A 215,241-nucleotide genomic window follows, 5' to 3' on the forward strand; every position below is an offset into this window, starting at 1 on the left:
GCGCTCGAGGGAAACAAGATGGCCAAGGCCGGCCGCGGCGGCCCGGCGCTGGCGACCTCGGCGATCGGCTCGTTCGTGGCGGGCACCATCGCCACCATCGGCCTCGCATTCCTCGCGCCATGGCTGGTCGACTTCGCGGTGCGGTTCGGGCCGGAGGACTACTTCGCGCTGATGTGCGTCGCCTTCGTCACGGTGTCGGCGACCTTCGGTGACTCGCCGGTTCGCGGGCTCACCAGCCTGTTCATCGGCCTCACGCTCGGGCTGGTCGGGATCGACAAGTTGACCGGCCAGGCGCGGCTTGCTTTCGGCATCCCCGAGCTGCTCGACGGCGTCGAGGTGACGACGCTCGCGGTCGGCCTGTTCGCGGTGGGCGAGGCGCTCTATGTCGCCTCGCGCCGCCATCACGCCGAGGAGAAGCTAGAGCCGGTGCGCGGCTCGCTGTGGATGACGCGGGAGGACTGGCGGCGCTCGTGGAAGCCGTGGCTGCGCGGCACGCTGTTCGGCTTTCCGATCGGGGCGCTGCCGGCCGGCGGGGCCGAGATCCCGACCTTCCTGTCCTACTCAACCGAGCGGCGGCTGACAAAACATCCGGAGGAATTCGGCAAGGGTGCGATCGAAGGCGTCGCGGGACCCGAAGCCGCCAACAACGCCTCCGCCGCCGGCACGCTGGTGCCGCTGCTGACGCTCGGGCTGCCGACCTCGGCCACCGCGGCGATGATGCTGGCGGGCTTCCAGCAATACGGCCTCAACCCCGGACCGCTGCTGTTCGCGGAGCGGCCCGATCTGGTGTGGGGCCTGATCGCGAGCCTGTTCATCGCCAACGGCATGCTGCTGGTGCTGAATCTGCCGCTGGTCGGGCTGTGGGTGCGGCTGCTCGCGATCCCGCAAGCGTGGCTCTATGCCGGCATCCTGGTGTTCGCGACCATGGGCACGATCGCGGCAAAGCCGTCGGTCGTCGAGCTGTCGATGCTGGCGGCGTTCGGCGTGATGGGCTTTTTGATGCGGCGGTTCGATTTCCCGATCGCGCCGGTCGTGATCGGGTTGATCCTCGGGCCGATCGCGGAAAGCCAGCTGCGCCGGGCGCTGGCGATCAGCCTCGGCGATCCCATGGTGCTGCTGCAAAGCCCGATGTCGGCAACGCTGCTCGGCGTCGCGCTGATCGCGCTGCTGGCGCCGTTCGTGCTGAGGGGGCTCGGGCGGTTCAAGGCGAATGAAGATTAGGACGTGAATCGATCGATCTGCCGGAGGGCAACGCCGCCAACATTTGCGTGATCGGGAAATATCCAAACTCCGATCTCGGTCTTCCTTTCAGCAACGCACACATGCCTCGCTTGCGCGAGGCGCAACCAAGGCGGCTGAACGATGAAGACCATCTACCTTCTGGCGGCGCTCATGCTGGCGCCATCTCTTGCGACCCAGGCCAATGCTGATGCGCGAACCGGCAAAGGCGGCGATCGCGTGCATGTTGGCACAGGGCCCGCAATTGGCAGCGGACTGCCAGGCTACAGGATGGTCGGCCGTCAGATCGCGGCTCCGTCGTGGAGTGCCGCCTGCATGAACGATGTCGGCCCACAGCAATGCGACGAACCGATGTGGGTCTATGGCAGCCCCGACTATGTCGCGCAGTTCAAGAGTGCATTCTGACGTCGGCTCGTAGCCGTAGGACAATTCGTCATATGGCCCGCCTGCAACACCGCCGCGCGATCGGTTGAATCGGCGGCCGATGCATTTTGACTCCCCCTTGCGCTGTGATACGCGTGGGGTGGGGTGTGAGATGAGGCGGTTCGTTCTCAGGCAGCGTGTGGGCAGGGCGGCGGCGTTTGTCGCAGCCTATGCGCTTGTCCTCAACGTCATCCTGTCGAGCCTCCTCGTCGCCAGCATATCGCCTGTGGCCGCGGCAGCCGGCCAGATCCTCTGCATCAACAGCACTGACGCCGATGCGGCGCACGACGATGCGGGCAAGAGCGGCCGGGGCGGCGCGATCCACTGTCCGCTGTGCATCGGTCATCACGTCACCGGCGCGCTGCCGCCGCCGGAGCTCGCGCTCGGCGCGCGGCTGTCGGTCGCGGTCACCACGATCCGTGCGTTCGAGGCGCGGTTCGTTGCGCGTTTCCGATCCTACGATCATCAATCCCGTGGACCTCCGGCCCTGAGCTGACCGCCGGCGCTTCGGCGCACCTCGTTCGTCAGATCATATCCGGAGTCCTGTCATGTCATCCGCCATCGCGCGGCTGCGCGCCTGTGCGCTCGCCAGCGCCGCCGCAGCATTCATCTCGCCTGCAAATGCTCAATCCGCATTGCAATCGACACTGCCGTCCGTCACCGTCGACGCGCCCCAGCAGCGGCGGGACGCGTCGGCGCGTCCGCTGCGGCACGCCGCGCGCAGCGCCCCGGCACGGACCGCGCATGTTCCTGCCGCGCCGGTGCAAGCGGCCGCGGGTGAGGGCGGCGGCGCCCGGGCCGCGCTGGCCGTGCTGTCGGCACAGCAGGCGCTCAAGGAAATCAACAACACGCCGGGTGGCGTCGCGCTGGTGCCGGCGGCGGCCTACCGCAACTCGACCGTGGCCAACACGATCAAGGACATCCTCGACTATGTCCCCGGCGTGTTCGCGCAGCCGAAATGGGGCGACGATACGCGGCTGTCGATCCGCGGCTCCGGCCTATCGCGCAATTTCCATCTGCGCGGCATTCAGCTCTATATGGACGGCATTCCGATCAACACCTCCGACGGCTACGGCGATTTCCAGGAGGTCGACCCGACCGCCTACAAATATGTCGAGGTGTACAAGGGCGGCAATGCGCTGCAGTTCGGTGCCAATTCGCTCGGCGGGGCGATCAATTTCGTCACGCCGACCGGACGCGATCCGAACCCGAATGGCGCGTCGTTCGACTTCGGCGCGTTCAACACAAGGCGGCTACAGGTCAATGCCGGTGGCGCGAACGGTCCGTGGGACGGCTTCGTCACCGCGGCCACGCAGGCCTCCGGCGGTTTCCGCGATCACAGTTTCGGCTCGAGCAACAAGCTCAGCGCCAATGTCGGCTACCAGATCTCGCCCGACGTCGAGACCCGGTTCTACCTGAACGCCAACGAGGTGCGCCAGCGCATCCCGGGCAGCGTCGACCGGACCACGGCGCTGACGTCGCCGACCACGGCTGCACCCGTCAATGTCACCAATGACTGGCAGCGCAATATCGACACGGTGCGGATCGCCAACAAGACCACCATCCGCCTCGACGACGTCAAGCTCGAATTCGGCGCGTTCGGCGTCGACCGGCATCTGATGCATCCGATCTTCCAGTGGCTGGACTATCGCTACAGGGACTATGGCGGCTTCGCGAAGCTCACCGACGACCGCGTCATCGGCGGTTTCCGCAACCGCTTCGTCGCCGGCGTCAACATTCTCAACGGCAGCATCGATGCCCAGCAATTCGTCAATATCGGCGGTTTCAAGGGGACACAGACGTCGTCGTTGCGGCAGACGCCGGAGAACTACTCGGCATTCGCGGAGAATTCGTTCTACTTCCTGCCCAAGGTCGCCTTCGTCGCCGGCACGCAATATCTGTTCGCGGTGCGCGATCAGCACGTCAACTTCTCGACCAATGGCGATCTCAACGGCCGCAGCAGCTTCAGCCTGTGGAGTCCCAAGACCGGCCTGCTGTGGCAGGTCGATCCGAGCTGGCAGGTGTTCGGCAACGTCTCGCGCAGCGCCGAAGTGCCGAGCTTCGGCGAGAGCGTCAGCCCGAACTTCCTCAATCCGAGCCTGCCGAACATTCCGTTCTTTTCGATCAAGCCGCAGACCGCGACGACCTACGAGATCGGCACCCGCATGAAGCGGCCGGACTACGCCTGGGAGGTCACGCTCTATCGATCCGAGATCGACAACGAGCTGCTGTGCCTCTACAGCGCGTTCGGCAATTGCAACGTCACCAACGCCAACAAGACGGTTCACCAGGGGATCGAGGCCGGGGCGGGTGCTGCGATCTTCCGCGACATATTCGTCGGTGGACCGACGCCGGACAAGATCTGGCTCAACATCGCCTACACGCTGAACGATTTCCGCTTCGACAACGATCCGGTGTTCGGCAACAACCAGTTGCCGGGGGCGCCGCGCCACTTCGTGCGGGCGGAGCTGCTCTACAAGCATCCGACCGGGCTCTATGTCGGACCCAATCTGGAGTGGGTGCCGCAGGCCTATTTCGTCGACAGCGCCAATACGTTGATGACGTCGGCCTATGCGATCTGGGGCCTCAAGGCCGGTTTCGACAATGGCGGCCCGGTGTCCGGCTATATCGAGGCGCGCAACATCGCCAACAAGGCCTATATCGCGAGCGCCAGTATCATCGACCGCGCCAATGCGGCGTCACCGCTGTTCGAGCCGGGAACGGGCAGGGCGATCTATGCGGGGCTGCGCTATCGATGGTGAGCGGGATGCAAACTGGCCGTCGCGTGAAACCCTGTCATGCACTCGGCATGTAAAAGGCCCGCTCCGGGGCTCGCAATTCGGAGCGGGCCAGTCTGGGCGCGGCAAATCTCGCCGCGGCGCGAACCTAGCGCGACATGCTGACACCACCCTGACGACGTCAAAAAAACAGAGAGGCGGCTGCGCGCCGCCTCTCTGTCTCCATCATCGGTTTTGTGAACGGAACGTTGCGCGGCGTGCTCACCATTTGTAGGCGAGACTTGCCGTGATGCGCCGGCGATCGCCGTAATAGCAGGAGCTTATCGTCGCGCAGCTCGCGACGTAGATCTTGTCTGTGACGTTCACCACATTGAGCGCCGCGCGCCAATTGTTGTCCCATTCATAGTGCAATGCGAGGTCGCCGAGCACGACCCCGGGGACGCGCGCGGTGTTCGCGGTGTCGGCAAAGGACGAGCCGACATAGCGCACGCCGCCGCCGAAGCCGAATCCGTTCAGCGGGCCGTCGCGGAACGTGTAGTCGGTCCACACCGAGGCGAGCTGCCGCGGCGTGTTGGTCGGGACGGTGCCGATCAGCGCGGGATTGAGGTCCTTGCTGACGAACAGCTCGTAATTGGTGTAGCTCGCCACTAGCTTGAAATCGCGCGTGATGTTCGCCACCGCCTCGAGCTCGACGCCGCGCGAGGTGACTTCGCCATTCTGGGTCTGGAACAGCGTGTTGTTCGGATCTGTTGTCAGTGCGTTCTTGCGCTTGAGATCGAAATACGCGACGCCAAGCCGCGCGTTGAGCCCGGCCGGCTCGTACTTGACGCCGACCTCGGTCTGCTCGGAGGTCTCCGGCAGCAGCAGCTGGCCCGCGGCGTTGGTGCCGATGACCGGATTGTAGCCGGTCATGTAGGAGACGTAGGGCGCGACACCGCTGTCGAAATTGTAGATCGCGCCGACCCGGCCGGAGAACTTGCTGTCTTCGCGGCTTTGATCGGCACCGATCCGGTTGTTGTTGGCGAGATCGACCCAGTCTTGCCGCCCCGACAGCACGACCGTCAGGCGATCGAGCTTGACCTGATCCTGCAGATAGAGCCCGGCCATGCCCTGGGTCAGATAGGCGTTCTGATACAGCGGGCCGCTATACGGCAGATTGTTGCCGTAGACCGGATTGAGCACGTTGAGATTCGTGCCCATGCCGAAACCCTGGCGGTCGTCGATGCCGTAATATTTCAGATCGACGCCGACCAGCGCGGTGTGCTGCAGCGCGCCGGTCGAGAAGCGGTATTCGAGCTGGTTGTCGAGGTTGAGCTGGGTGGCGATGCCGCGGGTGTAGAAATTGCCACGCGTGATGTCGGCGGCCGCGGGTGTTGTCGCGTAGCCGAGCCCGTAGAGGCCGGCATAGTAGACGTCGACATGCGCCATGCGCGCGTTCTGGCGGAAGTCGACGTTGTCAGTGACGCTCTTCTGGAACTGGTAGCCGACCATCTCCTGGTCGCGGCGGAACTGGTCGACGCTGGGGTCGCCGGCGAAAAGGCTGGTCGGAATCCGGCCGAACGGCGCGTTGGTGACGGTGCCGACATAGGGCAGGAAGTTGAGCGCGCGGGTGTTGCTGTGCGAGGCGAGGCCGAACACGGTGAGGCTGGTGTCGGCATCCGGCCGCCAGGTCACTGACGGGGCGAAGAAGAAATTGTTGTCGTAGACATAGTCGGTCTGGGTGCCGCCGCCCTGGGCCTGGCCGACCAGGCGATACTGCACCTGGCCGCCGCCGGGCTGCGCCGTCGCGCCGCCGATGTCGAACTGGGTGTAGGCGTTGCCGAAATTGTTGACGCCGGTCTCGATGTAGCGAATGGGCTCGGCCTGCGGCAGCTTGCTCACTGCGTTGACGAGGCCACCCGGCGCGGAGCCGCCATACAGGATGCCGGACGGACCGCGCAGCACCTCGACGCGCTCGAGGTTGAACGGCTGCAGCTTCCAGCTCGCATAGGAGGTGTAGAACAGCTGCAGGCCGTCGAGGAACAGCGACTCGTTCTGCGCGGGGAAGCCGCGGATCATGAACCAGTCGTTGCGGAAGTCGGCACCGTAGGTGCCGCCGATGACGCCCGGCGTGTAGCGCAGCACCTCGTCGAACTTGCTGACGATCTTCTGGTCGCGGATCTGCTCGGCGCTGATCACCGTCACCGATTGCGGCGTCTGGATGATCGGCGTGCTTGTCTTGGTGCCGCTCGCGCTCTGCCGCGCCAGGTAGCCGGTGACCGGACCGTTGGCACGCTCGTGTCCGCCGCCTCCGCCCGCGGCCTGCTGTGCCGCCTGTGGCTGCGCGCCCACTGGCGCGCCCGTTGCGCGGCGCGCGGCGCTGCGTGCGCGCGTGGTCCGTTGCGATGGCTGCTGCGATCGCGCCGCTTGCCGGTGCTGTGGCGCATCGACCGTCACGGCCGGCAATTGCGCCTGCGCGAACACTTGGTCCGCACCGGCAACCGAAAGCATCACCAGAGCCGAAGCAGCAAACCGCTGCGGCCGAATCCATCCGTCCGTCATTCAACGCCCCCAAAGAGAAGTTTTCTTCGGCGTCGTTATCACGGTGATTTTCGCGAACAGCGTGCGCGCGGTTAGAAGCTATCGAAGCTGTGCGCAAAGCTGGTGTGTGTGACTGAGAGACAACGGAGTACGACGCACAATTGCACGCGTCGCGTGAGAGGCTTGAATCGATCCAGTATTGAACGATTCAAAGAACGATTCAAAAATCGAACGATTCAAAATCATCTCGTGACTCGATGCGTCATGATCGCGCGCGTGATGATCCAGAGCGTCGGTCGCCGCGTCATTGAGTGAAGCGTGATTGGGGGACCGGCACTGGCGAAGCTTGAGAGCGCTGGCCGCGCCTCGAGGCGTCGGCCCCGATGGGGCGGCCGCTCGCGAAAGCGGAAGTCCGTCCGCTCGGCAGGCCGCCGCGGCCGTGCCGTCTGCGGGACCGGAACCGGGCCGCGGGCGGGCCCGGTTCCGCCGGCTGGCAATCCCCGGCATCCCCACCATATCTGGCATAATTGACCGCCGGGGACCGCAACCGCTTGGCCATTTTGGGGTGATGTGATAACCCTCTGAAACCAGCTTCGACCGCCACTCGTGACCGTCCGCATCCCGTGTAAAGGCTTGCGGCGGTGGAGATATTTCGCCGATGACCTCATCTTCCAAGACCGCTTCCGCGCCCGATTCCTTCTTCACGGCAACCCTTGCCGAGGCCGATCCCGAGATCGCTGCCGCGATCAAGGGCGAGCTCGGCCGGCAGCGCCATGAGATCGAGCTGATCGCCTCCGAGAACATCGTCAGCCGCGCGGTGCTGGAGGCGCAGGGCTCGGTGATGACCAACAAATATGCGGAAGGTTATCCGGGCGCGCGCTACTACGGCGGTTGTGAATGGGTCGACGTCGCCGAGAACCTGGCGATCGAGCGCGCCAAGAAGCTGTTCGGCGCCGGCTTCGCCAACGTCCAGCCGAACTCCGGCAGCCAGATGAACCAGGCGGTGTTTCTGGCGCTGCTGCAGCCCGGCGACACCTTCATGGGTCTCGACCTCGCCGCCGGCGGCCATCTCACCCACGGCTCGCCGGTCAACATGTCCGGCAAGTGGTTCAAGGCCGCGCACTACACCGTGCGTCGCGAGGACCAGATCATCGACATGGACGAGGTCCAGAAGCAGGCGGAGCAGGCGAGGCCGAAGCTGATCATCGCCGGCGGCTCGGCCTATTCGCGCGCCTGGGACTTCAAGCGTTTCCGCGAGATCGCGGACTCGGTCGGCGCGTATCTTCTGGTCGACATGGCGCACTTCGCGGGCCTCGTCGCCGGCGGCGTGCATGCCTCGCCGGTGCCGCACGCCCACGTCACCACCACGACGACGCACAAGTCGCTGCGCGGTCCGCGCGGCGGCCTGATCCTCACCAATGACGAGACGCTCGCCAAGAAGCTGAACTCGGCGATCTTCCCCGGCCTGCAGGGCGGTCCGCTGATGCACGTCATCGCCGCCAAGGCGGTGGCGTTCGCCGAAGCGCTGCGGCCGGACTTCAAGGTCTACGCCAAGAACGTGGTCGAGAACGCCAAGGCGCTGGCGGAGACGCTGCGCAGCCATGGCCTCGACATCGTGTCCGGCGGCACCGACAACCACCTGATGCTGGTCGACCTCAGGCCGAAGGGCCTGAAGGGCAACATCTCCGAGAAGGCGCTGGTGCGCGCGGCGATCACCTGCAACAAGAACGGCATCCCGTTCGATCCCGAGAAGCCGTTCGTCACCTCGGGCCTGCGTCTCGGTACCCCGGCTGCGACCACCCGCGGCTTCGGCGTCGCCGAGTTCAAGCAGGTCGGCGGCATGATCGCGGAAGTGCTGAACGCGCTGGCGCAGTCGCCGGACGGCAAGGCGCCGCTGGTCGAGGCCGCGATCAAGGAACGCGTCAAGGCGCTGACCGATCGCTTCCCGATCTATCAATAAAAGGTCCTAGAGGTCTCGTCGGATGCGTTGTCCGAGCTGCAATTCTCTCGATACGCAGGTCAAGGACTCGCGTCCGACCGAGGACTCCGCCGTCATCCGCAGGCGGCGCGTCTGCATGGCCTGCAACTTCCGCTTCACGACCTTCGAGCGGGTGCAGCTGCGCGAGCTCACCGTGATCAAGCGCAACGGCCGCCGCGTGCCGTTCGACCGCGACAAGCTGGTGCGCTCGCTGCAGATCTCGTTGCGTAAGCGTCCGGTGGAGTCGGAGCGGGTGGAGAAGATGGTCTCCACCATCGTGCGCGAGCTCGAAAGCGGCGGCGAGGCGGAGGTCTCCTCGGAGGCGATCGGCGAGATCGTGATGGAGCATCTGCGCCAGCTCGACGACGTCGCCTATGTGCGCTTCGCGTCGGTCTATCGTAACTTCCGCGAGGCCAAGGACTTCGAGGCCGTGCTCGACGAGCTAACCGGCGAAGAGGACCCGCGGATCGCGACGTTGCGAAAATGATCTTCCGTATTCTGGAAGAGCAGCTCGGGCAGAAGGCCAAAGAGGCCAAGGAAGCTGCCAAGGAAGCGGCAAAGGCCGCCGATCTGCGCTTCATGCAGCTCGCGCTGGCGCTCGGCCGCCGCGGGCTCGGGCGCACCTGGCCCAATCCGGCGGTCGGCGCCGTCATCGTCAAGGACGGCGTGATCGTCGGCCGCGGCTGGACGCAAGCAGGCGGCCGTCCGCACGCCGAGGTCGAGGCGCTGAGGCGGGCAGGTAGCGCCGCGCGCGGCGCCACGCTCTATGTCACGCTCGAACCTTGCTCCCATTTCGGCCGCTCGCCACCTTGCGCGGATGCCGTCGTTTCGGCCGGGCTTGCCCGCGTGGTCTCGGCGATCGAGGACCCCAATCCGGAGGTCGGCGGCAAGGGGCACGCCAAGCTGCGCGCTGCAGGGATCGGGGTCGAGGTCGGGCTGTGCGCGGCGGAGGCCGCGCGCGACCATGCCGGGCATTTCCGCCGCATCACGGACCGGCGCCCGCATGTGATCCTCAAGCTCGCGGTGTCCGCCGACGACAAGATCGCAGCCGCCAATCACAAGCCCGTTGCAATCACCGGCGAAGCCGCGCGCACCCGCGTGCACCTGCTGCGCGCGCAGAGCGATGCGATCCTGGTCGGCATCGGCACGGTCAGGGCTGACGATCCGCTCCTGACCTGCCGGTTGCCCGGCATGGCTGATCGTTCGCCGGTGCGGGTGGTGCTTGATCGCGCGCTGCGGATCTCGGGCGACAGCCGTCTCGTGCATTCGGCGCGCGAGACGCCGCTCTGGGTGATCACGTCGGATCTTGCCGAGGCGCCTGCCGCAATGAAGCTCGGTGCCGCCGGGGCAGAGGTGATCCGCGTTGCGTCCGGCGCGCAACCGGGACTCGACCTGCCGGCGGTGCTGCATGCGCTGGCGGAGAAGGGCATCACCCGGCTGATGGTCGAGGGCGGCGCACGCGTGGCAAATTCTTTCGTGGCAGCCGGCCTGGTCGATGAAATCTGGCTGTTGCGCGGACCCGATGCGATCGGCGCCGACGGCGTTCCCGCGCTGGACGCAATGCCACTCGACGCAATCACGCAGTCGCCCGCCTTCAAGCTTCGTGCTAGCGAAACCCTCGATAACGACAGTCTCACCATCTACGAGCGTGCGTAATGTTTACCGGAATTGTCACCGATATCGGCGAGATCACCAGCCTGAAGCCCGTGGCGCAGGGGCAGCTGCACCGGATGCGGATTGCCTGCGACTACGACCAGGCCACGATCGCAGACGGCGCCTCGATCGCCTGCAACGGCGTTTGCCTCACCGTGGTCGCCTCCGGCACCGCGGACGGCAGGACCTGGTTCGATGTCGATGCCGCGGCCGAGACGCTCGGCATGACCACCGCCAGGCACTGGGCGCCGGGTGGCCGGCTCAACCTCGAGCGCGCGCTCAAGATCGGCGACGAGCTCGGCGGTCACATCGTGGCCGGGCATGCCGATGGGATCGCGACCATCGTCAAGCGTGACGATCTGCCTGACATGGCGCGGTTCGAGCTGCGGACCAGCCGCGAGCTGGCGCGTTTCATCGCGGTGAAGGGATCGATCACGCTGGACGGCGTGTCGCTGACCGTGAACACGGTCGACGACGTCACCTTTTCGGTGCTGATCATCCCGCACACGCTCAGTGTCACGACCCTGAGCGGCTGGAAGGCCGGCAGCGAGGTCAATATCGAGGTCGACCTGATGGCCCGCTATGCTGCACGGCTGTCGGAGATGAAATAGCCGAGGTCGCGGTATTGCGGCCGCGACAGGCATCCCCTCTGCCTGTTTCACCCCGGCTGGCTTCGCGTCGGATGGCCCATGCGTTGCGGGCGAATCCGACCTGAAAAATCAGGCCGATCGTGGTGACATCCATGCCAGTATTGCCCTTGGCTTTACCGCCTGCTGCGCCTAAAACGCTGCACAACTCCTCCCCAAGTTCCGATTGGTATTGCAATGGCTGACGCGCGGCGCGCACCCCTGAAGGACCAGACCGACATCACCGGCGCACGCGTGCTGATCGTCGAGGCCCGGTTTTATGACGACATCCAGGATGCGTTGCTGGAAGGCGCGCTCGCCGAGCTGAAGGCGGCCGGCGCCAGCCACGACGTGATCACGGTGCCGGGCGCGCTGGAGATTCCGGCCGCGATCGCGATCGCGATCGATGCCGCGGCAGCGAACGGCAAGCCCTATGATGCGGCGATCGCGCTCGGCTGCGTGGTGCGCGGCGACACCATCCATTTCGAGATCGTCTCGCAGGAATCCTCGCGCGGATTGATGGATCTGGCCGTGAGCCGGAAATTCCCGCTCGGCAACGGCATCCTCACCGTCAACACCGAGGCGCAGGCCTGGGCGCGGGCGCGCGCCAGCGAACTCAACAAGGGCGGCGACGCCGCACGCGCGGCGATCGCGATGCTGCGGATCAAACGCCGCCTGGCAAAGGCCTGACCATGGCTGACAACAAGAAGCCCGCGAAAGCCCCCGACAGGAAAGCCAACCGGCGCGGCGCAGCACGCCTCGCTGCCGTGCAGGCGCTGTACCAGATGGACATTGGCGGCGCGGGTATCAACGACATCTTCGCCGAGTTCGAGAGCCATTGGCTCGGCAACGAGGTCGAAGGCGAGAAATACCTGCCGGCGGAAGCGGCCTTCTTCCGCGACGTCGTGTCCGGCGTGGTGCGCGACCAGGCCAAGCTCGATCCGCTGATCGACGAGGCGCTGTCGAAGGGCTGGCCGCTGAAGCGGATCGACGCGATCCTGCGCGCGGTGCTGCGGGCAGGGTCCTACGAGCTCGAGCATCGCCGGGACGTGCCGGGCCGCGTCGTGGTTTCAGAGTATGTCGACGTCGCGCACGCCTTTGTCGAGAAGGACGAGACCGGCATGGTCAACGCGGTGCTCGACCAGATCGCACGCCAGTTCCGCGGCGACGAGTTTGTGCGGAGCTGAACCACATATTCCGCGGTCATCACCCGCGCATGCGGGTGATCCAGTACGCCGCGGCGGTTATTGGCAACAACAGCTGCCGCGGCGTACTGGATCGCCCGGTCAAGCCGGGCGATGACAGCTGAGGGGAACGCGCGCGACATGACAGAGCGTCACGGCAATCCCTCCGGCGAAGACTCCCTGATCGCGCGCTACTTCAAGCCGCTGGCGACCGACCCGGGCGCGTTCGGGCTCGACGACGACGCGGCCGCGCTGCGGGCGGCCGGCGAGGACATCGTCGTCACCACGGATGCGATCGTCGAGGGTGTGCATTTCCTCCCCGATGATCCGCCCGACACGCTGGCGCGCAAGGCGCTGCGGGTGAACCTGTCCGACATCGCGGCCAAGGGGGCTGAGCCGGCCGGTTTCGTGCTGACTCTGGCGCTGCGCGGCGCCGAGGAGGCCTGGCTCAAGCCGTTTGCCCGGGCGCTCGGCGAGGACGCCAGCCAATACGGTTGCCCGCTGCTCGGCGGCGACACGGTCTCGACGCCGGGCCCGCTGATGATCTCGATCTCCGCGTTCGGGCGGCTGCCTCAGGGCAAGATGGTGCACCGCGCAGGCGCAAGGGCCGGCGACCGCGTGTTCGTGACCGGCACGATCGGCGATGCCGCGCTCGGCCTCGATGTGCTGCGGGGCGGTCCGGTCGCGGCAGCACTGGGGGACGATGCCGCCGGCCGCGATTTCCTTGCCGCCCGCTATCGTGTGCCGCAGCCGCGCAACGCACTTGCCAACGCCGTCCGAAGCCACGCCAGCGCAGCGATGGACGTGTCCGACGGCCTCGCCGGCGATCTGGCCAAGCTTTGTGCAGCCAGCGGTGTGACGGCCGTGATCAACGTGCCGAGCATCCCGTTGTCGCCCGCAGCCGCAGGGCTGCTCGCGCGCAAAGCGATCGGTATCGAGACCCTGGTTGCCGGCGGCGATGATTACGAACTGTTGTGCGCGGTCCCGGGCGATCGCGCGGACGCCTTTGTGCGGGAGGCACGGCAGGCCAAGGTCGCGGTGACTGCGATCGGTGGCCTCATTGCAGGCTTGTCGCCGCCGAGCTTTCTCGACGGACAGGGCAGGGAACTGGCGCTGAAGCGCCTGTCCTACAGCCATTTCTAGAACGTCCGGCCGAAACGCGCCGACTTTCCCTCTAAATTGCTGCCGATATCGGCGTTTTCGGCCGTAGGTGGCGTTGCGCAGCGGTAACGATTTTGGCAAGGTCGCGCCCGATTTGAGGCAATCTGTTTTGGGGAGGATTGTCCTCGGAAAAAAAGCGCCTGCCGCCCCCTAGCGGCACAAAGAAGGCGCGGGGGTTACATCAAGGATCTGAGGCAACATTCAATGACAGCTTTATGGTTGATTGTGCTCTGCGGGGCGCTTTCCATCGTCTACGCGATCTGGGCGACGCAGTCGGTCTTGAACGCGGATGCGGGCAGTGCCCGCATGCAGGAAATCGCGGGCGCGGTGCGCGAGGGCGCACAAGCCTATCTGCGGCGGCAATACACCACGATCGGCATGGTCGGTATCGTGATCTTCGTGGTGCTGGCCTACTTCCTTGGCCTTCTGGTGGCGATCGGCTTTGCGATCGGCGCCATCCTGTCGGGTGCGGCCGGCTTCATCGGCATGAACGTCTCGGTGCGCGCCAACGTCCGCACCGCGCAGGCGGCGACCACCTCGCTGGCCGGCGGCCTCGAACTCGCCTTCAAGGCGGGCGCGATCACCGGCATGCTGGTTGCCGGTCTCGCGCTGCTCGGCGTCACCATCTACTTCATGGTGCTGGTCAAGTTCATGGGGCTCGAAGCCGGTAGCCGCACCGTGGTCGACGCCATGGTGGCGCTCGGCTTCGGCGCCTCGCTGATCTCGATCTTTGCCCGTCTCGGCGGCGGCATCTTCACCAAGGGTGCAGACGTCGGCGGCGACCTCGTCGGCAAGGTCGAGGCCGGCATCCCCGAGGACGATCCGCGCAACCCGGCCACCATCGCCGACAACGTCGGCGACAACGTCGGCGACTGCGCCGGCATGGCGGCCGACCTGTTCGAAACCTATGCGGTGACCGCGGTCGCCACCATGGTGCTCGCGGCGATCTTCTTCGCCAAGACGCCGATCCTGGTGAACATGATGACGCTGCCGCTCGCGATCGGCGGCATCTGCATCATCACCTCGATCATCGGCACCTTCTTCGTCAAGCTCGGCGCCAGCCAGTCGATCATGGGGGCCCTGTACAAGGGCCTGATCGCCACCGGCATCCTGTCGCTGGTCGGCGTCGCGGCCGTGATCAACTGGCTGATCGGCTTCGGCAAGCTCGACGGCGTCAGCTTCACCGGCATGGCGCTGTTCGAGTGCGGCGTGGTCGGTCTCGTCGTCACCGGCCTGATCATCTGGATCACCGAATACTACACCGGCACCGACTACCGTCCGGTGAAGTCGATTGCGGCGGCCTCGGTCACCGGTCACGGCACCAACGTGATCCAGGGCCTCGCGATCTCGATGGAGGCGACCGCGCTGCCTGCGATCGTCATCATCGCCGGCATCCTGGTCACCTACAGCTTGGCCGGCCTGTTCGGCATCGCGATCGCGACCGCCACCATGCTGGCGCTGGCCGGCATGATCGTCGCGCTCGACGCCTTCGGCCCGGTCACCGACAACGCCGGCGGCATCGCCGAGATGGCGGGTCTGCCCAAGGAAGTACGCAAGTCGACCGACGCGCTCGACGCGGTCGGCAACACCACCAAGGCGGTGACCAAGGGCTACGCGATCGGCTCCGCCGGTCTCGGTGCGCTGGTGCTGTTTGCGGCCTATAATGAGGACCTCAAATTCTTCATCAGCGACGCGAACGCCCACGCCTACTTCAAGGGCGTCAACCCGGACTTCTCGCTCAACAACCCCTACGTCGTGGTCGGCCTGCTGTTCGGCGGCCTGCTGCCGTATCTGTTCGGCGCGATGGGCATGACGGCGGTCGGACGCGCCGCCAGCGCAATCGTTGAAGAGGTGCGCCGTCAGTTCCGCGAGAAGCCCGGCATCATGCAGGGCACCGACAAGCCGGACTACGGCAAGGCGGTCGACCTGCTGACCAAGGCCGCGATCAAGGAGATGATCATCCCGTCGCTGCTGCCGGTGCTGTCGCCGATCGTCGTCTACTTCCTGATCTATGCGATCGCGGGCGGCGGCGCGGCCGGCAAGTCGGCGGCGTTCTCCGCGGTCGGCGCCATGCTGCTCGGCGTCATCGTCACCGGCCTGTTCGTCGCGATCTCGATGACCTCGGGCGGCGGCGCCTGGGACAACGCCAAGAAGTACATCGAGGACGGCCACTACGGCGGCAAGGGCTCTGACGCCCACAAGTCCGCGGTGACCGGCGACACCGTCGGCGATCCCTACAAGGATACGGCGGGTCCGGCGGTCAACCCGATGATCAAGATCACCAACATCGTGGCGCTGCTGCTGCTGGCGATTTTGGCGCACTGAGCGGCGCAATCAGACTGAATGCAAAACCCCGCGGTGCAAGCCGCGGGGTTTTTGTTTTGCGTGGACCTGGTTCGGTGTACTGCCGAACTGATCGGCTTTCCGCCCAATGGCACCCGCCAACAACCAGACCCGAACCAAACGGAGATCAATCGATGTCGCTGTCATCCGCCCGGAACTACGCGCTCCGCGCCTCCAAGTCGCAGGATCAGAAGGAGGCCATCGAGCTGCTGTCGCAGGCGATCATGGAGCTGGCGATGTCGATGGAAACAACCGACGCCAAGATCAAGAAGATCAACAAGTCATCGTAGGGAGACGGTGACAGCGCCGTCACTTGACCTCCATCTGGAGCCCTTCCTTCTCGATGATGGCGGCAAACTTCTTTGTCTCGGCGTCGACGAAATCCGAAAATTGCTGCGGCGTGCCGTAGTCGGCGCGCGCACCCATGCCGGCGATGTTCTCCTTGACGTCGTCGCGCTCCAGCATCGCCTTGATCTGCCGGTTCAGCTCGTCGAGCACGGGCGCGGGTGCGGTCTTCGGCAGGAAGACGCCGAACCATGAGGCGACGTCGAACTTGGCGAGCTCCGGCGCGCCCTCGCGCATCACAGGCAGATTGGGCGCGGAATCGCTGCGCTCGGCGGTGGTGACGCAGAGCCCGTTGAGCTTGCCGTCGAGCACCTGCGGCAGCGACGGATAGAGATTGTCGAACAGGATCTGGATGTCGCCGGCGAGCCCGGCCTGCAGCGCGGGGCCCGCGCCGCGGAACGGCACATGCGTCATCTTCAGCCCGGTGAGTTGCAGGAACCAGGCGCCGGTGAGGTGAGGGCTCTGCCCGGTGCCGGACGAGCCGTAGGTGAGCTTGTCGGGATTCTTCTTAAGATAGGCGATCAGTTCGGGGATCGACTTGATGCCGGTCGACGGATGCGCCGAGACGATGTTCGGGATCCGGATCATGTTGGAGACCGCCTGCAGCTGGTCGGCCTTGTAGGTCAGGTTCTTGAAGATGCTGAAGGCGATCGCGTTGGGACCGGGATTGCCGATCAGGATAGTGTGGCCGTCGCCCTTGCTGCGGGCGACCTCCGCGGTGCCGATGGTGCCGCCGGCGCCGGAGCGATTCTCCACCACGACCGACTGGCCCCAGAGCGGCTGCAAATGCGCCGCTAGCAGCCGGCCCATCACGTCGGTCGAGCCGCCGGCCGCCGCCGGCACGATGATCCGGACCGTTTCCGTCGGCCGCCAGTCGCCGGCACCGAGGCTGGCACGCGGCAGGATCGACGCCGCCGACAATGCGGCCGCGCCCGACAATACCGTACGACGGGAAAATCTCTTCGCTCTCACGCGCTTACCCCCTGCTCAGCTTCTTGTTTGGGAGCAAGCGTAGGGGACCGCTTGCCCGTGGGACAAGCGACAAACTGGCGCAGTGCTTCAGGCCTTATTCTTCGAGCATGATCTTTTCGGAAAACCGCTTCGCACTTTTCCGGATCAAGCCCTAGTTGAAGCTCAGTAGCTTGAAGAGCGGTGTCAGGTAGGACATTTCCTGGCCCGACGTCGGCGTGGTCCGGCTGACGAAGTCGAAGATCTTGCCGTCCTTCAGGCCGTAATTGGCGAGCCGGCGCACCTGGCGGTTCTTGTCGAAATAGACCGCGATGACACGCTGGTCGACCACGCGCTGGTTCATGAAGGCGACCGGGCGCGAGGTCCGCTGCGAGATGTAATAGAACACCTCGCCGTCGAGCGTTGCGACGGTGGAGGGCGTGCCGAGCACGATCAGAACCTGATCCTGGCTCGCGCCGATCGGAATCTGCTCGAGCGCTCCGTCGGGCAGGATGTAGCCCTTCTGGAATTGCTCGCCGGCGCAGCCGCCGAGCGCAGCGGCGCAGAACAGGCCAACGACCGCGATGGCGCGGAAGCGCGTGAGGAACCCGCGCGCGGAAACCGTGCGAGACTGTCGTGAAAGGGTGTGGTTCATCGGCGGATCTGATCCGTCCTCTTGCATCGGCCGGGGCATTGACGTACCGGGCAGCTCAATGGATTGCAATCATGCCGGCGTCCGACGGGCGCCCCCTCAACAGGCGTCCCTCTGGGGACCGGCAGCCGGAACCCGCTATGCTTTGGCCGTTCAATCACTTCAGAAGACCCCGGGTGCCCGCGCGCAGCACCATTGAGACCATCTATGGCATGATCGTGACGCAGGCGCGAGAACCGTTGTTTTACCGTGACTTGGGCGTTCCGGACACGGTTAACGGCCGTTTTGACCTGCTTCTGATGCATCTGTGGCTGGTGCTGCGGCGATTGAAATCCGCGGAAGGCGGCGCGGAGCTGTCCCAGGCCCTGTTCGATCATTTCTGTATCGACATGGACGACAATCTCAGGGAAATGGGCGTCGGTGACCTGACGGTGCCGAAGCGGATGCAGGCATTTGGCGAGGCCTTTTATGGCCGCACAGCGGCCTACGACCTGGCGCTGACCGATGGCGACGAGGCCCTGGCCCAGTCGTTCTGCAAGAACATCCTCAATGGTCAGAATGTCGACAAGGCCCGCGAGCTGGCTGGCTATGCCCGCGAGGCGATCGCCGAGTTGGCGCGCGCCGACTTCGCGGCGCTGAGCAAGGGGGCATGGCGCTTCCCGGCGCCGCAGGCTGCGAGGACCACGGCATGAGCGGTGGCACTACAGGGCGATCAAATGCCGCGCGGGACCCTTGGCGCGTTCTCGTCAACGTCGCGCAGATCCCGGAAACCGGTCTGCATCGCGAAATCGTGGCCGACGAGGCGACACGCCAGGCGATGGCCGAGGTCGCCGAGTTGCGCGAGGTGGTCTCCGCGCATGCCGAGTTCGATCTGCAGCCCAAGCGCGACGGCAGCTACCACGTCACCGGCAGGGTTCAGGCGAGGGTTGGGCAGACCTGCGTGGTGACGCTCGATCCGATCGAGAACGAGATCATTGAGCCGATCGACGTGGTGTTCGCGCCTCCGGAGCAGATCCCGGAGATGGCCGACCTCGTCGACGACGCCGAGGAAAGCGACGAGGAGACCCCGGACCCGCCGGAGCCGATCGTCGGCGGCTTCATCGACATCGGCCGGCTCGCCACCGATGCTCTGTTTCTCGGCATCGACCCTTATCCTCGCAAGCCGGATGCGGTCTTTGAACAAGAGGTTGAAGCGCCTGATCCGGAAAATCATCCCTTCGCCGCGCTGAAAGCGCTGAAGGAAAAGGCCGACGGCAAGAAGCCGAAGGGGAGTTGAGGGAAGCCGAGGGAAAGCCAGCGCCAACATTTGAGGGGATGGCTTGCCTGCAAGCCTGCGCGAGGGGTATTCCTGGTTACTTCAAGTGTGCGTCGTAATATCTTGAAATATCAAGTATTTCTGGTATGTCTTGATGTGTTGCGTGGCGGTTCGGCACCTCGGTTGTTTGTGGTCAAGAGGTTGTGTCGGACCGCGGACACGCTATTGTCGCGGCCCGGCCGGGACGCGGGTTCGCGTTTCGCCGCGCGCCGTTGACGGCGGTGACTTCAAGCTCGCGGTCTTCGTCTGAAGGGCTGTGGGAGAGCAGGCTTCCGGGACGTTCATGCCTCATAAGGTTCGAATCGCGCTTGACGCCATGGGGGGCGATGTCGGCGCATCGGTGGTCATTCCCGGCGCCGCGATCTCGTTGAGCCGTCATCCCGACAGCGAATTCCTGCTGGTCGGAGACCGCGCCCAGATCGAGCCGGAGCTTGCGAAACATCCTGCGCTGAAGGCGGTATCGAAGGTGATCCATACCGACGTCGCGGTGAAGAATGACGAGAAGCCGAGCCAGGCGCTGCGGCGGACCCGCAGGGCGTCGTCGATGTGGCTGGCGATCGATGCGGTGAAGCACGGCGAGGCCGACGTCGCGGTCTCCGCCGGCAACTCCGGCGCGCTGATGGCGATGGGCAGCATCAATCTGCGGACGCTGCCGGGTGTCGACCGCCCGGCGCTCGCCGCAGCGTGGCCGACGCTGCGCGGCGATTCGGTGGTGCTCGATCTCGGAGCCTCGATCGGCGGTGATGCCCGCCATCTGGCGACGCTTGCGGTGATGGGCAGCGCGATGGCGAGCGTGCTGTTCAACGTCGAACGGCCAACCGTCGGCCTGCTCAACATCGGCTCCGAGGAGATCAAGGGGCACGGGGAAATCCGCGAGGCCGCCGAGATGCTGCGCGCGATGAACGCGCCCCAGTTCAACTATATCGGCTTCGTCGAGGGCGATGCGATCGGCAAGGGGCTCGCCGACGTCATCGTGTCGGAAGGTTTCAGCGGCAATATTGCGCTCAAGGCCGCCGAGGGAACCGCGCGCCAGATGTTCACGCTCTTGCGCGAGGCGATGTCGTCGAGCTTGTTGGCGCGGATCGGTTATCTGTTTGCCCGCGGCGCGTTCCAGAAGCTGCGCGACAAGCTCGATCCCAACAAGTCGAATGGCGGCCTGCTGCTCGGCCTGAACGGCGTGGTGGTCAAGAGCCATGGCGGCACCAACGCGGAAGGCTTTGCCTATGCGGTTGATGTTGGCTATGAGATGGCCCACTACGATCTCCTCACCAAGATCAATCAGATGCTCAACCGCGACGGCGGCGCCCTGGTAAAGGCGCAGACCGCGCAGGAGGCTGTCTCGTGACTGCGATACGTTCGGTAGTGCTCGGCTGCGGCTCATATTTGCCGGAGCGGGTTTTGACTAACGCCGAACTGGCTCAGCGAATCGACACGTCGGATGACTGGATCGTGCAGCGCACCGGCATCAGCGAGCGGCACATCGCGGCCGATGACGAGTTCACCTCGCATCTGGCCATCAATGCCGCGCGCGCCGCGCTCGCCGATGCCAAGATCGACGCCCAGTCGATCGACCTGATCGTGCTGGCGACCTCGACGCCCGACAACACATTTCCGGCGACCGCGGTCGCGGTCCAGCACGCGCTCGGCATCAACCACGGCGTCGCGTTCGACCTGCAGGCGGTGTGCTCCGGCTTCGTCTTTGCGCTGACCACCGCGGACAATTTCCTGCGCGCCGGCGCCCACAAGCGGGCGCTGGTGATCGGCGCCGAAACCTTCTCGCGCATCCTGGACTGGAACGACCGCGGTACCTGCGTGCTGTTCGGCGATGGCGCCGGTGCGGTCGTGCTGGAAGCCCAGCAGCATTCCGGCACGACAGACGATCCCGGTGTGCTGACGACGCACCTGCGTTCGGACGGACGCCACAAGTCGAAGCTGTTCGTCGACGGCGGTCCCGGCTCGACCAAGACGGTCGGCCATCTCCGGATGGAAGGTCGCGAAGTATTCAAGCACGCCGTCGGCATGATCACCGACGTGATCGTCGATGCGTTCAACGCGACTGGCTTCACCGCCGACGACATCACCTGGTTCATTCCGCACCAGGCCAACAAGCGAATCATCGATGCTTCGGCCCACAAACTGCATATTGCGCCGCAGAAGGTGGTCTTGACAGTCGACAAGCATGGCAACACCTCGGCGGCCTCGATCCCGCTGGCGCTGTCGGTCGCCGTGAGGGACGGACGGGTCAAGAAGGGCGATCTGGTGCTGTTCGAGGCGATGGGCGGCGGCTTCACCTGGGGCTCTGCGCTCGTGCGCTGGTAGCGCATCGCCAAAGAGTATCGGCAGGTTGCCGGCATCTTTCCAGCGACCGGATGCTGGTCGCTGTTGACCATTGCGCGCTAAGCTTTTAATTTCAGTCAAGAAATTGTTCGCCGAGAGTGCGGGGCAGGCGATGACCACGGGAACCGGAAAAACAGTGACGCGCGTCGATTTGTGTGAGGCGGTCTACCAAAAGGTAGGTCTGTCGCGCACGGAATCGTCGGCGTTTGTCGAGTTGGTGCTGAAGGAGATCACCGATTGCCTGGAAAAGGGCGAGACGGTGAAGCTGTCCTCGTTCGGCTCCTTCATGGTGCGCAAGAAGGGCCAGCGTATCGGGCGCAATCCAAAGACCGGCACCGAGGTGCCGATCTCGCCGCGGCGTGTGATGGTGTTCAAGCCGTCGGCGATCCTGAAGCAGCGGATCAATGGCCACGTCGTCACCAATGGCGACGGCAGCAAGGCCGACTAGAGCGTTTTCAAGCGAAGTGGATGCCCGGTTCGCGTGAAGAAAGCGCGCCAAACCAGAATCTGGAGCCCGTTCCCATTCAATCGGAACGGAAACGGCTCCAGGCATTGAAGCCAGAGGAGCGGGCATTTGGACAAGGCGCCGGATGCGTTCCGTACCATCAGCGAAGTCGCAGATGAGCTCGATATTCCCCAGCATGTGCTGAGATTCTGGGAAACGCGCTTCGCGCAGATCAAGCCGATGAAGCGCAGCGGCGGACGCCGCTATTATCGCCCCGACGACGTCGACCTGCTCAAGGGTATCCGCCGGCTGCTCTATGGCGAGGGCTACACCATCCGCGGCGTGCAGCGGATCCTGAAGGAGCACGGCATCAAGTCGGTGCAGGGCATCGCCGACCAGACCGCGGCCGTCTCGTTCGGCGCGGTCGAGGAGGCGGTCGGCAACAGCATGGCCGAGCCCGACGACCTCGGGAGCAATGACGGCCTCGATTTCGACGGCGAGGAAGGCGACGGCGACGAGGGGGGAATCGACTACCGATTCGTCGATCCCGACGAGGACCCGATCCTGTCGACCTACAAGAAGGCGCACGCCCACCCGGGCAAGGCGTCCGCTGCGCCGCCGGTGCGCCCTTCCGTTCCGCCAGTGGACCGGGAGAAGCTCGAACGCGCGCTGCAGGAGCTGGTCGCCTGCCGGCAGCTGATCGACGCGGCGATGAAGGACGGCTGAGCCAAGGAAGCTGCCAAGGAAGCTTCCAAGCAAGCTGCCATGGGAACCGGGGTCCCAATTGCAGGCTTCAAAGGCCTGCTTTGCCTTGCGCGAACGCAGGATCGCAGCTAATGGAACGGCATCGGAGCGTGGCGCAGCCCGGTTAGCGCACTAGTCTGGGAGACTAGGGGTCGGAGGTTCAAATCCTCTCGCTCCGACCATTTTTCAAAGCACGCGATTTTTGAGAGCATTCGGGCGCTGTTTGCACCCCGATGCGGCAATCGTCAGGTCTCGAAGTCCATCGCGGCGATCAGGCAGGCCTTTTCCAGGCGGTTGTTGAGCATAGCGAGCTTGGCCGTGAACTCGGCCAGTTCGGGCTCGCTGAATTCCTCGAACACGGTCTTCTTGAACGCCTTGTGCTGGCCGGAGAGGCCCGCCAGATGTTTTCGGGTCTTGTCGGTCAGCGACAGGCGGACCACGCGCGCGTCGGCCGGAGAGGGCGCGCGACGCAGCAGTTCCTTCTGCTCGAGCAGCTTGGACTGCGTGGTCACGAACGACGGATCGACATGCAGCAGCTTCGACACCACGTTGATCGGCACGCCGTCATCCTTGTCGAGGTCCGAGATCGCGATCAGGATCATCCATTGCGGACCGCTGACGCCAAGCGCCTTGCCCCACAGCTGGCGGACCCGTTCGAGATGCGAGTTGATGGACGAGATCTCGAGCGTAAAGCGCTTGATGATGTCGAGATGCTCGATGGCGCGCAGGCGCGCCGGATCCTTCCTGGTCACTGACACAGCTTCCCCTTCCCTAGGTGCCGACTCAGCTTTGTGCTGATTTATTTCTTGCTTCTCGCGTCGGCAGACGTTTTTTCTAGTAAGTCGCTCAGGAAGGCAAGTGAACGTAAAGCAATTATGATGCGTGTGTGACGATTGGACTTTTTGGGGTGCGACAAATTTGCCCATGCAGGTAAGGGGCTTACGTCGAGCGTTGCTGGCGGGACACAGTGTGGCCGCATTCGCATTCCTGACTTTATAAACTATTTTGTTTGGCGAACTCGCCCATGCATATTGAACCCGGCGGTAGGGGAATCTCGATCGTCCCGTTGCGGTGATCGTTCAAGTCCGTCGCACTCACAGATTGATCTGAGGGTGCGAGGTTTGGGGAAAACGGTCTTGGACAATGCGGGAGGATCACGGGGCGCTCGCGGCCCGGACTCTACGCATATGAGCAACTTGGAGGTTTAATATGAAATTGGCGAAGAGCCTTATTCTGGGCTCGGCCGCCGCGCTGGTCGCGGTCGGCGGGGCACAGGCAGCCGATCTTCCCGTTAAGGCCAAAGCGGTCGAATACGTGAAGGTTTGCTCGCTCTATGGTCCGGGCTTCTACTACATCCCCGGCACCGACACCTGCATCAAGCTGGGCGGCTTCGTTCGCGCCGACGTCGTTGTGAACGGCAACAGCGTCTACGGCCCGAACTACAATGGCGCCAGCGGTGCCAACAACCGCTTCACCAACGGCTACACCTGGCGTTCGCGTGAAGACTTCAACATCGACACCCGCACCGCGACCGAGTACGGCGTGGTCCGTACCTACTTCGACGCGGTGTTCACCTGGACCACGGACAGCTACGGTCCGGGCGCTGCCGCCGGTTCGACGATCTATTCGCCGATCGGCACGTCCTCTGCGCCGAACAACGCTGGTTCGGGCAACGTTGCCGCCGGTACGGTTGGCGTCTACTACGCCTTCATCCAGTTCGCCGGCTTCACCATGGGTAAGGCGGTCTCGCAGTTCGCTGCTCCCTGGAACGGTTATCCGGGCAACAACTACGACGGTCTCGTCGGCGGCGTGAGCACCACCAACGGCATCAACCAGTTCACCTACACCGCACAGTTCGGCAACGGCGTGTCGCTGGCTCTGTCGGCGCAGGACCAGGCTGCCTACATGCAGGCTGGCGTGAACAACCTCTCGGTTGCCGGCGCTTACGGCTCGAGCGACTATGCCGGCACGATCGCGCCGGACTTCGTCGCTGCGCTCAAGGTCGACCAGGCCTGGGGTATCTTCCAGGCGTCGATCGCGGCGCATGACAACCACGCAGCCTACTACGGCGCCACCGAAGTCACCGGCCATCCGGACGACAAGTGGGGCTGGGCTGGTGCACTGGCCCTGTCGATCAAGAACATCCCGACCGGGCCTGGCGACACCATCAACATCCAGGGCGTCTATACGGACGGTGCGACCCGTTACAACATCCAGGAACTGGCCAGCCAGGCCGGCTCGATCGCGATCTATGGCGGTTCGAGCCTCCCGGGTGTGTACGGCAGCGTCGGCTTCGGCACCGCGCCTGACACGGTGTTCGGCCCCGGCGGCCAGCAGCAGAGCGTGAAGACCTGGGGTATGCGCGGTGCGTACACCCACAACTGGGATCCCTACTGGAACACCAGCTTGTACGGCGCTTTTGCTTCGATCATGTACAACGACACAGCCAAGTCGCTCATCTGCGGCGTTGGTGGCGTGGGTGGCACCTTCCGTGCGGCCTTCGGCGGTGGCGCTGGCATCACGAACTGCAACCCCGACTACAACATCGGGCAGATCGGCGTGATCACCCGTTGGACCCCGGTCAAGAACCTGACCTTCTCGGCCGACGTGACCTACTCGCACCTCGATCAGAAGTATGCCGGCACGATCACCACGGCCGCTGCTGCTGTCGGCAAGCCGACCGCGACCTACGAGCTGAAGAATCAGGACACTGTCCAGATGCTCTTCCGCGCTCAGCGCAACTGGTAATACCGGTTGATCTGATCACGATCCTAGAGAAACCCCGGCAGGCAACTGCCGGGGTTTTTTCTTCGACTGGAATTGGTAGCGGAAGGTTGGCTGCGTCATTTCGGTCCAAGCGAACAACGAAGACGTGCCATGCGATTCATTCGCGGCAAATTTATTTACTTACCTGATCTACTAAACTATATACGTGGCGGCCAACACATTGAATGATGGCTCTTAGCTCATGCTAAGCCTCCCAAACCTCCGGCAATGCCCTGCCGGAGGTTTTTGATTCAAGGCGCAGGCCGCCGCCGCCGATCGTGACGCGCGCGGCCGTCACAAACTGCGGTCCGCAAAGCAGGCTCACGTCGTGTGGTCGATTCGATGCCGTCAAGATTTGACGGAATCGATCCGCAGTGCATTCTCGTCATTCATGGCACGCTTCAAGAACAGCCGCCTGGCTCGGATGAGCAGCGGCCATTACTGCTTGATCCGGGATCTCGGGCTGGTGAAGGGCGGCAAGGGCTTGCGGCACCATGAGGTCGTCGTCGACTTCTCGTGGCGCGGCCTGCTCAAGCTTGCCTTGAGCGTTGCCGGCGGCGTTCTGCGGCGGCGAGCGCCGGTGCGGATCGAGACTGCCGAGTAGCGCGGAGCGGTCCCGCGCTTCGACATGCCGCTCACGGAATTCGCGGACAGGTGTCCGAGATCGGGCGACATCGTCGCGGCAGCCGAGAGCCCGTATGCGATGACGATGTATCGTGCCATGCCGCTTCTGTGCTTGTCTGATCTATCAGCGTGAGCTGTCGGTACAGGTGCGCTCGCGCAGCTTCAGCGATGCGATCTCGGAGGCTGCGGAAATGCCGGCCGCGATCGCCGTCAGTTTTGCTGCAATCATTCTGTTCCGGATCCGCACGACCATTGTCTCCGCTGGTCGATATCGGATTGTTCGCTTCGCGGAATGATTTCGATCTGCTGCCGGCGGCACACGTGCGCGTGGTCGGTGGGCGCCGTTGCTGCGCGATAATTCGGTGATGTAGAGTGCCGCAGCCGAGCGGCCGGGACTGCGATCCGCGCTCCAGCCGAAACCAAGAACAAGCAGGCAGGAATCAAGGAAGGAACGGATCTCAGATGAAGGATTTTGCCGGAAAGATTGCCGTCATCACCGGTGGCGGCACGGGCATGGGGCGCGAACTGGCACGGCAGCTCGTCGCTGAAGGATGCAACGTCGCGATGTGCGACGTCTCGATGGAAGCGATGGCCGAGACCAAGCGGCTGTGCGAGGTCGAGAAGCTGCCGCAGGGCCTGCGCATCACCACCCATGTTGCCGACGTCTCGATCGAGGATCACTACAAGCGGTTTCGCGATGAGCTGATCGAGCAGCAGGCGACCGACAAGATCCATTTGCTGTTCAACAACGCCGGCATCGGCGGTGGCGGCAGCTTGTTCACCAACACGCGCGAGCAGTGGGAGCGCACCTTCAACATCTGCTGGGGTGGCGTCTATCTCGGCGTCCGCACCTTCCTGCCGCTGCTGGTGAAGGCCGACGAGGCGCACATCGTCAACACTTCGAGCGTCAACGGCTTCTGGGCGTCGGTCGGCATGGGCGTGTCACACACCGCCTACAGCGCGGCGAAGTTCGCCGTGAAGGGATTCACCGAGGCGATGATCAACGATCTCCGCCTCAACGCGCCGCACGTCAAATGCTCGGTCGTGATGCCCGGTCACATCGGTACCTCGATCGTGTCGAACTCGCGCAAGGTGCAGAATGGCGCCGACCAGCTCAATCCCGACGAGCTCAGGCAGGCCCGCCAGCGTCTGCAGGGGCAGGGCATCGACGTCGCCAAGATGTCGGATGCCGACATCCAGCAGCTCGCGCTCGACCGTGCCCGCATCTTCCACGACGAGGCACCGACGTCGGCCGCTGCCGCCGCCAAGATCATCCTCGACGGCGTGAAGGCCGATCGCTGGCGCATCCTGGTCGGCGACGATGCGCATCTGCTCGACGAGCGCGTGCGCACGACCCCGGAGCAGGCCTACACGCCGGAGTTCTACCAGGGCATCGTGGCGGCGACCGGCTGGAAGGTCGGGTGATTACAGAAGACCTGGCGCCCCCGCACAAAGGCAAAGCCTTTGGGCGGGGATGACGGGGGTAGATGCTTTGTGATGCGATCGAACTACCCGCGCATCGCGCGCTGGCGTGATCCCGCCTGATAGGCGAGGCGGTAATGCCCGGAGCAATAGGGCATGCCGCCGAGCGGCGTGTTGCCGCAAAAGCAGAAGTCATCGGCGCCCGGTGTGCTGATCGGCCAGCGGCAGCGCTGCTCGCTGAGCTCGAGCAGCGAGCAGTTGTTGGCGCTGACGATCGGTGCATCGTCGGGCACTTGTTCGTAGACCGCCTGAAGCAGCCGGAGCTGCTGTTTCGCGGTCGCCCGCTGCGCGGCGTGCGCGGTGGATTTCTTCCGCCTGGCACGGCGTTCGTCCGGCGTCGTGCGCGTCAGGTTCAGCCGCGACAGCTTGCCGATCACCGCATTGCGGCTGACACCGATGTTGACGGCGATGTCGCGGCAGGAGAGGCCGGCTTCAAAGTAGGTCTTGAGTTGGTCGACGCGCTCGGGCGTCCAGGTCGGCTCGATGGTAATCATTTTGACGGTTCCACGTTCTGTGTTGAACCGCCGCGCCGGCACACGTCCCCGTCAGGGCGTGCGGCCGTTGTCGCGGATTGCAAGCAACCCGTCCTTGATGGCGAGCCGAATGCCTTCCTCGATCAATGTCCGTGCGACGCCCGGGACGCTCGTGCCGTGGGTGCCCTGCCTCACCAGCTTCTCGAGATAACCAATGGTCGAGAGCGCCAACGTGACCGGGACGCGGTCGGTTTCGGCCTTTTCTGTAGCCATGGAGAAAACGCTTAACCCTGAACGGCTGTACTGAAAAGTATCTATTTAGAGTCTATTTAGGAATGTGGCGATCCGTCAAGCCGTCAACTGCGAAGCTGGACGCGCGGCTTCGCGCGCGCCGGAAGCTGGTTCCGGCGCGGCGCCACTTTCAAATTAGCTAGATAAATGAGTGTATTAGGATCGTAACTCGACCTTGACCGGGAACTTCTTGAGCAGCCGTTCAGCTGTTTCGGCCTTGTCCGCCGGCGCGCTCACACTCAGGTACAGCCCGCGGGACGGGTCGGTGATGGCCTCGACGCTGACCTCGCCGGACAAGCCTTCCCGAGCCAGCAGCTCGCGCGCGGCCTCGCCGGCGGCGATCTCGCGCAGCTTCGGCTTGAAGATCTTGCCGACCGGCGTGACCGGCATCTCGGGGATCACCGACACCACGCGCGGCCGCGCCGGCGGCTCCAGGATGTTGTCCTGCACGAAGGCGGCGAGCGCGTTCGGATCGATATGGGCGCCGGGCTGCGCCGAGACGAACAGCATCGGCACTTCGCCGGCATAGCTGTCGGGACGCCCGACGGCCGCGGCCAGCGCCACGCCCGGAAACGCCAACGCGGCATCCTCGATCGCCCGCGGGTCGATGTTGTGGCCGCCCCGGATGATGACGTCCTTGGCGCGGCCCAGGATGTAGACGAAGCCGTCGGCGTCGATCCGGCAAATGTCACCGGTGCGCAGCCAGCCGTCGCGGAACGCCTCTTCGGTCTGCTTCTTGTCGACGTAGCCGGCGAACACCTGCGGACCTCTGGTCAGGAGCTCGCCGACCGGCGAGGGCCACGGCCCGGTGTTGAGCTTGCCGCCGTCAAGGATCGCCAGCTCGACCAGCGGATTGCGCGTGCCGACGCTCTCGGCGCGCGGCTTGATGCCGTGCACGTCATGGGTGATGGCGCCGGCGAGCTCGGTCATGCCGTAGAGCTGCTGGATGCAGGAGCCGCCCCAGGTCGCAAGGTAGCGCCGTTCGATCTCCGGCGGGCAGATCGAGGCCCCGGTGGCGGTGACGCGCAGGGTCGAGATGTCGCTGTCCGCGACCGGGATGTCGGCCAGCGCCCCGAGCGTGGTCGGCACGTTGCCGGAGATGTTGACGCGGTACTTCTCGACGATCTTCCAGAAATGCGTGATCAGCGACGGATCGCGGGCGCCGGCCGGGCCGGGGATGAAAATCGTCGTGCCGGCGGAAAGGCAATTGGCCGTCGTGCAGAACAGGCCGCCGACATGGAACAGCGGCATCGTGATCATCGCGCGCTCGCCGCGATGGAAGTCGAGTGCCATTCGTGAGGACACGGTGGAGGCGACCATCGCGCGGTTGGTCAGCCGCGCCACCTTGGGATGACCTGTCGTGCCGCCGGTCGGCAGCATCACCGCGACCCGGTCGGCCTCGCTCATGTCCTTTGACTTGCCGTAGTCGTCGCGCCATGCAGGATCGGGCCGCAGCACCTCGCCATCGAACGCAATGCTGCCGTCGAGCGGCACGATCACGATGCGCTTGAGTGATGGCACCTCGCGCTGCAAGCCTTCGACCCGTTCATAGAGCCCGCCCGGCATGCCGGGCGACGGCGCCAGCAACAGCTTTGCCTTGATGGCGTTGAGCTGCGCGACGATCGCCTCGCGCGTGAACAGCAGATTGAGCGGCTCGGCGACACCGCAGGCGGCTGCGCCGAAGATCGCAACCACGGTCGCCGGGCACGCCGGCACCAGGACGGCGACCGCATCGTCCTTTCCGATGCCCTGGCCGCGGAAATAGGTTTCGGCCGCCTTGATGCAGCCCATCAAATGATCGTTCGAGATCACGACCGGATTAGGATCGAGCGGCGAACGCAGATAGATCGCGGCTTCGGCGTCCGGCGCGCCCTGCGGGCCGCGGGCAATGAGATCGAGGATGCGCGGGCAGGCGGCGAGCGTCTCCCGCATCTCCTTGTCGCGCGCAGCCTCGTCGGCCGGCGAAAGCCTGTCCTTGAGCATATCCGTCCCCGTCCATTTTTGTTCGTTGGGACGGGGATTGTATCGAGCCGCACTTGCGGAACACAAGTGCGGCTTATCGACCGGCGTCAGCCGTGAACCACCGATTTGGCGATCATGCAGTGAATGCCTTTGGAGCCGTTGACGGTTTGCGTGACGCGCAGGTCGGCAGCCAGGCTGCACAGCGTATAGGCGTCCTCGCGCGACAGATTGCGCTTCTCGCCGAGCAGCACGATCATGTCGCGCAGCGCCCGCACCACGCACTGGTCGAGATCGGGATCCATCGCCATCGTCATGTAGTGGTTGGCGGTCTCGGCACGCGGATAGGTGAGCTTGAGGTCCTTGCGCAGGGTCAGGCGGAAGCGGCCGGTGAGCGCGGTCTCGATCGCGGTGACGCAGACCTCGCCGTCGCCCTGCACGCCATGGCCGTCGCCGCAGGAGAACAGCGCGCCCGGCACGAACACCGGCAGATACAGCTTGGCGCCGGCCCCGAGCTCCTTGTTGTCGAGATTGCCGCCCATCGCGCGCGGGATCAGCGAGGAGATGCGGCCCCAGGCCGGCGGCGGCGACACGCCCATCACGCCGAAGAACGGCTTCAGCGGCAGGTCGAGCCCCCACGGCATGCGGCCGACCATGCGCGCGCGATCGAGCGGGATGTTGAGGATGCGGGTCTCGTGGAAATCGTCGGGCAGGGTGCCGGACAGCGGCTTGATCAGATTGTAGCCCCAGTCCTGCCGGAGCTGGACGTCGAGTATATCGACCTCGAGCACGTCGCCGGGCTCGGCGCCGCGGACCGCGATCGGTCCGGTCAGGATGTGCCCGGGCACCATCCGCTCGCACTTCGCATGGATGTCGTCGAGCTCCGGAGGCACCACGAACTTGCCGCGGTCGGGCACCACGTCGAGGCCGCCGCTGACGGTCTCGATCGTCACCTCGTCGCCGCTCGCAATGGTCAGGACCGGTTTCAGCTTTGCTTCGAAGAAGCCCCAGTGGCAGGTTTCGGGACTGGACTTCAGATGATGATGGGTCATGTGACTGCTTTTTATTGCATTCCCGACAGCGTATGACGCTGTAGCAGAACTTCGCAGAGGCTTCCCTTGTTTTTTGTGCTCTCCAAGACGCTCGGCATCATGCTGTTGCCGATCAATCTCCTGATCGGTATCGGCGTGATCGGCGCCGTTCTGCTGCTGACGCGGTTTGCCCGGCTCGGCCGCAGGTTGATGGTCGGCTCGCTGCTGCTGCTCGCGATCTGCGGCTTCTCGCCGCTCGGCAACGTCCTGATCTCCATCCTGGAGCAGCGCTTCCCGCCATGGGACGCTTCGCGCGGCGCGCCGGACGGCATCATCGTGCTCGGCGGCTCGATCGATGCCGATCTGTCGGTAGCGCGCGGCACGCCGGTGGTGCGCACTGCGGCGGATCGCGTCATCGCGGCGGCGGCGCTCGCGCGCAGATATCCGAACGCGCGTCTCGTGTTCACCGGCGGCAGCGCGAACCTGATCTCGAATGACGCGCGCGAAGCCGACTACGCCGCCGAAATGTTCGAGAGCCTCGGCATTGCCAAATCGCGATGGATCATCGAGCGTCGCTCGCGCAACACGGTGGAGAACGCCGAATTCTCCAAGGCACTGGTCGATCCCAAGCCGGGTGAGCGCTGGCTGCTCGTGACGTCGGCCTATCATATGCCGCGGTCGGTCGGGCTGTTCCGCAAGGCGGGATTCAACGTCGAGGCCTATCCGGTCGACTGGCGTGTCGTCAATGTCGCGAGTTTCGCGACGCTCGCGGTCGAGGGGCTGTCGCGCACCGATCTCGGCACGCGGGAGTGGCTCGGGCTGGTTGCCTATCATCTGGCGGGCAAGACCGACGATTTGCTGCCGGGACCGGCCGCACGTTGACGCGCGACGAGCTTGTCGCTTCCCTCGGCCAATCCGGCTAACATCAAATCAACAGGCGGCGCCAAGCCGCCGATCACGGGAGTTTTTCGCTATGCAACAGCAGACACCGCCGGAACAGTTCGACCTCTCCGCAATCGTGGCCGACCTGAACAACCTGCTGCGGCTGAAGACCACGGTCATCGGCATCAAGATGTTCGCGCGCGTCGAGGAGATGGAGGCGATCCCGAAGATCCGCCGCCCGTCGGCGGTCCATACCACCGACCAGATCGTCAGCATGGCTTCGCGGCTCGGCTGGACCGTCGGCATCACCGGCGATGATCTGGTCGGCGCGCAATGCCGCGCGGTGATCGGGCTCGCGCCGCAGGACGAGAAGTGGCTTGCCGGCGAGAACTACGTCGGCGTCTGGCACGGCACGGCAGAGGACGCGCGCAAGCGCCAGGAGGCGCTCGACGTGGTGCCTTACGGCCGGTACCAGGCAATGGCGGTGAGCCCGCTGACCAGCGGACGTCTCAATCCGCCTGACATCTGCCTCGTCTATGCGACGCCGGGACAGATGATCATCCTGATCAACGGGCTGCAGTATACCGGCTACAAGAAGTTCGAGTGGGGCGTGGTCGGCGAAACCGCGTGCGCGGACTCGTGGGGCCGGGCGCTGAAGACCGGCGAGCCGAGCCTGTCGCTGCCGTGCTTCGCCGAGCGCCGCTATGGCGGCGTGCCCGACGAGGAGATGCTGATGGCGCTGCCGCCGGCCTATCTGGCGAAGGCGATCGCGGGGATGAAGCAACTCGCCAAGAACGGCTTGCGCTACCCGATCGCACCCTATGGCATCCAGGCCGACGTCCGCGCCGGCATGGGCGTGTCCTATGCGAAGAAATAGCGGCAAGAAATAGCAGCAGGAAATAGCAGCAGGAAATAGCAGCAGGAAATACTGGATTGCGTCGCCGCGCCCGCGATGACAAAAGGGGCGCCCATTTTGCTGCGCAGGGAGCCCGATCCATGTCCTCGTCGAAACTCGACATCGTCGTCTATGGCGCAACCGGCTTCACCGGCCAGCTCGTCGCCGAATATCTCGCGGCGCATTATCGCGACGGCAGCCTGAAATGGGCGATGGCCGGCCGCAGCAAGGACAAGCTCGCTTCGGTTCGTGATGCGATCGGCGCGCCTGCCGACACGCCGCTGATCGTCGCCGATGCCAGCGACGGCGCATCGCTGAAGGCGATGCTGGCGCAGACCAGGTCGGTGATCTCGACGGTCGGTCCGTATCAGCTCTATGGCAATGAGCTGATCGCCGCCTGCGTGGACAGCGGCACCGACTATTTCGATCTCTGCGGCGAGCCGGTCTGGATGCGGCAGATGATCGACAAGCATGAGGCCGCCGCAAAGGCCAGCGGCGCGCGGATCGTGTTCTCCTGCGGCTTCGATTCCGTGCCGTTCGAACTCGGCGCCTTCTTCGTCCAGGAAGAAGCCAAGCGGGTGTTCGGTGCGCCGGCGCAGCGCGTCAAGGGCCGGGTGCGCGACATGCGCGGCACGCTGTCCGGCGGCACCGCCGCGAGCGCCAAGGCTACCTTCGATGCGGTCGCCAAGGATTTGAGCCTGGTTGCGATCCTCAACAACCCGTTTGCATTGACGCCGGGCTTCGAGGGCCCAAAGCAGCCGCGCGGCAGCAAGCCGGCCTATGAGGACGACCTGCACTCATGGACCGCGCCGTTCATGATGGCGTTGATCAACACGCGCAACGTCCACCGCTCCAACATGCTGATGGGCTTTCCCTACGGCAAGGAGTTCGTCTACGACGAGATGGTCCTGACCGGTCCGGGCGAGAAGGGCGAAGCGATCGCCAAGCGGGTGATGGCGCTGAATTCCGAGAAGACCGGGCCGAGCGCGCCGAAGCCGGGCGAGGGGCCGTCGAAGGAAGAGCGCGAGAACGGCCGCTACGATCTGCTCTATCTCGCGGTGGCGCCCGACGGCCGCATGGTCCGTGCCGGCGTCAAGGGCGATCGCGATCCCGGCTACGGCTCGACCTCGAAGATGATCTCGGAATGCGCGATCTGCCTGTTGCGCGACGCGCCCGACGTCGCCGCCGGCTTCTGGACGCCGGGAGCGGCGATGCAGCACAAGCTGATCAAGCGCCTGGTCGATCACGCCGGGCTGACGTTCGAGGTCGAGAAGTAACTTCGCGTCCTCTTGTTCATCGCCCGGGCTCGACCGGGCGATCCAGTACGCCGAGGCCTCTCGGCTCGAGCACAGCGGTCTCTGGAATACTGGATCACCCGCATGCGCGGGTGATGACAGTCGAGACTACGCTGCCGCGCGCGGATTATAGGCATACATGAAGTCCATGCCCTTGGACGACACCGGCAGCAGCAGCTTTAGCAAATGATCGCGCAGCCAGGCGCCGGTCGGGCCGAACTCGCGCTTGCTGTTGCCGTTGCGGCGGGCGATCGCCACGATCTTCTCGGCGCGCGGGCGCCGCTCGTGCTCGAAGGCCTGGAACGTCAGGCCGAGCTCCTGGCCGTCGCGCATCAGCATGCCGAGCCGCAGCGCATCCTCCAGCGCGAGCGACGCGCCCTGGCCGGCGTGCGGGCTGGTGGCGTGCGCGGCATCGCCGATCAGCAGCGTGCGCTTGCGCGACCAGGTCGGCAGCGTCGCGACGTCGAGCGTGTCGGTCACCACGATGTTTTCGGCAGCCTCGATAATCTCGGGGATCGGCGCGTGCCATCCGGCGTGGAAATCGCGCAGATGCTGCCTGATCGCGTCCTGGCTCTGCAGCCGGTAGGCCGCCGCGGTCATGCCGTGCGACGGCTGCGTGCTCCACCACATCCCACCCGTGTCCGGATCGGGGCTGCACAGGCCGTAGCCGAAGAAGCCGCTTTGCCCGAAGGTCGTCTCCACTTTCTGACCGATCGAGAGACGCTCGAACATGGCCCGCGGCACGAAGCCGCCGAAGCCGATCAGCCCGGTGTCGAACGGCGTCGGGCCGTCGGGGATCACGTGCCGCCGCACCGCCGAATGCACGCCATCGGCGCCGATCACGAAATCGCCCTCGGCGGTGGTGCCGTCGTTGAAATAGGCGATGACCGGCTGGTCGCCGCGATCCTCGATCTTCACCAGCTTCTTCTCGAAGAACACCGAGACGTTGGAGGCCCAGGCCTTGTCGATCAGCGTCTCGTTCAAGGTCGCGCGGCACATGTTCACCGCGGGCTGGCCGAAGCGCTGCTGCATGTTCTGATTGAGCGACCCGAGCTTCTTGCCGGCCTGCGAGTAGAAATCGAACGACTCCGCGACCGAGCCGCTGCGGATCAGTTCGTCGGCGAGGCCGAGCTCCGCCAGCACATGCATGCCGTTCGGCGCGATCTGCAAGCCGCCGCCGATTCCAGTGGAGTAGGGCCATGCTTCATAGAGCTCGGCCTCGATGCCGGCGCGGGTCAAGAACATCGCGGTCACCGGACCTGCGATGCCGGCGCCGATGATCAGAGCTTTACGGGGACGTCTCGTCATGCCTTGCTCCATGCATCCGTGTGGGGCACGAAAGGTCAGTTGCTAATTATCTTAGTATATAAGATATTGGGCGAGTAAGATATAGGAGCAGCTTTGTCAAGCGGGAAGTCGCGCGCGGCGCTGATGCAGGAACTCGAGGAGGCGATGCGCCGGTCATCCGCGCAGGGCGTGATGTACGGCCAAGCCGTTGCAAACATGGCCGGAATTTCCAATTCCGACATGGAATGCATGGATATCCTGCACCTCGAAGGGCGGGTGACCGCGGGACGCCTCGCCGAAGTCACCGGGTTGACCACCGGCGCGATCACAGGCGTGGTCGATCGCTTGGAGAAGGCGGGTTACGTGCGCCGCGAGCGGGACGAGAGTGACCGTCGCAAGGTCTTCATCTCGGTGGTGGAGGAAAAGGCGGCGGAGATCGGCAAGTTCTACGTGCCGATGCAGGAGGCGATGCTCAAGCTCTGGAGCTGCTACACCGACGACGAACTGCGCCTGCTGCTGCGCTTCGCCAATGACGGCTACAAGGGCGTGCTGGAAGCGACCGGCGCATTGAAGGCGGTGATCGACATGCCGCCGGAGCAGCGCGCCGAGCTCAGGATGCCGCCGAAGTCTCGTCGCTGATGACGTCGGCCGGTGTCGCGCGGGTGCGCTCGGTGGCCGCGTACATGCCCCACATCGTGCCCAGCATCATCCAGAAATGCCGCCAGTGGTCGGTATCGATGATGAAGCTCTCGCCGGCGATGCCGAGGAATGCAGAGAAGATCGCGAGATAGTCGCGTTGCCACGGCACCCGCTTGTAGACGTAGCGGAAGCCGATGAACGCGCTGACGAACACCAGCGCCGGATAGCAGATGCCCGAGATCCAGCCCCCGGACATGAAGGCGTTGAGGAACGAATTGTGGGTGTCCTCGGGGAAGTAGGTGTGGAATTGCAGCGGCCCGATGCCGAACGGCAGCTCGAGCGCCATCTGGGCGCCGAGGATATGGCGGCCGAACCGGCCGAAGCGGCCCTCGTCGTAGCTTTGATCGAAGCTCGCGCGCTGCTTGAACATGTCGGCGACCGAACCGATCGACAGCAGCACCGCGACCAGCGCAACGGCCAGGATCGCGGCGATCAGGGTCATCACGATGATGCGCGAGCGCTGCGCCTGCGACCGGCTGGTGAACACCATCAGCGCCAGCATGAAGGCCGCGGTGACGATCAGGCCGCCCCAGGCGGCGCGCGAGAACGACAGCAGGATCGCAAGCGAGATGATGCCGAAGGCGATGGCGTTGCGGAATGCCTTGCCGAAGCGGTCGGAGACGACGCTTTGCAGCGTGAACAGCGCCGGCAGGATCAGAAACGCGCCGAGCACGTTCGGATCCTTGAAGGTGCCGCGGGCACGATCATACAGCGTCAGCAGATCATAGCCGCCGGGCACCAGATGGAAGTAGCCGGCGATGCCCGCGAGCGAGGCGATCATCGCGCCGACGATCAGGCCGCGGCGCAGCATGTCGAGCCGCGCTTCGGTATCCTCCGACATCACCATCGCGAAGAAGATGACGGTGACGGCCATGTACCAAGAGGTGAGGACCCAGTTCACCACCTCCGGCTTGTCGAGGAACGGCACTGCACCGATGCTGTAGCCGACATTGAGCACGATCAGCGTGAACAACAGCGGCATGAACACGAGTTGCATACGCAGGCCCGTGGCAAAAAACAGTACGCAGGCGGTCAGCGTGACGAGTTCATACGGGCTCGGCTCGATGAACACGATGGCGACCGACGCGCCGGCGAGCCACACCAGCGCCCGCTGCAGCGCCAGCACGCCTGACGGCGCCGATGTCGGCGAATGGGACGTCCCGGCTGTCGCCGCATAGGCCATCGGATACTCACGCAACGCAACAGGCACAAAACCTGACGCTCGTCCTTGCGAGGAGCGTCAGCGACGGCAAATAGTCTCAGTACGCGTTCTCGCTCTTGGTGAGCAGCGAGAACGGGGTCTTGAGCAGGATGTAGAGGTCGAACAGCACCGACCAGTTCTCGATGTAATAGAGGTCGTATTCGACGCGCTTCTGGATCTTCTCGTCGGTGTCGACCTCGCCGCGCCAGCCGTTGATCTGCGCCCAGCCGGTGATGCCGGGCTTGACGCGGTGGCGGGCGAAGTAGCCGTCGACGGCCTCGTCGAACAGGCGGTTTTCCAGCTTGCTCTGCACCGCATGCGGACGCGGACCGACCAGCGAGAGATTGCCCTTCAGCACGACGTTGAACAGCTGCGGCAATTCATCGAGCGAGGACTTGCGGATGAAGCGGCCGACGCGGGTGACGCGCGGATCGCCTTTGGTCACGACCTTGGAGGCGGTCGGATCGGCCTGGTGATGGTAGAGCGAGCGGAACTTGTAGACGTCGATCCGCTCGTTGTTGAAGCCGAAGCGCTTCTGGCGGAACAGCACTGGGCCGGGGCTGTCGAGCTTCACCGCAAGCGCCACCAGTCCGAGCACCGGCAGCGCCGCAAGCAGGGCCAGGCCGCCGACCACGCGGTCGAACAGCCATTTCAGCACCAGATCCCAGTCGGTGATCGGCGCCTCGAACACGTCAAGCGTCGGCACCTTGCCGATATAGGAATAGGAGCGGGGACGAAAGCGCAGCTTGTTGGTATGAGCCGACAGGCGGATGTCGACCGGCAGCACCCAGAGCTTCTTCAGCATCTCCAGGATGCGGGTCTCGGCCGAGATCGGCAGTGCGAACAGCACGAGGTCGACGCGGGTGCGGCGGGCGAATTCGACGATGTCGTCGACCTTGCCGAGCTTCGGCGAGCCGGCGCAGGTCTCCATCGCGCGGGCGTCATTGCGGTCGTCGAACACGCCGAGCACGTGGATGTCGGAATCATCGTCGGCATTGAGCGCCTCGATCAGCTTCTCGCCGTTCTGGTCGGCGCCGACGATGATGGTGCGGCGGTCGAGCCGGCCGTCATGTGCCCAGGCGCGCACCATCGAGCGCAGCGCCAGCCGTTCGGCGATCAGCACCGCGAGGCCCACGCAGAAGAACGACGACAGCCAGACCCGCGAGACCTCGCCGCCGAGCTTGACCAGGAAGGAGACCCCGATGAACAGCAGGAACACGAACGCCCATGACGAGATCATCCGCGTCATCTGGCGAAGCTGGCCGCGGAAGATCTGCACCTGGTAGATGTCCGCGGCCTGGAAGCAAACCACCGCCGCGGCCGACATGCCGAGGATCGAGGCGATATAGCCCCAATGGATGTCGCCGGCGAGCGGCCTGACGTAGGCAAAATAGAGCCCGACGCCGACCAGGCTGAGCAGCACGAAGTCGGCGAGGCGAACCACGCCGGCGATCACGACCGGCGAGTAGGCGCTGCGAACTTTCTGATTGGTAACGGCGAGCGCGGCCGGCGACAGGCGGCGGCGGCGTTCGACCTGCGGCTGAGCGGCCGTCGCGGACGCAGCGGCATCCAGCATCGAGCGTGCGTTAAACGGTTCCACGAGTCCACGTCCATTCCTGCGCGTGCAGATGGGCATCCGCGCGCAGCACCGAAATTCCCCTGGACGTGAGTTAAGGGGACAAATCGGAAGAAACGGTTACGTGTGTAAGAAATGGTTAACGTTTGGCAAATGCGTCGCGATAACCGGCCAGCACGCCCTCGACCATGGCGCTCTGCGAGAAATGTTCGGAAATCCGCTCGCGCAGTCGCTGCGCGCGTGCCGCGGTCGCCGTGGAATTGTCGAGCGCGGCCTTGATGGCGTCGGCCATCGCACCGGCATTGCTGGGCGCGAACAGCGCGTCGGTGTGCGTGTCGAAGATCTCCGGGATGCCGCCGACATTGGCGGCGATCATCGGAACACCGGCGGCGCCGGCCTCGATCACCACGTAAGGCATCGAATCGCCACGCGAGGGAACCACCAGAACGCTGCCCTTCGAGAAGCCGTAGCGCGCCTTGACGTGGCCGATGAAGCGAACGGCATCGGCAAGCGACAGCCGCTTCACCTGCTCCTTGAGCCGCTCGAACTCCTCGCCGTCGCCGCCGAGCGTCAGCGTCACCGGCTTGCCCTCGGCGCGCAGTTTCGCCACCGCATCGATCAGGAGGTCGGCGCCCTTGATGCGCCGGAATTCGCCGACATAGGCGACATCGGAGGCGTCGTCGGCCTTGGCGACCGGTTCGAATTCCTCCGACGTGACGCCGTTGAAGACGCAGCGGACGAGGCCTGAGGGCTTGCCCACGGTGCGCTGGTAGGTGTCGCGGGCAAACGCGCTCTCGAACAGGAACAGGTCGGTGCTGTTCATCAGCGTGCGCTCGAGCTGGCTGTAGAAGCGGCCCTTCCAGGTGTCGAGCGGATAGTGCAGCGAACCGCCGTGCGGTGTGTAGACCCGGATCACCTTGTCCGATCGCCGCCGCAGCCGGACATAGGCGCCCGCCTTGGCGCCATGACCATGCACGACATCGGGTTTCAGCTTCCGGATCAGGCCGGCGATATGCGCCCAGACCATGAAGTCGGCGAAGCGCGGCTCGCGGCGGATAGCCACCCGGTGGACACCGAGCTTGAGGCGCGGTTCGATCTCGGCGAGGACCGCGTCAGCCCGCGTGCCACCGGTCAGGCTGTCGGCGACGACGCCGACATGGTGGCCACGTTCGATCTGGCCGTTGGCGACATCGAGGATGTGGCGGATGATGCCACCGACCGGGGCACGGACGACGTGCAGGATGCGGAGCGGCCGTTCTTGATCTTGATCCTGTGCCATCGATCAGAACCAGCGTTCGCCGACGAAGACGGTGTCACCGGGCCCGATCGGCGTGCCCAGGGGAACGACGAAGCGGCCGGCGCCCGATGCGTCGGTATGGGTGAGGGTGACCTCGTCGCGCCTGGCGCGCGGCGAGAAGCCGCCGGCGATCGCCACTGCGCTCTCGACCGTCATGTTGGGCACGTAGGGATATTGGCCGGGCGCCTGAACTTCGCCGAGGATGAAGAATGGCCGGTAGGATTCGATCTCGACCGCCACCGAAGGCTCGCGGATGAAGCCGTTGCGCAGCCGTGCCGTGATCTCGGCGGCAAGCCCGCCAGGCGTCCGACCGCGTGCGGGCACCGAGCCGATCAGCGGCATGGTGATCGCGCCGGCTGCATCGATCGCATAGGAATTGGTCAGGCCTTCCTGGCCATAGACCACGACGCGAAGCCGGTCGCCCGGGCCGAGATTATAAGCCTCGCGCGCCGGCGCGGGGTCGGCATAGGCCACGGCCATTGGTGCAGGCGCGGCAAAGGCCGGCTGCCCATACGCCATCGAATCGATGGCCGGATCGCCGGCGACCGGCGACGTCCGGCCCATGCAGCCCGACAGCGCGAGCGCAGCAATCAGACAAACGAGGGGAGCGCGCAGGTCGCGCATGTGAGGAATCCCGCAACAATATCGGCGTCGATTAACGGCACTCATGGTTAACAAACGATGACGGAGCGGTGGTGGCCGCCGCATCCGGCAACTCCTCCGATTAACCCAGCAGCAACCTTAATGGACTGTAATCGCGGCCATTGAGATGGAATCGCGGCGTCCGCGGGAGTTCGTTATGCGTTTTGCATTCTGGCGTAGAGGCAAGGAAAAGGCCGCAGTGCAACGGGTGTTGCCGAAGTCTGCGCCGGTTGCCGCCGAGGCCGTTGCGAGGCCGGCTTCTTCGATGTCAGCTCCTGGCAAGCCGGCGCGTCCGCCGGAGGCGACGGATCTCGATCTGCATGTGCTTGGACGTGCGCTGGCGCGCAAGCGAAGCTGGATCATCGTGCCGACCGTGCTCGTGTTTGCGGTGTCGCTTGCCGCCGTCAACGTCGTGACGCCGCGCTACAAGTCGGAAGCGCGAATCCTGATCGACAATCGCGAGAATGCCTTCTTGCGCCCGAACGGCGAGCGCGACCTGGAGCGCACCTCGCTCGACGCCGAGGCGGTGACCAGCCAGGTGCAACTGCTGCTGTCGCGCGATCTTGCCCGCGATATCATCAAGAAGAACAAGCTCGCCGAGCGCCCCGAGTTCGATCCGGTGCTGCGAGGCTTTTCGCCGCTGAAGTCGCTGCTGGCGCTGTTCGGCATCGGCCGTGACCCGTTCAGCCTGACGCCGGAAGAACGGGTGCTCGATTCCTATTACGAGCGCTTCCAGGCCTATGCGGTCGACAAGTCGCGCGTCATGGTGATCGAATTCCAGTCGGAGGATCCCGAGCTTGCGGCGCGCGTCGCCAACTCGATTGCCGACGGATATCTGGTGTTGCAGCAGGCAGCGCGGCAGGACCAGGCCAAGTCCGCCAGCACCTGGCTGCTGGGCGAGATCGACAAGCTGCGCAGCAAGGTCGCGGACGCGGATTCGCGGGTCGAGGAATTCCGCTCCAAGTCGAGCCTGTTCGTCGGCACCAACAACATCCCGTTGTCAAACCAGCAGATGGGCGAGCTGAACACACAGCTCAACAATGCCCGTGCCCTGAAGGCGGACGCCGAGACCAAGGCGCGGCTGATCCGCGAGATGCTTCAGGGCGGCAAGCCGATCGAGGCCTCGGAAGTGCTCAATTCCGAGCTGATCCGCCGGCTCGCCGAGCAGCGCGGCACGCTGCGCGCGCAGCTCGCCGAGCAGTCGTCGACGCTGCTCGACAACCATCCGCGCATCAAGGAATTGAAGGCGCAGATCGCCGACCTCGACCGCCAATTGCGCGAGGAAGCCGGCAAGATTTCGCGCTCGCTGGACAACGATGCCCGCGTCGCCGATGCCCGCGTCCAGGCGCAGCAGGCGGGCCTGGACCAGTCGAAGAGGCAGGCGTCGTCGAGCAACAGCCAGGACGTCCAGCTCCGCGGGCTGGAGCGTGAAGCCAAGGCGCAGCGCGATCTGCTGGAAGCCTATCTCGCCAAATATCGCGAGGCGACCGCGCGCGAGAACATCGAGGCGGCGCCGACCGACGGCCGCATCATCTCCCGCGCCACGGTCTCGAACACGCCGGCCTATCCGAAGAAGCTGCCGATCGTGCTGATCGCGACGCTGGCGACGCTGCTTCTGTCGGCGGGCATCATCATCACCGGCGAGCTGCTGCGCATCTCCGCTCCGGGCGCGGTGGGCCGTGCCTTCGCACCGGCGGCCGCCGTGATCCGGCGCCGCGAGCCGGTCATGGAGACAGCAACTGTCGACGAGCCGACGCTGACGCTGCCGCCCGAACCCGAGATCGCGTCTCCGCTCGCACCGGGCCTGTCGCCCCAGCCTGATCTGAGGCCCGAACCCGCAGTTGCATTTGAACCGGCCATCAGCGATCCGCAGCCCGCGCCTACCCGGACGGCCAATGAGATCGATGAGCTGGCCGAACGTCTGGTCGCGGCCGGCCCCGCTGCCCACAAGGTTACGGTGCTCGGCCCGGCTGCCGGCGAGAGCGTCACGCTGACCGCGCTGACGCTCGCCCGTCTGATGGCGCGTCAGGCCAAGGTCGTGGTGGTCGATCTCGTCGCGTCGTCGCCCGCGTTGACGGCGGCAACCGTCGATCCCGGCGCGCCCGGCCTTGCCGAGTTGATGCAGGGTGAGGCGACGTTCGCACAGATCATCACCAAGGACCGGCAGTCGCGGGTTCAGATCGTCAGCGCCGGGCGTCCGGGCTTCGATCGCGCGCATCTGCAATCGCCGCGGCTGGCGCTCGCGATCGACGCGCTGCTCCGGGTCTACGACCATGTGCTGCTCGACGCCGGCACGGCCGTCGACCTGCCGGCCGAGCTGCTGACCGCAAAGGCGCAAGCGGTCGTCGTGCCCGACGCCGGAATGACGCAGGATGCCCGCCGCTCGATGGTCGATCAGCTCAGGGCCGTCGGCTTCTCCGAGGTGACGATGCTGAGCAAGCCCTGCGCGCCGTCGGAAACGGTCGTGGCGGGGCCGCGCGTCGTGGCGGCCTGAACCTCGTCTCAGGAGTGCGATGAAATTCATCGCGCTCCGGCCCTTTATTTTCGAATGATCGTTTCGGAAAACCGCTTCACGCTTTCCGGATCATGCGCTAGTGCGCCAGCATCGGCTCGCGCGCTGCCCGCTCGAGCACCGGATCGATCCGCAGCCTGATCGTGACGAGGGCGCCGATCAATCCGACGACCGCGAGCAGCAGCAGGCCTGCGGTGAATCCACCGGTCAGGTCCTTCAGATAGCCCATCGCGAACGGGCCGGCGAAGCCCGACAGATTGCCGAGCGAGTTGATCGCGGCAATGCCGGCCGCGGCCGACGCACCGTTCAGGATGCTGGCCGGCATCGGCCAGAACATCGGCGGCACCGCCGAAACGCCGATCTGCGCGATGCAGAGCAGGCCGATGATCAGCACGGGACTGGAGACCAGTCCGGCGAGGCCAATGCCGACGGCGGCGAGCACGAGTGCGCCGGCGACATGGAAGCGCCGCTCACCGGTCTTGTCGGAATGGCGGCCGAGCAACACCATGCCGACGGCGCCGAACACGAAGGGCAGCGCCGCGATGAATCCGGTCTGGGTGTCGGTGACGCCAAACGCCTTGATGATGGTGGGCAGGAAGAACGCGACGCCGTAGCTTGCGGCGTTGAGGCAGAAGTAGACCAGGGCGCAGGCGAGCACGCGCGAGTCGGTAAGCGATTGCATGACCGAGATGTGCTCCACGGCTTCCTTCTTCTGCCGCTCGGTCTCAAGGGTGTTCTGCACCCATTTGATCTCGTCGGGTTGCAGCCAGCTCGCCTGACGCGGGAAGTCCGGCAGCATCGCCAGGACGGCAAAGCCGACCAGGACCGACGGCAGCGCTTCGCAGATGAACAGCCACTGCCACCCGGTCAGACCGCCGCCGGACAGGTTGAGCAGCAGGCCCGAGATCGGCGCCCCGATGATGCTCGAGATCGGGATCGCGAGCATGAACAGGCTGATGACGCGGGCCCGATAGATCGTCGGGAACCAGAGCGTCAGATAGAAGATGATGCCGGGGAAGAAGCCGGCCTCGCAGGCGCCGAGCAGCAGGCGAAGGAAGTAGAAGATCCACTCGCTCGAGAGGCCGCTCGCCGCGGACATCTGCGGGATGAACGCAAATGCCGCCGAGACGATGCCCCAGCTGATCATGATGCGGGCGATCCAGCGCCGTGCGCCAAACCGCTCCAGAAGGATGTTGGAAGGCACTTCGAAGAAGAAGTAGCCGACGAAGAACAGGCCGGCGCCGAGCCCGTAGGCGGCTTCGCTGAGGCCAAGCGCCGTGTTCATGTGCAGCTTGGCGAAGCCGACATTGACGCGATCGAGATACGCCACGAAGTAACACAGGATGAGGAACGGAATCAGCCGCCGCATCATCTTTCCGACTGCGCGCTTCTCGACATCGTCGCTCATCGTTCCCATCCCTTCCGGTTTTTCGATTCGGCGCACGGTCATCGCGCTGTCCGGGCGGCACCTTCGTGCAGCCGCAGCGGTCCGTCGCCTTGCCCTTGCAAGTATTGGATTCATTGTTGTGTAATCGACCGCCGCGTGACTAATGGCATTTGGGAATGGAGCCACGGCGAAACTGTCATGATGCACCGCGGTATGAACGCGGGAACCCTGGAGCGTTTTCCAGCGAAGTGGATGCCGGTTCGCGGCAGGAAAACGGGTCAAATAGAGTCAAGAGCCAGGATGGTGGCGGGCCGTGATCAATAATCTGAAATTGCGCCAGTTGCGCCTGCTGGTCGCGCTCGACAGCGAGCGCAAGCTGCAGCTGGCCGCCGAGCGGCTCAACATCACCCAGTCGGCGGCATCCAAGATGCTGGCCGAGATCGAGGCGGTGGCGCGGGTTCCGTTGTTCGAGCGGACGGCGCGTGGCGTCGAGCCGACCGCCTATGGCTCGATCCTGATCCGCGGCGGCAGGAGCGTGCTGGCCGACCTCGACCGGGTCACCAATGAATTCGCGGGTTACCGGTCGGGCGAACTCGGCACGGTCTCGGTCGGAACGGTCGCCAAGCCCAGCATCGACCTCGTCGTCGACGTCATGCAGTACCTCGGCGAGAAGCTGCATCGCGTGAACATTTCACTCGATGTCAGCACCAGCCCGCCGCTGGTGGCGCGGCTGCTCGCGCTGGAGCTCGATTTCGTCGTTGCGCGAATACCCGCCGGCGTCGATCCCGGACAGTTCGACTATCACGAGATCGGCGCCGAGCAGGCCGGCCTGCTGGTTCGCGCCGAGCATCCGTTGGCCGCGCTCGACAGCGTCAATCTGGAAGACACGGTCGACCTGCAATGGATTTGCCAGCCGCGGGAATCCTTCATGCGCCAGGCGCTCGAGCGGCTGTTCTACAGCCGGGGCATTGCGCCGCCGCAGCGCATGATCAACACCGAATCCTTCTCCGCCTCGATCGGAATTGCCGCAGGCATCGACGCGATCGTGCCGGTACCCCTGCTGATCTTCGATCTGCTCGATCCGCAGCGCTTCAAGATGCTGCGCATCCGCGACCAGCTGATGCTTGAGAGTTACGGGCTGATCAAGCTGCGCAAGCGCGCGCTGTCGCCGGCCGCGATGCTGGTGTTCGATGCGATGATGCGGCTTGGCGTCGAGAGCGGACGGCAGCCGTCCGACAGCGCCGTCTAGCGTCGCCGCGGGCGTTCTCAGCGGAACATGCTGCGCAGGTTCTGCGCGATCTCGAACAGCGCCGGATTTTGCTTCACGGCGCGCTTGGCGCGGCTGATGGCCGCCAGCGCGCTTGCCGCCGGCTTGCCGCGCAGGCTGAGCGGAACGAAGCTGTCGACGATCGCCTCGTTGTCCTTGCAGAACAGCCGCTTGTACTCGTCCGAGCCGATGCCGAGGTCAAGGGCGCGGTAGTTCAGGCCGGCATGACGATCAATGATGTCGCGCATCAGGATCAGGCCGGGGCTGAACTTGGAATTGGCCGACATCGTGTAGGTGTTGAACATCATCGAGAACCGATGCCCGTCGGAGACGCCGGCGTAGATCGCAATCACTTCCTCGTCGCACTCCAGCGCGTGGATGTCGATCGCGTAGCCCTGGCCGTCGGCGCGCGGTGCGAGGCAAGCGCTGCGAATGAACTGCTCGACACCCGGCTCGGCGAACACGTCGGGCAATTTCTGCTCGGCCATGCGTTGCGGCTTGACGCGGAAGAACCAATCTAGGAGGCGGCAGACGTCGGCACTGTCGGCGGCGACATGATAGCGGTAGCCGGGCAGCGCCTGCAGCTTGCGCTCCTTGCCCTTGAGGCGGCGGCGGAACGAATTGCTGATCAGTGCCGCGGGAGCGGCGCCGGGCTCGATCATCAGCAGCGGACACTCGTTCACCGCAGCCTGGTGCGGCAGCAACGCCAGCGGATTGGGCTGGTCCTGCCAGCGCAGCGGCTGCTGGCACAGCACAAGCGCATCGACGCGGGACCGCTCGGCAATCGAGCTCATCAACGCCGTGATGTCGGCATCGGTTGCGTTGGCGGCGAAGTCCTTGTCGTACAGCGCCATGTTGAAGGTCGCATGCTTGCCGCCCATGAAGCTCGCGCAGCTCGCACCGAGGCGCTGCTCGACGGCGAGCGGCAACAGCAGCAGCGGACGGCGTTCGCTGTCATGGGCCACGACGATGAAGGGCCGCAGGCCCTCGCGCTCGCCGACCTGGCGCTGCCAGTTGGCGAGGAAATCGAAGCGCTGATAGGGCGTGTAGCTGTGTTGCGGTGTCTCGAGACTGCGCCAGGTCGCCTCGGCGGCCGCGAGATCATGAAAGATGTCGACGCCGGCAACGCGGATTGCGTTCGGCCATGGTCGCGTCCCCGCCGTCTGGCCTTCAACTGCCGCCGCCATGATCATCTCGGAACCCAAATTTCTTAAGGTATTAATTTACAGGTCTCGGCCGCGGCCGACCTTCGCAGGGAAATGTCAACAAAGAGTAATAACAATGCTCCGGCGGTGGGTGGGAACCGTCGGGCAGAGGCGGGGATCTTGGCGCCGGACAACAGGATTTTGCGGCGAGCCCGGATGGAGCTCGCCTATTTCAGCGGCGCCTTCCGTTTGCGGGAGCATGAGGCAGGGGGCGCCGGGGTGATCCTGCGCTTCGCGCGCGTCCGCCCCGCGCACCGCGCCCGGTTCCAGCCGCTGAAATCCCAGGAGATCACGCCTGCCTTCCTCGATCGCACCATTCGTGCGCTGAAGCGCTGGAAGTACGATATCGTTGGGATCGACGAGGCCTGCCGCCGCGCGGTGACGCTGCCGGAGCGCCGGCGCTTTGTCTGCCTGAGCTTCGACGGCGCCAGCAAGGACATCGTCACGCATGGCTATCCCGTGCTCGCCAGGCACCGCGTGCCCTTCACCCTCTATCTGCCGACAGCCTTCCCGGACGGCGTGGGCACGGCGTGGTGGCTGGTGCTCGAGGACATCATCGGGCGCGAGAGCCGCATCAGCCTGATGATCGATGGCAAGGAACGGCACTTCACGGTCTCGGGTCTGTCGGACAAATACGAGCTGTTCGATTTCCTGTCCGGCTGGCTGCGCAAGCTGTCGCCGCCCGATCTGGCCTATGCGGTGAATGATCTTGGCCGGCGCTATTCGGCCGATGCGGCGCAATTGTCGCGCAACGCGTCGCTCGACTGGACGGATCTGGCGAAGCTTGCGGCTGATCCGCACGTGACGTTCGGCAGCGCGACGGTGAACTATTCCGCCCTGTCGAGCCTGAAGGATGCCGACGCGCAGCGCGAGATGACGATGGGAAAGGCGGTCGCCGAGAGCGCGCTGCGGCGGCCGGTCAAGCATTTCGCATTCCCCTTCGGGGACCGTGACGCGTTCAGCCGTCCGCACGTCATGATGGCCGAGGAGGCCGGCTTTGCCAGCGCGGTGTCGACCATATCAGGGGTGGTCGAGGCACAGGGGCGCACCAATCTCTACGCGCTGCCGCGCGTCGCATGGGACGGCCGCGTGCGCTCCTTGCGGATGATGCGCGTGCTGCTCTCGGGCGTGATGTTTCCGCCGGTGCGTCCGACCCGGCATGGGCGCGACGAGGGCGCGACCTAGGCGCGGTCGGGTCGCGACATCCAGGACACGATCGGCATCGCCGGCAGCACCCAGCCGAGGCCCGCGACGACGTAGAAGATCGCCTGGAGCAGCCCCGAATTGGCGAGCCACGGGGTCTGGGCCACCGTCATGCCAAGCAGCGACCACACCACGACCAGGATCAGCAGGAAGATGGTTCCGAGCAGTTTGCGGGTGCGTATGGCCATGGCGGATATGTATGACTCGTGATCCAGAGCGTTTTCGACCAAAGCGGACACCGGTTCGCGCAAGAAAACGCGTCAAAACAAAGATTGCTGAGGTCTCGTTCAGACCGATCGGAACGAGGCCTCAGGCGGCGCTTGCGCCGCGGGCGGGCCGGACTATAAGGGGCCCGAAAATCCAATCAAGTCAGGGCGAAATGGCCGGTATTTCCGCACAACCATCGCAGCTCCGCGCGGTCAGGGTCTGGCTGCTCGCAGTCGCCGGCCTGATCGCGCTGATGGTGCTGGTCGGCGGCGCCACGCGGCTCACCGAGTCCGGCCTGTCGATAGTCGAATGGAAGCCGGTGGCCGGCGCGCTGCCGCCGCTGACCGAGGCGCAGTGGACGAAGGCCTTCGAGGGCTACAAGACCATCCCGCAATATCGCGAGCTCAACGCCGGGATGACGCTTGATCAATTCAAGACGATCTTCTGGTGGGAGTGGAGCCACCGGCTGCTCGGCCGGGTGATCGGCGCCGCCTATCTGCTGCCGTTCCTGTATTTCCTGTGGCGCGGCGCGGTGAGCGGCGAGCTCGGCCGGCGGCTGTGGGTGATCTTCGGTCTCGGTGCGCTGCAGGGCGGCGTCGGCTGGTGGATGGTGGCGTCCGGCCTCTCGGAGCGCGTCGAGGTGTCGCAATATCGGCTGGCGACGCATCTGGTGCTGGCGCTGTTGATCTTCGCGGCGATCGTCTGGACGCTGCGGCGCTTGACGGATCGCCCATCCGTGATCGCGCCGGTCAGGCTGAAGATCACGAGCGCGGTGCTGCTCGTGCTCACCTTCGTGCAGCTCTATTTCGGCGCGCTGGTCGCCGGCCTGCGTGCGGGCAGGGTTTACAACACCTGGCCCGAGATCGACGGCGGCATGATCCCGTCGGCTGACCGGCTGTGGTTCGAGACGCCATGGTGGCGCAATCTGTTCGACAACACGCTGACGGTGCAGTTCGAGCATCGCATGACCGCCTATTTGTTGTTCGCGCTGGCGATCGCGCATGCGATCGACGCCGTGCGCTCGCGCGCCGGAGCTGCCGTCATCGCGGGCGCGTGGTGGCTGGTGGCGGCGATCACGCTGCAGGCGACGCTCGGCATCCTGACGCTGCTGCATCAGGTGCCGATCGATCTGGCGCTGACACACCAGGCTGTCGCGATCGTCGTACTGACGCTCGCGGTGTTGCAGGCCGAGCGGTTTGCCGCGCGCCGAACGGAACAAGGCCAGCCGAACCTCGTTCCGGCGGGCCAGTCCCTTTGATCGATCAGGACAGGTAGTCGAGCCCGATATCGAGCGCGGCCGAACTGTGGGTGATCCAGCCGACCGAGATCAGGTCGACCCCGGTGGCGGCAATCGCCGCGGCCGTCGCAGCCGTGATGCGGCCGGAGGCTTCGGTGATCGCCTTGCCGCGCGCCATCTGAACCGCCTGGCCGAGCTGCTCGGTCGTCATGTTGTCGAGCAGAACAGCGTCGACGCCCAGCGCCAGCGCTTCCTCGAGCTGCGACAGCGTGTCAACCTCGACCTCGATCTTGACCATATGGCCGGCATTGGCCTTGGCGCGTTCGATCGCGGTGCGGATGCCGCCGGCGAGCGCGATATGGTTGTCCTTGATCAGCATCGCATCGTCGAGCCCGAAACGGTGATTGCCGCCGCCGCCGGCGCGCACCGCATATTTCTCCAGCGCCCGCAGTCCCGGCGTGGTCTTGCGGATGTCGACGATTTGTGCGCGCGTGCCCGCGACCGCTTTCACCAGCGTGGCGGTTGCGGTCGCGACGCCGCTGAGATGGCAGAGGAAGTTGAGCGCGGTGCGCTCCGCGGTGAGCAGGCTGCGGGCCGGACCGTCGATGATCGCGATCACTTGGTCGGGCTCGACCGCGCTGCCGTCGGGTCGCTCGGTGCGCAGCTCGATCGCTGGTGACACCATCTGGAATGCTGACCGCGCCACGTCGAGGCCTGCGATCACGCCGGGCTGCCGTGCCCGCATCACCAGCCGCGCCTGCTGGCCGGCCGGCACGATCGCGTCCGCGGTGATATCGCCGGCGCGGCCTAGATCCTCGCGCAGCGCGGTCTGCACGATCGGCTCATAGAGCAGGGGCAAGAGGGGATTGAGGGTCATGATAGGGCACTCCTGGCTGATAGCTTGGATTCAACGATGTCGCGCGCGGCGGCGAGCGCATCGGCGCGGGTGAGGGTGGACGGCGCTGCCGACACAGCGGTGTGCGGGAAGTCGGTACGGAAATGACCGCCGCGGCTTTCCTCGCGCCGGATTGCGGCGACGGCGATCATCAAGCCGACCAGCGCCGGGTCGGACGCTGCACCGTGGCTGCGCGCGAGCGGATAGAGGCTGCCGATTGTGCGTGCGATGCCGCCGCGGTCGCGGAGCACGCCGAGCCCCTGGGTGAGGATCGGACGCACGGCGGAAGGATCGGAGGCGGGCGGCATCGTGTCGTCGCTCAGCATCGCGCGCGGACCTGCGCTGATGCCTTCGATGCTCTCGGCAACCCAGCGCGCGCAGACGATCGCTTCCATCAGCGAGTTGCTGGCGAGCCGGTTGGCGCCGTGCAAGCCGGTGCGCGCGGCCTCGCCACAGGCCCACAGGCCTTGCACCGTGCTGAGGCCATGGCCGTCAACCGCGATGCCGCCCATGTGATAGTGGACCGCCGGCCGGATCGGGATCGGATCCGTGGCTGGATCGATGCCGGCCATCTTGCAGAACGCGCTGATCACGGGATAGCGCTGCGCGAAATCCGCGCCTGGATGCTGGCGCGCATCGAGGAAGGTGCGGTGCCCCGCGGCGCGGTGGCGCCAGACGGCGCGCGCGACGATGTCGCGCGGCGCGAGCTCGGCGCCGGGCTGATCGGCCATGAACCGCTGGCCGATCTCGTCGATCAGGACCGCGCCGTCGCCGCGGATCGCCTCGGTGAGCAGCGGCATCGGCCGTGACGGCCCGTCGAACGCGGTCGGATGAAACTGGACGAATTCGAGATCTGACAGTTTTGCGCCGGCATGCGCCGCGAGCGCGAGCCCATGGCCGAAGCATCCGCCCGGGTTGGTGCTGTCTGAGAACAGCCCGCCGATGCCGCCGGTCGCGATCACGACGCGGTTGGTTGCGATCGTCAGCGCGCCGCGGTCGCTGGCGGCAAGCACGCCCCTGACCGCATTGTCCTCGACCAGCAGCCGCCGCGCCTCGACGCCTTCCAGCAAGGTAATCGATGGCGTCCGGCGGACCGCTGCGATCAGCGCGCGCATGATCTCGCGGCCGGTTCCGTCGCCGGTGGCGTGCACGATGCGGTTGCGACCGTGCGCAGCTTCGAGCCCGAGCCGCCAGCTGCCGTCGGCGCGCCGGTCGAAGGCGACGCCGAGCTCGGCCAGATGCGCCACGGCATCAGGCGCGGCGTGGACGATCCGGGATGCTGCGGCCGCGTCGCAGAGGCCGGCACCGGCCGCGAGCGTGTCGGCGAGATGCAAGGCAGGGGTGTCATCCGCGCCGACCGGCGCAGCCAATCCACCTTGCGCCCACATGCTGGAGGCTTCGGCGCCGAGCGGCGACTTCGACAGCAGCACGACCGGCTCGGGCGCGAGCTGAAGGGCGGTCATCAGTCCCGCGGCGCCGCCGCCGATGATCACGGGGCGGCCGTTGAGATCGGAGATATCGGTACTCATATTGCCAGCATCCTTTCGACGCTCATGCGCGCGCGATCGGCAATCGCGGGATCGATCGTGACCTCGTGCCGGTTGGTCTCCAGCGCGTGACGGATGTTCTTCAGCGTGATCCGCTTCATGTGCGGACAGAGATTGCAGGGGCGGACGAAATCGACATCGGGATTGCGGGCCGCGATGTTGTCGCTCATCGAACATTCCGTCAGCAGCACCACACGCGGCGGACGTTTGGTCTCGACGAACGTCTGCATCGCAGCCGTCGATCCCGCAAAATCCGCTTCGGCGACCACCTCGGGCGGGCATTCCGGATGCGCCAGAACGGTGACATCAGGGTAATTTTCACGCAGCTGACGCACGTCATCGGCGGTGAACAGCTCGTGCACCTCGCAATGGCCCTTCCAGGCGATGATCTTCTTGCTCGTCTGCTTGGCGATGTTCTGCGCCAGATATTCATCGGGCAGCATGACGACGCGCTCGGCGTCGAGCGATTCCACGATCCTGAGCGCATTGCCTGAGGTGCAGCAGATGTCGGACTCAGCCTTCACCGCAGTCGACGTGTTGACATAGGCGACCACCGGCGCGTCCGGATAGCGCGCGCGCATCAGCCGCACGTCGGCTGCCGTGATGGAATCCGCCAACGAACAGCCGGCCTTCAGGTCGGGGATCAACACCGTCTTCGCCGGATTGAGCAGTTTCGCCGTCTCGGCCATGAAGTGCACACCCGCGAGCACGATGACATCGGCGTCGACCTTGGTCGCTTCACGCGCGAGCAGCAGGCTGTCGCCGACGATATCGGCGACGCCATGGAAGATCTCCGGCGTCTGGTAGTTGTGCGCCAGCACCACTGCATTGCGGCGCCGTTTCAGTTCGAGGATGGCGTCGACGTCCTCGGCGAACGTGGCCCATTCGAATGGTGGAATGACGCGCTTGACGCGCTCATAGAGCGGCGCGGTGCGGGTGAGCAGATCGGTATCGAGTGCAACCATTTATACTCTCCTTGAGCATAAGATGGCTTATACTTATCCTGAGCATAAGGCGTGTCAAGTGCGCGAAAGCGGGAGCTTGGTGCCGGCGACGGCCCGTTCGGCCAAGACGGCATGGCGGAAGCGGAACAGCTTGGCCGGCCGCCCGACGGTATCGGCGGCCATTGCGCCAGTCTCTTCAACGAGTTCCTGCTGTTCGATGAGTCGGCGGAAGTTCTGCTTGTGGACCAGCCGGCCTGCGAGCGCTTCAACACTGCGTTGCAGTTGCAGCAGGGTGAACTCCGCCGGCATCAATTCGAATACCACCGGACGGTATTTGATCTTGGCGCGCAGCCGCGCGATTCCGGTCGCGAGAATGCGGCGATGATCCGCCGTCATCGGCTTGCCCGGCACGATTGGCGCCTCGCGGTCATGCGCGCGTCCGGCTTCCGGGATCAGCGAGGCCTCCCAGAGCAGTTCGTAACGCTGCAACACCAGTTCTTCGTTCCAGTCGCGATCGTCGAGGCCGAAGGTGATCGCGCAGCGCTGCCAGCGCTCGCGCTGCAGCGTCGGTGACGGCGCGGCTTTCGCCCATGCTTTCAGTTTCGGCGCGATCGACCTTGCAATGAAAGCGGGCGCGCCGGCGCGATGGTCCTCCCAGGGGAAGTAGTCGTACCAGCCGGACCAATGCGCCTCGAATCCTTCGCCGACCTTGTCCTCGCGGGTCAGGCCGAGATAGCTGATCGAGACGCTGTGCGGCGATTTGGCGTCGCCGGACCGGCCGCGGTCGGCAAAGGTGTAGAGCTGCTCGACATAGCCGAGCGGATGGCCGGTCTGTGCCTCGACCCAGGCACGCAGCGCGGTCTGCAGCGAGCGGTGGGTGAACTCGAACGGGCCGCTCGGCAGCGCGGAGCCGCCGGCGATGGTCATGATATCAGGCGTGCCGTCGGTAACGGCGACCAGCACCGCGACGAGGTCAGCGGTGACAGCGTTGCCTGAAGCCGGTGCGCTGGATTTCTTGTGCGGCGATCTGGCCACGCGCGCGTCCCGAGCTAGCAGTAGCCGTAGACGCCGCAGGCGTAGGGCAGGCGGTCCCAATAATCGACATAGGCGCCACCGTAATAGGGACCGAGATAGCTGTAGGAGCGGGAATTGCCGTAATCGCCGGGCAGCGACGACGACCCCGGCAGCAGCGGCTCACCCCGCACGAACGGGATGTACGGCTCTGAATTGAGCGGGATGACCTTGGGCTCGACGACCACGAGCTGGCGTCCGCGCCGCACATAGGTCGGTGACGTGATGGTGGTGCGGTAGGCGTAATGCCGGCGCGGCAGGCCCGCCGGCAACTGGCGCGCGGCCTTGACGGTGGCGCTCTTCGGAGGAACTGGGCCGTCGGCGGCGTCAGCAGGCTGAAGCGCAAACAGCGCGATCGCGAGTGGCAATATCCAGCGCAGCATCAATGGTCTCCCGAATCATCCGGAGCCTATCACTGCCACTTTAAGCCGGATTGAATGTTAACGAGAGACCCGTCGCAATTAAGCGTTAACGCGAGGCCCGTCGTTCGGAGCAAAGTAGCCGGAGCGATGCGGCGCACCGCTCCGGAACAATGGCGGGATCAGGCTCGCAGGGCCTGGTCGAGGTCGGCGATCAGGTCTTCCTTGTCCTCGATGCCGATTGAGAGCCGTACCACCTCGGGCGCCGCGCCGGACTTCACCTTGGCGGCGTCGTCGAGCTGGCTGTGGGTGGTGGAGGCCGGGTGGATCACCAGCGAGCGGGTGTCGCCGACATTGGCGAGATGCGAGAACAGCTTCAGGTTCGACACCAGATTGACGCCTGCGTCATAGCCGCCCTTGAGGCTGAAGGTGAACACCGCGCCGGCGCCCTTCGGCGCATATTTGCGCTGCAGGGCGTTGTATTTGTCGCCGGGCAGGCCGGCATAGTTCACCGCAGACACGGCGGGGTGGGTGGAGAGGAATTCCGCCACCGCCTTGGCGTTGTCGCAGTGCTTCTGCATGCGCAGCGGCAGCGTCTCGATGCCGGTCAGAATCATGAAGGCGTTGAACGGCGACAGCGCGGGGCCGAGGTCGCGCAGGCCGAGCACGCGGCAGGCGATCGCGAAGGCGAAATTGCCGAAGGTCTCCTGGATCCGGATGCCGTGATATTCCGGGCGCGGCTCGCTCAGCATCGGATATTTGTTGTCCTTCGACCAGTCGAAGGTGCCGGCGTCGACGATGATGCCGCCGAGCGAGTTGCCGTGACCGCCGAGGAACTTGGTCAGGGAGTGCACGACGATGTCGGCGCCGTGGTCGATCGGCTTGATCAGATAGGGCGAGGCCAGCGTGTTGTCGACGATCAGCGGTACGCCGGCCTTGCGCGCAACGGCCGCGATCGCCTCGATATCGGTGATGCTGCCGGCGGGGTTGGCGATCGATTCGATGAAGATCGCCTTGGTGTGCGGCGTCACCGCCTGTTCGAAGCTTGCGACGTCGTCGGGGTCGGCCCAGGCCACGTTCCAGCCGAACGCCTTGAAGGCGTGGGTGAATTGGTTGATCGAGCCGCCATAGAGTTTCCGCGCGGCGATGATCTCGTCGCCGGGCCGGAGCAGTTGTTGCAACACCACGAGCTGCGCGGCGTGGCCGGAGGCAACTGCGAGCGCTGCCGTGCCGCCCTCGAGCGCTGCGACGCGCTCCTCGAGCACGGCGTTGGTCGGGTTGCCGATGCGGGTATAGATGTTGCCGAAGGCCTGCAGGCCGAACAGCGAAGCCGCGTGGTCGGCGTCGTTGAAGACGAATGACGTGGTCTGGTAGATCGGCGTCGCCCGTGCGCCGGTGGTGGGATCAGGCTGTGCGCCGGCGTGCACGGCGAGGGTGGAAAATCCCGGAAGGCGATCGGTCATTCTTTGTGTCCTGTTGTGGCCTGGTCGAAACGCGCGGCATGCTGATGGCGGCGGCGTCCGCCGTCAAGCGAGTTGGGCACGCCGCCGGTCTTGGGAGGGGCATCCCGGGCTATACCGGATGATCGGAGCGATTATTCCGCCGCGATGTCAGGTGGTCTCGGTCTTGTTTTTTGCCGCGCGGTCGGATGCCGCAGTCTGGCCGCCGCCAAAGCTCGTGCGGTTGAGCGACAGCCGCATGCCCTGGGTCGGGATCGGCGCGCGCTTGGAACTCAGTGTGCGCGAGTTGACGCCCATCCAGGATATCTCCGACGACAGCCGGCCGTACTCGATCTTCGGGCAGCGGTTCATCACCACCTTGAGGCCGGCGGCCTCCGCCTTCTCGGCCGCGGCATCGTCGCGCGCGCCGAGCTGCATCCAGATCACCTTCGGCAGCGGTGACAATTTCAACGCCTCCTCGACCACCGGCATGATGTGGCTCGAGTTGCGGAAGATGTCGATCATGTCGATCGGGCGATCAATATCCGCCAGCGATGCGACGAACGGCTTGCCCATCAGCGCCTTGCCGACATGGCCGGGGTTGACCGGGATCATGTCGTAGCCGCGCTGCGCCAGATATTTGAACGCGAAATAGCTCGGCCGCACGTTGACGGGCGAGGCGCCGACCATCGCGATCGTTTTGACGTTGTTCAGAATGCTGCGGATGTAGTTGTCGTCGTAGGCGTCGTGGTTCATCGTTCGTCTTTTTCAATTGCGTCATTGCGAGGAGCGTAGCGACGAAGCAATCCATGCTTCCTTGTGGTGCGACGGATTGCTTCGCTTCGCTCGCAATGACGGGGAGACTATTTGTCCTGCCACTTCGGGTCGCGCTTCTCGATGAAGGCGCCGATGCCTTCCTCGGCATCGCGCGCCATCATGTTCTCGGTCATCACCTCGGCCGCGAAGCGATAGGCCTCAGCGAGGCTCATCTCGGCCTGGCGATAGAACGCCTCCTTGCCGAGCTTGACGGTGTAGGCCGATTTCAGCGCGACCTTTTGCGCCAGCGCGATTGCGGCGTCGCGTTCGGTGCCTGCCGGCACCACGCGGTTGACGAGGCCGATGCTCTGCGCCGTTGCCGCGGAGACCGGTTCACCGGTCAGCAGCATCTCCATCGCTTGCTTGCGCGGCACGTTGCGCGACAGCGCCACCATCGGCGTCGAGCAGAACAGCCCGATGTCGACGCCCGGCGTCGCAAACGCCGCGGCCTCGGAGGCAACCGCGAGGTCGCAGCTCGCGACGAGCTGGCAGCCCGCCGCAGTCGCGATGCCCTGGACGGATGCCACCACCGGCTTCGGCAGATGCACGATCGCCTGCATCATCGCGCTGCAGGCGTTCATGATCTGTGCGAAATAGGCGCGGCCGCGGTCGGCGTCGGTGCGGCGCGCGGTGAGCTCCTTGAGGTCGTGGCCGGCGCAGAAGGCTCGGCCGTTGGCGGTGAGCACGACGGCACGGATGCTCTTGTCAGCGCCGATTTCATTCAGCGCAGCGTGCAGCTCGCCGATCAGACCCTCGGAGAGGCTGTTGCGTGCCGCGGGGCGATTGAGTGTCAGTAGCGCGATACTGCCCACGGTCTCGCGCAGCAGGATCGGCTGGTGTTGCGGCGCTCCGGCGCGGGCGGCTTGGGCGGACATGGCAAAAATTCCACTTTGGTCTCTATGACAACTTAATGTAACAGGCAGGCTGAAGCGAGGGCAGGGACCGCATGGCGATTGCGAAAATGAGCGTGGCTGATCTGGAGGAGTTCCTGCGCAAGGAATTTCCGCAGGCGTTCACCCACGACGACATCAGGATCGAAAGCGCCGACGGCGAGACGGCCCTGCTGCGCCAGCGCTTCAGCGAGCGCATGCTGCGGCCGGGCGGCACGGTGTCGGGGCCGACCCTGATGGGGCTGGCGGATTTTGCGATGTATGTGGTGCTGCTGTCGGCGATCGGGCCGATCGGCCTTGCCGTCACCACCAACCTCAACATCAACTTCCTGCGCAAGGGCCAGCCGGGGCAGGACGTGCTTGCCGTCGCCAAGCTGCTCAAGCTCGGCAAGCGGCTTGCGGTCGGCGAGGTGAACCTGCTGTCCGGCACCTCACCCGATCCGATCGCCCATGTCACGGCGACCTATTCCATTCCAAATCAATAGGCTTTCTCACGGTATTATTGCACCATATTTATAAGCTATTGTTTTTGCTGGTTTAATTTGCGCGTTTCGACGTTGACGTGCGCCCGCGGCTTCTCTAGAAACCCACGCAGTTCGGCGCATTCGGCGCCGATTTCCTTTTCACGGATTTCACACATGAGCACGTTCTCGGCCAAGCCCGCCGAAGTGACGAAGAAGTGGGTCGTGATCGACGCCAAGGGTCTGGTCGTCGGTCGTCTCGCCACGCTCGTCGCGATGCGCCTGCGCGGCAAACACCTGCCCACCTACACCCCGCATGTCGATTGCGGCGACAATGTCATCATCGTCAACGCCGCGCATGTGGTGCTGACCGGTCGCAAGCGCGACCAGAAGGTCTACTACAAGCACACCGGTTTCATCGGTGGCATCAAGGAGCGCACCGCGAAGCAGATCCTCGAGGGTCGCTTCCCCGAGCGCGTCGTCGAGAAGGCGATCGAGCGCATGATCCCGCGCGGTCCGCTCGGCCGCATGCAGATGGGCAATCTGCGCGTCTATCCGGGTGCCGAGCATCCGCATGAGGCCCAGAGCCCCGAGAAGGTCGATATCGCTTCCCTGAATCGCAAGAACACGAGGGCCGCATAATGTCCGATACTTTGCAGTCCCTCGACCAGCTCTCGCAGGTCAAGCCGGCGGCTCCCGACGCGCCGAAGTATGTCAAGAAGATCGACAAGTTCAACCGCGCTTACGCCACCGGCAAGCGCAAGGACGCGGTCGCCCGTGTCTGGATCAAGCCGGGCGCCGGCAAGATCTCGGTCAACACCCGCGACATCGAAGTCTACTTCGCCCGCCCGGTGCTGCGCATGATGATCCAGCAGCCGCTGGTCGCTGCCGCCCGTAACGGCCAGTACGACGTGATCTGCACCGTCGCCGGCGGCGGTCTCTCCGGCCAGGCCGGTGCGGTCCGCCACGGTATCTCGAAGGCGTTGACCAACTTCGAGCCCGAGCTGCGCAGCGTCCTCAAGAAGGGCGGCTTCCTGACCCGCGATAGCCGCACGGTCGAGCGCAAGAAGTACGGCAAGGCCAAGGCCCGCAAGTCCTTCCAGTTCTCGAAGCGCTAGTTCGAGTTCTCAAATTCGCGGCAATTGCCGCGTGCATCGAGTTGCAGAGGGCGCCGCGAGGCGCCCTTTTTGCTGCGCCCCACCGCGCATGCTTCGACGCGAATTAGCGCAGTTTTTCATGAAAACTTGCGTGTGCGTGCAAACGAAATTGGAACTCGGGCCTTCTAGCTTGCGATCTCGCACTGGCGCTGCATCACCGTATTAATTGCGCCTGCGAACGTTGCATCACCGGGCTGGGGTGACTTATGTCGTTCGATCCATCGACGCTTTATCTGTTCGCCACCATGGTCGCGGGCATGCTCGGCGCCATGCTCTGGTTGTTCGGCAGGCAAGAGAACATTGCCGCGCTGAAGTGGTGGGGCACCGCCTATCTGCTGGGCGCGGCCTCCGTCGCGCTGTGGACGGTCGGCAGCTCGACGCTCGACCCGATGGTCCTGCTGGGCCTCAATGCGATCGGCTTCGCCGCCTGCGGCATGGTTTGGAACGCTGCGCGCATTTTCCACGGCCGCAAGGCCAACCTGCCGGGTCTCGTGCTCGGCCCGATCGTGTGGATCGGTGCCGTGACGTCAATCGCCGATCCGGCGTTGCGCCTGACCATCGGCGCCGGGATCGTCGCGATCTATGCCGCGATGACCGCCTCCGAACTCTGGAGCGAGCGCCGCCGCGCGATGCAACGTCGATGGATTGCGATCGCGATCCCGGTGGCACATGGCTGTGTCCTGATGCTGCCGATCCTGGTCGGCGACCTGCTGCGGCTGAACGGCCAGAACTTCGTCAGCAGCTTCTGGGTCACGCTGTTCTCGATCGAGCTCGTGCTGTACGCGATCGGCACGGTGTTCGTGATTTTCATGATGGTGTCGGACCGCGCGGTGGCCGTGCACAAGACCGCTGCGTCGATCGATCCCTTGAGCGGCATGCTCAACCGCCGCGGATTTACCGAAGCCTGCGCGCGGGTGATCGAGCGGGAGGCCACGGCCGGCCGGCCGGTCACCGTGATGATCTTCGACCTCGATCACTTCAAGTCGATCAACGACCGGTTCGGCCATCCCGCGGGCGACGAGATCCTGAAACTGTTCTCCGCCGTGGTGGTCAACAGCCTCAGGATCAGCGATCTGTCGGGCCGGATCGGCGGCGAGGAGTTCGCAGCACTGTTGCCGTGCTCGCTGGAGGAGGGCGTCCTGGTCGCCGAGCGCGTGCGCGAGGCGTTCGAGAACAGCAACATCACCTGCGAGGAAGGTGCGGTCGACACCACAGTCAGCATCGGCGTGGCCGGTGGACCCGCCGGGACCGAGCTCGAGGTGCTGCTGGCCTCGGCCGACACGGCGCTCTACCAGGCCAAGCGTGGCGGCCGCAATCGCGTCGAGGCCGCAGAGGAATTGCCGCTGTCGCTGGAGAACTGGCGGCGCAAGACCGCGGGGTTGCCGGCATCGGCGCGGCAAAAGCCGGCGCCCGCCCGCGCGTGAGTGCGTGGTAACGACTGGTTAACCATTCGATCCCATGCTTTCGGGCATGGAGTCGATCCGCACCCGCAACCCGCATTCAGCCCTGATGTCGCTCGAAGCCGACGCGGCTTCTGCGCGCGGTGGCTTCGCCTGTCTGTTCTCGGACTCCGATGAATACGAGACCGCGCTGATCGCCGAACGCCGCGCGCAAGGACGATACCAGCCGCCGCTGCGCCGCTGGCCGATCGTGATGCTGCTCGGCGTGATGCTGATGGTCGTCGGTACGGTCCTGCTCTTCAACTGAGCTGCGGCACGTTCGACGGCGCGGGCATCTGCGCCGGCGCCTGATCCTCCGCCTTGAAGTGGTCGATCATCACCTTGGCGATCGCCATCAGCGGCAGCGCCAGCGCCAGCCCCCAGATGCCGAACACGACGCCGAGCAGGATCTGGAACGCGAACAGCGTTGCCGGCGGGATATCGAGCGCCTGGCGCTGGATGATCGGCGTCAGCACATAGCTTTCCAGCGCGTGGACGCCGAGGAACAGGATGAAGGCCGACAGCGCCGCGATCCACCCGCTTGCGAGGCTCGCCAGCACTACGATCAGCCCGCCCAGGATCGCGCCGACCGTCGGGATGAAGGCGAGCAGGCCGGCCTGGATGCCGAGGATGAACGAGCTCGGAATCCCGATGATGGCGAGCCCGATCCAGGTGACGAGGAACACCGCGGTCATGGTGATGATCTGCGCGATCAGCCAGCGCTCCAGCGTCTCGCCGATGCGGTCGACGATGACGGTCGCTTGGGCGCGGTACTTGGCCGGCGCGATGAACAGCAATCCGGCGCGGTAAATGCTCGGCTGGGCCGCAAAGGCGAGCCCGAGGAACAGGACGATGAAGAAGTTGCCAACGACGCTGACGGTGCCGAGCAGCACCTTCAGCGTCTGACTGATGATCGCGCCGCCGCTCGAGGCCAGCGCGCCGGCGCCGGGGATGCCATGCGACTGCGACGACGTTGCGGGCGTCGATGTCGTCGTCGTCACGGCGGAGCCTTCGCCCTTCGCCTCGCCGGCGGCATTGGTGAAGTCGAGATAGCTGGTATCGACGCCGTGCTGTTCGAGGAACTCCTTGACGTTGCCGAGCTGCGATTTGATCGTGTTGCTCAGCACCGTGGCTTGCTGCGCGATCGTGGTGCCGCCGAGGAACACGATGCCGGACAATAGCCCGGCCATCGCCAGGCAGACGATCGCAAGCCGCAACGCGTGGGGCAGCCCGGTGAGCCGGCCGAGCAGGGTGGCCATGGCATTGAGGGCGACGCCGAGCAGCATGCCCGCGAACAGCAGGAACAGGGTCGCGGCAAACTGCCAGGCGAAGGTCAGCAGGGCGGCGAACAGCACGATGCCGATGCCGCCGACGGCGATCGCCCACGCCATGTCATTGCGGGCCTGCAGGCGATTGTCAGCCGGGTCTGTCACGGGTGATTCCCCCTTCGCGACGGTGTTCGAGCAGTCTTTGGCGAAAATCCCGCCGGGATCAAGCTGGGCGGACCGTGCCGGTTTGCCGCTGACGCGCTGGGGACCCGGCGCGACTGCTGGGGTGTCCGGCCGGATTTGGGGCCCCGAGGGCTGCAAATCTGTGCAGGATCGCAAGGCCCCCTGTGCAGATATAGGCAGTTGATCCGGCCGGAACTCGAAGGCATGATCGTCTCCGCAAAGTCGCAAACTTAGAAGAATCATTGCGCGAGACTTCAATAATGAGACGGCCCGTGGTCGGCGTGATCGGAAACGCCCATCGCATCGAAAATCGTTTCACAGTCCAGATGGTCGGAGAGCGCAACCTTCGCGCGGTTGCCGAGGTGTCGGGCGCCGTGCCCTTGATGTTTGCGGGCAGCCCCGAAATCACCGAGGTCGGCGCCTTGCTCGACGTGGTCGACGGCGTGGTGCTGACCGGGGCCCGCGCCAACGTTCATCCGACCCGCTTCAACACCGAGCCTTGCGCCGCTCACGAGCCCTACGACATCCACCGCGACGACGTCGCGCTGGCGCTGTCGGAGGCCTGCGTCGCGCGCGGCGTGCCGATCTTCGGCATCTGCCGCGGCCTGCAGGAGATGAACGTCGCGTTCGGCGGCTCGCTGCATCCGGAGATCCGCGAGATCCCGGGCCGCATGAACCACCGGATGCCGCGGCTGGAGAACGGCGAGATCCATCCCGATCCGACCGTGGTGTTCGCCGATCGTCATGACGTCGCGCTGACGCCGGGTGGCGCCTTCGCAAGGATCCTCGGCTGCGAGACCATTCGGGTGAATTCGCTGCACGGCCAGGGCATCCTCGAGCCCGGCAAGCGCGTCGTGATCGAGGGCATCGCCGAGGACGGCACCATCGAGGCGATCCGCATCGCCGATGCGCCCGGCTTTGCGCTCGGCGTGCAGTGGCACGCCGAATACGATCCGCAGCGCAACCCGATCAACCGCGCGCTGTTCGAGGCCTTCGGCGACGCCCTGCGCGAGCGCCGGCGGGCAGCGTAGCTGGCCCGCTCACCGGACAGCTTGGGCGGCGGTATCGTCAGCCGCGAACGTGTTTCAAGCGAGCCTAGACCAGATGAAACCCGCTGCTGGTGTCGGGCATCGGCGGGTAGGGCGTGCCGGCGGGCAGGCCGAGATAGAGATATTCGAGGCCGTAGGTCGCCGCGAAGCTGGACGCATTGGACCTCGCCCCAGCCGACATGGAGCCGCGCGAAGATGCCCCAAATCGCGACCGCCGGCTTGGACTCCCCGGCGCTGGAGGCGGTTCAACCGGCGTCGACTGGGGCCGGCGCGGGCTTTCTCCGTACTTGTACGGATACGAAAGTGGCGGATTGCAAGGCCGGACTCGGCTAAGCAAGAAGGCGCGAGCCACCCGATATTGCCCCGGCGCCGACGATCCTTTCCGATATTGTTTTGCTTTTCCATTTTCCGGTGCAACTGCTCACGATGAGTTGGTCGGGATGAATTTGTCGGGCCGACTGGCGGCTGGGATGATGCTTCCCGTCGTCACACTCCTGCTCGCGATGGGCTTCATCCATGGCGTCACTTGGCCGGGCATTCTGCTCGCTTGTGGTGTGGTTTCGGTGGTGTTGATGACGGCTGAGATGATTGCGAGGTCGCAGTCCAGAACGCCCGCCCAGTTGGTGCGGGCGGCGGAGGCGCTGTCGCGCGGCGAGCAGCTCTCGATACGCCCGAGTGGCGACGACGAGGCCGCACAGCTCGCTGCGACGCTTGCCGAGCTGTCCGCGCAATTGGGCAGCAGACAGCATTTGCTGGAGAAGACCGTCGAGAGCATCCGCGATCCGGTGGTGGTAGCCGACGAGCATGCGATGATCGTGATCGTCAACGCCGCGGCGCGGCGGCTGTACCGTGTCGAACCCGGTTTTGACACCCTGACCGGCGTTCGCAACTTCCAGAACTATTATGCTGACGGCACGACGGTGATGCCGATCGCAGAGACGCCGATGGCGCGTGCGCTGCGCGGCGAGGATATCGACGATTGCGAACTGATCGTCAAACCGCTGCGGCCGGAACCGGCTGTCTGTCTTGTCGCCAACGCCAGGCCGCTGCGCGACGATGCCGGCAATTTGCGCGGCGCGGTCATCGTGCTGCGCGATGTCACCGCGGAGCGTCAGGCGCATCAGGCGCTGGTGGAGAGCGAGCAGATGGCGCAAGCCATTGTCAGGACCGCGCTCGACGCCTTCGTCCAGACCGACCAGGACGGCATCGTGCTCGACTGGAGCCCGCAGTCCGAGGCGCTGACCGGCTGGACGCGCTCCGAGGCGGTCGGCCGGCGCGTGGTCGAACTGGTTTTTCCGGAAGAGCTGCGGGTTGCACACCGGCAGCGGATTACCCGCTTCCTGCAGGAGACCGCGGCCGGCGGCATGGGCATGCGCTATGAAACCGCATCCGTGCATCGCGACGGCCACCGGTTCTATGTCGAGGTGTCGCTCAATGCGCTACGCCGCGGCGATGGCTGGATCATCAATTCGTTCGTCAGGGACGTCACCCAGCGCCGGCGCGCCGAAGAGCAGTTGATCCAGGCGCAGAAGACGGAATCGCTCGGGCGGTTGACCGGCGGCATCGCGCACGACTTCAACAACATGCTGACCGTGATCACCGGCACGATCGAGATCCTCGCCGACGGCGTCAGGGATAATCCGCAGCTTGCCGCGATCGCCAAGCTGATCAGCGATGCCGCCGATCGTGGCGCACAGCTCACCTCGAGCCTGCTGGCGTTCGCGCGCAAGCAGCCGTTGCAGCCCGCCGAGACCAACGTCAACGACCTGATCGGCGAAGTGGTCCGGCTGCTGTCGCAGACGCTGGGATCGCAGACCGAGATCAGGACGGAGCTCGGCCGCGATGCCTGGTTCGCCTTTGTCGACCGCAGCCAGCTTGGCGCCGCTCTGGTCAATCTGGCCATCAATGCGCGCGATGCGATGCCTGAGGGCGGTACGCTGACCTTTGCGACCCGCAACATGCAGCTCGGGATTCCCGATGCGGTGGCGCTCGGCGTCGAGCGCGCCGGCGATCATCTGGTGATCGAGGTGAGCGATACCGGTACCGGCATTTCGCCGTCGCATCTGGAGAAGATCTTCGATCCGTTCTTCTCCACCAAGGAGGTCGGGCAGGGCACCGGCCTCGGGCTCAGCATGGTGTTCGGTTTCGTCAAGCAGAGCGGCGGCGGGATCGAGGTCAAGAGCGAGCAGGGGCGCGGCACCATCTTCAGGATCTATCTGCCCAAGGCGGACGGCACCGCGCAGCGCGCGGTCGAGGAGGAAGAGCTGCCTGTCAGGGGCGGCAACGAAACCATCCTGTGCGTCGAGGACGATCCCACGATCCGCGACTACGTCACGGGTCAGCTCGATGGCCTCGGCTACAAGGTGCTGGTTGCGGCAAACGCAGATGCCGCGCTCGCGATCGTCAATAGCGGCACCGCATTCGATCTCCTGTTCACCGACATCGTGATGCCCGGCAGCATGAACGGCCGGCAATTGGCGGAGACGCTGATGGCCGGGCGCCCGGCGCTGCGGGTGCTCTTCACCTCGGGCTACAGCGATGGCGCGCTGCCGGTGCAACAGGGCCGTGGCGGCCACGGCATTCCGCTGCTAACCAAGCCCTACCGGCGCAGCGAGCTGGCGCGGATGTTGCGGCGTTGCCTCGATCTTCAGGTCGACTTTCAGGGCGATCCGGTTCCGCAGCCTTACTCCGTGCAGCCCGATCTCGAGCGCTTCCTGCGCGAGAACCCGCCTGAGAAGATGTAAGGCGCTCAAGGCGCGGTTCGTAGGATGGGTAGAGCGGAGCGAAACCCATCATTGTCAGACCTTGCGCGGAGCGATGGGTTTCGCTTCGCTCTACCCATCCTACATGCATGACCTAAGCTGCGCGAGGGAGGCAGCACCGTGCAGGACCACAGCAAGATCGCGATCTTCGACGGCCACAACGACGCATCTCAGCACCTCGCCGAATACCGCGAAGGCGGGCGCGATTTTCTCGTGCGCTCCGAGGAGGGGCACCTCGATCTGCCGCGCGCCCGGGAGGGCGGGATGGTCGGCGGGCTGTTCGCGATGTACGCCAAGGCAGAACATCCGCGCCAAGGCGATTTCACCCAGACCGCTGACGGGTACGAGGTGCGCCTTGCGGAGCCACTCAATCTGGACTACGCGCGCCGTACCATCGATGCCCAGCTGAGCGGGCTGGAGACCTTGGTGGCCCGCGCCGGCGGAAAAATCCGATGGGCGACGACCGTGGATGAGATCGAGGCCGCACGGCGGGACGCAGCGTTTTCAATCGTGCTGCACCTCGAGGGCGCCGAAGCGATCGACGCCGATCTGGACGGGTTGGCGCAGCTTTATTCCCGCGGTCTGCGCTCACTCGGCCTGGTCTGGAGCCGGCCCAACATCTTCGGCCACGGCGTGCCGTTCGCCTATCCGCGTTCCCCGGATACCGGTCCCGGTCTGACTGACGCGGGGAAGGCGCTGGTGAGGGCCTGCAACGCGCTCGGCATTATGCTGGACGCGGCTCACCTCAACGAGCGCGGCTTCTGGGATCTCGTGGCGATCAGCACCGCGCCCATCGTGGCGACCCATGCCTGCGCGCATGCGGTCTGCCCCGCGACCCGCAACCTAACCGACCGGCAGCTCGACGCCGTCAGAGCATCGGGCGGCGTCGTCGGCTTCAATTTCAGTGTGTCCGAGGTGCGCCCGGACGGGCCCCGCGATCCGGACATCCCGATCGAGACCGTCGTCGACCACCTCAGCTACCTGGTCGATCGAATGGGCGACGACCATGTTGCGCTGGGGTCCGATTTCGATGGCGCGCTCATGCCCCTTCCGCTCCGGGATGCAAGCCACCTTCCGAACCTGATCCAGGGTCTGCGCACGCACGGCTTCGATGAGGCCACGTTGCGCAAGATCGCGTTCGACAATTGGATGCGGATGTTCCGTCAAAGCTGGCGGTGAAAACTGCTGCACACTGTCGATCGATCGTGATCTATTGTAGCTGCACAACAACGGCGCGGCCGGTCAACGGCCCGATTCAGGGAGCGCGAGATGCAGGACCGGAAATGGTCAAGACGCGACTGGCTCAAGGCGACGGCGGCGACGGCCGCGGGCATGGTGTTCGCCGAACCGCTGCGGGCGGCGCCGCCGCCGGCTGAGGCCGTGACGCCGGAGCTGATCGCAGCCGCCAAGAAGGAAGGCAAGATCTCGTTCTACAGCGCGCTCGAACTGAACACGGCGGAGCGTCTCGCGCGCGACTTCGAACAGAAATATCCCGGCATCAGCGTCCGCGTCGAGCGCTCCGGCGCCGAACGCATCTTCCAGCGCATCGCGCAGGAGCAGGGCAGCGGTATCCATGCCGTCGACGTCGCCAACTCGACCGATCCCGCGCATTACCTCGACTGGAAGAAGAACGACTGGCTCGCCGCGTACTTGCCGGAAGACGTCGCCAGGCATTTCCCGGCCGATCAGATCGATCCCGACGGCACCTCGGCGACATCCTGTGCCTGGTTCGAGGTGATCGGCTACAACACCGAGCAGGTGAAGCGCGAGGAGGCGCCGAAGAGCTACGCCGATCTGCTCGACCCGAAATGGCGCGGCAAGATCGTCAAGGGGCACCCGGGCTACTCTGGCGCGATCATGACCGCGACCTTCGTGCTGGCGCGCGATCTCGGCTGGCCGTATCTGGAGAAGCTTTCGCAGCAACGGGTGATGCAGGTGCAGTCGGCTGCCGATCCACCGAAGAAGATACTGCTCGGCGAGCGCGCGGTCATGGCCGACGGCAACGACTACAACCTCGTGCTGGCCAAGGATCAGGGCAAGCCGGTCGAGGTGGTCTACCCGACTGAGGGCGCACCGCTGATCATCGTGCCGAGCGGCATCTTCAAGAGCGCGCCGAACCCGAGCGCGGCACGGCTGTTCCAGAGCTATTTCTTCAGCGCCGAAACCCAGCAGATGCTGGCCGACGAATTCGCGCACCGCTCTTTCCACGCCAGGGTGAAGGAAAAGGCCGGGCACGTGCCGCTCGACAAGCTGAAGATGCTCAAGGCCGATCCGGCCCAGGTGCAGGCGCAGAGCGAGGAGATCAAGGCAAGGTACGCGAAACTGTTCCGGGTGTGACGGCTGGTCCTCGCCGCCCATCCGGCGAGCGACGTCAACGACGAGGGAGCATTTGGACAATGGCGATCGGAGCTTTGCGGACCGCGGATGCATGCTTTGATGGCCTTCCCGGCTATGCGTTCGCGCCCAACTATCGTGACGATCTTCCCGGCTATGCCGGTTTGCGCATGCACTATCTCGACGAGGGAAGGGGCAATGCGCGTGTAGCGCTGTGCCTTCATGGCCAGCCGACCTGGAGCTACCTTTACCGCAAGATGATTCCCGGCCTCGTCGCCTCCGGCTATCGGGTAATCGCGCCCGATATGTTCGGGTTCGGTCGCTCCGACAAGCCTGTCGAGGAGGCCGTCTACTCCTTCGACTTCCATCGCGAGAGCCTGATCGCCCTGATCCGTGCGCTCGATCTCGGCCGCATCACGCTGGTCTGCCAGGACTGGGGCGGTTTGCTCGGTCTTACCATCCCGATGGACATGGTCGATCGCTTCGAAGCGCTGCTGATCATGAATACCATGCTCGCGACCGGTGACCGGCCGCTGACGAAGGGCTTCATGGATTGGCGCGCGTGGAGCAACGCGAATCCCGATATGGCCGTCGGCAAGCTGATGGCGCGCGCCTGCCCGCAGCTCTCGTCCGCGGAGGCAGCGGCCTACGACGCGCCTTTCCCTGATGCGAGCTACAAGTCCGGTGTGCGCCGCTTCCCGAATCTCGTGCCGGACCAGCCCAATGCCGGCGGGGCGGCCATTTCGCGCAAGGCGCGCGAATGGTGGCGAAGCGAATACGGCGGCAAGACTGCGATGGTGATCGGCATGACCGATCCGGTGCTCGGGCCGGCCGTGATGGCGGAGATGCGACAAACGGTCCGCAATTGCCCCGAGCCGGTCACGCTCACCGCAGCCGGACACTTCGTGCAGGAATGGGGTGAGGATGTCCTGAAGGGCGCGCTGCCGCTGCTGTCCTGACTGCGGAGGATGGGCAGAGTCGGGCCAACGCAGCCGCGCTGCAAAGCTTGAACCGATGGGTAGTCTCAGGCTGCACGCATCGTCCGCTGCGCGCGATAAGCCTGCGGCGACAGCAGCGTCAGCTTGCGGAAAGCCTTTCGAAAGCTGCTCTCGTCCTCATAGCCGGTGGCGCGGGCGATGGCCTTGATCGGTTGCACCGTCGTCTCCAGCAGCGTGCGGGCGTGCTCGACGCGGCGGCGCATGATGAAGGCCTGCGGCGGCTCGTGGGTCAATTCGCGGAAGCGGCGGTTCAGCGTCCGCTCGCTCAACCCCAGCGCCTGCGCAAGGCTGCGCACCGTAATCGGCGCCTTGCCGGTGCGGCGCACCAGCATGTCCGCCTTCATCAGCAGCGGATCCTGGGCGAGCATGTAGCCGAGCGGCATGAAGATCGCCTGCGTGCGCTGTGCGGTGTCGATCACCGCATAGTCGGCGCAGACCTTTGCGACCTCCGGGCCCTCGACGAGTTCGATCAGCCGCAGCAACAGATCGACCCACGACATCGGGCCGGCGGCGCAGACCAGGCGATCGGCCTGGGTGAGCACGGCATCGCTCGCAAGATCAATCCTGGGATGGCGGCGGCGGAGTTCGCTCTGCAGCCACCAGGTGATGGTGGCGCGGCGGCCGTCGAGCAAACCGGCATTGGCGAGCAGCAGCACGCCGCTGCAGAAGGCGCCGATCAGGCGGCCGCTGGCATGTTGCTGGCGCAGCCAGGCGCCGGCGCGGTCATATTGCGGCTGCAGGCGCTCGGCAGTGAGATGATCCACGAGGCTGCCCGGCACGATGATCGCGTCGAATGCCGTCCGCCTGCTGACCGCGCCGTCGACGGCAAGTAACTTGCCGCCGCCTGCGCGCACGGCTTTGCCGTCGAGCGAGAGCGTCTGCCAGGCGAAGCGCGCCTTGCCGCCGCGCAGTTGCATCACATGGTTGCCGAGCGTGAGGATGTCGGCGATGCCGGCGACCGCCGATTGCATGCAGCCTTCCAGCGCGAGGATCGCAAGCTTCATGGGACCTCCTGAATTTGCCGTCATCCTACCCGATCGATGCAGGCAGGCTGTGGCAGATATTGCCCGATCTCTGTCCGATCGGCCACTGCCTGATCGCAGTCTGCCGGTCCATCTTCGTTGCGTTGTCACAACCTCAGCAATGGAGAGAGACCATGCCTTACGTCACCATTTCCACCGTTCGCGGCATTTTCGATGTCGCGCAGAAGCAGGCGCTGCTGCAGCGCGTCACCGATCTCATGGTCGAGGTCGAGGGACAGGGGGACCCGGACTTCCGCAGGAACGTCTGGGTCAAGATCGAGGAAGGCGAGCCGGCGAGCTGGTCGCTCGGCGGTATGATGCCGACGCCGGACATGATCGCGGGCAAATTCGGCGCGCTTGACGCCGGTGGCCGGCGGGTCGGGAAGGCGAAGGCCTAGCCGCGGGGATAGAATAAAAGGCGCTTCCGGTGGAGGCGCCTTTTGCATGCGGCACGATCTTGTTCGAGACGGTAGCTATGGCCGGCGCACTTCGAAGTAGGTCTTGCCCCCACGCTCAAAGCCCGCTTCTTCATAGAAGCGAAGGGTGGTCTCCTGCTTCGAACCCGTCGCCAACAGGACCTTGTAACAGTCGGCCTGCCAGGCAAGATCGAGCGCGCGTGCAAGAACCCGTCGGCCGAGCCCCTGCCGGCGGTAGTCGGCGTGAGTGACGACATTCTCGATCACGCCATATGACCTGCCGCCTCTCGACAGGTTGGGCACGATCGCGAGCGTGCACGAGGAGACGAGCAGCTCTGCGGCTTGCACCACGATCACGGTCATGAAGCTGGATGCAAGCAATGTCGACCAGACACGTTCGGCCGCGGCTGTCTCCAGCTCGGGATCGTGCGGGTGAAGGTGTCGGTAAAGCATCAACAGCTCGGGCAGTTCATGCGCTGCCGCAGATCGGACGATGGCTTCGGTCATGGACTGATTCCGCGGATCATGGCTTCGCCGGAATGCTATCAGAGTCGATCGAATGTTTCCTTTCGCGCGCAGGATCGCGCGCAATGGCTACATTGCCAAAAACAAAAGGCGCTTCCGGTGGAAGCGCCTTTCGCATTCGTGAGGTGCCGTAACGCTTACAGCGAGTAGTACATCTCGAACTCGACCGGGTGCGGGGTCATTTCGAAACGGGCGACCTCGGTCATCTTCAGCTCGATATAGGCGTCGATGAAGTCGTCGTCGAACACGCCGCCGTTCTTGAGGAACGCGCGATCCTTGTCGAGGCTCTCGAGCGCCTCGCGCAGCGAGCCGCACACGGTCGGGATCTGCTTCAGCTCTTCCTTCGGCAGATCGTAGAGGTCCTTGTCCATCGCCGGACCCGGATCGATCTTGTTCTTGATGCCGTCGAGGCCGGCCATCAGCATCGCGGCGAAGCCGAGATAGGGATTGGCCATCGGGTCGGGGAAACGCACCTCGACGCGCTTGGCCTTCGGGTTCGCCGTGTAGGGGATGCGGCAGGACGCCGAGCGGTTGCGCGCGGAGTAGGCGAGCAGCACCGGCGCCTCATAGCCCGGGACCAGACGCTTGTAGGAGTTGGTCGACGGGTTGGTGAAGGCGTTGATCGCCTTGGCGTGCTTGATGATGCCGCCGATGTAGTGCAGGCAGGTTTCCGACAGGTCGGCATACTTGTTGCCCGCGAAGGTCGGCTTGCCGTCCTTCCAGATCGACTGGTGGACGTGCATGCCCGAGCCGTTGTCGCCATAGACCGGCTTCGGCATGAAGGTGGCGGTCTTGCCGTAGATGTGGGCGACCTGGTGGATGCAGTACTTGTAGACCTGCATCTGGTCGGCCATCAGCGTCAGCGTGTCGAACTTCATGCCGAGCTCGTGCTGGGCAGAGGCGACTTCATGGTGGTGCTTCTCGACCTTGACGCCCATCTTGGCCATCGCGCCGAGCATCTCGGAGCGCATGTCCTGCACCGAGTCCTGCGGCGGGACGGGGAAGTAGCCGGCCTTGGTGCGGATGCGGTGGCCGAGGTTGCCGCCTTCATACTCGGTCGCCGAGTTGATCGGCAGCTCAGAGGAGTCGAGGCGGAAGCCGGTGTTGTAGGGGTCGGCCGAATAGCGCACGTCGTCGAACACGAAGAACTCGGCCTCGGGACCGACGAACACGGTGTCGCCCACGCCCATCGACTTCACCATGGCCTCGGCCTTCTTGGCGATGCCGCGGGGGTCGCGATTGTAGGGCTCGCCGGTAGTCGGCTCGAGCACGTCGCAGGTGATGACCATGGTGGTCTCGGCGAAGAACGGGTCGATGGTCGCGGTGACCGGGTCGGGCATCAGGCACATGTCGGATTCATTGATCGCCTTCCAGCCGGCGATCGACGATCCGTCGAACATCGTTCCCTCGGCGAAGATGTCATCGTCGATCATGCTGACGTCGAAGGTCACGTGCTGCCACTTGCCGCGCGGATCGGTGAAGCGCAGGTCGACGTATTTGACGTCGTTGTCCTTGATCGATTTCAGGACGTCTTTGGCGGTCTTCATGAATACCCCTTATGGATGTGCGGGTCGGTTTCCAGCGGAGAGCGACGTTATTCCCGCTTTTGGCGAGTTCGTGTGACTGCTGAAACGAAATCAGGCTGCCGAAGCAGCCTTTTTTCTCTTTTGCCGTCAGAAAATCCGGATAGCACCGCCCTTAAATAGCGTCCAGCCCGGATTCGCCGGTTCGGATGCGGATGGCTTCCTCGATGTTGGAGACGAAGATCTTGCCGTCGCCGATCCGCCCGGTCTGGGCCGCGCGGCGGATCGCGTCGATCGCCTTCTCGACCAGGTCGTCGCCGATCACGATCTCGATCTTTACCTTGGGCAGGAAGTCGACGATGTATTCCGCACCGCGATAGAGCTCGGCATGGCCCTTCTGGCGGCCAAATCCCTTGGCCTCGGTCACGGTGATGCCTTGCAGTCCGACTTCCTGGAGCGCTTCCTTCACCTCGTCGAGCTTGAAGGGCTTGATGATGGCTTCAATCTTCTTCACTGAGCGCCTCCCGGGCATTGCAGATTGCAGGGTCGAGTTCGATGCGCGTGGGGCGCAGTCTGGTTGGTCTTAAGCCTTCCGGCGGGTGGCCGGAAACACGCGCAATGGTCGCATCAAGCGGCACTGCGCGCGGCTTCCTCAAAAGCAGGGTCTATGCCAAGTTGTTAAGGTCCCCGATTTCGGAATGTTATCAGCCTTTTAAGAGGCAGTCGGCTGATATCGAACCACGTAGGCTATGATATCCAAGCCTAACAAATAGGCAAATAGATCAATCCGTATGCAGTCCGCCAGTAGAAACCCCGCGAACGTCACAGGAATTGCCTCTCGAAAAGGCGAAGCGATTGAGGATTCGGCATGGACGTTCTGACCACCACCGAGATGGAGCGCGCCGACCGGCTGACCATCGCAGCCGGCACGCCGGGCTTTGCGCTGATGATGAGCGCCGGCCAGGCCGTCGCCGAAGCCGCGATGGACCTGGTCGAGGAGGGGCCGATCGTCGTGGTCGCCGGCCGCGGCAACAATGGCGGCGACGGCTTTGTCGCCGCCGCCGAGCTCGCCGCGCGCGGCCGTGAAGTGTCCGTAATCCTGCTCTGCGAGCGCGACAGCCTGCAGGGCGACGCGGCGCTGGCGGCGAAGGGCTGGAAATATCCGGTGCTGCCGTTCAACCCGCAAGCGCTTGGCAAGCCGGCGCTGATCATCGACGCGCTGTTCGGCGCGGGGCTCAATCGCCCGGTCAAGGGCGACCCGCTGGAGATGATCGCCGCGATCAACGCCAACGGTACGCCGGTGCTGGCAGTCGACCTGCCGAGCGGCATCAACGGCACCTCGGGCGCCGTCATGGGCGCCGCCGTGCAGGCGATCGAGACCGTCACCTTCTTCTGCAAGAAGCCGGCGCATCTGTTGCTGCCGGGCCGGATGTACTGCGGCCGGGTGCGTGTCGCCGACATCGGGATCGATCCGCAGGTGCTCGACGAGATCAAGCCGCTGACCGCGGAGAACCTGCCGCAGGCCTGGCGCCGGTCGTTTCCGGTGCCGCGGATCGATGGCCACAAATATGCGAGGGGCCACGCCGTCGTGGTCTCGGGCGACATCGCTTCGACCGGGGCGGCGCGGCTCGCGGCGCGCGCGGCGTTGCGCGCCGGCGCCGGCCTCGTGACGTTGGCCTCGCCGCGCGATGCGCTGGCCGTCAACGCCGCGGCGCTGACCGCGGTGATGGTGCGTGCGGTCGACAATCCGATCCAGTTCGCCGAACTGCTCGACGACAAGCGGCTCAATGCCTGCGTGATCGGACCTGGCGCCGGGGTCAGCGCGCGTACCCGCGACTTCGTTCACACCGCGCTGTCGGCGCGGCGGCACCTGGTACTCGACGCCGACGCGCTGACCAGTTTTGCCGGTTCGCCGGACCGGCTCTTCGAGGCGATCAAGTCCTCCGATGGACAGCAGGTGGTGCTCACTCCGCATGAGGGCGAGTTCCCGCGCCTGTTTAGCGATATCTCCAACAAGCATCCCGGCCGCTCCAAGCTCGAGCGCGTCCGCGCGGCGGCCGAGCGCTCCGGCGCGGTGGTGCTGCTGAAGGGCGCCGATACGGTGATCGCATCTCCGGATGGGCGCGCCACCATCGCCGCCAACGCGCCGCCCTGGCTCGCCACCGCCGGCGCCGGCGACGTGCTTGCGGGCATTATCGCGGGGTTCCTGGCGCAGGGTGTCGCAGCATTCGAGGCCGCCAGCATCGGCGTGTGGTTGCACGGCGAAAGCGCCAGCGAGGCGGGCCCCGGCCTGATCGCCGAAGATCTCACCGAGGTGCTGCCGGCCGTGTTCCGCCGCCTCTATGACGAGTTCGGGATTGAGTATTAGGCGGCTCACGCTTGCCGACATCGATGCCGCCGCACGCGTGCACCGTGCGGCGTTCGACGATGCGTTGCCATGGCTTGCGGGCCTGCACACGCCGGACGAAGACCGCTGGTTCTACCGCGAGCGGATGTTTGCGGCCTGCACGCTGTGGGGCGCGTTCGACGGCGAGGCGATGAGCGGCGTGATCGCGTTCCATGACGACTGGATCGAGCAGCTCTACGTGCTGCCGGCCGCGCAGGGCCGCGGCATCGGCGGCGCGCTGCTCGAGATCGCAAAGCGGGGGGCCGATCGGCTGCAACTCTGGACCTTCCAGCGCAACGCGCGAGCGCGCCGGTTCTACGAGGCGCGCGGCTTCGTCCAGGCCGAGCAGACCGACGGGAGCCGCAATGAGGAGGGGGAACCCGACCTGCGCTATCTCTGGACGCGGACGGCTGCCGGATGACATACTGATCGGATTAACTGACCGCAGGCGGACCTGGGGACAGGACGGGGCTCACGGCGAGGCGAAGTTCGTCCGACAATCGGCCACCATTTGAGCACTTGATGCCTGTATCGACGAGCGAATGTACCCTTGGGCCGAAGCTCCGTGGTACGGACCGGAGCAACATGACAAGCCCCTGCCGCGTTCTGATGATCTACCCGAAATTCGTTCCGGACTCGTTCTGGAACTATACGGAAGCTTGCGAACTCGTCGGCGCGAAGTATCCGGCGGCGCCACTCGGACTGATCACCGTTGCGGCCATGCTGCCGAAGCATTGGGAGATTCGGCTCATCAACCGCAACACCGAGCCTTCGACCGAAGCGGACCTTGACTGGGCCGATCTCGTCATGATCGGCGGCATGCTCAACCAGCAGCCTGATTTTCTCCACCTGATCGATCTCGCTCACCGGCACGGCAAGCCGGTATGTGTCGGTGGGCCTGACGTCTCCTCGAGCCCGCACCTTTACGCGGATGCGGACTTCCAGGTGATCGGCGAGGCCGAGCACGTCATCGAGGAATTCATCGCCGCGTGGGAGCGCGGCGAGCGCGAGGGCGTGTTCGTCGCCGAGAAATTCAAGATCGACGTCACGCTAAGCCCGATGCCCCGCTACGATCTGATCAAGTTCGATCATTATCTCTTTATCGGCGTGCAATATTCGCGTGGTTGCCCGTTCACCTGCGAGTTCTGCGATATTATCGAGCTGTACGGGCGCGTGCCGCGCACCAAGACCCCCGATCAGATTCTCGCTGAGCTGCAAGCGCTCTACGATCATGGTTATCGTGGGCACGTCGATTTCGTCGACGACAATTTCATCGGCAACAAGAAAAACCTCCGCATCTTGCTGCCGCGGCTCAAAGTCTGGCTGGAAGAGCGAGACTATCCGTTCGAGTTCTCGACCGAAGCCTCGATCAATATCGCTGATGACAGCGAGCTGTTGCAGGCAATGAAGGACGCGAACTTCTTCGGAATTTTCGTCGGCATTGAGAGCCCGGATCCAGAGACCCTCGTGCAGATGAAGAAAAAGCAGAACACCAGGCGCAACATCGCCGAGAGCGTTCACAAGATCTACGACTATGGCATGTTCGTCACCGCGGGTTTCATCGTCGGGTTCGACACCGAGAAGGTCTCGATGGCGCAGGCGATGATCGACTTCATCGAGGAGGCGAGCATTCCAGTCTGCATGGTTGGACTGCTCTATGCGCTGCCTGGCACACAGCTGACGCGGCGGCTGGCCCAGGAAGGCCGCCTGCACGAAGGCCATGATCTCATGAAGGTCGAGCAGGCGGGCGACCAATGCACGCTCGGCTGCAATTTCGAAACCAAGCGTCCGCTTCGTGACATCCTTGTGGACTACAAGGCTGTGCTCGGGCACGTGTTCAGCCCGGCGGCATATGCAGGGCGGCTGTCGCGGCTTTCCGTCATGCTCGACCGGTCCGATCGGCGCCGCGGTCTGCCCGATGGCGACGTGCGCACCAAGCTTGGCGGCATCGAGGGCGTGCACAAGATCATGCGGACGCTGCCGGAGGTTCGCGAGCCGTTCTGGAAGACCTTCGTCGAGGTCGCCAAGTCCAACCCGGGCGCACTGCGCTACATCGTGATGCTGATGGCGCTGTACCTGCATTTCGGACCGTTCTCGAAGCACGTGATCGGTGAGATTGACCGCCGGATTGCCGAGCTGGATGCCATGCCTCCGGTGAGGGTCGCGGAGCTTGCGCCGGGAGCTCAGCTGGACGCCGTTTGATGGACGGCGAAGTTCGCCGGCGAGCCGCGGGATTTGCATGCGCCAGCCCGTGAGCTGGGCCGGAAGGTGTCCCGTAACGGCAGGCGCGTTCCAGTCTTGCCCGAGCGCGGATCTTCGCTTCGGCCGAATTCAAGGGAGGCCTCGATTGCCTCGGCGTCTCCGCGGCAGGGGGCCAACGTCAGTGAGCCGTGCAGCGAGGGTGAAGCCGCCGGTCGCGTCGGCGGAGGACGGCCTGTCGCCGAAGTGGAGCCTCGCGCTCGCGGGACTGTCGGCGGCACAGCGCAAGGACATCCGCAGCCGGATGCGGACCATGACCCTGCCGCCACGCTCCATCCTGTCCCGGCAGGGCGCGCCCAGCGATACGATGGTGGTCCTCGAGGACGGCCGTGTCAGGCTGCTGCAGGCGCAGCCCAGCGGCGAGCAATTTACCTTTGGCGTGTTCGTCGGCGGCACGATCCTCGGCCTCGCCGCGCTGGTGCTCGACCAGCCGCGTATCCTCACCGCCGAGACCATCGACCAGGTCGTGGTCTCGGTGATGCCGCGGCGGGATTTTGTCGTCTGCACCCGGAGCGTGCCCGGTTTCCTCGACAACATCACGCGGCTGCTGGCGCTGCTCTCGGTCGAGAGCATCGAGCGCACCGGCCCGCAGGCTCTGGATGACGCCTGGGTGCGTCTCGGCAGCATCCTGACCTCGCTCGCCCGCAACGACAGCCGCAATTCATGCCCGACGATCACGGGGCTGACCCAGGAAGACCTGGCCAGCATGGTCGGCGTCAGCCGTTCCTGGATCGGCGCTGCCCTTGCCGAGTTCGAGCGGATGTCGCTGATCTCCAAGCGCCGCAGCAGGATCACGATCGAGCAGCCCGTGCGTCTGGCCGAATTCATCGCATCAGCGCGCCGCCGCCTTCCGGACGATATCGACTGCGCCAAGCCACGCCATTTCAAGAATGAGGACCGGGAATGACCGTCTATGTGATCGCACTGGTGAAGTTCACGCAGGAAGAATACTACCGCCGCTACCAGTCCCGCTTTGCCGGCGTGTTCAAGGCTTTCAACGGCCGCCTGCTGGCGGCCGATGAGAGGCCGAAGGTTCTCGACGGCGAGTGGACGCGCGACAAGGTCGTGATCATGGAATTTCCCGATGAGGCGGAGGCGACCCGCTTCCTCGACTCGCCGGCCTATCAGGAAATATCCAGGGATCGCATCGCGGGCGCGACCGTGCTGTCACTGCTGGTGAAGGGGCTGCCATCGCCGCCATGAGCAGGCACGGATGGCCACGCCGGGACCGTCGGTGGCGCTGCTGAGACTCAGGCAACGTCGGTAGAAAGCGAGACGTTCTTCCACGCGTCGAATTCGGCCTGCAGCAGCTTCATCTTGTCCTCGACCAGCCGCACGGCATCGCTGCCGAGCAGCAGATGCGCCGGCGGATCGGCCGATAGTGCGAGTTTCAACATGGCCTGCGCGGCCTTGTTGGGGTCGCCGACCTGCCGGCCACTCATTTCCATGCGGCGCTTGCGGATCGGGTCGATGAGAGCGTCATAGTCTGCGATCGACCGCTCCGCCCGTACCATCGATCGTCCGGCCCAATCGGTGCGGAAGCTGCCGGGTTCGACCGCGGTGACCTTGATGCCGAGGTCCCTGACCTCCTTGCCGAGGGTTTCGGATATACCTTCCAGCGCGAACTTGCTGCCGTGGTAGTAACCGAGACCGGGCATCGTGATGATCCCGCCCATCGACGTGATGTTGAGGATGTGCCCGGCGCGCCGCTTGCGCATGAAGGGCAGCACCGCCTGGATCATCGCCACCGCGCCGAAAACGTTGACCTCGAATTGGCGCCGCAGGTCGTCGATCGAGGATTCCTCCAGAATGCCCTCGTGGCCGTAGCCGGCATTGTTCACCAGAATGTCGATTGCGCCGATCCTGTGCTCGACGTCGGCGATGGCGGGCGCGATGGCCCCGCTGTTGGTGACGTCGAGGATCACCGCGTGCACGCCTGCGCCGAGCGCTTCGAACGCCTGCTTGTCGTTGGCGTTGCGCACGGTGCCGGCGACGGTATGGCCGTCGCTCAATGCAGCCTCGGCCAACGCGCGGCCGAAGCCGGACGAAACGCCCGTGATGAGGAAAGTCTTTGCCATGGGAGATGTCCTTCAGATCGAGATTGCGGGCTCGATATAGGCGACTTGATTAGTGCAATAGTCGGCATAGAGTGGCATGACCTGATGCAGATAATCGAACAATGCAGCATGCTGGCCTTTTCGAGCTGAACGCCGTCGTCGCGATTTCGACCCATCGCAGCTTTCGCGCGGCCGCGACCGAACTCGGCATTTCACCGTCGGCGTTGAGCCATGCGATCGCCGCCCTGGAGAAGCGGCTTGGCGTGCGTCTCATCAATCGGACGACGCGCAGCGTCGCGCTGTCGGAGGCGGGAGAGCGCTTCCTCGCCAGGGTCAGTCCCGCGTTGCGCGAAATCGCCGGCGCGATGGAGGATGTCAACGAGTTCCGGGATACGCCCGCGGGAACGCTGCGCATCAATTTGAAGGAGCGCGCCGCGCACCAGATCCTCCGTCCGGTCGTTGCAAGGTTTCTGCGGCGCTATCCAGACATGAACGTTGAGCTGTCCCTGGAGGGGCGTCCCATCGATATCGTCGCGGAAGGTTTCGATGCCGGCATCCGGCTGGCCGAAGCCGTACCGCAGGACATGGTTGCGATCCCTTGCGGTCCGGACACGCGCTTCATCGTCGTTGGCGCGCCCGAATATTTCGCGCGCACTTCTGTGCCGCGTTCTCCGCTCGATCTCCTCGCCCATGAATGCATTCGCAGGCGGATGCCGAGCGGAAAGCTCTATCGCTGGGAGTTCGAAAAGCGCGGCGGCGAGCAGATGGTGGTGGATGTCCGGGGCAGGCTGACCCTCGACGGTGACATTCTGATGGTCGAAGCCGCTCTCGAATGCCTGGGACTGGCGTTCGTCAGCGATTTTTGGGTGAGGGGGCATCTTGCCGCCGGCACTCTGCGCGCAGTGCTGGACGACTGGACGCCGCCATTTCCCGGCTTGCGTCTCTACTATCCGCGGCACCGGCACATGACGGCCGGCCTGCGTGCTTTCGTCGACATGATACGGGAGGAGACGAAGTCGGCCGCCAGGGGTGGGGAGGCCCACGCACCTCCGGCCAAGCGATCGGGCGATCGTCGCAAGCGCGCTTGAGCTGTCAAAATTGGGGTCCGGCGAAACGGCCAGCTACAGATGCGGCACCACTTCGATGCTTGCCTTGAGAAGCGCTGAAGCCGGCGAGCCGTTCATCAGCTCGTAGGAAAATCGCGTCTCGAAATAGTCGCCGCCGAGAAAGCCCTTGTTCGGGCTGTAGGCGGTGCTGCTCTCGTTGTCAGCCCAATATTTTCCGCGCTTGGGACTGACGAGAATCTTCTGCGGGCGCATCGGCCCCAGCGAGCCATAATTGATCCGGCACACGTGATCTTGCAGCACGATGATCTTGACGGCGACCGTACAGTCCGGGCAGAGGCTGATCCTTGGGACGCGGAAATTCGGGTGTGCCTCCCGGCGGCAGGTCGTGGTCCCAGGTGATTTCGCCGTCCTCGACCTTGAGATCGCAGACCAGTGGCAGCAGGTACCCGCAGGTCATCGCGTCAACGAATGGCGGGCAGCGCTTGATGGTGTCCTCGTCGTGCAGGTTGATCGAGGAGAAGGTCGTTGCCGGCATGGTCTTGAGCCAGTCGGGAACACCTTGCGCTGCCGGGACCGGTCGCGGGATCAATCCTTCGAGCTGTTCCGGACAGCGAAATTTGAGCGTCAGCTTGTTGTTGTTCGTCATTGGGCGCTCCACTGCGCCCGATCGACCTACATGATGATGTCGTGAATTCTCGCTCACGATCGATTGATGGCGACCTCAGCCATGCGTCAGACAAACGCCAATCCGTTGCCGCCCTCATCGAAAGCAGGGGCAGACACAATCTGAAGCACACGGGAAACGCCGGGCGCTAGCTCACGAGATACTTCGCCACCGCCGGCTCGTTCCATTCGATGCCGAGCCCGGGACCGCGGGCGGTGACTGCGCCGTCCGTGACCTCGGCAGGCCTTGCGAGGATCGCGCTCGCGAAGTCGAGGAACTCGAGCCAGTGCGCAGTCGGCGTCACCGCGAGCAGATGCGCGCTGATCTCCGCGAACAAATGGCTCGACATCGGGATCGACGCTGCATCGGCCTGTCCCGCGACCTGCATCCAGCCGGTGACGCCGCCGACCTTCATCACGTCGGGCATGATGAAGTCGGATGCGCCGGCTGCGATCGCCTCGGCGAAGCCGCGCGGAAACCACCAGTTCTCGCCGGCCTGGATCGGCGTCGGCGAGGTCTCGCGGACCCTGGCGTGGCCGGACAGGCTTTCCTGCGGCACCGGCTCCTCGATCCAGTGCAAATCGTAGGGCGCAAGCCGGGCGATGCGGCGAGTGGCTTCCGTGGGATCGAGCGACTGGTTGAAATCGATCATCAGCGCGATGTCGGGGCCGAGCGCGGCGCGCACGCCCTTCACGACGCGCTCGTCGTTGGCGGCATCGCCGTCGCCACCCTTGATCTTGATGCCCTTGAATCCCTGGTCGAGCGAGCGGCGCAGCGCGCGCTCGTCGGCAACGGGATCGACCGCACCGTAGCTGTCATAGGCCTTGATCGGCTTTGCCGAGCCGCCGAGCAGCTCGACCAGCGGCCGGCCGGCGAGTTGGCCGAGCACATCCCAATAGGCCATGTCGAGGCCCGACACGGCCATCCCGACCAGACCTTGGGCGCCGAGTAGCCTGAACCTGGCGTCCATCGCCTTCATCAGATCGAACGGGGCGACTGGCCTGCCGATCAGCTCGCGTCCGATCTCCTCGATCAGATAACAGAGAGGGTGAAGTGTGAGCTTGCTGTAGGCGAAGATGTAGGTGCGGCCGGTAACGCCTTGATCGGTCTCGACATCGATCAGCACCAGCGGACCGGAATCGATCAGGCCAAACGCGGTCTTCACAGGACGCTTGAGCGGCACCACGACGCTTCGTGCCTTCACTCCGCGAATCGCGGCAACGGTCTGGCTCATCGGTGTTTCCTTCAGGTGGCTTCCACTTCTTGTTATTGGACACCGTACCATCGCAGCAGCCGCGGCGCGGTCCAATCGGTCGCGACCTGCTCGATCAGGTAGCGGCCCGGATATTCGGCGAGGAAGGCGATGCGCTGAGTCTGGCCCGGTTCGACCGCGAGCGTGTCGAGCCAGAACGGCTTCCAGCCATCGTCGAGCCGGTCGAGCAGACGGAAATGATGGCCGTGCAGATGAAAGACGTTTGCGATCGCGCTTTGGTTGGTCAGGGTCAACACGACGGTTCGGCCGGTCTTGGCCTGAAAGGCCGGAGCGGTTGACGGCTTGAAGTCCGCTGGGCGGAACCACTCGGTCGGCGCGCCGAGCGCCAGATCGAATCGGGCAGCGCCCTTGAGGTCGAACTGCGCGGGCATGTCGTTGCCCGGCAGCGGTGGGGCCGGCGGGAACGGCGCCGTTCGGATCGGCGGTTCGTTCGAGACGGCGAGCTTGCCGACCGGACGGGCTTGCTTGCCGTCGTGCAGCAGGATCGGGAAGCTGGTTCCGGCCGGACCGATCGCATCGACAAAGACATCCGTGCGGCTGCCGGGCGCCAGCACCAGCGCGCCGTTGCGGGCCTGGAACGGCTCGGCCGGCTGGCCGTCGATTGCCATCACCCGGACGTCGAGGTTCTCGAGCTTCACCGCCAGCACGCTGCGTTGGCTGCCATTGATAAAGCGGAGTCTGAGGCGGGCATTGGCCGGGGCCGAGATATCGTATGAGGTCTTGCCGTTAATTGTATGAATTTGCGTGGAATCTTTCGGATCTCCTCCAGGCGGGATTGCGGTTCCATCGGGCTGCAGGCGCCACTCCTCGATCAGCAGGACCTCGTCCCGATCGACCGCCACGGGCGAGGCGCCGGTTACGATCAGCGGACGCGGGCGCGCCGGCGCCGTGCCATCCCCGAACAGCGGCTCGCACAGGAAGGTGCCGGCATGCCGTAGCGGGAGCTGGAAGGTATCCTTTGCGCCGGTGGCAAGCGGCGCCCGGGAGGCCAGCGGCTCCGCGGCCGGGACGCCATCGAGCCCGCGGCAATCGAGCGCGGCAGCAACCGGCAACTCGTTGCCGAAGGTCACGTCGAGGACCTCGCCGCGCCTGAAGCGGAGATCGCCGCTACCGAGCGACCACACCGAGGTCTCTGGGATGCCTGGACGAAGCGAGATGCGGTCGGCTTTGGCCTGGAGCGCGACCGCGGTCCGGCCCTGCGCCGAGCTGGCGGCCGGCCAAGCGGGGCAAAGCGCCGCCGCGCCGAGGCCGGCGATCAGGTCGCGCCGGGTGAGGGAAAATTCGGGACTTGCTGCGGGGCTTGCCATCCGGCCGATGCGGACCATTTTCAGATGTACCTGTCCAGTCGCGATCGGTCGCAGGGCGGGCTCTCCAGCGGCCATTTTTTTGCTGCGAACCGGTGGGCGCATGTTATAAGCCCGGCCGCCCGCGGCATCGCGGCCGGACTGGATGCTTTTCGCGCGGGCGTGGCGGAACTGGTAGACGCGCTGGATTTAGGTTCCAGTGACGAAAGTTGTGGGGGTTCGAGTCCCTCCGCCCGCACCAAGCGCTTACAGCGTTTGCATGACGAATTCTTGGAGAACCTTGGGCCCCGCAGGGGACGAGGGTTCGCCGAACCCACAGACGTTAGGCCGCAAGGCTCACCGTCGAACAGATTGACACTGCCACGGCCGCTCGGGCCGCGGCAAAAGCGGAAGAAGATTGATACCATGCAGGTCACCGAGACCCTCAACGAGGGACTGAAGCACGAATTCAAGATCAGCGTTCCGGCATCCGATCTCGATGCCAAGGCGGGCGCCAAGCTGGTCGACCTCAAGGACAAGGTCCGTCTCAACGGCTTCCGTCCCGGCAAGGTGCCGGTGGCGCACCTGAAGAAGATCTACGGCCGCTCGGTCATGGCCGAGACCATCGACCAGACCATCAGCGACACCAACCGGCAGATTTTCGAAGATCGCGGCTTCCGCCTCGCCGGCGAGCCGAAGATCACGATGCCGACCGAGAAGGACCAGGTCGAGGAATTGCTGTCGGGCAAGACCGACCTGACCTACACCGTCGCGATCGAGGTCGTGCCGCAGATCCAGCTCGCCGATTTCAAGTCGTTCTCGGTCGAGAAGCCGGTGGTCGATGTCTCCGACGCCGACGTCGACGATGCCATCAAGCGCATCGCCGAGGGCAGCCGCCCGTACAGCGCCAAGACCGAGGGTGCGGCCGAGAAGGGTGACCGCGTCACCATCAGCTTCAAGGGCACCATCAACGGCGAAGCCTTCGAGGGCGGCACCGGCGAGGGCATCCAGGTCGTGATCGGCGCGGGCCAGTTCATTCCGGGCTTCGAGGAGCAGCTGATCGGCATCGGCACGGGCGAGACCCGCACGCTGAAGGTTGGCTTCCCGAAGAACTACCTGAACGACAAGCTCGCCGGTCAGCCGGCCGAGTTCGAGACCACCGCAACGCTGATCGAGGCGCCCGGTGAGGCCACGATCGACGACGAGTTCGCCAAGACGCTCGGCCTCGAGTCGCTCGACAAGCTGAAGGAAGCCGCCCGCGAGCGCCTGACTGCCGAGTTCGCCGGCGCGACCCGCCAGAAGGTCAAGCGTGCGCTGCTCGACCGGCTCGACGAAAGCCACAAATTCGAGGCGCCGCCGTCGCTTGTCGCCGAAGAGTTCAACCTGATGTGGAACTCGATCAAGGCCGAGATGGACTCGACCGGCAAGAGCTTCGCCGACGAGAACACCACCGAAGATGCGGCCAAGGAAGAGTACCAGAAGATCGCCGACCGCCGCGTCCGCCTCGGCCTCGTGCTGTCGGAGATCGGCGAGAAGAACAAGATCACCGTGACCGACGACGAGGTCTCGCGCGCCGTGATCGAGCGCGCGCGCCAGATGCCGGGCCGCGAGAAGGAAGTCTGGGATTACTACCGCAGCAACGCCCAGGCGCTGGCCCAGCTCCGCGCTCCGATCTACGAGGATAAGGTCGTCGACTTCGTCCTGGAGCTCGCCAACGTGACCGAGAAGAAGGTCTCCAAGGATGAGCTGTTCAAGGATGAAGACGCCGAGCAAACTGCCGCTTGATTGCGGCACCGCGCGTTAATGATGAACCGCGAAAGCAGGCCTGGCGAGGGTCCCCCTCGCTAGGCGAGCCGACGCGAATCGGCTTGAACTTCTGCGGCCTGCCCAGGTGGCTAGTACGGCCAGTCCCGGTCTTGTCGGCCGGAAATTGGCCCATATCTGGGTTAAGCCTTAACGTTCTGCATCACCCCTAACCCTTGGGTTCTTTCATGCGCGATCCCGTTGAAACCTACATGAACCTCGTGCCGATGGTCGTCGAGCAGACCAATCGCGGCGAACGCGCCTACGACATTTTCTCGCGCCTGCTGAAAGAGCGCATCATCTTCGTGACCGGTCCGGTCGAGGACGGCATGTCGACGTTGACCGTCGCGCAGCTGCTGTTCCTCGAGGCCGAGAATCCGAAGAAGGAAATCTCGATGTACATCAACTCGCCGGGTGGCGTGGTGACGTCGGGCCTTGCGATCTACGACACGATGCAATTCATCCGTCCGCCGGTGTCGACGCTGTGCACGGGGCAGGCGGCCTCGATGGGATCCCTGCTGCTGGCGGCCGGCGAGAAGGACATGCGCTTCACGCTGCCCAACTCCCGGATCATGGTGCATCAGCCGTCCGGCGGCTTCCAGGGCCAGGCGACCGACATCATGCTGCACGCGCAGGAGATCCTGAATCTCAAGAAGCGCCTCAACGAGATCTACGTGAAGCATACCGGCCAGACCTACAAGGCAATCGAGGACGCGCTCGAGCGCGACAAGTTCCTCACCGCCGAGGACGCCAAGGCGTTCGGTCTCGTCGACAAGGTTATCGACAAGCGTCCGGAAGACCCGTCGGCGGCCAAAGCTGCCTGATCCGGACAGGCGACCTGAGGCGTCGGTGTGATCTCCACATTGACGCCTCACATAGTCGGCAAAGCAGGACGGTGGAGTACCCCGCAAGCGCATATGCGGGGGCAGAAAGTTCCGCTTTCGTGCTCATGGCCGGCCGTGGTAATCCCGCAACGTTCCGTGGATTTCGACGCGTATTCCACGTACGATCGTGGAAAATCACGGTATTGTCACGGTCTTGAGCCTGCCCCCCGATTAGCGAATTCTTGATAGTCGGGTGCCAGCATGGTTGGCTGTAATGCATCGGCTATGATCGCGGAGATTCGAATAAACCGTGATCCACACGGTCAGTATTGCGTAGGGTCTTTTTTGGTACGGAATTTGCTCTATCTACCTAATACTCCGGTTTTGTGCCGGATTGGGTCGATCTGGCAAACGAGGTCGAACGGCGGACGGAGATAATGAATGAGTAAGGTCGGCACGAGCGACGCCAAGAACACGCTATATTGCTCGTTCTGCGGCAAGAGCCAGCATGAAGTTCGCAAGCTGATTGCCGGACCGACTGTCTTCATTTGTGACGAGTGTGTCGAACTCTGCATGGACATCATTCGCGAGGAGAACAAGTCCTCGCTGGTGAAGTCGCGCGACGGCATCCCGACACCGAAGGAAATCTGCAAGGTGCTGGACGACTATGTGATCGGTCAGAGCCATGCCAAGAAGGTGCTATCGGTCGCCGTCCACAATCACTACAAGCGGCTTAACCATCAGACCAAGCACAACGACGTCGAGCTGGCGAAGTCGAACATCCTGCTGATCGGTCCGACCGGTTCGGGCAAGACGCTGCTCGCGCAGACGCTGGCCCGCATCCTCGACGTTCCGTTTACCATGGCTGACGCGACGACGCTGACCGAGGCCGGCTATGTCGGCGAGGACGTCGAGAACATCATCCTGAAGCTGCTGCAGGCCGCCGACTACAACGTCGAGCGCGCGCAGCGTGGCATCGTCTATATCGACGAAATCGACAAGATCAGCCGCAAGTCGGACAATCCCTCGATTACCCGCGATGTGTCGGGCGAGGGCGTCCAGCAGGCGCTGCTGAAGATCATGGAAGGTACGGTGGCCTCGGTCCCGCCGCAGGGCGGCCGCAAGCATCCGCAGCAGGAGTTCCTGCAGGTGGATACCACCAATATCCTGTTCATCTGCGGCGGTGCGTTCTCGGGCCTCGAGAAGATCATCTCCGCGCGCGGCCGTTCGACTTCGATCGGTTTCGCGGCGCAGGTGCTGGCGCCGGAGGATCGCCGTACCGGCGAGATCTTCCGTCACGTCGAGCCGGAAGATCTGCTGAAGTACGGCCTGATCCCGGAATTCGTCGGCCGTCTGCCCGTCGTGGCGACGCTGGAAGACCTCGACGAGGCCTCGCTGAAGAAGATCCTGACCGATCCGAAGAACGCGCTGGTGAAACAGTACCAGCGGCTGTTCGAGATGGAGAACATCGAGCTCACCTTCGCCGACGAGGCGCTTGGCGCGGTTGCCCGCAAGGCGATCGAGCGCAAGACCGGTGCGCGCGGCCTGCGGTCGATCCTGGAGAGCATCCTGCTCGAGACCATGTTCGACCTCCCGGGCCTCGAAGGCGTCGAGGAAGTCGTGATCTCGCGCGAGGTCGTCGAAGGCACGGCGCGTCCGCTCTACATCTACGCGGATCGTTCCGATCGCGCCGTCGAGAGCAGCGCGAGCGCCTAAGGCGCAACTTTCTGTTGGCGCAATTGACGCGGCTGCCGGTGATCCGGCGGCCGTTGTGGCGCAGCAGCAGCGGCCAGTTTCGCGTCGCAGTAAATGCCTGTTTAGCCTATATTTCCCGGCACTTCTCAGACTTGACACCCCCCCGCCTGATAGCCACCTAATGCTATCGGTGAGGGATCTCATGTGTTGAGATTCGTCGCTTTACGATGCGGAATATGTGGCTGCTGACGGCAATCTAATTCCGGATCACCAAGGCACCTTGTGGCGGTTGCGCAAGCAGGCGGACTGCGTGCAAGGGGGCAAAACAAAAGGATAAGGCCATGACGACCTCAAAACCCCGGCCAACGATCGTCCACGGCGAAAGCCACTCCTATCCGGTGCTGCCGCTCCGCGACATCGTCGTCTTCCCGCACATGATCGTGCCTCTCTTCGTCGGTCGCGAGAAATCGATCCGCGCGCTCGAAGAGGTGATGAAGAACGACGCGCTGATCATGCTCGCGACGCAGAAGAACGCGTCCGATGATGATCCGGCTCCCGATTCAATTTACGAGACCGGTACGCTCGCGAGCGTGCTGCAGCTCCTGAAACTGCCCGACGGCACCGTGAAGGTGCTGGTCGAGGGCCTCGAGCGCGCGCGTGTCGAGAAATATTCCGACCGCAGCGAGTACTACGAGGCGACCGCGGTCGCGCTCGCCGACACTGACGCCAACTCGGTTGAAGCCGAGGCCTTGGCGCGTTCGGTCGTGTCCGACTTCGAAAGCTATGTGAAGCTGAACAAGAAGATCTCCGCCGAAGTCGTCGGCGTGGTTCAGGCGATCACTGATTTCGCCAAGCTCGGCGACACCGTTGCCTCGCATCTCGCGGTCAAGATTGCCGATCGACAAGCGATCCTGGAGACGTTGTCCGTCACCCAGCGCCTGGAGAAGGTGCTCGGCCTGATGGAGAGCGAGATCTCGGTGTTGCAGGTCGAGAAGCGCATCCGCTCGCGCGTCAAGCGCCAGATGGAGAAGACCCAGCGCGAGTATTACCTGAACGAGCAGATGAAGGCGATCCAGAAGGAGCTCGGTGACGACGAAGGTCGCGACGAGCTGGCCGATCTGGAGGAGAAGATCTCCAAGACCAAGCTCTCCAAGGAAGCGCGCGAGAAGGCCCAGCACGAGCTGAAGAAGCTGCGCCAGATGTCGCCGATGTCTGCAGAAGCGACCGTCGTGCGCAACTATCTGGATTGGCTGCTGTCGATTCCGTGGGGCAAGAAGTCCAAGGTCAAGAAGGACCTCGAGGCCGCGCAGGCGGTGCTGGACTCCGATCACTACGGGCTCGAGAAGGTCAAGGACCGTATCGTCGAGTATCTCGCGGTGCAGTCGCGCGCCAACAAGCTGACCGGACCGATCCTGTGCCTGGTCGGGCCTCCCGGCGTCGGCAAGACCTCGCTCGGCAAGTCGATCGCGAAGGCGACCGGCCGCGAGTTCGTGCGCGTGTCGCTCGGCGGCGTGCGTGACGAGGCCGAGATCCGCGGTCACCGCCGCACCTATATCGGCTCGATGCCCGGCAAGATCATCCAGTCGATGCGGAAGGCGAAGACCTCGAACCCGCTGTTCCTGCTCGACGAGATCGACAAGATGGGCGCCGATTTCCGTGGCGATCCGTCGTCGGCGCTGCTTGAGGTCCTGGACCCCGAGCAGAACTCGACCTTCAACGACCATTACCTGGAGGTTGATTACGACCTGTCCAACGTGATGTTCATCACGACCGCGAATACGCTGAATATTCCGGGACCGCTGATGGACCGCATGGAGATCATCCGGATCGCCGGCTACACCGAGAACGAGAAGGTCGAGATCGCGCGCAAGCATCTGATCCCGAGCGCGCTCTCCAAGCACGGTCTGGACTCCAAGGAATGGTCGATCGACGACGCGGCCTTGCTCTTGATGATCCGCCGCTACACCCGCGAAGCGGGCGTGCGTAACCTGGAGCGTGAGCTCTCCACACTGGCCCGCAAGGCGGTGAAGGAGCTGATGATCTCCAAGAAGAAGTCGGTGAAGGTCACCGAAGCGAACATCGAAGAGTTCCTCGGCGTTCCGAAGTATCGCTTCGGCGAGATCGACGACGAGGATCAGGTCGGTATCGTCACGGGTCTGGCCTGGACCGATGTCGGCGGCGAGCTGTTGACCATTGAAGGCGTCATGATGCCCGGCAAGGGCAAGATGACGGTCACGGGCAATCTGCGCGACGTGATGAAGGAGTCGATCTCGGCGGCGGCGTCCTATGTCCGCTCGCGCGCGATCGTCTACGGCATCGAGCCGCCGATGTTCGACCGCCGCGACATCCACGTTCACGTGCCGGAGGGCGCAACGCCGAAGGACGGTCCGTCCGCCGGCGTGGCGATGGCCACCGCGATCATCTCGGTCATGACCGGCATTCCGGTCCGCCACGATGTCGCGATGACCGGCGAGATCACGCTGCGTGGTCGCGTGCTGCCGATCGGCGGTCTGAAGGAGAAGCTGCTGGCTGCCGCGCGCGGTGGCATCAAGACGGTGCTGATCCCGGAGGACAACGCCAAGGATCTCACGGAGATTTCCGATGCGATCAAGGGCGGCATGGAGATCATTCCGGTCTCGCGGCTGGATGAGGTCGTCGCCAAGGCGCTGGTCCGCGTGCCCGCACCGATCGTCTGGGAAGAGGAGACCAGCAAGGTCGACGTCAAGCCCGACGCTTCGGACGAAGCTTCCGGCGGCCTGACGGCGCACTGAAGCGAGCTCCGATCGACATAAGAAGACGGCGCCTTCGGGCGCCGTTTTTGTTTCAGAGCGTTTTTGAGCGAAGTGCAAGCGTCGCCCAACGACGTGGTCGAGCACTGAAATCGATGATACATCGTTGACGGTCGAGCTACGGGGCTTGGACCTCGTCTGCCGCGAATCCAGAACTGACGCGCCGTGAGACGGCGCTCCCAATATGAAAGCGGAAATCACCTTCGATCTGATCATGACCGAAGACATGAGTTTTGTTGAAGGTTGTTATCGATTGGCAGGCGGAGCCTGGGAAGTTTTTGTCTTTACTCACTTGAGATGTGGCCCGTACGGGGTCGGAGTGTGGAAAGACTTGACCTGGAGTAGCGGCGTAAAAGGGCTAAATGCGGTAATGCCGGCTGAGATAAAACTGAACAAAGCTACGGTTTCGAACGTTCTGTCTCAGGCGTTGGGTGTTACTGAGTGGTTTGAAGTTCGAGGTCCGGATTCCATTATGCTCAGATGATGTTGCCTCCATGGCATGAACTCATCGATCCGACTCTACTCCCTCTTCTCGATGACGAAGTTGCCGATCGCTCCGAGTGCCATCAGCACGCTGGTGCCGAGGAACACCGCGCGCATGCCGATATGGCCGCCGATGAATCCGCCGGCGAGCGGGCCGATCACCTGGCCGGCATATTGCGCCGAGATCGAATAGCCCAGCATGCTGCCGGTGACCGTGTCAGGCACGTTGTGCCGGATCACGCTTGCGATGCAGGGCAACAGGCCGCCGAGCGCGAGCCCCATCAGGAAGCGGAGTAGGATCAGCTGCCAGCCGCTGACCACGAAGGCCTGCGGGATCAGCAGCAGCGCCGAGGCCGCCAGGCAAATGGTGATGATCCGCCAGTGGCCGACGCGATCGGCGAGCTTCCCGAGATGCGACGACGACAGCAGGCTGCCGAACGCCGCTGCCGACATCACGAGGCCGGCGATGAATGTCACCTGCGGCGTCTCGACGAGCTGCGCGACATAGACCGTGATGATCGGCTCGATCGACATATTGGCGATCATCAGCAGCAAGCCGGTGCCCCACATCGCGATGACAGGACGCTTGTCCGGAACCAGCGACCAGCCGCCACGCGATTTGCCGCCTTTGACCGACCTCGGGCGCGCCTCCTCGCGGATCAGGAAAGTGGTGCCGAGGAAGGTGATGAAGATGACGCCGCCGATCAGGAAGAAGGTCGCGCGGATGCTGATCAGGCCCGGCAGCACGCCGCCGATCAAGGGACCTACCAGGCTGCCGGCCATGATGCCGGCCGACAGCACGCCGATCGCCCAGCCCGACCGCGCCTTTGGCGTCTGCGACGCGATCAGCACGGTCGAGCCCGAGGCGTAGCCGCCGAGCAGGCCGGTCAACAGCCGCAAGCCGACCAGTTCATAGACGTTGTGCGCCATGCCGATCAGCGACATGGCGACCGCCATGCCGAGGCTGGCGCGGATCAGCATCAGCTTGCGGCCATAACGATCAGCAAGCCGTCCCCACAACGGCGCCGTCAGCGCCGCGCTGAAGAAGGTCGCGCCGTAGGCTACGCCCGACCATTGCACGATGGCGGCATGGTCGGTCACGCCGAGTTGCTCGACGTAGAGCGGAAGGAACGGCAGCAGCAGCGTCATCCCCACGATGGTCGTGAAGGAACCGAACACGCAGACGATGAGGTTGCGCTTCCAGGGGCCGGCGTCGAGGGCCGCTTCGCGATCAATCTCCATGTTCATGTCAGCGCAGCCCGATCACGGCGAAGCCGCGCGCCCGCAGGCCACGACGGTCTTCGTTCAGCGAACGCAGCAGGCGATCGCGGGTGTCGGTGATGTGGTCGGCGGCTTCGCGCGCGGCGGAATCCGGATCGTTGGCCTTAATGAAGCCGAGAATGCGCCGGTGCTCGCGCCAGGCCTGCTCGCGCGAAGGTTCGGTCCACACTTCGAGCCAGCGCGCCCGCGACAGCCGGGTCATGGCGCCGGCGATTGCCTTGACGATGAAGGGGTTGCCGGAGAGGCGTGCGATCTCGACATGGAAATCGGTGCCGACCCGGTGCCACTCCTCGCGCGGCGCGCCGGACTGACAGGCGTCCAGCATCTCCTCGACGCCGGCGATGTCGGCCGCGCTCGCCCGCGCGCAGGCGAGGCGGACCGCCGTCGTCTCCAACGGAATCCTGAACTCCGCCAGCGCTTCGAGTTCACCGAGGTCGATCGGCGCGACGATCCAGTTGCGGCCGTCACGGCGGACCAGCTCTTCGCCTTCGAGCCGCACCAACGCGGCGCGGATCGGCGTGCGCGATCCCTCGAACCGGCTCTCGAGCCAGCGCTCCGTCAGCCGCTCGCCGGGGCCGAGGTCGAGCGAGAGGATCATCTCCCGGAGCTGGTCGTGAATCTGGAGCATCTGCGACATGGCGGGCCTGCGGGTCCGGGAGCGGAGTTTCGGAATTTTGTCGACGTATCCCGAATTTGTATCCCAAACAATCCCGATTTGGGATACCAGCATTGTCCCAGCGCGCAGCCCGACCGTGTGCCGGATGCCTTGCGGGCCGCATCCCCGGGAACGACCTCTTGGCGACCGCCTTGTTGCGCGATGGTTGACTTGGGAGAACGCAGATGCAGATCGACGGGCAATGTCATTGCGGGGCCGTGACCTATCAGGCGGAGATCGATCCCGAACGGGTCTCCATCTGCCATTGCACGGACTGCCAGGTGCTGACCGGCTCGCCCTATCGTGTCACGGTGATCTGCGCCGCCGAGCAGGTCCGGCTGACCGGAGGGGCTCCGAAGGTCTACGATAAGCGGGGTGATAACGGCCGGATCCGCTTCCAGCACTTTTGTGGCGATTGCGGTTCCCCCTTGTTCACCAGCGGCGAGGATGGCGGTCCCGACGATTGGGGGATCCGCTGGGGCAGCATTCGCCAGCGCGGCGAATTGACCCCGCGACGCCAGGTCTGGTGCCGCTCCGCCGCACCCTGGATCAATGATCTCAAGGGATTGCCGGCGCGGCCCAAGGATTGAATGCCCAAGGCTTGAAGCCCAAGGGCTTGAAGCCCAAGCCTTGAAGCCTACGGATTGAGGCCTTGCGGCCCTCGCGACCTTGCGCCCGAGGGGCGGGCGAGGCTAAAGAGGCGCGCAGGTAAGGGCGGCTAGCTCAGCTGGTTAGAGCATCTCGTTTACACCGAGAGGGTCGGGAGTTCGAATCTCTCGCCGCCTACCAGCCTTCGACGATGTGGTTCTGGCGGATCAATCGCGGCTCCTGAACGGCATGACCCAATCCGTAGCGGCGTTGATATTCTTTCTTGCGACAACGTGTTCCGCGTCTGCAGCTGAATCGGCCTGGGATGTTCTGAAACGCTTTGGCCTGACAGGCGTCTGGGCGGACGACTGCAGGCAGCCAGCGTCGGTAGACCACTTTCGTACGATCTACTCCGAGGATGCCGACGGGCTTGCGAGGCGCGAGCTCGACTTCGGTATGAGATCGATTTATGCGACCTTTGTTGACGGCGCAGAGATGACGTCGCCTTCAATGCTGAAGATCACCATCCGCAACGCTGATCCGAAGTTCGAGAAATTCAATCAAAAGACGTTCTGGATCGTGCTGCTAAAGGAGGACGATCCTCAGACCAAAGGCGGATTCCGCATGCGGTACTTCAATTCCGTCACAACCGAAGGAAAGGTGGGCGTAAGGAACGGCCTGAGGCTTGGGAAGCCCAGCCCCTGGCTCTACAACTGCCGCAGCTCGATGTCGTGACGATTGGCGCCGACGCTGCTGCGATGCTATTCTCTGCGTCTAACCGGGAACTTGATGCATGCGCAAACTCGCCGCGATTTTTCTTCTCGCCATGATTGCCGGACCGGCATGGGCGCAGCAGGACCATGTTCAGCGCTATCGCGAAGAGATCGAGAAATCGCCGGCGGATGTGGCCAACGAGGCGCGGCAGCAGCGCGCCTACCAGCGCGCGCTCAGCGGCGTGCCGGACCAGAAGCCGACCGACCCGTGGGGCATTGCGCGCAGCAATGACGGACAGGCTGCCCCGAAGGGCAATGCCGCCAAGACGCCTGCGCCGAAGCAGGCCAAGCCGACGAGCGCTGCCGCCAAATAATCAGAGCGCGGACCAGGTCGATGAAGCATTACGTCTGCAAATTGGCCGGACCGCGCCCGACCTTTCCGCAGGACATGACGCCGCAGGAAGCCGCAATCATGCAGGCGCACGTCGCCTATTGCGGAGAATTGCTGCAAGCCGGCAAGGCGCTGATCTTCGGGCCGGTGGCCGATCCCGCCGGCGTCTGGGGACTGGGCGTGCTGCAACTACCTGACGATGCCGATCCGCAGGAGATCGTCGCCAACGATCCCGTCGTCAAGGCCAATGCCGGATTCACCTATCAGGTGATGCCGATGCTGCGCGCGGCGACGCGCGAGACTTGCTAGAATCTGTGGAAGCTTCTCAACAAGGTTGGATCGCATGAACGCAGGCCATCCGCAGAACGCCGATCAGATTGCATATTGGAACGGGCCGGGCGGTCAGCGTTGGGCGTCCAGGCAGGCCGCGCAGGATATCGTGCTGCAGCCGGTGCTCGACCTCCTGATCGATCGCGCCGCGCCGAAGGCCGGTGAGCGCATCGTCGATGTCGGCTGCGGCAGCGGCGCCTCGAGCTTCGCGCTTGCCGCAAAGGTCGCGCCCGATGGCCGCGTGCTTGGCGTCGACGTCTCGGAGCCGATGCTGACGCGGGCGCGACAGAGCGCGCCCCAGGGATTGCCGGTCGAGTTCACGCTTGCGGACGCGACCGTCTATCCGTTCGCCGGCGAGAGCTTTGATCTGCTGGCCTCGCGCTTCGGCGTGATGTTCTTTGCCGATCCGGTGGCGTCGTTCACCAATTTGCACGGAGCGATGCGGAAGAGCGGACGGCTCGCTTTCGCGTGCTGGCAGGAGCCGCGTGAGAATCCGTTCTTCCTGGCGCCGCTGCAGGCGGTCTACAAGCACGTGCCGAAGCTGCCGCAGCTCGGCCCTGAAGACCCCGGTCCGTTTTCGTTTGCTTCCGAAGCCCGGGTGAAGCGGATCCTCGGCGAAGCCGGCTTTTCCAGCATTGCCATGGAGCCGTGCAAGGTCGAGCTCGATATCGCGATCGGGCGCGGAATCGACACCGCGGTCCAGAGCGCACTCGAGATCGGGCCCGCCAGCCGCGCGCTGGAAGGGCACCCGGATGAGGTTCGTTCCGCCGCCGTCAACTCGATCCGCGAGGCGTTGGCGCCCTTCGTCAAAGGCGATTCCGTGCCGCTGCCTGGTGCGATCTGGATCGTGGCGGCGCGGGCGTCGTAGCGAAGCCAGCCGGCAGCTATTTGAATTGGGCGCGGCACGCCGGGCTGAGATGGCGCTTGTTCCGCTCCATGCATGCGGTGATTTTCCTGACGTTCGGAACGAACTCACGGCAGAGCTTCATGGCGTCGGCTCGACAGGCTCTTCGTTGTTCTGCCGTGCCCGAGTTGGCCTGCGCATTCCCTGCAAGGGCTGTGACGGCTAATGCTGCCAATAGCGCGATCGCGGCGGACCGGGAGCCGCGGATTTCTCGGTTCGTCGCGCAAGCGCTTCGCATCATGATCGCATTCTCCATCTTACCTAAGCAGGACCAACGCCGGCTTTCTGCTCCCAGATCATCGCCAGGTGGACGATGGTTTGTACGGCCTTCTCCATATCCTGCCGGCTCACCCATTCGAGCCGCGAATGAAAGGCGTGCTCGCCGGCGAAGATGTTCGGGCAGGGCAGTCCCATGAACGAAAGCCGTGAGCCGTCGGTGCCGCCGCGGATCGAGGTCTTCACCGGCGTCAGCCCGGCGCGCTCGATCGCCTCGATCGCATAGGCAACGATCTGGGGGTGGCGATCGATCACCTCTTTCATGTTGCGATATTGCTGCTTGACCTCCATCCGGTAGGTCGAACGCGGATATCCCTTCATGACGTCCTGCACGATCTTCTCGAGCAGCGCTTCCTTCTGCTTCAGACCGGCTTCGGTGAAATCGCGCACGATGAAGTCGATCCGCGCATTCTCCAGCGCGCCCGAGATCGCGACCGGATGCAGAAAGCCTTCCTTGCCTTCGGTGGTTTCGGGCGAGCAGGTATCCTTGGGCAGGCGATCGACGATGGCGGCCGCGATCTTGATCGCGTGTTCCATCTTGCCCTTGGCGAAGCCCGGATGGGTCGCGACGCCTTCGATGATGATGCTGGCGCCATCGGCCGAGAAGGTCTCGTCCTCGATATGGCCCGCGGTCTCGCCGTCCATGGTGTAGCCGAAATCGGCGCCGAGCTTCTTGATGTCGACCTTGTCGACGCCGCGGCCGATCTCCTCGTCCGGCGTGAACAGGATCTTGATGGTGCCGTGCTTCACCTGCGGGTTGGTGACCAGGAAATGTGCGGCGTCCATGATCTCGGCGAGGCCGGCCTTGTTGTCGGCGCCGAGCAGGGTGGTGCCGTCGGTCGTGACGATGTCGTTGCCGATCTGGTTGGCCAGCGCTTCGTGCTCGGTCGCGCGGATCACCTGCGAGGCATCGGCCGGGAGCACGATGTCGCCGCCGCGATAATTCTTCACGACCTGCGGCTCGACGTTCTTGCCGGTGCAATCAGGTGAAGTGTCCATGTGCGAGCAGAAGCAGATCACCGGCACCGTCTTGTCGGTATTCGCCGGGATCGTCGCATAGACGTATCCGTGCGGATCGAGATGCGCGTCCGATATGCCCATCGCCTGCAACTCGGCGACCAGCAGGCGGCCGAGATTCTTCTGCTTCTCGGTGGAGGGGCAGGTCGGTGAATCCGGGTCGGACTGGGTGTCGATCACGACATAGCGCAGGAAGCGCTCGGTGACGGTGTGCTTGAAGTCGAGAGCCGGTGCCAGCATGAAGACCGCGCAGGGATGGAGAACAGGAATAAGACGATCAGGCGAAGGTGCTTCGCGCTAAGCAAAGCGCATCGAGAGACAACTCTACAACAGAAAAGCGCCATTCCGGGACCGCGTCGCGAGCCGGAATGGCGCTTGGTATCAAGCAAGTTAAGGACCCTAGACGGCTTCCTTGAGCTCCTTGGCGGCGCGGAAGGCAACCTTCTTGCTCGCCTTGATGTGGATCTGTTCGCCGGTTGCCGGGTTGCGGCCCATGCGGGCGGCACGCTTGCGAACCTGGAGGATGCCGAGGCCGACGATGCGAATCCGCTCGCCCTTCTTGAGGTGCTTGGTGATCCGGGTGACCATGTCGGTCAGGATCGCCTCGGCCTGCTTCTTGGACAGCTCCTGCTCTTCGGCGATGGCCGCCGCCAGGTGCTTCAGCGTGATCGTCGCCGGGGTCGCTGCTTTCTTCGCCATGTGTGGCCCTCCTCGTTGCTGAATGGCCGGATTGCTGCTTTCACGCGAATGGTGCGCCGTTCGCGTTCGGGAAAATGCGTCCGGAAAGGTCCTGAAACCGCCGGTTCTGGGAACGGGCAGCGCCGGGCCCGGCCACAGGAAACCGAGACGTATCAGGCCTTATTTGATTCGGGGCTTTGCTGACTACGCCGTTTTCCCTGAAAACAGGCGACAACGCGCGCCCACAACGCGAAAATGCCCGCGCTGTGCAGGGCTCCGCAACGCGCTTGACTATCGGGATGCGGGCCTTTATGCCCTCGGTCCTGCGCGGATCAATCCGATGATCGGCATCCGCGGGAGTAGCTCAGTTGGTTAGAGCGCCGCCCTGTCACGGCGGAGGCCGCGGGTTCGAGTCCCGTCTCTCGCGCCATCAATTAAAGCGCAAAATCAATCACTTGCCACCTTCGCGACGTTTTCGCTGAAGTTCCAAGAGTGTCATAAGGGGCGCCGTCATGACACTTTCGGCCGCCCTTTGTTCCAGTCGCTCGGCTCCGATCGCGCGTGCTTCATCGAAGCGCCGGACACTGGCGAAATTGACCGGGTTATAGGTCTTACGGAGCCGATTCGACGCGGAGACGGTGTTCGCCATCTTGTTCGATTGATCGGTGATTGAGCCGCCGCCGGCATCGCCTTCTACCGCTCCGGAGCGGCGCATATCGCCGAGCTGGCGCCATTCGTCCTTCCCAAATGCCAGCGCGCGCACCTTGGCGAAATCCTTCTCAAGTCGATCCTTGGTGTAGGGACGGGGCGCGATGTGGCGGCCACCACCGTGATCGCCGCCCCACTGGCCGGTCTTACCCTTGCGGCTCACCGGGCGGCCTCCGCGCGTCCAGAATAGGGGCGTCGCGTCGAGTAGGTCGACGCCGAGCTGATCGAGATAGGCAACCAGGATCGCGGTGGACCATTGCGAGAGGGTTGCCGCGGCAGCCCTGCCTGTCTTGGCTCGATCGAGACGGAAGAATAGGCCGACGCCATCACGGTCTGCCTGTCCGGCGGCGAGGGTCCGCGCATCAATCGGCGACAGCATCGAGTCCCACGCCACCGCCATGCAGGCGGCGAGGCCGTAGAAGTTGTTCCGCCAAGCCACTCGCACCAGCGTCAATACCTCACGGCGGACCCAGATTTCCTGTCGTGGATCTGGCGCGGAATTGGCGAATGCCTTGCCGGGGTCGGTGAGGCCGTCGCAGTAGCCGTGCATCGCCTGCATGCGACTCCACAACGCGCGCCAGACCTTGATCACCATGTGGCGCTCGGTGATGGAAACCTTGCTCTCGATCTCGGGGACGAGTCCCGTCGCGTTGCCGGTGACGGGATCGATGCGGAGGAAGTGTTCAGGCTGAATCGTTTTGGGGTCGCAGTCGCCGAAACGAGGGCCGAGCCACTTCCATGCACGCGGCCAGCTGTCGCGCTGTTCCTGCCTCTTGGTCCAGACCACACCCTTCGCCAACCGCTCGGCCTTCCGCAGCTCCATCGCGCGCTGATAGGCGTGACCGACGCTGCCACTTGGATAGCGCGCCAGCGTTGTTCTGGCGGGGGCTGATGCGTGCCCACTGCATCCGAAATCAGAATTCAATAGAAATTCTATCAATGGGGACGAAATGATCTCGATTCGTCAACTTAAGGCCGCGCGCGTGCTATTGGCCTGGTCGCAGGGGGACTTGGCTCGGGCCTCGGGAATATCTGAGCCGACAATTGCTCGCCTTGAATCGTCTGACGGGCCTGTAGGGGGTAGGCCAGAGACGGCCGCGGCCTTGGTCGGAGCCCTCGAAAAAGCCGGCATTGAGTTCATCCCGGAGAATGGAGGAGGGGCTGGGGTGAGACTTAAGAAAAAGAAGCGTCAGAGTCGGAGCCCCTCTTAGCGAAACGATTAACTGACATTCTCTCCAACGCCTCGAATTCAGTTCTACCGCCTTCGGCCGACCGATCTAACCCCCCAAGTCGATGCCTCAACTAGCAATTTGAGTTGGTTGCAGGTCCCCAAATAGCACGACCGACACCGCGGCTCTCCGGTGCGCCGGAGGATGATGGGAGCAATGTTCGACGGCGTATTGCCGGTTCAGATATCGAAGTCGTCATATCGCGATTGCCTGCTCGATCGACAATCCCGACTGCGAAGCCTGATGATCCGCGAGGCGGCCGAGCTCGAGGCCGCCTACGGCCGCGATACGATGCCGCGCGGGTTCCTAGGGCTGAATGCGGCGCTGTGCGAGCAGTACATGCACTTCATCGCCAATCGCCGCTGTGCCCAGGTCGGACTAACGCCGGTGTTCGCGGAGGCGGAGAATCCGTTTCCCTGGATGTCGGAGGCGATGGATCTGAAGAAGGAGAAGAACTTCTTCGAGACCCGCGTGATTGAATACCAGAACGGCGGCGCGCTGAGCTGGGAGTGATCGATGCCGCGGAATCTATGTTCGGTTCGCGGCTCGGTTGAGCGTGATAAATCCTCCTTCGTTTGTGCACCCTTGAGAGGGATAGCGCGTGCACACTCATCGGCATAGGTCGGCCATGTGCGCGTGGTAGATTCGGACATTTGAGCGAGTAAACCGGACATCTAGGCAATCAAGGCTGGAGGGCTGGCCTCTCTCTCAGGGCTCAACCGGCGAAGACGACCACTATGACCGATCCCCAAGTGGTTAGCAGAATGTTCGAGATCGGATAAGCGGGCGTGTAGCCGAGCACCACCACGGAGCTGCCGGAGCGCTCCTGTATGGCGGCCATCGCAGCCGTGACCGTCTGCGCTCCGGTCAATGCGCCGAGCAACAGGATCGGATTCATGCGCAACATGAAATGGCCGAAGCAGAAACCGACGATCTGCGGCAACAGGGTTACGATCATGCCGCCAAGGAGCAGGCCGATGCCCGACTCGCGTATGGCGGACAGGAAGATCGGGCCGGCATGAATCCCGGTCAGGCCGACAAAGGCCGCCAGCCCGAGTGACGTCATCAAGTTGACGGCGCCGTCGGGGATCCTGCCGAAATACGGCAGACGGGTGCGGAGATAGCCGACCAGAAGTCCGGCGAGCAGGGTGCCGACGCTGGTGCTCAGCGAAATCGTGATGCCGCCAACGGAAAAGCTCACGAGAACGCCGACGAGGCCGCCGAGGAAAATCGCGAGCCCCAGCACGACGAAATCGATGCCGGTGCTCGGCGCGACGATGACGCCGATGCTCTTGGCCGCATTCTTCACCACCGGTTCAGGACCCACGATGCGAAGCAGATCGCCGCGCTGCAGGACGACGCTGGCGGCAATGGGAAGCGCCTCGCCACCCCGACTCACCGAGCGCAGATAGAGACCACGTGCCCAGCTCTGCTCCGACGCCTGCTGGAGACTGCTGCCCGCGAGCTTCGGGTTGAGCAGGAACACGTCGGCCGAGACCAGCGGGATATCGAGCAGCTCCCGGTCCTCCATCTCCTCGCCGCGCTGGTCGATCAGCTCCACGACGATTTGGCGCGGAGCGGACAGCGCGACAACGTCGCCGGCCGCGAGCATGGTTCCAGGCTCCGCCTCGAGGATGCGCTCGCCGCGGCGAATGCGGTGGATGAACACGCGCTGTCCGGGCGCCCGCGCCTCGGCGGCCGCAACCGTCAATCCGACGATCGCCGCACGATCATCCAGCTGGTAGGCACGCATTTCGAATTTGCGCCAGGCGGACGCCAGGTCGGGTCTGGCGCGCGTGATACCCAGGGCCTGCTCCAGCTTGAGCGCCTCGGTCTTCAGATCGATCTTCAGCAGCGCCGGAACGACGATCGTGCAGAACGTGATTACGCCGGCATAGCCGAAGATGTAGCAGACCGCGTCGGCCACCGCGATGTGCGAGACGAACAACGCACGCTGAGCGTCGGACACGGGTAGCGAATTGACTGCATCTGTCGCCGTTCCCATCGCAGCGCTCTGGCTAAGCGCACCAGACAGTAGTCCGGCCGCAAAGCCGGGGTCGAGCCGCAGCACGCGTGCTACGACGATCGCCGCCGCAAGACCGGTGAAGCTCACGATAACGGCCATCAGCATCGGCTTCAGCCCGTCGCGCTTCATCGCCAGCACGAATTGCGGACCGACCGAGTAGCCCACCCCGAACAGGAACAGCAGGAACAGGAACGATTTGGTCATGCTGGAGACGGGCACATGCGCGAAATCACCGACCGCGAGGCCGGCGAAGAGCGCGCCAGTCACCGGGCCAAGGCTGAAGGCGCCGATCCTGAAGCTTCCGATCCAGTAGCCCGCCGCGATCACCAGGAACAGCGCAAGCTCCGGATAACGGACGAGGAACTGTTGCAGCCAGGCCAACATCGTCGCTCGCCGCGGCTAAGTCATCATCATCACCAGCACCATGCCCCAGATCGTCAGCAGCGTGTTTCCGACCGCGTAGGTGACGGTATAGCCGAGTCCGGGTATCTGGCTTTTCGCGCGGTCGTTGATCATGCCGAGCGATGCCGTGGTCGTACGCGCGCCGGAGCAGCATCCAAGCAGGATCGCGTCGTGGAAGCGGAACAGGTATTTGCCGACAAACATCGCGAGGATCAGCGGCACGGTGGTTACGACGACGCCCCAGAGGAACAGGCTGAAACCGAGCTTCTGCAATCCGGCGACAAATCCCGGTCCCGAGGAGATGCCGACCACGGCAATGAAGACGTTCAGGCCGACCGAGTTCATGAACCACACGGTGGGTGACGGGATGCGGCCGAAAGTCGGGTGCACCGATCGGAGCCAGCCGAAAAACAGGCCGGAGATCAGCGCGCCGCCGGAGGTGGATAGGGTGAGGGGCACGCTACCGATCTTGTAGACGAAGGCGCCGAGAAGGGCGCCGATCGCAATGGCTGCCCCGATGAACGCGACGTCGGCAATGTCGGTCGCGCGATCCGGCCGGCCCAGCATCTTTGTGGTGGCCGCGACATCGGACGTGCGGCCCACCAGGGTAACGATGTCGCCCCGATTGATCTTCGTGTTCGGCAGGATCGGGATCTCGGTCGCGATCGCGCCCCGGGCGATCCTGCGCAGGAAGACGCCGCGCGCGCCCGGCTCTTTCGCCAGTTCCTCCAGCGTCTTGCCATCGACGTCCTTGCTGGTCACGTAGACGTCGACGCCCTCGATCGGCACCGCCAGCAGCTCGCGATCGTCGACTTCCTCCGCCTGCTCGCCGATCAGTTGCACGAGCACGTCGCGGCGGCCGGCGACGGCGACGACATCGCCAGCATGGATCACGGCGTCGGACGTTGCCTCCACGATCGTGCCGCCTTGCCGCAGCCGGAGGACGAAGACGCGATGATCGGGCATCAGTGCCTCAGCCTGTTGGACCGTCTTGCCGACGACGGGACCGCGCTCGCGAACGCGGTAAGCGCGCAAATCGAATTGGTGCCACGCGGTCCCCGGGCCGCCCAGCTCCTTCTTGCCGCCATGCTCCTCTTCATATTTCTTGCATGCGGTCTCGAGATCGATGCCGAGCAGCGCAGGCCCGAGCAGTGCGAGCACGATTGCCGACCCAACCGTGCCGAAAATATATGTCACGGCATAGGCGACCGGCATCGCATCGAGCAGCTTCTTGGCTTCGTCGGCGGGCAGGCCAAGGCGATTGACCGCGTCGGTCGCGAGCCCCATCGACGCGGAGATCGTCTGCGAGCCGGCATAGAGCCCGACGGTCGATCCTACGTCGTAGCCGGCAAGCTTCCCGCCGATATACGCAGCAAGCAAACAGAAGACACAGACCACTGCCGCGAAGATCGCCTGCGGAACGCCGTCCTGCGCGATGCCGCGCACGAACTGCGGTCCGACACCGTAACCGATCGCGAACAGGAACATCAGAAAGAAAAACGGCTTGAGCGGACCTGAAATGGTGATGCCGATCTGGCCGATGATGACCGCGGCAACCAACGTCGCTGTGACCGCGCCGAGACCGAGACCCTTGTAGGTAAAGGATCCGAAATAGTAGCCGAGGGCCAGCGAGAGGAAGATCGCGATTTCGGGATAGGTGCGGAGCGTCTGGAAGAGCCAATCGATCATGATGTCACCCGTTCATGCTGTCCCGGGGCCTAAGGAGGGCGAGGCGACCGTATTGATCGACATCAGGCGGCGGCTGGTGAGAAGGACGTTGATCTATGTCAAGCGCAACTGCGAGAGCCTTCGCTGCTTCATCGTCTTGCCTCAGCCCACGCGCGGTTCGCACATTGCATCGTGACGCGGCCGCTGCAGCTGCATCGCCTGCACAGGACCGTTGACATAGATCAAGCTAGGTCACCGGCGGCCGATCATGCTGACCGCGATCGCGCAGGCGAACAGCCCGTCCGCCTCCATCCAACAGCTTGCATCGCCCCGGGAGTGTCAAATGGCCGATCTTCTGACCTTAAAGAAATTTGAGGCGTTGAGCCCCTTCGAGATCAAGGACGAGCTGATCAACCTCGCGAAGAGCAATTCGAAGCGGAGCCAGATGCCCTTCCTGAACGCCGGGCGGGGCAATCCCAACTGGGTGGCCACGACGCCGCGTGAAGGCTTCTTCCTACTGGGACAGTTCGCCATCACCGAAAGCAAGCGGGTGATGGAGCATCCAGCGGGCATCGGCGGCATGGCTCAGGCAAAGGGCATTGCCGGGCGTTTCGAGGCCTGGCTCAAACAGCACAAGGAGATGCCCGGCGCGAGCTTCCTGACCGAGATGCTGCCCTTTGCGGTGAAGAAATTCGGCTTCGATCCCGACGCCTTCGTCCATGAACTGGTCGATTCGATCATCGGCGACAATTATCCGGTGCCAGACCGCATGTTGGTGCACAACGAAAAGATCGTGCACGAATATCTGATGTGGGCCGTCTGCGGCGAGCCGCGGCCAGCCGGAAAGTTCGACATCTATGCGGTCGAGGGCGGCACGGCGGCGATGTGCTACCTCTTCAAGTCGCTGAAAGCCAATCGGCTGCTGGTGCCTGGTGATACGATTGCGCTGGCGACGCCGATCTTTACGCCCTACATCGAGATGACGCACCTGGAAGACTACGATCTGAAGGTCGTTCAGATCAGGGCTCCGCAGGAGAACAAATTCCAGTTCACCGACGAAGAAGTCAAGAAGCTGGAGGATCCGAAGGTCAAGGCCTTCTTCGTCGTCAATCCGTCCAATCCCCCGGGGATGGCGTTGAGCAAGGAGACGGTTGCCAAGTTGGCCAATCTGGTCAAGACCAAGCGCCCCGACCTGATGATCCTCACCGACGACGTCTACGGAACTTTCGTTCACAACTTCCGTTCACTGCTCGGCGAGCTGCCGCACAACACCATCGGCGTCTACTCTTATTCGAAGTATTTCGGCTGCACGGGATGGCGGCTCGGGGCCATCGCCATCCACGAAGACAACATCTTCGACAAGATGATCGCCAGGCTCCCGGACGAGGCCGTGAAGGCGCTGGACAAGCGCTACGGGCCGCTGACGCTTGAGCCGCGCAAGCTCAAGCTGATCGACCGCATCGTCGCCGACAGCCGCGACGTGGCGCTCAATCACACCGCAGGACTGTCGTTGCCGCAGCAGGTGATGATGAGCCTGTTCTCGCTCGCCGAGATGATGGACGTGAAGAAGGCCTATCAGGCGGCCTGCATGGAGATCGTCAACAAGCGCCTGTGGTCGCTGCTCGATGGGCTCGGGCTCGCCGACAAGCTGACGCCGAATCCGAACTATGATGCCTACTATGCCCTGATCGATTTCGAGTTCTGGGCCCGGAAGAACATCGGCGACGATGCCGTCGAGCACCTGAAGAAGAATGTCCACCCGCTGGACCTGGCGTTCAGGCTGGCCGAGGCCCACGGCATCGTGCTGTTGAACGGAGGTGGCTTCGATGCACCGGAATGGTCGCTGCGTGTTTCGCTCGCGAACCTCCCTGACGATGTCTACGACGACATCGGACGCGGCGTCCGGACCATTGCCAGGGGCTATCGCGATGCGTACGAAGCGGCGACCGGGAAGGGCGCAGCGGCGAGGCGCTGACCGCGCGTAACCAAGTCGCTCCGGGCGTGTCGCGGAGTCGGTCGGCTGCGATAGCCCGATTGGGTTAGCCAGGTTGTCGCAATTGATTTCGATCGTGTGGCACAAGCTGCACTGGCCACCCGGCCTGACCGTGATCTACGATGACGATCATGGGGAACGGCCGCGACATATTTAGTCGAATCGTGCACGCAAACCCGTCGGCTCGCGCTCGCGGCTGGTGGACTCATTGGCTTGAGGCCATCGACGGCGATTTTGCTTTCAAGGTGCTGGTCATGGCAGGCGGGATGCTGTCGACGGCGGCGTTTGCCTTTGGATTGCTGCCACTCTGAACGAGCCTTTCGCGAGTTCACGCCTTTCGAAAGACCTGCGGCGCTTTGCCTCGCAATCGGTACGTGATGCCGCTGTTCGGGTGCTTCGGCGGCGAGGGCTTTGGTGCTATGCGCACCGTTTCAGCACGGCGCGGATACGCCCGGTGTGATGGATGCACCTCAAGTGGTTGATTCGATCGGACGTCGAGACGATATCCCGGCAGGCTTCGGTGTTGCGGCCTGCGCCACGATCTTTCTGTTCTGCTGCGCACAGCAGGTGGCTGCACTGCCGCTGACGCCTTTTCGTTATGAGGCCCAGGCTCAGCATCACTGTCCCAGCGATAACGTAGTCTGGCTCGATTTCCGCCGTGGACGCTATTATCTTAAAGGGCAAAGCCGCTACGCCCGCGGTTTCGATGGCGGCTTCGTGTGCAGGAACGAAGCCCGCGAAAGTGGCTACCGGCGTTCACTGCTCGGCCTCCGGTGACGTCATCGCAGGCCCGCTTGGCGACTGACGGCTGGCCTACCATCCGTGGGAGCGCGGTCGCGCGTAGTCGGCCGTAGCCGCCGCCGGTCGGCGCTTGATCTGGATCAAGCCGCACGTGGAGCGGCGATGACACTGCTTCCCGCGTGCCTGCTGACGCCAAATCGAAAGCACGCTCTTGAGAACCCTTCGCCAGCTCGTGGCCGGAGACGAATTCATCCAGCTGGCAATTCGGCTCGGATTGCTGGCGCTGCTGATCTACTGGTCGTTCGTCCTGGTCCGCCCGTTCGTGCCGATCCTGGCCTGGAGCGCCGTGCTCGCGGTTGCGCTCTATCCGGTCTTCAATTGGCTCACCGGGATGCTCGGGGGCCGCGCCGGCCTCGCGGCCATGGTCCTGACCTCGGTCGCATTGGCCGTTGTCATCGGACCGGCAACGTGGCTCGGGATCGGGGCGGTGGAGGGGGTGAGAGAGCTAGCCGGACAACTCAGCGCCGGTAATGTTCTCGTGCCGTCGCCGTGGCCGGAGGTCAAAGCCTGGCCGCTGATCGGCGTCCCCCTCTACGACCTCTGGGATCGTGCCTCGACCAATCTCAGCGTAGTGCTGCGCGAAGTCGTGCCACATCTGAAGCCGCTGGCCGGGATCTTGTTTGCATTTGCGAGCAATGCCGGGGTCGGAATGCTGAAATTCCTGCTCTCGGTTGTGCTTGCGGGCTTCCTGTTTCCCCACGGTCGGCAGCTTGCCGCCGGGTGCCGGAGTTTCCTGTCCCGCATCGTGCCGGAGCAGAGCGAGCACTTCCTCGATCTTGCAGGCGCGACCATCCGGGCGGTCTCCCAAGGCGTCATCGGCGTCGCGGTCCTGCAATCATTGCTGGCTGGCGTCGGCTTCAAGCTGGCAGGGATTCCGAGCGCCGGCTTGCTGGCATTTGCCGTGATGCTGCTTGCGATCGTACAGATCGGGGCGGCGATCGTGCTGCTTCCCGTCGTCATCTGGCTCTGGTCGGTCAAGGACTTCACGACGGCGCTTGCTTTGACATTGTTCTTCCTGGTCGTCGGCTTCCTCGACAATGTGCTCAAACCGCTGGTCATGGGGCGCGGCCTGACGACGCCGGCGCTTGTCATCCTCGTCGGCGTGATAGGCGGGACGCTTGCTCACGGCATCGTGGGCCTGTTCATCGGGCCGATCATCCTCGCAGTCGCGTGGGAGTTGATCACGGCATGGATCCGGGACGATCGTGCCCGGCTTGCAGGACCGCCGTGATGCTATTTCAACTCATGGTGGGATCGGCGGTCAGTGCGATCAATATCGTGCTGCACTCGTTGTTCACCGTCGGGGTGATCGGACTGCTGCGGAAAGTCACCCTGAGCGCCAGCGGACGGTACGGGCTGCAGCTCAGCGGCGTGATGGTGGCGGCTGCGCTGATCCTGATGGTGGCTCATACGTTGGAAATCGTGGTGTGGTCGCTGGCCTATCACGCGGCTGGTGCAGCACCCGCCGGCAGCGATCTGCTCTATTTCGCTTTTGTGAACTACACCACGCTCGGTTACGGCGATGTCGTTCCGGTCAAGGAGTGGCGCCTGATTGGACCGATGGCTGCCATGAACGGCATACTTATGTTCGGCTGGTCGACCGCGGTCCTGTTCGAGGTGCTGCAGAAGACCATCGAGCGCCAGGCCGCGCTCGCGCTCCCCCCGTAATGTTGCGCTCAATTGTCGAGTTGGGCCAGCTTGCCGCGGTCAACCAGCATGATTTCGCGCTGGTTCGAGCCGAGGAAGTCGAGGGCTCCGTAGGCGTGCAGCTTGGATAGTGCGCGCGATACGGTCTCGAGCGTCAAGCCGAGATAGTCGGCTATGTCACGCCTGCACATTGGCAAGGCGACGACGCCGACTCCAGTCAGCCGGCGATCCATTTCGAGCAGAAATGCAGCGACGCGCTCCAGCGCAGTCTTGCGGCCGAGCAGCAGCATGTGATCTTCGGCGTGCTGCAGGTTGCTGGTCGTCATGATCAGCAGGTTGCGAGCCAGCGCTGAATCGGAATGCGCCCCCCGTTCGAGGCTCATCCGCTTGATCAGGCGCACATTCGTGTCGACGACGGCCTCGGCGGTAAAACGATGGGTTGCGGCATTCTCGAGGCCAAAAATGTCCCCGACGAGATGAAAGGCGCCGATCTGGCGCCGTCCGTCGGAGAGGAGCTTGTAGCTGCGGACAGCGCCGGAAATGACCTGGTAGACGTAGTCCGCGGGCTCTTTCTCGCCGTAGATCTCGGCGCCCTTCCTGTAGTGGAATTCGCTGGTGACGAAATTGACGTGCTGGGCGGTCAGCCCGCCGAGGATGCCCGGTACGTCGGCCGGTCTGACATTGACGCGAGCGAACATGGACCAACTCACTCTGCACTTGCGGCGTCCGCGCGGCTCGAAATGCTTGTCCGCACGCAATGACTACGACAGGGCTCGACCGGTCTCTATTGGTCCTGAGGTCATTGTCCCAAAGGACAGGGTGCGCGAGATGCTGGCGATTTGTTCGTAATTTGGTGCGGAAGTGCTGGATGAAATTTCAATTTTCTCGACGCTGACGGAGTGCTAGATTTTAACCCCGTTGATCTCCGGCTCCGAGCGCTATGGGCAAGGCAATTCGGCTCTCTGGATTGGTCATCTTGCTGGCTACGTTGCTCTCGCCGGCTTGTCTCCGGGCCCAAGGGATGCGTCCACATCCCATGCTGGTGCTGGCGGGTCACCCGGCCGTGCCTGCGGTGGAGACATTCCTCGAGCCGGGCCGCATCGGCGGATTCGTCATCGTCCCGTCCTTGATCGGCGCCGAGGCCGCGCAAGGGGCGCTGCGGATCCAGGATGGCGAAGTGCCGGAGGGCCTGCCGCCGCCGGCCGTCGATGCCGTGAAGCCGGTGTTCAATTGGCACCAGATGCAGCGCTGGAACGTGAGCGAAGCCAGTCCGCACGGCAGCGAAAGCTCCCGTGAGCCGAGCTTCCTGGAGAGGTATCGCTGGCGGGTGATTGCGCTCACTGCTGCAGTGCTGGTCCAGACCTTGCTGATTGCGTTCCTGCTGCACGAGCGGCAGATGCGGCGGAAGGCCGAGGTCGAGGCCCGCAATCAGCTGTCCCAGCTTGCCCACATCAATCGGCAGGCGACCGCTGGAGAACTGTCGTCCTCGATCGCCCATGAGCTCAATCAGCCCCTTGGCTCGATCCTGACCAACGCCGAGAGCGCAGAATTGATCCTCGGCTCGCCGACGCCCGATCTTCAGGAGGTGCGGGAAATCATCTCCGACATCAAGCGCGATGATCAGCGCGCGAGCGAGGTGATCCGCCGCATGCGCAGCCTGCTGAAGCGTGCGCCATTCGAGAAAAAGGAGATCGACCTCAATCAGACCATGCGGGAGGCGTTCGATTTCCTCAAGCTGCAGGCCTCGGCGCGCAACGTCGCGATCTACCTGCAGACGTCGCCGCAGACCTTGCGGGTGCAGGGTGACCCGGTTCAGCTGCAGCAGGTCATCCTCAACCTCGTGGTCAACAGCATGGATGCGATGGCCAAGATGCCCTATGGACGCACGATCATCGGTCGTACCGACGTCAACGGGGCGGCGTCGGCCGTGATTTCGATCTCCGATTCAGGTCCGGGAATTCCCCCGGACAGGCTGAATGAAATCTTCGATCCGTTCTTCACCACCAAGGAGCAGGGCATGGGCATCGGCCTGTCGATCGCGCGGACGATCGTGCTGGCGCACAGCGGTCAGATCTGGGCCGAGAACCAGTCCGGCGGCGGTGCGGTTTTTCACCTCTCGTTGCCGCTGGCGGCATAGCTCGTTTGGGCTCTTACTTTGGCAGGACGCAGTGATAATCTAGCCAACGCTGCACCTTCCGTCGGTCGGGCAGGAGAGAGGGTAATGCACGCTTACGTGCATATTGTCGACGACGACGACTCGTTCCGCACAGCGCTCGAGCGCAGGCTCAAGCTCGCCGGCTACCGTGTTGCTACATATGCATCGGCTCGGCAACTGCTCGATCGATTGCCGAGCGATGAAGACACCGGATGTATCCTGCTCGACGTACGCATTCCCGGAATGAGTGGTCCGGAGCTGCAGATCCGCCTCAACGAGCTGGACTCGTCGCTTCCGATCGTCTTCCTCACCGGACACGCGGACACCGCGACCACCGTGCAGGCAATCAAGGCCGGAGCCGAGGATTTCCTGACCAAGCCGATCGAATCGGAGCAGCTGATCGAAGCGATCGATCGCGCTGTTGCGCGGCACGAGTTGGTTCGCAGCCAGCGAACCAGGCTCGACTCGCTTCGTGCGCTGCTGGCGAGGTTGACACCGCGCGAGCGGCAGGTGTTCGATCTGATCGTACGCGGTCGGATCAACAAGCAGATCGCCTACGAGCTCGGAACCACGGAGCGCACGATCAAGGCGCATCGTCACCAGGTCATGGAGAAGATGCGCGTGCAGTCGCTTGCCGAGCTGGTCTCGATCGCCGAACGTCTCGGCGCCCGCTAGCTTGATAGCGAAGTCAAGGGCTGAGCCGCTTGAACGGCTGCTGCCGTCCATGTCCCATGGTACAATATGAAAGCTTTGTGACGGCGCGTATCTGCGGTGTTGGCCGCGACGATGTCGCGAGCCGTTCAGACTGCAGTGTTTCTTCGTCCAAGGCGGACGGTGAGCAGCAGGCCGAAGGTCTGGTTCAGCGATAACGTAGAGGCGTCAGGATTTGCCTACCGCGAAACTCGTCTTCGTCGTGGATGACAATCCATCCATGCTTCGTGGCATCGGACGGTTGCTGCGGGAGTATGGATTTGCATCCAGATTGTTCGAGACCGGAACTGCCCTGCTCGGGCACGACAGCTTCGAGAGCGCGCTATGCATCATCCTGGATATCAATCTCAGCGACGGTTCCGGGATTGAACTGCGTCATCGTCTGACGGATCAGGGTGTCGATGTGCCTGTCATCTACATTACCGGCAATGACAACCCGGCCACGCGCATGGCGGCGATGGCATCGGGATGCGCGGCCTATCTGACCAAGCCATTCACGGCAAGATCACTGATGCAACCGATCGAACAATTGCTGGCCGGCGTGATCTAGCCCGGTTGCGGGTTTCGATCATTCGTCGATGGCCTGGTCGAGTGTCAGTGCAGGGGCTCCCTTGCGCACGGTCGCAAAGCGGTCGAGCGGCACCGATGTCGTCACCGTCAGAATGCTGGTGTCGACGGCATCGATCGAGAGCGATTTGCCGCTGTCCATCTCCTCGAGCAGCTTGGGATCGGCAACATCAGCCGCGATGCACATATTGGTCACGCACCAGGTATAGGGCAAGCGATGAACTTCCATGCGGTCGACCGACAGCTTGACTCCGGCCTGCAGATACATCCCGACCGGCAGGAAGAGCTGCAGGCGAGCGGTCCCGTCCTCACGTTCGACCAGATCGATGCGAACGGCGGTCTGGCCGGTGCCGAACGTGCCGGTGATCTGCGTTCGGCACAATGTCTTGGCGCCGGCTGCGTTGAAGCAGAGCTTTCGCCACTCGCCGAACTTGACGTCATGCGCGGCGCGCGCTCCCCGCGGCGTCACCTCACTCCCGTCTTTGACCGCGGCCGGCGGCGAGCGCGCCTGCTGACCGTGCGCGACACTGAAGCTCGTCGCCAATAGTGCCAACGTAGCCAAAGCACCATATCGGACCATGGATGCTCCTCCAGCGGGGCTTGGCCACCTAGCGAACCTTGTCCAGAAATCGTTCGACCAATGGCGACCAGATGGGAATGGAATCCGCAGAGCCGATCATGAAATGCCCTTCGTCGCCGAATGGCGGCAACAGGTGGTACTCGGCTCGGCCACCGGCGCTCGTGAACGCCTCATACATTCGCTTCGAGAGGGCTGGACCGAAGAAGGTGTCGTTCTCGATGTAGAGCCACAGCATGGGTACCCGTGACGTATGGCCAAAGAAGCCGGTCGCTTCGACCAAACGATCGGGATAGCAATTGTTGTTGGGCTTGCCATCGACCCGGCCGCCGCGGCCGGCTGCAAAGGTGATGATGGCCTTGACTTGCGGAGGATTGAGGCTCGACAGCGCGATGGCCGCCCAGCCGCCGGCCGACTGTCCGACGACGATGACGCCTTGCGGCAGGGCGCGCCGTTCGGCGGCCATGTAGTCGATGATCCAGAGATCGACCTGCGCGACCGCGAGGCCCGGATCGAGGAAGTTCGGATTGGTGCATTTCCCGACCTTGGAGAAGAACGGGCCATAAAGACCGCGCTCGGGAATGTCGATGGCTGCGGCGCCATAGCCGGTCCCGACGGGAGCCACTACGAGATAGCCGTGCCGTGCAAACCACATCGCGGCGTCGCGAAACTCGACCAGCGGGAAGAAGCTCCGATCCCTGGCGTTCAGCGACACGCCATGATTCATGATGACCAGCGGGAAGGGGCCGTCACCCACCGGGCGGACCAGGTAGGCGAACATCGGCAGTGGGAGCGGCAGTGCCCAGATCTCCTCCTGGATGCGTTGGGATGCGCCTTGGTCATCGGTGCGTGCCGGAGCGGTCAGGCCAAGCAGCAGAACGGCTGCCGCGAAGATCCGTAAGCGGTGCTGACGCATGCCATGCGCTCCAGCGGTCGTCCGGCAAATGTGCAGGTCACGATAATCAAGCCGAGCCTGGTGAGAAGCACATCGCCGGCAACGAGGCTTGATCTGAGTCAACGAGCATCGAGCCCTGCGGCGCGACCACATGCGACCATTGTAGCTTCACACGGCGCGCTCGATGTCGATCCAGGGGGAGACGAGTTGGATGAGCCGGTTTCCGCCGGCTGGTTGGCTCGCCGGCTATCACGCATCCTGGCTTGGGGCGGATGCAATCGCCGGTGTCACGCTGGCGGCCTACGCCATACCGGTGTCGCTGGCCTATGCGGGGCTCGCCGGCCTGCCGCCGCAGATCGGCGTTTACGGCTATCTGCTTGGCGGCGTGGGTTACGCCCTGCTGGGCTCCTCCCGGCAACTCGCTGTCGGACCGACCTCGGCGATCTCGCTGATGATCGCCGGCGCCGTCGGTGTACTCGGCGGCGGCGATGCCACGCGCTATGGACAAATCGTCAGCCTCGTTGCCTTCAGCGTCGCGGTGCTCTGCCTGATTGCCTGGCTGTTCAAGCTCAGCCTGCTGGTGCGGTTGATCAGCGACAGCATCCTGGTGGGCTTCAAGGCCGGGGCGGGGCTCACCATCATCATGAGCCAGCTGCCGAGCCTGTTCGGCGTTGCAGGAGGCGGTCACAATTTCTTCGACCGCGCGATCAGGATCACCGGCCAGCTCGCCGATACCAGGCCACTGGTGCTCGGCATTGGCATGGCTGCGATCGTGCTGCTCCTGCTCGGCGAGCGCAGGCTGCCGGGCAAGCCCGTCGGGCTGGCGGTGGTCGCGCTGTCGATCCTGACTGTCTCCGTGCTTGGTCTTGCAGACATGGGATTGCCGGTGACCGGAAAGATCCCGACCGGGTTGCCGGCGCTCGCGCTGCCGACGTTCGGCCTGCTCGAATTTGACGATCTCTTTCCTATTGCCGCCGGATGCCTCGTGCTGGCCTACGTGGAAGGCGTATCCGCCGCGCGAAGCTTTGCGGCAAAGCACGGCTACGCGCTGGATGTCCGGCAGGAGTTTTTGGGGCTCGGCGCGGCCAATCTCGCGGCGGCCCTTGGGCATGGTTACCCCGTGGCCGGCGGACTGTCGCAGTCGGCCGTCAATGACGCCGCCGGCGCGCGGACGCCGCTGGCCCTGGTGTTCTGCTCCGTGACCCTCGCACTCTGCCTGCTGTTCTTCACCGGTCTTCTGACCAATCTGCCGAAGGCCGTGCTTGCCGCGATCGTTTTTTCCGCGGTCTACAAATTGGTCGATATTCGAGCACTCGCCCGAATGTGGCGGATCAGCCGGATCGATTTCTATGCCGCGGTCATCGCGCTGGTCTCCGTGCTGTTCCTCGGGATCCTGCAGGGCGTGCTGCTGGCAGCCGTCGCCTCGATCTTCCTGCTGCTGTTGCGGGCGTCGCAGCCCAATATCGCATTTCTTGGCCGTCTGCCCGGCAGCGGCCGCTATTCCGACCGGGCGCGGCACGACGACGTGGAGCCCTTGGCCGGGATCATCGCGTTTCGTCCGGAAACCTCTCTCCTTTATGTCAATGCCGAGACGATCCTGGAAACGGTGCTGGCGGCACTGCGGGCTTCCCCCGAGGTCAAGCTGGTGGCCTGTGACCTGTCGGCTTCGCCATTCATCGACCTGGCGGGGTCGCGCATGCTGAACGATCTGCATCAGGAGCTCGCATCGCGCGGCATCGCGTTCTGCATCGTCGGCGCGCACGCACAGTTGCGCGATCTGCTTCGGGCGGATGGTCTTGCCGACAAGACCGATAGTGGAGACTGGATGCGCACGCTCGACAGCGTGTTGAGCAATGGGGTGCCTCAGGCAAGCAACTAGCCTGCACGTCCCGGCTGGCTGCTTCCTGACATTCGGCCCTGCTGCATCGCAAGAGGCCGCGATTGCTCGCCGCACATGGTTTGCCTCAGCCAGGTCACGGCTTGACTTGGATCAAAGGGGGCGGCGGTGCGGTTCCTACGATCGAAGCGAACCAGCGCCAAAATCAGGAGATATCGATGGCCAACGACGCGAAGCCGGTACAGCAACGCATCGACCAGTTCTTCTCCGGACCCGGTGGGCGCGCCGACAATTGGCGTGATCTGGTCGAGGCGGCAAAGGCGTGGAGCGGCGGCGGCGACCATGCGCCGTATGACGCGGCGCTGTCGGCGCTTGCGGTCACGGAGGAGTTCCACGGCTACCCGGGCCTTCGTTTGATGACGGCGCTGAAGGAAGCCGCGGCGGCGGGGGACGCCGCCACCTCGCATATGCTTGCGATGCGGATCGCGCAGGCACTCCAGACAAAATCCTTCCGCCAGCATGCCAACGACTGGAGCACGCAGGACGACGGCAATGGCGACGTTCCCGATCTGCTCCCGCCGACTCTCGGACAATCGACGGCGCGCCGTCCGTACTTCGAAACCCTGATCGTGACCGGAGTGCCGGCCAGCAATTGGCCGGGACTCCTGGCGGAATGGCGCAGGCTACGGCGACCGGTCGATGCCTTCATCTATGAGCCCGTGGTGGTCGGCAGTCTCGAAGATGCCTTCTGTGCGGCAATGCTGAATCCCAACATAGCAGCGGTCGTAATCAATGAGGGCTTCGCGTTGCGTTCGCGTCACGATGCGCCGGTGCTGCGATCCATGATGACCGCGATGGGGCTCAGCCATGAGTCCGACGCTTCCGCGTTGGAGCTGGCTCACATCCTGAAGCGGATCCGTCCCGAGCTCGATCTCTACCTGATGTCCAATCGCGACGTCGAGGAGTTGGCCGGCAATCCCGAGGCCGACGTGGTGCGCCGGGTGTTCTACTCGGTCGAGGACATCCTCGAACTGCACCTTTCAATCCTGGAAGGCGTGCAGGATCGCTTCGACACGCCGTTCTTCGACAATCTGAAGAAATACGCGCAGCGGCCGATCGGGACCTTCCACGCGTTGCCGATCGCGCGGGGGAAGTCCGTGTTCAAGTCGGACTGGATCCGCGACATGGGCGAATTCTACGGGCTGAACCTGTTCCTGGCCGAGAGCAGCGCCACCACCGGCGGCCTCGACAGCATGCTGGAGCCGACCGGAAACATCAAGAAAGCACAGGAGAAGGCTGCGCGCGCACTCGGCGCCGATCGCGTGTACTTCGTAACCAACGGCACATCGACCTCCAACAAGATGGCGGTGCAGGCGCTGCTGGGTCCCGGCGACATCGCGATCGTCGATCGCAACTGCCACAAGTCGCACCATTACGGCATGGTGCTGGCGGGTGCGCAGCCGCTCTACGTCGAGGCATTTCCGATGACCGAATACTCAATGTACGGCGCCGTGCCGCTGAAGACGATCAAGCAGGCGCTTCTGAACGCAAAGGCCGATGGCCGGCTCGACCGGGTCAAGATGATCGACCTGACCAATTGCACCTTCGATGGTCACATCTACAACACGCGGCGGGTGATGGAGGAATGCCTCGCGATCAAGCCTGACCTGATCTTCCTCTGGGATGAGGCCTGGTTCGGCTTCGCGCGGTTCTCGCCTTTCCTGCGTCGGCGAACCGCGATGGGCGCGGCCAACGAGATCGAAGCCTGGATGCGCGATCCGAAGTCGGTTGCGGCATACGAAAAGCAGCAGGCCGAACTCGGCAAGAATCCCTCGGACGAGGTGCTGCTCAAGACCAGGCTGATCCCCGATCCGCGCCAGATCCGGCAGCGGGTCTACCAGACCAACTCGACGCACAAGTCGATGTCGGCGATCCGGCAGGGCTCGATGCTGGCCGTCAAGGATATCGAACTCCACACGGTCGAAGCGCAGTTCAAGGAGGCTGTGTTCACCCACGCATCGACCAGTCCGAACCAGCAGCTGATTGCAAGCCTCGACGTCTCGCGTCGGCAGATGGAGCTCGAGGGTTACGGACTGGTGGCCAATGCAATGGAGATTGCGTTCGCCATCCGCAATGCGGTCAACACCAATCCGCTGATCTCCCGCTACTTCCGCGTTCTGGGTGCGGATGCGATGGTGCCGAAGGCCTATCGCCAGAGCGGGTTCACTGACTATCTGGCGGCCGGCACCAACTGGGCGAGCGCGCTGAAGAGCTTGAACGACGACGAGTTCTGCCTCGATCCGACCCGGATGACGCTGGTCTGCGGCACGGCCGGCTACGACGGAACGCAGTTCAAGGGCCTGCTTGCCAGCCGCTACAACATCCAGGTCAACAAGACCTCGCGCAATTCGGTCCTGATCCAGTCCAACATCAACAACACGCGGAGCGACGTCGCGCATCTGGTCCGGGTACTGGCCGAAGTCGCCGGCGAAATCGATCGCGGCCTGGCCAAGGGCGGAGCGAACGCCAGGAGCGATTTCGACGCGCGAGTCAACAGCCTGATGAAGGACGTGCCTGACCTGCCGAACTTCTCTCATTTCCACGACGCATATCGCGGCGATGGGGGCACGAAGACGAACGAGGGCGACATCCGCGGTGGGTTCTATTCAGCCTACAATGCGGCGGGATGCCAATATATTCGCCTGAACGATCCAGAGATCGACAGGCGCCTGAAGAACGGGCCCGATCTCGTCTCCGCCAGCTTCGTGATCCCTTATCCGCCGGGCTTCCCGATCATGGTCCCCGGCCAGGTCATCACGCAGGAGACGATTGACTTCATGCGCAAGCTCGATGTGAAGGAGATCCATGGCTACGACGCGGCCGAGGGTCTGAAGCTCGTGACCACCGAGGCGCTGGCCAGGATGGGCAAGCCGCGGGCGGCCGCGCCGAAGCTGAAGGCTGCATCATAAGGGGAAGAGATCCCGCAAGGCGGCTTCGCATTCCTGCAGCGACGGTCCTTGCGCAACAGGTCGTAACGCAACCGGTTCCTGGAGAGACATCATGAGAAAAGTGGGTTTGATCGGAGCTCTTGCTGCGCTGGCGATGGGATTGGCCGGCTTCAGCACGCCGTCGCTGGCTGAAACCGGCTCGGTCGCCGTCATCTTCACCAAGGGCGGCTTCATCGTCGGTGTCGGAGGCGGCGAGGGTGTGTTGACCCTGCGTGGCAAGCATTATCCGTTCACGGTGTCGGGCATGAGCGTCGGCTTCACAATCGGCGCCTCGACCACCAAGCTTGTCGGGCGTGCCCTCAACCTCCGGGGGCCGGCTTCAATCGAAGGCTCCTACAGCGCCGCTGGTGCCGGTGGGGCGATCGCCGCGGGCGCCGGTGGCGTCCAATTGCAGAACGCCAATGGCGTGATCCTGCAGCTCAGCGGCCCGAAGGTCGGTGCCGAAGTCTCCGCTGCCGTGGGCGGCGTTTCGATCCGCCTGAAATAGTCCGAAGGAGCAAGGGCCGCGCGTCCAGCGCGGCCCGGCCTTTCAGTAGCGTTCCTCGACGAACTTCATCCCGCGCAGACCGGTCTGATCGTTGTAGCGACCTTTGGCGGAGCGCGGGGGCAGTTTCACCTTGTCTCGCTTGACCCGCCCGTGGGGAATTGTCTTCAGCAGAAACGAGATGCAGTTCAGCCGCGCCCGCCGCTTGTCGTCGGAGCGGATCACGTTCCACGGTGCGTGCTTCGAGCTCGTCGCCTTGAACATCAGGTCGCGCGCACGGGAGTAGTCGTACCAGCGCCGGTAGGATTCGGTGTCCATCGGGCTCAGTTTCCACTGCCGCATCGGATCGTCGATCCGGGCCCTGAAGCGCCGTTCCTGCTCGTCCATCCCGACCTCGAGCCACAGCTTGATCAGGATGATGCCGCCCTCGATGATGTACTGCTCCATCTGCGGGCAAAGCGAGAGGAAGCGTTTGTGCTCCGCCGGCGTGCAAAACCCCATGACATACTCGACGCCTGCGCGATTGTACCAGCTGCGATCGAAGATCACGATCTCGCCGGCAGCCGGAAACTGCTGCATATAGCGCTGGAGAAAGAGCTGGGTCTTCTCACGGTCGGATGGCGCCGGCAGGGCCACCACACGAAACACGCGCGGGCTGACCTTCTCGGTCAGGGCCTTGATCGTTCCGCCTTTGCCGGCCGCATCGCGTCCCTCGAACAGGATGATGACCCTGAGCTTGTGCGCCTGCACCCAATCTTGCAGATGGCAGAGCTTGACCTGCAGTTTCTGCAGCTCTTCCTCATAATCCTTGCGCTTCATCTTCTTCGCGGACTTGTCTTTCGCCATGGATCCCCGCCCATCGTTGAGCTGTTAGCCCCAGGCAATGACGATGCCGATGTCTCCGGGCATGCCGCCGGGGTAATCAACGACCTGGTAGCGGATGCGATAGCCGCGCGGCTGCAGGTAGTCTGCCCAGAGCTGGTATATTTCCTTGGGTATGCCCGTCAGCGTCTTCTCCCAGCCGGCCTCCATCTGATTGATGGCCCGCCCCTTGTCGGTGCACAGCGTATTGGGGAAACGGTAGACCTGCACTTCGGTCAGCCCGTTACGCACCGCGCGCTGAATCACGGTCGATGCCAGCTTGACCTTCTCGTCCTCGCTGAGCCCGGAGGGCTTGCTCAGCCGCTCGATCAAGGCGCGCTTCTCGGCCTCCACAGCCGCCGCGCGCTTGGCATGCTCCTCGGCCTTTTCCGCTTCCTGTACCGAGGCCTGTTTCTGGATTTCATGCGCATTCGGGATCAGGTCATCGATTTTGTCTCGCATGGCTGGGGACTCCTACGCCCGATCTTCCACCGTGCCTCCAAACGGTAGGGTCGAGCCGACTGGCTTCCTTGATCCAGATCAAGCAAGCGCGGTAGGATGATCAGCAGTGTCGATCAAGATTTGCCTGCGGTTATATTGCAACCGGGAGACTTGGCTTGAACGAACAGATCCATCCGGCAGCCCCCCATCATTTGCCGTTTTTCATTCCCGGCGCCGACGGGTCGGACACCCTGATGGTGGTGATGGGTATTTTCCTCGTAACCACGGTCTTGTGGGTTGGCACTCTCTACTGGAAGCTGCACAGCCTGCCAGAGCGCATGGCGCACAAGAGCCAGAAACTTCAGTTTGAGATCGTCGCCGTCCTCGGCCTGATTTCGCTTTTCACCCATATGCATATCTTCTGGATCGCCGGCCTGCTGCTGGCGCTCATTGACCTGCCGGATTTTGGCACGCCGATGCGCAGCATTGCCGATTCCGTCGAGCGCATAGCCGACGCCACGCCGGGCGCGCCCGCTGCCGAACCGGAAGCCGAATCCGTATCCGGCGGCAGTCCCGACGCCCGGGCGGCCGCGAAGCAGGAGGTGCACAACCATGCTTGAGCTCATGATCTGCTCGCTGGTGACGATCCTGCCGGATTACCTCTATCGCCGCTATCGGCAAGGCAAGCGGTTCGGCAAGGAAATCACGTTCTTCTCAGTCTGGTACGAATTGAGATGGGGAATCACCGGCTGCCTGATGCTCACGATCTCGCTGATCACGATGATCTTCTACTTTCATCCCTCGACGAGCTCCGCGGCGATCTACTTCAGGACCGTGCCGATCCTGCCCGAGGGTTCCGGCCGCGTCGTCGAGGTCAATGTCGATTTCACCGCGCCGGTGAAGAAAGGCGACGTTCTGTTCCGGCTAGATAGTTCGAAGCAAGAGGCTGCGCTTGAGACCGCCAAGCGAAAGATCGCCGAGGTCGATGCGTCGCTGATCTCGGCGCAAGCCGACGTGGTCAAGGCGGACGCTCAGATCGGGGAGGCGAAAGCCTCGTTGCAGCAGGCCAAGGACGAACTCGATGTGAAGAGCGAATTGCAACGCCGCAATCCCGGCATTGTGCCGCAACGCGACATCGAGAAGCTGCAGGTGCTGGTTGATCAGCGGCAATCCGGCGTCGATGCCGCTAGCGCCGCCAAGGAATCGGCGACGCTGCGCGTCTCTACGCTCTTGCCGGCCGAGAGGGCGAGCGCAGAGGCCGCGCAGGCGCAGGCGCAAGTGGACCTCGACAAGACTTTCGTCCGTGCCGGCGTCGACGGCCGCGTCGAGCAATTCCTGGTTCGCCCCGGCGACCTCGTCGCTCAGATCATGCGGCCGGCCGGAATCATGATACCCGACGAAGCGGGCCGCAACAGGTTGCAGGCGGGGTTCGGGCAGATCGAGGCCCAGGTGATGAAGCCTGGCATGATCGCGGAAGCCGCCTGCATGTCGAAACCCTGGGTGATCATTCCTCTGGTTGTCACCAGCGTGCAGGATTTCATCGCCGCCGGCCAGTTTCGGGCCAGCGAACTGTTGATCGACCCGCAGAGCCTGCAGAAGCCGGGTTCGATCCTCGTGTTCCTCGAACCGCTTTACAAGGGCGGGCTTGACGGTGTGACACCAGGCAGCAGTTGCATCGTCAATGCCTACACCAGCAATCATGACGAGATCTCCGATCCGAAAACCGGCGCGTTGAAAGGCTTTGCCCTGCACGCCGTCGACGCGACCGCACTCGTTCACGCGTTGCTGCTGCGGATCCAGGCTCTGCTGCTGCCGATCCAGACGCTGGTGTTCAGCGGTCACTGACGGGTGCGAACAGGAGACTGCATATGAAACCGGACCGCAAGTTTCGCGCAATCGTGGCGACGGGCATGATCTTCGGATTGCCGGATTATGCACGCGCATTCGATCTCACCGGTGCCTGGGCCACGAGTGCCGAGCAGTGCCGAAAAGTGTTCGCCCACAAGGGCAGGGCGAACCAGCTCACCTTCTCGAACTTCTCGGGCGTCTATGGCGGTGGATTCATCGCCGAGGTCGATCGCCTCCGGGGCAAGTTCGAGAACTGCAAGATCAAATCGCGTAAGGACGACGGCCAGAACATCAACATCATCGTCGGTTGCGCGTCGGGAATCATGGTATCGAACGTGCAGTTCTTCCTTAAGGCCGTCGACGACGATACCATCACGCGCCAGTTTCCGGGCATCGAGGGGATGGAGGTCAATTATCATCGTTGCAGGATCTAGAGGTGACCGCTCGCCGCGCTGGCCCGGCGCCGCCGGACCGTCGTCGGCTGACGCCGGACCGATTGGGTAGCGCGTCGTGGATCCGAGCCGGTTGCCGAGGTCATTCCGCATCGCCCTGGTGGTGGGAATTGCGCTTGTCGCAGCAGGCGCCGGCTTGCTCGCCTATCGCTGGTATGAACGGCCGACGACCTTGACGATCGCGGTTGGCTCGCTCGATGGCGAGGCCGGAAAGCTGGTCTCGGCAATTGCCGGAAAGTTCGCCCAGTCGAATGCGCCGGTCAGGCTCAGCCTGATCCAGACCCCGGGACCGCTCGAGTCCGCCGACGCCCTCGCTTCAGGAAAAGTCGACCTCGCAGTCGTGCGCGGCGATGTCGGCGATCTCTCGCAGGCTCAGGCCGTCATCGTATTGGCGCACGCCACCGTGCTGATGGTCGCGCCGCCTGGCGCTGCGATATCCGATGTCGCGGAGCTGAAGCGCGCCACCATCGGCGTGATCGGCGCCGAAACCAATCAGAAGCTGATCAAGGTGCTGACCGACGAGTACGACCTGACGCGCGCGGGCGTGGTGTTCAAGCCGCTTGCGCCCGCGGACGCGCGCCGGGCGCTCGACACCAAGGAGGTCCGGGCAATCCTGCTCGTGATGCCCCTGACCGAGAAGTATCTTGCGCTGCTGCGCAATGTCTTCCCGCACACCGCGCGAGCTGGTCCGGTGATGATCGCCATCGAGTCCGCCGGCGCGATCGCGGAGAAGGAACGCGCCTACGAGAGCTTCGATGTGCCGAAGGGTACCTTGCGCGGCTCGCCGCCGATTCCTTCCGACGACCTGACCACGTTGCAGACGTCTTTCTACCTGGTGGCGCAGAAGAAGCTCGGGAATGACCTGATCGGTGACCTGACGCAGTCGATCATGAGCGCGCGGCGGGACTTGCTGGCCGAGCTGCCGGGGCTTTCCCAGATCGCCACGCCCGACACCGATGCGAGCGCCTACTTGTCGGTGCATCCCGGGGCTGCGGCGGTCTATGAGGGGACCCGGGAGAGCTTTCTCGACCAGTGGGGCAATGCGATCTTCCTGGCGCCGATGATCGCCGGCGGGCTTGCGTCCGTGCTAGCGGCGGCGTGGAAATTCCTTCGGCCGGTCGAGACACCGAGCCGCCAGGAGGCGCTCGACGCGCTCTATGCGCTAGGGCCTCGTATCCGGATGGCCGGGCGCGAGTCGGAACTGGAAGAGATCGAGCGCGAAATCGACCAGGTTCTACGGACGCAGCGCAGCCAGCCGGTCGCGGACGACAGGAGCGAGCGGGCCGTCACGGCCGTGAACGTCGCGGCGCACCGGCTCGAAAACCTGATCCATGATCGCCGCGCCCACCTTGCGCCGCAGCCGCAGGACCAGGTCGGAAGCTGAGCGGACAATCGCTTTCCTTGATCTTGATCAAAGGGGGGACACGGCCGCCGCCGATGCTGTCGGCCGTCGTGTCGATGGAGGTGGCCATGTTCCATTGGGGCAAGACCCTGCTTGCGGTTGCGCTGGTGTCGGTAGCGCCCGTTGCCGCGTTCGCGCAGACTGCTGACAAGCCGCCGGCCCAGGCCGGCCAGCCGGCCGCTGCAGCGACGCAGCCTGCTGATCAACTCCTGAAGCCCGAGCAGCTTGAAGCCCTGGCGGCGCCGATTGCGCTTTATCCGGACTCGCTGCTGGCCAATGTGCTAGCGGCTTCGACCTATCCGCTCGAGGTCGTTCAAGCCGACCGCTGGCTGAAGGAGCGCAAGAGCCTGAAGGGGGACGCGCTCAAGGCCGAGGTCGACAAGCAAGCTTGGGATGACAGCGTGAAGGCACTCGCGAGCACCGCTGACGTACTGGCGATGATGAGCGACAAGATCGATTGGACGAAGAATCTGGGCGATGCCGTACTGGCCCAGCAGGCCGACGTCATGGACGCGATCCAGCGGCTGCGTAGCAAGGCGCAGGCGAACAACAAGCTGGTGACGACCAAGCAGCAGAAGGTCAGCGTTCAGACCCAGGAGAACAAGCAGGTCATCGTCATCGAGCAGACCGATCCGGAAACGGTCTACGTCCCCTATTACGATCCCGCCACGGTCTACGGCGCCTGGCCTTATGCTTCGTACCCGCCGTACTACTTCGGCTATCCGTCCTATATCGGCGCGGGTGTCATCGCAGCAGGCCTTGCCTTCGGCACCGGATGGGCGATCGGACGCTGGGGCAATTACTGGGGCGGCGGCTGCAACTGGGGCAATCGCAACGTCTATGTGAACCATTTCAACAGAACCAACAATATTGCGAACGGCTGGCAGCACAATCCGACCCATCGCCAGGGCGTTCGCTACAACAACAGCAACGTCCAGCAACGCTTCGGCGGCACCGCCAATCGTGCGGGTGTCAGCGACCGGATGAACTATCGCGGCCGCGACGGTCAGCAGGTTCTCAACCCGGGCGGCGATCGCGCGGGGGCGGATCGCGCAGGTGCAGATCGTGCGGGTGACCGCGGCGGAGATCGCGCGGGCTCGCGTGATCGGCCTGGTGGCGGCGATCGTGCAGGTGCTTCAGATCGTTCAAAGGGCGGCGGCGATCGAGCCGGAGCAAAGGGGGGCGGCGATCGCGCAAAGGCCACCAACCGTGGCAGTGCCGGCAACCGCGCAGCTGCTAATCGTGGTGGCGGCGGCAGTCGTGGCGGCGCCATGAACGTGTCGTCCGGACGGGCAGCTGCGGCGGCATCGGCGCGCGGGCGGTCGAGCATGGCCAGCATGCCGCGCGGCGGCGGCGCAAGCTTCGCCGGCCGCGGTGGCGGCGGAGGCTTCCACGGCGGCGGCGGAGGCGGTTTCCGAGGCGGCGGAGGAGGTGGCTTCCGCGGCGGTGGCGGCGGCGGGCGGCGTTCCGACATCGCACTCAAGCACGATATCGAACTGCTTGGATATCTCGCCAACGGCCTCGGCTACTACCGCTTCAGCTATCTCGGCAGCAACAAGGCCTATGTCGGCGTGATGGCGCAGGAGGTCGAGCAAGTGATGCCGGCGGCAGTGACACGCGGCGCCGACGGCTATCTCAGGGTCTATTACGACGAGCTCGGTCTCAAGTTCCGCAGCTACCACGACTGGCTTGCCGCCGGTGCGAAGATTCCATCTCCGTCGGAGGCTTCACGATGACAGGCACTTCGTACTTGCGATTGGATCGCCTCGCCTGGATCGGCATCGCGGTGGCGGCAGCATTCGCCTTGCTACTCTCTCCGGTTCGCGCCCAGCAGGGTTTTCCCAATCCGGAAGATGCGGCGTCCGCCCTGGCGGCCGCCGTCAAGGCCGGCACGAGCCGCGCCATGCTGAAGGTGCTCGGCCGCGATGCTGCCGACATCATCGAGTCCGGTGACGATATCGCCGACGCCAATGCGCGCGAGCGCTTTCTGTCGGCCTACGACGCCAGGCATTCGATCAAGGCCGACGGCAACAAGAAGGCCACCCTAATTCTAGGGCCGGACGATTTCCCGTTCCCGATCCCTCTCGTCAACAACCAGGACGGCTGGAGTTTTGACGCGGCTGCGGGACGTCGCGAAATCCTTTACCGCAGGATCGGCCGCAACGAGCTTGCTGCGATCCAGACCTGCCTCGCCTATGTCGACGCGCAGAATGAATATGCCGAGAAGGATCGCGGCGAGGGGGTGGGAACCTATGCCCAGCGCATCGTCAGCAGGCCGGGCAAGACCGACGGATTGTTCTGGCGCGACGACAAGGATCCGAGCCCGCTCGGTGAGCTGGCTGCCCAGGCCGCGGCGGAAGGCTACAAGGTCGGCGAGCAGGCCGAGCCGTACCACGGATACTACTATCGCATCCTGAAGGCACAGGGCTCCGATGCCCCGGGCGGTGCGCTGAACTATATCGTAAAGGGCAAGATGATCGGTGGATTCGCACTGGTCGCCTGGCCCGCCGAATACGGCAATTCCGGCGTCATGACCTTTCTGGTCAACCACGCAGGCACGGTCTATCAGAAGGATCTCGGCCCACGCACTGATTTCCTGGCCAAGCGAATGATCGTTTTCGATCCGGATCACACCTGGAAGAAAGTGGACGCTACAAATCCCTGAGCGAAGAGGGGCTGTCATGATGCGAGGCATCCGTCCCGTCACACTGGCGCTTATCGCGCTGGTTCTGCTGGTCACTCCGTGCTTCGCGCAGGCGACCGGCCACGTCCAGGTCAAGTTCGTGAAAGCGGCGCTCGTCGTTGGCGGCGGCGGCGGGACCGGCACGCTCATCTACCGGGGACGGCACTATCGGTTCATCGTGTCCGGTTTCAGCCTCGGCATGAGCGCGGGCGCGTCGGTGACCTGGCTGGAAGGCACTGCGTCAGGCATCAGGGAAGTCAACGATTTCGCCGGCAGCTATACGCTGGTTGGGGGAGGCGGCGCATGGGCGGCCGGTGTGGGCGGCGTGAGTATGCGAAACGAGCGCGGTGTTCTGCTCATGCTCAAAGGGCCGAAAGCGGGGCTGGAGTTTGCCGCAAATCTGGGCGGACTGACGATTTCGCTCAGGTGAACTCGAGCCGCCTTCGAAGCAGCCTCCAATCCCGCGCAAGGCCAAGATGCGAGGGTGTGTTTTCGCTGATCGACGCGCACGTGGGATAGCTCGATCTCGCCGATACCGCGCGCGCTAAGGCTGCCCGCCGGGTGGCCGGTACATTGCTAGACCACTATTTTGGAAGCCCTGTTTGATCCATGTTTGGCGCCGCCAACGCCAGTTGGGCATGTTGCTGGCTCGTAATGCTGGGGTGGCTTTTTTTATGGAGGGCAAATTGTCAAGAAGTGCTCTGATTTTTCACCATTGTGGTGAAGGGCTGGAGTGGTGGCACGGCCATTAGGATTGCCCTACGGCGGTCGCTGAGCGGCCATCCGTCCGCCAGCTGTCTTAGGGGGCCGAGATCACGCGTGCGGGCTGGCGCCCCCGATGGTGCGTTGCTGATTGTCGCCAACCTGCTTGGCTTACGCGCAGACCAATCCCGGTCTGATTTGAGGAGCAAGCGATGACTGAGAAGACGAAATGTCCGGACTGCTAACCATCGCTCTTGATCGCAGCGTCATGGTGGCATTTGCGGACTGCCCTGTCCAAATCTTCGGCTTTCCATCCCTGCAGCGCAACGCCGATGCGTGCGACCGTGTAGAACCAATCATCGGGCGGTGACATCGCCGGTGTCGCAATCGTGATCCATTTCGGCAGTTCTTCCGAATTGCAGTGCAGAATCACCTCATAGCCCTTGGCCTGTGTATGCATCGTCACATGTAGACCTGATGCGGTTCCGACCTTCACGTCCGAGTTCATTTCGACCGTGCGGGAGAGAGTCGCCAACCAATCGTGGCAGTAGTCCGCGCGCGCCGATGTCGTCAGACCAGCGATTGCAAGTCCTATCAGGAGGGAAATCCTTACGACCGAGTGCATGCTCTCTCTGAAATCCTGTTTTGAACGGAATCAAATTGGGGCGAGGGTGCCACTCGATCAGGGGCGGCGTCGAGGACGACGGCGCGGTGCGCGTTCGCTGGTGCGGCTCTAGCGCAACCACCAGAGCACCAGGGCAAACACGATGAAAACGGCGGCGCCGATCGCCCACAGGCCATCAGCGCTGATCGTCAGGCTCCATAGACTGATCTTGATTTGCAGTTTGTTCGACACGGCAAGGCTCTCCATTGAAAACATCAGAGAGCCCTTTGGGGATAGGTTATGTGCGCGCGGCGTTGGGTTGCGGTCAAGACTGCGCGCTCTTAACCCATGAGCGCTGTTCTGCCTTTAAGGCATTGAGAACACGAGGCGGAGTTCGAATCCGAGTTCCGTTCTCCACAGACATTTGTAGTTCGCGCGGCATGTGGCGTGCTTGCTTCGGCGGCGCGCTAGTCCTCCAGATATGGCTTCGCGAGCTGCCGCCACTCTGTTTCGGATGAGCATCGGATATCGGCGACAACACAGTCCTTGAAGCCTGGTGTTTCGTCAGATTCCCAGTAGCTGCCATACTCCTTGTTCTCGTTTAAATCGAACAACCTGAATAGCTTTGACACCTTCCCCTTCTCGAAGATGGTCGTGATTTCGAGAAAGAAGCACTTGTTGAGCTTTTCGCTATAGTGGTTTTGGTAGTTGGACCGCTGATGCTTGCCGTCCTTCGTCTGCGAAGACGGCGAATACTCTTTCGCAAAGACGGCGGCGGCTTGCTTGCCGCACCGTTCTTGCAACATGTAGCGCTCGGCGTTGCTCTGCCCATACGCCATGGTCGAGACACCACAGAGCAGTCCGACCAAAACACCTGCATTCATTCGCATTGTGAAGCCCTGCAACCTTCAGGAACCTTACAGGGAGCGGGTGGAACCTTGCAACCAGAACGGGGATTTAGCGCGCTCGTCTCGGCGCGAATGTCCCGCATGTCCCGCTATTTTCCCGGTGATTCTGATATCCGATGTCACAGATGTCACGGCATGTCCCATCCCATGTCCCAAGTGAGGGGCGCGACCGTCTATCCCTTCGGAAAGTCCGGCCCGCCGCAGGCGCGCCCCGTGGCTGGTGATCGGCAGTTCGGCGATCTCGGTGGCCGTGACGTTCGCTGCGCGCGCCTTGGGGCGTGCTCGCTACCATCACGGGTCAACATCTGCGCTTGTGTAGTGAGAGTCGCCGTAGCGCGGCGCCTGTGCGCCAGCGCGTGCTCTGGGTCTAGGCATAGCTTCGCCTGTCACCGGCAAAACATTGCCTCGCGGCATAGATGGATTGACGAAACCTCGATGTGTTGAGGGAGGCCAGGGTCATGCGGTTGGCCTTTACACGCGCTTATTGACGCGGAACCACCGCTTTGCAAATCCATCTGCAACGCGGCTGTCTGTCTGTCGGTCGCAAGCAATACGGAGCTGACTCCTGCGGGCCGGCGTGCCGTAGCTCTACGCCGTTTAAACCCGCTTCGTTTGGTGCGCCTACGGCGTCCCGCAACAGCCCTGACTAGGCTCGCGGACCGTAACCCGACAGACGGGCATGGGCCTTTAGCCGTCCGTCTTGGGACGCCCTAGATGCGCCCTCCCGCGAGTTTGTAGATGTTGGCATTGTTGAAGCCGCCGCCGCCCGCAATCATCTGGACGTGGCCGGTGGAGGCCAGCATGCGCACCGCGCGCTCAGCCGAGCCGCGGGACAGACCGGTGGTCTGTGCGATCGAGCGGAACGACGGACTGGTGAAGCCCGCCTGCATGTCTGTGGTGTCACGGAAGTAGAGTGCGACGCTGACGGCGTTGGGCGTCAGCTGCGTGTCGGTGAGAACCGCGAAGACCCAGGGATTTAATTTGGCCTGAGAGGCACTGGACGCTTGACGGACCGATGGCGGATTTTTAGATACCAGCATGTCACAGCCCTTACTGTGATGGCGTCGAGCGACGGAGTCGTAGCCGTCTCTCAATTCGATCAACAAAAGCCTCATCGCCCCGTCCAAGCGATGAGGCTTTTTGTTTTTGCTGATCTGTGGATCGCGATCTCTTACCGTTGTCCCGTCCCCGGGGGTCGACTCGGTCGCTGGTGAGCCCTGTCGTATTCGGCTCGAATCTTCAGATAGGCATCACCGCTTCACAGCGGAAGATATCGATTCCCGATTTACCGAATTGGCGAAAGTTCCTTCCTTGGGTGCGGGGCTCTGCTCGGGAGGGCACGATTGCGGTCCCGCATCGCCATGACACTTCCGTCGCTTTCGGACGGCGTGCGGCGGGCCGATTCTGTCATGGGCGATTGATCCCACTGACGATTTTTCGCCCTGTCACGGCGGAGGCCGCGGGTTCGAGTCCCGTCTCTCGCGCCAGTCTTATCAAGCACTTAGCCCCAAGTTCCAGTTTGAAGACGCGTTGCGCGCTGGCCCGTCCTGACGCGTCTCAATGCCTTTTGCCCGGGCTTCCGGGACGCAAGAGCGACCGCGCCCGGCACGTGCGACCTTTCAGACGATCTCGACCGCTGGTTCGCTCCCGACGATCGCATGATCATCACTCACGCGCGCAATCCGACATTCCGCGACACCCGACACGATGAGCCAGGTTTCCGGCTTCGCTCCTTCTCCAATCACGACTGTTGCGTCCTGATCCGGGAGTGCCTGGAGCACCTGGACGAGTTCGCGGACTTTCATCGACACGTTTCCTCAAGGTCGATCAGTTGGTTCGCCTCTCACGCGAGCATCACATCGGCTGAAGCGGTAGCGACTATCGCCATCCAGACCAGCGAGAAACGGACGTACGGCAGGTCTCGGTTCTCGCGCGCAGCGTAGCGCGCGAGCCTGACGTCAGCCTTACTCTCATCGCATAGTGCTCGCCGACAGCAGTCGCAGCCAGTGGGCGGGAACGACATCAGCGGTTCCACCAGCTTCCGGAACTCACACGATTTCGATGGGTCTTAAAGTTGCCGGAGTAAGCGAAGACAGTTTCAGAAAATTCAAATGAGGCGAGCCCGGGCGAGGGCTGATGAGGCAAACCTGACACGGAGACGTGCTGATGAATTGGAGTTCGTGGCTGAAAGAATACTACAACGACGAGCTGGAAAGAGCGGACGCCGCCTGTCGAAGTGGAGAGTCCGTCTACGACGCACTGAAATGGATCGACGATCCGTATCTCTGGAATGTGCTGCTCTGGAAAGAGTATGACGGCTTCAAGGCGATCAAGGCCGCCATTCCCGATCCGCCAGACGCCGGGACCCAGAAAAACTGGAGCGGTCGTTCCGGGATGGAGCTCGGCGCCGCCGTCATCGAAACCTATCGCCTGTTGCACGACAAGCTCAGGCGTCATCTCGACAAGCCGTTCGCAGAATGCGCGGTGCTGGACTATGGCTGCGGGTGGGGCAGTGTGCTCCGCTACTTCATGAAGGATGTGCCGCTGCGCAATTTGCATGGGTGTGATCCGCACAAGGGCATCATCCAGGTCGCGCAACGCTCCAATCCGCGCGCCGATATCGTGTTGTCGGACAGCCTGCCGAGACGTCTGCCGTTCAATCAGAAATTTGATGTTGCCTACGCGCTGTCGATCTGGACGCACCTCTCGCCCGCCGCAAGCGACACATGCCTCGCTGCGGTCCACGATTCTCTGGAGCATCACGGTCTCTTTCTTCTGACCATTCGGCCGCCGGCATATGCGTTCTATGAGCCGATTTCCAAATTGCCGGGCTGGGATCAGCAAAAAATCGCCGAGACTGTGGCGCGGGACGGATTCTACTTCTATCCGCAAAGCTATCCGGTCGATGGCGAAATGACCTATGGCGAGACGATCATCAGCAAGCGCTACATCGAGACGCACTGGACCGACCGGTTTGATCTCGTCGATGTCGGCATGAATGGGATCTCACCGTATCAGAGCATCATCGTTCTCCGAAAGAAGTGAGGTGGCCACAGGATCGTATTGGCGTTGCTTGGTCGCGGCAGGACGCAAAAATCAGGCCGCGACAGCGACGGCATTGATGGGCCGCATTGACAGTTGTTGATGCGAAGCTTCCGCTCGCCATTCGGGCGTCAGCCACCACAGCAGGAACAGCAGCGCGATCCCGTTCGAGGCCAGGCTTGTCGTGAGCGGCACGTTCATGATGGTCTGAACGGCGATGCCCGACGACACGGCGATGAAGCGCGGCGGCAGGTGCCGCGAGGCCATCGATCCTACCGACAGGAGCAGGCCGCACACGAGGGCCGAAACCGGGGTGAGTGCAAGACCGACCGACGCGATGCCCTCGGTGGCGAGAAAGGAGGCGTTGAAATTGCCGTCCCGATAGATCGCTCCGAGCGCCGGGCCGAGCTCGCCATACGGGCAGGAGGTCACCTTTCGCAGGATCGATATCTGGCAGAAGCGGGTCAGGTCGCGGTGGGCAAAGAAGTCGGCGTATTGATCGAGGGCGAGCGACGGGATTGCGAGGAAGCGCAGATTGATGGCGCTGAACACGACGTAGTTCCTGTCGGCGCCGAGCACGGCGAACGCCGTCAGCCCGAAGATTATCGGAATCAGAAATGCAAGTACCGTGGCCAGCCGCGGGTTGAACCGGCCGAACAGCCAGAACAGAAACGGCAGCCAGATCGGCAGCAGCAGGACGGTCTTGTTATTCACCACCGGATAGAAGCAAAGCCCAAACAGCAATACGCAAGCGGCCTGCATCCATTGCCGGCGCGACGCGAAATGCGCGAACAGATAGGGCAGGACCGCGCCGATCACGATTCCGGTGAGATAGTTCAAGGGCGCCGGCCGCGCGATCGCGTTGCGGGCTGCGCCGTAGGGATTGCCGAGATTGACGCCGTGCGAGACGTCGGCGACCAGCACGGCAAAGGACGACGTCAGCAGCAGCAGCGCAATGCGCCTGATTGTCGTTTCGGACAGGCCGGGCCGCCAAACCGGCATGTTCTGGAACATTAGGGGGATCATGGCAGTGGTCAGCGCGGCGATCATGGCCCAGCGGGCGATGCCATGCGGATAATCGAACGCGCTGAAGAAGCTGAGCCAGACGAAGCCGAACACCGCTGAGAGCAGCGAGAAGCTCACCAGATAACCGAAGCTGAAGCGGCCCGCGACGAACGCCGGGATGAAGACCGCCATGACGGCGGTGCCGAGGATGGCCTCGGCAGTCATGCCGGAACGCCAGACATGCATCGCCGGGAACGCGTGGCCGCAGGCGATCATCGAGGCGGTGCTGAGGACGAAGAACCCAGGGATTGTGACCCCGATAACCAAGTCTTCGCGCGTCAATTGCATCGGCCCGTCCGTATCGAAAGCTGTGCGACAACTAGCAACTCGATCGCGGGCGAAGCAAGTCAAGCAAGGTTAGGCAACGTCTCAGTCTATATTGTTGTGTTTCCACCGGGCGATCTGTCACCGCGGCGCCGCATTGAATTCACAAACGGCGACCCGCTGCCTTGATCAGGCAAAGAATGCGGCGACCGCGTTGAGGTCGGATTGTCCCGGAGCGTCGCCACGCAAATTCGCGTCGATGATGCGGCGGCAGGCGTCGACCGTGTGGGTATCGCCCAATTCGTTGGCGGCCTCGAGGATCGACCAGATCGTATCCAGGGGAATGCCGCTCTGCATGGTCGCGTTCGGGTCTGACAGCATCGGCGGCGCCGGGGTTAGAATTCGAACAGGTCGCGGCCGCGCCGCGCCAGAGTATGCAGATCGGCCATCGTGCCGCGCACAGCGTTGCAGCGGCGGCATTCGATGATGGTGTCGCCGGACGCGTGCGCGGGATCGGCGACCTTGATCGCCAGGCTGCCGCAATCCGTACAGGTGATCTTGAAGCCGGTCGAAATTACTTGCTGCTGCAAATTCATTGTGGGCCTGCGCCTCTGTTGACGTCCACCTTACGGAACAATTTTTAAGACTGGGGTCGCGGAGCGGATTGCAATCGAACGACCGCGTTAGGGGGCAGTTAAGATCTCGCAGCCGCTGCGCGTCGGCCAAGCCGCTGCATGCTGCTCGCGCGCCCCGGTTCCGGTGTTCCTGCAATCGCCGGAGCCGAACCTTGTGAAGGCCTCATCTCCCGGATCAGAGTTCGAGATGATAAGGACCAACAAAAAGCCGCCCGAAGGCGGCCGCTTTGTCTGCCGAAGCGTGAATACCGTGTTAGCGGACCGTCGAGGTGCCCGACGAGGTGATCGCGACCGGCTTGCCGGCCTTGATGACCTGGTTGGTCTGGGCAGTCTGGGTGAAATCCGCGTTGTTCCTGGCCGAAATGCCGAAAGCTGCAACCCCGATGGCCGCAACGAGCGCAACCACCACAATCTTGAGGTGGGTCGCGCGATCGGCTGAATGGATCGAGTGGTTCATGGTCGCCTCCGGGCGTCTATGCGCCGTCTATGGCAGCTACTGGTAAGCCCCATCTGTTTCCGGATCGTTTCGTGAGTTCCCGGAAATGGTTTCGTGCCACGGGCGGATTGGTTTCACCGTGCCTTGCGTCACAGAAAGCAAGGGCTGAAACTGGCCATGGGCGCGGACGGCGCCTGGGAGAAAAACAACAATGAAAACAAGGAATATGAACCGCCGGCGGGTGCTGGGAACCGGCTCCGTGGCGCTTGCTGCTACGATGTTTGGTAAGCCGTCTCTTGCCGCCGCCGAGTACGACTTCAAGCTCGGCGTCAACACTCCGGAAACCCATCCGCTAACAATCCGCTTAGCCGAGGCGGCGAGGCTGGTCGGCACGCAGTCGTCGGGCCGGGTCAACATCACGGTGTTCGCCAACAGCCAGCTCGGCGGCGATCCGGAGATGCTCTCGCAGGTCCGCGCCGGCGGGATCGAGCTCTTGGCCGCACCCAGCATGACCTTGTCGACACTGGTGCCGTTGTCGGGACTGCCCAGCATCGGCTTCGCATTCCAGTCCTACGACCAGGTCTGGGCGGCGATGGACGGCGGCGTCGGCGACATCGTCCGCGATGCGATCGCCAGGACCGGCGTCGTGCCGCTGAAGAAGGTCTGGGACAACGGCTTCCGCCAGATCACCTCGTCATCGAGCCGGCAGCTCAACAGCGTCGACGATCTCAGGGGCTTCAAGGTCCGCGTGCCGGTGACGGCATTGCTGACCTCGCTGTTCTCAGGTCTCGGCGCATTGCCGTCGAGCATCTCGTACAGCGAGCTCTATTCCGCGCTGCAGACCCACATCGTCGAAGGGCAGGAGAACCCGCTGGCGCAGGTCTCGACCGGAAAGCTGTACGAGGTGCAGAAATACTGCGCGCTGTCGAACCATTGCTGGAGCGGCTACTGGATCCTCGGCAACCGCCGCGCGATGGCGGGCCTGCCGCCCGATCTCGTCGAGCTCATCAATGCCGCGTTCGACGCTGCCGCGGTCAACGAGCGCGCCGATCTGGTCGAGATGGATCGCTCGTTGCAGGCCGAGCTGACCGAGAAGGGAATGACCTTCAACACGCCTGACCCAGTGCAGTTCAGGGCGGCGTTGGTGAAAGCCGGCTTCTACACCCAGTGGCAGAAGACCTATGGCGCAGACGCCTGGGCGGCGCTGGAGAAATACACGGGCAAGCTGACCTGACGGTGTGAGCGCGGCGATCTCCGGCGGCGCGCTCCACTTGTCTCTCGCGCACGAGAACTCCTTTCGCGACGTTCAATGATCCGGAGCGAGGCGTCGACCCACAAATCGTCGGCGGGTCATTTCGCGACCAGCCGCGTAAATCCGTCGTCGCTCCAGCCGTCGCTGCCGACGCCATGGCGCACAAAGAACAGGCCGGTCGGATCGTACTTCTGCTTGATCTCCAGAAGCCGCTGGTAGTTCGGGCCCCAATAGGCCTGCTGCCATCTCGGTTCGAAGAAGCTGCTTTCCGCAAGATAGGCGCCGCCGTCCGGCGCCACCTTTCTGAGTTCGCCGACCGCCTTCGCGATGCCCGCGGCATTCTTGCGCGCATCGGCCAGATCAGGTTCGTGGCCGCTGAGGCCGGAATAGGCCGGCGGGCCCTCGCTCGCGACGATGGCGAGCACGAAGGCGTCGATCACAGCAGGGTTCGTGGCGGTTTCCCTTGCGGAGGCGATCGCGGCCTCCGATCCGCCGGCCAGGCCTTTCTGGAAGTGCAGCTCGACCGTCGCATGCTGGGCGGCCGCCAGCAGGGCCTCGACAAGCCGCGGACGTTCCACGCCGCTCAGCAGCGATGCGCCAAGCCACAGCGATTCAAAACCGTGGATGAAGTGTCCGGCTTCGCTCAGATTGGCGGCCCAGAATACGTTCTCCGCCGGTGCGCCCGGACGATCGTCGGAGAGCATCGCCTGCGGAGCGCGCTGTCGGATGTAGGCGGCGTCCCAGCGGCGCGCTGCCGGACCGGTGCGGATCGACGGCTGACGGGTGAAGGTGAATTCAGCCTCGGCCTCCGTGACGAAGCGAATGAAGGGCTGCCACAGTTCCTCGGCCTGCTGCCTGTCGAGGTCCAGGAACGACAGCTGGATGTCGAGCGTATTGCCCGGCTTGATGTTGACGATCTCGCCCCAGTGGCGGTTGTGCAGGCGGTCGGCGTAGAGATCCACGAATGCGCTCACGAGGCGGCGGAATGACGCCTGAGACGCCGCTTTGATGGTCATCGAGGCGAAGCCGAACACGTCGGGTAGTTCATGGGTGCGCAAGGTCAGGCGGGTGACGACGCCGAAGGTGCCGCCGCCGCCGCGCAAGGCCCAGAACAGGTCCGGGTTGCTGCGGGCATTTGCGATCCGGACCACGCCGTCCGCGGTGACGATCTCGGCTTCCAGCAGGCTCGCCGCAGCGGTGCCGTAGTTCTTCGAATAGCTCCCGAAGCCGCCGCCCTGCACCAGTCCCGCCACGCCGACGGTGCCGCAACCGCCACCCTGGACGTAGCGGCCATTTCGGGTCGTTACCTCATTGTAGGCATGCATCCAGATCGCGCCGGCCCCGATGGTGACGGCCGGCTGCGGCGGATCCATGCCGCTTTGCGGGACGAAGCTGTCGTGCAGCGTGATGTCGTGCATCGCGCGAGTCCAGATCATCAGCGAGTCGGGAGCACTCGATGTGCCGAGATAGGAGTGGCCGCCGCCCCTGACGACCAGCCGCAGATTGTTGTCACGGGCGAAGTTGACGGCGGCCACGACGTCGCCTGTCGTGCGCGCCGCGACGGCGTATGCGCTTGGCTGGGACGCCCATGCATCGAGATAGCCCGTGGTCTGGGTCAGCGCCGGGTCGTCGCCGATGTAGTAGGGGTTCTTCAGCTCCTTGAACACATCGCGGCAAGCCGGACCTGACGGACTGTCCTGACACGCCGCCAGCGGCGACTTCACCGCAATGAGGTGGCCGTCGGCTTGCTCGTTGAGGTGGTTCCAGCTGGCCGCCGACGGCCATTGCGGGTCCGAGGGACGTGTTCGCCGAAACATTTGCGAGGAGTTGCTCGCACCCTGCGCCGCGGTAACCGGTCCAGGACCGATCCAGCGCGCCATCGGCGTCAGGGCGCCGCCGATCAGGAGTTCGCGACGATTCATCGGCCGGTCACCTGTCCCTGAGTGGAGCGGATTTCACGTCGTCCGGATGGCGCGCCATGCAGGACGCCGCTCGCCTGCCTGTGATAAGGACGTGACCGCGTGACCGATCGCAATTGGGTCCCGGACCTGGCCGCCGGGGCAGGTGACCTCACAAGTTGCAGCATTTACTCCATCCCGACATGTCTACGACGCAGCCAGAGAATTCCATTGAACGCGGCATCGATCGGCGCGTCGAGCCGGGTTGGGACGAGCAAGCGGAATTCGGGGACGAAAATCGCGGCGATGTGACGGCGATCCGACCGGGCGGGGTGAAACGCGGCTCGATGCTTGCCTATGGTTGGGTGGCGCTGCTGATCGTGGCGAGCGGCGTGGTCAACGTCTTCTCCTCGGTGAGCGAATTCAAACTCTCCGCGGGGTTCGCACCGCTGCGCATGCCCGTGCTGCTCGAGGTGACGAGCGCCATTGCCTGGATCCTGTTTCTGCCGCTGCTGCGAAGCGGCATCACCCAATTGCGTGTTGGTCGGAGCCGAGTGACGGCCGTCACATGGGCGGTGGCGGCGATCCTGCTTTACGCGTTCGCGCATCTCGTCACCATGGTCGGGCTGCGCAAGCTGCTGCTCGGCGACGGCTATTCCTTTCACTGGGCAACGGCGTTTCCACATGAGCTCCAGAAGGACGTCGTCTCGTCGCTGATGGTGGCCGTGGTGATCTGGCTGACGGACCGCAAGGTGTTGGCGATGCCGGTAAGCCCGATGCCCGTAACACCAGTGCCGCCGGTCGAGGCGCTCGCACTGCCGCCGGCTGGACCGTCAATCGAGGCCGCCAATCCCGGTCTGTGGCTGCGGGACGGCGCCACGAGCTTTCGGGTCGATCCTTGCGATATCGTGGCCGTGACGTCAGCGGGCAACTATGTCGAGTTTAGCCTTTCCAACGGACGTCGCCTGATCCGCGGCACGCTTGCGCGGGAGGAGGATCGGCTCAAGCCGTTCGGTCTTGTCCGCGTGCATCGGGCGAGGCTGGTGAATCTGGCGCGGGTCGTGGCAGTCGAGCATCGTCCGGCAGGGGACTTCGCCTTGCGGATGGACAATGGCGAGACCATCGCGGGCAGCAAGCGCTATCGGAATGTCGTGGCGACCTTCACGGAAAATACCAACAGGTAGGTCTCAGGAGACTCGTGCCGACGACGGCCCATCGTTCTGCCGCCGACGTGGCGGGATGAAGTGGGGCCTCCTTTGTGGCAAAGAAGGCACATCGTCGCGCTTTCGGTGCCAGTTTGGCTTTTTGTCATGCGGCAGGATGTCTCAGGGGATACAACCTCACGCTGAGATTTTCAGTGACCGCCTATGCGCGGCCCGAGTTGGAATGCCATGCGCGTGCACGTTGTGGAACGCTTTCGATCGCCCCGCTTGCGGCGGGTTGCCGTAACTCTTGCCCTGCTCATCGCGTCCGGGACCGGCGCACACGCCCAGACGGTGCTGAACGTCGGCGACGGAGCGAGCCTCGTCACCGCGCTGACGACGATCGATAACAATCCCGGCACCAACTACAGGCTCAACATCACGAACAACATCACGCTGACTGCCGGAACGACGCTGCCCATCATCAATTCGAGCGGCACCGTAACCATCAACGGCGGCAACTTCACGCTCGACGGCGGCGGCGTGCAGCGCGGATTCTTCGTCTACGCCGGCACCGTCGCGATCAACAACCTGACGATCCAGAATGCAGTGGCCAAGGGCGGCAATGGCGGCGGTGGGTTTGATGGCGGTGGCGGCGGCGGGATGGGCGCCGGCGGCGCGTTGTTCGTTGCCAGCGGCGCCAACGTTACGGTGAGCAATGTTTCGCTCGCCAGCAACCAGGCCAATGGCGGCAATGGCGGCAATTACGGCGCGGGCGGTGGCGGTGGTGGCGGCGGCGGGCTCGGCGGCAATGGCGGTAACGGCGGCAACGCCGGCGGTGGCGGTGGTGGCGGGATTGGCCTCGGCGCCAATGGCGGGGCCGGCGCGGCGGCCACCACGGGTAACAATGGCGCTGCTGGCATCGCTGTCGGCGCTGCCGGTGGCGGCAGCGGCGCGGCTGATGTTAGTGCCACGCCAGGCGCAGGGGGCGCCAGCGGAGGCGGCGGCGGCGGCGGGGTCATGGGGAGTGGAGTCAATTCCGCCGGCGGCGGTGGTGGAATCGGCGGTGGCGCTGGTACCTCCACCGGAGGCCCGAGCAGCGGCGGCGGTGCTGGCGGCTTTGGCGGCGGCGGCGGCGGCAGCAACAACAGCGCGGGTGGCATTGGCGGTTTCGGCGGCGGCGGCGGCAGCGTGCGCTGCTTTCTCAATCCGGGAACGGGCGGCTTCGGCGGTGGTGGTGGCGGCGCCAGCGGCAATTCCGGTCGCACTTGTGGGAACACTGGCGGCTTCGGCGCCGGCAACGGCGGCAACGATGCCCAAGGTGGTGCCGGCGGCGGGCTCGGCGCAGGCGGCGCGGTGTTTGTCCAGGGTGGCGGAACGCTCAATGTCTCCGGTGCCTTTACCGTCAACGGCAGCAGCGTCACCGGCGGAACGGGTGGTGTCGGCGCCGGCAATGGCTCCGCCCTCGGCTCGGGTCTGTTCCTGCAGGGCAACGGAACACTGACCTTCAGTCCCGCGGCCGGCCAGAACCAGACCGTCTCCGATGTCATCGCCGACCAGACCGGCAGCGGCGGCACAGGCGCCGATGCCGGCAGCTGGAGCCTTGCCAAGACCGGTGCCGGCACGCTGACGCTCACCGCCGCAAACACCTATTCGGGCGGCACGACCGTGAGCGGCGGCCTGATCAACTTCAATGCAGCGAACAATTTCGGCTCGGGCAACCTCACGCTCAACGGCGGCGGTCTGCAATGGGCGAGCGGCAACACGGCCGACATATCAGGCCGGCTGAACGCGGTCGGCACCAGTGGTGCGACGTTTGATTACAACGGCAATGCCGTGACGCTCGCGACCGCATTGACCGGCACAGGCGGTGTGACGGTCGCGAACTCAGGCAGCGGCGGTGCGCTGACCCTCACGGCGGCGGAGAGCTATTCCGGCGCCACGACTATCAATTCCGGCTCAATGCTGGCGCTGTCGGGCGGCGGCAGCATCTCGAATTCGAGCGTCGTGACGGCCAATGGCACGTTCGATATTTCGGCATCATCGTTCTTCAACAACAGGATCACGACGCTCGCCGGCGATGGATCGGTTGCGCTCGGCGGCAAAGCATTGGTGATTACTGCCGGTTCGACGGAGTTTTCCGGCGCGATCAACGGCTCGCCAGGAGGGGGCCTCGAGATCGCGGGCGGAACGCAGACCCTGTCCGGTGTGAACGGTTACGTCGGCTTTACCCAGATCGATGCCGGTGCGACGCTGGCACTCAAGGGAAACGGCGCGATTGCCAATTCGTTCGCGGTCGCATTCTTCGCTGCGGGCGCGGGAAGCGGCACATTCGACATTTCGCAGACCAACAGCGGTGCCAGCGTCGCTGGCCTGGATGATCCGAACGGCCACAGCGTCGTGTCTCTTGGCGCGAAGACGCTGACTATCGCCCGCGCTGTGGGTACTTACAACGGCGTCATCCAGGACGGCGGCATTGGTGGCGGCACCGGGGGCAATGTGACGGTCGCATATGGCGCCCTGGCGCGATTCGGCGGCGCCAACACCTATACCGGGCTGACCACGATCAACGCCGGCGGCGAGCTCGACCTGTTGAGCGGCCGCAGCATTGCGTCCTCGAAGGCCGTGATCAACGACGGCATCTTCGATATATCGCGCGCGGGTGGCGGCGTCCCGATCAACAGTCTTTCCGGGACCAGCATCGCCGGCACCGTGAATCTCGGTGCCAATACGCTGACCTTCACCAATGCGAACGGTACGTTCGCCGGCGTCATCCGGGACGGCGGTGCGGGCGGCGGTGTGGCGGTCACCGGCGGCAAGGAAGTTCTGACCGGCATCAACACCTACACCGGCGCGACCACCGTTACCGGCGGCACATTGGAAGTGGATGGCTCGATCGCCAGTTCATCGAAAGTGACGGTCAATTCCGGCGGCACCTTGAGCGGCACGGGCGTCGTCGGTCCTGCGCCCGTCACCGTTTTGAACGATGGCGGCGTCACGCTCACATTGCTACTAAACAACGGCCTCGGCGGGGTAGGTACGGTTGTCGTGACCAACAAGTTAGCCGCCCCCTCAAGCGGCGGCATTGATCCGGCGGCCACAACCATCATGAGTGGCGGCACGCTCGCGCCCGGTAGTGCGGCAAACCCGACCGGCACACTGACCGTCAATGGCAATCTCGCCTTCCAGTCCGGCGCGATCTATCTTGTGCAGGTGACGCCGACACTTGCGGCGTCGACCAATGTCAGCGGGACCGCGACGCTCGGCGGCGCCACCGTCAATGCAGCATTCGCCAACGGTAACTATATCTCGAAGCAGTATACGATCCTCGGCGCCGGCAGCGTCAGCGGGACCTTCGGCTCGCTGGTCAACACGAACCTGCCGACGAATTTCACCGACGCTCTGAGCTACGACGCCACCCACGCCTATCTCAATCTGACGCTGAATTTTCCGTCCCTCAATTTCGGCGGCCTTTCCACCAACCAGCAGAACGTCGCGAACTCGCTGGTCAACTACTTCAATGTGACCGGCGGCATTCCGATGGCCTATGGTACGCTCACGCCGGCGGGGCTGACTCAAGCCTCCGGCGAACTGGCGACCGGCGCGCAGCAGACGACGTTCGATGCCATGAACCAGTTCATGGGGCTGCTCACCGATCCCTTCATGAACCGCACCGGCGCCGCGGGTTCGATGCCGGGAGCGTCTGGCTATGCGGAAGAGGGCGAAGCGAGCGCCTATGCCGCGACCCGGAAGACCGATGCATTCGCGATGTTCACCAAGGCGCCGCCGGTGCCGTTCGTGTCGCGCTGGAACGTCTGGGCCGCCGGCTTCGGCGGTTCGCAATCGACCAGCGGCAACGCCGTCGTCGGATCGAACGACACCACCAGCAGCATCTACGGCACGGCGGTCGGCGCCGATTATCTGGTCTCGCCGAACACCATTGCGGGCTTTGCGATCGCCGGCGGCGGCACCAGCTTCTCGGTCACGGGCAGCGGCAGCGGCCGGTCCGATCTGTTCCAGGCCGGCGCCTATGTCCGCCACACCGAAGGCGCGGCCTATGTCTCCGCCGCGCTGGCCTATGGCTGGCAGGACATCACCACCAACCGCACCGTGACGGCTGCGGGCATCGACCAGCTTCGCGCCGAGTTCAACGCCAACGCCTATTCGGGGCGGCTCGAGGGCGGCTATCGTTTCGTCGCGCCGTGGATCGGCGGCGTCGGCATCACGCCTTATGCCGCGGGCCAGTTCACGACCTTCGAGCTGCCCGGTTACGCCGAGCGGGTGATCTCGGGCCTGCCGACGTTTGCGCTGACCTATGGCGGCAAGAGCCTCACCGATACGCGCAGCGAGCTCGGCCTTCGCACCGACAAGTCCTTCGCTGTGCAGGACGGCATCCTGACGCTGCGCACGCGCTTTGCTTGGGCGCACGACTACGATCCCAACCGCTCGGCTGCAGCGACCTTCCAGGCGCTGCCGGGCACCAGCTTCGTCGTCAACGGTGCGGCGCAGGCCAGCGACTCCGCGCTGACCACCGCCTCGCTCGAGATGAACTGGCGGAACGGCTGGTCGGCGGCCGCGACGTTCGAGGGCGAATTCTCCAACGTCACCTCGAGCTATGCCGGCAAGGGCCTGGTGCGGTATCAGTGGTGAGGCGGAAGCGTTTCCGGCTCAAGTAAGCCCGACATCACGCGCGTGTTTACCTGACACGTAATCGCGCGCGCGATCTCCCTTTGCAATGGTCGGTGCATCGGCGGCGATGTTGCCGATCGATCTGTAAAAGGAACCCATCATGGCCAGCCAACCGCTTTATGCGACCGCCGGCGACGGCACAAAACTGTTCGTGCAGGATTGGGGCTCGGGCAAGCCGGTGCTGCTGCTTGCCGCATGGACGTTCAATTCCGGCGTCTGGGGCAGCCAGATCGTGGCGCTGAACGCCAAGGGTTTTCGCTGCGTCGCGCCTGACCGGCGCGGCCACGGCCGTTCCGACATGCCGATGACAGGATACGATCTCGACACGCTGACCGATGACGTTGCCGCCGTGATCGAACAGCACGATCTGCACGATGTTATGATCGTCGCGCATTCGATGGGATCGATCGAGGCGGTGAGCTATCTGGCGCGTCATGGCGCCGATCGGATCGCGCGGCTGGTCCTGGTGGCGCCGACCACGCCGTTCATCGTCCAGACCGAGGACAATCCGGTCGCGGTGCCGAGGGCGATGGTCGAGGCGCAGAATGCCGCGATCGCGCAGGATTTCCCGAAATGGATGGGCGAGAACGAGGCGCCGTTCTTCATGCCCGACACGCCAGATGCTACGCGGGCATGGATCAGGGAGATGATGCTGAGCGTGCCGCTGCCGGTGGCGCTGGCCTGCCGCAAGACCATCTCGTTCGCCGATCTGCGCGCTGCGGCCAAGAGCATCGACCGCCCGACGCTGATCGTGCACGGCGACAAGGATGCCAGCGCGCCGCTCGAACTGACCGGCGCGAAGACGGCGGCGCTGATCAAGGGAAGCAAGCTCGCCGTCTATGAAGGCGCGCCGCACGCTTTGCCGCTGACGCACAGCGCGCGCCTGATGGCCGACCTGCTGGCCTTCCTCGACGCTTAGCTGGCGCGGGCGATATCGGCACGGATCCAGCGCGCGGCCCAGACGAACAGCAGCGCGCCGAGTGTCGTCGTCACCGCGGCCGACAGCAGCGAGTAGCGAACCGCATCCGTGCCGTACGCGCCCTTCAGGGCGTCATTGATCATGCCGACGGCGAGGGGGCCGACGCCCTGGCCGAAGCAGGTCGCGGTGAGCAGCACGATCGCCGAGGCCAGCGCCCGCATGCTGGGCTTTGCGACCGTCTGCGCGATCGCGAAGATCGGGCCGAGATGGAAGCCGACCATGAACGAGGTTAGTGCCAGCATCGCGACCATCAGCGTGAAGCTTTGCGTCAGCATGCACAGCGCGAACACCGGACCGGCGAGGCCGGACATGATTGCGGGCGCCCAAAGCTTCCAGCGGTCGTCGCGGCGGCCGATCTGCGCCACCACGAGGCCGCCGATCAGCGTGCCCGCCATGCCGGCGAGGCCCTTGAAGGTGCCGGCATAGGTGCCGATCTCGGCGCTCGTGAGGTGATGGATACGCGCCAGGAACGGCGGGATCCACACCGCGGTGGCGTAGTTGGTGTAGGTCGTGAGGCAGAAGCCGACCAGTACGATGACGAAGCTCGGTTGCGAGATCAGGAAGCCCAGCGTCGGCCCGATCGTTTCAGGCTTGAAGGTCTCGGCCATCGCACCGCGCTTCGGCTCGGAGATCGTCAGCCACAAGATGGCGGCGAGCGCGATGCCGGGCAGGCCGGCGGTGTAGAAAGCCATCCGCCAGCCGTAGTGCTGATTGACGTAACCGCCGATGAAATAGCCCAGGAAGACGCCGAGATAGGTGCCGATCGCGTAGATGCCGAGCGCGCGCGGGCGCTCGTTCTTGTCGAATAGATCGGCGATCATCGATTGCGAGGCCGGCGTGCCCGCGGACTCCCCGATGCCGACGCCGACCCGCGCGAGCGCCAGCGTCGCGACGCTCGAGGCCATGCCGCAGAGGTAGGTCATCGCGCTCCAAAACGCGAAGGCGATTGCCACGATGTTGCGGCGGCTGAGACGATCGGCCATCCGCGCGATGGGAATGCCAAGCAGCGAATAGAACAGCACGAAGCCGAACCCGGCGAGCAGGCCCATCGTGGTGTCGCTGAGCGCGAACTCCTTCTTGATCGGCTCGATCAGGACGTTGAAGATCGTGCGGTCGAGAAAGTTGAGGGCGTAGATGATGGTGAGCAGGCCGAGCACGTAATAGCGGCGCGTGGAGGGCGCGGCAGCGGCCTGTGTGGCTGCAGCCGCCTGCGGTGCGACATCGACCATGACTTCGTCCCCCGATGTTCTCTGGTCTTTTCTTGTTGGTCTGTTTGCCTTGCGCGCGGGCCTTACCCCTCGCGGATGTAATTCCCTGCTTCGAATTCCACCGGCCTCGCATCGGCATCGAACGACACGCCGATCGGGTCGCGGCCGGCGGCCATGGCCTCGAGCTGGTCAGAGAGCATCCGGCGGACCATCAGGATGCCGCGATCGCTCTGGCCGAAATGCTCTTCCGAATGGATCGTCACCGGTCCCTGGCCGACCTGCGCCTCGTAGTCGCCGGGGAAGCGCTGGTGCTCCTGCTCCGTCATGTCCCACCAGAACTTGCCGTTGAACTTCGAGCGCATGCGGCCGATATCGCCCGCATTCTTGACCCGGCCGGCGACATAGATGCGGAACGAGGTGTCGTCGATCGGCAGGGTCCAGCCGATCGATTCGACGCGGGCGAATTGCGCGACCCGCGGATTGGGCACGACGCGGAGCGTGGGCAGGGCAGCCTCGGTGACGCGATAGAACACCTTGCCGTCGTCCTGTCGCCGGATCGAGCGCACCGCGACGCCGCGCGGCGACATCTCGAACTTCACCTCGGGCATCGAGGCCATCATGGTCGTGAATTGCGGCCCCGAGAACGAGCCGTGCAGCACCGGCACGTGATAGGGGTCGGCGACGTTCTCGAAATGCTGCAGCCAGTTGCAAGGGATCACGGCAGGGCCGCCGCCGCCGATCGAGGAATCGTCGGCCTCGACGAACTCGCCGTCGTCCATGGTCTCCAGGCATTCGTAGCGCGGCAGCACCGGCTGCTTATCGGCCGGGCCCATATAGGCGAAGATCAGGCCATAGCGTTCCTGCACGGGATACCAGGGCTGGCGCACCTTGTCCTTGAACAGGCCGCCTTCGGGCTCGCAGGGCTGCTCGAGGCAGCGGCCTTCGGTGTCGAACTTCCAGCCGTGATAGCAGCAGCGGATGCCGTCCTCCTCGACCTTGCCGTAATAGAGTGTGGTGCCGCGATGGCAGCAGCGCGCATGCAGCAGGCCGGCCCGGCCATGCCGGTCGCGGAACAGGATCAGGTCTTCGCCGAGCGCGCGGACTTTTCTGGGGATATCGGTGGCGTCGCCGACGAGCCCGATCGGGTGCCAGTAGCGGCGCAGCAGTTCGCCCATCGGGGTGCCGCGGACCACCGAGGTGAGCTCGGTCCGGGTGCTGGACGGCTTCATCGCATAGGCCGTGCCGAGATCGCGGTCCCGTTGGGTGACGGTCATGGTGGTTTCCTCCCGCCGCCGGACTTGCTGCCTGCGGTCACTATGTCGTTGACCACGGTCAACCTGTTGACCAAGTCAACGATAGATCGATGACAATGTCAACGATCTCGTTTAGCTTGGCAGCGACAGGCTTTGTTGCAGAGGTTGGCGATGAGCGAGAAGTTCAGGACTGCGCGGGCCTTGCCGCCGGAGGCGGTGGTTGACGCCGAACTGGCGCCAATCACCGCGATGATGTCGTCGCGGTTGATGGTGCTGGCTAACCTGCTCAGGCGCGGTGCGCTGCTGCGCTACAAGCGCCTGACCGGCCTGTCCTCGGTCGAGTTCGGCCTGGTTGCCTCGCTCGGCCGGCGGCCGCCGATGAGCGTGGTGCGGCTTGCCGAAGCCGTCGGCATGGACAAGGGGCAGATCAGCCGGGCGCTTGCCGAGCTCGTTGCGCGCAAGCTGGTCGCCAAGCAAGCCAATCCGCGTGACAATCGGGAAACACTTGTCTCCCTTACCAAGGCCGGGCTCGCCGCCCATGATGCCATTGTGGCCGGCGCGCAGGAGCGAAACCGGCGCCTGCTGGAACAGCTCGGTCCACAGGATCTCGAGTTGCTGCTCGGACATATCGACCGCCTGATGCTGACCGCGGCCGAGATGCTCGCTGCCGAGCGGGAGCTGGGCTGATATGGGGAACGCGCAGGGCACGGGATGGCCGCAGCTGCGCCCCCCGCTGCGGCAAGCGCTTCCGCCTGATGCGGCAAAGAGCCCGCGGGAGGGACGGTAAAAGCGTCAAAATTGCTTGTCTTGCGCCCCCTGTTGCGCTGCGCTAAAGCCTCAAGAACAATTCCAATCAACGAATCTGCGGGACGTCCGAAACCGCAGCAAGAAGGCCTCGCCGATGACCGGCATCCTGCAGAATTATCTCCCACTTGTGGTCTTTATCGGGGTCGCGAGCCTGATCGGGCTGGCGCTCCTGATCGCGCCGTTCCTGGTCGCGTTCCAGTCGCCGGATCCGGAAAAGCTGTCCGCCTATGAATGCGGATTCAACGCTTTCGACGACGCCCGCATGAAGTTCGACGTCCGGTTCTATCTGGTGGCGATCCTCTTCATCATCTTCGATCTCGAAGTGGCGTTCCTGTTCCCCTGGGCTGTGGCGTTCGGAAAACTGGGCGCGACCGGCTTCTGGTCGATGATGGTGTTCCTGGCCGTGCTGACGGTCGGGTTCGCGTATGAATGGAAGAAAGGCGCGCTCGAATGGGATTGAGCCCCACCGCCGCATCCTCGCAGCCGGCGATTGCGCAAGCTCCGAGAGGCATTCTCGATCCGTCGACCGGCAAGCCGGTCGGCGCCAATGATCCGTTCTTCCTCGAGGTCAATCACGAGCTGTCCGACAAGGGCTTCTTCGTCGCAGCGGCCGATGATCTCATCACCTGGGCGCGCACCGGCTCGCTGATGTGGATGACCTTCGGTCTCGCCTGCTGCGCGGTCGAGATGATGCAGGTCTCGATGCCGCGCTACGACGTCGAGCGCTTCGGCTTCGCGCCGCGCGCCTCGCCGCGGCAGTCCGACGTGATGATCGTCGCCGGCACCCTGACCAACAAGATGGCGCCCGCGCTGCGCAAGGTCTACGACCAGATGCCTGAGCCGCGCTACGTCATCTCGATGGGCTCGTGCGCCAACGGCGGCGGCTACTACCACTATTCCTACTCGGTGGTCCGCGGTTGCGACCGCATCGTGCCGATCGACATCTACGTGCCGGGCTGCCCGCCCACGGCGGAAGCGCTGCTTTACGGCGTGCTGCTGCTGCAGAAGAAGATCCGCCGTATCGGCACCATCGAACGCTAAGGTTTCAGGCATGGACGACGGCAAGCTCGACGCCCTTGGGCAGACGATCGTGAGCGCGCTTCCGGGCGCCGCCACGGCGCACTCGGTCGCGTTCGATCAACTCACTATCGACGTCGAGATTAGCAGAATCGTGGACGTCGTCAGTTTTCTGCGTGACGATCCGAACTGCCGCTTCGTCAATTTCACCGACGCGACCGCGGTCGACTATCCGAGCCGCGAAAAGCGCTTCGACGTCGTCTACCATCTGCTGTCGCCGACGCTGAACACGCGCATCCGCGTACGCGGCCAGGCCGACGAGACCACGCAGGTGCCCTCGATCATCGGCGTCTTCCCCGGCGCCGACTGGTTCGAGCGCGAGACCTACGATCTTTACGGCGTGATCTTCGTCGGGCATCCGGACATGCGCCGCCTGTTGACCGATTACGGCTTCGACGGCCATCCGCTGCGCAAGGATTTCCCGCTCACCGGCTTCGTCGAGGTTCGCTACGACGACCAGGAGAAGCGGGTGCTGTACGAGCCGGTCCGGCTCAACCAGGAATTCCGCAAGTTCGACTTCCTCTCGCCCTGGGAAGGCGCGGACTATCCGCTGCCCGGTGACGAGAAGGCCAAGGCGGAGCCGAAGCCATGAACGAGCAACCGCAAGATCTTCGTAACTTCACCATCAATTTCGGCCCGCAGCATCCGGCGGCGCACGGCGTGCTTCGCCTCGTGCTGGAGCTCGACGGCGAAGTCGTCGAGCGCGTCGATCCGCATATCGGCCTGCTTCACCGCGGCACCGAGAAGCTGATCGAGCACAAGACCTATCTGCAGGCGATTCCGTATTTCGACCGGCTCGATTACGTCGCGCCGATGAACCAGGAGCACGCGTTCTGCCTTGCGGCGGAGAAGCTGCTCGGCATCACGGTGCCGCGCCGTGGCCAGCTGATCCGCGTGCTGTATTGCGAGATCGGCCGCATCCTCTCCCATCTGCTCAACGTCACCACGCAGGCGATGGACGTCGGCGCGCTGACCCCGCCGCTGTGGGGTTTTGAAGAGCGCGAGAAGCTGATGGTGTTCTACGAGCGTGCCTCGGGCTCGCGTATGCATGCGGCGTTCTTCCGCGTCGGCGGCGTGCACCAGGATCTGCCGCCGAAGCTGATCGACGATATCGAGGCGTGGTGCGATCCGTTCCTCAAGGTGGTCGACGACCTCGACACGCTGCTCACCGGTAACCGCATCTTCAAGCAGCGCAACGTCGACATCGGCGTTGTGCCGCTGAAGGAAGCCTGGGAGTGGGGCTTCTCCGGCGTGATGGTGCGCGGCTCAGGCGCGGCCTGGGACCTGCGCAAGTCGCAGCCCTATGAGTGCTACGCCGAGATGGATTTCGACATTCCGATCGGCAAGAACGGCGACTGCTACGACCGCTACCTGATCCGCATGGAAGAGATGCGCCAGTCGGTGCGCATCATGAAGCAGTGCGTCCAGAAGCTGAAGGCGCCGGACGGGCAGGGCCCGGTCGTGGTCGAGGACAACAAGATCGCGCCGCCGCGCCGCGGTGACATGAAGCGCTCGATGGAAGCGCTGATCCATCACTTCAAGCTGTACACCGAGGGCGTGCACGTGCCGGCCGGCGAGGTCTATGCCGCGGTCGAGGCGCCGAAGGGCGAGTTCGGCGTCTATCTCGTCGCCGACGGCACCAACAAGCCCTACAAGTGCAAGATCCGCGCGCCGGGTTTCGCCCATCTGCAGGCGATGGATCACATCTGCAAGGGCCATCTGCTGGCCGACGTTTCCGCCATCCTTGGCTCGCTGGACATCGTGTTCGGCGAGGTCGACCGGTGATGATGTCCGCATCTGCACCGCGCGCTAATTGAGAGTTTGATCGATGTCCGTCCGCCGCCTTGCCCCGAAGGAATTGCAGCCCGCGAGCTTCACGTTCACGGACGAGAATCTCGCCTGGGCCAAGAAGCAGATCGAGAAGTATCCGCCGGGCCGTCAGGCTTCGGCTGCGATCGCGATTCTGTGGCGCGTGCAGGAGCAGCATGACGGCTGGGTCTCGGAAGCGGCGATCCGCGCCGTCGCCGACCTGCTCGAGATGCCGCATATCCGCATGCTGGAGATCGCGACCTTCTACACCATGTTCCAGCTCTCGCCGGTCGGCAAGAAGGCGCATGTGCAGGTCTGCGGCACCACGCCGTGCCGGCTGCGCGGCGCCGCCGACCTGATCGAGGTGTGCCAGCATCGCATCCATCACGATCCGTTCCAGCTGTCGAAGGACGGCAACTTCTCGTGGGAAGAGGTCGAGTGTCTCGGCGCCTGCGTGAACGCGCCAATGGTGCTGATCTGGAAGGACACCTACGAGGACCTGACCAAGGAAAGCTTCGGCAAGGTGCTCGACGGCTTTGCCGCCGGCAATCCGCCCAAGCCGGGCCCGCAGGTCGACCGTCAGTTCTCGGCGCCCGCAGGCGGGCCGACGACGCTGAAGGAAACCACCTGATGCGGGGCTTTCAGGTGCAGGAAAACGAGGCGGGGAGGGGCGCTGCGATGAAGGCCTGGCGCACGATCGCCCTTCACACCGCTGTCGCGGCCGGCTTCATGTTCCTGCTGCAACGTTACGGCCTGAGCGCGACGCTGGAATCCAGCCTGTTGTGGGCCATCGTGTTCGGCGGCTGTGCTGCCGGGCTCGCTTGCTCCCAAGCCAATCGGTGATGTTCGGAAAGTTTTGAGCATGCTCGACGACAAGGACCGCATCTTCAAGAACCTCTACGGCCTCCATGATTGGGGCCTCGAGGGCGCGCGCCGCAGGGGCGCCTGGGATGGCACCAAGGGGATCATCGACAAGGGCCGCGACTGGATCATCAACGAGATGAAGGCCTCGGGCTTGCGCGGCCGCGGCGGTGCGGGCTTCCCGACCGGCATGAAGTGGTCCTTCATGCCGAAGGAATCCAAGGACGGCCGTCCGAGCTATCTCGTCGTCAACGCCGACGAGTCGGAGCCCGGCACCTGCAAGGACCGCGAGATCATGCGGCACGATCCGCATCTCCTGGTCGAAGGCTGCCTGCTTGCAAGCTTCGCGATGGGCGCGCATGCCTGCTACGTCTATATCCGCGGCGAGTTCATCCGCGAGCGCGAGCGCCTTCAGGCGGCGATCGACCAGGCCTATGAGGCCAAGCTGGTCGGCAAGGACAACATCAACGGCTGGCCGTTCGACATCTATGTCGCACACGGCGCCGGCGCCTATATCTGCGGCGAGGAGACCGCGCTGCTCGAGAGCCTCGAGGGCAAGAAGGGCCAGCCGCGGCTGAAGCCGCCGTTCCCGGCCAATGTCGGTCTGTATGGCTGCCCGACCACCGTCAACAATGTCGAGTCGATCGCGGTTGCGCCCGACATCCTGCGCCGCGGCGCCGCCTGGTTCGCCGCCATCGGCCGTCCGAACAATGTCGGCACCAAGCTGTTCTGCATCTCCGGTCACGTCGAGCGGCCCTGCAACGTCGAAGAGGCGATGGGGATTCCGTTCCGCGAGCTGATCGAGAAGCATTGCGGCGGCATTCGCGGCGGCTGGGACAACCTGAAGGCGGTGATCCCCGGCGGATCGTCGGTGCGCATGGTGCCGGCCGACCAGATTATCGACACGCCGATGGATTTCGACAGCCTGAGCAAGCTGCGCTCGGGCCTCGGCACCGCGGCCGTAATCGTGATGGACAAGTCGACCGACTTGATCCGGGCGATCGCCCGCATCTCGTATTTCTACAAGCATGAGAGCTGCGGCCAGTGCACGCCGTGCCGCGAGGGCACCGGCTGGATGTGGCGCGTCTTGACCCGCATGGCCGACGGCCGCGCCCACAAGCGCGAGATCGACATGCTGCTCGAGGTCACCAAGCAGGTCGAGGGGCACACCATCTGCGCGCTCGGCGACGCAGCAGCGTGGCCGATCCAGGGTCTGATTGCGCATTTCCGTCACGAGATCGAAGAGCGCATCGATCAGTATTCGCACAAGGCCGATCTCGACGATCAGGGCGTTCGTGATCCCGTCCATATGGTCGCGGCGGAGTAGAGAAGAGACATGAGCAAGATCATCGTCGATGGCAAAGAGATCGATGTGCCGCCGGAGTACACGCTGTTGCAGGCGTGCGAGGCGGCAGGCGCCGAGATTCCGCGCTTCTGCTATCACGAGCGGTTGTCGATCGCCGGCAATTGCCGGATGTGCCTGGTCGAGGTGAAGGGCGGCCCGAAGCCGGTCGCGAGCTGCGCCTGGGCCGTGCGCGACTGCCGTCCGGGCCCGAAGGGTGAGCCGCCGGAGATCTCGACCCGTTCGCCGATGGTCAAGAAGGCGCGCGAAGGCGTAATGGAATTCCTGCTGATCAACCATCCGCTGGACTGCCCGATCTGCGATCAGGGCGGCGAGTGTGATCTGCAGGACCAGGCGATGGGCTACGGCGTCGACACCAGCCGTTTCGCCGAGAACAAGCGTGCGGTCGAGGACAAGTATCTCGGCGCGCTGGTCAAGACCTCGATGAACCGCTGCATCCAGTGCACGCGTTGCGTCCGCTTTTCCGCCGAAGTCTGCGGCGCGCCGGAAATGGGCGCGACCGGGCGCGGCGAGGACATGGAGATCACCACCTATCTCGAGCAGGCGCTGAGCTCGGAGCTGCAGGGCAATCTCGTCGATATCTGCCCGGTCGGTGCGCTGACCTCGAAGCCCTATGCCTTCGCGGCGCGCCCCTGGGAGCTCGGCAAGACGCAGTCGGTCGACGTCATGGACGGCGTTGGATCTGCGATCCGGGTCGACACCCGCGGCCGCGAGGTGATGCGCATCCTGCCGCGCATCAACGAGGTGGTGAACGAGGAGTGGATTTCCGACAAGACCCGCCACGTCGTCGACGGCCTGCGCACCCAGCGCCTCGACCGTCCCTATGTGCGCGAGAACGGCCAGCTCAAGCCTGCGACCTGGCAGGAGGCCTTCGCGGCCATCGCCGCCAAGGCCGGCCGCATCGACGGCAAGCGGATCGGCGCGATCGCGGGCGATCTCGCTGCGGTCGATGAAATGTATGCGCTGAAGGAGCTGCTCGCGAAGTACGGCTCGGTCAATCTGGCGGTGCAGGGCGGCGACGCGTTCGACGCCAAGGCAGGCCGCGGCTCCTACATCTTCAACCCGACCATTGCCGGCATCGACCAGGCCGACGCGATCCTGATCATCGGCTCGCACCCGCGCAAGGAAGCCGCGGTGCTGAACGCGCGGATCCGCAAGCGCTGGCGCACCGGCGGGCTCAAGGTCGGCATGATCGGCGCCAAGGCCGATTTTACCTACGACCACGACTATCTCGGCGCAGGTACCGACACGCTCGCCGATCTCGTGGCGGGCAAGCATTCCTTTGCCGACGTGCTGAAGAACGCCAAGAACCCGATCGTCCTGGTCGGCGCCGGCGCCTACACCAGGCATGACGGCGCGGCGGTGCTGGCGCAGGCGGCCAAGCTCGCCGTGGATGTCGGTGCGCTGAAGGACGGCTGGAACGGCTTCGCCGTGCTGCAGGACACCGCCTCGCGCGCCGGCGCGCTCGATATCGGTTTCTCGCCGGCGGCCGGTGGCCTGACCACGGCGCAGATGACGACCTTCGGCACCCTCGACGTGCTGTTCCTGCTCGGCGCCGACGAGATCAAGGCGCCGGATGGCACCTTCGTGGTCTATATCGGCACCCATGGCGACCAGGGCGCGCATCGTGCCGACGTCATCCTGCCGGGCGCTGCCTATACCGAGAAGTCCGGCATCTACGTCAACACCGAGGGCCGGGCGCAGATCGCCAACCGTGCGGCGTTCCCGCCGGGTGAAGCCCGTGAGGACTGGGCGATCATCCGCGCGCTGTCCGACGTGCTCGGCAAGAAGCTGCCGTTCGACTCGCTGCAGGCGCTGCGCCAGGCGATGTTCAAGACCACGCCGCATCTGATGCGGCTCGACCAGATCGAGGTCGGCAAGGCCGACGACGTCAAGGCGCTGGCCGGCAAGGGCGGCAGCGTCGACAAGGCGGCATTCAAGCCGACTGTCGAGGATTTCTATCTGACCAACCCGATCGCGCGGGCCTCTGCCGTGATGGCGGAATGCTCGCGGCTGGCGTCGGGCCGAATGCTGACGGCAGCGGAGTGAGCGTGACCTGATGGCTGAATTCTTCGCAAGCGCGTTCTGGACCGGCTTCCTCTGGCCGCTGATCATCATGGTCGCGGAAAGCCTGTTGCTGCTCGTCGTGCTGCTGATCGCGATTGCCTACATCCTGCTCGCCGACCGCAAGATCTGGGCGGCGGTACAGATCCGCCGCGGCCCCAACGTGGTCGGCCCGTTCGGATTGCTGCAATCCTTCGCCGACCTGCTGAAGTTCGTGCTGAAGGAGCCGGTGATTCCGTCCGGCTCCAACAAGGGCGTGTTCCTGCTGGCGCCGCTGGTCTCGTGTATCCTGGCGCTGGCCGCCTGGGCCGTGATCCCGTTCAATCTCGGCTGGGTGATCTCCGACATCAACGTCGGCATCCTCTACATCTTCGCGATCTCGTCGCTGTCGATCTACGGCGTCATCATGGCCGGCTGGTCGTCGAACTCGAAGTACCCGTTCTTGGCCGCGCTGCGCTCGGCGGCGCAGATGGTGTCCTATGAAGTCTCGATCGGCTTCGTCATCATCACCGTGCTGCTCTGCGTGGGCTCGCTGAACCTGTCGGCGGTGGTCGAGGCGCAGAACTCGCGTGGGCTCGCGCACCTGATCGGCCTGCCGCAGCTCACCATCCTGAATTGGTATGTGTGGCCGCTGTTTCCGATGTTCGTGGTGTTCTACGTCTCGGCGCTGGCGGAAACCAACCGTCCGCCGTTCGACCTGGTCGAAGCGGAATCGGAACTGGTCGCCGGCTTCATGACCGAATACGGCTCGACGCCGTATCTCCTGTTCATGCTCGGCGAGTATGTCGCGATCACCACGATGTGCGCGCTGGCGTCGATCCTGTTCCTTGGTGGCTGGCTGCCGCCGGTCGATTTGCCGCCGTTCACCTGGATTCCAGGCATCGTCTGGTTCGCCCTCAAGGTGTTCTTCATGTTCTTCATGTTCGCGATGGCGAAGGCGATCGTGCCGCGCTACCGCTACGATCAACTGATGCGGCTCGGCTGGAAGGTGTTCCTGCCGCTGTCGCTGGCGATGGTGGTGATCGTGGCCGGTGTGCTGCAGTTCGCCGGCATCGCTCCGAAGTGAGGCCGTCATGAGTGTCAACGTCAACGCAACAGCCCGCTCGCTTCTGCTCTCGGAATTCGTCTCGGCGTTCGTTCTCGCCATGCGCTATTTCTTCAAGCCGAAGCCGACGCTGAATTATCCCTTCGAGAAGGGCCCGATCTCGCCGCGTTTCCGTGGTGAGCACGCGCTGCGCCGCTATCCGAACGGCGAGGAACGCTGCATCGCCTGCAAGCTGTGCGAGGCGATCTGCCCGGCGCAGGCGATCACGATCGAGGCCGGCCCGCGCCGCAACGACGGCACCCGCCGCACGGTGCGCTACGACATCGACATGGTGAAGTGCATCTATTGCGGGCTGTGCCAGGAAGCATGCCCGGTCGACGCCATCGTCGAGGGACCGAATTTCGAATTCGCGACCGAGACCCGCGAGGAACTCTACTATGACAAGGCGAAGCTGCTCGCCAATGGCGACCGCTGGGAGCGCGAGATTGCGAAGTCGATCGCGCTCGACGCGCCGTACCGGTGAGGTGAGGGCATGATCCTTCCGGCGCTGTTCTTCTATCTGTTTGCCGCGGCCTGCGTGGCCTCGGCGGTCATGGTGATTGTCTCGCGCAATCCCGTGCACTCCGTGCTGTACCTGATCCTGGCCTTCGTCAACGCCTCGGGCCTGTTCATCCTGATGGGCGCCGAGTTCCTCGGGATGATGCTGATCGTCGTCTATGTCGGCGCCGTCGCGGTGCTGTTCCTGTTCGTGATCATGATGCTCGACGTCGACTTCGTCGAACTGCGCGAGGGCTTCATGCAGTATCTGCCCGTAGGCATCGTGATCGGCGGCATCTTCCTGTTCGAGCTGCTGCTGGTGGTCGGCGCCTGGGTGATCAACCCGCAGGTCACCAAGACGATCACGGCGGCGATCCCGACCAGTATCAGCAACACCGAGGCGCTCGGCCTCGTGCTCTATACGAAGTACATCCATTACTTCCAGCTCGCCGGCATGGTGCTGCTGGTCGCGATGATCGGCGCCATCGTGCTGACGCTGCGCCACAAGGCCAACGTCAAGCGGCAGAACATCAACGTGCAGAACGCGCGCACGCCGGAAATGGCGATGGCGATGCGCAAGGTGGCGTCGGGGCAGGGCCTGCAGGATGCCGACGCGGCGGAGTGGGTGAAATGACGATCGGGCTAGGGCACTATCTGGCGGTCGGCGCGATCCTGTTCACGCTCGGGATCCTCGGCATCTTCCTCAACCGCAAGAACATCATCGTCATTCTGATGTCGATCGAGCTGATCCTGCTCTCGGTCAACATCAATTTGGTGGCGTTCTCGACCTTCCTCGGCGACATCGTCGGCCAGGTGTTCGCGCTGTTGGTGCTGACGGTGGCGGCAGCCGAGGCCGCGATCGGCCTTGCCGTGCTGGTGGTGTATTTCCGCAACCGCGGTTCGATCGCGGTTGAAGACGTCAATCTGATGAAGGGCTAGTCCGGCAAATGATACAGGCAATCGTATTCCTGCCGCTGCTGGGCGCTATCCTCGCAGGCATCATCTCGCTGGTCGGCGCGCACGCACGCTGCCCGAGCGGCGACGCTGTCGACCACCACGACGATGCGCATGGCGACGCCCATGCTTCCGACGCTCATGCGTCGGCGGCCCACGACGACCACGGCCATGATGATCATGGCCATGACGACCACCATGTCTCCGAGCCGGCGGCGGCGGGCTCGCGGCTTGCCGAGTTGATCACAACGGGCCTCTTGTTCGTGTCGGCGGCGCTGTCCTGGTTCACGCTGGTCGATGTCGGCTTCATGCACCATGATGCGCGCGTCGTGCTGCTGCCCTGGATCACCTCGGGTGACCTCCAGGTGGCCTGGACGCTGCGGGTCGATACCCTGACCGCCGTGATGTTGGTCGTGGTCAACACCGTGTCCGCCCTCGTGCACCTCTATTCCATCGGCTACATGGATGAGGACCCGAACCGGCCGCGCTTCTTCGGCTATCTCTCGCTGTTCACCTTCGCGATGCTGATGCTGGTGACCTCGGACAATCTCGTGCAGCTGTTCTTCGGCTGGGAGGGCGTCGGTCTGGCGAGCTACCTCCTGATCGGGTTCTGGTACCAGAAGCCGTCGGCCAACGCCGCAGCGATCAAGGCCTTCGTGGTCAACCGCGTCGGCGACTTCGGCTTCGCGCTCGGCATCTTCGCGATCTTCGCGCTGGTCGGCTCGACCGATTTCGAGACCATCTTCCATGCCGCGCCTGGCCTCACCGGCAAGACCATCGACTTCTTCGGTTGGCACCCTGATGCGCTGACCTTGACCTGTCTGTTCCTGTTCATGGGTGCGATGGGCAAATCGGCCCAGTTCCTGCTGCACACCTGGTTGCCGGACGCGATGGAAGGTCCGACCCCGGTGTCGGCGCTGATCCACGCCGCGACCATGGTCACCGCTGGCGTCTTCATGGTGGCGCGCCTGTCGCCGTTGTTCGAGTTGTCGCCAACCGCGCAGGCGGTCGTGATGTTCTTCGGCGCGACCACGGCGTTCTTCGCCGCCACGATCGGCCTGGTGCAGAACGACATCAAGCGCATCGTCGCGTATTCGACCTGTTCGCAGCTCGGCTACATGTTCGTGGCGATGGGAGCGGGGGCCTATTCGGTCGGCATGTTCCACCTGTTCACGCACGCCTTCTTCAAGGCGCTGCTGTTCCTGGGCTCCGGCTCGGTGATCTACGCGATGCACCACGAGCAGGACATCCGCAATATGGGTGGCCTGTGGCGCAAGATCCCGTACACCTTCGCGGTGATGGCGATCGGTACGCTGGCGCTGACCGGCTTTCCGCTGTTTGCCGGCTACTTCTCGAAGGACAAGATCATCGAGGCGGCCTATGCGGCGCATAATCCATTCGCGACCTATGCCTACCTGCTGACCGTCGTGGCGGCCGGCTTGACCTCGTTCTACTCCTGGCGCCTGATCTGGAAGACGTTCTTCGGCGAGCCGCACGACCAGAAGCATTACGAGGCGGCGCATGAGAGCCCGATGTGGATGCTGGTGCCGATCGGTGTGCTCGCGGCAGGCTCGATCCTTGCCGGCTTCCCGTTCGTGGAGCTGTTTACAAGTCCGCACGGTGTCGAGGAGTTCTTCCGCGAATCCGTCAAGATGAACCCGCACATCCTCGAGGACATGGAGCACATGCCGGGCTGGCTGGTGCCGTTGCCCACCGTGATGATGGCGCTCGGCCTGTTCGTCTCGTACCTGTTCTACATCCGCAGGCCGTATCTGCCGGTCGAGCTCGCGAACCAGCAGCCAATGCTGTACCAGTTCCTGCTCAACAAATGGTACTTCGACGAGCTGTACGACTGGATCTTCGTGCGCCCGGCGAAGTGGCTCGGCTACACGCTGTGGAAGAAGGGCGACGGCTTCGTCATCGACGGCTTCGGTCCGGACGGCGTCTCGGCCCGCGTGCTCGACGTCACCCGCAACGTCGTGAAATTGCAGACCGGCTACCTCTATCACTACGCGTTCGCGATGCTGATCGGGGCCGCCGGATTGATCACCTGGTTCATGTTCGGCTTGGGAGGCCAGTAAATGACAACCTGGCCCATCCTTTCCGTAACGACCTTCCTGCCGGCGGTCGGCGCGATCCTGGTCTACCTGCTGGCGCGGGGCGGCGACGAGACCGCGAGCCGCACGGCGCGCTGGATCGCGCTGTGGACCACGCTGATCACCTTCGCGGTGTCGCTGATCCTGGTCGCGCGTTTCGATCCCGCGCAGTCCGACTTCCAGTTCGTCGAGAAGACGTCCTGGCTCGCGACGGGCATCACCTATCACATGGGCATCGACGGCATCTCGCTGCCGCTGATCATCCTGACCACCGCGATCATGCCGCTCTGCATCATCGCGAGCTGGAAGTCGGTGACGCAGCGCGTCAGCGAATACATGATGGCGTTCCTGATCCTGGAAACGCTGATGGTCGGTACCTTCTCGGCGCTCGACCTCGTGCTGTTCTATCTGTTCTTCGAGGGCGGCCTGATCCCGATGTTCCTGATCATCGGCGTCTGGGGCGGCCCGCGCCGGGTCTACGCCTCGTTCAAGTTCTTCCTCTACACCTTCCTCGGCTCGGTCTTGATGCTGCTCGCCATCATGGCGCTGTACTGGAACGCTGGCACCACCGACATCCCGACCTTGATGCACACCGCGGTGCCGCGCTCGATGCAGACCTGGGCGTGGCTGGCCTTCTTCGCCTCGTTCGCGGTGAAGATGCCGATGTGGCCGGTGCACACCTGGCTGCCTGACGCGCACGTCGAGGCGCCGACGGCAGGCTCGGTGATCCTGGCCGCGATCCTGCTGAAGATGGGCGGCTACGGCTTCCTGCGCTTCTCGCTGCCGATGTTCCCGCTGGCCTCGCACGACTTCGCGCCGTTCGTGTTCACGCTGTCGGTCATCGCCATCATCTACACCTCGCTGGTGGCGATGATGCAGGAGGACATGAAGAAGCTGATCGCGTACTCGTCGGTCGCGCATATGGGCTTCGTCACCATGGGCATCTTCGCGGTGACCACGCAGGGCGTCGCCGGCGGCATGTTCCAGATGGTCTCGCACGGCATCGTCTCCGGCGCGCTGTTCCTCTGCGTCGGCATCGTCTACGACCGCATGCATACCCGCGAGATCGCGGCCTATGGCGGCCTCGTCAACCGGATGCCGCTCTATGCGATGACCTTCATGGTCTTCACCATGGCCAATGTCGGTCTGCCGGGCACGAGCGGCTTCGTCGGCGAGTTCATGACCTTGCTCGGCACCTTCAAGATCTCGCTGCCGACGGCGTTCTTCGCCACCACGGGCGTGATCCTGTCGGCCTGCTACGCGCTCTGGCTCTACCGCAAGGTGGTGTTCGGCGCGCTGGTCAAGCCGTCGCTGATGTCGATCAAGGATCTGACCTTCCGTGAATGCGTGACGCTGTTCCCGTTGATCGCGCTGACCATCCTGTTCGGCGTCTATCCGAAGCCGGTGCTCGACATGTCGGCCGCCTCGGTGCAGCAGCTCGTCAACAATTACAACACCGCCGTGACTGCCGTGAAGGCAGCCGCGCTGGTTACGCAGTAAGGCCGTCGTCATGAGCTTTTCCAGTGCAGGTTATCAGTTGCAGCCGGTGCTGCCGGAGCTGGTGCTCGCGGTCGGCGCCATGGTGCTGTTGATGATCGGAGCCTATCGCGGGCAGGGGACGACCCGGCTGATCACCGCGCTCGCGGTGTGTCTGCTGGTCCTGACCGGTGTGCTGGAGCTCTGGCTGCCGGCCGGCAAGCTTGTCACCTTCGGCGGCAGCTTCATCGTCGATGACTTCGCCCGCTTCCTGAAGGTTCTCGCGCTGATCGCATCCGCAGCGACGCTGATCCTGTCGACCGAGTATCTGTCGCAGCCGTCGAGCCGCAACTTCGAGTTCTCGATCCTGGTGCTGCTGTCGACGCTCGGCATGATGGTGCTGATCTCGGCCGGCGACCTGATCTCGCTCTATCTCGGCCTCGAGCTGATGAGCCTTGCGCTCTACGTCGTCGCCGCCAGCCAGCGCGACAATGCCAAGTCGAGCGAAGCCGGCCTGAAGTATTTCGTGCTCGGCGCGCTGTCGTCGGGCATGCTGCTCTACGGCGCTTCGCTGATCTATGGCTTCACCGGCACCGTCAGCTTCGCCGGCATCGCGGCCGCCGCAACCACCGGCAGCATCGGCATCGTGTTCGGCCTGGTGTTCCTGCTCGCCGGTCTCTGCTTCAAGGTTTCGGCGGTGCCGTTCCACATGTGGACGCCCGACGTCTATGAGGGCGCGCCGACCCCGGTGACGGCGTTCTTCGCCTCGGCCCCAAAGGTCGCGGCGCTCGCCGTGTTCACCCGCGCGACGCTGACCGCATTCCCCGGCATCGTCACCCAGTGGCAGCAGATCCTGGTGTTCGTGGCGATCGCCTCGATGGCGCTGGGCTCGTTCGCCGCGATCGGCCAGACCAACATCAAGCGGCTGATGGCCTATTCCTCGATCGGCCATATGGGCTTCGCGCTGGTCGGCCTCGCCTCCGGCACGGTCGAGGGTGCGCAGGGCGTCCTGATCTACATCGCGATCTATGTCGCGATGACGCTCGGTTCGTTCTCCATCATCCTCGCCATGAAGCGCAACGGCCACGCGCTGGAGCAGATCAGCGATTTCGCCGGTCTGTCCCGCACCAACCCGCTGATCGCCTTCATCTTCGCGATGCTGCTGTTCTCGCTCGCCGGCGTGCCGCCGCTCGCCGGCTTCTTCGGCAAATGGTACGTGTTCGTCGCCGCGATCAAGGCCAATCTGTTCACGCTCGCGGTGATCGGCGTGCTGACCAGCGTGGTGGGCGCGTTCTACTATCTGTCGATCGTCAAGGTGATGTATTTCGACCAGCCGCTCGGCAAGCTCGACTCGGTCCGCGTCGAGCTGCGCACCGTGCTGGCGGTCGCAGGCATCTTCAACATCTTCTTCTTCGCCTATCCGGGCCCGCTGGTGAGCGTGGCCACGGCGGCGGCGAAGTCGCTGTTCTAACGCGCATGATCCCGAAAACAGGACGCTGGCTTTCGGATCGGATCATGCGCATAACCTCACTATGACCTTCACGCTCGGACCCCGGGCCATTGCGGCGGGCTACAAGCTCGCCGCTTTCGATCAGATCGGCTCGACCAATGCCGAGGCGATGCTGCGCGCCCGTGGCGGCGAGCAGGGGCCGATGTGGTTCGTGACATCAGAGCAGACCGCAGGGCGGGGCCGGCGCCAGCGGGTCTGGATCGCGCCGCGCGGCAACCTTGCCAGCAGCATTTTCGAATTGATGGACGTTCCGCCGGCGGTTGCCGCGACGCTCGGCTTTGTCGCGGGGCTGTCGGAGGCCGCCGCCCTGGAGAAAGTCAGTGTCGAGGCGGCCCTTCGTCTCGGTCCTGACCGGCCGAGATATGCGCTGAAGTGGCCGAACGACGTGCTCGCGGGTGGCGCGAAGCTGGTCGGCATCAATATGGAGGCCGAAGCCGTCGGCGATCGCCTCGCTGTCGTTGTCGGGATCGGCACCAATGTCGTCGCCTCGCCCGAGGGCACGCCGACGCCTGCGGTGTCGCTCGCCGAACTCGGCGTCCAGATCAGCGCGGAAGAGCTGTTCGCGGCGCTGTCCGACGCCTGGGTCGAGTTTCGCGGTATCTGGGACAACGGCCGCGGCTTTGCCGAGATCCGCCGGCGCTGGCTCGAGCGCGCGGCCGGGCTTGGCGGCGAGGTCGCGATCGACACGGGCACGGCCACCATCGAGGGCATCTTCGAGACCATCGACGAGACCGGTTGCCTGATCGTGTGTACGGCCGAGGGCAGGCGTGTCCCGGTTGCGGCGGGCGAGGTCTATTTCGGCAGCGCAGCCTCAAAGAGGGCGGTGTGATGGCGCGACCTGACGAGCTTACCTTTGCACCGCTCGGCGGCGTCGGCGAGATCGGCATGAATTTGTCGATCTATGGGCTCGGCAACCGCCACCAGCGGTCATTCCTCGCGGTCGACCTCGGCGTCTCCTTCGGCGACGAGGAGCATCTGCCGGGCATCGACCTGATCATGCCCGATGTGCGCTTCCTGGAGAAGGAGCGCAACAATCTGATGGGTCTCGTGCTGACGCACGCCCATGAGGACCATTTCGGCGCGATCATCGATCTTTGGCCGAAGCTCGGCTGCAAGATCTACGCGACCCAGTTCAGTGCGGCGCTGTTCGAGGCCAAATGCGCCGCCGAGCGCAATCCGCCCAAAATCCCGATCACCGTGATCCCGTCGGGCGGGCGGGTCGATATCGGCCCGTTCAATGTCGAGTTCATCCCGGTCGCGCATTCGATTCCTGAATCGCACGCGCTCGCAATCAAGACCGATGTCGGCATCGTGCTGCACACCGGCGACTGGAAGATCGATCCGACCCCGATCATCGGCCTGCCGACCGACGAGCGGCGGCTGCGCGAGCTCGGCGACGAAGGCGTGCTGGCGCTGGTCGGCGATTCCACCAACGCGGTGCGCGACGGGCGCTCGCCCTCGGAGACCGAGGTTGCCGCCACCATCAAGAAGCTGGTCAAGGCGGCCAAGGGCCGGGTCGCGGTCACGACCTTCGCCTCCAATGTTGCGCGCGTGAGGGCGGTGGCGGACGCCGCCAACGCCGCCGATCGCGAGGTCGTCGTGGTCGGCCGCGCCATGGAGCGCGTGGTGCAGGTGGCGCGCGAATGCGGCTATCTCGACAGCTCGCACAAGTTCCGCAGCACCGACTATTACGGCCATTTCCCGGCCGACAAGGTGCTGGCGCTGTGCACCGGCAGCCAGGGCGAACCCCGCGCCGCACTGGCCCGGATCGCCAACAACGACCACCCGCAGGTGACCCTGAACAAGGGTGACACCGTGATCTTTTCCTCCCGCACCATTCCCGGCAACGAGAAGGCGGTCGGCGGCATCATCAACGGGCTGGTGACCCAGGGTGTCGAAATCATCACCGACCGCGAGCATCTGGTGCACGTCTCCGGCCATCCGCGCCGCGACGAACTGCGCGACATGATCTCCTGGGTGCGGCCGCAGCTCTTGATCCCGGTGCATGGCGAGGCGCTGCATCTCGCCGAGCACGCCAAGCTGGCGCGCGCCGCGGGTGTCCCGCAGGTCCTGACCTGCCGTAATGGCGACCTCGTCAAGCTCGGCCCCGGCGATCCCGGCATCGTCGGCGAAGTGCCGTCGGGGCGGCTTTACAAGGACGGAACCATCCTGGAGGACTCGAAGTCGCGCGCCGTGGTCGAGCGGCGGCGGATGGGTTTTGCCGGCTGCGCTTTCGTCGCCATCGCCATGACCGCGCAGGGCGAGATGGTCGACGATCCCGAGGTTGATCTGGTCGGCATGCCGGAGAACAATTCCGCGGGCGAGCTGCTCGACGACATCGTGTTCGATGTCGTGGTATCGACGATCGAGGGCTTGCCCAAGCCGCGGCGCCGCGATCCGGACGCACTCGGGGAATCGGTGCGTCGCGCGGTGCGGGCCGCGCTGAACGAGCAGTGGGGCAAGAAGCCGATCTGCATCGTGCACGTTCTGACGGTCTGACACACGCCTCCTAGGCGTGCGCAACGACAAAGGGAGAGAGATATGCTGGGTCGGCTCAATCACGTCGCCATTGCGGTCAAGGACGCCAGGCAGGCCGCGAAGATCTACGGTTCGGCCTTCAATGCCGAGATTTCCGATGCGGTGCCGCTGCCGGAGCATGGCGTCATCACCGTGTTCGTGACGCTGCCCAACACCAAGATCGAGTTCATCGAGCCGCTCGGCGACGCCTCGCCGATCGCAAAGTTCGTCGAGCGCAACGCCGACGGCGGCATCCATCATGTCTGCTACGACGTGCCCGACATCATCGCGGCCCGCGACCGCATGATCGCCGAGGGCGCGCGGGTGCTGGGCGACGGCCAGCCGAAGATCGGCGCGCACGGCAAGCCGGTGCTGTTCTTCCACCCGAAGGACTTTTCCGGCGCCTTGGTCGAGATCGAACAGGCCTGAGGCCAATATGGCGTACCAGATCTCCACCGGGCTTGCGATCTACTTCGTCCTTTGGTGGCTCGTGCTGTTCCTGACGCTGCCGTTCGGCATTCGCAGCCAGCACGAGGATGGCGTTGGCGCGCCCGGCACCGATCCCGGCGCGCCGATCATGGCGCGCATGGGCCGCAAGCTGTTTTGGACCACGTTGATCTCGGCCGTGATCTTCACGATCGGCATGTGGGCCTATTATGCCGGCTATCTCTCGATCGAGCGGCTGTCGAAGCTGATGGGGATGCCGTTCTAGAGAGCAATGAAGAGGCCAGAAATGGCGCCGATGGAGTGAGGATCAACCTCACCCCGGCGATGCGGAGGAGGCGACCACGATGAACCTGCAGGCCGAGCTAAGCTCCGGGCGTAGCGCCTATCGAATCCTGCGCGAAGCCGATCTGCGCGACTATCTCGCGAGCCTTCCCTCCATCGTTACCCAACTCGGTGGAGCGCCGGCCGACTGGTCGATCAGCGAGGTCGGTGACGGCAATCTCAACCTCGTCTTCATCGTCAAGGGCAGCAGCGGCGGTATCGCCGTCAAGCAGGCGCTGCCCTATGTGCGGCTGGTCGGCGAAAGCTGGCCGCTGCCGCTGTCGCGGGCCCATTACGAGCACCTGGCGCTGGTGCATCAGGCACGGCTGGCGCCGAACCTCGTGCCGGCGGTGCTGCATCACGACGCGCCGCTCGCGCTCACCTCGATGGAGTTGCTCGAGCCGCACATCATCATGCGCAAGGGCCTGGTCGGCGCCACGCGCTATCCGCGCTTCGTCGAGGATATCTCGACCTTCCTGGCGCGGACGCTGTTCTTCACGTCCGATCTCGCGCTGTCGGCCGCGGAGAAGAAGCAGGGGATCGCCGATTTCGCCGGCAACCACGCGCTCTGCAAGATCACCGAGGACCTGATCTTCACCGATCCCTATCGCATCGCCGAGCAGAACCGCTGGACCGCGCCGTATCTCGACGCGACGGCGGCGGCGTTCCGCGAGGATCTCGAGCTGCATGTCGCGATCTCCAGACTCAAGCTGAAATTCATGGCGAGCCCGGAGGCGCTGCTGCACGGCGACCTGCACACCGGCTCGATCATGGTCACCGACAGCGAGACCAAGGTGATCGACCCCGAATTCGCTTTCTACGGCCCGATGGGCTTCGACATCGGCGCCGTCATCGGTAACCTCCTGATGGCTTATCTGGCCTCCGCCGGCCACGAGCGCACGGCGGGCGAGCGCGCGACATTCGAGGCGTGGCTGTTGGAAACCATCGAGGGCGTCTGGAGCGAGTTCTCGCGAAAGTTTCTCGCGCTGTGGCGCAGCGAGGCTGACGGCGACGGCTATCCGGTGTCGCTGTTCGCGGGCGAGGCGGGCGCGGCGCGGCTGGAAGCGGAACGGCAGGCCTACATGGCGCGGCTGTTCCAGGACACGGTCGGCTTTGCCGCCGCCAAGACCATCCGGCGCATCCTCGGTCTCGCGCACAACATCGATTTCGAATGGATCGCCGACGAGAAGCAGCGCGCGATCTGCGAGGCGCGCGCCCTCAAGCTCGCCCGCAACATGATGCTGGAGGCGGCATCCTTCACGACGATCGGCGCAGTCACCTACGCCGTGCGCGAGCTGCGCCACTGGCAGCCGGATTTTGCCAGGTAGGCTGAAGGCAGGTCTGCGACAAATCAGGCCGACGGGCAAATGAGCGCTTGCATCGTCGGGCAAATGGGCGCGATCGGCAGCCGGCTTTCCCCGAGCCCTCTGTTCAGGAGAGGACGGAACGAAGGGCAGAGATCGGGCGATGACACCGCGGTGTTTGACGTCTCGAACCGTGAACCATCCTCATCGTCGTCCCGGCGAAAGCCGGGACGACGAGAGGAGGGAGCTATTTGCGCGGCTCAATCATCAATCCGCAGCCTGCTCGCGCAGGCGCTGGGCGTAGACGTTGATGATCAGCGCCGCGAGCAGGATCAGGCCGCGGATCAGGATTTTTAGGAAGCTGTCGATGTTGACGTGGTCGAGGCCGTTGTTGAGCACGCCGAGCACGAACAGGCCGACGATGGTGTTGCCGATGCCGCCGCGCCCGCCGAACAGACTGGTGCCGCCGACCACGACAGCGGCGATCGAATCCAGCAGATAGGTGTCGAACTCGTTCTGCTGCGCGCTGCCGAAATGCGCGACGCCGAGCATGCCGCCGATCCCCGAGCAGACCGCCGAGATCACCATCACGCTGCCGAGGATCAGCTTGACGTTGAGGCCGGCAAATTCCGCGGCCTCGCGGTTGCCGCCGACCATGTAGACGTAGCGGCCGAAGCGCGTGTAGGTCAGCACCAGATGGCCGCCGAGCAACATCACCGCGGCGACGATCACGATCCAGGGGATGCCGCCGATCGAGCCCGAGCCGAGCGTCGTGATCAGCGGCGGCACCTTGTAGGCGATCTGGCCGCGCACCAGGAGCGCCGAGACGCCGGCCGCGATCTGCATCATGGCGAGCGTCATGATGAAGGAGGGGATGCCGATCACGGTCAGCCCCAGCGCGTTGACGAGGCCGAGCAGCGCGCACAGCGCCAGCGCCAGTAGGATCGCGGCAAAGCCCGGCATCGGGACGTTGGCGATGTTGACGTAGGACTCCTGCAGCGTGAAGTACGCTACCGCGATGCCGGTGACGTTGGCGATGCTGGCGATCGACAGGTCGATCTCGGCGCACAGGATCACGAAGGTGAGGCCGACGGCGATGATGCCGGTCACCGACACCTGGGTGAGGATGTTGCCGAGATTGTCGACGGTCGCAAAGGACGGGCTGGCGATCGCGAAGAAGCCGCTGAGGAAGATCAGCGTCAGGAACGGCGCGATGTTGCGCATCTGCGAGCGCAGGAACGGCGTCAGCCCGCGCGGCCGCTTGTGATCGGCTGGGCTCGTCGCGCTGTCACTGCTCGCCATCATTCCACTCCCTCAAGCGCGCTGAACTGGTCATCGCGCACTCTCCGATTGTTTGAGCATGATCTCGTCGGAAAACCGCTTCGCACTTTTCCGGATCATGCTCTAGGCCGCCTCGAGCAGCCGATCCTTGCTGACCGCTTCGCCGGCGAATTCGCGCACCACCGCGCCGCGCTTCAGCACCAGGATCCGGTCGGCCAGCGACAGCACCGTTTCCGGTTCGGTCGACAGTACGATGATCGCCAGTCCCTTGGCGCGGAGGTCGCGCACGATATTGATCACGTCGTTCTTGGCGCCGACGTCCATGCCGCGGGTCGGCTCGCACAACACCAGCAGGCGCGGTGGGTAGGTGAGCCATTTCGCCAGCGCCACCTTCTGCTGGTTGCCGCCGGAGAGCATGCCGAGATCGAGGCCGACCACCGGCGGCCTGATCTGCAGCTGCTCGACCTGGCGCTGGGCGATTGCGCGCTCGCGCACCGGCTTGAGCAGCAGTGCCGAGATTCGCTCGAGGATGCTGATCGAGATGTTCTTGTAGACAGGCTCCTGGTGGAACAGCATGGCGCGGCGGCTCTCCGGCACCAGCGCAACGCCGGCCCGCCGCGCCGCCGCGGTGCTGCGGAAGCTCCTTGCGGCGCCGTCGACGACGAGCGTTCCGCCGTCTGGCCTGAGCTTGCCGAACAAAATCCGCGACAGCTCCAATTGGCCGCAGCCCATGAAGCCGTAGATGCCGAGCACCTCGCCGGAGTGGGCCTCGAACGAGACGTCCTGCAGGCTGCGGCTGAGCGAGAGCTGATCGACCTTCAGGACGGTCGAGCCGCCACCCGGTTGCGGGAGCATCAGGTCATCCGTGTAGCTGTGCTCCAGCGCCTCGCCGCCGCGGCCGATCATGGCCTCGATCAACGCGCCCTTCGTGGTGTCCGCGGACGCAGTCTCGGCGATCTTCCGGCCGTTGCGGAAAACCGTGACCACGTCGGACACCCGCAGGATGTCCTCGATGAAATGCGAGATGAAGACGATGCTGGTGCCGTCGTCACGGAGCTTGTGCAGCGTCGCGAACAGGCGCTCGACCTCGGGTGGGGAGAGGGCGGAGGTCGGCTCGTCGAGGATGATGATGCGCGCGCCGGAGAACAATACGCGGGCGATCTCGATCAGCTGCTGCAGGCCGATCGGCAGGTCGCCGAGCCGGGTCATCGGATCGACGTCGATGCCGAACCGGGACAGCTGCTCGCCGGCCTCGCGGGCCATCCGCCGCCATTGCACGAAGCCGAGGCGGTTGGTCGGCTGGTTGCCGAGGAAGACGTTCTCGGCGACGGTGAGGTCAGGCGCGACGCTGAGCTCCTGATGCACCATGCCGATGCCGGCGGCATGGGCGTCGCGGGTGGAGCGGAACCGGGTTTCCTTGCCGTCGAGCACGAAGCGGCCGGAGAACTCCGGATGCACGCCGGCGATGATCTTCATCAGCGTGCTTTTTCCGGCGCCGTTTTCGCCGACGAGACCATGGATCTCGCCGGCGTGCAGCGCGAAGTCGACCCCACGAAGGGCTTCGACACCGCCGAAGGCCTTCGTGATCTGATTCAACTCGAGGATCGGGGAGCGTCCCTGCGACATGCGGACCGCTCAGATCAGGAAGTGATCCTCCATCCATTGCATGCCGGCGGCGTTGGCCTTGGTCACCACGGGACCATCGGTCACGACGTTCTTCGGAATGCCCTGGCCGCTCTTCTCGCCGCCGACCACGGCGGCGACGCCCGCGACGATCGCGCCGCCATGGATGCGGCAGGACGGATTGCGGACGGTTGCGAACATGCGGCCTTCGCTCACCGCCTGGATCGCCGGCGGCATGGCGTCGACGCCGCCGATCAGGATATTGGTGCGGTTGTGCGCCTTCATGATGTTGGCGGCCGCGAGCGCCATGTCGTCATTGTGGAAGAACGCCGCGTCGATCTGCGGATATTTCGTCAGATAGGTTTCCCAGAGGCGGGCGGTCTTGGAGACGTCCCAGTCGGCGGGCTGGGTGTCCAGCACCTCGATGTTCGGGAACTGCTTGACGACCGAGTTGAAGCCCTTGGCGCGGCCCTGCGCGCCGGTGTGGCCGAGCGCGCCCTGGGTCATGATGACCTTGCCCTTGCCGCCGATCGCGTTGCACAGCGCCTGCGTCACCGAGGCGCCCATGAACTCGTTGTCGGGGGCGAGGAACGAATGGACGTTGATCTGGTCGAGCGGCGCGATCAGCGTGTCCATGTCGATCACGGGGGTGCCGGCGTCGATCATCTTCTGCACCGGCTGGGTCAACGTGCCGATGCCGAACGCCTGGATCGCGACGAAGTCCCATTTCTGCGAAGCCATGTTGTCGATCGCGGCGCGCTGCTTGACGGCATCGAGCTGGCCGTCGAACCAGGTCACCTCGACGTTGAACAGCTTGCCCCAGAACTCGGCGGCCTGCTTGCCCTGCGCGCACCACGTCGCCTGCAGTCCGGCATTGGAGAACGCGGCCTTCAGCGGTTTTTCCGATCGTCCCATTTCGGCTGCGAGCGCGGACGTCGTCATGCCCAATCCGCCGAACAGGCCGGCCGCGGCGCCGCCTGCCGCCGCCAATTGCAGAAGGTCGCGCCGCGTCGTCGACGCCTTGTCCATCCCCTTGTCAGTGTCTGGCATTGTTTGCTCCCTCTTCGTTTTTCTGACCGTCGGCGTCAGTTGCACGCGCCGCGGATAAAGGGAGTGTGTCACAATCGGAACGGTGGCGCTACGCCCTCGCGTCTACGAGATGTTTCTGCTGCAGCACGATGGCTTCGATGTCGCGAAGCAGCTTGTGCCACGCAGCATCGATCTCGTCAGACCATTGCTCGCCGACAATGTCGCGCAAGCAGTCGGCGATCACGGCGAAGAATGCGACGAACAATTCGCGAGGCGTCCCGTAGGCATCATGCGAGAACACTTCGGATTCGATCAGGCGAAAATGTCCGCGGCGCTCGCCTGTGAAATCGAGGATGGCTTCGATCGTCAGTGACAGCATCGAGCCTTTCACCGGCTCGCTGCCTTCGGTGCGAAACATCGCCTGCGCCTCGGGATGTTCGCGAAACAGGCGCTGGTACACATGCGGTGTCAGATCATCGCAGCGCGCAGCGGCAAGTTCGAAACTACGTTCGATTGGATTCGATGATGGAGTCATATCGCTTTGCGATCATCACATAAAAAAAGAGCAGGGCTCCAAGCCCTGCTCCAAAAATTGTGTCGACCCTATTTGCCCCAAAAATTCGATTTGATCTTGATTCATGGGGTGACGCTGCTTGTGCGCGTCGGGCTCCTCCCGAGACTTGGACCACCAGGACACACCTCGCGGCTGGCCTGAGCCCGAATTGGTAGACTATCTTTCCAGCCTTGTCATCATTTTCGGCAACGATTGTTCAAATTTCGAGCAGTTTGCGAAATGATTGGGATGGTGCCACCGGCAGTTGCGAAAGTGAGCTGAAAACACGTGATGGGGTAAGGGGATACGAAGGCCGGCGGAGCGGCCGTGACGCAAGTGTCACGCCCGGCAATTTCCGTCAGCCGGAAGAAACGCGGGATGTCGATGAATCTCGACTTCCGAGGCCTGTGGTGGTTAGTTCCGTTCCGGATGGGTTTTGCGATGCGCCGGCGGCTCAAGATTTTTCTGCCCATAGTCCTGGTTGCCCTGCTGGTGCAGATTTTTGCACCAATCGGGGCCTGCTGGGCGGCGAGCCTTGCCGCGTCCGATCCGCTCGCGGCCGCCACCATCTGCCACGGCAATGCCGGCTCCGCAGCCGGGCAGGGTGACCAAACCGGTCATGATGCCCATGACGGCTGTTGCACCGCATGCAGCGTGCTGCAGACCGGTGCGCCCGTTGATAACCCCGAGATCACGGCTCATGCCGTCGAGCAGCCTTCGACGCGCATCGCCTGGCTTGATTTCGCGTCCGAATTGGATCGCTCGCAGGCGCGCCTCGCCGCGCAAGCCCGCGCGCCGCCGCTTTCTTCCTGACGACGTTCTCGCTGCCGGTGCGCCTCGCGCGCCGGCGAGTGCCTTAGAGCAATCCGGCCGAAGAGCCGGTGTCAGGATTCATCCATGTTTAGGCTTCATGCCATCAGTGGCGTGAGCGTCGTCGCCGTCCAGGCCGCGTTGCTGGCGTCGGCCGAAATGGCTCATGCCCAGAGCGGTGGCCAGGCGGTGCTGCCACCCGTCACCGTCGAGGCGCCGCGGCCGGCCAGGCCGGCGGCGCGCACGCCCGCCCATCGCGCTGCCGTTGCTGCGCGGCGCAGGCCGACCGCCGTCACCGCGCCAAACCGGCCGGTCGTGGCCGTCACTACGCCGGGGGCAAGCGCCAACGTATCGCTCGGACCGCCGCCCGCCGTGGCCCGGTTCCAACTGCCGCAGAAGACGTTCAGCGTCACCTCCCGGCAGATCGACGAGACCATCAACCTCAAGGACCCTGAGGACGCGGTCAAATACATGCCGAGCCTGTTCGTGCGGAAGCGCAACGACGGCGACAATCAGGCCGTGCTGGCGACAAGGAGCTGGGGTGTCAATTCGAGCGCGCGTTCGCTGATCTATTACGACGATCTGTTGGTGTCGGCGCTGATCGGCAACAACAACACCAACGCCTCGCCGAAATGGAACCTGGTCTCGCCCGAGGCGATCGGCCGGATCGATTTCCTCAACGGCCCGTTCGCGGCGGCCTATCCGGGCAACTCGATCGGCGGCGTGCTGCTGATCTCCTCGAAGATGCCGGACAAACCGTTTGCCGTGGCCAAGGAGACGGTCTCGGTGATGCCATGGAGCCAGTACGGCACCAAGGACACCTATCTGACCAGCCAGACCAGCGCAGCCGCCGGCAATCGCGACGGCAAGCTGTCGTGGCTGGTCAGTGCCAACTATCTCGACAGCTTTCAGCAGCCGCTGACCTACACCACGAGCGCGACGATTCCGGCGGGCACCACGGGTGCGTTTCCCGCGCTCAACAAGCAGAGTGTGCCGGCCAACGTGATCGGGACCGGCATCCTCGCGCACTCCCAACAGACATCGGCCAACCTGCGCCTCGCTTATGATCTGTCTCCGCTGGTGCAGGCGACTTATTCGCTCGGGATCTGGAACAACCATCAGGTCTCCGATCCCGAGACGTATCTGCGCTCCGCGGCGACGGGTGCGCCGACCTTTGCCAACAATCCAGGCTTCGCCACCGCCAAGTACGTCTGGGACCAGACGCATCTGAGCAATGCGGTCTCGCTCAAGAGCGACACCAAGGGCGTCTACGACTTCGATCTCTCGGCCTCGAGCTACAACTATCTGCAGGACACCCAGCTCAATCCGTTCACCGTCGCGGCAACGGGCATCGGTTTCTCGCCGAACGGCAAGATCACCCGGATGGACGGCACCAACTGGCAGAACGCGGATGCCAAGGGCATCTGGCGGCCGTTCGGTTACGACGGGCCGCATGAGATCAGCTTCGGCATCCACGGCGATCGCTATCGGCTCGAAAATCCGGTCTACGCCTCGTCGATCTGGAATGCGACATCATCGACCGGCACAGGCGCGCTCTATTCGACAGGCGTCGGCGAAACGCGCACCGGCGCGCTGTGGCTGCAGGATGCCTGGAAGATCAATCCGAACCTGAAGCTGACGCTGGGCGGGCGGCTGGAGAACTGGCAGGCGCTCGACGGCTTCAATCTCAACACCACCACGAACGCTGCCGGGGGGATCACCTCGGTCGTGGCGGTCAACCAGCCGGGGCTGAGCTCAACCAACTTCTCGCCGAAGGCGTCGCTGTCGTTCGACCCGAACAAGGATTGGAACATCACTGCCAATTTCGGCGAGGCCTACCGCTATCCGACGGTGACCGAGCTCTATCAGAACATCACGGTCGCCGGCGTCGCGACCTTTGCCAATCCATTCCTGAAGCCCGAGCAGGATTTCACCGGTGAGTTGAACATCGAGCGAAAATGGACCGATGGCCGTATGCGGTTGACGCTGTTCTCCGAACGCACCAACAACGCGATTATCTCGCAGACCAATTCCGTGACCAATCCGGTCACGGGGGCGCAAACCCCGACCACCGTCGTCAGCAATGTCGATGCGATTCGGATGCAGGGCATCGAACTGTCGGCCGAGAAGGACAACGTATTCGTGACTGGCCTGCAATTGTTCGGCAGTGTCACTTATGTCGACTCAAAGATTCTCGCCGACGCGAACTGGGCCGGCCTCAATCCGTTGACCAACCTTCCGACTACCGCCGTCGGTAAACGCGTTCCCTATGTGCCGGATTGGCGCGCCAAGATCGGCATGACCTACCGGCCGAACCAAAGCTGGGCCTACACCGTGGCAGCGCGCTACAGCGGCAAGCAGTATTCGACGCTGGACAACACCGACGTCGTCTCTCACGTCTATGGCGCGTTCGACAATTTCTTCGTCGTCGACATGAAGATCCACTACAACGCGACGGGGAATTTCGCGTTCGATTTCGGCATCGATAATCTCTTCAACGAGCAATATTTCCTGTTCCACCCCTTCCCGGGCAGAACCTTCGTTCTGGCCGGGAAATATACCTTCTGAGCTGGCGGGCCGTCGGCAACAACACAAAGGAGCTTCAACATGAGAAATACACTGGCTGGGCTTGCTGCAATCGTCACGCTCGCACTGATCGCGCCGGCCGCTGCCGAGGACGTCAAGGCCGGCGACCTCGTGATCACGCAGGCATGGACGCGCGCCACGCCGAACGGTGCCAAGATCGGCGGCGGCTATTTGACGATCGAGAACAAGGGGACGACGCCCGACCGGCTGGTTTCAGGCTCCGGCGACGTCGCCGGCAAGATCGAAGTCCACGAGATGTCGATGGACAACGGCGTCATGAAGATGCGCGCGCTCGACAAGGGACTGACCATCGAGCCGGGCAAGACCGTGAAGCTCGCACCGGGCGGCTATCATTTGATGATGTTCGATCTCAAGAACCCGCTGAAGCAGGGCGACAAGGTACCGGTCACGCTCGAATTCGAGAAGGCCGGCAAAGTCTCGGTCTCGTTGGATGTCCAGGCCGTCGGCGCGCAGGCGCCGGGTGGAAGCGAGCATTCCGGCCATGGCGACCATTCCGGTCACATGGACATGAAGAAGATGTGAGGCAGCCATGCGATCAACCACGCTCCTTATTGCCACGGCGACGCTGCTTGCAGCGTCGCCGGCCATCGCCCATGTCACGCTTGAGGGAAAGCAGGCTGCGGTCGGTTCGTACTACAAGGCGGTCTTCGCCGTACCGCATGGCTGCGCGGGATCGGCGACGATCAAGATCCGCGTGCAGATTCCGGAAGGTGTGATCGGGGTGAAGCCGATGCCGAAGCCCGGCTGGACCCTCGATACGGTCACCGGAAAATATGCTGCCCAGTACGACTTTCACGGCGCCAAGCTCACAGAGGGCGTGAAGGAAGTCGCCTGGAGCGGTGGCAAGCTCTCCGACCAGAACTACGACGAGTTCGTGATGCAGACGTTTCTCACCGACACGCTGAAGCCGAACGCCACGCTGTATTTTCCCGTCGTGCAGGAATGCGAACAGGGCGTCAGCCGCTGGATCGATATTCCGGCCGAAGGGCAGGGCGGCGGGCACGACCATGGCAGCAAGACGCCGGCGCCCGGCGTCAAGCTGCTGCCGAAGTCGTAAGCCGTGCGGGCGGTCGCAAGTCTTGTCGTTGCAAGTCTTGCCGCGTTGCTCGTGACGCTGTGTCTTGCGACCTCGGCCGATGCGCATGCCGTCCTGATCGCCGCCGAGCCGGCGGACGGCAGCGTTGTGACCGAGGCACCGAAGACGGTGTTGCTCCGCTTCAACGAAGCGGTGGCGCCAACCGCGGTCAGCCTGCTCGACGCCGCGGGCAAGCCGCGCGACGTCACGATCCGCGCTGTCGATGAATCGCTGGTGGTGACCCTGCCGGCTGATTTGCCTCAGGGCACCCAGGTGGTCAGCTATCGCGTGGTGTCGCAGGACGGCCATCCCGTTGCGGGTTCGCTGTTGTTCTCGATCGGCGTCATCACGGGCTCGGCGGCGCCGGCCGGCGATGGCCTGCTGCATGCGCTGATCTGGCTGGCGCGGCTCGGGCTCTATCTCGGGCTGTTTGCCGGCGTCGGCGGCGTGTTCTTTGCCGCATGGATCGGGCAGGGAGCAGCTGGTGGACGTCTGATCATGTGGTCGCTGGCGATCGGCCTCGTCGGCGCGATCGCCTCGCTCGGCTTGCAGGGCGTCGACCTGCTGAACCTGCCGATCACGGGCGTCCTGACATGGGCGGCGTGGGCCAGTGCCGCCGGCACCAGCCTGTTTCCCGCGCTGCTGTTCGCGATCGTCGCGATGTTGATCGCGGCGATCGCCTGGCGCAGTCCGTCGTTCAGCGCGGCCTGGATCAGCACCGCAGTCGCAATGATCTGCGTCGGGCTGTCGCTTTCGGTCAGCGGCCATGCCGCCACCGCTTCTCCGCAATGGCTGACGCGGACCGCACTGTTCATCCATGGCGTTGGCCTCGCCTTCTGGATGGGTGCGCTCGGGCCGCTCGCCGTGCTGGCCTGGCAGCGAAAGGATTCGCTGCTGCGGGTACTCCGGCGCTTTTCGACGCTCGCCGTGCCTGTCGTCGCGCTGATCGCTCTGTCGGGCCTCGCGCTTGCCGTCGTTCAGCTGGAAAGCTTTGGCGCACTGATCGACACCGGATACGGTAACGTCCTCCTTGCGAAACTCGGGCTGGTGTCGCTGTTGCTCACGCTCGCCGCGCTGAACCGGCTGGTGTTCACGCCGGCCATCGCGCGCGAATTTCATCGCACGCGGCCGCTGCAGCGCTCGATCGCGCTCGAATTCGTGCTGATGATCGCCATTCTCGGCCTCGTCGCCCTATGGCGCTTCACGCCGCCGCCGCGCGTGCTGGCAATGTCGGACGACGTTCCGCTCGCGGTCCACATCCACACCGATACCGCGATGTTCCAGGTGCTGATCGCGCCGGGCAAGGTCGGGCAGAACGATTTCGTGCTGCAGCTGATGAACGGCGATGCCAGCCCATTCGCAGCCAAGGAGGCGACGCTGACGCTGAGCCTGCCGGATCGCGGCATCGAGCCGCTGGAACGCAGCGCAGCGCTCGGTCCCGATGGCTATTGGCACGTCAAGAAGGTGCCATTGCCGGTCCCGGGCCGCTGGCACATGCAGATCGACGCCCTGGTGACCGATTTCAAGAAAGTGACGCTGGAAGACGATTTCGAGGTCAGGTAAACGCACGACCAGCGCGCCGGGCACGCTGGCGGGACGCAAATCGCTCAAATGGCCGAAAATAGCCTGATTTGAAGGGCTTTTGTCATTTGGCGGCCTTGTGTTTTCACAGCCGATCCGGTTTCACTGCTGCGCTTCCCACGCTTTCCTGATTCCCGAGTAACGCCATGCGATTGTCGCGGTTTTTCCTGCCCATCCTGAAAGAAAATCCGAAAGAGGCGGAGATCGTCTCGCATCGGCTGATGCTGCGTGCGGGCATGATGCGGCAGGAGGCCGCCGGCATCTATGCCTGGCTGCCGCTCGGCTTCCGGGTGCTGAAGAAGATCGAGCAGATCGTCCGCGAAGAGCAGGACCGCGCCGGCGCGCTCGAGCTCTTGATGCCGACGTTGCAGCTCGCCGATCTCTGGCGGGAAAGCGGCCGCTACGACGCCTATGGCCCGGAGATGCTGCGCATCCTCGATCGTCACAAGCGCGAGCTGTTGTACGGACCGACCAACGAGGAGATGATCACCGAGATCTTCCGCTCCTACGTCAAGTCCTACAAGAACCTGCCGCTCAACCTCTACCACATCCAGTGGAAGTTCCGCGACGAGCAGCGTCCGCGCTTCGGCGTGATGCGCGGCCGCGAATTCCTGATGAAGGATGCCTATTCGTTCGACCTCGACGAGGCCGGTGCACGGCGCTCCTACAACAAGATGTTCGTGGCCTATCTGCGCACCTTCGCGCGGATGGGCCTGAAGGCGATCCCGATGCGGGCCGAGACCGGCCCGATCGGCGGCGACCTCAGCCATGAGTTCATCGTGCTGGCGGAGACCGGAGAGTCCGGCGTCTTCATCAACCGCGATGTGCTGGACCTGCCGGTGCCGGGCGAGGACGTCGACTATGAGGGCGATCTCACACCGATCATCAAGCAGTGGACTTCGGTCTATGCTGCGACCGAGGACGTCCACGAGGCTGCGCGCTTCGAGCAGGAAGTGCCGGAAGCGAAGCGGCTCAACACCCGCGGCATCGAGGTCGGCCAGATCTTCTATTTCGGCACCAAATATTCCGACACCATGAAGGCGATGGTGGCGGGGCCCGACGGCGTCGACGTGCCGATCCACGGCGGCTCCTACGGTGTCGGTGTGTCGCGTCTGGTCGGCGCGATCATCGAGGCCTGTCATGATGATGCGGGCATCAAGTGGCCCGAAGCGGTCGCGCCGTTCCGCGCCGCGATCCTCAACCTCAAGCAGGGCGACGCCGCGGTCGACGGCGCCTGCGAGCAGCTCTATCGCGAGCTCTCGGCGAAGGGTGTCGACGTGCTCTACGACGACACCGATCAGCGCGCCGGCGCCAAGTTCGCCGCCGCCGATCTGATCGGTATCCCCTGGCAGATTCTCGTCGGACCCAAGGGGCTCGCGGAAGGCAAGGTCGAGGTGAAGCGCCGCAGCGACGGTTCGCGAGAGAACATGAGCCCCGCGGACGTGGTCGCGAAGCTCGCGGGTTAAAGTTTATTCACGCCGTATCTATCGGCGGGGTAATCCGGCCACATTTGACCCGAATCATGGGATTATCGAGAGATGGATGAGACCATGAACGAGCCAGTCCGTACCCCGCCGTTTGCGCCATTCGAATGGCTGCTGTCCGGACGCTATCTGCGCGCGCGCCGCAAGGAAGGGTTCATCTCTGTCATCGCCGGCTTTTCGTTTCTCGGCATCATGCTCGGCGTTGCGACGCTGATCGTGGTGATGGCCGTCATGAACGGCTTCCGCAAGGAACTGCTCGACAAGATCCTCGGCCTCAATGGCCATCTTCTGGTGCAGCCGCTGGAATCACCGCTGACCGACTGGAAGGACGTCGCCGATCGCATCAGCCAGGTGCAGGGCATCCGCCTCGCCGCGCCCGTTGTCGATGGACAGGGGCTCGGCTCGTCGCCGTTCAATGCGGCCGGCGTCTTCATCCGCGGTATTCGTGCCGACGATCTCAACAACCTCACCTCGATCGCCAAGAACATCAAGCAGGGCACGCTCGAGGGTTTTGACGAGGGGCAGGGGGTCGCGATCGGTCGCCGGCTTGCCGATCAGCTCTCGCTGCACGCCGGTGACATGATCACGCTGGTCTCGCCGAAGGGCGCGGTGACGCCGATGGGCACCACGCCGCGCATCAAGCCCTACAAGATCACGGCGGTGTTCGAGATCGGCATGTCGGAATACGATTCGACTTTCGTGTTCATGCCGCTCGCCGAGGCGCAGGCCTATTTCAACCGCAATAACGACGTGTCCTCGATCGAGGTGTTCACCACCAATCCGGACAAGATCGACACCTACCGCAAGCTGGTGACGGAAGCGGCCGGGCGGCCGGTCTTCCTGGTCGACTGGCGGCAGCGCAATTCGACCTTCTTCAACGCGCTGCAGGTTGAACGCAACGTGATGTTCCTGATCCTGACCATGATCGTGCTGGTTGCAGCGCTCAACATCGTCTCGGGACTGATCATGCTGGTGAAGGACAAGGGCCAGGACATCGCGATCCTGCGCACCATGGGCGCCTCGCAAGGCTCGATCATGCGGATCTTCCTGATCACCGGCGCCTCGATCGGCGTGGTCGGAACACTGACCGGCTTTGCGGTCGGCATGCTGATCTGCCTGAACATCGAATCGATCAGACAGTTCCTGTCATGGCTCACCAACACCGAGCTGTTCTCGCCGGAGCTGTATTTCCTTTCCAAACTGCCGGCTGAGGTCGATTTCGGCGAAACGCTCGCCGTCGTCATCATGGCGCTGACGCTATCCTTCCTTGCGACGCTCTACCCGTCGTGGCGCGCCGCGCGCCTCGATCCGGTCGAAGCGCTCCGGTACGAATAGGGAGCGCACATGGCCGAGGGGGCGGAAGACGTACCGGTTGTCTATCTTCATGATATCAAGCGGGAATACAGGCAGGGCGAAGCGACGCTGACGATCCTGAACGGTGCCAAGCTGGCGCTGTGGCCCGGTCAATCGGTGGCGCTGGTCGCGCCGTCCGGATCCGGCAAGTCGACGTTGCTGCACATCGCGGGCCTGCTGGAGAGTCCCGATGAGGGTGAGGTCTATGTTGCGGGCACGCCGACCTCGCAGATGTCCGACATCGACCGCACGCAGATTCGCCGCTCCGATATCGGCTTCGTCTATCAGTCGCACCGGTTGCTGCCGGAGTTCTCGGCGCTCGAGAACGTCATGCTGCCGCAGATGATTCGTGGCCTCAAGCGCTCCGAAACCGTGAAACGCGCGACCGAGATCCTGGCCTATCTCGGGCTTGGCGACCGCATCACCCATCGTCCGGCCGAACTTTCGGGCGGCGAACAGCAGCGCGTGGCGATCGCGCGTGCGGTTGCGAACGCACCGCGGGTGCTGTTTGCGGACGAGCCGACCGGCAATCTCGATCCGGGGACGGCCGATCACGTCTTCAACGCACTGATGCAGCTCGTGAAGGCGACCCGGGTCGCGATGCTGATTGCAACCCACAACATGGATCTCGCCGCACGGATGGATCGCCGGGTGTCGTTATCGAACGGGCAGGTCGTCGAGCTCGAATGACGCGCTGCGCGCGAACTGGCTAACGGTTCGCGCGAAGAACGCGCCTCAAAGCGTGAAACCTACAAGGCTTTTCCATCCCGCCCTGATCACAGCGGCAAGGGCTCGCACTCTAATTGGCCGGGCGGCGCGCCCTGCGAGGTTCCCTGGCCCGGCTGCCGGCCGGCGGCCCGGCATAATAGGGGTTGTTGCTGCACGACGCGGGCAGGCCGGCCGCCGAAGCCTGGCATTGCTCCAGCGACGTGTAGCCGCACTCGATCTGCGGGCCGCCCCGTTGGTAATTGGATTTGCAGACCGGCGAGGTCGAATCGTATCGCTGGGCACTGGCCGGTGCGGCGGCGCCGATGCCCAGGGCCAAGAGTGCCAGAATCAGGCAGCGCATCAGAATCTCCTGCCGATCGGGTGCCGACTACGCTCATGCAGCGTCCGCGCTGCGCGCCTGCGCATCAACTCACATTCCCGCGCCCGCGTTTACGGGATCGAGCCGAGAGCCCTTCGGGGCGAAGTGGGCGCCGGCGCGCGTGAAGCAAACGCGTCGAGACAAGCACCGCGAGCTGCGGTTCTGATTCATTCTGAACCGAAGAACAGGTTGAAGAAATTGCCCTCGCGGCGGTCGCGCGGGGCGACGTGCAGATAGGAGCGCGGGTCGTTGTCGCCGGCATAATAGGGGTTCGCGATGCAGTTCTGTCCGATGCCGGAGGCGGTGGCGAGGCACGCCTCATAGGATGGGTAGGAGCAGTTGCTGAGGCCTGGATAGCGGTCGCCCTGGATGCAGAACGGGTAACGCACGCCGACGGCATGGGAGGGCGCCGTACCAAGCGTAGCGAGTGCGACCACAGACGCCGCAGCAGCAAGAATCATCGTCCGCATGTGCATTCCTTATCGCTGCGAAGATTCGATCTCGGCGACGATCCAAATCGGACAAGCCAGTTCCGGTCAACACGATCTTGCGGGCAGCTTGCGCCCGCAGTTTTGAATTGTGAAAATTGTGCGGCAGCTATGTGGCAAAAGTTCCAAGAAGTGCTTGTAACGCAGTATTAACTTCAAATTTGAGCGAAGTCGTTTGGGCCTGCCTGTTGCAGCGAAGTTACAGCAATTCCGATGGGGGGTGCTATGACGGTGTCTCGCGGCCTTGGGGGCCTGTAGAAAAAGTTGGAACGGGAAAATGAAAAAGATTTTGCTTGTCACCGCCAGCCTGCTCGCGCTCAGCGCGACCGCTGCCTCTGCGGCTGACCTCGCGGCTCGCCCTTACACGAAGGCTCCGCCGCCCATGGTTGCCGCTGTGTATGATTGGACCGGCTTCTACATCGGTATCAACGGTGGTTGGGGCCAGAGCCACGACAACCGTTCGGTCGACGGTATCGGCCAGGCCGGCAGCTACGACGCCAACGGCGGCACCGTCGGTGGCCAGGTCGGCTACCGCTGGCAGACCGGCGGCTGGGTCTGGGGTCTGGAAGCTCAGGGCAACTGGGCTGACTTCTCCGGCAGCACCGGCAACCTGCTGGTCCCGGGCGGCACCGTTCGCTCGAAGACCGATGCGTTCGGCCTGTTCACCGGTCAGATCGGCTACGCCTGGAACAACGTCCTGTTGTACGCCAAGGGCGGTGCTGCGGTCACCGATCGCAACTACCAGTTCCTGGCACCCGGCGGCGCGCTGGCGTCCTCGACCGGCTACGACACCCGTTGGAGCCCGACGGTCGGCGTTGGCCTCGAATTCGCCTTCACCCAGGGCTGGTCGCTCGGCGTCGAATACAACCACATCTTCGAAGACACGCACGGTGCGACCTTCGTCACCCCCGGTGGCATCGGTGTTGCCGGCTTCCACACCGGTGGCGACACCGACATGGTCCTCGGCCGTCTGAACTACAAGTTCGGTGGCCCGATCATCGCGCGTTACTGATCGCTCGCTTAATCCAAGCAGCGTCGAAAACCCCGGGCTTCGGCCCGGGGTTTTTTGTTGGGCTGGCGGATTAGCCATCAGCCGGAATGCAGCGGCTTTCCTCTGCTCCGGTTGGAGGAGCGAGGCAGCTCATTGGGAACTCTCCCGTGCCCGCCAATGCAGGCCGCCGGTGACGAACCACCTGCTTGATCGAAATCAGCGAGGTCGAGTCCGGCGTCGGTCTTGGATGCATCGTTGATGCAGTCCGAATACGCGCGCCACCTCTCGACGAAGCCGTAGCCCTTGGCCTGTTGCACCGCCTTCGCCTTGCATTCAGCCTTGGTGGTACCGGAATCGTACGAGGCCAGGCGCCATCAGCGAGCGCTGGAACGGGTCAGAGAGGAATCGCGAGGCTGGCTGCTGGAGAACAAAAAGGGCGCCGATCAGAACAACGCCCGGCAGCCGCTAGGCCGCCGGGCGGTAACTGTTCTCGCCATGTTGCAGTCCGTGTATCTAAACATTTCTAGCTGACATCAGCCTTACGGCCGGTCCGATCTGCGGCGCAGTTAACCAAGCCGTTTATTTCGGGGGCAGTTTTCAAACTGACCAACGACCCTCGCTTGACTCCAAGAACAAAAAAGGAACAATGTTCTGCATACGTTCCAGTCAGGGAGAGCGGCCATGTTGAAGATTTTCGTGCAGGAAGCTGCGGCGCTGGCATCGATCACACTGTTCGTCGGGATGATCGCGGTTTGGGCCCAGCTGATTACCCAGTTCTGAAATGTGCCCGCAAGGGCAGGGGCATAGGTTGCGTCTGGGGAAAAGCAGGACGACCTGCCGCCAGGTCGGGTTCGGCGTGGACTTGGCAGGACCCAGGCCCCACGATGGGGATGCGAGTCGGGTCTGATGCTTTCGAGTTCCGGCTTTGGCACTCGTGCCATCCCTGACTTCAAGAGATCCCGTAAGCAGCCATGCCGAATGCCGGATTCGTTCATCTCCACGTCCATTCCGCCTATTCTCTGCTGAAAGGCTCGATCAAGATCGCCAAGCTCGGCGAGCTCGCCAAGGCCGACCGCCAGCCTGCGCTGGCGCTCACCGACACCGACAACATGTTCGGGGCGCTGGAATTCTCCGACAAGATGGCCGGCTACGGCATCCAGCCGATCGTCGGCTGCGAGGTTGCGGTGGATTTTGGCGACGTCGACCCCAATACGCGGAGCATCCTGGCGACGACAGGGCCGACGCGAATCGTACTGCTGGCGGCACGCGAGCGCGGGTACCAGAACCTGATGCGGCTGAACTCGCGGGCGTTCCTGGAGACGCCGGTGAACCAGACGCCGCACATCAAGCTCGACTGGCTCACCGACGCCGCCGAGGATCTGATCGCTCTGACCGGCGGGCCCGATGGGCCGATCGCGCTGGCGCTGCGTGCCGAGCAGGCGGCGCTGGCCGCGACCCGCTGCGAACGTCTGGCGAGCCTGTTCGGCGATCGTCTGTACGTCGAATTGCAACGCCACGGCATCGACAAGGAGCGCCGCACCGAGGGGGGGCTGATCGATCTTGCCTACAGCAAGGGCCTGCCGCTGGTTGCGACCAACGAGCCGTACTTCGCCAGCAGTGACGACTACGAATCGCACGATGCGCTGCTGTGCATCGCCGGCGGCCATTTGATCGCCGAGACCAACCGCGAGCAATTGACCCCCGATCACCGCTTCAAGACCCGTGCGGAAATGGCGGTGCTGTTCGCCGATATTCCGGAGGCGCTGGCCTCGACGGTGGAGATCGCCGAGCGCTGCTCGTTCCGCCCGAAGACCCGCAAGCCGATCCTGCCGTTCTTCACCGTCGGCGCCGCGGCAAGCTCCGATGCGGCCGCCGACGAAGCCGCCGAGCTGAAGCGCCAGGCTGAGGAGGGGCTCGCCAACCGCCTGCGGGTGCACGGTCTCTCGCCGGGCATGACCGAAGAGGACTACAGCAAGCGGCTGGCTTTCGAGCTCGACGTCATCACCCGCATGAAATATGCGGGCTACTTCCTGATCGTCTCGGACTTCATCAAATGGGCCAAGGCGCAGGGCATCCCGGTCGGACCGGGCCGCGGCTCGGGCGCGGGCTCGCTGGTCGCCTGGGTGCTCACCATTACCGACCTCGATCCGATGCGTTTCGCGTTGCTGTTCGAGCGCTTCCTCAATCCCGAACGCGTCTCGATGCCGGACTTCGACATCGACTTCTGCCAGGACCGCCGCGGCGAGGTGATCCAGTACGTGCAGGAGCGCTACGGCCGCGACCAGGTGGCGCAGATCATCACCTTCGGTACGCTGCAGGCGCGCGGCGTGCTGCGCGACGTCGGGCGCGTGCTGCAGATGCCGTACGGGCAGGTCGACAAGCTGACCAAGCTGGTGCCGCAGAATCCCGCAGCGCCGGTGACGCTGGCGCAGGCGATCGAAGGCGAGCCCAAGCTGCAGGCGTTCCGCGACGAGGATCCGGTGGTGGCGCGCGCGTTCGACATCGCGCAGCGCCTCGAAGGCCTGACGCGCCACGCCTCGACCCACGCCGCCGGCATCGTGATCGGCGACCGGCCGCTGAGCGAGCTGGTGCCGATGTACCGCGATCCGAAGTCGGACATGCCGGTCACCCAGTTCAACATGAAATGGGTCGAGCCCGCGGGCCTCGTCAAGTTCGACTTCCTCGGCCTCAAGACGCTGACGGTGCTCGATGTCGCGGTCAAGCTGCTCAAGCAGCGCGACGTTCATGTCGACCTCGCAACGCTGCCGATCGACGATGCGCCGAGTTACCAGATGCTGGCGAGGGGCGACGTTGTCGGCGTGTTCCAGGTGGAAAGCCAGGGCATGCGGCGCGCGCTGATCGACATGCGCCCCGACCGCTTCGAGGACATCATCGCGCTGGTGGCGCTGTATCGCCCGGGTCCGATGGCGAACATCCCGACCTATTGCGCGCGCAAGCACGGCGATGAGGAGTCGGAATATCTGCATCCGATCCTGGAGCCGATCCTGAAGGAGACCTTCGGCGTCATCATCTACCAGGAACAGGTGATGCAGATCGCGCAGCAGATGGCGGGCTACTCGCTCGGCCAGGCCGACCTGCTGCGTCGCGCGATGGGCAAGAAGATCCGCGCCGAGATGGACAAGCAGCGCGACATCTTCGTCGCCGGCGCGATGAAGAACGGCGTTGGGAAGGGGCAGGCGGAGACGATCTTCGAGCTGCTCGCCAAGTTCGCCGACTACGGCTTCAACAAGAGCCACGCGGCGGCCTATGCGCTGGTGTCGTACCACACCGCCTATATGAAGGCGCATTACCCGGTCGAGTTCCTGGCGGCGTCAATGACGCTCGAACTCAACAACACCGACAAGCTTTCCGAATTCCGCTCCGAGGCGCAGCGGCTCGGCATCAAGGTCGAGGCGCCCAACATCAATCGCTCCGGTCCGACCTTCGAGGTCAGCGGCAACACGATCTATTATGCGCTCGCTGCGCTGAAGGGCGTCGGCATCCAGGCGGTCGAGCAGATCATCGAGGAGCGCAACAAGAAGGGCGCCTTCACCTCGCTCGCCGATTTCGCAGCAAGGGTGAGCCCGCGCGCCGTCAACAAGCGGATCATCGAAAGTCTTGCGGCGGCTGGTGCCTTCGACACGCTGGACCCGAACCGGGCCCGCGTCTTCGCCGGCGCCGATGCGATCCTCGCCGCCTGCCAACGCAGCCACGAGGCGGCGACTTCGGGCCAGAACGACATGTTCGGCAGCGCTCCGGATGCGCCGAGCATCATGCTGCCGCAGGTCGAGCCATGGCTGCCCGCGGACCGGCTGCGGCGTGAATATGATGCGATCGGCTTCTTCCTGTCGGGGCATCCGCTCGACGACTACGCGACTGCGCTGAAGCGGCTGCGCGTGCAGTCGTGGGCGGAATTCTCGCGTGCGGTGAAGACCGGCGCCACGGCCGGCAAGGTCGCGGCAACCGTGGTGTCACGCATGGAGCGGCGCACCAAGACCGGCAACAAGATGGGCATCATGGGTTTGTCGGATCCGACCGGCCATTTCGAGGCGGTGTTGTTCTCCGAGGGCCTGGCGCAGTACCGCGATGTGCTGGAGCCCGGTGCGGCCGTGCTGTTGCAGCTCGGCGCCGAACTGCAGGGCGAGGACGTGCGGGCGCGGGTGCTGCACGCCGAGCCGCTCGATCACGCCGCGGCGAAGACGCAAAAGGGCCTGCGGATCTTCGTGCGCGACACCAAGCCGCTGGAGTCGATCGCGCGCCGGCTCAACATGCCGGACGCCGCGCCCGCTCCGGGAGGCGCCGCAAAGCCGCCGGCGGCCAAGCCCGCGCCGGCAGCTGCGCCGCCGGCAGGTGCAGCCGACGGCGACGTCTCGCTGGTGATGATGCTGGACCTCGAGACCGAGGTCGAGATGAAGCTGCCGGGCCGCTATAAGGTCTCGCCGCAGATCGCCGGTGCGATCAAGGCAGTCGCGGGCGTGGTCGACGTGCAGACGCTGTAGGCGACGATCCCGGCGCCGCTGCGGAAAACCAATGGCTTCGGCTTAAGCCCTATTGCAACCACACCGTGCTTGTTTCTATGGTCACCCCCGCTGGGAATTTTGGGGGCGGGATGTTCGGACGTTATGCGGCCTTGCTGGCCGGTGGGTTGATGGTGGCGGGCTGCGTGAGCGATGGTGTCGGCACCGATTATGCGGCGACCTCGCAGAAGTTCGGGCCGCCGAAGCCGGGACATTCCCGCGTCGTCGTGCTGCAGGAGAAGCGCAAGGGCCTGAGCATGGCGATCTGTGCCTGCGACGTGAAGCTCGATGGCGAGCTGATCGGCAAGGTCGCCATCGGCACTTATGCATTCGCCGATCGGCCCGCCGGCCGGCACCAGCTGGTCGCCAGCGAGGTGATGTTTCCCGGCGAGACCACGCACAATTTCACGACCGAGCCGGGTCGCACCTACTTCTTTCTGGTGAAATCGAGTGAGCGGCATGATGCCGTCACCGGCGTGACGATGGTGGGAGGTCTGGTCGGTGCGGTCGTTGCATCGGCCGCGACTTCGACCGCCGGCAATCCCGGGCCGGGCGATTTCGTTGCACTGGACGAGGCGACCGCGCGTACGACGCTGGCGGATCTGCAATTGGCGCAATAGGGGGCGTTCGGCCAGGCTCCTGACGGGGGCTCTTGGCGGCCACACCGGGGCCAGTTTGGACCAAAACGGGCCAGTTCCAGGGTGTAAATGGCCCGTCCGGCCGGTGTAACCGGCCGTATTTCCTTGCTTCTCGCGCAAATCGCGCTATATAGCGCGCCATCTCACACGGAAACATGGCTCTCAAAGGCCGTCCGGTGGCAACCGGGCCATTCAGGCTCGTTTGCTCACACGTTTCCGGAGGAACCAACCGGAGAATTAGATCTATGTCGCTGCCCGAATTCAACATGCGTCAGCTTTTGGAAGCTGGCGTTCACTTTGGCCACCAGGCCCACCGCTGGAACCCGAAGATGCAGGATTACATCTTCGGCGCCCGCAACAACATCCACATCATCGACCTCGCGCAGACCGTGCCGATGCTGCACCGTGCCCTGCAGGCCGTCAGCGATACCGTCGCCAAGGGCGGCCGCATCCTGTTCGTCGGCACCAAGCGCTCGGCCCAGGACGGCGTTGCCGATGCGGCCAAGCGTTCGGCCCAGTATTTCGTCAACTCGCGCTGGCTCGGCGGCACGCTGACCAACTGGAAGACGATCTCGGCCTCGATCAAGCGCCTGCGCCATCTCGACGACGTGCTGTCGTCGGGCGAGGCCAGCTCCTACACCAAGAAGGAGCGGCTGACGCTGCAGCGCGAGCGCGACAAGCTCGACCGTTCGCTCGGCGGCATCAAGGACATGGGCGGTCTTCCCGACATGATCTTCGTGATCGACACCAACAAGGAAGACATCGCGATCCAGGAAGCCCAGCGGCTCAACATCCCGGTCGCCGCGATCGTCGACACCAACTCGGACCCCAAGGGCATCACCTATGTGGTGCCGGGCAATGACGACGCCGGCCGCGCGATCTCGCTGTATTGCGATCTCGTGGCGCGCGCCGCCATCGACGGCATCTCGCGTGCCCAGGGTGATTCCGGAATCGACATCGGTGCGTCGGCTGCGCCGGTGCAGGAAGAGCTCCCGGCAGCTGCGCCGTCCGGCTTCCAGGGCCTCGCTGGTCCGCGCGGCACCGCCGACAACCTCAAGAAGCTCACCGGCGTGTCCGGTACGATCGAAAAGAAGCTCAACGACCTCGGCATCTTCCACTACTGGCAGCTCGCCGAGCTCGACCACGACACCGCGCACAAGATCGGCGAAGAAGTCGGTCTGCCGAGCCGTGCCGACGCTTGGGTCGCCCAGGCCAAGACGCTCGCCGAAGCGGAATAAAAGTTACGCGGCGTGGCCGGGTCTCGCCCGGCCGCCGCTTCTATTCCACGAACAACGATTTCCCTGTCGCTGACAGCGGCGCCATCGGGCGCCGCGGTTTCTGTACAGGCAAGAAGGACATTGAACGATGGCAACGATCTCAGCAGCGATGGTCAAGGAACTCCGCGAGTCGACCGGCGCGGGCATGATGGATTGCAAGGCGGCGCTGACCGAGACCGACGGCGACATGACCGCCGCGCAGGATTGGCTGCGCAAGAAGGGCCTCTCCAAGGCCGCCAAGAAGGCTGGCCGCGTTGCGGCCGAGGGCCTGATCGGCGCGCTGACCTCCGGCACCAAGGGTGTGCTGGTCGAGGTCAATTCCGAGACCGACTTCGTTGCGCGCAACGAGCAGTTCCAGGGCCTGGTCAAGATGATCGCGCAGGTCGCGTTGAAGCACGGCTCCGACGTCGAGGCCATCAAGGCCGCCAAGGTTGGCGACTTCACGGTAGAGCGGGCGATCTCGGACGCGATCGCAACCATCGGCGAGAACATGTCGCTGCGCCGCGCCGCCTCGCTCGAGGTGAGCAAGGGCGTGGTGTCGAGCTACGTCCACAACGCCGTCGTCGAGGGCGCCGGCAAGATCGGCGTGATCGTGGCGCTGGAGTCCACCGGCAAGACCGATGAGCTCGCCGTGCTCGGCCGTCAGCTTGCCATGCACGTCGCGGCGGCAAAGCCGCTGGCGCTCGATCCGGCCGGGCTCGATCCGGAGACCGTCAAGCGTGAAAAAGACGTGCTGGCCGACAAGTACCGCCAGCAGGGCAAGCCGGAGAACGTCATCGAGAAGATCGTCGATTCCGGCCTGAAGACCTACTACAAGGAAGTGTGCCTGCTCGATCAGGCCTTTATCCACGACAGCGGCAAGTCCGTTGCCCAGGCGGTGAAGGAAGCTGAGGGTAAGGTCGGCGGGCCGATCAAAATCGCTGGCTTTGTGAACTATGCTCTCGGTGAGGGAATCGAGAAGCAGGAAAGCGACTTCGCCGCCGAAGTCGCGGCCGCCAGCGGCAAGAAGTAACCGCTGACACCGAGGCGTCCGGCGCATGCGCCGGAAGCCTGCCTGCGCGGGATGAGAAAGCGATCGCATCATGGCTGAGCCGATCTATCGTCGCGTGGTGATCAAGCTGTCCGGCGAATATCTGGCCGGCTCCCACGGCTTCGGTATCGACCAACCGACGGTCGACCGCGTCGCCGACGACCTGATCGCGGCCCGCAAGCTCGGCATCGAGGTCGCCGTCGTGATCGGCGGCGGCAACATCGTCCGCGGCGTCGAGGTGTCCTCGCGCGGCGTGTCCCGGCCGACCGGCGACACCATGGGCATGCTTGCCACCATGATGAACTGCCTCGCGCTCGAGGCGGCGATCGAGCGCAAGGGGACCCCGGCGCGGACCTTGTCGGCATTCGTGATGCCGGAGATTTCCGAGCTGTTCACCCGTAGTGCGACGCACAAATATCTCGCCGAGGGACGCATCGTCCTGCTCGGCGGTGGAACCGGCAACCCGTTCTTCACCACCGATACCACCGCCGTGCTGCGCGCAGCCGAGATCGGCGCGCAGGCGGTGCTGAAAGCCACCAATGTCGACGGCGTCTACAGCGCCGATCCGAAGAAGGACCCCAAAGCCAAGCGCTTCGACCGCCTGACCCATTCGCAGGCGATCGAGGGGGGCTACAAGGTCATGGACGCGACCGCTTTCGCACTTGCCCGCGAGACGTCGCTGCCTATCATCGTGTTCTCGATCGCGGAGCCCGGTTCGATCGGTGCGATTCTGCGCGGTACCGGACACGGCACGGTCGTCGCCGGCTGATTGCCCCGCCTCCGGGTCCCGACTTTGGACCCGAGGGCGTCGACAGCCGGTTTCTAGTAAAGGGAGAAGCGTCATGGCCGCAGCTGGTTTTGACATCAACGACGTGAAGCGCCGCATGCAGGGCGCCACACAATCGCTCAAGCACGAGCTCGGCGGTCTGCGCACCGGCCGCGCCGCGGCCTCCATGCTGGAGCCGGTCCAGGTCGAGGCTTACGGCTCGCATATGCCGCTCAACCAGGTTGCGACCATCAGCGTGCCCGAGCCGCGCCTGCTCTCGGTGCAGGTCTGGGACAAGACGATGGTGAAGGCCGTGGAGAAAGCGATCGTCGACTCCAACCTCGGCCTTTCGCCGGCAACCGAAGGACAGGTGCTGCGCTTGCGGATTCCCGAACTCAACGAGGAACGCCGCAAGGAACTGGTCAAGGTCGCGCACAAATACGCGGAAGCGGCCAAGGTCGCGGTACGCCACGTGCGTCGCGACGGCCTCGACGTGATCAAGAAGCTCGAGAAGAATCACGAGATCTCCGAGGACGATCAGGAGCGCCTGTCGAACGAGGTGCAGAAGGCGACCGACGGCGTGATCGCCGAAGTCGATCAGCTGCTTGCCGCCAAGGAAAAGGAAATCCTGACGGTCTGAGGGCGCTACGGGAACGAGCCGATGTCGAACGCCGCCGCCCCAGCAACTGACGGACCGGATCGCTCCGGCAGTCCGTTGCATGTGGCTGTTATCATGGACGGCAACGGGCGCTGGGCCGCTTCGCGCGGCCTGCCGCGCGTCGAGGGCCATCGCCGCGGCGTCGAGGCGCTGCGCCGCGTGGTGCGTGCGGCCCATGAACTCGGCATCGTCTATCTCACGATCTTTTCGTTCAGCTCGGAAAACTGGTCGCGGCCGGCCAGCGAAATCGGCGATCTGTTCGGCCTGCTGCGCCGCTTCATCCGCAACGATCTGGCAACGCTGCATCGTGACGGCGTGCGGGTGCGCGTGATCGGCGAGCGCGCCGGACTCGACCCCGACATCTGCGCGCTGCTCAACGAGGCCGAGGAGCTGACGCGGAATAACGTCAAGCTCAACCTGGTGGTCGCCTTCAATTACGGCTCGCGGGCGGAGATCGCCGCGGCCGCGCGGCGCCTTGCGCGCGAGGTCGCCGAAGGCAAGCGCGACGCCAACACCATCGATGCCGATACGCTCGGGCAATATCTCGATGCACCCGACATTCCGGACCCCGATCTGATCATCCGCACCAGTGGTGAACAGCGGCTGTCCAACTTCCTGATGTGGCAGGCCGCCTACAGCGAGCTCGTGTTCGTGCCGATTCACTGGCCGGATTTCGACAAGGCGGCGCTGGAAGGCGCAATTGCGGAATACGGCAAGCGTGAGCGCCGGTTCGGCGGCCTCGCCGCGAAAACCGGCTCGTGAGCGAGCGCGAAGCCGCACCGGCGGCAGCAAGCGAGCCGACGCCGGCATCAAGCGAGCAGGGCTCGCGCAACCTTGCGATGCGCGTGGTTGCGGCGCTGGTGCTGGCGCCGGTCGCGATCGCGCTGGCCTATATTGGGGGCATCGCCTGGTCAGCATTGGTGACGCTGGCGGCGGTCGGATTGTTCGTGGAATGGCTCATGGTCACCGGGCTCGGGCGCCAATCTAGCGTCGCAGGGCTTGGTGTGACCGCATTGCTGATCTCTGGATATTACCTGATGTCCGGCCATCTCGATGCGGCCCCGCGTGTCGTCGTGGTGGGCGTGTTCGTCGTGGCGTTGGCCGCGGGTCTGCAGCGTAACTGGGCTTCTGCGGGATGGGCGATTGCGGGATTGCTCTATGCTGCGGCCGCCGAGATCGCATCGGTGCTGCTGCGTCTCGACACGGCGAAGGGCTTTGCCGCGCTGATGTTCGTGTTGCTGATCGTGTGGGTCACCGACATCGGCGGCTATTTCGCGGGCCGCAGCATCGGTGGGCCGAAGCTTTGGGTGCGCGTCAGCCCCAAGAAGACATGGGCTGGCGCGGCCGGCGGTTTCGTCGCGAGCTTGCTGGTTGCGGCCTGCTTTGCCGCCTTCGAGATCGGCACGGCCGGGCCGGTGCTGATGCTCGGAGCCGTGTTGTCGGTGGTCTCGCAACTTGGCGATCTGTTCGAATCTGCGGTGAAGCGGCGGTTCGGGGTGAAGGATTCGAGCCACATCATTCCCGGCCATGGCGGCCTTTTGGATCGCCTGGACGGATTTGTCGCGGCCGTCGTTGTGGCGGCGATTTTCGGCTTTCTCCGTGGTGGCGCCGATGGCGTCGGACGCGGTCTTATGGTTTGGTGATGAGATGAGCGCAGTTCCGTTGCGTAACAACAAGGCCGCGGCAGCATCCGCCGCGCGGTCCGTGACCGTCCTCGGTGCCACCGGCTCGATCGGCGACAGCACGATGGATCTGCTGCGTGGCGCGCGCGACCGTTACCGGGTCGAGGCGCTGACCGCGAACAGCAATGTCGAGGGACTGGCCAAGCTCGCCAAGGAGTTCGGCGCGCGGTTCGCCGCCATCGCCGATCCAGCGCGGCTTTCCGAATTGAAGGACGCCCTGGCCGGAACCCGGATCGAATGCGGGGCCGGGGAGAGCGCCATCATCGAGGCGGCCGCACGGCCGGCGGATTGGGTGATGGCGGCGGTCAGCGGCGCTGCCGGATTGAAGCCGGCACTTGCCGCGGTCGATCGCGGCGCAACCGTCGCGCTTGCCAACAAGGAGTGCCTGGTCTGTGCCGGCGACATCTTCATGGAGCGGGCCAAGAAGGCCGGCGCCTGCATCCTGCCGGCGGACTCCGAGCATAATGCGCTGTTCCAGGCGCTGGCGTCCGGCAATCGCGAGGAGCTGACGCGAGTGATCATCACGGCGTCCGGCGGGCCGTTCCGTACCTGGGCTCCCGCCGACATCGAGCAGGCGACGCTGGAACAGGCGCTCAAGCATCCGAATTGGAGCATGGGGCAGAAGATCACGATCGATTCCGCCTCGATGATGAACAAGGGCCTCGAGGTGATCGAGGCGTCCTATCTGTTCGCCCTGACGCCTGACGAGATCGACGTGCTGGTGCACCCGCAGTCGATCATCCACGGCATGGTCGAGTTCTCCGACCGCTCCGTGATGGCCCAGCTCGGCACGCCCGACATGCGGATCCCGATCGCGCATTGCCTCGGCTGGCCGGACCGGATCGTCGGCCCGTCCGCCAAGCTCGATCTCGCCAAGATCGGACAGCTCACCTTCGAGACACCGGACTTCCAGCGTTTCCCCGGGCTGCGGCTCGCTTACGAGGCGCTGCGGCTCGGGCATGGCGCGACGACGGTCTATAACGCCGCGAACGAGATCGCGGTCGCGGCGTTTATCGCCGGCAAGATCAAGTTCGGCGCGATCGCCCGGCTGGTCGAGGCGACCATGAACGATTGGATCAGGTCGGGGAATCAGCCACCACTGCACTCGGCGGATGATGCGATTTCCGTTGACCATATCGCGCGAAATAAAGCTGCCGCCCTATTGCCTCAAATTGCCTTAAAGGCAACCTAGAGGGTTGGGGACGGAGCCTATGGCTCTTGTCGAGGGGAATTCGAATGCCCGAGTATTTTCTTCATAGTATCAATGCGTTGAGCCATGGGCTCCTCGGCTATATCGTTCCCTTCCTCTTCGTCCTGACCATCGTTGTCTTCTTTCACGAGCTCGGCCATTTCCTGGTCGCGCGCTGGGCAGGCGTGAAGGTGCTGACGTTCTCGCTGGGGTTCGGGCCGGAGCTTGCCGGCTTCAACGACCGGCACGGCACACGCTGGAAGATCTCCGCGATCCCGCTCGGTGGTTACGTCAAGTTCTTCGGCGACGACAGCGAGGCGTCGACGCCCTCGACCGAGGCGCTCGCCGCCATGACGGCGGAGGAGCGCGAAGGCAGCTTCCATCACAAGTCGGTCGGCAAGCGCACCGCCATCGTCGCGGCCGGTCCCGTCGCGAACTTCATTCTCGGCGCCCTGATCTTCGCGGGTATGGCGCTCTATTACGGCAAGCCCAGCACGATCGCCCGGGTCGACGGACTGGTCGCCGAGAGCGTCGCTGCGAACGCAGGCTTCAGGGTCGGTGATGTCGTCGTCGATATCGACGGCAGCGCGATCCAGAGCTTCGCCGACATGCAGCGGATCGTAGCTTCGAATGCTGGTTCAGAGCTTGGCTTCAAGGTGAAGCGGGACGGCGCGATCGTCGCGCTGAAGGCGACGCCGGCGCTGAAGGAGGTCAAGGACCCCTTCGGTAATGCCCACCGAATCGGCGTGCTCGGAATCGAGCACAAGGCTCAGGTCGGCGAATCATCCAGCGCGCCGGTCGGCGTGCCGGAAGCCATGAAGATCGGTGTGGAGCAGGTTTGGTACATTATTTCGAGCACGTTCAAGTTCCTTGGCTCGCTGTTCGTCGGGACCGGCAATCCGGCCGAGGTGAGCGGGGTCATTGGAATCGCGAAGCTGTCGGGCCAGGCCGCGAGCGCCGGGTTCCAGTTCGTCGTCAATCTCTGCGCCATCCTCTCGGTCTCGATCGGGCTGTTGAATCTGTTCCCGATCCCGCTTTTGGATGGTGGACACCTCCTGTTCTACAGCGCGGAGGCGCTTCGTGGACGCCCGCTCTCGGAACGGACGCAGGAGGTGGGTTTCCGAATCGGGCTGGGTTTGGTTCTGATGCTGATGGTGTTTGCGACGTACAACGACATCCTCAGAATCGCTGGGTCCTGAAACGGGGCTTTTCTGTGGCGTTGCCAATGGGCAACGTCTTGGTATGAAAATGGAAATGTTCAGCTGTAGTAAGTTTGCCCCCTCGGCAAATTTGGCTACAAGCTGAGCGGCAGGTTGGGAATCTGTCGGGTCGTTGGGGAACGGTCCGGCATTGCTAAAGATAAGGGCGCGTTGCGCATGATGTTTGGAATGCGAGTGAGGGGGGGGCTGTTCGCCGCCTTGGTCATGTTCGCCGCGCCAGTGGCGGCCACCTTGGCGGCCGTTGCTGTCTCTGCGCCTGCGCAAGCGCAGACCGTTGATTCGATTACGGTGGAGGGGAACCGCCGTGTCGAGCTCGAAACCATCCGCTCCTACTTCCATCCCGGTCCGGGCGGTCGGCTGGGCCAGGCCCAGATCGATGACGGCCTCAAAGCGCTGATCGAGACCGGCCTGTTCCAGGACGTCCATATCGATCAGCGGGGCGGGCGCCTCGTCGTGGTCGTGGTCGAGAACCCGGTGATTGGCCGAGTTGCCTTCGAAGGCAACAAGAAGGTCAAGGACGAGCAGCTCACCGCCGAAGTCCAGTCCAAGCCGCGCGGCACCTTTTCGCGTCCGATGGTGCAGTCGGATGCCCTGCGCATCGCCGAAATCTACCGCCGCTCCGGCCGCTACGACGTGCGGGTCAATCCGCAGATCATTGAGCAGCCGAACAACCGCGTCGACCTGATCTTCGAGGTCAATGAGGGCGTGAAGACCGGTGTGCGGTCGATCGAGTTCATCGGCAACAATGCCTATTCGGCGTCCCGCCTGCGCGACGTCATCAAGACCCGCGAATCGAACCTCTTGAGCTTCCTCGGCGGCAATGACGTCTACGACCCCGACCGGGTCGAGGCCGACCGTGACCTGCTGCGCCGCTTCTACCTCAAGAACGGCTATGCCGACGTTCAGGTCGTGGCCGCGCTGACCGAATACGATCCCGACAAGAAGGGCTTCCTGGTTACCTTCAAGATCGAAGAGGGCCAGCAGTACCGCGTTGCGGCCGTCAACTATACGTCGTCGATCACGACGCTCGATCCGAACGCGCTGCGCTCGTTCTCGCGCGTCAACGTCGGCTCGCTCTACAATGCCGAGGCGCTGGAGAAGTCGGTCGAGGAGATGCAGATCGAGGCATCGCGCCGCGGCTACGCGTTCGCGGTGGTCCGGCCGCGCGGCGATCGCAATTTCGACAATCACACGGTGTCGATCACCTTCGCGATCGATGAAGGTCCGCGCACCTATATCGAGCGCATCAACATCCGCGGCAACAGCCGCACGCGCGACTACGTGATCCGCCGCGAATTCGATATCTCGGAAGGCGACGCCTACAACCGTGCGCTGGTCGACCGTGCCGAGCGCCGGCTGAAGAACCTCGACTTCTTCAAGACCGTGAAGATCACCACCGAGCCAGGGTCCTCCAGCGATCGCGTCATCCTGATCGTCGATCTCGAGGAAAAATCGACCGGCGACTTCTCGGTGTCGGGCGGCTACTCGACCACCGACGGCGCCCTGGCCGAGGTCAGCGTCTCCGAGCGCAACCTGCTCGGCCGCGGCCTGTTCGCGAAGGCGTCGGTGACCTACGGCCAGTATGCCCGCGGCTACTCGCTGTCGTTCGTCGAGCCCTATCTGCTCGACTACCGTGTCGCGCTCGGCCTCGATTTCTACCAGCGCCAGCAGCTGTCCAACAGCTACATCGCCTACGGCACCAAGACGCTCGGCTTCAGCCCGCGCCTTGGCTTCAGCCTGCGGGAAGATCTGTCGCTGCAGCTGCGCTACTCGATCTATCAGCAGGAAATCACCCTGCCGTCGACGCTGGCCAACTGTAACATGAACACCAGCAACGGCTTGCTGGCGTTCAACCCGTCGCCGGCCTGGGTGCAGGCGAACGGTGCGGCGGCCGCAAACGCGCTCGGCGCCACCGACGCCTCGGGCAATGGCCTGTGGTGCTACAGCGATGGCGAAGCCTCGCTGCCGGTCCGCAAGGAGCTGGCAGGCGGCAAGACCCTGACCTCGGCGCTGGGCTACACGCTCAACTACAACACGCTCGACAACAACAAGAACCCGACCGACGGTCTGATCATCGACTTCAAGCAGGACTTCGCCGGCGTTGGTGGCGACGTCAGCTACATCAAGAGCGCGATCGACGCGAAATACTACACCCCGCTGGTTTCGGACATCGTCGGCGTGATCCACGCCCAGGGCGGCATCCTGAACAAGCTGGGCAGCCAGGATCTGCGCATGCTGGATCACTTCCAGATGGGTCCGAACCTGGTCCGCGGCTTCGCGCCGAACGGCATTGGTCCGCGTGACATCAATCCCTATGGCACCCAGGACGCCATCGGCGGCACCAAGTATTGGGGCGTGTCGGCGGAACTGCAGATGCCGTTCTGGTTCCTGCCGAAGGAAGTCGGGCTCAAGGGCGCGGTCTATGCCGACGCCGGCGGCCTGTACGACTACCAGGGACCGACCTCGTGGACGCAAACTGGCGAAGTCAACACGCCTGGCTGTATCAAGCCGACGCAGAACCCGCCGTCTCCCGGCACCTGCCTTGGTCTGCAGTTTGACGACAGCAAGGTTGTCCGTACCTCGGTCGGTGTCGGTCTGATCTGGCAGTCGCCATTTGGTCCGCTGCGCTTCGACTACGCCGTGCCGCTGACCAAGGGTGCGTATGACCGCGTGCAAGAATTCCGGTTTGGCGGCGGTACGACGTTCTAACACCGCTGCTCGACCGGACTGCGACGGATGGAATGGCGCAGCCGAACTTCTACAAGAGTCCTCCTTCGTCATCGCTGGCTGAAATTGCCGCGCTGACGAAGGCGCAACTGGTCGACCCCGAGAGGGGGGCGCTTCAGATCAGGGGGCTGGCCTCGCTCGACGAGGCCGGCCCGATGCATCTCGCGTTTTTCGACAATCTCAAATACGCCGACCAGCTGGCCGCGACCAAGGCCGGTGCCTGCCTGGTCAGTCCGCGTTTCGAGGCGCAGGTGCCGAAGGGCACCGCCGTGCTGCGCGCAGCGAAACCGTTCCAGGTGTTCGTCGAGCTCGCCCGCGAATGGCACGCCGATGCGCTGCGGCCGCAATCCTGGTTCGGCACCGAGGGCATTGCCCCGTCGGCGATTATCGATCCGACCGCGCGCCTCGAGGACGGCGTCATCGTCGATCCGCTGGTCGTGATCGGCCCGCGGGTCGAGATCGGCTCCGGCACTATCGTCGGCGCCGGCGCGGTGATCGGCGCCGACGTCAAGATCGGCCGCGACTGCAATGTCGGCGCCAAGACCACCATTCAGTTCGCGCTGATCGGCAACAATGTGCTGATCCACCCGGCCTGCAATATCGGCCAGGACGGCTACGGCTTCATCTTCTTCGGGCCGGCAGGCCACGTGAAGGTGCCGCAGACCGGCCGCGTGGTGATCCAGAACAATGTCGAGGTCGGCGCTGCCTCGACCATCGACCGCGGTTCCCTGCGCGACACCGTGATCGGCGAGGGCACCAAAATCGACAACCAGGTCCAGATCGGCCACAATGTGACCATCGGCCGGCATTGCCTGCTCGCGGCCCAGATCGGGCTCGCCGGCAGTCTGACGATAGGCGACAATGTTGCGCTCGGCGCCAAGGTGGGCATCAACAACCACCTCAAGATCGGCGACGGCGCCCAGGTGACGGCGATGAGCGCGGTCAAGGACGACATTCCGGCCAATGGTCGCTGGGGCGGGCATTTCGCCAAGCCGACCAAGCAGTGGTTCAGGGAAATTATCGCGGTGGAGCGCCTGGTGCGCGACAACGAAGCCAAAGGCAAGGAACAGGAGTGATGGAGGAGGCACCGGTCAAATTCGAGCTCGTGGATATCAACGATATCCTGAAGACGCTCCCGCATCGCTTTCCGATGTTGCTGATCGACCGCGTGATCAAAATCCGCACCGACTACAGCGGCATCGGCATCAAGAACGTCACTTTCAACGAGCCGCCGTTCCAGGGGCATTTCCCGGATCGACCGGTTTATCCCGGCGTGATGATGATCGAGGCGATGGCGCAGACTGCCGGCGTGATCGGCATTAAATCGGTCGAGGGCACCGAGAAGCCGCGCGCGGTGTATTTCCTCACCATCGACAAGTGCAAGTTCAGGAAGCCGGTGATGCCCGGCGACACCATCGAGTACCACATGCGTTCGCTCGGCCGTCGCAAGACGATGTGGTGGTTTCACGGCGACGCCAAGGTCAACGGCCAGGTCGTCGCCGAGGCCGATGTCGGTGCGATGCTGACGGATTAGAGCAGAGTCAGCTCGCCGCCGTCACGACGTCCTGCAGGCATATCGGCCGTCCGCGCCGGCGATGCGCAGGACACGATTGAGGAAGACGCCCATCGATGGTGCGATCATCAGCGCGTCGTAGGTCTCCGTAGGCACGCCGCAATAGTGCTGGTAGCTGCCCCTGACCGCGACCAGCAGCGTGCGCTCGCTTGCGCTGTAGCAGACCCTCTGGACGATCGTGCTGCGGTTGATGTCGCGGCAGTCGAAGGTCGAGAGATCGACGCTCGTGCTGTTGCCGAGATCGACGGTCTCCGGCCCGATCGGCGCGAAGAACAGGCTGAGGATCAGCGCGGCGGCCCGGACCATGGATCGGTTGCGACCTTCTCGTTTGCAACAGGCCGTCATGATACGTCACTGGACAGGGCGGGCAAAGTCGCGCTAACGACCGCTCAAATCGACTGATACCACCTTGGCGCGATTAACGAATTCCGGACCGTAACGACATGAGCATGATCGACCCCACTGCGCGGATTGCGGATGGCGCTGTGATCGGGGCCGGCACCGAGATCGGTCCGTACTGCATCATCGGCCCCAATGTCGTGCTCGGCGAGAACTGCAAGCTGATCGCGCATGTCACGGTCAGCGGACATACGAAGATTGGCGCCGGCTGCGTCATCTCGCCGTTTGCCGCGCTCGGCGGGCCGCCGCAGGATCTCAGCTATCGCGGCGAGCCGACCCGTCTCGAAGTCGGCGAAGCCTGTACGATCCGCGAAGGCGTGACAATGAACGTCGGCACGATCAAGGGCGGCGGGCTCACCCGCGTCGGCGATCGCGGCTTCTTCATGAACAACAGCCATGTCGGCCATGACTGCATGGTCGGCAATGGCGTGATCTTCGCGACGTCGGCAACGCTCGGCGGCCACTGCGAGATCGGCGACTTCGTCTATATCGGCGGTCTGTCGGCGGTGCACCAGTTCACCCGCGTCGGCCCGCAGGTGATGATCGGCGGCGTCTGCGGCGTGCGCGGCGACATCATCCCGTTCGGGCTCGCCAACGGTCAGTACGCAGTGCTCGAAGGGCTCAACATCATCGGCATGCGGCGGCGCCAGTTCACCAAGGCGCGGCTGGCGACGGTGCGTGCGTTCTACCAAAAGCTGTTCCACGGCCCCGGCATCTTCGCCGAGCGACTGGCTGCGGTGCAGCCGCTGGCGGGTGAGGATCCTGCGATCGCGGAAATCCTCGCCTTCATCGAGGGCGGCAAGCTCCGGCCGCTCTGTCTTCCCGCCGACGCCAATTGAGCAGGGGATGGCCGCCAGCATGACGTCAGCGGCTCCCTCGCTTTCCTCGCCGGTCGGCGTGATCGCCGGCGGCGGCGCCATGCCGTTCGCGGTCGCCGATCAGCTCACCGCGCGCGGCATTACGCCGGTGCTGTTCGCGCTGCGTGGCGCTTGCGATCCGGCGCGCGCGCAGCGGTTTCGTCATCGCTGGATCTCGGTCGGCCAACTCGGCCGCGCGACCCGGCTGTTCCGCGACGAAGGCTGCCGCGACCTGATCTTCATCGGCACCCTGGTGCGTCCCGCGTTGTCGGAGATCCGGCTCGACTGGGGCACGCTGCGTTTGCTCGGCCACGTCGTGCGCGCGTTTCGCGGCGGCGACGATCATCTGCTGTCGAGCGTCGGCCGCATCCTCGAGCAGCAGGGATTCCGCATGGTCGGGATCAAGGACGTCGCGCCCGATCTCCTGATGCCCGAGGGCGCCGTGACGCGCACGACGCCGGACTCGAGCGCACTCGCCGACATCGCGCGCGGACGCGGCGTGCTCGATGCGCTCGGCCCGTTCGACATCGGTCAGGCGGCGGTGGTGATCGACGGTCACGTGGTGGCGGTCGAGGACATCGAGGGCACCGACGGACTGCTGGCGCGGGTGGCGCGGCTGCGCGCCGAGGGCCGCATCCGCGCCAGGGCCGGCCGCGGCGTGCTGGTGAAGGCGCCGAAGAGCAAGCAGGATCTGCGCTTCGATTTGCCGACCATCGGCCCGCGCACGGTCGAGGGCGCGGCGGCGGCAGGCATTGCCGGCATCGCCGTGATCGCCGGCAACACGCTCGCCGCAGAGCCGCAGGCCTTGATCGAGGCCGCCGATGCCAAGGGTCTGTTTGTCATCGGACTGGCGGGCTGATGCAGGCGAATAGTCCCAGCAGCGGCCGCAAGATTTTCCTCATCGCGACCGAGGAGTCCGGTGATCGCCTCGGCGCGGCACTGATGAAGGTGCTGCGCCAGCGTCTCGGCGATGCCGTGCAGTTTTCCGGCGTCGGCGGCCGGCAGATGACGGGCGAGGGCATCGACCCACTGTTTCCGATCGAGGAGCTCTCGATCATCGGCTTTGCCGCCGTCGTGAAGCAATTGCCCAAGATCCTGCGATTGATCCGGCGCACGACCGACGCGGTGCTCGCCGATGCTCCTGACATGCTCGTCATCATTGACAGCCCCGACTTCACCCACCGCGTCGCCCGCCGTGTCCGCGCGCGCAACCCGAACATTCAGATCGTCGACTACGTATCGCCCTCGGTCTGGGCGTGGCGACCGGGCCGGGCGCGCGCGATGCGAGGCTATGTCGATCACGTGCTCGCGCTGCTGCCGTTCGAACCGGAGGAATATCGCAAGCTGCAGGGACCGCCGTGCAGCTATGTCGGACATCCCTTGACCGAGCAACTTACTTCGCTGCGGCCGAACGAGGAGGAACAGAAGCGGCGCGATGCGCAGCCGCCGGTCCTGCTGGTGCTGCCCGGGAGCCGGCGCAGCGAGATCAGGCATCATCTGGCGTTGTTCGGCGCGGCGCTCGGCCAGCTCAACAAGCAAACCCCGTTCGAGCTCGTGCTTCCGACCATGCCGCATCTCGAGGCCATGGTGCGCGAGGGTGTCGCGTCATGGCCCGTCGTGCCGCGGCTCGCCGTCGGCGAGATCGAGAAGCGCGCCGCATTCCGCGTGGCCCGCGCGGCACTCGCAAAGTCGGGCACGGTGACGCTGGAGCTCGCGCTGTCGGGCATTCCGATGGTGACGGCCTATCGCGTCGGCGCTGCGGAGGCGTTCATCCTGCGCCGTGCGATCCGGGTGTCGTCGGTGATCCTCGCCAATCTCGTGATCGGCAGCGACATCATTCCAGAGTTCCTGCAGGAGAACTGCACGCCGGACAAGCTCGCGCACGCGTTGGGTGATGTCCTTGCGGATACGCCTGACCGTCTGCGGCAGCTCGTGGCGTTCGCGACGATGGACGGGAAGATGTCGACCGGCGACCAGCCGCCGAGCGTCCGCGCCGCCGAAATTGTGCTCGCGGAAATGAGCCGGCGTTCAGCCTAGTCATTCGCTCCCCTGTCGTTCGGCGGCGGAATACGGCCGCAACGGTTCCGCTTGCTTCAGATATTTAGATTGCGCTAATATTAGCGTAATCTAATATTAAATGGGGAGAGCCGCCATGAAGATCGATCCTGTCGCCTATGTCGGAGCCGTCGTTCGCGAAGTCGCGGTCAGGGAGCGCGACGGCAAGCCGGCGCGGGCTGTCATTGCGACCCGCAGCTACCACACCGACATCGCCGATCTCTGGGATGCGCTGAGCAATCCCGAGCGCATTCCGCGCTGGTTCCTGCCGATCTCCGGCGATCTCAGGCTTGGCGGCCGTTATCAGTTCCAGGGCCAGGCGGGCGGGGAAATCACGACGTGCGAGCCGCCGCGCCGGCTCGCCGTGACGTGGGAGGCGATGGGTGCCGTCAGCTGGGTCACCGTGACCCTGGCTGACGATCCCGCCGGCGGCACGCGGCTCGAGCTGGAGCACCTTTCGCTGATCGAGGGCGACTTCTGGGATCGTTATGGATCCGGCGCGGTCGGCGTCGGCTGGGACCTCGCTCTGATCGGGCTCGCGCTCTATATCGCGGCAGGCCCTTGCGCGCAGTTTGACCGGGCGGCCGCAGCGGCGTGGCCCGGTTCCGAGGATGGCAAGGATTTCATCCGTCGCAGCAGCGCGGACTGGTGCAGGGCCTCGATCAAGGCGGGAACCGACGAGGCGGCGGCACGCCGGGCCGGGGCCAACACGACGGCGTTCTATTGCGGCGAGCCCGAGCCGGGCGGTGGAGGCTAGCAACCGTGCACGCCTTCGACATCCTCGGCGATCCCGTCCGCCGGTGCATCCTGGAACTGCTGGCGACCGGCGAGCACAGTTCGGGCGATGTCGTCGCCGTCGTGCAGCGCGAATTCGGCATCACCCAATCGGCGGTCTCGCAGCAGCTGCGGATCCTGCGCGATGCCGGTTTCGCGTCGGTGCGCGCCGACGGCACGCGCCGCATCTATGCGGCGGAGCCGGCGCGGCTGCGCGAGGTCGACGACTGGCTCGACCGGTTCAGGGCGTTCTGGCTACCGCGTCTGGATGCGCTCGCGACCGAAGTCGCGCGCGGCAAACGAAAACGGCGCCATCGGGAATGATGGCGCCGTCTCGAACTTGTCAGATATGACGCTTACTTGCGCTTGTCGATCGTCACGTAGTCGCGGCGCGCCACGCCGGTGTAGAGCTGGCGCGGACGGCCGATCTTCTGCTGCGGATCCTCGATCATCTCGCTCCACTGGCTGATCCAGCCGACGGTGCGTGCGACCGCGAACAGCACGGTGAACATCGAGGTCGGGAAGCCCATCGCCTTCAGCGTGATGCCCGAATAGAAGTCAACGTTCGGGTAGAGCTTGCGGTCGATGAAGTAGGGATCGCTGAGCGCGATCTTCTCGAGCTCGAGCGCGACCTTCAGCATCGGGTCATCGCCATGGCCGGTCTCGGCCAGCACCGCGTGACACATCTTCTGCATGATCTTGGCGCGCGGATCGTAGTTCTTGTAGACGCGGTGACCGAAGCCCATCAGGCGAACTTCGCTGTTCTTGTCCTTCACCTTGGCGATGAACTCGGGGATCTTGTCGACCGTTCCGATCGAGGACAGCATCGCGAGCGCCGCTTCATTGGCGCCGCCATGAGCCGGGCCCCATAGGCAGGCGATGCCGGCCGCGATGCAGGCGAACGGGTTGGCGCCGGAGGAGCCGGCGATGCGCACCGTCGAGGTCGACGCGTTCTGCTCGTGGTCGGCATGCAGGATGAAGATCTTGTCGAGCGCGTCGGCGAGCACCGGGTTGATCTTGTAGTCCTCGCACGGCACCGCGAAGCACATCTGCAGGAAGTTCTCGGCGAAGGAGAGCGAGTTCTTCGGATACACGAAGGGCTGGCCGATGGTGTATTTGTAGGCCATCGCCGCCAGCGTCGGCACCTTCGCGATCATCCGCATCGAGGCGATCATCCGCTGCTTCGGATCGTTGATGTCGGTGGAGTCGTGGTAGAACGCGGCGAGCGCGCCGACCGCAGCAACCATGATCGCCATCGGGTGCGCGTCACGGCGGAAGCCCTGGAAGAAGCGCGCCATCTGCTCGTGCACCATGGTGTGGTGGATCACGCGATGGTCGAAATCCTTCTTCTGCGCCGGGGTCGGAAGCTCCCCGTACAGCAGCAGGTAGCAGGTCTCGAGGAAATCGCCGTGCTCGGCGAGCTGCTCGATCGGGTAGCCGCGGTATTCGAGGATACCGGCGTCGCCGTCGATATAGGTAATCTTCGACTGGCAGCTGCCGGTCGAGGTGAAGCCGGGATCGTAGGTGAACACCCCAGCCTGGCCGTAGAGCTTGCCGATGTCGATGACATCAGGCCCAACCGTGCCGCTCAGGATCGGGAAATCGTAGTTCTTGTTGCCAATGGTGAGTGTGGCTGTCTTGCTGGATTTTGCGTCCATCGTGATATCCCCGATGAAATCGTTGCGAAAACCGACCTTGCCCAGTCGCTAATTTGCGGCCCATGGCGGGGCGGAACGGCTTGTTGAGAAGGCGTCCGGGGATGGGTAGCTCATTGCAATGTGCGCTGCAAGATGGACCCTGGAGGGGGTCCATGCAGGATCACATCGCCTGATCGGCGAGACGGGCGAGACACTCCTGGCGTCCCAGCACGGCCAGCACGTCGAATATGCCCGGCGACGTCGTCCGTCCCGTCAGTGCCACCCGCAGCGGCTGGGCAACCGCGCCGAGTTTCAGATTGTTCTGCTCGGCGAAATTCCGCATGGCGGTCTCGGTGGTCTCCGCCGTCCAGTCGTTGACGGCTTCCAGCGCGGTGCGCAGCCGGCCGATCAGCGCGCGCGTTTCCGGCGTGAGTAGCGCGGTCGCTTTCGGATCGAGCTCAAGCGGCCGATCGGCGAAAATGAAGTAGGCGCCGGCGATCAGTTCGATCAGCGTCTTGGCGCGCTCCTTCAGGCTCGGCATCGCGCGCAGCAATTGCGCGCGGGTGGAGTCATTGAGCTTGGCCTTCAGCGCGGCGCCCTCAGGAACATAATCCAGCACGTTCTCGAACTGGGTCACGAGGGATTGATCGTCGCTCTGCCGGATATAGTGCCCGTTGAGGTTCTCCAGCTTGGCGAAATCGAACCGCGCCGCCGAGCGGCCGATGCCGGAGAGATCGAACGCGTCGATCATCTCCTGCGTCGAGAAGATCTCCTGGTCGCCGTGGCTCCAGCCGAGCCGGACGAGATAGTTGCGCAAGGCGGCCGGCAGATAGCCGAGCGCGCGGTAGGCATCGACGCCGAGCGCGCCATGGCGCTTCGACAGCTTCGAGCCGTCGGGTCCGTGGATCAGCGGAATGTGGGACATGCTCGGCAGCTCCCACTCCAGCGCGTCGTAGATCTGCTTCTGACGCGCGGCGTTGATCAGGTGGTCGTCGCCGCGGATGATGTGGGTGACGCCCATGTCGTGGTCGTCGACCACGACCGCGAGCATGTAGGTCGGGGTGCCGTCGCCGCGCAGCAGGACGAGGTCGTCGAGATTTTCGTTCTGCCAGACCACGCGGCCCTGGACCTGATCCTCGATCACGGTCTCGCCGGTCTGCGGTGCCTTGAGGCGAATGGTCGGCTTGACGTCGGAAGGCGCGGTGGCCGGATCGCGGTCACGCCACATGCCGTCATAGAGGCGGGTGCGGCCCTCGGCGCGCGCCTTCTCCCGCATCGCGGCCAGCTCCTCCGGCGTGGCGTAGCAGTAATAGGCCCGCCCGGCGGCGAGCAGGCTCTCGGCGACCTCGCGATGGCGTGCGGCGCGGCTGAACTGGTAGATGACGTCGCCGTCCCAATCGAGCTCGAGCCATTTCAGGCCGTCCAGGATGGCGTCGATCGCCGCCTCGGTCGAGCGTTCGCGGTCGGTATCCTCGATCCGGAGCAGCATCTTGCCGCCGAGCTTCCTGGCATAGAGCCAGTTGAACAGCGCGGTGCGGGCGCCTCCGATATGAAGGAAGCCGGTCGGCGAGGGGGCGAAGCGGGTAACGACGGAATTGGTCATGATCGATTGCGACGTATGCTGGAATGGGCGGTGGTGTATATCAGGAACCGGACATAACTAAAGCCCCGGCTGACCTTTTGCCGCCCAAACCAGGCTCTGAAAGCAGGCTTGGCCGGACGGCGCGAATTTGGCAGAAGGTTAAGCTTAATCCTCTAGGGAACCATTTGATGACGACTGACACGACGGCAGAGGCAGGGCGCGACTTCATCCGCGACATCGTCCAGGCCGATCTCTCCTCCCACAAGCACAACCGGATCGTGACCCGCTTCCCGCCGGAGCCGAACGGCTACCTGCACATCGGCCACGCCAAGTCGATCGCCCTGAATTTCGGCATCGCGCAGGAATTCGGCGGTCAGTGCAATCTGCGCTTCGACGACACCAATCCGACCAAGGAGGAGCAGGAGTACATCGACTCGATCCAGGCCGACGTGCATTGGCTCGGCTACGATTGGGGCAATAACCTCTTCTTTGCGTCGGACTATTTCGAGCGCCTGTACGATTGGGCCGAGGGCCTGATCAAGGCGGGTCATGCCTATGTCGACGATCAGTCGCAGGAGGAGATCCGCACGTCCCGCGGCACGTTGACCGAGCCCGGCAGGAACTCGCCGTTCCGCGACCGCACAGTCGAGGAAAACCTCGACCTGTTCCGCCGCATGAAGGCCGGCGAGTTCGCGAACGGCGCCCGCGTGCTGCGTGCCAAGATCGACATGGCCGCCGGCAACATCAACCTGCGCGATCCCGTGCTGTATCGCATCCTGCACGCGCACCATCCGCGCACCGGCGACAAATGGTCGATCTATCCGAGCTACGACTACGCGCACGGCCAGTCGGACGCGATCGAGGGCATCACCCATTCGATCTGCACGCTGGAGTTCGAGGATCACCGTCCCCTCTATGAGTGGCTGCTCGACAAGCTGCCGGTGCCCTCGAAGCCGCGTCAGTACGAGATGGCGCGGCTCAATCTGACCTACACGCTGCTGTCCAAGCGCGTGCTGACCCAGCTTGTCCGCGACGGGCACGTCTCGGGCTGGGACGATCCGCGGATGCCGACCGTCGCCGGCCTGAAGCGGCGCGGCGTGCCGCCGGCAGCGGTGCGCGAGTTCATCAAGCGCATCGGCGTTGCCAAGGCCAACAGCGTGGTCGATGTCGGCATGCTCGAATTCTGCATCCGCGAGGAGCTGAACCGAACGTCGCTGCGCCGCATGGCGGTGCTGCGGCCGCTCAAGGTCGTGATCGAGAACTATCCGGAAGGTCAGGTCGAGGAGATCGAGGCGATCAACCATCCCGACAATCCGGAAGCCGGCACCCGCAAGATCGCGTTCGGCCGCGAGCTATATATCGAGCGCGACGACTTCATGGAGAACCCGCCGAAGAAGTTCTTCCGTCTCTCGCCCGGCAATGAGGTGCGGCTGCGCTATGCCTATTTCATCAAGTGCACCGGTGTGGTGAAGAACGACGCCGGCGAGATCGTCGAGCTCCGCGCGACCTACGATCCCTTAACCAAGGGCGGCAACGCGCCCGATGGCCGGAAGGTGAAGGCGACGATGCACTGGTTGCCGGCGGCGCAGTCGAAGCCGGCAGAGATCCGCATCTATAATCAGCTGTTCGCCAACCCGAGCCCGAACGCCGCCGATTTCGCCGCCGATCTCAACCCGCAGTCGCTGGAAGTGCTGAGCGATGCGCGGGTCGAGCCTGCGATCGCCGAGAGCAATTCGCCAGAGGCGATGCAGTTCGAGCGGCAGGGCTATTTCGTCCGCGATGCGGATTCGACGCCGGACCGGCTGGTGTTCAACCGCACCATCGGCCTGCGCGACACCTTCGCCAAGGAAGTCGGCGGCAAGCCTTAGCGTAAATCCGGCGCGGACAACGGACGGAGGCGATCGATGCCTGATGAAGCCGACGATGTCGCGTCCGCCATCATCGCAAGATGGTCCGCAGGTTTCGGCAAGCTCGATGCGGATACGCTTGCTGCGCTCTACTCGCAGCACGCGTTCTTCTTCGGCTCGAACCCGAAGCTCTATCGCGGCCGCGACGGCGTGAAGGCCTATTTCAACGGCCTGCCACGCTGGCAGGCGCCGCGCGTGCTGTTCAGCGAGGTCAGGACGGAGCGGGTCAATGACAGCCTGGTCAACATGGCGGCTATCGCATCGTTCTTCCTCGACGGCGACGCACCCTCGCTTACCGTCAAGATCACCTGGGTGATCGCGCGCGAGGACGGCGCCTGGAAGATCGCCTGCCATCACGTCTCGTCGCAGACGTCGCTGATCTAGCAGCTGCCAGAATATCGAAAACAACCCCATGCAAAGTAGCCGGCCGCCGCCGGCATTCGACACGGCAACTTGACACGTCGGGCAAATCAACGGTATTTTTCTATTATCCCGAAATTATTCAACGCGCGCCCGCAAGCTCTAGCCGCAGCTCGTGCTGCCGGATACCTTCGCGTTCCGGTTGTGTTCCGCTAGGCGGCCGACGGGGGCTTCCGCTAGCTTTGTAGCCCGGCAGGGATCGCAAGCGGAATGGCGGAGCAGGGCACGACGCCGGGCGGCAGACGCGGCTACGCGGGGACTTGGCCGCCGCGCGCGGCTGCGCCGGTCGGTGGCTACATTCCGGTGCGCACCAGCATCTGGCGGCCGCTCGTCGAGACGTTGCGGCAATGGGCGCGTGCGGAGGCGGGCGCCGGACGGCTGTTGCCGTGGGTGCCGGTGGCATTCGGCACCGGGATTGCGTTCTATTTCGCGGCCGAGCACGAGCCGGTGTTGTCCGTCGCGGCGTCAGTCGCGATCGCGCTCTGCCTGCTGGCACTGCTGCTGCGGCGGCGCCGGGTGTTTACCGCCGTGGTGATGCTGGCCGCGGTCGCGGCGGGCTTTGCGACGGCGACATGGAAGACCGCGCGGATCGCCCATGGGGTACTGGCGCGGCCAATATACTCCGTGGCGCTGACCGGCTTTGTCGAGACGCGCGATGTCAGGGAGAAGACCGACCGCTTCGTGCTGCGCGTCGTGTCGATGGAAAGCCAGCGCGAGGTGCCAAAACTCGAGCGCGTCAGGCTCTCGGTGAAGAAGGGCACCGCGCCTGAGGTCGGCAGCTTCGTCGAGTTGAAGGCGCGGCTGATGCCGCCGCTCGGACCGCAGCGGCCGGGCTCTTATGATTTCGGCCGCGATCTCTATTTCCAGGGTATTGGCGCATCCGGCTTCGCGATGGGCGCCGTCAAAACCAGGGAGCCGCCGGCGAGCGGCGGACTCGCGCTGCGTTACGCCGCCTTCATGCAGTGGCTGCGCGACGCCATCGACGCGCGGATCCGCACTACGCTGGACGGCGACCAGCGCGCGATCGCAACGGCACTGCTCACCGGCCGGCGCGATGCGATCACGACGCCGGTCAACGACGCGATGTTCATCTCGGGGCTCGGCCACGTGCTGTCGATTTCCGGCTACCACATGGCGGTGGTCGCGGGCGTCGTGTTCTTCACGATCCGCGCGCTGCTTGCGCTGTTTCCGGCGCTGACGGCCGGACACCCGATCAAGAAATGGGCGGCGGCGGCCGCGCTGGTCGCGGCGGCGTTCTACCTCCTGCTGTCGGGGGCGGAGGTCGCGACCCAGCGCTCGTTCTTCATGACCGCCGTGGTGCTGATCGCCGTGATCGTCGACCGCCGCGCGATCACCTTCCGCACGCTGGCGGTGGCGGCGCTGATCGTGCTCGCGATCGCGCCGGAAGCGCTGGTGCATCCGAGCTTCCAGAGCTTCGATGCGATCAGAGCATGTGCACGTTGTTTCGGATAAATATCTAGTAATCTCAATGGCCTGACGGTCTTGTGCCATTGACGGACCCAGAACAAAAACTGCTCAAAACCCGGCAAAATCCCCAGATTGGCGGCGCAGAGTCCCGGAAAAAGTCCCGGAATGGTTCCTGGTGTTCCGTGTGCGTTCAGGAGGCGCCGCCAAGGCCCTAGAACCGGCCTCCCATGCGCTGGCTGCTGAGGTGGCGCTTCCGCTGGGTAACCAGATTGAGCGCTCTGGAGCGCCGTCTAGCCATCGTGCAATCACGAAATATTACAAAAGCGACTGGGACAGCCAAAATGCTGAAAATCAGCTTGGTCAATGTTGTACGATACAAATAGCGATGCTGAGTCACCGGATCGAGTGGCGAGGCGCAATTCGCGCCTAAAGCACGATCGGCCCTTTAGCCGAGTGCACCGCCCGATAGGGCAGCCCCAACTGGGGAATCTCATCATTGAAAATCCTATCAATCCGCCCGTCGCCACCTGGCGGCAGCACGCTTGCGCGCTTTGACCTCGAACTGAACGGGCACCTGCGTCTCTACAACCTAGGCCTCCGCCAGCGCGGCAACGACCGCTGCTGGACTGTGGCTCCGAACGCGTTTCACGAGCGCACCGCCGCGTTCGGCGAGCAGTTCAACCGTGCAATTTCCGATCTGGCCCTCGCGGCCCTCATGGAGCTTCCTGCCGATGCCAGCGCCCACGTCTGAATCTGCCAGCCGGGGTGGCGGGTCTTTCGTCGCGACCCCGTTCGTTTGGACTGATCCAGCGACGTTGCCGCCCATCGGCATGACAGCTGACGGCCCTGCGCTAGAGGAAATCGACCCGAAGATTATAGGCTGGATGCGGCAGGCTATCGCTGCGCGTGAGATTATCGAATCCTCGTCCGCCCCGAAGCCGGCCAACGACAATAAGCAGGCCGACATTATCAAGATCATTGATCCCTCAGACTGGGAAGGCCAGCCGATCCCGGAGCGGCATTGGTATGTTGAAGGCCTAATCCCAAACGGGCAGGTGACTTTGCTCTCCGGTGACGGCGGGACAGGCAAAAGCCTGTTGGGATATCAGGTCGGCTTTGCCGGCGTACTAGGCATCGAAACCCTGGGCTTCAGGCCCGCAGAGGGCCGCGTCGTCTACTTTGCGGCGGAGGACGACGAGGGCGAACTAAAGCGGCGCGGCCACGACATCCTGACTGCTATGGGGCGCACTTTCGCTGACCTGAAAGGGGGCATGCGCGTCATTCCACTGGCGGGCAAGGATGCCGAACTGGTGTCCGAAAAGCGCCGAAGCCGTGAACTCGAACTTACAGCCCTCGCCCAACGGGTCACGGACCTATTGGCGGAGTTCCGGCCGAAGCTTCTTATTCTTGATACGGCAGCGGACGTGTTCGGCGGAGACGAAATCAACCGCAAGCAAGTTCGTTTCTTCGTGTCGATGCTGCGTCGCCTCGCGATGGAGTTCGACCTGGCCGTGCTTCTGCTGTCGCATCCATCTGTACAGGGCATGCAGTCTGGCACCGGCCTGTCGGGGTCAACGGCGTGGAATAACTCAGTGCGATCGCGGCTGTACTTCACCGCAGACAAGACCGATGAGGATCTGCGTCTGCTGAAGAACATGAAGGCGAACTATGGCAGGAAGGGTGCTGAGACCAAGCTTCGCTGGCATGAGGGCGCCTTCATTCTCGATGACGGCAAGCCTTCGGCGCAAGCCTCGTCGTTGGCTAACCATGCCGATGAGGTGTTTCTGAAGATGCTTTCCTCGATCAACGGAAGCGGCAGGCGGGTGTCGTCTTCAAGAAGCAGCGCATATGCGCCGACTGTTATGGCGACCCTGCCGGAACGCGAGGGTACAAATAAGAAGGCGCTGGAGGAGGCGATGGCAAGATTGTTTGCTGACAAGAAGATTGCAGTCGTCAAGGAAGGTCCGCCGTCAAAGCAGCGTGAGCGGTTGGTGGTGGTTGAGGACGAAGTCCGCCAGAAGCGGATGACGCCCAGCTAAGCCTCCCAACGGTCTTCCAACGCCCTGCCAACGGGTACCAACGGGGTGTTCGTTCCAACCCCCTTATACCCCCACCGTTGGGATGGAAGCCCAACCCGGTCGGTAGGCCGGTTGGAATTCCACCCAGAAGCAACAGAGGCCGCGCAGACGGCCACCCATCACGTCACGAGAGACCCCATGCATCACGCAAACGACGACAATCAGCAGCTCAGCACGGACTCCGTAATCGAACTGCGCCCAAGCCCCGACGAACTGAACCGCATCCTGCACCAACGTTTCCCCGGCATGGGGCCAGCCCACGGTAGTCAATTGGACGAGGCTGCGCGGGCGACTTTCAACGCGGACTTCTCTAAGTGGTTGGGCTTGGACAACCGGTGGCATCCGTGCGGCGAGCAATATCGTCAGGCAAAGGGCTCTCGCCGCAAGCCCGCATCCAGGCCGACCCGACCGGTAGTCGTGGCCGATGAGCAGGACGTGGGCGCGCGCTATCGGCGCTACTCGCCTGGCGTGGCCGAGGGCGCGGAATTCCTGGTTGGTCGCACCGTTCCGGCTGTCGGTGGCAGGCTGCTGCAGATCGGCGAGGTCGAGGACGCCACGATAGCGTCGATTGACGTCGCGGCCGATACGTGGGCCGAGGTACCGTACAGGCCCAAGCGTGGACGCCCACCACGTCCGGCGAACGACAACGCGCCGCCTGTGCGGAGAGCGGCGTGAAGCGAAAACAAAAATAAATCGGTGGGACCGTATCCAATTGGGATGTTGATCCCGACGTGACGACTTAGGCACCGGTGCAGCCGGTGTCCGTTTTGCCGATAATCTCGAAATTTCAGGAATACGAAATGCGCAAATCCGAGTGCGTGAACTTGCTTGCGCGTCACTTGGGCGTGCGAGCCACCAGGCTCACGAGCCTGACTCAGCGTCTTGCTGAGGCCGAGTTATTGCCAACTGCATGCGGACCGCCATATCCCGATCTTGAGCCTGTTGAAATCGTCCGCATGCTGCTCGTTGGCATCTGTGACGAAGGCATTGGGGCTGCACCGAAGACGGTCGAGCGCTACTGCGGACTCCATTGCGGCACAATCGATTTAGAAACCGCGCTCGCTCACGCGCTCAGCCGACCTGAGAGTGTGTTGGCTGCGCATGCCAGCTTGAGGATCAGTACGGGCGACCACCCGCAGGCGATTCTTATCACCGTCTCGCCAGATGGATTGCGGGAACAGGTGTTCGGAGAGCCATCGTTCGGCAGCGTTGAGCGTATCGTTACTGTGTCGGGCAGTGCGCTCGCTGCCGTCTCTGACGAGATCAACCAACCCGCGCAGGCGGCATAACTGGAGACGAAGAATTTGCCAACCGGCACAATTTCGAGAGTTAGCTACCAGCACAATTTCGGAATCGTTCAGCCCGACGACAGCGGCCAGGATGTTTTGGTCAACCTCGACCAGCTTGAAGACGTCTTTCCAACCATCGGCCTGCGGCTCGCCTTCGATCTAGCTGGGCCGGCTGACCGGCCTTACGCGATCGGCGTAAGGCAGGCCGAAGACTAACCGCGCCTCGGCGCTCATCGGAGAACTACACACTTGGCTAAACAGAATAAACCAACCACCACGCTCGACAAGATCGGCGAGGTGAGCCCTCGTTACCGCGAATTGCTCCTTCGCCAG

At 64.2% G+C, this 215,241-nt stretch carries 203 protein-coding genes, 4 tRNA genes and 3 pseudogenes (1 of these 210 only partly in view); 142 read left to right on the forward strand and 68 right to left on the reverse strand.

The window, feature by feature from the left end:
- The 4 genes from CO675_RS19140 to CO675_RS19155 form a co-directional block, all read left to right on the forward strand.
- Positions 1-1,221 carry the 3' portion of a tripartite tricarboxylate transporter permease gene (locus CO675_RS19140; RefSeq protein WP_097673453.1) on the forward strand. It extends 279 nt beyond the left edge of the window, so the window shows 1,221 of its 1,500 coding nt (coding positions 280-1,500); its start codon lies off the left edge, out of view; its stop codon occupies positions 1,219-1,221.
- Positions 1,222-1,362: 141 nt separating this feature from the next.
- Entirely contained in the window at positions 1,363-1,644 is a 282-nt protein-coding gene (locus CO675_RS19145) for a hypothetical protein (RefSeq protein WP_097673454.1), read from the forward strand.
- A 130-nt stretch (positions 1,645-1,774) separates the two neighbouring features.
- Entirely contained in the window at positions 1,775-2,158 is a 384-nt protein-coding gene (locus CO675_RS19150; protein WP_158231271.1) for a DUF2946 family protein, read from the forward strand.
- A 52-nt stretch (positions 2,159-2,210) separates the two neighbouring features.
- Positions 2,211-4,424 carry a TonB-dependent receptor family protein gene (locus CO675_RS19155; RefSeq protein ID WP_097673456.1) on the forward strand — a complete coding sequence of 738 codons (2,214 nt, stop codon included), beginning with the start codon at positions 2,211-2,213 and terminating at the stop codon, positions 4,422-4,424.
- Positions 4,425-4,661: 237 nt separating this feature from the next.
- Here the strand turns inward: CO675_RS19155 and CO675_RS19160 are convergent, their stop codons facing one another.
- On the reverse strand, positions 4,662-6,941 hold the full coding sequence (locus tag CO675_RS19160; RefSeq protein WP_097673457.1) for a TonB-dependent siderophore receptor: 2,280 nt from the start codon (positions 6,939-6,941) through the stop codon (positions 4,662-4,664).
- Between the two features lie 637 nt (positions 6,942-7,578).
- Between CO675_RS19160 and glyA the strand changes: the two genes are divergently transcribed.
- From glyA to CO675_RS41040, 9 genes are all read left to right on the forward strand, one after another.
- Positions 7,579-8,880 carry a serine hydroxymethyltransferase gene (glyA, locus tag CO675_RS19165; protein WP_097673458.1) on the forward strand — a complete coding sequence of 434 codons (1,302 nt, stop codon included), beginning with the start codon at positions 7,579-7,581 and terminating at the stop codon, positions 8,878-8,880.
- 22 nt (positions 8,881-8,902) lie between these two features.
- Positions 8,903-9,385 (forward strand): transcriptional regulator NrdR, encoded by a 483-nt coding sequence (gene nrdR / locus CO675_RS19170; RefSeq protein WP_050400938.1) that lies wholly within the window; start codon positions 8,903-8,905, stop codon positions 9,383-9,385.
- Positions 9,382-10,554 carry a bifunctional diaminohydroxyphosphoribosylaminopyrimidine deaminase/5-amino-6-(5-phosphoribosylamino)uracil reductase RibD gene (ribD, locus tag CO675_RS19175; protein WP_097673459.1) on the forward strand — a complete coding sequence of 391 codons (1,173 nt, stop codon included), beginning with the start codon at positions 9,382-9,384 and terminating at the stop codon, positions 10,552-10,554. The genes nrdR and ribD overlap by 4 nt, the downstream gene beginning before the upstream one ends.
- The gene (locus CO675_RS19180) at positions 10,554-11,162 is read left to right on the forward strand and encodes a riboflavin synthase (protein WP_097673460.1); all 609 of its coding nucleotides are present in this window, start codon (positions 10,554-10,556) and stop codon (positions 11,160-11,162) included. The genes ribD and CO675_RS19180 overlap by 1 nt, the downstream gene beginning before the upstream one ends.
- 213 nt (positions 11,163-11,375) lie before the next feature.
- Entirely contained in the window at positions 11,376-11,867 is a 492-nt protein-coding gene (gene ribH, locus CO675_RS19185; RefSeq protein ID WP_097673461.1) for a 6,7-dimethyl-8-ribityllumazine synthase, read from the forward strand.
- 2 nt (positions 11,868-11,869) lie between these two features.
- Entirely contained in the window at positions 11,870-12,364 is a 495-nt protein-coding gene (gene nusB / locus CO675_RS19190) for a transcription antitermination factor NusB (protein ID WP_097673462.1), read from the forward strand.
- Between the two features lie 138 nt (positions 12,365-12,502).
- Positions 12,503-13,504: a thiamine-phosphate kinase gene (thiL, locus tag CO675_RS19195; RefSeq protein WP_097673634.1), complete on the forward strand. Its 1,002-nt coding sequence runs from the start codon at positions 12,503-12,505 to the stop codon at positions 13,502-13,504.
- Positions 13,505-13,726: 222 nt separating this feature from the next.
- Complete coding sequence (locus CO675_RS19200; protein WP_097673463.1) at positions 13,727-15,847, forward strand: sodium-translocating pyrophosphatase; 2,121 nt, start codon at positions 13,727-13,729, stop codon at positions 15,845-15,847.
- A 152-nt stretch (positions 15,848-15,999) separates the two neighbouring features.
- Positions 16,000-16,155 (forward strand): hypothetical protein, encoded by a 156-nt coding sequence (locus tag CO675_RS41040; protein WP_198964661.1) that lies wholly within the window; start codon positions 16,000-16,002, stop codon positions 16,153-16,155.
- Positions 16,156-16,174: 19 nt separating this feature from the next.
- Here CO675_RS41040 and CO675_RS19205 read toward each other — a convergent pair whose 3' ends face one another.
- Both CO675_RS19205 and CO675_RS19210 read right to left on the reverse strand, forming a co-directional pair.
- Positions 16,175-17,182 (reverse strand): Bug family tripartite tricarboxylate transporter substrate binding protein, encoded by a 1,008-nt coding sequence (locus tag CO675_RS19205; RefSeq protein ID WP_097673464.1) that lies wholly within the window; start codon positions 17,180-17,182, stop codon positions 16,175-16,177.
- Between the two features lie 151 nt (positions 17,183-17,333).
- A complete protein-coding gene (locus CO675_RS19210; protein WP_245452819.1) occupies positions 17,334-17,813 on the reverse strand; it encodes an outer membrane protein assembly factor BamE in 480 nt (159 codons plus the stop codon).
- A gap of 137 nt (positions 17,814-17,950) precedes the next feature.
- On the opposite strand from CO675_RS19210, the gene CO675_RS19215 reads away from it, so the two are divergent.
- From CO675_RS19215 to CO675_RS19245, 7 genes are all read left to right on the forward strand, one after another.
- The gene (locus CO675_RS19215; protein WP_097673466.1) at positions 17,951-18,502 is read left to right on the forward strand and encodes a ubiquinol-cytochrome C chaperone family protein; all 552 of its coding nucleotides are present in this window, start codon (positions 17,951-17,953) and stop codon (positions 18,500-18,502) included.
- Positions 18,499-19,086 carry a YceD family protein gene (locus CO675_RS19220; RefSeq protein ID WP_097673635.1) on the forward strand — a complete coding sequence of 196 codons (588 nt, stop codon included), beginning with the start codon at positions 18,499-18,501 and terminating at the stop codon, positions 19,084-19,086. Before CO675_RS19215 ends, CO675_RS19220 begins: the two co-directional genes overlap by 4 nt.
- Positions 19,087-19,408: 322 nt before the next feature.
- A complete protein-coding gene (plsX, locus tag CO675_RS19225; protein ID WP_097673467.1) occupies positions 19,409-20,470 on the forward strand; it encodes a phosphate acyltransferase PlsX in 1,062 nt (353 codons plus the stop codon).
- The gene (locus CO675_RS19230) at positions 20,467-21,444 is read left to right on the forward strand and encodes a beta-ketoacyl-ACP synthase III (protein ID WP_097673468.1); all 978 of its coding nucleotides are present in this window, start codon (positions 20,467-20,469) and stop codon (positions 21,442-21,444) included. The genes plsX and CO675_RS19230 overlap by 4 nt, the downstream gene beginning before the upstream one ends.
- A 130-nt stretch (positions 21,445-21,574) precedes the next feature.
- On the forward strand, positions 21,575-21,910 hold the full coding sequence (locus CO675_RS19235; RefSeq protein WP_035631661.1) for an integration host factor subunit alpha: 336 nt from the start codon (positions 21,575-21,577) through the stop codon (positions 21,908-21,910).
- A gap of 126 nt (positions 21,911-22,036) precedes the next feature.
- Positions 22,037-22,633, forward strand: a complete 597-nt coding sequence (locus CO675_RS19240; RefSeq protein ID WP_097673469.1) for a MerR family transcriptional regulator — start codon at positions 22,037-22,039, stop codon at positions 22,631-22,633.
- 122 nt (positions 22,634-22,755) lie between these two features.
- A tRNA-Pro gene (locus tag CO675_RS19245) sits at positions 22,756-22,833 on the forward strand.
- A gap of 63 nt (positions 22,834-22,896) precedes the next feature.
- Here CO675_RS19245 and CO675_RS19250 read toward each other — a convergent pair.
- Entirely contained in the window at positions 22,897-23,409 is a 513-nt protein-coding gene (locus CO675_RS19250; RefSeq protein WP_097673470.1) for a MarR family winged helix-turn-helix transcriptional regulator, read from the reverse strand.
- 451 nt (positions 23,410-23,860) lie between these two features.
- Between CO675_RS19250 and CO675_RS19255 the strand changes: the two genes are divergently transcribed.
- The 3 genes from CO675_RS19255 (at position 23,861) to CO675_RS19265 (ending at position 27,466) form a co-directional block, all read left to right on the forward strand.
- Positions 23,861-25,399 carry a porin gene (locus CO675_RS19255; RefSeq protein ID WP_097673471.1) on the forward strand — a complete coding sequence of 513 codons (1,539 nt, stop codon included), beginning with the start codon at positions 23,861-23,863 and terminating at the stop codon, positions 25,397-25,399.
- Between the two features lie 442 nt (positions 25,400-25,841).
- Positions 25,842-26,021 carry a hypothetical protein gene (locus CO675_RS19260; protein ID WP_097673636.1) on the forward strand — a complete coding sequence of 60 codons (180 nt, stop codon included), beginning with the start codon at positions 25,842-25,844 and terminating at the stop codon, positions 26,019-26,021.
- A gap of 482 nt (positions 26,022-26,503) precedes the next feature.
- Entirely contained in the window at positions 26,504-27,466 is a 963-nt protein-coding gene (locus CO675_RS19265; RefSeq protein WP_097673472.1) for an SDR family oxidoreductase, read from the forward strand.
- 83 nt (positions 27,467-27,549) lie between these two features.
- On the opposite strand, the gene CO675_RS19270 is transcribed toward CO675_RS19265, so the two are convergent.
- From CO675_RS19270 to CO675_RS19285, 4 genes are all read right to left on the reverse strand, one after another.
- Positions 27,550-28,017, reverse strand: coding sequence for a GcrA family cell cycle regulator (locus tag CO675_RS19270; protein ID WP_097673473.1), 468 nt, complete (start codon positions 28,015-28,017; stop codon positions 27,550-27,552).
- 51 nt (positions 28,018-28,068) lie between these two features.
- Entirely contained in the window at positions 28,069-28,269 is a 201-nt protein-coding gene (locus CO675_RS19275) for a hypothetical protein (protein WP_016844973.1), read from the reverse strand.
- 174 nt (positions 28,270-28,443) lie between these two features.
- Positions 28,444-30,270 carry an AMP-binding protein gene (locus CO675_RS19280; RefSeq protein WP_097673474.1) on the reverse strand — a complete coding sequence of 609 codons (1,827 nt, stop codon included), beginning with the start codon at positions 30,268-30,270 and terminating at the stop codon, positions 28,444-28,446.
- Positions 30,271-30,356: 86 nt separating this feature from the next.
- Complete coding sequence (locus CO675_RS19285) at positions 30,357-31,298, reverse strand: acetamidase/formamidase family protein (protein WP_097673475.1); 942 nt, start codon at positions 31,296-31,298, stop codon at positions 30,357-30,359.
- Between the two features lie 66 nt (positions 31,299-31,364).
- Between CO675_RS19285 and CO675_RS19290 the strand changes: the two genes are divergently transcribed.
- The 3 genes from CO675_RS19290 to CO675_RS19300 all read left to right on the forward strand — a co-directional run bounded on the left by CO675_RS19290 (position 31,365) and on the right by CO675_RS19300 (position 34,331).
- Entirely contained in the window at positions 31,365-32,159 is a 795-nt protein-coding gene (locus CO675_RS19290; RefSeq protein ID WP_097673476.1) for a YdcF family protein, read from the forward strand.
- Between the two features lie 91 nt (positions 32,160-32,250).
- Positions 32,251-33,036 carry a DUF169 domain-containing protein gene (locus tag CO675_RS19295; protein WP_097673477.1) on the forward strand — a complete coding sequence of 262 codons (786 nt, stop codon included), beginning with the start codon at positions 32,251-32,253 and terminating at the stop codon, positions 33,034-33,036.
- Positions 33,037-33,155: 119 nt separating this feature from the next.
- Positions 33,156-34,331, forward strand: coding sequence for a saccharopine dehydrogenase family protein (locus CO675_RS19300; RefSeq protein WP_097673478.1), 1,176 nt, complete (start codon positions 33,156-33,158; stop codon positions 34,329-34,331).
- 126 nt (positions 34,332-34,457) lie between these two features.
- On the opposite strand, the gene CO675_RS19305 is transcribed toward CO675_RS19300, so the two are convergent.
- Positions 34,458-35,657, reverse strand: coding sequence for an FAD-dependent monooxygenase (locus CO675_RS19305; RefSeq protein WP_097673637.1), 1,200 nt, complete (start codon positions 35,655-35,657; stop codon positions 34,458-34,460).
- Between the two features lie 123 nt (positions 35,658-35,780).
- Between CO675_RS19305 and CO675_RS19310 the strand changes: the two genes are divergently transcribed.
- On the forward strand, positions 35,781-36,275 hold the full coding sequence (locus tag CO675_RS19310) for a MarR family transcriptional regulator (RefSeq protein WP_198964667.1): 495 nt from the start codon (positions 35,781-35,783) through the stop codon (positions 36,273-36,275).
- On the opposite strand, the gene CO675_RS19315 is transcribed toward CO675_RS19310, so the two are convergent.
- From CO675_RS19315 to CO675_RS19330, 4 genes are all read right to left on the reverse strand, one after another.
- Positions 36,247-37,518 (reverse strand): O-antigen ligase family protein, encoded by a 1,272-nt coding sequence (locus CO675_RS19315; protein ID WP_097673480.1) that lies wholly within the window; start codon positions 37,516-37,518, stop codon positions 36,247-36,249. The genes CO675_RS19310 and CO675_RS19315 overlap by 29 nt on opposite strands.
- A gap of 76 nt (positions 37,519-37,594) precedes the next feature.
- Positions 37,595-39,136 carry an undecaprenyl-phosphate glucose phosphotransferase gene (locus CO675_RS19320; protein WP_097673481.1) on the reverse strand — a complete coding sequence of 514 codons (1,542 nt, stop codon included), beginning with the start codon at positions 39,134-39,136 and terminating at the stop codon, positions 37,595-37,597.
- Between the two features lie 115 nt (positions 39,137-39,251).
- Positions 39,252-40,391 carry a glycosyltransferase family 4 protein gene (locus tag CO675_RS19325; RefSeq protein WP_097673482.1) on the reverse strand — a complete coding sequence of 380 codons (1,140 nt, stop codon included), beginning with the start codon at positions 40,389-40,391 and terminating at the stop codon, positions 39,252-39,254.
- A 3-nt stretch (positions 40,392-40,394) separates the two neighbouring features.
- Positions 40,395-41,033 carry a polysaccharide biosynthesis/export family protein gene (locus tag CO675_RS19330; RefSeq protein WP_097673483.1) on the reverse strand — a complete coding sequence of 213 codons (639 nt, stop codon included), beginning with the start codon at positions 41,031-41,033 and terminating at the stop codon, positions 40,395-40,397.
- Positions 41,034-41,208: 175 nt separating this feature from the next.
- Between CO675_RS19330 and CO675_RS19335 the strand changes: the two genes are divergently transcribed.
- Entirely contained in the window at positions 41,209-43,545 is a 2,337-nt protein-coding gene (locus tag CO675_RS19335; protein WP_097673484.1) for a GumC family protein, read from the forward strand.
- Between the two features lie 97 nt (positions 43,546-43,642).
- Here CO675_RS19335 and CO675_RS19340 read toward each other — a convergent pair whose 3' ends face one another.
- Positions 43,643-44,980 (reverse strand): MFS transporter, encoded by a 1,338-nt coding sequence (locus tag CO675_RS19340; protein ID WP_097673485.1) that lies wholly within the window; start codon positions 44,978-44,980, stop codon positions 43,643-43,645.
- A gap of 283 nt (positions 44,981-45,263) precedes the next feature.
- Between CO675_RS19340 and CO675_RS19345 the strand changes: the two genes are divergently transcribed.
- The gene (locus tag CO675_RS19345) at positions 45,264-46,199 is read left to right on the forward strand and encodes a LysR family transcriptional regulator (RefSeq protein WP_097673486.1); all 936 of its coding nucleotides are present in this window, start codon (positions 45,264-45,266) and stop codon (positions 46,197-46,199) included.
- 17 nt (positions 46,200-46,216) lie between these two features.
- Here CO675_RS19345 and CO675_RS19350 read toward each other — a convergent pair whose 3' ends face one another.
- Positions 46,217-47,410 (reverse strand): GNAT family N-acetyltransferase, encoded by a 1,194-nt coding sequence (locus tag CO675_RS19350; RefSeq protein ID WP_097673487.1) that lies wholly within the window; start codon positions 47,408-47,410, stop codon positions 46,217-46,219.
- Positions 47,411-47,578: 168 nt separating this feature from the next.
- Between CO675_RS19350 and CO675_RS19355 the strand changes: the two genes are divergently transcribed.
- A complete protein-coding gene (locus CO675_RS19355; protein ID WP_097673488.1) occupies positions 47,579-48,607 on the forward strand; it encodes a polysaccharide deacetylase family protein in 1,029 nt (342 codons plus the stop codon).
- Here the strand turns inward: CO675_RS19355 and CO675_RS19360 are convergent.
- Positions 48,604-48,813, reverse strand: coding sequence for a DUF2842 domain-containing protein (locus CO675_RS19360; RefSeq protein WP_076857838.1), 210 nt, complete (start codon positions 48,811-48,813; stop codon positions 48,604-48,606). The genes CO675_RS19355 and CO675_RS19360 overlap by 4 nt on opposite strands.
- Positions 48,814-49,004: 191 nt before the next feature.
- Here CO675_RS19360 and CO675_RS19365 point away from each other — a divergent pair, with 191 nt between their 5' ends.
- A complete protein-coding gene (locus tag CO675_RS19365; protein ID WP_097673489.1) occupies positions 49,005-50,090 on the forward strand; it encodes a COX15/CtaA family protein in 1,086 nt (361 codons plus the stop codon).
- A gap of 4 nt (positions 50,091-50,094) precedes the next feature.
- Here CO675_RS19365 and nadC read toward each other — a convergent pair whose 3' ends face one another.
- The 8 genes from nadC to CO675_RS19405 all read right to left on the reverse strand — a co-directional run bounded on the left by nadC (position 50,095) and on the right by CO675_RS19405 (position 58,015).
- Positions 50,095-50,946, reverse strand: coding sequence for a carboxylating nicotinate-nucleotide diphosphorylase (gene nadC, locus CO675_RS19370; protein WP_097673490.1), 852 nt, complete (start codon positions 50,944-50,946; stop codon positions 50,095-50,097).
- Complete coding sequence (locus tag CO675_RS19375; protein ID WP_097673491.1) at positions 50,943-52,493, reverse strand: L-aspartate oxidase; 1,551 nt, start codon at positions 52,491-52,493, stop codon at positions 50,943-50,945. The genes nadC and CO675_RS19375 overlap by 4 nt, the downstream gene beginning before the upstream one ends.
- Complete coding sequence (gene nadA, locus CO675_RS19380) at positions 52,490-53,476, reverse strand: quinolinate synthase NadA (RefSeq protein WP_097673492.1); 987 nt, start codon at positions 53,474-53,476, stop codon at positions 52,490-52,492. The genes CO675_RS19375 and nadA overlap by 4 nt, the downstream gene beginning before the upstream one ends.
- Positions 53,477-53,530: 54 nt before the next feature.
- On the reverse strand, positions 53,531-54,490 hold the full coding sequence (locus CO675_RS19385; RefSeq protein ID WP_097673493.1) for an NUDIX hydrolase: 960 nt from the start codon (positions 54,488-54,490) through the stop codon (positions 53,531-53,533).
- A gap of 14 nt (positions 54,491-54,504) precedes the next feature.
- Entirely contained in the window at positions 54,505-54,909 is a 405-nt protein-coding gene (locus tag CO675_RS19390) for a hypothetical protein (RefSeq protein ID WP_097673494.1), read from the reverse strand.
- Positions 54,910-55,067: 158 nt separating this feature from the next.
- Positions 55,068-56,348, reverse strand: a complete 1,281-nt coding sequence (locus CO675_RS19395) for an O-acetylhomoserine aminocarboxypropyltransferase (RefSeq protein WP_097673495.1) — start codon at positions 56,346-56,348, stop codon at positions 55,068-55,070.
- Between the two features lie 147 nt (positions 56,349-56,495).
- A complete protein-coding gene (locus CO675_RS19400) occupies positions 56,496-57,080 on the reverse strand; it encodes a CoA-binding protein (RefSeq protein ID WP_097673496.1) in 585 nt (194 codons plus the stop codon).
- Positions 57,081-57,187: 107 nt separating this feature from the next.
- The gene (locus CO675_RS19405) at positions 57,188-58,015 is read right to left on the reverse strand and encodes an enoyl-CoA hydratase (protein ID WP_097673497.1); all 828 of its coding nucleotides are present in this window, start codon (positions 58,013-58,015) and stop codon (positions 57,188-57,190) included.
- Positions 58,016-58,086: 71 nt separating this feature from the next.
- Here CO675_RS19405 and CO675_RS19410 point away from each other — a divergent pair, with 71 nt between their 5' ends.
- From CO675_RS19410 to CO675_RS19430, 5 genes are all read left to right on the forward strand, one after another.
- Positions 58,087-58,515, forward strand: a complete 429-nt coding sequence (locus CO675_RS19410; RefSeq protein ID WP_097673498.1) for a PaaI family thioesterase — start codon at positions 58,087-58,089, stop codon at positions 58,513-58,515.
- Between the two features lie 153 nt (positions 58,516-58,668).
- The gene (gene rplM, locus CO675_RS19415; RefSeq protein WP_050405657.1) at positions 58,669-59,133 is read left to right on the forward strand and encodes a 50S ribosomal protein L13; all 465 of its coding nucleotides are present in this window, start codon (positions 58,669-58,671) and stop codon (positions 59,131-59,133) included.
- Positions 59,133-59,609 carry a 30S ribosomal protein S9 gene (rpsI, locus tag CO675_RS19420; RefSeq protein WP_097673499.1) on the forward strand — a complete coding sequence of 159 codons (477 nt, stop codon included), beginning with the start codon at positions 59,133-59,135 and terminating at the stop codon, positions 59,607-59,609. The genes rplM and rpsI overlap by 1 nt, the downstream gene beginning before the upstream one ends.
- Positions 59,610-59,854: 245 nt before the next feature.
- Positions 59,855-61,072 (forward strand): GGDEF domain-containing protein, encoded by a 1,218-nt coding sequence (locus tag CO675_RS19425; RefSeq protein WP_097673500.1) that lies wholly within the window; start codon positions 59,855-59,857, stop codon positions 61,070-61,072.
- A gap of 46 nt (positions 61,073-61,118) precedes the next feature.
- Positions 61,119-61,355: a hypothetical protein gene (locus CO675_RS19430; protein ID WP_097673501.1), complete on the forward strand. Its 237-nt coding sequence runs from the start codon at positions 61,119-61,121 to the stop codon at positions 61,353-61,355.
- Here the strand turns inward: CO675_RS19430 and CO675_RS19435 are convergent.
- A complete protein-coding gene (locus tag CO675_RS19435) occupies positions 61,348-62,520 on the reverse strand; it encodes an AI-2E family transporter (protein WP_097673502.1) in 1,173 nt (390 codons plus the stop codon). The two genes, CO675_RS19430 and CO675_RS19435, sit on opposite strands and share 8 nt — an antisense overlap.
- A 278-nt stretch (positions 62,521-62,798) precedes the next feature.
- On the opposite strand from CO675_RS19435, the gene CO675_RS19440 reads away from it, so the two are divergent.
- On the forward strand, positions 62,799-63,569 hold the full coding sequence (locus CO675_RS19440) for a gamma-glutamyl-gamma-aminobutyrate hydrolase family protein (RefSeq protein ID WP_097673503.1): 771 nt from the start codon (positions 62,799-62,801) through the stop codon (positions 63,567-63,569).
- A gap of 64 nt (positions 63,570-63,633) precedes the next feature.
- Here CO675_RS19440 and CO675_RS41760 read toward each other — a convergent pair whose 3' ends face one another.
- The gene (locus CO675_RS41760; RefSeq protein WP_283808112.1) at positions 63,634-63,768 is read right to left on the reverse strand and encodes a hypothetical protein; all 135 of its coding nucleotides are present in this window, start codon (positions 63,766-63,768) and stop codon (positions 63,634-63,636) included.
- 289 nt (positions 63,769-64,057) lie between these two features.
- Between CO675_RS41760 and CO675_RS19445 the strand changes: the two genes are divergently transcribed.
- The 4 genes from CO675_RS19445 to CO675_RS19460 all read left to right on the forward strand — a co-directional run bounded on the left by CO675_RS19445 (position 64,058) and on the right by CO675_RS19460 (position 69,642).
- Entirely contained in the window at positions 64,058-66,331 is a 2,274-nt protein-coding gene (locus CO675_RS19445; protein WP_158231272.1) for a hybrid sensor histidine kinase/response regulator, read from the forward strand.
- A 138-nt stretch (positions 66,332-66,469) separates the two neighbouring features.
- Complete coding sequence (locus tag CO675_RS19450; protein WP_097673505.1) at positions 66,470-67,528, forward strand: dipeptidase; 1,059 nt, start codon at positions 66,470-66,472, stop codon at positions 67,526-67,528.
- A 90-nt stretch (positions 67,529-67,618) separates the two neighbouring features.
- Complete coding sequence (locus CO675_RS19455) at positions 67,619-68,686, forward strand: ABC transporter substrate-binding protein (protein ID WP_097673506.1); 1,068 nt, start codon at positions 67,619-67,621, stop codon at positions 68,684-68,686.
- Positions 68,687-68,745: 59 nt separating this feature from the next.
- Complete coding sequence (locus CO675_RS19460) at positions 68,746-69,642, forward strand: haloalkane dehalogenase (protein ID WP_097673507.1); 897 nt, start codon at positions 68,746-68,748, stop codon at positions 69,640-69,642.
- Positions 69,643-69,707: 65 nt separating this feature from the next.
- Here CO675_RS19460 and CO675_RS19465 read toward each other — a convergent pair whose 3' ends face one another.
- Positions 69,708-70,685: a GlxA family transcriptional regulator gene (locus CO675_RS19465; protein WP_097673508.1), complete on the reverse strand. Its 978-nt coding sequence runs from the start codon at positions 70,683-70,685 to the stop codon at positions 69,708-69,710.
- Positions 70,686-70,837: 152 nt separating this feature from the next.
- On the opposite strand from CO675_RS19465, the gene CO675_RS19470 reads away from it, so the two are divergent.
- Positions 70,838-71,101 carry a tautomerase family protein gene (locus tag CO675_RS19470; protein ID WP_097673509.1) on the forward strand — a complete coding sequence of 88 codons (264 nt, stop codon included), beginning with the start codon at positions 70,838-70,840 and terminating at the stop codon, positions 71,099-71,101.
- A gap of 75 nt (positions 71,102-71,176) precedes the next feature.
- Here CO675_RS19470 and CO675_RS19475 read toward each other — a convergent pair whose 3' ends face one another.
- From CO675_RS19475 to CO675_RS19485, 3 genes are all read right to left on the reverse strand, one after another.
- Positions 71,177-71,626: a GNAT family N-acetyltransferase gene (locus CO675_RS19475; protein WP_097673510.1), complete on the reverse strand. Its 450-nt coding sequence runs from the start codon at positions 71,624-71,626 to the stop codon at positions 71,177-71,179.
- Positions 71,627-71,781: 155 nt separating this feature from the next.
- Entirely contained in the window at positions 71,782-73,191 is a 1,410-nt protein-coding gene (glnA, locus tag CO675_RS19480) for a type I glutamate--ammonia ligase (protein WP_050627332.1), read from the reverse strand.
- Between the two features lie 151 nt (positions 73,192-73,342).
- The gene (locus CO675_RS19485; protein WP_011441447.1) at positions 73,343-73,681 is read right to left on the reverse strand and encodes a P-II family nitrogen regulator; all 339 of its coding nucleotides are present in this window, start codon (positions 73,679-73,681) and stop codon (positions 73,343-73,345) included.
- 354 nt (positions 73,682-74,035) lie between these two features.
- Here CO675_RS19485 and CO675_RS19490 point away from each other — a divergent pair, with 354 nt between their 5' ends.
- From CO675_RS19490 to CO675_RS19510, 5 genes are all read left to right on the forward strand, one after another.
- On the forward strand, positions 74,036-75,535 hold the full coding sequence (locus CO675_RS19490; protein WP_097673511.1) for an NAD(P)H-hydrate dehydratase: 1,500 nt from the start codon (positions 74,036-74,038) through the stop codon (positions 75,533-75,535).
- A complete protein-coding gene (locus CO675_RS19495) occupies positions 75,510-75,974 on the forward strand; it encodes a GNAT family N-acetyltransferase (protein WP_097673512.1) in 465 nt (154 codons plus the stop codon). Before CO675_RS19490 ends, CO675_RS19495 begins: the two co-directional genes overlap by 26 nt.
- Positions 75,975-76,138: 164 nt before the next feature.
- A complete protein-coding gene (locus CO675_RS19500; protein ID WP_097673513.1) occupies positions 76,139-77,755 on the forward strand; it encodes a B12-binding domain-containing radical SAM protein in 1,617 nt (538 codons plus the stop codon).
- Positions 77,756-77,936: 181 nt separating this feature from the next.
- Positions 77,937-78,719, forward strand: coding sequence for a Crp/Fnr family transcriptional regulator (locus tag CO675_RS19505; RefSeq protein WP_158231273.1), 783 nt, complete (start codon positions 77,937-77,939; stop codon positions 78,717-78,719).
- Positions 78,716-79,015 (forward strand): DUF1330 domain-containing protein, encoded by a 300-nt coding sequence (locus tag CO675_RS19510; protein WP_097673515.1) that lies wholly within the window; start codon positions 78,716-78,718, stop codon positions 79,013-79,015. The genes CO675_RS19505 and CO675_RS19510 overlap by 4 nt, the downstream gene beginning before the upstream one ends.
- 47 nt (positions 79,016-79,062) lie before the next feature.
- On the opposite strand, the gene CO675_RS19515 is transcribed toward CO675_RS19510, so the two are convergent.
- Entirely contained in the window at positions 79,063-79,890 is an 828-nt protein-coding gene (locus tag CO675_RS19515) for an oxidoreductase (RefSeq protein ID WP_097673516.1), read from the reverse strand.
- Between the two features lie 101 nt (positions 79,891-79,991).
- On the opposite strand from CO675_RS19515, the gene CO675_RS19520 reads away from it, so the two are divergent.
- Entirely contained in the window at positions 79,992-80,957 is a 966-nt protein-coding gene (locus CO675_RS19520; RefSeq protein WP_097673517.1) for a LysR family transcriptional regulator, read from the forward strand.
- Between the two features lie 33 nt (positions 80,958-80,990).
- Here the strand turns inward: CO675_RS19520 and CO675_RS19525 are convergent, their stop codons facing one another.
- The 4 genes and pseudogenes from CO675_RS19525 to CO675_RS19540 form a co-directional block, all read right to left on the reverse strand.
- On the reverse strand, positions 80,991-81,188 hold the full coding sequence (locus CO675_RS19525; RefSeq protein WP_143279043.1) for a hypothetical protein: 198 nt from the start codon (positions 81,186-81,188) through the stop codon (positions 80,991-80,993).
- Between the two features lie 97 nt (positions 81,189-81,285).
- Positions 81,286-81,582 (reverse strand): annotated as a pseudogene (locus CO675_RS19530) (hypothetical protein); the annotation flags it as partial.
- Between the two features lie 166 nt (positions 81,583-81,748).
- Positions 81,749-82,834 carry an enolase C-terminal domain-like protein gene (locus CO675_RS19535; RefSeq protein ID WP_097673519.1) on the reverse strand — a complete coding sequence of 362 codons (1,086 nt, stop codon included), beginning with the start codon at positions 82,832-82,834 and terminating at the stop codon, positions 81,749-81,751.
- A gap of 32 nt (positions 82,835-82,866) precedes the next feature.
- Complete coding sequence (locus CO675_RS19540; RefSeq protein ID WP_097673520.1) at positions 82,867-84,198, reverse strand: multicopper oxidase family protein; 1,332 nt, start codon at positions 84,196-84,198, stop codon at positions 82,867-82,869.
- A 135-nt stretch (positions 84,199-84,333) separates the two neighbouring features.
- On the opposite strand from CO675_RS19540, the gene CO675_RS19545 reads away from it, so the two are divergent.
- From CO675_RS19545 to CO675_RS40010, 6 genes are all read left to right on the forward strand, one after another.
- A tRNA-Leu gene (locus CO675_RS19545) sits at positions 84,334-84,418 on the forward strand.
- Positions 84,419-84,582: 164 nt separating this feature from the next.
- The gene (tig, locus tag CO675_RS19550; protein ID WP_092114670.1) at positions 84,583-85,941 is read left to right on the forward strand and encodes a trigger factor; all 1,359 of its coding nucleotides are present in this window, start codon (positions 84,583-84,585) and stop codon (positions 85,939-85,941) included.
- 206 nt (positions 85,942-86,147) lie between these two features.
- On the forward strand, positions 86,148-86,783 hold the full coding sequence (locus CO675_RS19555; protein ID WP_097673521.1) for an ATP-dependent Clp protease proteolytic subunit: 636 nt from the start codon (positions 86,148-86,150) through the stop codon (positions 86,781-86,783).
- Positions 86,784-87,224: 441 nt separating this feature from the next.
- Positions 87,225-88,499, forward strand: coding sequence for an ATP-dependent Clp protease ATP-binding subunit ClpX (clpX, locus tag CO675_RS19560; RefSeq protein ID WP_024583449.1), 1,275 nt, complete (start codon positions 87,225-87,227; stop codon positions 88,497-88,499).
- 320 nt (positions 88,500-88,819) lie between these two features.
- Complete coding sequence (gene lon / locus CO675_RS19565) at positions 88,820-91,249, forward strand: endopeptidase La (RefSeq protein ID WP_097673522.1); 2,430 nt, start codon at positions 88,820-88,822, stop codon at positions 91,247-91,249.
- 202 nt (positions 91,250-91,451) lie between these two features.
- Positions 91,452-91,751, forward strand: coding sequence for a hypothetical protein (locus tag CO675_RS40010; protein WP_143279044.1), 300 nt, complete (start codon positions 91,452-91,454; stop codon positions 91,749-91,751).
- A gap of 35 nt (positions 91,752-91,786) precedes the next feature.
- Here the strand turns inward: CO675_RS40010 and CO675_RS19570 are convergent, their stop codons facing one another.
- Both CO675_RS19570 and CO675_RS19575 read right to left on the reverse strand, forming a co-directional pair.
- The gene (locus CO675_RS19570) at positions 91,787-92,998 is read right to left on the reverse strand and encodes an MFS transporter (protein ID WP_097673523.1); all 1,212 of its coding nucleotides are present in this window, start codon (positions 92,996-92,998) and stop codon (positions 91,787-91,789) included.
- Position 92,999: 1 nt separating this feature from the next.
- Positions 93,000-93,668 (reverse strand): GntR family transcriptional regulator, encoded by a 669-nt coding sequence (locus tag CO675_RS19575; protein WP_097673524.1) that lies wholly within the window; start codon positions 93,666-93,668, stop codon positions 93,000-93,002.
- A 203-nt stretch (positions 93,669-93,871) separates the two neighbouring features.
- Here CO675_RS19575 and CO675_RS19580 point away from each other — a divergent pair, with 203 nt between their 5' ends.
- The 6 genes from CO675_RS19580 to CO675_RS19605 all read left to right on the forward strand — a co-directional run bounded on the left by CO675_RS19580 (position 93,872) and on the right by CO675_RS19605 (position 96,576).
- Positions 93,872-94,276 (forward strand): GFA family protein, encoded by a 405-nt coding sequence (locus CO675_RS19580; RefSeq protein WP_097673525.1) that lies wholly within the window; start codon positions 93,872-93,874, stop codon positions 94,274-94,276.
- Between the two features lie 122 nt (positions 94,277-94,398).
- Positions 94,399-94,475 (forward strand) — tRNA-Val (locus CO675_RS19585).
- Positions 94,476-94,523: 48 nt separating this feature from the next.
- Positions 94,524-95,009, forward strand: a complete 486-nt coding sequence (locus tag CO675_RS19590; protein ID WP_097673526.1) for a hypothetical protein — start codon at positions 94,524-94,526, stop codon at positions 95,007-95,009.
- A gap of 58 nt (positions 95,010-95,067) precedes the next feature.
- Positions 95,068-95,361, forward strand: coding sequence for a hypothetical protein (locus tag CO675_RS19595; RefSeq protein ID WP_097673527.1), 294 nt, complete (start codon positions 95,068-95,070; stop codon positions 95,359-95,361).
- Positions 95,362-95,381: 20 nt separating this feature from the next.
- Positions 95,382-95,687, forward strand: coding sequence for a YciI family protein (locus CO675_RS19600; RefSeq protein WP_097673528.1), 306 nt, complete (start codon positions 95,382-95,384; stop codon positions 95,685-95,687).
- A 34-nt stretch (positions 95,688-95,721) separates the two neighbouring features.
- The gene (locus CO675_RS19605; protein WP_097673529.1) at positions 95,722-96,576 is read left to right on the forward strand and encodes a class I SAM-dependent methyltransferase; all 855 of its coding nucleotides are present in this window, start codon (positions 95,722-95,724) and stop codon (positions 96,574-96,576) included.
- Between the two features lie 297 nt (positions 96,577-96,873).
- Here the strand turns inward: CO675_RS19605 and pepT are convergent, their stop codons facing one another.
- Positions 96,874-98,145 carry a peptidase T gene (gene pepT / locus CO675_RS19615; RefSeq protein WP_097673530.1) on the reverse strand — a complete coding sequence of 424 codons (1,272 nt, stop codon included), beginning with the start codon at positions 98,143-98,145 and terminating at the stop codon, positions 96,874-96,876.
- 159 nt (positions 98,146-98,304) lie between these two features.
- The gene (locus CO675_RS19620) at positions 98,305-98,628 is read right to left on the reverse strand and encodes an HU family DNA-binding protein (RefSeq protein ID WP_224924859.1); all 324 of its coding nucleotides are present in this window, start codon (positions 98,626-98,628) and stop codon (positions 98,305-98,307) included.
- Between the two features lie 308 nt (positions 98,629-98,936).
- On the opposite strand from CO675_RS19620, the gene CO675_RS19625 reads away from it, so the two are divergent.
- Positions 98,937-99,013: transfer RNA gene (locus tag CO675_RS19625), tRNA-Asp, on the forward strand.
- A 21-nt stretch (positions 99,014-99,034) separates the two neighbouring features.
- Here CO675_RS19625 and CO675_RS19630 read toward each other — a convergent pair.
- On the reverse strand, positions 99,035-100,114 hold the full coding sequence (locus CO675_RS19630) for a hypothetical protein (protein WP_097673531.1): 1,080 nt from the start codon (positions 100,112-100,114) through the stop codon (positions 99,035-99,037).
- Between the two features lie 127 nt (positions 100,115-100,241).
- On the opposite strand from CO675_RS19630, the gene CO675_RS19635 reads away from it, so the two are divergent.
- The gene (locus tag CO675_RS19635; protein ID WP_097673532.1) at positions 100,242-100,502 is read left to right on the forward strand and encodes a helix-turn-helix domain-containing protein; all 261 of its coding nucleotides are present in this window, start codon (positions 100,242-100,244) and stop codon (positions 100,500-100,502) included.
- A 261-nt stretch (positions 100,503-100,763) separates the two neighbouring features.
- Positions 100,764-101,033: pseudogene (locus CO675_RS19640) on the forward strand (ribonucleotide-diphosphate reductase subunit beta); the annotation flags it as partial.
- A 202-nt stretch (positions 101,034-101,235) separates the two neighbouring features.
- On the opposite strand, the gene aspT (CO675_RS19645) reads toward CO675_RS19640, so the two are convergent.
- Entirely contained in the window at positions 101,236-102,930 is a 1,695-nt protein-coding gene (gene aspT / locus CO675_RS19645) for an aspartate-alanine antiporter (RefSeq protein ID WP_097673533.1), read from the reverse strand.
- A 15-nt stretch (positions 102,931-102,945) separates the two neighbouring features.
- Positions 102,946-104,637: an aspartate-alanine antiporter gene (gene aspT, locus CO675_RS19650; protein ID WP_097673534.1), complete on the reverse strand. Its 1,692-nt coding sequence runs from the start codon at positions 104,635-104,637 to the stop codon at positions 102,946-102,948.
- A 322-nt stretch (positions 104,638-104,959) separates the two neighbouring features.
- Here aspT (CO675_RS19650) and aspD point away from each other — a divergent pair, with 322 nt between their 5' ends.
- The 5 genes from aspD (at position 104,960) to CO675_RS19680 (ending at position 109,078) form a co-directional block, all read left to right on the forward strand.
- A complete protein-coding gene (gene aspD, locus CO675_RS19660) occupies positions 104,960-106,591 on the forward strand; it encodes an aspartate 4-decarboxylase (RefSeq protein ID WP_097673535.1) in 1,632 nt (543 codons plus the stop codon).
- A 140-nt stretch (positions 106,592-106,731) separates the two neighbouring features.
- Positions 106,732-106,920, forward strand: a complete 189-nt coding sequence (locus CO675_RS19665) for a hypothetical protein (RefSeq protein WP_097673536.1) — start codon at positions 106,732-106,734, stop codon at positions 106,918-106,920.
- A gap of 229 nt (positions 106,921-107,149) precedes the next feature.
- Complete coding sequence (locus tag CO675_RS19670) at positions 107,150-107,386, forward strand: hypothetical protein (protein ID WP_245452828.1); 237 nt, start codon at positions 107,150-107,152, stop codon at positions 107,384-107,386.
- A gap of 175 nt (positions 107,387-107,561) precedes the next feature.
- The gene (locus tag CO675_RS19675; protein ID WP_097673538.1) at positions 107,562-108,641 is read left to right on the forward strand and encodes an AI-2E family transporter; all 1,080 of its coding nucleotides are present in this window, start codon (positions 107,562-107,564) and stop codon (positions 108,639-108,641) included.
- Complete coding sequence (locus CO675_RS19680; RefSeq protein ID WP_097673539.1) at positions 108,641-109,078, forward strand: potassium channel family protein; 438 nt, start codon at positions 108,641-108,643, stop codon at positions 109,076-109,078. Before CO675_RS19675 ends, CO675_RS19680 begins: the two co-directional genes overlap by 1 nt.
- Before the next feature lie 8 nt (positions 109,079-109,086).
- Here CO675_RS19680 and CO675_RS19685 read toward each other — a convergent pair whose 3' ends face one another.
- Positions 109,087-109,755, reverse strand: coding sequence for a helix-turn-helix domain-containing protein (locus tag CO675_RS19685; protein WP_097673540.1), 669 nt, complete (start codon positions 109,753-109,755; stop codon positions 109,087-109,089).
- A 323-nt stretch (positions 109,756-110,078) separates the two neighbouring features.
- Between CO675_RS19685 and CO675_RS19690 the strand changes: the two genes are divergently transcribed.
- The 3 genes from CO675_RS19690 to CO675_RS19700 all read left to right on the forward strand — a co-directional run bounded on the left by CO675_RS19690 (position 110,079) and on the right by CO675_RS19700 (position 112,473).
- Positions 110,079-111,194 (forward strand): sensor histidine kinase, encoded by a 1,116-nt coding sequence (locus CO675_RS19690; RefSeq protein WP_158231274.1) that lies wholly within the window; start codon positions 110,079-110,081, stop codon positions 111,192-111,194.
- 84 nt (positions 111,195-111,278) lie between these two features.
- Positions 111,279-111,887, forward strand: coding sequence for a response regulator transcription factor (locus CO675_RS19695; RefSeq protein WP_097673542.1), 609 nt, complete (start codon positions 111,279-111,281; stop codon positions 111,885-111,887).
- Between the two features lie 211 nt (positions 111,888-112,098).
- Positions 112,099-112,473 carry a response regulator transcription factor gene (locus CO675_RS19700; RefSeq protein ID WP_097673543.1) on the forward strand — a complete coding sequence of 125 codons (375 nt, stop codon included), beginning with the start codon at positions 112,099-112,101 and terminating at the stop codon, positions 112,471-112,473.
- 18 nt (positions 112,474-112,491) lie between these two features.
- Here the strand turns inward: CO675_RS19700 and CO675_RS19705 are convergent, their stop codons facing one another.
- Both CO675_RS19705 and CO675_RS19710 read right to left on the reverse strand, forming a co-directional pair.
- Positions 112,492-113,070, reverse strand: coding sequence for an invasion associated locus B family protein (locus CO675_RS19705; protein WP_097673544.1), 579 nt, complete (start codon positions 113,068-113,070; stop codon positions 112,492-112,494).
- A 28-nt stretch (positions 113,071-113,098) separates the two neighbouring features.
- On the reverse strand, positions 113,099-113,983 hold the full coding sequence (locus CO675_RS19710) for an alpha/beta hydrolase family protein (protein WP_097673545.1): 885 nt from the start codon (positions 113,981-113,983) through the stop codon (positions 113,099-113,101).
- A 190-nt stretch (positions 113,984-114,173) separates the two neighbouring features.
- On the opposite strand from CO675_RS19710, the gene CO675_RS19715 reads away from it, so the two are divergent.
- From CO675_RS19715 to CO675_RS19725, 3 genes are all read left to right on the forward strand, one after another.
- On the forward strand, positions 114,174-115,841 hold the full coding sequence (locus CO675_RS19715; protein ID WP_245452821.1) for a SulP family inorganic anion transporter: 1,668 nt from the start codon (positions 114,174-114,176) through the stop codon (positions 115,839-115,841).
- Positions 115,842-116,017: 176 nt separating this feature from the next.
- On the forward strand, positions 116,018-118,768 hold the full coding sequence (locus CO675_RS19720) for a decarboxylase (protein ID WP_097673547.1): 2,751 nt from the start codon (positions 116,018-116,020) through the stop codon (positions 118,766-118,768).
- 91 nt (positions 118,769-118,859) lie between these two features.
- Positions 118,860-119,294 (forward strand): hypothetical protein, encoded by a 435-nt coding sequence (locus CO675_RS19725; RefSeq protein WP_097673548.1) that lies wholly within the window; start codon positions 118,860-118,862, stop codon positions 119,292-119,294.
- 42 nt (positions 119,295-119,336) lie between these two features.
- Here the strand turns inward: CO675_RS19725 and ppk2 are convergent, their stop codons facing one another.
- Both ppk2 and CO675_RS19735 read right to left on the reverse strand, forming a co-directional pair.
- The gene (gene ppk2, locus CO675_RS19730) at positions 119,337-120,137 is read right to left on the reverse strand and encodes a polyphosphate kinase 2 (RefSeq protein WP_097673549.1); all 801 of its coding nucleotides are present in this window, start codon (positions 120,135-120,137) and stop codon (positions 119,337-119,339) included.
- A 24-nt stretch (positions 120,138-120,161) separates the two neighbouring features.
- On the reverse strand, positions 120,162-120,614 hold the full coding sequence (locus CO675_RS19735) for a hypothetical protein (RefSeq protein ID WP_097673550.1): 453 nt from the start codon (positions 120,612-120,614) through the stop codon (positions 120,162-120,164).
- A 155-nt stretch (positions 120,615-120,769) separates the two neighbouring features.
- Between CO675_RS19735 and CO675_RS19740 the strand changes: the two genes are divergently transcribed.
- The 7 genes from CO675_RS19740 to CO675_RS19770 all read left to right on the forward strand — a co-directional run bounded on the left by CO675_RS19740 (position 120,770) and on the right by CO675_RS19770 (position 127,408).
- Complete coding sequence (locus CO675_RS19740) at positions 120,770-121,213, forward strand: hypothetical protein (protein ID WP_097673551.1); 444 nt, start codon at positions 120,770-120,772, stop codon at positions 121,211-121,213.
- Complete coding sequence (locus CO675_RS19745; RefSeq protein ID WP_097673552.1) at positions 121,206-122,438, forward strand: HlyD family secretion protein; 1,233 nt, start codon at positions 121,206-121,208, stop codon at positions 122,436-122,438. The genes CO675_RS19740 and CO675_RS19745 overlap by 8 nt, the downstream gene beginning before the upstream one ends.
- Positions 122,439-122,461: 23 nt before the next feature.
- Entirely contained in the window at positions 122,462-122,875 is a 414-nt protein-coding gene (locus CO675_RS19750) for a hypothetical protein (RefSeq protein WP_245452822.1), read from the forward strand.
- A 91-nt stretch (positions 122,876-122,966) separates the two neighbouring features.
- A complete protein-coding gene (locus tag CO675_RS19755) occupies positions 122,967-124,277 on the forward strand; it encodes a TAXI family TRAP transporter solute-binding subunit (RefSeq protein ID WP_245452823.1) in 1,311 nt (436 codons plus the stop codon).
- An 86-nt stretch (positions 124,278-124,363) separates the two neighbouring features.
- Positions 124,364-126,031 (forward strand): DUF3300 domain-containing protein, encoded by a 1,668-nt coding sequence (locus CO675_RS19760; protein WP_198964668.1) that lies wholly within the window; start codon positions 124,364-124,366, stop codon positions 126,029-126,031.
- Positions 126,028-126,960 (forward strand): DUF2950 domain-containing protein, encoded by a 933-nt coding sequence (locus CO675_RS19765; RefSeq protein WP_097673554.1) that lies wholly within the window; start codon positions 126,028-126,030, stop codon positions 126,958-126,960. The genes CO675_RS19760 and CO675_RS19765 overlap by 4 nt, the downstream gene beginning before the upstream one ends.
- Before the next feature lie 16 nt (positions 126,961-126,976).
- A complete protein-coding gene (locus CO675_RS19770; RefSeq protein ID WP_245452824.1) occupies positions 126,977-127,408 on the forward strand; it encodes a hypothetical protein in 432 nt (143 codons plus the stop codon).
- A 513-nt stretch (positions 127,409-127,921) separates the two neighbouring features.
- On the opposite strand, the gene CO675_RS19775 is transcribed toward CO675_RS19770, so the two are convergent.
- The 5 genes from CO675_RS19775 to CO675_RS19790 form a co-directional block, all read right to left on the reverse strand.
- Positions 127,922-128,305, reverse strand: a complete 384-nt coding sequence (locus CO675_RS19775) for a hypothetical protein (protein WP_143279045.1) — start codon at positions 128,303-128,305, stop codon at positions 127,922-127,924.
- A 108-nt stretch (positions 128,306-128,413) separates the two neighbouring features.
- On the reverse strand, positions 128,414-128,536 hold the full coding sequence (locus CO675_RS41765) for a hypothetical protein (RefSeq protein WP_283808113.1): 123 nt from the start codon (positions 128,534-128,536) through the stop codon (positions 128,414-128,416).
- A gap of 215 nt (positions 128,537-128,751) precedes the next feature.
- Entirely contained in the window at positions 128,752-129,174 is a 423-nt protein-coding gene (locus CO675_RS19780; RefSeq protein WP_143279046.1) for a hypothetical protein, read from the reverse strand.
- A 728-nt stretch (positions 129,175-129,902) separates the two neighbouring features.
- Positions 129,903-130,307, reverse strand: coding sequence for a hypothetical protein (locus tag CO675_RS40015; RefSeq protein WP_143279047.1), 405 nt, complete (start codon positions 130,305-130,307; stop codon positions 129,903-129,905).
- Between the two features lie 504 nt (positions 130,308-130,811).
- Positions 130,812-130,997, reverse strand: a complete 186-nt coding sequence (locus CO675_RS19790; protein WP_097673558.1) for a hypothetical protein — start codon at positions 130,995-130,997, stop codon at positions 130,812-130,814.
- Between the two features lie 361 nt (positions 130,998-131,358).
- On the opposite strand from CO675_RS19790, the gene CO675_RS19800 reads away from it, so the two are divergent.
- Complete coding sequence (locus CO675_RS19800) at positions 131,359-132,237, forward strand: class I SAM-dependent methyltransferase (protein WP_097673560.1); 879 nt, start codon at positions 131,359-131,361, stop codon at positions 132,235-132,237.
- A 51-nt stretch (positions 132,238-132,288) separates the two neighbouring features.
- Here the strand turns inward: CO675_RS19800 and CO675_RS19805 are convergent, their stop codons facing one another.
- The 4 genes from CO675_RS19805 to CO675_RS19820 form a co-directional block, all read right to left on the reverse strand.
- Positions 132,289-133,650 carry a hypothetical protein gene (locus CO675_RS19805; RefSeq protein WP_143279048.1) on the reverse strand — a complete coding sequence of 454 codons (1,362 nt, stop codon included), beginning with the start codon at positions 133,648-133,650 and terminating at the stop codon, positions 132,289-132,291.
- Between the two features lie 102 nt (positions 133,651-133,752).
- Positions 133,753-133,944, reverse strand: a complete 192-nt coding sequence (locus CO675_RS19810) for a hypothetical protein (RefSeq protein ID WP_097673562.1) — start codon at positions 133,942-133,944, stop codon at positions 133,753-133,755.
- 14 nt (positions 133,945-133,958) lie between these two features.
- A complete protein-coding gene (locus CO675_RS19815; RefSeq protein WP_097673563.1) occupies positions 133,959-134,159 on the reverse strand; it encodes a hypothetical protein in 201 nt (66 codons plus the stop codon).
- Positions 134,160-134,451: 292 nt separating this feature from the next.
- Positions 134,452-134,655, reverse strand: coding sequence for a hypothetical protein (locus CO675_RS19820; protein ID WP_021079164.1), 204 nt, complete (start codon positions 134,653-134,655; stop codon positions 134,452-134,454).
- Positions 134,656-134,845: 190 nt separating this feature from the next.
- On the opposite strand from CO675_RS19820, the gene CO675_RS19825 reads away from it, so the two are divergent.
- Positions 134,846-135,868, forward strand: a complete 1,023-nt coding sequence (locus CO675_RS19825; RefSeq protein WP_245452825.1) for a TRAP transporter substrate-binding protein — start codon at positions 134,846-134,848, stop codon at positions 135,866-135,868.
- A gap of 116 nt (positions 135,869-135,984) precedes the next feature.
- Here CO675_RS19825 and CO675_RS19830 read toward each other — a convergent pair whose 3' ends face one another.
- Positions 135,985-137,808, reverse strand: a complete 1,824-nt coding sequence (locus CO675_RS19830; RefSeq protein WP_198964662.1) for an FAD-binding oxidoreductase — start codon at positions 137,806-137,808, stop codon at positions 135,985-135,987.
- A gap of 323 nt (positions 137,809-138,131) precedes the next feature.
- On the opposite strand from CO675_RS19830, the gene CO675_RS19835 reads away from it, so the two are divergent.
- The 3 genes from CO675_RS19835 to CO675_RS19850 all read left to right on the forward strand — a co-directional run bounded on the left by CO675_RS19835 (position 138,132) and on the right by CO675_RS19850 (position 144,534).
- Positions 138,132-138,968 carry a LytTR family DNA-binding domain-containing protein gene (locus CO675_RS19835; RefSeq protein WP_158231275.1) on the forward strand — a complete coding sequence of 279 codons (837 nt, stop codon included), beginning with the start codon at positions 138,132-138,134 and terminating at the stop codon, positions 138,966-138,968.
- 246 nt (positions 138,969-139,214) lie between these two features.
- Positions 139,215-143,576 (forward strand): autotransporter domain-containing protein, encoded by a 4,362-nt coding sequence (locus CO675_RS19845; protein WP_158231276.1) that lies wholly within the window; start codon positions 139,215-139,217, stop codon positions 143,574-143,576.
- 139 nt (positions 143,577-143,715) lie between these two features.
- Complete coding sequence (locus tag CO675_RS19850) at positions 143,716-144,534, forward strand: alpha/beta fold hydrolase (protein ID WP_097673566.1); 819 nt, start codon at positions 143,716-143,718, stop codon at positions 144,532-144,534.
- On the opposite strand, the gene CO675_RS19855 is transcribed toward CO675_RS19850, so the two are convergent.
- Positions 144,531-145,823 (reverse strand): spinster family MFS transporter, encoded by a 1,293-nt coding sequence (locus CO675_RS19855; protein ID WP_097673567.1) that lies wholly within the window; start codon positions 145,821-145,823, stop codon positions 144,531-144,533. The two genes, CO675_RS19850 and CO675_RS19855, sit on opposite strands and share 4 nt — an antisense overlap.
- Positions 145,824-145,885: 62 nt before the next feature.
- Positions 145,886-147,076, reverse strand: a complete 1,191-nt coding sequence (locus CO675_RS19860) for an aromatic ring-hydroxylating dioxygenase subunit alpha (RefSeq protein ID WP_097673568.1) — start codon at positions 147,074-147,076, stop codon at positions 145,886-145,888.
- A gap of 150 nt (positions 147,077-147,226) precedes the next feature.
- On the opposite strand from CO675_RS19860, the gene CO675_RS19865 reads away from it, so the two are divergent.
- From CO675_RS19865 to mtnK, 21 genes are all read left to right on the forward strand, one after another.
- On the forward strand, positions 147,227-147,742 hold the full coding sequence (locus CO675_RS19865; protein WP_097673569.1) for a MarR family winged helix-turn-helix transcriptional regulator: 516 nt from the start codon (positions 147,227-147,229) through the stop codon (positions 147,740-147,742).
- Positions 147,743-147,956: 214 nt separating this feature from the next.
- Entirely contained in the window at positions 147,957-148,322 is a 366-nt protein-coding gene (locus tag CO675_RS19870; protein WP_018271860.1) for an NADH-quinone oxidoreductase subunit A, read from the forward strand.
- On the forward strand, positions 148,313-148,903 hold the full coding sequence (locus CO675_RS19875) for a NuoB/complex I 20 kDa subunit family protein (RefSeq protein WP_050402390.1): 591 nt from the start codon (positions 148,313-148,315) through the stop codon (positions 148,901-148,903). The genes CO675_RS19870 and CO675_RS19875 overlap by 10 nt, the downstream gene beginning before the upstream one ends.
- 10 nt (positions 148,904-148,913) lie before the next feature.
- Positions 148,914-149,531 carry an NADH-quinone oxidoreductase subunit C gene (locus CO675_RS19880; RefSeq protein WP_097673570.1) on the forward strand — a complete coding sequence of 206 codons (618 nt, stop codon included), beginning with the start codon at positions 148,914-148,916 and terminating at the stop codon, positions 149,529-149,531.
- Entirely contained in the window at positions 149,528-150,724 is a 1,197-nt protein-coding gene (locus CO675_RS19885) for an NADH-quinone oxidoreductase subunit D (protein WP_097673571.1), read from the forward strand. Before CO675_RS19880 ends, CO675_RS19885 begins: the two co-directional genes overlap by 4 nt.
- 43 nt (positions 150,725-150,767) lie before the next feature.
- Positions 150,768-151,379 carry an NADH-quinone oxidoreductase subunit NuoE gene (gene nuoE, locus CO675_RS19890; protein WP_029080758.1) on the forward strand — a complete coding sequence of 204 codons (612 nt, stop codon included), beginning with the start codon at positions 150,768-150,770 and terminating at the stop codon, positions 151,377-151,379.
- Positions 151,379-151,591, forward strand: coding sequence for a hypothetical protein (locus tag CO675_RS19895; protein ID WP_097673572.1), 213 nt, complete (start codon positions 151,379-151,381; stop codon positions 151,589-151,591). Before nuoE ends, CO675_RS19895 begins: the two co-directional genes overlap by 1 nt.
- A 19-nt stretch (positions 151,592-151,610) precedes the next feature.
- On the forward strand, positions 151,611-152,936 hold the full coding sequence (gene nuoF, locus CO675_RS19900) for an NADH-quinone oxidoreductase subunit NuoF (protein WP_097673573.1): 1,326 nt from the start codon (positions 151,611-151,613) through the stop codon (positions 152,934-152,936).
- A gap of 9 nt (positions 152,937-152,945) precedes the next feature.
- Positions 152,946-155,021 carry an NADH-quinone oxidoreductase subunit NuoG gene (nuoG, locus tag CO675_RS19905; RefSeq protein WP_097673574.1) on the forward strand — a complete coding sequence of 692 codons (2,076 nt, stop codon included), beginning with the start codon at positions 152,946-152,948 and terminating at the stop codon, positions 155,019-155,021.
- A 10-nt stretch (positions 155,022-155,031) separates the two neighbouring features.
- The gene (gene nuoH / locus CO675_RS19910; protein ID WP_097673575.1) at positions 155,032-156,102 is read left to right on the forward strand and encodes an NADH-quinone oxidoreductase subunit NuoH; all 1,071 of its coding nucleotides are present in this window, start codon (positions 155,032-155,034) and stop codon (positions 156,100-156,102) included.
- A gap of 7 nt (positions 156,103-156,109) precedes the next feature.
- Positions 156,110-156,604, forward strand: a complete 495-nt coding sequence (nuoI, locus tag CO675_RS19915) for an NADH-quinone oxidoreductase subunit NuoI (protein WP_097673576.1) — start codon at positions 156,110-156,112, stop codon at positions 156,602-156,604.
- A 9-nt stretch (positions 156,605-156,613) separates the two neighbouring features.
- Positions 156,614-157,252, forward strand: coding sequence for an NADH-quinone oxidoreductase subunit J (locus tag CO675_RS19920; protein ID WP_097673577.1), 639 nt, complete (start codon positions 156,614-156,616; stop codon positions 157,250-157,252).
- Entirely contained in the window at positions 157,249-157,557 is a 309-nt protein-coding gene (gene nuoK / locus CO675_RS19925; protein WP_027537255.1) for an NADH-quinone oxidoreductase subunit NuoK, read from the forward strand. Before CO675_RS19920 ends, nuoK begins: the two co-directional genes overlap by 4 nt.
- An 8-nt stretch (positions 157,558-157,565) precedes the next feature.
- Positions 157,566-159,653 carry an NADH-quinone oxidoreductase subunit L gene (gene nuoL / locus CO675_RS19930; protein WP_097673578.1) on the forward strand — a complete coding sequence of 696 codons (2,088 nt, stop codon included), beginning with the start codon at positions 157,566-157,568 and terminating at the stop codon, positions 159,651-159,653.
- The gene (locus tag CO675_RS19935; protein WP_097673579.1) at positions 159,654-161,168 is read left to right on the forward strand and encodes an NADH-quinone oxidoreductase subunit M; all 1,515 of its coding nucleotides are present in this window, start codon (positions 159,654-159,656) and stop codon (positions 161,166-161,168) included. It begins immediately after the preceding gene.
- Between the two features lie 10 nt (positions 161,169-161,178).
- Entirely contained in the window at positions 161,179-162,615 is a 1,437-nt protein-coding gene (nuoN, locus tag CO675_RS19940; protein WP_097673580.1) for an NADH-quinone oxidoreductase subunit NuoN, read from the forward strand.
- Between the two features lie 61 nt (positions 162,616-162,676).
- Positions 162,677-163,483: a biotin--[acetyl-CoA-carboxylase] ligase gene (locus CO675_RS19945; RefSeq protein ID WP_097673581.1), complete on the forward strand. Its 807-nt coding sequence runs from the start codon at positions 162,677-162,679 to the stop codon at positions 163,481-163,483.
- Positions 163,483-165,153 (forward strand): ribonuclease J, encoded by a 1,671-nt coding sequence (locus CO675_RS19950; protein ID WP_097673582.1) that lies wholly within the window; start codon positions 163,483-163,485, stop codon positions 165,151-165,153. Before CO675_RS19945 ends, CO675_RS19950 begins: the two co-directional genes overlap by 1 nt.
- 42 nt (positions 165,154-165,195) lie before the next feature.
- Entirely contained in the window at positions 165,196-165,600 is a 405-nt protein-coding gene (mce, locus tag CO675_RS19955; RefSeq protein WP_097673583.1) for a methylmalonyl-CoA epimerase, read from the forward strand.
- A 7-nt stretch (positions 165,601-165,607) separates the two neighbouring features.
- Complete coding sequence (locus CO675_RS19960; RefSeq protein WP_097673584.1) at positions 165,608-165,883, forward strand: DUF1467 family protein; 276 nt, start codon at positions 165,608-165,610, stop codon at positions 165,881-165,883.
- A gap of 79 nt (positions 165,884-165,962) precedes the next feature.
- The gene (gene mtnK / locus CO675_RS19965; RefSeq protein WP_097673585.1) at positions 165,963-167,267 is read left to right on the forward strand and encodes an S-methyl-5-thioribose kinase; all 1,305 of its coding nucleotides are present in this window, start codon (positions 165,963-165,965) and stop codon (positions 167,265-167,267) included.
- A gap of 243 nt (positions 167,268-167,510) precedes the next feature.
- Here mtnK and CO675_RS19970 read toward each other — a convergent pair whose 3' ends face one another.
- The 4 genes from CO675_RS19970 to CO675_RS19985 all read right to left on the reverse strand — a co-directional run bounded on the left by CO675_RS19970 (position 167,511) and on the right by CO675_RS19985 (position 171,711).
- Entirely contained in the window at positions 167,511-168,545 is a 1,035-nt protein-coding gene (locus CO675_RS19970; protein WP_097673644.1) for an ABC transporter permease, read from the reverse strand.
- Between the two features lie 102 nt (positions 168,546-168,647).
- Positions 168,648-170,150 (reverse strand): sugar ABC transporter ATP-binding protein, encoded by a 1,503-nt coding sequence (locus CO675_RS19975; RefSeq protein WP_097673586.1) that lies wholly within the window; start codon positions 170,148-170,150, stop codon positions 168,648-168,650.
- 9 nt (positions 170,151-170,159) lie between these two features.
- Entirely contained in the window at positions 170,160-171,197 is a 1,038-nt protein-coding gene (locus CO675_RS19980) for a sugar ABC transporter substrate-binding protein (RefSeq protein WP_097673587.1), read from the reverse strand.
- 88 nt (positions 171,198-171,285) lie between these two features.
- Positions 171,286-171,711, reverse strand: a complete 426-nt coding sequence (locus CO675_RS19985) for a globin (RefSeq protein ID WP_097673588.1) — start codon at positions 171,709-171,711, stop codon at positions 171,286-171,288.
- 396 nt (positions 171,712-172,107) lie between these two features.
- On the opposite strand from CO675_RS19985, the gene CO675_RS19990 reads away from it, so the two are divergent.
- From CO675_RS19990 to CO675_RS20025, 8 genes are all read left to right on the forward strand, one after another.
- Positions 172,108-172,542, forward strand: coding sequence for a DUF2946 family protein (locus CO675_RS19990; protein ID WP_245452826.1), 435 nt, complete (start codon positions 172,108-172,110; stop codon positions 172,540-172,542).
- An 84-nt stretch (positions 172,543-172,626) separates the two neighbouring features.
- On the forward strand, positions 172,627-175,107 hold the full coding sequence (locus tag CO675_RS19995; RefSeq protein ID WP_097673589.1) for a TonB-dependent receptor: 2,481 nt from the start codon (positions 172,627-172,629) through the stop codon (positions 175,105-175,107).
- A 39-nt stretch (positions 175,108-175,146) separates the two neighbouring features.
- Complete coding sequence (locus CO675_RS20000; RefSeq protein WP_097673590.1) at positions 175,147-175,668, forward strand: copper chaperone PCu(A)C; 522 nt, start codon at positions 175,147-175,149, stop codon at positions 175,666-175,668.
- Positions 175,669-175,675: 7 nt separating this feature from the next.
- Positions 175,676-176,203 (forward strand): YcnI family copper-binding membrane protein, encoded by a 528-nt coding sequence (locus CO675_RS20005; protein WP_097673591.1) that lies wholly within the window; start codon positions 175,676-175,678, stop codon positions 176,201-176,203.
- Positions 176,204-176,206: 3 nt separating this feature from the next.
- Complete coding sequence (locus tag CO675_RS20010; RefSeq protein WP_097673592.1) at positions 176,207-177,784, forward strand: copper resistance CopC/CopD family protein; 1,578 nt, start codon at positions 176,207-176,209, stop codon at positions 177,782-177,784.
- Between the two features lie 164 nt (positions 177,785-177,948).
- Positions 177,949-179,268, forward strand: a complete 1,320-nt coding sequence (gene proS, locus CO675_RS20015; protein WP_097673593.1) for a proline--tRNA ligase — start codon at positions 177,949-177,951, stop codon at positions 179,266-179,268.
- Positions 179,269-179,340: 72 nt separating this feature from the next.
- A complete protein-coding gene (locus CO675_RS20020) occupies positions 179,341-180,621 on the forward strand; it encodes a lipoprotein-releasing ABC transporter permease subunit (protein ID WP_092114619.1) in 1,281 nt (426 codons plus the stop codon).
- Between the two features lie 9 nt (positions 180,622-180,630).
- Positions 180,631-181,329, forward strand: a complete 699-nt coding sequence (locus CO675_RS20025) for an ABC transporter ATP-binding protein (RefSeq protein WP_092114618.1) — start codon at positions 180,631-180,633, stop codon at positions 181,327-181,329.
- 109 nt (positions 181,330-181,438) lie between these two features.
- On the opposite strand, the gene CO675_RS20030 is transcribed toward CO675_RS20025, so the two are convergent.
- Together CO675_RS20030 and CO675_RS20035 are read right to left on the reverse strand one after the other, a co-directional pair.
- A complete protein-coding gene (locus tag CO675_RS20030; protein WP_097673594.1) occupies positions 181,439-181,708 on the reverse strand; it encodes a DUF3551 domain-containing protein in 270 nt (89 codons plus the stop codon).
- A 185-nt stretch (positions 181,709-181,893) separates the two neighbouring features.
- The gene (locus CO675_RS20035; protein ID WP_245452827.1) at positions 181,894-182,196 is read right to left on the reverse strand and encodes a DUF3551 domain-containing protein; all 303 of its coding nucleotides are present in this window, start codon (positions 182,194-182,196) and stop codon (positions 181,894-181,896) included.
- Positions 182,197-182,491: 295 nt separating this feature from the next.
- Here CO675_RS20035 and CO675_RS20040 point away from each other — a divergent pair, with 295 nt between their 5' ends.
- The 14 genes from CO675_RS20040 to fabZ all read left to right on the forward strand — a co-directional run bounded on the left by CO675_RS20040 (position 182,492) and on the right by fabZ (position 200,443).
- On the forward strand, positions 182,492-183,226 hold the full coding sequence (locus tag CO675_RS20040; RefSeq protein WP_097673596.1) for an outer membrane protein: 735 nt from the start codon (positions 182,492-182,494) through the stop codon (positions 183,224-183,226).
- 950 nt (positions 183,227-184,176) lie between these two features.
- On the forward strand, positions 184,177-187,704 hold the full coding sequence (gene dnaE / locus CO675_RS20045; RefSeq protein WP_097673597.1) for a DNA polymerase III subunit alpha: 3,528 nt from the start codon (positions 184,177-184,179) through the stop codon (positions 187,702-187,704).
- 110 nt (positions 187,705-187,814) lie between these two features.
- Positions 187,815-188,342 (forward strand): DUF2846 domain-containing protein, encoded by a 528-nt coding sequence (locus CO675_RS20050; protein ID WP_097673598.1) that lies wholly within the window; start codon positions 187,815-187,817, stop codon positions 188,340-188,342.
- Positions 188,343-188,605: 263 nt separating this feature from the next.
- Entirely contained in the window at positions 188,606-189,598 is a 993-nt protein-coding gene (locus tag CO675_RS20055; protein ID WP_097673599.1) for a 30S ribosomal protein S2, read from the forward strand.
- Positions 189,599-189,725: 127 nt separating this feature from the next.
- Complete coding sequence (gene tsf / locus CO675_RS20060) at positions 189,726-190,649, forward strand: translation elongation factor Ts (RefSeq protein ID WP_097673600.1); 924 nt, start codon at positions 189,726-189,728, stop codon at positions 190,647-190,649.
- Between the two features lie 70 nt (positions 190,650-190,719).
- Positions 190,720-191,436: a UMP kinase gene (pyrH, locus tag CO675_RS20065; protein ID WP_038385104.1), complete on the forward strand. Its 717-nt coding sequence runs from the start codon at positions 190,720-190,722 to the stop codon at positions 191,434-191,436.
- Positions 191,437-191,509: 73 nt separating this feature from the next.
- Positions 191,510-192,073, forward strand: coding sequence for a ribosome recycling factor (frr, locus tag CO675_RS20070; protein WP_028334007.1), 564 nt, complete (start codon positions 191,510-191,512; stop codon positions 192,071-192,073).
- 21 nt (positions 192,074-192,094) lie between these two features.
- Positions 192,095-192,853 (forward strand): isoprenyl transferase, encoded by a 759-nt coding sequence (locus CO675_RS20075; RefSeq protein ID WP_097673601.1) that lies wholly within the window; start codon positions 192,095-192,097, stop codon positions 192,851-192,853.
- Positions 192,850-193,734: a phosphatidate cytidylyltransferase gene (locus tag CO675_RS20080; protein WP_097673602.1), complete on the forward strand. Its 885-nt coding sequence runs from the start codon at positions 192,850-192,852 to the stop codon at positions 193,732-193,734. Before CO675_RS20075 ends, CO675_RS20080 begins: the two co-directional genes overlap by 4 nt.
- 4 nt (positions 193,735-193,738) lie before the next feature.
- The gene (dxr, locus tag CO675_RS20085; protein WP_097673603.1) at positions 193,739-194,965 is read left to right on the forward strand and encodes a 1-deoxy-D-xylulose-5-phosphate reductoisomerase; all 1,227 of its coding nucleotides are present in this window, start codon (positions 193,739-193,741) and stop codon (positions 194,963-194,965) included.
- 44 nt (positions 194,966-195,009) lie between these two features.
- Positions 195,010-196,161, forward strand: a complete 1,152-nt coding sequence (gene rseP, locus CO675_RS20090) for an RIP metalloprotease RseP (protein ID WP_097673604.1) — start codon at positions 195,010-195,012, stop codon at positions 196,159-196,161.
- Positions 196,162-196,338: 177 nt separating this feature from the next.
- Positions 196,339-198,891 (forward strand): outer membrane protein assembly factor BamA, encoded by a 2,553-nt coding sequence (gene bamA, locus CO675_RS20095; protein ID WP_097673605.1) that lies wholly within the window; start codon positions 196,339-196,341, stop codon positions 198,889-198,891.
- A 32-nt stretch (positions 198,892-198,923) separates the two neighbouring features.
- A complete protein-coding gene (gene lpxD, locus CO675_RS20100) occupies positions 198,924-199,985 on the forward strand; it encodes a UDP-3-O-(3-hydroxymyristoyl)glucosamine N-acyltransferase (protein WP_097673606.1) in 1,062 nt (353 codons plus the stop codon).
- Positions 199,985-200,443, forward strand: a complete 459-nt coding sequence (gene fabZ / locus CO675_RS20105; RefSeq protein WP_016841580.1) for a 3-hydroxyacyl-ACP dehydratase FabZ — start codon at positions 199,985-199,987, stop codon at positions 200,441-200,443. The genes lpxD and fabZ overlap by 1 nt, the downstream gene beginning before the upstream one ends.
- Positions 200,444-200,464: 21 nt before the next feature.
- Here fabZ and CO675_RS20110 read toward each other — a convergent pair whose 3' ends face one another.
- On the reverse strand, positions 200,465-200,788 hold the full coding sequence (locus CO675_RS20110) for a KTSC domain-containing protein (protein WP_097673607.1): 324 nt from the start codon (positions 200,786-200,788) through the stop codon (positions 200,465-200,467).
- A gap of 137 nt (positions 200,789-200,925) precedes the next feature.
- Here CO675_RS20110 and lpxA point away from each other — a divergent pair, with 137 nt between their 5' ends.
- From lpxA to CO675_RS20135, 5 genes are all read left to right on the forward strand, one after another.
- On the forward strand, positions 200,926-201,720 hold the full coding sequence (gene lpxA, locus CO675_RS20115) for an acyl-ACP--UDP-N-acetylglucosamine O-acyltransferase (protein WP_097673608.1): 795 nt from the start codon (positions 200,926-200,928) through the stop codon (positions 201,718-201,720).
- 19 nt (positions 201,721-201,739) lie between these two features.
- On the forward strand, positions 201,740-202,597 hold the full coding sequence (locus tag CO675_RS20120; protein ID WP_158231277.1) for an LpxI family protein: 858 nt from the start codon (positions 201,740-201,742) through the stop codon (positions 202,595-202,597).
- Positions 202,597-203,775 carry a lipid-A-disaccharide synthase gene (lpxB, locus tag CO675_RS20125; RefSeq protein WP_097673610.1) on the forward strand — a complete coding sequence of 393 codons (1,179 nt, stop codon included), beginning with the start codon at positions 202,597-202,599 and terminating at the stop codon, positions 203,773-203,775. The genes CO675_RS20120 and lpxB overlap by 1 nt, the downstream gene beginning before the upstream one ends.
- A 115-nt stretch (positions 203,776-203,890) precedes the next feature.
- Positions 203,891-204,550: an SRPBCC family protein gene (locus CO675_RS20130; RefSeq protein WP_097673611.1), complete on the forward strand. Its 660-nt coding sequence runs from the start codon at positions 203,891-203,893 to the stop codon at positions 204,548-204,550.
- 5 nt (positions 204,551-204,555) lie between these two features.
- Positions 204,556-204,891: an ArsR/SmtB family transcription factor gene (locus tag CO675_RS20135; protein WP_097673612.1), complete on the forward strand. Its 336-nt coding sequence runs from the start codon at positions 204,556-204,558 to the stop codon at positions 204,889-204,891.
- Positions 204,892-204,923: 32 nt separating this feature from the next.
- Here CO675_RS20135 and gltA read toward each other — a convergent pair whose 3' ends face one another.
- The gene (gene gltA, locus CO675_RS20140; RefSeq protein ID WP_050626394.1) at positions 204,924-206,225 is read right to left on the reverse strand and encodes a citrate synthase; all 1,302 of its coding nucleotides are present in this window, start codon (positions 206,223-206,225) and stop codon (positions 204,924-204,926) included.
- Between the two features lie 160 nt (positions 206,226-206,385).
- Entirely contained in the window at positions 206,386-207,807 is a 1,422-nt protein-coding gene (gltX, locus tag CO675_RS20145) for a glutamate--tRNA ligase (RefSeq protein WP_097673613.1), read from the reverse strand.
- Positions 207,808-207,974: 167 nt separating this feature from the next.
- Between gltX and CO675_RS20150 the strand changes: the two genes are divergently transcribed.
- From CO675_RS20150 to CO675_RS40025, 8 genes and pseudogenes are all read left to right on the forward strand, one after another.
- Positions 207,975-209,654 carry a glutamine--tRNA ligase/YqeY domain fusion protein gene (locus tag CO675_RS20150; RefSeq protein ID WP_097673646.1) on the forward strand — a complete coding sequence of 560 codons (1,680 nt, stop codon included), beginning with the start codon at positions 207,975-207,977 and terminating at the stop codon, positions 209,652-209,654.
- Between the two features lie 36 nt (positions 209,655-209,690).
- Positions 209,691-210,077 (forward strand): YybH family protein, encoded by a 387-nt coding sequence (locus CO675_RS20155; RefSeq protein ID WP_097673614.1) that lies wholly within the window; start codon positions 209,691-209,693, stop codon positions 210,075-210,077.
- Between the two features lie 246 nt (positions 210,078-210,323).
- Positions 210,324-211,544: pseudogene (locus CO675_RS20160) on the forward strand (ComEC/Rec2 family competence protein); the annotation flags it as partial.
- Positions 211,545-212,037: 493 nt separating this feature from the next.
- Complete coding sequence (locus tag CO675_RS20165) at positions 212,038-212,292, forward strand: hypothetical protein (RefSeq protein WP_097673616.1); 255 nt, start codon at positions 212,038-212,040, stop codon at positions 212,290-212,292.
- Entirely contained in the window at positions 212,273-213,580 is a 1,308-nt protein-coding gene (locus tag CO675_RS20170) for an AAA family ATPase (protein ID WP_097673617.1), read from the forward strand. The genes CO675_RS20165 and CO675_RS20170 overlap by 20 nt, the downstream gene beginning before the upstream one ends.
- A 177-nt stretch (positions 213,581-213,757) precedes the next feature.
- Positions 213,758-214,294 carry a hypothetical protein gene (locus CO675_RS20175; protein WP_097673618.1) on the forward strand — a complete coding sequence of 179 codons (537 nt, stop codon included), beginning with the start codon at positions 213,758-213,760 and terminating at the stop codon, positions 214,292-214,294.
- A gap of 125 nt (positions 214,295-214,419) precedes the next feature.
- Positions 214,420-214,908, forward strand: coding sequence for a hypothetical protein (locus tag CO675_RS20180; protein WP_143279050.1), 489 nt, complete (start codon positions 214,420-214,422; stop codon positions 214,906-214,908).
- Between the two features lie 15 nt (positions 214,909-214,923).
- Positions 214,924-215,124 (forward strand): cold-shock protein, encoded by a 201-nt coding sequence (locus CO675_RS40025; protein WP_143279051.1) that lies wholly within the window; start codon positions 214,924-214,926, stop codon positions 215,122-215,124.
- Positions 215,125-215,241: the final 117 nt, after the last annotated feature.

The sequence above is a fragment of the Bradyrhizobium sp. C9 genome (assembly GCF_002532045.1).
Classification (GTDB): domain Bacteria; phylum Pseudomonadota; class Alphaproteobacteria; order Rhizobiales; family Xanthobacteraceae; genus Bradyrhizobium.

Coding starts and splice junctions, on each gene's coding strand:
- glnA (WP_050627332.1), bottom strand. CDS start 73,191: ATGAAGACCGCCAAAGACGTCCTGAAATCGATCAAGGACAACGACGTC.
- pepT (WP_097673530.1), bottom strand. CDS start 98,145: ATGCTGGCACCGGCTCTCGACTTCAAGCACACCGTCACCGAGCGCTTC.
- gltX (WP_097673613.1), bottom strand. CDS start 207,807: ATGACCAATTCCGTCGTTACCCGCTTCGCCCCCTCGCCGACCGGCTTC.
- dnaE (WP_097673597.1), top strand. CDS start 184,177: ATGCCGAATGCCGGATTCGTTCATCTCCACGTCCATTCCGCCTATTCT.
- nuoN (WP_097673580.1), top strand. CDS start 161,179: ATGAGCTTTTCCAGTGCAGGTTATCAGTTGCAGCCGGTGCTGCCGGAG.
- CO675_RS19235 (WP_035631661.1), top strand. CDS start 21,575: ATGACCACGGGAACCGGAAAAACAGTGACGCGCGTCGATTTGTGTGAG.
- proS (WP_097673593.1), top strand. CDS start 177,949: ATGCGATTGTCGCGGTTTTTCCTGCCCATCCTGAAAGAAAATCCGAAA.
- CO675_RS19555 (WP_097673521.1), top strand. CDS start 86,148: ATGCGCGATCCCGTTGAAACCTACATGAACCTCGTGCCGATGGTCGTC.
- mce (WP_097673583.1), top strand. CDS start 165,196: ATGCTGGGTCGGCTCAATCACGTCGCCATTGCGGTCAAGGACGCCAGG.
- rpsI (WP_097673499.1), top strand. CDS start 59,133: ATGTCCGATACTTTGCAGTCCCTCGACCAGCTCTCGCAGGTCAAGCCG.
- CO675_RS19215 (WP_097673466.1), top strand. CDS start 17,951: ATGCTTTGGCCGTTCAATCACTTCAGAAGACCCCGGGTGCCCGCGCGC.
- CO675_RS19360 (WP_076857838.1), bottom strand. CDS start 48,813: ATGGCCATACGCACCCGCAAACTGCTCGGAACCATCTTCCTGCTGATC.
- CO675_RS19685 (WP_097673540.1), bottom strand. CDS start 109,755: ATGTTCGCTCGCGTCAATGTCAGACCGGCCGACGTACCGGGCATCCTC.
- CO675_RS20035 (WP_245452827.1), bottom strand. CDS start 182,196: ATGCGGACGATGATTCTTGCTGCTGCGGCGTCTGTGGTCGCACTCGCT.
- CO675_RS19405 (WP_097673497.1), bottom strand. CDS start 58,015: ATGTCCGCCCAAGCCGCCCGCGCCGGAGCGCCGCAACACCAGCCGATC.
- CO675_RS20170 (WP_097673617.1), top strand. CDS start 212,273: ATGCCAGCGCCCACGTCTGAATCTGCCAGCCGGGGTGGCGGGTCTTTC.
- CO675_RS20120 (WP_158231277.1), top strand. CDS start 201,740: ATGACGTCAGCGGCTCCCTCGCTTTCCTCGCCGGTCGGCGTGATCGCC.
- CO675_RS19810 (WP_097673562.1), bottom strand. CDS start 133,944: ATGCTGTCAGACCCGAACGCGACCATGCAGAGCGGCATTCCCCTGGAT.
- nadC (WP_097673490.1), bottom strand. CDS start 50,946: ATGACCCTCAATCCCCTCTTGCCCCTGCTCTATGAGCCGATCGTGCAG.
- CO675_RS19830 (WP_198964662.1), bottom strand. CDS start 137,808: ATGAATCGTCGCGAACTCCTGATCGGCGGCGCCCTGACGCCGATGGCG.
- CO675_RS19935 (WP_097673579.1), top strand. CDS start 159,654: ATGACAACCTGGCCCATCCTTTCCGTAACGACCTTCCTGCCGGCGGTC.
- CO675_RS19355 (WP_097673488.1), top strand. CDS start 47,579: ATGGAGCTCGCCTATTTCAGCGGCGCCTTCCGTTTGCGGGAGCATGAG.
- CO675_RS19540 (WP_097673520.1), bottom strand. CDS start 84,198: ATGGTCCGCATCGGCCGGATGGCAAGCCCCGCAGCAAGTCCCGAATTT.
- CO675_RS19735 (WP_097673550.1), bottom strand. CDS start 120,614: ATGCGAGACAAAATCGATGACCTGATCCCGAATGCGCATGAAATCCAG.
- ribH (WP_097673461.1), top strand. CDS start 11,376: ATGGCTGACGCGCGGCGCGCACCCCTGAAGGACCAGACCGACATCACC.
- aspD (WP_097673535.1), top strand. CDS start 104,960: ATGGCCGATCTTCTGACCTTAAAGAAATTTGAGGCGTTGAGCCCCTTC.
- ribD (WP_097673459.1), top strand. CDS start 9,382: ATGATCTTCCGTATTCTGGAAGAGCAGCTCGGGCAGAAGGCCAAAGAG.
- CO675_RS19220 (WP_097673635.1), top strand. CDS start 18,499: ATGAGCGGTGGCACTACAGGGCGATCAAATGCCGCGCGGGACCCTTGG.
- CO675_RS19580 (WP_097673525.1), top strand. CDS start 93,872: ATGCAGATCGACGGGCAATGTCATTGCGGGGCCGTGACCTATCAGGCG.
- lpxB (WP_097673610.1), top strand. CDS start 202,597: ATGCAGGCGAATAGTCCCAGCAGCGGCCGCAAGATTTTCCTCATCGCG.
- CO675_RS19895 (WP_097673572.1), top strand. CDS start 151,379: ATGCGGGGCTTTCAGGTGCAGGAAAACGAGGCGGGGAGGGGCGCTGCG.
- CO675_RS19395 (WP_097673495.1), bottom strand. CDS start 56,348: ATGACCGATCGCCTTCCGGGATTTTCCACCCTCGCCGTGCACGCCGGC.
- CO675_RS19260 (WP_097673636.1), top strand. CDS start 25,842: ATGAGCAGCGGCCATTACTGCTTGATCCGGGATCTCGGGCTGGTGAAG.
- CO675_RS19460 (WP_097673507.1), top strand. CDS start 68,746: ATGGCGATCGGAGCTTTGCGGACCGCGGATGCATGCTTTGATGGCCTT.
- CO675_RS19975 (WP_097673586.1), bottom strand. CDS start 170,150: ATGTCGCAGGGACGCTCCCCGATCCTCGAGTTGAATCAGATCACGAAG.
- ppk2 (WP_097673549.1), bottom strand. CDS start 120,137: ATGGCGAAAGACAAGTCCGCGAAGAAGATGAAGCGCAAGGATTATGAG.
- CO675_RS41040 (WP_198964661.1), top strand. CDS start 16,000: ATGTCGCTGTCATCCGCCCGGAACTACGCGCTCCGCGCCTCCAAGTCG.
- CO675_RS19635 (WP_097673532.1), top strand. CDS start 100,242: ATGATCTCGATTCGTCAACTTAAGGCCGCGCGCGTGCTATTGGCCTGG.
- CO675_RS19495 (WP_097673512.1), top strand. CDS start 75,510: ATGACGAGTTCGGGATTGAGTATTAGGCGGCTCACGCTTGCCGACATC.
- CO675_RS19180 (WP_097673460.1), top strand. CDS start 10,554: ATGTTTACCGGAATTGTCACCGATATCGGCGAGATCACCAGCCTGAAG.
- CO675_RS19980 (WP_097673587.1), bottom strand. CDS start 171,197: ATGCCAGACACTGACAAGGGGATGGACAAGGCGTCGACGACGCGGCGC.
- glyA (WP_097673458.1), top strand. CDS start 7,579: ATGACCTCATCTTCCAAGACCGCTTCCGCGCCCGATTCCTTCTTCACG.
- CO675_RS19365 (WP_097673489.1), top strand. CDS start 49,005: ATGGCCGGTATTTCCGCACAACCATCGCAGCTCCGCGCGGTCAGGGTC.
- lpxA (WP_097673608.1), top strand. CDS start 200,926: ATGAGCATGATCGACCCCACTGCGCGGATTGCGGATGGCGCTGTGATC.
- CO675_RS19595 (WP_097673527.1), top strand. CDS start 95,068: ATGCGCAAACTCGCCGCGATTTTTCTTCTCGCCATGATTGCCGGACCG.
- CO675_RS19970 (WP_097673644.1), bottom strand. CDS start 168,545: ATGGCGAGCAGTGACAGCGCGACGAGCCCAGCCGATCACAAGCGGCCG.
- CO675_RS19715 (WP_245452821.1), top strand. CDS start 114,174: ATGAGCCGGTTTCCGCCGGCTGGTTGGCTCGCCGGCTATCACGCATCC.
- CO675_RS19445 (WP_158231272.1), top strand. CDS start 64,058: ATGATGCTTCCCGTCGTCACACTCCTGCTCGCGATGGGCTTCATCCAT.
- CO675_RS19605 (WP_097673529.1), top strand. CDS start 95,722: ATGAACGCAGGCCATCCGCAGAACGCCGATCAGATTGCATATTGGAAC.
- CO675_RS19860 (WP_097673568.1), bottom strand. CDS start 147,076: ATGACCGTCACCCAACGGGACCGCGATCTCGGCACGGCCTATGCGATG.
- CO675_RS19705 (WP_097673544.1), bottom strand. CDS start 113,070: ATGGTCCGATATGGTGCTTTGGCTACGTTGGCACTATTGGCGACGAGC.
- CO675_RS19535 (WP_097673519.1), bottom strand. CDS start 82,834: ATGAGCCAGACCGTTGCCGCGATTCGCGGAGTGAAGGCACGAAGCGTC.
- CO675_RS19315 (WP_097673480.1), bottom strand. CDS start 37,518: ATGGCCTATGCGGCGACAGCCGGGACGTCCCATTCGCCGACATCGGCG.
- CO675_RS19950 (WP_097673582.1), top strand. CDS start 163,483: ATGGCGCGACCTGACGAGCTTACCTTTGCACCGCTCGGCGGCGTCGGC.
- CO675_RS19825 (WP_245452825.1), top strand. CDS start 134,846: ATGAAAACAAGGAATATGAACCGCCGGCGGGTGCTGGGAACCGGCTCC.
- CO675_RS20075 (WP_097673601.1), top strand. CDS start 192,095: ATGTCGAACGCCGCCGCCCCAGCAACTGACGGACCGGATCGCTCCGGC.
- CO675_RS19570 (WP_097673523.1), bottom strand. CDS start 92,998: ATGAACATGGAGATTGATCGCGAAGCGGCCCTCGACGCCGGCCCCTGG.
- CO675_RS19665 (WP_097673536.1), top strand. CDS start 106,732: ATGACGATCATGGGGAACGGCCGCGACATATTTAGTCGAATCGTGCAC.
- CO675_RS20025 (WP_092114618.1), top strand. CDS start 180,631: ATGGCCGAGGGGGCGGAAGACGTACCGGTTGTCTATCTTCATGATATC.
- CO675_RS20155 (WP_097673614.1), top strand. CDS start 209,691: ATGCCTGATGAAGCCGACGATGTCGCGTCCGCCATCATCGCAAGATGG.
- CO675_RS20005 (WP_097673591.1), top strand. CDS start 175,676: ATGCGATCAACCACGCTCCTTATTGCCACGGCGACGCTGCTTGCAGCG.
- nuoI (WP_097673576.1), top strand. CDS start 156,110: ATGAGTGTCAACGTCAACGCAACAGCCCGCTCGCTTCTGCTCTCGGAA.
- thiL (WP_097673634.1), top strand. CDS start 12,503: ATGACAGAGCGTCACGGCAATCCCTCCGGCGAAGACTCCCTGATCGCG.
- CO675_RS19600 (WP_097673528.1), top strand. CDS start 95,382: ATGAAGCATTACGTCTGCAAATTGGCCGGACCGCGCCCGACCTTTCCG.
- lon (WP_097673522.1), top strand. CDS start 88,820: ATGACGACCTCAAAACCCCGGCCAACGATCGTCCACGGCGAAAGCCAC.
- CO675_RS19800 (WP_097673560.1), top strand. CDS start 131,359: ATGAATTGGAGTTCGTGGCTGAAAGAATACTACAACGACGAGCTGGAA.
- CO675_RS19280 (WP_097673474.1), bottom strand. CDS start 30,270: ATGCTCAAGGACAGGCTTTCGCCGGCCGACGAGGCTGCGCGCGACAAG.
- CO675_RS19995 (WP_097673589.1), top strand. CDS start 172,627: ATGTTTAGGCTTCATGCCATCAGTGGCGTGAGCGTCGTCGCCGTCCAG.
- CO675_RS19885 (WP_097673571.1), top strand. CDS start 149,528: ATGAACGAGCAACCGCAAGATCTTCGTAACTTCACCATCAATTTCGGC.
- nuoE (WP_029080758.1), top strand. CDS start 150,768: ATGTCCGTCCGCCGCCTTGCCCCGAAGGAATTGCAGCCCGCGAGCTTC.
- CO675_RS19960 (WP_097673584.1), top strand. CDS start 165,608: ATGGCGTACCAGATCTCCACCGGGCTTGCGATCTACTTCGTCCTTTGG.
- CO675_RS19150 (WP_158231271.1), top strand. CDS start 1,775: ATGAGGCGGTTCGTTCTCAGGCAGCGTGTGGGCAGGGCGGCGGCGTTT.
- nusB (WP_097673462.1), top strand. CDS start 11,870: ATGGCTGACAACAAGAAGCCCGCGAAAGCCCCCGACAGGAAAGCCAAC.
- CO675_RS19145 (WP_097673454.1), top strand. CDS start 1,363: ATGAAGACCATCTACCTTCTGGCGGCGCTCATGCTGGCGCCATCTCTT.
- CO675_RS19690 (WP_158231274.1), top strand. CDS start 110,079: ATGCGTCCACATCCCATGCTGGTGCTGGCGGGTCACCCGGCCGTGCCT.
- CO675_RS19865 (WP_097673569.1), top strand. CDS start 147,227: ATGAGCGAGAAGTTCAGGACTGCGCGGGCCTTGCCGCCGGAGGCGGTG.
- CO675_RS20050 (WP_097673598.1), top strand. CDS start 187,815: ATGTTCGGACGTTATGCGGCCTTGCTGGCCGGTGGGTTGATGGTGGCG.
- CO675_RS19590 (WP_097673526.1), top strand. CDS start 94,524: ATGACCCAATCCGTAGCGGCGTTGATATTCTTTCTTGCGACAACGTGT.
- CO675_RS41760 (WP_283808112.1), bottom strand. CDS start 63,768: ATGTCGGCTGGGGCGAGGTCCAATGCGTCCAGCTTCGCGGCGACCTAC.
- CO675_RS19945 (WP_097673581.1), top strand. CDS start 162,677: ATGACCTTCACGCTCGGACCCCGGGCCATTGCGGCGGGCTACAAGCTC.
- CO675_RS20055 (WP_097673599.1), top strand. CDS start 188,606: ATGTCGCTGCCCGAATTCAACATGCGTCAGCTTTTGGAAGCTGGCGTT.
- gltA (WP_050626394.1), bottom strand. CDS start 206,225: ATGGACGCAAAATCCAGCAAGACAGCCACACTCACCATTGGCAACAAG.
- CO675_RS19440 (WP_097673503.1), top strand. CDS start 62,799: ATGAGACGGCCCGTGGTCGGCGTGATCGGAAACGCCCATCGCATCGAA.
- nuoL (WP_097673578.1), top strand. CDS start 157,566: ATGATACAGGCAATCGTATTCCTGCCGCTGCTGGGCGCTATCCTCGCA.
- CO675_RS20040 (WP_097673596.1), top strand. CDS start 182,492: ATGAAAAAGATTTTGCTTGTCACCGCCAGCCTGCTCGCGCTCAGCGCG.
- CO675_RS20130 (WP_097673611.1), top strand. CDS start 203,891: ATGAAGATCGATCCTGTCGCCTATGTCGGAGCCGTCGTTCGCGAAGTC.
- nuoK (WP_027537255.1), top strand. CDS start 157,249: ATGACGATCGGGCTAGGGCACTATCTGGCGGTCGGCGCGATCCTGTTC.
- CO675_RS19720 (WP_097673547.1), top strand. CDS start 116,018: ATGGCCAACGACGCGAAGCCGGTACAGCAACGCATCGACCAGTTCTTC.
- CO675_RS20180 (WP_143279050.1), top strand. CDS start 214,420: ATGCGCAAATCCGAGTGCGTGAACTTGCTTGCGCGTCACTTGGGCGTG.
- CO675_RS19520 (WP_097673517.1), top strand. CDS start 79,992: ATGCAGCATGCTGGCCTTTTCGAGCTGAACGCCGTCGTCGCGATTTCG.
- CO675_RS20175 (WP_097673618.1), top strand. CDS start 213,758: ATGCATCACGCAAACGACGACAATCAGCAGCTCAGCACGGACTCCGTA.
- CO675_RS19775 (WP_143279045.1), bottom strand. CDS start 128,305: ATGCACTCGGTCGTAAGGATTTCCCTCCTGATAGGACTTGCAATCGCT.
- CO675_RS19710 (WP_097673545.1), bottom strand. CDS start 113,983: ATGCGTCAGCACCGCTTACGGATCTTCGCGGCAGCCGTTCTGCTGCTT.
- CO675_RS19515 (WP_097673516.1), bottom strand. CDS start 79,890: ATGGCAAAGACTTTCCTCATCACGGGCGTTTCGTCCGGCTTCGGCCGC.
- aspT (WP_097673534.1), bottom strand. CDS start 104,637: ATGATCGATTGGCTCTTCCAGACGCTCCGCACCTATCCCGAAATCGCG.
- CO675_RS19680 (WP_097673539.1), top strand. CDS start 108,641: ATGCTATTTCAACTCATGGTGGGATCGGCGGTCAGTGCGATCAATATC.
- CO675_RS19285 (WP_097673475.1), bottom strand. CDS start 31,298: ATGACCCATCATCATCTGAAGTCCAGTCCCGAAACCTGCCACTGGGGC.
- CO675_RS40010 (WP_143279044.1), top strand. CDS start 91,452: ATGAAAGCGGAAATCACCTTCGATCTGATCATGACCGAAGACATGAGT.
- CO675_RS20110 (WP_097673607.1), bottom strand. CDS start 200,788: ATGGTCCGGGCCGCCGCGCTGATCCTCAGCCTGTTCTTCGCGCCGATC.
- CO675_RS19750 (WP_245452822.1), top strand. CDS start 122,462: ATGAAACCGGACCGCAAGTTTCGCGCAATCGTGGCGACGGGCATGATC.
- CO675_RS19490 (WP_097673511.1), top strand. CDS start 74,036: ATGGACGTTCTGACCACCACCGAGATGGAGCGCGCCGACCGGCTGACC.
- dxr (WP_097673603.1), top strand. CDS start 193,739: ATGAGCGCAGTTCCGTTGCGTAACAACAAGGCCGCGGCAGCATCCGCC.
- CO675_RS19335 (WP_097673484.1), top strand. CDS start 41,209: ATGCGTTTTGCATTCTGGCGTAGAGGCAAGGAAAAGGCCGCAGTGCAA.
- CO675_RS19765 (WP_097673554.1), top strand. CDS start 126,028: ATGACAGGCACTTCGTACTTGCGATTGGATCGCCTCGCCTGGATCGGC.
- pyrH (WP_038385104.1), top strand. CDS start 190,720: ATGGCTGAGCCGATCTATCGTCGCGTGGTGATCAAGCTGTCCGGCGAA.
- clpX (WP_024583449.1), top strand. CDS start 87,225: ATGAGTAAGGTCGGCACGAGCGACGCCAAGAACACGCTATATTGCTCG.
- CO675_RS19850 (WP_097673566.1), top strand. CDS start 143,716: ATGGCCAGCCAACCGCTTTATGCGACCGCCGGCGACGGCACAAAACTG.
- CO675_RS19300 (WP_097673478.1), top strand. CDS start 33,156: ATGTCCTCGTCGAAACTCGACATCGTCGTCTATGGCGCAACCGGCTTC.
- CO675_RS19305 (WP_097673637.1), bottom strand. CDS start 35,657: ATGACGAGACGTCCCCGTAAAGCTCTGATCATCGGCGCCGGCATCGCA.
- fabZ (WP_016841580.1), top strand. CDS start 199,985: ATGGAGGAGGCACCGGTCAAATTCGAGCTCGTGGATATCAACGATATC.
- CO675_RS19410 (WP_097673498.1), top strand. CDS start 58,087: ATGGCGATTGCGAAAATGAGCGTGGCTGATCTGGAGGAGTTCCTGCGC.
- CO675_RS19400 (WP_097673496.1), bottom strand. CDS start 57,080: ATGAACCACGACGCCTACGACGACAACTACATCCGCAGCATTCTGAAC.
- CO675_RS19325 (WP_097673482.1), bottom strand. CDS start 40,391: ATGGCACAGGATCAAGATCAAGAACGGCCGCTCCGCATCCTGCACGTC.
- tsf (WP_097673600.1), top strand. CDS start 189,726: ATGGCAACGATCTCAGCAGCGATGGTCAAGGAACTCCGCGAGTCGACC.
- nuoF (WP_097673573.1), top strand. CDS start 151,611: ATGCTCGACGACAAGGACCGCATCTTCAAGAACCTCTACGGCCTCCAT.
- rplM (WP_050405657.1), top strand. CDS start 58,669: ATGAGCACGTTCTCGGCCAAGCCCGCCGAAGTGACGAAGAAGTGGGTC.
- CO675_RS19630 (WP_097673531.1), bottom strand. CDS start 100,114: ATGGAGCTGCGGAAGGCCGAGCGGTTGGCGAAGGGTGTGGTCTGGACC.
- mtnK (WP_097673585.1), top strand. CDS start 165,963: ATGAACCTGCAGGCCGAGCTAAGCTCCGGGCGTAGCGCCTATCGAATC.
- CO675_RS19255 (WP_097673471.1), top strand. CDS start 23,861: ATGAAATTGGCGAAGAGCCTTATTCTGGGCTCGGCCGCCGCGCTGGTC.
- CO675_RS19340 (WP_097673485.1), bottom strand. CDS start 44,980: ATGGGAACGATGAGCGACGATGTCGAGAAGCGCGCAGTCGGAAAGATG.
- CO675_RS19275 (WP_016844973.1), bottom strand. CDS start 28,269: ATGGCTACAGAAAAGGCCGAAACCGACCGCGTCCCGGTCACGTTGGCG.
- CO675_RS19160 (WP_097673457.1), bottom strand. CDS start 6,941: ATGACGGACGGATGGATTCGGCCGCAGCGGTTTGCTGCTTCGGCTCTG.
- CO675_RS19780 (WP_143279046.1), bottom strand. CDS start 129,174: ATGCGAATGAATGCAGGTGTTTTGGTCGGACTGCTCTGTGGTGTCTCG.
- CO675_RS19790 (WP_097673558.1), bottom strand. CDS start 130,997: ATGAAAGTCCGCGAACTCGTCCAGGTGCTCCAGGCACTCCCGGATCAG.
- CO675_RS19350 (WP_097673487.1), bottom strand. CDS start 47,410: ATGATCATGGCGGCGGCAGTTGAAGGCCAGACGGCGGGGACGCGACCA.
- CO675_RS19990 (WP_245452826.1), top strand. CDS start 172,108: ATGTCGATGAATCTCGACTTCCGAGGCCTGTGGTGGTTAGTTCCGTTC.
- CO675_RS19855 (WP_097673567.1), bottom strand. CDS start 145,823: ATGGTCGATGTCGCACCGCAGGCGGCTGCAGCCACACAGGCCGCTGCC.
- CO675_RS19200 (WP_097673463.1), top strand. CDS start 13,727: ATGACAGCTTTATGGTTGATTGTGCTCTGCGGGGCGCTTTCCATCGTC.
- aspT (WP_097673533.1), bottom strand. CDS start 102,930: ATGTTGGCCTGGCTGCAACAGTTCCTCGTCCGTTATCCGGAGCTTGCG.
- CO675_RS19920 (WP_097673577.1), top strand. CDS start 156,614: ATGATCCTTCCGGCGCTGTTCTTCTATCTGTTTGCCGCGGCCTGCGTG.
- frr (WP_028334007.1), top strand. CDS start 191,510: ATGGCCGCAGCTGGTTTTGACATCAACGACGTGAAGCGCCGCATGCAG.
- nuoG (WP_097673574.1), top strand. CDS start 152,946: ATGAGCAAGATCATCGTCGATGGCAAAGAGATCGATGTGCCGCCGGAG.
- nuoH (WP_097673575.1), top strand. CDS start 155,032: ATGGCTGAATTCTTCGCAAGCGCGTTCTGGACCGGCTTCCTCTGGCCG.
- CO675_RS19510 (WP_097673515.1), top strand. CDS start 78,716: ATGACCGTCTATGTGATCGCACTGGTGAAGTTCACGCAGGAAGAATAC.
- CO675_RS19875 (WP_050402390.1), top strand. CDS start 148,313: ATGGGATTGAGCCCCACCGCCGCATCCTCGCAGCCGGCGATTGCGCAA.
- CO675_RS19330 (WP_097673483.1), bottom strand. CDS start 41,033: ATGCGCGACCTGCGCGCTCCCCTCGTTTGTCTGATTGCTGCGCTCGCG.
- nadA (WP_097673492.1), bottom strand. CDS start 53,476: ATGGTTGCACTCGATACCGATCTGCTCACCCGCACCGCGCCGCTCTAT.
- CO675_RS19525 (WP_143279043.1), bottom strand. CDS start 81,188: ATGCGCCCGCAGAAGATTCTCGTCAGTCCCAAGCGCGGAAAATATTGG.
- CO675_RS19500 (WP_097673513.1), top strand. CDS start 76,139: ATGACAAGCCCCTGCCGCGTTCTGATGATCTACCCGAAATTCGTTCCG.
- lpxD (WP_097673606.1), top strand. CDS start 198,924: ATGGCGCAGCCGAACTTCTACAAGAGTCCTCCTTCGTCATCGCTGGCT.
- rseP (WP_097673604.1), top strand. CDS start 195,010: ATGCCCGAGTATTTTCTTCATAGTATCAATGCGTTGAGCCATGGGCTC.
- CO675_RS19760 (WP_198964668.1), top strand. CDS start 124,364: ATGTTCCATTGGGGCAAGACCCTGCTTGCGGTTGCGCTGGTGTCGGTA.
- CO675_RS20020 (WP_092114619.1), top strand. CDS start 179,341: ATGGATGAGACCATGAACGAGCCAGTCCGTACCCCGCCGTTTGCGCCA.
- CO675_RS19695 (WP_097673542.1), top strand. CDS start 111,279: ATGCACGCTTACGTGCATATTGTCGACGACGACGACTCGTTCCGCACA.
- plsX (WP_097673467.1), top strand. CDS start 19,409: ATGCCTCATAAGGTTCGAATCGCGCTTGACGCCATGGGGGGCGATGTC.
- CO675_RS19870 (WP_018271860.1), top strand. CDS start 147,957: ATGACCGGCATCCTGCAGAATTATCTCCCACTTGTGGTCTTTATCGGG.
- CO675_RS19425 (WP_097673500.1), top strand. CDS start 59,855: ATGTCGTTCGATCCATCGACGCTTTATCTGTTCGCCACCATGGTCGCG.
- CO675_RS19430 (WP_097673501.1), top strand. CDS start 61,119: ATGGAGTCGATCCGCACCCGCAACCCGCATTCAGCCCTGATGTCGCTC.
- CO675_RS19270 (WP_097673473.1), bottom strand. CDS start 28,017: ATGATTACCATCGAGCCGACCTGGACGCCCGAGCGCGTCGACCAACTC.
- CO675_RS19475 (WP_097673510.1), bottom strand. CDS start 71,626: ATGACCGAAGCCATCGTCCGATCTGCGGCAGCGCATGAACTGCCCGAG.
- bamA (WP_097673605.1), top strand. CDS start 196,339: ATGATGTTTGGAATGCGAGTGAGGGGGGGGCTGTTCGCCGCCTTGGTC.
- CO675_RS20030 (WP_097673594.1), bottom strand. CDS start 181,708: ATGCGCTGCCTGATTCTGGCACTCTTGGCCCTGGGCATCGGCGCCGCC.
- CO675_RS19390 (WP_097673494.1), bottom strand. CDS start 54,909: ATGCTGCGCTGGATATTGCCACTCGCGATCGCGCTGTTTGCGCTTCAG.
- CO675_RS19455 (WP_097673506.1), top strand. CDS start 67,619: ATGCAGGACCGGAAATGGTCAAGACGCGACTGGCTCAAGGCGACGGCG.
- CO675_RS19835 (WP_158231275.1), top strand. CDS start 138,132: ATGCTTGCCTATGGTTGGGTGGCGCTGCTGATCGTGGCGAGCGGCGTG.
- CO675_RS19310 (WP_198964667.1), top strand. CDS start 35,781: ATGCAGGAACTCGAGGAGGCGATGCGCCGGTCATCCGCGCAGGGCGTG.
- CO675_RS20150 (WP_097673646.1), top strand. CDS start 207,975: ATGACGACTGACACGACGGCAGAGGCAGGGCGCGACTTCATCCGCGAC.
- CO675_RS19880 (WP_097673570.1), top strand. CDS start 148,914: ATGGACGACGGCAAGCTCGACGCCCTTGGGCAGACGATCGTGAGCGCG.
- CO675_RS19210 (WP_245452819.1), bottom strand. CDS start 17,813: ATGAACCACACCCTTTCACGACAGTCTCGCACGGTTTCCGCGCGCGGG.
- CO675_RS20000 (WP_097673590.1), top strand. CDS start 175,147: ATGAGAAATACACTGGCTGGGCTTGCTGCAATCGTCACGCTCGCACTG.
- CO675_RS19470 (WP_097673509.1), top strand. CDS start 70,838: ATGCCTTACGTCACCATTTCCACCGTTCGCGGCATTTTCGATGTCGCG.
- CO675_RS19465 (WP_097673508.1), bottom strand. CDS start 70,685: ATGAAGCTTGCGATCCTCGCGCTGGAAGGCTGCATGCAATCGGCGGTC.
- CO675_RS19985 (WP_097673588.1), bottom strand. CDS start 171,711: ATGACTCCATCATCGAATCCAATCGAACGTAGTTTCGAACTTGCCGCT.
- CO675_RS19575 (WP_097673524.1), bottom strand. CDS start 93,668: ATGTCGCAGATGCTCCAGATTCACGACCAGCTCCGGGAGATGATCCTC.
- CO675_RS19375 (WP_097673491.1), bottom strand. CDS start 52,493: ATGAGTACCGATATCTCCGATCTCAACGGCCGCCCCGTGATCATCGGC.
- CO675_RS19770 (WP_245452824.1), top strand. CDS start 126,977: ATGATGCGAGGCATCCGTCCCGTCACACTGGCGCTTATCGCGCTGGTT.
- CO675_RS19295 (WP_097673477.1), top strand. CDS start 32,251: ATGCAACAGCAGACACCGCCGGAACAGTTCGACCTCTCCGCAATCGTG.
- CO675_RS40015 (WP_143279047.1), bottom strand. CDS start 130,307: ATGAGGCTTTTGTTGATCGAATTGAGAGACGGCTACGACTCCGTCGCT.
- nrdR (WP_050400938.1), top strand. CDS start 8,903: ATGCGTTGTCCGAGCTGCAATTCTCTCGATACGCAGGTCAAGGACTCG.
- CO675_RS19745 (WP_097673552.1), top strand. CDS start 121,206: ATGCTTGAGCTCATGATCTGCTCGCTGGTGACGATCCTGCCGGATTAC.
- CO675_RS19820 (WP_021079164.1), bottom strand. CDS start 134,655: ATGAACCACTCGATCCATTCAGCCGATCGCGCGACCCACCTCAAGATT.
- CO675_RS19725 (WP_097673548.1), top strand. CDS start 118,860: ATGAGAAAAGTGGGTTTGATCGGAGCTCTTGCTGCGCTGGCGATGGGA.
- CO675_RS19265 (WP_097673472.1), top strand. CDS start 26,504: ATGAAGGATTTTGCCGGAAAGATTGCCGTCATCACCGGTGGCGGCACG.
- CO675_RS19815 (WP_097673563.1), bottom strand. CDS start 134,159: ATGAATTTGCAGCAGCAAGTAATTTCGACCGGCTTCAAGATCACCTGT.
- CO675_RS19155 (WP_097673456.1), top strand. CDS start 2,211: ATGTCATCCGCCATCGCGCGGCTGCGCGCCTGTGCGCTCGCCAGCGCC.
- tig (WP_092114670.1), top strand. CDS start 84,583: ATGCAGGTCACCGAGACCCTCAACGAGGGACTGAAGCACGAATTCAAG.